The organism is Idiomarina aquatica (assembly GCF_004362895.1).
Lineage (GTDB): Bacteria > Pseudomonadota > Gammaproteobacteria > Enterobacterales > Alteromonadaceae > Idiomarina.
On sequence record NZ_SNXI01000002.1, the window covers coordinates 1 to 230686 of the forward strand.

The window sequence follows — 230686 nt, forward strand, 5'->3', positions numbered from 1 at the left end:
GGCATTATCCTCGTGCAATAAAAAGGCGACCGCAACGTTATCCGATGCGGTCGCCTTATAAAGCCGCTAGCCATTAGCTTAACTGACAAGCATTAGCGCTGATGCGCGGTTTTTTTATGCCCGGCTACCGCAAAGTTAAAATTTCCTGTACCATGGCATTTCCGTTAAATTATGTAAAAACAGATAGCTATGATGGATATGCAGTCCATTAACGCGTTAGCCAAAAGCGATATGCTTGGCGTCAACGCGCTGATCGGTGAACAGTTAACCTCGGACGTCGCACTCATTAATCAACTCGGTCTATATATCGTCAACAGCGGCGGTAAACGACTGCGTCCCTTACTGACCGTTTTGGCCGCGCGAGCTCTGAATTACAACGGTAATAAACACCTCAAACTGGCTGCAATTATCGAGTTTATTCACACAGCGACTCTGTTACACGATGATGTTGTGGATGATTCCGAGTTACGCCGCGGGCGTAAAACCGCTAATGCGGTGTTTGGTAACGAGGCCTCGGTATTAGTCGGTGACTTCCTTTATACCCGCGCATTTCAGATGATGGTTCAGGTTGAATCGATGCCGATTTTGCAGATTCTGGCCGATGCGACCAATATCATTGCCGAGGGTGAGGTTCTGCAGTTGATGAATTGCAACGATCCCGATACCACCGAAGAACGCTACTTTAACGTCATTTACGGCAAGACAGCGAAGCTATTTGAAGCGGCAACACAGACCGCGGCAATACTAACCGGGCAAACAGACGATGTTACCGCAGCAATGGCCGATTACGGTCGTTACTTGGGCACGGCATTCCAATTGGTTGATGACCTGCTGGACTATACGGCTGAAACCGAAACCATGGGCAAAAATGCCGGCGATGACCTGGCTGAAGGCAAACCAACCTTACCACTTCTCTATGCCATGTGGCATGGCAATGATACCGAGCAGCAGCTGATTCGCGCAGCCATCGAAAACGGTGACGGACGTGAGCACTTGCAAACCGTGCTAACGGCAATGCATAGAACCGGCGCGTTAACCTACACCCAAGAAAAAGCACTAGAGGCGGTGCAACAGGCAAAGGATGCTTTAGCAGGTATTCCGGAGTCTGACTACAAACAAGCGCTCTTCTCTTTAGCGGATCTGTCGGTCAACCGAATTTCCTGAGCAAAATGGAGTGCTTGGCGCCGCCTGCGGCGGCTTGCTCGGCGGCACGAGCAAGCCGTGCCTTGCTTGGCGCGGGCTACGCCCGCTTGCCTGGCGGCGCTCCGCGCCTTGCAGCTAAACACCGTTACTTGCGCCTGCGGCGCAAGGAGGTTCGCCGCGCCGCAGGCGCGTGCGGAGCACGGCCGCCAAGCAAAGCGCGGCGAAGCAAGCGCTGCCCAGCGAGCGGCCGCAGGCCGCGACAAGCGGAAATTAACGCTTGCGTTAATTTCTGGTTTTAAGTACAATTCGCGCCCTGATTTAAATTTGGATACCCAATAGGGTAGTGGAGATTACTATGTACGCAGTATTCCAAAGTGGCGGTAAGCAGCACCGTGTGACTGAAGGCCAAATCGTCCGCCTGGAAAAACTGGAAGCAGCTACCGGAGACGTAGTTGAGTTCGACCAGGTTTTGATGGTTTCAGATGGTAACAACGATGTAAAAATCGGTGCGCCATTCGTATCAGGTGGCAAAGTGAAGGCAGAGATTGTCGATCACGGTCGTGGCGATAAAGTTAAAATCGTCAAGTTCCGTCGTCGTAAGCACTCGCGTCGTCAGCAAGGTCACCGTCAGTGGTTCACAGAAGTGAAAATCACTGGTATCAACAGCTAATTAAGGAGTAACGACATGGCACATAAAAAGGCTGGTGGTTCTACTAAAAACGGTCGCGACTCAGAGAGTAAACGTCTCGGTGTTAAGCGTTTCGGTGGTGAGTCTGTATTAGCAGGCAACATCCTGGTTCGTCAACGTGGTACTAAATTCCACGCAGGCGACAACGTAGGTATGGGTAAAGACCACACCTTGTTCGCGACTGCAGAAGGTAAAGTTTCTTTCGAAACTAAAGGTAACAAAAACCGTAAATTTATCAGCGTTATCTCTGATTAATTTGCAGGTTGCCTAGTCGCTTGCAGCGCGAGCGTCTGATTTTTAAGCCCCGCCTATATCAGGCGGGGCTTTTTCATATGTGCTAAGATTTTATCCGGGCATTCAAGCAAAGTAAGTGTATTCATGAAATTTGTCGATGAAGCAGAAATCCGCGTTGAAGCGGGCGACGGTGGTAATGGCTGTATCAGCTTCCGCCGCGAAAAATATATCCCTAAAGGTGGTCCCGACGGCGGTGACGGCGGCGACGGGGGCGACGTTTACCTGGAAGCCGATGAGAACTTGAACACGCTCATCGATTATCGATTTGAGCGTTTTCACCGGGCGCAACGTGGTCAAAATGGCATGGGTAAAAACTGCACCGGCAAACGCGGTGAAGACATTACCTTGTATGTGCCGCCTGGTACCCGGGCTGTCGATGAAGATACCGGCGAGGTACTTGGCGACCTTACTCGTCATGGTCAGCGCCTGATGGTTGCAAAAGGCGGCTTTCACGGCCTCGGCAACACGCGCTTTAAAAGCAGCGTTAATCGTGCGCCAAGGCAAAAAACCGATGGCACACCGGGCGAAGTACGTCAGCTCAAGCTGGAACTGATGTTGTTAGCCGATGTCGGCCTGCTGGGTATGCCTAATGCCGGTAAATCGACCTTTATTCGATCGGTTTCGGCGGCTAAACCCAAGGTTGCTGACTATCCATTTACTACCCTGGTGCCAAATCTGGGCGTGGTGCGACCTGCAAATCATCAAAGCTTCGTTATCGCAGATATTCCCGGCTTAATTGAAGGTGCTGCTGAAGGTGCCGGGCTGGGTATTCAATTTTTGAAGCATCTGGAACGCTGCCGCTTGTTATTGCACCTGGTGGATCTGGCGCCATTTGATGAGAGTGATCCTGCCGAGCAAGCGCGCATCATTATCGATGAGCTGGAAAAGTACAGTCCCAAACTGGCAGAAAAACCTCGCTGGCTGGTAATTAATAAGATTGATCTGGTATTAGAAGAAGAACGTCAGCAGTTAGTTGATGAACTTGTCAAAGAGCTCAATTGGGACGGCCCGGTATATCAAATTGCGGCGCTCGAAGGGCGCGACACGGATAAACTGTGCCGCGACGTTATGGCGTTTATCGAAACCATGCCGTCACCTCACGAGGAAGCTGAAAAGGCAACCGAGACTGACCCGGTCGACTTTAAGTGGGATACCTACCACGAACAGGCGATGCAGGATGCAGAAGACGAAGATGACGACGATGACTTTGATGATGACGACTACGACGTCGAAGTGATTTACGAGCGGTAACAGCGGCTCGCTGCGCTCGCGGTGTAGGCCCTGCGGGCGGTGTAGGCTCGTGCTGCGCACTCGCGGTGTAGCTCGCTGCCTTTGGCGCGAGCTTAACCCCGTGCGCCGAAGGCAGCACGCTACCCCGGCCGTAGGCCTTAAACCGCGAGCGTAGCGAGCCCATACCGGCGAAGCCGAAACCCGTGCGTCGAAGGCAGCACGCTACCCCGGCCGTAGGCCCTAAACCGCGAGCGCAGCGAGCCCACACCGGCGAAGCCCTGAATCGCGAGCGCAGCGAGTCTAAAAGGAGCGGTAATGAAAATATCTTTAGTGGCCGCCATGGCGAATAACCGCGTCATTGGCAAGGATAATAAAATGCCCTGGCACATTCCCAGCGAGCTAAAATATTTCAAAAAAATTACGCTGGGTAAGCCAATTGTTATGGGTCGTAAAACTTTTGAGTCGTTGGGGCGTCCGTTGCCGGGTCGCAAAAATATCATTCTATCGAGTCGAACAAACCCGCCGCAAAACCCGAACGAACAGGTGGTTTGGGTGGCCGGAGTTAAGCAGGCTATCGCCGCGGCGGAGCCAGTTGATGAACTGATGGTGATTGGTGGCGGAAAAATTTATGAAACTTTTTTACCGCTTGCCGATCGGCTTTATGTTACCGAAATCGAATTGAATGTTGCTGGCGATACTTACTTCCCCGATTACCAGCAATTAGCTGAGTGGAGTGAGGTTGAGCGGCATGAAGTTGCCGCTGAGAGTACTCAAATACCGGCTTATACTACGCGAATTCTCGATAAACAACGTTAACTAAATGTTAATAAATCAACAGGTTAGTTAAAAATCTGCCGTTGATAGAGCTACTGATTCGTAGTATTATTCTGGTGAAAATTTGAGCAGTTTAGTGATAGGGGTCACATAAATGAAAGCATTGTTATTAGGCTCGGTGATGGCAGCGGTAGCGGCAACCGGAGTTACATTTTCTAAGAACGCAGAAGCTAACGAATTGGCTTTAAGTCTTTGTACTTACGTACAGGGTGATGACACCATGCGTATGCGTAAAAAACTGCGTGATTCGCGCGTTCGTATTCGTGACGTATACACCGGTATTCAATGTAATGGTCAAAGCTTGTTGCAGTTTGCTATGTCAAACGGCGCTAATGACGTAGGCACGTTTATGGTTGGTCGTCTGGCTGTTGATGATTTGAAAAACTCAGGTGACTACGAGTGGGCACAGTCAAATGGTCACGGTGGTTCACCTATCGCACAAGCAATTAAAGAGCGCGCCGGCCTTTAATTCTAAAGCACACCAGAAGCATTAAAGGGGCTGCTCATGCAGCCCTTTTTTGTATCTTTAAAAAATTAATATCTGTTAACACTTTTCTGGATAAAACTGATTGCTAAACCCAACAAGGGCAGTAACATAGGTTTCTTACGCGTAACAGCAGGGAATGACAATGCGATCAGCTTGGCACTATTTAGAGACGCTGGGGTTAGTGGCACTAGGGCTACTCATCAGCGTTACTCCAGTAACGGCCTCAGCCAACCAGGAAACCTCTCAGGAAACAGCCGAACCTTGTTTTATCAACGGTGTTGATGAGCGTTTAAACTGCGGTTTTGTAAAGGTTCCTGAAAACTATAACCAAGCTGATGGTAAGCAGATAGCTATTCATTACGCGGTGTTACCGGCGATATCAGAGGGTAAGCGGAGCGATCCGTTGTTAATTCTTGCAGGCGGGCCAGGGCAGGCTGCGACTGAATTAACGCCAATGATCGCGAAAATTTTTGAGCCGGTGCGCAAAACGCGCGATATTGTGTTGATTGATCAGCGCGGTACGGGCAAAAGTAATCCATTACAGTGTGAAGTTGATCATGCCGATGAGCTGCTACAAACCGATGATGCGCAGAGCCTGACAAAACTGGCAGCTGGATGTCTGCAAAAATTTGAAGATACCGACACCTTACAGTACACCACGCTAAACAGCATTAAAGATTTTGAGCGGGTACGCGAACATCTGGGCATCAAACAGTTTAATTTATACGGCGGCTCTTACGGCACGCGCGTCGGCTTAAAGTACCTGCAGCACTATCCCGACTCTGTGCGCACAGCAACCCTGGATGCGGTGGCGCCGCCACAAGTCGTTATAGGCCCGTTTGGACTGCATGCGAGCCTGGCATTTAACAAGTTAGTTGAAGACTGCAATCAACAACTGCGCTGTGAGCAACGCTTCCCTAACGTTAAAAACGACTACCAGCAGGTGATGCAAGCGTTAGACGAACAGCCGCAGCGGTTACAGATCAACGACCCGCTAACTAACCAACCTACGGATATCCTGCTGTCATCTGGCCGCTTTAGCTCGATTATTCGCTTAGCGCTATATAGCCCGATGACGCGTCAGTTATTGCCTTTTACTATTAATGAGGCCGCTGCCGGAAATTTTCAGCCGGTTCTGGGGCTAATGGGCAGCACGACTGTTGCTGCGCAAAATTCAATTTACCTGGGCTTAATGTTGTCTGTGTTATGTAGCGAAGACTTACCACGCGCCGATGCCCAGCTACTGGCACAGGACGCCAACAACGACTTTATCGGTGGACGCACCGGCGAAGCGTTTCAGGCATTGTGTAAAGCCTGGCCAGCTGATGCTGTAGCAGCAGAATGGGCAGCACCGGTTGAGTCCGACAAGCCGGTATTGTTACTGTCAGGGACTCAGGATCCTGTTACACCGCCGCGCTGGGGAGATATCGCAGCCCGTACCTTAACTAACAGCGCGCATTTTGTTGCTGAACATGCCAGCCACACTATCGCCAGCCATACCTGTGCGAACAAAATTATTGCTGACTTTATTGAAGCCGGTAGCGTGCAGGACTTATCGGGTGAGTGCCTGAAAAAACGCGTCGCCCAGCCATTTGTACTTAACGTTAATGGCGAGGGACTGTAATGATTGAGGTAAAGCAATTAAGTAAAAGCTTTAAGGACGTAAACGCACTTAACTCGCTTACATTCAGTGCTCCTGATGGCCAAATTACCGGGCTGCTCGGCCCTAACGGCGCCGGTAAAACCACCTGTCTGAGAATTATCTATGGACTGTTACAGGCGCAACAGGGACAGGCGTTGATTAACGGCATCGATGCTAATCAACAGCCGATTCAGGCTCGTCGACAGATCGGTATATTCCCCGATAAATTTGGTCTCTACGAACGCCTGACCGTGCGCGAACAGATTGCTTACTTTGCGCAACTACATGGCTTAGCCGGTGAAAAGCTGGAGCAGCGGGTAGCGCAAGTGATTGAGCAACTGGATATTGTTGAATTGGCCAACCGTAAGTCAGCAGGTTTCTCGCAGGGTCAGCGTATGAAAGTGGCATTGGCGCAGGCATTGGTTCACGATCCTAAACACCTTATTCTCGATGAACCCAGCCGCGGTCTGGATGTAATGAGTACCCGCATCCTGCGCGATATCCTGCGCGAACAACGCGCGCAAGGCACCTGCATTTTATTCTCCAGCCACGTCATGCAAGAAGTGGCCGCATTATGCGACCGGGTGGTGGTTATGGCAAAAGGTAAGGTGGCCGCTGAAGGAACGCCTGACGAACTATGTGAATTAACCGGCGAGAGCGCTCTGGAAGAGGCGTTTGTAAAAATTATCGGTAGCGATGAGGGGATTGCAGCGTAATGACGATGACGACACTCATATGGCGCAAAGAATTTAAAGATGCGCTACGCGATAAGCGGTCTGTATTGGCGGCTATGTCATACGCGTTCTTCGGACCCATGTTGATGGCGGTTGCGTTTTTCTTTTTGATTAATCAATTGACCGACCCTTCTGACGTTGAGATTAGCATTGAAGGCAAAGACAATGCGCCCGAGTTGATACAACACTTGCAACGGATGGGGATTACCGAACGGGCCAGCCCCTGGCCGGATACGGTTACGCCGATTTCGTTAACGATTCCTGCGCAATGGGATGAGAAAATGCAGCGTGCAGAGCCCATCGACTTGGTATTAAAAGCCGATTGGTCAGCACAGAAGCAGCAAAGTGATATTAAACGCGTAGAACGCGCAATTCAGGGTTATGCCGCGCAGATCACGCATTATCGACTGGTTTTGCGTGGGATTGACCCGCGCGTCATACAACCCATTCAGCTGAATAAAAACGACCTGGCTACGCGTGGCTCAAAAGCGGCGTTAATACTGGGTAGTGTGCTGGTTTTTATTATTTTATCGGTGTTCTGGTCCGGTATGAATGTGGCTATCGATATCAGCGCCGGCGAGCGGGAGCGTAACTCGCTCGAGTTCCTGCTTTCACAGCCGTTAAGTACACAATCCATTGTCTGGGGTAAAACTCTTGCGGCAGCTAGCTTCGCGATCTTCGGCGCCGCATTGTCATTAATACTGATCCCCATTATTTTTAATTTTGTGCCGCTGCAGGACATTGGCATGAGTGTCAGCTTTGGCCTACCAATGATGCTGTTGATGTTCGTTTTATTGATCCCGCTTGCATTGCTGGCAACGACCTTACAGCTTTTTGTATCGTTTAGGGCGAAGAACTTTAAAGAGGCACAAACCTATATTAGCTTTTTGTTGATTATTCCCATGGCGGCTTCTTTTGGCGTTGAATTTGCGCGTTTAAAAACGCCAATACTTTATTACTTGCCGCTTACGGGACAGCATCAAACATTTTTATCGCTCATCCGCGGCGAGGCGATTAATTGGTTAGGCACCGGTGTTAGCGCATTAGCGACCATTGCATTGGCGTTAGTTATTGGCCAGGCCATTGCGCGCATGCTGAAAAGTGAAAAAACGGTGTTCGGGCTTTAACCTGTTAACGTGCGCATAATGCGCACGCTACCAGAGCTGGGGTTGTAACGTGCGCATTGTGCGCACGCTACTCGGTCATCCGGGCATAATGGTAGAACGCCCATTGTCCTATGCGGCGCAACGGTGCAAAGGGGAAGCGCTTAAGCGGGGTTTTGTAATAGGGCAGGTCCGGTAACTTATCGCCCATTGCAGCTTCTGCCAGGCGTTGCCCTGCAAGTGCCGAGAAGCTAACGCCGGCACCGCAGTAGCCCATGGCTGCATAGGCATTGTCGGCGACGGCCCCAACTCGCGGGTAGTCATCCAGCGACACACTGACCCAACCACTCCAAAAATGTTGCCATTGTTTAATATCTGCCAAAGCAGGGAATGAGCTTTTTAACGCATTGAGCAGGTGTTGTGCATAAAACGGGTCATTGGCATTGCGGCCACGAATAGCACCGCGCCCGCCCATTAATAAGCGGTTATCCGGTAACAGCCTAAAGTAATACTTGAGGGTACGCGTATCCATAAAGGCGTGTTGCGGGGTTAGATGGGTTTGCTGCAATTGTTCTTCGGTTAATGGCGGGGTAGTGATAATACTCGACAAAACCGGCAAAGAACGACCGGTTAACGGGCCGAACAAGGTATTGGCCGTGTAAGCATTGGTGCAGACTAATAATTTATTACACTCTACCACGCCCATCGAGGTTTTTACCCGCCAGCCAGCCGCCAGTCGTGTAATAGATTCGGCACTGCAATTTTCAACCAGTGTTGCACCCGCATCAGCCGCAGCCTTTGCTGACGCCGCTGCCAGCTTTAACGGATTTACCGTAAAACAGTCGTCAAACTTAAGGCCGGCAAAGGCGTGTTGGCTGTTGACCAGCTGCGGTAATTCTTCAGCTGTTAACCAACTGACTGGTTGCTTAAAGGCGGTCAGCGTTTGGTATTGCTGGTCTAAGGCCGGTACCGCCTGCGCGCGGTGGGCAAGTTTAATGTAGCCGCCCGATTGCTGATCGCAGCGCGAGGGTGTTGCATCAATGTGCTGACGGATACGCTGATGAGCAAGCTCATGTTCTGCGGCAATGTTTTCCGCCATAGCGGTACCGAACTTATTTGCCCACTGGGATAGCCCTAAGCGACCGGTGCTTTTCATTACAAAGCCGGCATTACGACTGGAGCATCCCCATGCCAATGCATTAGCATCGATAACCGTCACCTCACGCTGGTATTTACCGGCTATAGTCTGAGCGGCATTGAGGCCGGTATAGCCAGCGCCAATCACTAAGACATCGGTATGCGCGGGTAGCTCGCCGCATTGCGGCCATTCAACGGGGGTATGCGCTTGCCAGTAACTGTCAACACGGGGCTGATGGGTGCGTAACTGTTGGTCGGCAAGCGGATCATACATACTACTGACCCTCAAATACTAAAATCATCTCACCCGCTTCACAACGGCAGGTGCCGTCGCAAACCGGGCAGTAGTAACCGTCCTCTAACGAGGCTTGCAACCAGCGGTCAGGGTGGGTAGAAATCAACACACCACCGCAGCGGCTAAAGTATTCATAGGCACTGTTTTGCGGGCTTTGCAGCCAAATATGGGCTAATCCGGCCTTACAGCCAAGTTGTTTAGCGGCGTCTATACTGCATTGCAGTAGCTGCTTACCAATACCCAGGCCACGTGCGCGCTCACTCACCGCAGCGCACTTGAAGTAACACATTTGTGTAGCTGAAAAGGGCCATTTTGTTGTCGTGCAGGCGTCGTCAACGGGCCAGTTACCGGGAGCCAGGGTTAGTCGAACGCCAAGCACCTCGCCGTCACGTTCGGCAAGCCAGTTTAATTTAACATCGGCTACCGTACCACCAGCTAATAAAGCGGCTAGTGACTCTTCGCTAAGGTAGTTATCACCGTGAACTTGGTTCGCTAAATCAATAACGGCCGCCGAATCGGCAGCCGTTATTGTGCGATAAATGACGTCACCCGCCATTAGTAGCGGTACTCGTCAGTTTTAAACGGACCGTCTACATTCACGTGAATATAATCGGCCTGGTCTGCTGTTAAACGCGTTACTACGCCGCCAAAGCCTTGCACCATGTAGCGCGCAACTTCTTCGTCCAGCTGCTTCGGTAGTACTTCAACGCGCAGGTATTCTTTTTGCTGTTCCAGACTCATGTCAGCATATTTTTGACCAAACAAATGCAGTTGAGCTAATACTTGGTTAGCAAATGAACCATCCATGATGCGACTCGGATGCCCGGTTGCGTTACCCAGGTTGACCAAACGGCCTTCAGCTAACAATAGCAGATAATCTGCATCGTCATCTGAACGGTAGATTTTGTGTACCTGCGGTTTGATTTCTTCCCAGCGCCAGTTATCGCGCATGTATTTAGTATCAATTTCGTTATCAAAGTGACCGATATTACATACTACCGCTGATGATTTAAGCGCCGCCAGCATATAGCGGTCACAGACGTTCATATTACCAGTGGTAGTGACCAGCAAATCGGTGTTTTGCAACAGTGCGGTATTAATATTGCTGCCGTCGCCTTTATTAACACCATCCAGGTAAGGTGAGACAACCTCATAGCCGTCCATGCATGCCTGCATCGCGCAAATTGGATCGATTTCGGTAACTTTTACAATCATACCTTCCTGACGCAAGCTCGCGGCAGAGCCTTTACCGACGTCGCCATAGCCAATGACTAAGGCTTTTTTACCCGACATCAGGTGGTCAGTAGAACGTTTAATGGCATCATTCAGTGAGTGACGGCAACCGTACTTGTTGTCGTTTTTAGACTTAGTGACTGAATCATTAACGTTAATAGCCGGAACCCGCAATGTGCCTTTTTCCAGCATGTCTAATAGGCGATGCACACCGGTCGTGGTTTCTTCGGTAATACCATGGATTTTTTCCAGCATTTGCGGAAATTTCTCATGGATCATCAGGGTTAAGTCACCGCCGTCATCCAAAATCATGTTAGCGTCCCATAGCTCGCCATCTTTATGACAGGTTTGCTCCAGGCACCATTCATATTCTTCCTCGGTTTCACCTTTCCAGGCAAACACAGGAACACCGCGGGCAGCCATGGCAGCGGCGGCGTGATCCTGAGTCGAAAAGATATTGCAGGAAGACCAGCGCACTTCTGCGCCCAGTTCCAGTAGCGTCTCGATAAGCACCGCGGTTTGAATGGTCATGTGAATACAACCAATGATGCGCGCGCCTTGCAACGGCTTGCTATCGGCATACTTGCGACGAATCGTCATTAGTGCCGGCATTTCTGACTCGGCGATAGCGATCTCTTTGCGTCCGTACTCAGCCAAATTAATGTCAGCTACTTTAAAATCAGTGTGCTTCGGATCATTCAAACTCATAGTGTCATCTCACTCTGTAATGTGTCCGGTTAAAATAAGCGTTCAAGCAATTGTTGCTGGCGAGCTTTACTTAATCGCGCACCAAACTCGGTCACCAGCTCTGCCGCGGCATGACTTGCCAAACGGCCAGCGTCTGCCAGCGACAGACCTTTGGTCAGGCCATATAACATCGCACCTGCAAACATGTCACCGGCACCGTTTGTGTCAATTGCTTTAACTTCTACCCCGGGAATATGTACCTGGCGCTGCTGATCCATAATCAACGCACCATCTTTACCTAACGTAATGGCAACGGTTTTTGCCTGTGCCAACAAGGCTTTAGCAGCAGCTTCTGCATCGCTTTCGCCGGTTAGTAACTCAGCTTCTTCGCGATTACAGAACATTAAGTCGACGCCACCGTCGAGGATATCTTCGATACCGTCGCGAAAATACTTAACCATGGCTGGGTCAGAACAGGTCATTACCAACTTGGTATTATTTTCCCGTGCTATCTGCTTAGCCCGTTTAATCGCACCACGCGCGATCTCAGAGGTAATCAGATAACCTTCAATATACAGATACTCTGACGCTGCAATGGCTTCTTCATCCAGTTCGTCGACGGATAAATCCGCGGTAATACCGAGATGCGTGCGCATGGTGCGCTCGGCATCCGGCGTTACCATCACCAGGCATCGACCCGTGGTACCCGGGTTTTGCTGCGTTTCGAGGTTAGTACGAATGCCGACCTGTTCTAGATCTTGGCGATAAAATTGACCCGCTTCGTCGTCAGCTACTTTACAACAATAAAAGGCACTACCGCCAAACTGGGCGAAAGCCACCAACGAATTTGCTGCTGAGCCACCGCCGCATTGTTTTTTGAGCTCACCCAGTTTGCTGAGCTCGGCAATTAGCTTATTTTGGTCGTCTTCTTCGATTAGGGCCATCATGCCCTTTTCCAGACTGTGTTGTTTTAAAAAGGCGTCAGAGACTTCAAACTCTTGATCTACCAAGGCATTTCCAATGCCGATTACGTCAATGGTTTTCATAACGAATTGTGGTTGCTAATTAGGGCGCACAGTATATACGAAGTCAGGCTCAGGGTCGATAAATGAACAACAGCAATACGGCGACAATTAGTAGCAGTATTAGATAGCCGTGCCAGCGAGCTATAGCGCGTCTAAATTGTGCGTTGTGTTGCTCAGGTGCGCGCCCGGCAAAGCGTTGCCGTTCTATGCGGGTACCCTGCACCTTAATTGGCCCACCTAAGGCAATATCGTGACAACGACTCAGGCTGTCCAGCCATTTGCCGGTTGGCCAAACCCAGGCGCGGCTGTTTTTAATCGGCTCAGCTGGACGAGCGTTGCTAAAGGCGGCTATCAATAGCGCAGTAACAGTGAGTAACAACGTAACCGGACCAATCAACAGCACGTAGGCAGCGCGTGCCGGCAAACCAAAAGTGCGGTAGCGCGAAACACTGATAGGCCATAAGGTGTAGAGTTCACTAATCAGGCGCAGAGCCAACGCCAATATCGGACCGCCCAGTAGCCAAGCTAGGATCGGCGCCCATCGATGGTGAATAATACTGACTGCGCGAAGCTCTGCGGTTGCTTTGACTAACCCATGCACACTTAACTGATCGGTGTCGCGGTAATCGATGCGCGCAAGCAGTGCGCGCGCCGCTCGTTTTTGTTGTTTTAACGCTAATGCGTCGACTTTGTTCAGTAGTTTCAGGTAGTGCTGACGGCGCAAACAAGCCAGCAACACCAAGGCGCCGAGGATTTCTGAAAAATCGGCGGCATACACCACAATTGCAGTAGGCACCAGACTGATAAATAACAGCATCACCACGGCCATGGCGCCGGCAAAGCGCTGTTGCTCCGGGGAGTAGCCTGGTTTATTGACTTTAGTTTGCAGATATTGTGCAAATAGCCGGAACATTGGCAGCGGGTGCCATTGCTCCGGCCAGGGTAACCAGCGTTCAAGCGCTAGCGCAATGAGCGCTAGTATGGGGCTGGAGATTAGTAATGTGTAAAGGTCATGCGTGTTCATGACCTTAGTTTGCCCAAGCTAACGTTAGGCGGCAATAGGCGAGTGTTGTTTATTACCCTGTTCACTGCCGCTGTCGGGGCTCTGCTGCGTTTTAGGCACGGCCGCGCGGATATGTTCTGCCTGGCGAATTTTGCCATGAATGTAATCATGCAAGTCAGCCACACGATATCCAGGCTTGGCTTTAAAGCGTAAAAACGGAAGCCCGGCGGCTGCCAGTGTGTTTTTCAAAAACAGATTACGCTTTTGCTGCTGTAGATTACTGCTGGCTGGTTCTAATTCGATAACGGCTTTGACGGTCATGGTGTCAACGTCACACAAAACATAATCCAAAATACGTTGGTTGGCTTTGTTCTGTGCATCTTTTTGCACACTACCCGAAACGCCTTTTTTAACGGCGACAATATCGCTCAGGCGGACTTTGGTAAATATTCGAAAGTCATCACCTACGGCTTTAGTGAGGAGTGTCATAAATTGTGCTTCCTGCGGCGTGCACAAGCTGACATCTTTGAGTTTATAGGGGTAGGGGGCGTAGTTCTCTGACATACGGCTGGCGATCATTGCCACCGCAATTAAGACCACGACAAAGAGTAACAACACGATTTCCATAACTCACCTCGGCAAAAAATTGACACAACAAACTTCGTGTCAAAACTAATGCAAAGGATGTGCCAATTGGGCTCGCTGCGCTCGCGGTTGAGCGCCTTCGGCGGGTTTAGGCTTCGGGCTGCGCCCTCGCGGTTTGGGGCCTGCGGCCGGTGTAGGCAGCAAGCTACACCGCGAGCGCAGCGAGCCTATCCCGGCCGCAGGCCCTATCCCGCGCGAAGCGCCTGCTACGCCCGATAACCGCTATCAACGCCTTTAGTGGCAATAGCAACGGCGTCGTGGGCGTGCAACGATTCGTAGTGATTTACCCGCAACCAGAAATCTTTAAAGATCGCCATTTGGTTCAACTGGTGTTTAAGCCGACGCGAGGCATCTTCGCAGAACATCAGGTTCTGGCCGTTGAGGCGTGCAAATTCCTGCTCGTCTTCGCGTTTAACCGCTGCTTGCACAGGTGTTTTGAGGGCGCCTTCTACCGCGTCAATCAAAGCTACTATCGGGAACTCTTCCAGATCTTCCGCCAGTTTAACTTTAACTTCAGCCGTTGACCGCTGGCTATGCGGCGTAGCCACGATACCTTCGGTTGAACCCAGCCATTCATGCATGGTGGCTTTGTCGATCACTTCTTTATCGGCAAACTTATCGACGAAGGCTTCCTGAATGAGCTGGCGTGCGAGCGCAGCTGAACAGGGGCAAGTCGATGAATAGGGTACGTCTACCGACAGTTCCAGCGACAAGCGGCCGGCATCGTAACGGCCGGTTAAACTTACCGGGTAAGCCTTCCAGCCCTTCTTGCGACTGATAAGTGACTCACGGCGCAAGTGATATTCAAAATCAAACTTAATAAACGCCTGGTCGCTAATATCGCTGTGGCTGTCGATAAAGTCGCGCAGTAACTGCTTTAACGATGCGTGACTTAACTCACCTTCAGTTGATAATTGATCCAGCAGCAAATACAGCCGCGACATGTGAATGCCTTTGGTCTTCGGATCTTTTAAATTAACGAATGCCTCTACGTGCGCGGCCACCGGACGCTCGGCGGCGTCAGAAGCAGCGACCATAAGAGGCACTTCAATGTTGCTCATGCCAACCCAGTCCAGGGTTCCTTCTGTTTGTGCCTGGCTGTGATTGGCTACGTCGGGCATGCTATTAGGCATTCGTTTAGAACTCCGATTGTTTTTAACTGTATCAAGCATAAATGTCGAATCCGCTAGTATATCGTAGATGCTGGGATCATTTCATTCCCGAACACAAAATTTAATCAGATTTAACCGATTAACAGTATCGGTTGACTGAATCAAGGATTACGCACACGATAGAGTTTTGGATTGTAACGGAGCGAATCAAATGACACAGGACAGCGTCCTCGACACACAATTACTAACACAATATCACGATAGCTTAGGCACAGATGGCCTTAACGCGACGCTGACGACCTTTGATCAGATCATTCAGAGCTATGCCAATTTGTTGCATCAGGCGGCTAAAGAAAAGAATGAAGAGCAATTACGAAGTCAGGCACACAAGGTCAAGGGTGCGTGTAATTCGGTTGGTTTAGTCCAGCTTGCCAAATTGATGGAACAGCTGGAAAAGGAAAGCTGGGAGTGGCCACAGGCTGAACGTTTACTGATTGAATGGGCCGATTCGGTTATTCCGCACCGGCAACAACTGCAACAGTGGATAGAACAGGAAGCTCACTGAGCTTCCTGAGAAACCTCGCCAATAAAGCGGTAACCTTCACCATGAATGGTGGTGATTAGGTTAGGTGTATCCGGATGTGACTCGAAATGGCGACGAATGCGACGGATTGCTACATCGACAGTACGATCGTTGGGTCGTAATTCACGGTCCAACATACGCTTAACCAAGGTTTCACGATCCAGAATTCGACCCGGATTAGTTAAAAACAGCTCGAGCGCGCGGTATTCGCTTTTTGGCAACCGGAACATTTGGTTCTCGGGAGAATAAAGACAACGACTGTCGCTATTCAGGCGCCAACCATGAAAGTGAAACTGCACGCTGTTGGTTTCGACTGGATTGCTGTTCCGTGATGCTTCGATGCGTCGACATAGATTGCGCACCCGAATGGTCAGCTCTTTCGGATTATAAGGTTTAATCAAGTAATCGTCGGCGCCTAATTCCAGTGCTAATAAGCGGTCGTCTTCGCTATCCCGACCGGTCAAAAATATTAGCCCGATATTATCACGTTCACGCAATGACTCTGCTAACTCCAGGCCATTTTTGCCGGGTAAGTTAACATCCATAATAACGACATCGATGCGTTCCTGACGCATGATGTTTTCCATTTGCAAGCCATCGGCTGCATCAAATACTTCGTAATCTTCCTGTTGGAAAAGGCGGGTTAACGTCTGGCGGGTAACAACCTCATCTTCCACAATCAATAGTCTGGCGTTCATAGCGTTCCGCGTTCCTGGCAAATTATTATAATTCAGCGCTTATAAGAAAAGATGTACAAATATTGACGCTATATTATGACTTTTGTTCAAAATTTTTCAAGCTTGCCGGCGCATTAACTACGGTTACCGGAAAACGCACGATAAACTCGACGCCCTGTTGTTCTTCGCTAAAGAAGTGAATGTTACCCCCTAATACCTGCGTCACCAGGTTATAAGCTAAATGCAAACCAAGGCCACTGCCGCCTGCGCCACGTTTAGTAGTTACAAAGGGGTCGAAAATCTTTTTACGAATATCGAAGGGCACACCATTACCATCGTCGCGGTAGGTAATTTCCAAATCATCATCAATAAGCTCAAAATTGATTTCGATATGGCCCGATGTTTTGCCGTCAAAGCCATGTACCATCGAATTTACGATCAAATTAATCAGGATTTGGTTTAATGGACCGGGCTTAGTCATCACCTCTAAATTATCTGCGGCATGCACCTGAATCGGGAACTTCTCAATATCCAGACGACGCGGCTTAACCGAGGTCAATACATCACGCATAAAGTTGTGAATTTCAATGGTTCGGTCAACTTCTGAAGATTGGTCGACGGCAACCTGCTTAAAGCTGGTAATAAGTTCAGCAGCGCGATTAACGTTGCGGTAAATGATGGCAAGGTTTTCGTCGCAGTCTCCCAAAAAACGCGCAAACTCATTGGTTGATATGCGTTTCTCGTTAAACTTTTCCTGCATAACGGCGAGCTTGTCCTGTAACAGTGTCGATGCAGTTACGGATAAGCCGATGGGGGTGTTAACTTCGTGTGCTATACCGGCAACCATATCGCCGAGCGACGCCATCTTCTCGGACTCGACCAGTTGTCCCTGGTACTGGTGTAGCTGTTCCAGAGTCGCGAGTAACTCCTGATTAGATTCCCGCAGTGCTTTGGTGCGTTGTGTTACTTGCTGCTCGAGTTCTGCGTTTAATTGGCTGGCCTCTTGCTCTGCGCGACGCTGGCGTTCGATTTGGTGCTGTACCCGATCCAACATGATATTAAGAGATTGCCCCAGATCGTTAAACTCATCGACGCGGGAGTCGGGAATCCTTAGTGTGTAGTTTTTATCCCGGGCTATTTGGCTGGCAATATCAACGATATGCTCTAGTGGTTGAGTAATACCGCGCCTTAAACGGATGGTAGCAATCCAACAGGCGATTAGGGTGACCAGAAAAACCAGCACCGCTACGCCTATTGAACGCCACATAAATAAGCGGATTTCGTTGGTAGAACCACGCAAATACACGTAACCGATTACCGAATTATCCAACAAAATCGGTTCGGCTACTTCCATAAAGTCGGCATTGATTTGAGCCTGGCTCAGCTGCTCTATTTTGGAAAACTTGGCCGGGATTGGGGCTAATCCCTCTTTATTATAACTGGCAAAAAAGCTCAGTTCGCCGCTTGTCGGTTCCAGCCGGTAAATATGAACGTGTTGCACAAACTGGCTGTTAGCCAGAGTAGCTAATCGGCGTGTTTCGTTACTGTTATCATCCAGCGCAACGCTTTCACGCGCATTACCAGCGACGATTTTTGCATAGGAGGTAACCCGCGCTAACATCGACTCCTGATATTGATTAACCTGGCTAAAAACGTTGATGGTAAAACCGATACCTAGGGCTATCGCGGTCACTAACAAAACCACAACGATAAGACCGCGTTTTAGGGAAATCGATTGCATGCGCGTCACAACAACTCGCTGAAGACTGAATATCTATATGTTATCAAATCGTTAAAATTTGTACAGTCGTTAAGTGACGTCAATCGATTAATTTACGTTTAATTGCGTTTAGCGTAATAAACGGTAAAACGATTGTTGTGCGTAATTTGCCGACAATGACCAAAGGTACGCTCGATAACCTCGGGCCAGGGTAAAAAACTGTTGGCAACCAGATACAGTTCACCATGGCGCTTTAACCTACTATAGGCGGCAGTGATAAACTCGCGGGCAATGGTATAATCTGTCTTCAGGCCGGTGTGGAAAGGAGGGTTACTGACAATACAGCCAACCGCCTGCGGTAGTTCCGGCAACCCGTCAGCTAAAAATATTTCTGCATTGGCACCGCTGAGGTTTATCGCCGTTGCCACGATAGCTAACGGATTAACGTCGCACGCATACAACTGCGGCTGTTGCCGCTCATGTAATGTTTTTGCAATAACCCCGTTACCACAGGCAAAGTCCAAAATCGGCGTTGGCAGTTGTTGTGGTAGTGCCTCTAACAGCAGTTGAGTGCCCGCATCCACGCGTTGCCGACTAAACACGCCCGGCAGACTCTTAAGCGAAAACTGTCGCTCCGGCAGGATAACAGTGATGTCATCGGCCAGTGCTAGTAGCTCGGTATCGTCGGTTAACGGTGGTAATGATGCCACTACCTCTGTTTGGAATAATTGGCAGTGGTTGCCTACCGCCAGCTTAGTTGCGCTGCTGAAGCTTTCCGGAAGGCGTTTGACTAAAGAATTAATGCCACCGCGTTTTTCCCCAACCAGCCATATTGGTGTAGTTGCGGGTAACGCGGCCAAACAACGAAGAATATACTGATTCAATGCCTGTTCTTTGGCGACCACCAACATAACGCCCCCGTATGCTTCGAGGCGTGGCGGAAGCGCCTGGCAGAATGCCTGCGGCCAATAGCTTGCATGACCTGCATGAAAACACCAGGCATCTGCAGTCAAAAATGTCAGCGCGTTACCGTCGGGGTTAACAACCAGTAGTTTTTTGTCGTTATCGAGTGTGTTCCAGGGGTGCTGAGGCTGGCGTTGAAGCAGTTTGGCCACGGCTTCAGAGGTACTGTTTTGCGGCATAAGTTAACGTAATATATCCATTCTGAGTTGATGATCTTGCAGCATGAATAGTGTACCACCCCGGTGCTCTTTCATCTGCAGATTTTTATTTTGATGAACAAACTTAACACCAGGAAAAACCTCTTTTGCAGCAATGACACGCAGTGTTGGGTGGTTATCAACCGACGCCTTAATAACGGCAATATCGTCTTTTATGGCTTGTAGCTTATTGTGCTCAACGCGGATGGCATTAATTAACGTGCGGCTGTGCTTAATACGCATTTGCTCGTCTTCAAGCGCATTGCAGCGTCCCAACCCAACTTTTAACCGTTTCATTTTTGCCATGGTGGCTTTAAAGTTCTCAGTCAACGAATCGAGTGCGTCGAGGGTGCTGTCGTCCGGTGGCGGCGGCGATAAAATAAACCGTGTGCGGGTCCCCGCACGAGCTCCTAATTGCCCGGCAAATATTGGCGCGCAGGTTTCGAAGGTGCCACCGATGATCTTGCCCCGCGCCTGCTTGTCATCGCCGCCTATTTCCGCCGGACCGGATGTGATGACATGGCAATGAGTGAGCTGTTTATCAACAATAATACCTAAACCGCTCTCTAAATAGGCATACTGAGCATAGGCACACCAAATATTACCGGCGGCCGATAATTTACTGGATAAGGTCGGGATAAAGTGCTCGTTATCCAGCACTAGCTGCTCGTCTTCTTTAGATATGTGGCCAATGCAGCCCTTGCGCACGGTAATATTGCCACCGGCATTAAGCTCAGCCGAGTCGACATACCCAGCCACTGTAATGTCGCCGCTGGCGGTAACACGCATACCCTCGGTAACGCTACCGGAAACAATAACCGAACCTTTGAAGTCAACATGGCCGGTGGATACATCAACCGACTTAAGCGTTAAAACGTCATCGACATTAGCCGAGTTATGAGTAAACCAGGGCATGCCTACTTTTGTGGCTATTAACAAATCCGGATCAGAGTCGGATATCTGACTGCCTTCGCCGGGCGTCAACTGTTGGTCCTCACCACCCTCGGCAGGCAGTTTTACGCCTTTGACCGTAATGCCTTCGCGGCCGCCTTCGGGTGGCAGGCGGCGCATTAGCTCATCGCCTTCGTTAACGGTAATTTGTTTGCCAAGATCGCGCATATCAACGGTACCGTCATCGCGTTCCTGCGGGCGCAGAATGCGTTGTCGGGCATCTTCTACCAGTTGCTGAAAACGCGCGTTACGACCATTTTTGGGGAGTTTACCGCGCGCAACAACTACTTCTACGGTCGTGCCGGGCGGTGCTTCGATACAGTGTTGTAAAATTTGATTGATAGCGGGTCGCTGAATACCAGTGGAAATGCCATGCTGCTTCAACTCGGCCAGAAGTTTGGGGCGTGTAATAGGCTCTCCGCCCCAGGCAGAGGTTACTTCGGCCACTGCCTGCATGTCGTCGTCATCAATTGTAATGCTAATTTGCGCATCAATTAGCTGGGCGACAGCTTCGCTGTAATTGCTGGTATCGTCACGTTCTCGTTGTTTGCGCCATTCGTTAAAGTGTTTGGCAATCAGTTCAAAACCACTGCGGTCGAACAGTTGCGCACTCGCAAACTCAGACAGTTGAAAAGCCTGTTTGAGATGCTCAGCTTTGACGGTGTCTTGAGATGCAGGAATAAACACATATACATCGCTGCCGTCACGCTGAAAGCGAACATTATCTAACGGTTTGCCCGACATAACACCCGTTAACGAAGTTTATAGTTATTGTTATATCGGCTCAGTGTAGCGAAAATTAACGGGGTTGTGGTCAATAATTTATCAAAAACCTAATTAATTTATGTTGCTCAGGTAGTTATCGATAGCTTGTATAAGATGCTGTAGCTGCAGACTGAGTTGTTGCAGTTCGTCCTTGGCATCGTTAGCGGTTAACTCAGCCCAGTGTTGATAGCTGTGGGCCGCCAGCGTGCTGAGTGGTAACGCGCCAATAGTCGCACACAAACCTTTTAACGTGTGTAACTCGATTTTTGCCTGTTCCGGATTGGCCAGCCAGGCTGTTGTATTAATCCCGTCACGGTACTGCAACAGGAATTGTTGCAGTACCGCAGTGTATATTGCGGGGTCATTATTGCAGTGGCGCAGACCTTGGTTAATATCCAGCACGCCAGTCATCAGAGTGTTCTATTGTCGTATGTTTCGGTAAAAGAACCGACCACTTCGGTGGCTTCGCTAATAGTTTCTTTTTCGAACTGCGCGACGTTAAATAACGCCTCGCCTTCGTTGGCAACGGGTATATTACTACAGCCGATAACCACCCCGGCAACCGGCGATGAAATAATATCGGCCTCATCAGCGTGTGGGTTTACGGTATGCGCAAGCACTTGATTTTTCTGGATGGTCTGACCCAGTTCCACTTTACGTAGCACCAAGCCGTCTTTTTCCGCACGCACCCAGGTCGAACGGCGCGCAATAACCGGCGAAATGCGTTTGCCCCGGCGTCGTCCTTTCAACATTTTCAGGTGCTTCATGACGTTTTGTACACCTTGTACGCCGGCATTGATCGAGGCGTCATCAAAACGTAATGCCTCACCAGCTTCGTACAGGATCAAGGGAATACCTAATTCGTTAGCGAGAGCACGGAGCGAGCCATCGCGCTCTTTCGAGTGCAAAATAACCGGGCTGCCAAATGCCTTGGCCATATCCAGTGCCGCGTTGTTTTCCACATCCACACGAATCTGCGGCAAATTACTGCGATGAATTGCACCGGTGTGTAAGTCCACCACGTGCGTCGACTTTTTAACTAACTCTTCGCTAAATAAAAACGCCATGCGCGACCCCAGGGCTCCACGCTCTGACCCCGGGAAGCAGCGGTTTAAGTCACGTCGATCCGGCAAATAACGTGATTGCTGCACAAAACCAAATAAGTTGACGATAGGCACCACAATCAGCGTACCGTGCAAGCGTAACGCATCGGTTTGGCTAATAATCTGCCGACATACTTCAATGCCGTTTAACTCATCGCCATGGATAGCAGCGCACAACAGCATTACCGGGCCCGGCTTGGTACCGTGAAAAACGTCCACTCTCAGGTCCAGTGGTGCGTCGTTATAAAGCCGCACCGCCGGAATCAAAATGTGCTGATGCGAACCTGGTTCGATACGCGTGCCGGCTAACTCAAACGCCGCCATTACCGATTTACGCGAAGTGCGTGACGCCGCCATTAGCCACGACTCCCCTTGGTGCGGGTTTTATGCGCTTTGGCGTTCTTTTCCAAAAACGTAATAATTTGTCCGGCAATATCCTTATCGGATGCCGTTTCAATACCTTCAAGGCCAGGTGATGAGTTTACTTCCATTACCAATGGACCGTGGTTAGAGCGCAGAATGTCCACACCAGCAACGTTCAGGCCCATGGTTTTAGCTGCCTTAATCGCGGTCTGGCGTTCTGCTGGTGTCAGTTTAATCAAGCTGGCACTGCCACCGCGGTGCAGGTTAGAACGGAATTCGCCTTCTTTAGCTTGACGTTTCATCGACGCCACGACTTTGTCACCCAGCACAAAACAACGGATGTCCGCACCGCCGGCTTCGCGAATATATTCCTGCACCATGATGTTTGATTTCATGCCCATAAAGGCCTCGATAACACTTTCCGCGGCCTGCGCGGTTTCGGCTAACACCACGCCGATACCCTGGGTACCCTCTAATAATTTAATGACCAGCGGTGCGCCACCGACCATATCGATTAAGTCAGGGATATCCTGAGGCTGATCGGCAAAACCGGTAGTCGGCAAGCCAATGCCTTTACGTGAAAGTAACTGCAACGAGCGCAGTTTGTCGCGGCTGCGAGAGATAGCAACCGATTCGTTTAGTGGATAGGTGCCCATCATTTCAAACTGACGCAGTACGGCGGTACCGTAAAAGGTCACTGATGCGCCAATACGGGGAATGACACAATCATAGTACGGCAGCTCTTTGCCGTGGCGGTGAATTGAATTTTCTCGCGCGTTGATATTCATATAGCAACTGAGCGGGTTTAATACATCAACCTCGTGCCCACGCTCACGCGCGGCTTCGACCAATCGACGGGTCGAATATAAGTTGCTGTTACGCGACAAGATAGCAATTCGCATAGTTACTCTCCTAGTAAGTGGGCGGCCGCTGGATCAACGGTAAAATGATGGCGCATGGCCTGACGGCCCAACAGCATCCTAAATTTCATGGTATCCCGGTTGGTTAAGGTTAGCTCAACAACGTGGTCAAACTGTCCCAGCACTAACCTGGTTCTAATAACATAGCGTAATTCGGTGTGACCGCCAGAATCGGTCACCTCGCGTTTTTCAAAAATGGGCGCCTCAAAGCAATGCTCTTGCAATGAGTCTTGTTTTGGATGCATATAAATGGTCAGCCACGCCTTACCATCCCGCTCAAAGGGTTCGAGTTTAAAGGCATGCAAGCAGGACGTTTTGGCGCCTGTGTCCACTTTCATGTGAATCCGCTCAATACCGATATCGGGGAGGCTTCCCCATTCCTTCCAGCCCAAAACTTGCATGGCTTCTCCTTGTCGATCTTACGCTCTATTGCAACACGTTGTTGGTGAACATGCTAGATACACTATTTTCAGATTAGCGCAATTAATTTTTGTTACGCTAGCAGATTGATCCCATCCGTTACACTTTACGTTTTACACTCAACGTGCGTAACAACGACGTCACGTTTAAAAGGAGGAACCCATGGCGGCGTGCCCATCATGTGATTGCGAAACCCCGTTGGGTTTCAACATTAAAATGGCTTTTCAGCCAATTGTAAATGTTCAGACAAAGGATGTTTTTGCGTTTGAAGCCTTGGTTCGCGGTGGTAATGGCGAAGGAGCCGGCGAGGTGTTATCGCGGGTAACAGAAGCCAACAAGTATACTTTTGACCAAACGTGCCGGATGGCGGCGATAGAAACAGCAGCGTCCATTAACTTGCCGTCGAAGGTCAGCATTAACTTTATGCCTAATGCGATTTACGAACCTGAAACGTGTTTGGCTAAAACGTTAAAGACTGCACGTAAAACTGGCTTCCCGCGCGAAAATATTATTTTTGAAGTCACTGAGCATGAAAAAGTCGAAAATCACAACCTATTGGTTGACGTGTTTAAAACCTATCGCGAACACGGCTTTTTGACTGCTATTGATGATTTTGGTGAGGGCTATGCAGGCTTGAACCTGCTGGCTGACTTCCAGCCGGATATCCTTAAAGTGGATATGAAGCTGGTGCGGAATATTCACGAAGATCGCATCAAAAAAGCGTTATTTTCGGCGGTACAACGTGCCTGTGAAGAGTTAGGCATCATGCTCGTTGCCGAGGGTGTGGAAACACACGATGAATACTTGTATCTGAAATACAATGGCGTTGAGTTAATGCAAGGTTTTTACTTTCAACGACCAGAAATCGAAGCCTACACGATACCGAAGTTTGACTAACTAATCGTCGCTTTGGCTGGCCGCCTCGTTGCGGCTGGCCTGAAGTTTCTGTAAGTGAGCAATAAACTCATAAACATCACGGTCAAGTGCCGTGGCACTCACGTACAAATCATACCCTAACAACTCGCGTAATTGCTGCATTCGGACGGCAAACGATGCAATCAACCCCTTGTAGACAATACCTTCCGGACTCACATATTTATCCGGAATTTCGAAATACTCGGAGTAATCGTTTTTATCCGGACGTTGATGGCGCAGAGCCATGGTCAGTAATTGTCGTTGCTCAAATAACAGCGCTGATGCCAGACGTGGCGAAATGGACTGCAACACCTCATCGATATCGTGCAGCCGAAATCCTAAAAATGGCGCATCTTCGAGATCGAGCAGACGACTCACCCGTGGTACATCGTAACGAATGATATTATCCCAACTGATTTGCCAACTGCCGCGACGATGCAGGTAAGTGATGTGTTCGGGCGTAATGGCCAGTGATACCGGCGGCTCAATCAGTTTACCTATGCCCAGCAACAGCAATACGCCGGAGGTTGCGCCTATCACCACGGTAACACCGACAGGAATATCGTCGCGCACTAAATGCGCAAATACCAGCAGCACAAACAACAACAGAGACAGGCCACAAAAGGCAAGGGCATTGCGTTTGGCATAGGGGGTCACGTTAAACTGCATTAAAAACCTGCTGAATGATTTGTTCGGTAAAGTTCTTTTTTAAATAAAAACCGCGTGGGCGCACCTGAATAATACTTCCGTCAGGCCCGATGGCATCGGTCAGCGCCGAACCGTCGGCGGCTTTCGGGCGAATTTGCAAAGCTTCTCCCTGGCGCGCGGTGATATGTTCAACCTGCCCCAGGGCGATGCGATCCATATGTTCTTCCCAGTCACGCTGTAGAATAGCTTGCTGTTGCGGTGTGGGCTGCCAGATAAAGGCGCTGCCAACGACGCGATCGGCAAGCGGTATTTCACGTCGGCCATCAATGGGTAGCCACAAGACACATTGCAATTTATTACGTACGTTACTGGTCTGCCAGTTCACTCCGGCGATATTTAACAAGGGTGCGACACAGACAAAGGTTGTCTCCAGCGGTTTGCCCGCGGCATCAACCGGCAAGGTTTTTAATTCAATGCCCAGTTCGGGAAAGTCCTGGGTAGGTTTAGAGCCCGCTGTCGCACCCAAATAGTGTTCCAGCATCATGCCTACCCAGCCTTTATCTCGGCGTAAATCCGCTGGTATTGCCAGCTCAGCGCACGCTGCCAGATCAGCAAATCGCTGACCGGCTAGTTGGCTGGCGCGCTCAAACAATTCATCGACGCTGCTCGGACGAGGGGGTTTTAAGGCCATATTTACTCGTTAATCGTTTGCCCAAACCGGGCCTTTATGGAAGAATCAATGCTAACAGAGAATAATTGAGGATGCTCGAGTGATAGATGCAGAAGGATTCCGGGCAAATGTAGGAATCGTCATCTGCAACGGGCATGGGCAGGTATTTTGGGCTCGCCGAATTAATCAGCACAGCTGGCAATTCCCGCAAGGCGGAATTGATGACGGTGAGACACCTGAGCAGGCAATGTACCGCGAACTTTGGGAAGAAGTCGGTCTAAAGCCAGAGCAGGTCGAAATTCTGTACACCAGCCGTCACTGGTTGCGCTATCGATTGCCTAAACGGCTGATCCGGCGTGAGCAACGGCCCATGTGTGTTGGTCAGAAACAAAAATGGTTTCTGTTGCGGCTTAAATGCCGCGAAGAAGATGTCGATGTGTTGCAGTCAGGACATCCGGAATTTGATGGTTGGCGGTGGGTTAGCTTTTGGTATCCGGTGCGCCAGGTGGTGTCGTTTAAACGCGATGTGTACCGCCGCGTGATGAAAGAATTTGCTGCCCATGCCATGCCGTTTAACGGAGGGCGGCCGAACCGTCATCCCCGTGGCGGCAAACGAAAACGGTAAATTATGCTTGTAACTCTGCAGCGAATAGTTGAGACGGTGAATAAGTCACCTGATTTTAACCTTGCTCTAAAGGCGATGGTTAGTCAGGTGCGTGAAGCACTCGAAACCGACAGCTGCAGTGTTTTTCTTGCCGATGATGAGTCGCAGCAATTCGTGATGGCTGCCAGTGATGGCCTAAGCACCCATAAAAACGAACCACTGCGGGTGGATTTTGGCGAAGGTATTATCTCGTTAGCGGCGCAACGCGAAGAACCCCTGAATATCGCCGATGCGAGTCAGCATCCGGCCAATAAAAAAATTACCCAAACCAACGAATCTGAGTATCGGGGGCTGCTGGCTGCGCCGATTATCCACCGCCGTCGCGTGCTTGGTATCATCGTTGTTCATCAAAGCCAGGCGCGCAGCTTTACCCGCGAAGAAGAGGCTTTTGTTGTCACTCTGGCGGCGCAGTTATCAGTGGTGATTGCACATGCCAGCGCTAAAGGCTTATTGGCGAACGAAAACTCGCCCTGGATACATAGTTTGCAGGGCTTGCCGGGTTCGCCGGGGGTTGCCATTGGCGATGCTTTTGTGGCGCGCCCCGAGGTATCGCTAAAAGAGGTATCGCCGCAACGCACAGACCGGCCGCAGCACGAAGTACGTAAATTCAGACAAGCGGTGGCGCGAACCCGGGCTGATCTAAAAAAATTGTCCGAGCGAATGTTGGGGCAGGTACCCGACGATACGCTGGCGATTTTTGATGTGTATCAGGGCATGCTCGATGCAGCTAGTCTGGGTAACGCGGTTGAATCGATGATCAACGAAGGCTGGCGCGCTCAAACCGCACTCAAACATGTAGTAGAACAATTTGTCGACCAGTTTGAAGCCCTCGATGACTCGTACTTACGCGAGCGTGCTACCGATGTGCGGGATATCGGTCAGCGGGTGCTGATGCACTTGCAACAACGGCAACGTAAGCCTCGCCAGTTCCCTACCGACGGTATTTTGATAGCCGAGGAAGTAACCGCTTCGATGCTGGCTGAATTACCGCAGGATGATATTGCCGGTATTATCTCTCTGAATGGTTCGAACAACTCGCATGCGGCGATTATGGCGCGGAGTATGGGCATACCTGCGGTATTGGGCATTGACGATATCGAGTTACACTTTTTTACAGAGAAAAAACTCATCGTCGATGGCTACACCGGTGAAATCTATATTAATCCACCGCCACAGGTGCGCGAACAGTATCGGCACTTGGCGGAGGAAGAAGAAGAACTTAAATTAATTGTTGCCGAGCATGCGCATTTGCCGGCAGAAACTCAGGATGGGCAGCGTGTCAGCCTGCACCTTAATTTGGGTTTAGATGTAAAACAGCCTCATCTTGCTAACTTAAATATCGACGGTATCGGCCTGTATCGCTCCGAGATCCCGTTCATGATGCGCGATCAGCTGCCAACGGAAGACGAGCAGGTCGAAATGTATAAAGAGGTGCTTGATCACTTCCCTGACAAGCCAGTCGTAATGCGTACTTTAGATGTGGGCGGAGATAAACCGTTGCCCTATTTGCCACTAAAAGAAGATAACCCGTTTTTAGGCTGGCGCGGTATTCGCTTAACTTTGGACCACCCGGAAATCTTTCTGGTGCAGGTACGGGCTATGTTACGAGCCAGTATCGGGCGCACCAATTTACGTATTTTATTGCCGATGGTGACCAGTATCAGCGAAGTCGAAGAAGCTTCGCGGCTGATTAAGCAGGCTTACTTTGAGGTAGCCGAAGAGCAAGGTTGTGCTGTGGGCGTTAACTTGATCCAGCCGCAGCTGGGGGTAATGATCGAGGTGCCGGCGATTATCTATCAGTTATCTGCGCTGGCCAACAAAGTCGACTTTTTCTCGGTCGGCTCTAACGATTTAACTCAGTACTTACTCGCCGTGGACCGCAATAATCGCCGCGTCGCGCACTTGTATGATGCCTATCACCCGGCCGTACTAGCCAGTCTTGACGATATTGCTCGTCGCTGTGAAGAGTTAGGCAAACCGGTAAGCGTTTGTGGCGAGCTTGCCGGTGACCCGGGTGGCGCACTACTGTTAGTGGCAATGGGTTACCGACAACTGAGTATGAACAGCTACAACATTGACCGGGTGCGTTGGATATTACGTAACGTGCGCTCGGCAACACTGCAAGTGATGTTAGCGAAGGCATTACAGGCAAGACATCCTGAACAAATACGCAAAATGATTGCCAATAAGATGGAAAGCATGGGGCTGGGCGGCTTCGTGCGGGCTGGTAAATAGCATGGAGCTGAGTATTTGGCTGTGGTGCCTGGGCGGCGGTGCACTAGCCGGTTTATTGGCTGGGCTGTTGGGTATTGGCGGCGGGCTGGTGGTGGTGCCGCTGCTGATTTATTTGTTGCCCATTCTGGGCGTCGCGCCCGACATTGTGGTGCCCAGTGCCATAGCAACCAGTTTGGCTACCATTTGTATGACCACCGCATCCGCCGCATTAACGCATTCGCGTAGCGGCTATCTGGAGTCATTTTGGCTGCTGCGGGTTTTGCCCGGGTTGTCAGCGGGCGCTCTCATCGGGGCATTTTTGGTCACCGTTGTTAATCCTCATTGGTTGAAATTTATTTTCGCGACGGTACTGGTTTTATTGTCCATTCGTATGCTGCTACCGGTGCCCGAAGGAGAACCGAAAACAACGGTGTCGAAACGACTCGTGGCACTGGGCGCCGCAGTAATTGGGACAATCTCCGGGTTAGTCGGAATCGGCGGTGGTGCGTTAACGGTACCCTTTTTACAACGGATGCGATTGCCGGTAAGGCAGGCGATAGCGATATCCTCGTTGGGTAGCTTTGTGATTGGCTGTAGTTCGGTGCTGATGTTTGTTGTTAACGGCTGGCTCAGCGACAAGGCTGACGGCGCCCTGGGGTTAATTTATGTACCCGCCTGGATTGCTATATCGATTGCATCGGTCAGCTTAGCTCCGTTTGGCGCAAAGCTAGCTCATCGGTTACCGGTTAAGCTGTTACGACGGGTGTTTGCCGCGTTTTTAATTATCGTCGCTATCAATTTATTAATGAAGTAGGAGTGAATCGTGCCACCGACTGATTTCTGGCAATTTCCCACCATCGACCCGGTGATTTTACACATCTGGGGACCTATCGCTATCCGCTGGTACGGTCTGGCTTATATCGCCGGCTTTGCGTTTGCTTTTTGGTGGGGTAATCGCCAGGCTAAACGCAGCGACCATTGGACTAAAGATCAGTTTTCAGACCTACTATTCTGGTGTTTTTTAGGTGTTGTGCTGGGTGGTCGCATCGGCTATGTGCTGTTCTACAAATTCGGTAGCTTTATCGATAACCCGCTGTTTCTGTTTCAGGTGTTCGATGGCGGTATGTCGTTTCATGGCGGCTTGCTGGGCGTTATTGTCGCAATGTTTGCTTATGCCAAAGCAAAGCAACGACCGGTGTTGCAAGTCGGCGACTTTATCGCGCCGTTAGTACCCATGGGGCTGTTCTTTGGTCGTTTAGGCAACTTTATTAACGGCGAACTGTGGGGACGGGTTACCGATGTGCCCTGGGCCATCGTGTTCCCGTCAGGCGGGCCGGTACCACGCCATCCATCACAACTGTACGAAGCACTACTGGAAGGGTTACTGCTATTTTTCATTATCTGGTGGTTCCAAAAGCAACCACGCGGTCGCGGTGCCATCAGTGGTCTGTTCTTGTTAGGCTATGGCGTGGCGCGGTTTGTGGTTGAGTTTTTCCGCGAGCCCGATGCGCATTTGGGGCTGCTGTCATTGGGGATGTCGATGGGGCAGTGGCTAACCATTCCGATGATTCTACTGGGTATTGGTCTGTTATACCGTGCCAGTCAGCAGCAAAAGGTGGCGCAACCATGATTAACCGACCGGAACAACAATATTTGCAACTGTGTCAGCGTATCGTTGATGAGGGCGAGTGGGTGCACAATCAGCGCACCGGTATTAATTGCTTAACAGTCATCAATGCCGATCTGGATTATGACGTGGGCAATAATGAATTCCCGCTGATTACCACCCGCAAAAGTTTTTATAAAGCAGCTATTGCCGAGCTGTTGGGATACCTGCGTGGTTACAGCAGTGCGGCGGACTTTCGTGCCATCGGCTGTAACACCTGGAATGCAAATGCCAACGAAAACCAGGCCTGGTTAAACAACCCGCATCGGCGAGGCGAAGACGACATGGGGCGTGTATACGGTGTGCAGGGTCGCGCCTGGCAAAAACCGGACGGTAGCACGTTAGATCAACTGCGTAAGGTTATTAACAATTTAAGCAAGAGTATTGATGACCGTGGCGAGATTGTCACTTTTTACAATCCCGGTGAGTTTGAGCTTGGTTGCCTGCGCCCTTGTATGCACACGCACACCTTCTCGCTGTTAGGTGATAGATTATATTTAACTTCCTATCAGCGTAGCTGCGACGTGCCACTGGGCCTTAATTTTAATCAGATCCAGTGTTTTGTGCTGCTGGCGCTGGTGGCACAAATTACCGGCCATAAGCCCGGCAAGGCCTATCACAAAATTGTTAATGCGCATATCTACGAAAACCAGCTCGAGCTGATGCGTGACGTGCAATTAACCCGTCAGCCCTTTGCCGCGCCCTCGCTACATATTAACCCCGATATCCGCTCGTTAGAGGACATCGAAAGCTGGGTTAGTAAAGACGATTTTAAAGTCGACGGTTATCAGTCACATCCGGCGATTAAGTACCCGTTCGCCGTCTAGGAAAGCTTATGTCATTAAAAGTCACCATTTGCGATGACTCAGGGATGGCACGCAAACAATTATTACGCACCCTTCCTCAGGATTGGGATGCCAAGGTCTATCAGGCGGCTGACGGTGAGCAAGCGCTTACTTGTGTGCAGCAGGGACAGGCCGAGGTGTTGTTCCTGGATCTGAATATGCCGGTAATGGATGGCTACCAAACGCTGCACGCGATCCAACAGCAACAGCTGGAATGTCTGGTTATCGTGGTGTCCGGTGATATTCAGCCGGAAGCGTACCAGCGGGTTACACGGCTGGGCGCAATGGCTTTTGTTAAAAAGCCGATGTCCGGCGACGAACTACGTGAGCTATTACAACAGTTCGGTCTGTATCAGCCTGCTTCCGGACATCTGCAACTCGTTGACGAGCGGCAATCGCAGCCGGAAAACGCACTGGATGTTTACCGTGAAGTCAGTAATGTCGCGATGGGACAGGCCGGCGACCACTTGGCGCGGGTACTGGATACCTTTATTGATTTGCCGGTACCGAATGTTAATTTTATCGCGCCGTCTGAATTGCACATGGCCCTGCAAACTATCGACAATACCGAACGCGTATCGGCGATTAGCCAGGGTTTTGCCGGTAGTGGCATATTGGGCGAAGCGCTGACGTTATTTAGTGATACCTCCATCGACGACGTTTGCCGACTGTTAGGCCATCAGTTAACCGGCTCGGTGCGGCAACAACGTATCGAAGCGTTAATGGACATTGCTTCGATTATTACCTCGGCCTGCCTTAATGGCCTCGGGCAGCAATTACATGTGGAATTTACCGCGTCACAACCGATTTTGCTGGGCGAACAAAAAGCGGTGCGGGAACTGCTGGCGGAGTCCGAACAGCGCTGGCAAAACCTCCTTGCGGTTGAAATCGGCTACAGCCTAAAAGAACACCAAATCGACTTTGATTTGTTGCTGTTGTTCCCTGCTGATGCGGTTAAAGTGCTCGATCAGCAGCTGGCACACTGGTTGGCCGGGCAGGAGGACTAATATGACTGAAATGGATGAGTTGCACGCAAAAATGAGTATACTCGGCGCCATCGATGTCGGCATCGTGGTATTGGACCATGATTACAACATTCAGCTGTGGAATGAATTTATGCAAAACCACAGTGGTCTGCGCCCGAGTCAGGTGCGTGATAAGAATTTGTTTAAGGTCTGTAACGACGTTGACGAAGCCTGGTTAAAACGCAAAGTCGAACGGGTGTGGCAGTTAGATGCGCGGGTCTTTATTAGCTGGGAGCAACGGCCTTATGTATTTCGCTTTCGCAATAGCCGGCCCATTACCGGCAGTAGCGAATGGATGTACCAGAATATGACCGCCATACCGCTGCACAATACCCGTGGCGAGGTCTATCAGGTGTGTTTAATAATTTATGACGTGAGTGAGCAGGTTGGTGAGTAGTCCGAGCAATGAATCTTTACAACAAGCCCAAAACGGCGTTGAGCGGGTATACGGGCGCAGTGCGCTGAAGCAATTTAAGCAGTTGCATGTGGCCGTCGCCGGTTTAGGCGGCGTTGGCTCCTGGGCGGTGGAAGCACTGGCGCGCACAGGCATTGGCAAACTGACGTTAATCGACCTGGATGACATTTGTGTCACTAATATCAACCGTCAATTACCGGCCACCTTTGACAGTGTTGGCGAGCTAAAGACCGAGGCTCTGGCAGCGCGGGTAAAAGCGATTAACCCGGATTGTGAAGTCACCGTGGTCGATGATTTTCTGTTAGCGGACAACTTTGACCAGTATCTGGCGGGGGTAGATGCGGTACTGGATGCCATTGATAGCGTTAAAACCAAAGCTGCGTTGGTGGCCTGGTGTAAGCGTCGCAAGGTGCGTTTAGTTTGCTGTGGCGGCGCAGGAGGGCAAATAGATCCAAGCCAGATCCGCAGCGCCGATCTGGCCAAAGCCAAGCAAGATCCGTTATTAGCCAAAGTGCGTTCCGATTTGCGTCGTAATTACGGCTTTTCTAAGAACCCTAAGCGTAAATGGGGAATTGATTGCATTTATTCTGAAGAGCAATTGCGTTATCCCATTATAAGCGGTGAGCAAGAAGGCGAAGTGACCTTGCAAAAACCGGGCAGCGGCAGCATGCAAATGAATTGCTCCAGCGGCTTCGGCGCCGCCATGGTCGTTACCTGCACCTTCGCTACGCACGCAGTCGCCTTATTGCTACGGCGCTGCGCGCCTTCGCGCTAGGCGCCCCTTTCGGGGCTTGCCTGGCGCGGCCTGCGGCCGCCGCCTAGCAAAGCGCGGCGAAGCTCGCGCTGCCCAGCAAGCGGCCGCAGGCCGTGCCTAGCCGGTGAGTTCATGCAGAGACTTAGCTACATTACGCAGGCCGTTAGCGCGCGACGGAGTTAGGTGTCCCTCCAGGCCCTCGGCGCGGAAAAGGGTGTCGATATCGAACGCTTGAATCGCAGTTAATGATTGCCCGTCAACCTGCTGCTGAACCAGCGCTAGCAGCCCTTTAACAATGCGTGAACCACTGTCAAAACGCACCACTACGGCATCCGGATCGGAACTATCCACGTATAACCAAACCTTAGCCTCACAACCACTGACCAGGTGTGCGTCGTCGCGCGCCTGCTCGGGGTAGGCGGGGAGCGTACGTGATAATTGTACTAAGCGGCGGTATTGTTGTTCCCAGTTCACTGCGTAAACTCTGCCTTACAAAAAATAAACTAAATTGTCGCATAACTTGTTAGAAGGACGCTAGTTGAGGATAATAACGCCCAATTAACAGCAAATCACAAGAGTAACTTTTTAAAAGTTCCAACATAAGGAAGTTAACATGAAGATACTTGTCGCGGTAAAGCGCGTCATTGACTACAACGTCAAAGTCCGCGTTAAGCCAGATCAGTCAGACGTCGATTTGGCCAATGTCAAAATGGCGCTTAACCCGTTTTGCGAGATCGCCGTTGAAGAAGCTGTGCGCTTAAAAGAAGCCGGCACGGCGGACGAAGTGGTGGTGGTATCCATTGGCCCGAAAGCGGTTCAGGAACAGTTACGTACGGCATTGGCGTTAGGCGCTGATCGCGCCATTCAGGTAGAAACCGATGATATGCCGGATTCGCTGTCAGTCGCCAAAATCCTTAAAGGCGTGGTTGAGAAAGAGAGCCCGGATATGGTGATTCTGGGTAAACAGTCCATCGACTCGGACAACAACCAAACCGGCCAAATGCTAGGTGCGTTAACCGGTATGCCGCAGGGTACTTTTGCGTCTAAAGTCGAAATCGGTGATGGCTTTGTTAACGTAACTCGCGAAATTGATGGTGGTTTGCAAACGGTAAAACTCAACCTTCCTGCGATCGTGACGACTGACCTACGCTTAAACGAACCACGTTATGCGTCACTGCCTAACATCATGAAAGCCAAGCGTAAGCCGCTGGAAACCGTTAGTACGGATGACCTGGGTGTTGACGTTAAACGCACCGTTAAATTGTTGAAGGTTGAGCCACCTGCCGAGCGCAGTGCGGGTATCAAAGTTGCCGATGTGGACGAGTTAGTCGAAAAACTGAAAAACGAGGCCAAAGTACTATGAGCATTTTAGTAGTAGCAGAACACGACAATAATGCGGTTGATCCGTCAACGCTAAAAACTTTGGCCGCTGCACAAAAACTTGGCGGCGACATTCATGTTTTGGTTGCCGGCAAAGGCTGCTCAACGGTTGCCGATGACGTCGCTAAAGCTGACGGCGTAAGCAAGGTGTTTTTAGCCGATAATGGTGTGTACGAGCACCAGTTAGCTGAGAATATCGGTGCTTTGGTTGCCGAGTTGGGTAAAGATTACAGCCACGTGTTAGCGCCGGCGACAACGACCGGTAAAAACTTTATGCCGCGCGTGGCTGCACTGCTGGATGTGGCACAGATCTCTGACATCATCAGTGTAGAAAGCGATGATACCTTTAAGCGTCCTATATACGCTGGTAACGCTATCGCCACGGTGCAGTCAGAAGACGCAATTAAAGTGATCACCGTGCGCACCACAGCATTTGACGCGGTTGCAGCGGAAGGCGGCAGCGGTAACGTTGAAGCGCTTGATACAGTTATCGATAACGATCGCTCAGCGTTCGTTGGCGAGCAACTCGCAGAGTCTGAGCGTCCTGATTTGACGGCTGCAGAAATCGTTATTTCAGGTGGCCGTGGCATGCAAAACGGCGACAACTTCAAACTGATTGAAGATATCGCTGATAAACTCGGCGCAGCGGTTGGCGCTTCGCGGGCTGCCGTAGACGCCGGTTTTGTGCCTAACGACATGCAAGTGGGTCAAACCGGTAAAATTGTTGCGCCACAACTGTATATCGCTGTAGGTATTAGCGGTGCAATCCAGCACTTAGCGGGTATGAAAGACTCGAAGGTCATTGTTGCGATCAATAAAGACGAAGAAGCGCCAATTTTTCAGGTTGCTGACTACGGTCTGGTCGCGGATCTGTTCGATGTGTTACCCGAATTAAGCAAAAAGCTGTAACTGCGTTAACCCGCACTAACAGCGCTTCTGACGCCGCCTGAATCAACAAGTTGATGAAAGGTGGCGTCATTTTCCTCACTTTTCGCCTCGATACACTTGCATATTTTTAACTCATCGGACATGATTCAGACATAACCGCCGTAAAAGTTAAAAATATTAGGTGGCTCACAATGAAAAGAAGAACAACTATGCTAAAAAAATTACCTCTAGCGTCAGCCATTGCGCTGGCTTTTGCGTTGCCGAGTCAGGCTGCTGATTTTGAAGTTGGTGATTTCGACATCAAGTTCGACTCTATTCTTTCCTATGGTGCAGCATGGCGGATGGAAGATCCGGCAATGCACCTTATCCACCCGGGTAATCGTCCGGGCGGAACGGCCGGCTCTAGTGTCGGAGATGATGGTAACCTGAACTTCGAGAAAGGTGACCTGGTCAGCTCGGTATTTAAAGGTGTTCACGACCTGAGTATCGATGGCGGTGACTATGGTGCGTTTTTCCGTTTTAACTATTGGTATGACTATGTGATTTCTGAAGAAGAAATGCCACACGGTCATCCGGGCAATAATTACGTCCCTAACACTACCCTGAACGATGATATTTTCGATGACTACTCACAAGGTAGCGGCTTCGAATTACTTGATGCGTTCGTATGGGCAAACTTCAGTATGGGCGATATTCCAACCAGTTTACGTGTTGGTCGTCAGGTATTGAGCTGGGGTGAGAGCACCTTCGTTTTTAATGGTATCAATGATATCAACCCGTTGGACGTGAACGCAGCTCGCCGTCCGGGCGCAGAAATTAAAGAAGCGCTACTGCCGGTGGGCATGGTCAGCGTTAACATGGGGTTGACTCAAAGCCTGAACATGGAAGCGTTTTATCAATACGAGTGGGATAACACCAAACTCGACGGTTGTGGTACCTACTTCTCCAGTGTTGATATTATCGGCGGGCCGGGTTGTGGCAAAGTAACCCTTAACCCGCAATTAGTGCCGGGCGATCCAAGCAGTTACCTGAGTGACCGTGAATCGGTTATGGCAGGGGCATATATTGGTTCTAATCCGCGTCTGGAAGCATCTGATAGCGGCCAGTGGGGTGTTAACTTTCGTTACTACTCACTGGATCTGGATACTGAATTTGGTTTGTACTACCTGAATCTGCACAATAATACGCCAATCATTTCGGCGTATAACTGGACCGTTGATCCAGAGCAGTACATGACGGCCGAAGACCGCATGAATCCGGGTTACACTTATGCCACACCAAATGGCTACCCGATTGACGGCCCGCGTCTGGTGCTCGAGTATCCGGAAGATTATAAAGTGTTGGGTGCAAGCTTTAGCACTAACTTAGGTTTATGGTCTGTTGCTGGTGAATACAGCTTCCGCCAGGATGCGCCTGTGCAAATTAACACGACCGAAATCCTTACCGCCGGTTTACGTCCGAACGTACCAAGTACTTTCGCTGATCGTGTACAAACAACAGACCTGGGTGGCTTAGCCAATGGTTATGATCGTTTTGACGTGAGTCAGGCTCAGGCAAGTTTTGTGCGCTTTGTCGACCGCTTATGGGGTTCTGACCGCATGACCTTTGTTGGTGAAGTGGCGATGAACCAGGTACATGATTTACCGAGCTTAGCGGAACAACGCTACGGCCGCTTGCCACTGTTTGGTAAGTGCTTACTGCCATCAGAGGTAGGGCCCGCTGCGGCAGGTAACTGTGAAGGCTTTGTTACTGAAAATTCATGGGGCTATCGCACCCGGTTCCAGTTTGAGTACTCAAACGTATGGCAGGGCTGGGGTTTGACGCCGGTCATTCAGTTTAACCACGACGTAGACGGTTACTCGTCTAACAGTAACTTTATTGAAGGTCGTAAATCGTTAGGTATTAATCTGACCGCGGATTACCTATCAACCTATAAAGTGAACCTGGGTTACACCACCTATAGTGGCAGTGACTATGATGCGACCACTGACCGTGATTTTGCGTCAATCAGCTTCTCGTATGCATTCTAACTTGGTTAGACTGTAACTAAGCTAAATGGAAAGTCGTGCCTTTGGCGCGACTTTTTTGTTACTTGCGCCTAAGGCGCAAGCTACTTTGAGTCAGGTGAGTAAATTGTAACTTGCGCCTTAGGCGCAAGCTTGTAACCAGGAGAGCATGATGAAACGAACGTTAACGGCTATAGCGGCGTTGTTGGTTTCCGCCGGAGCATTGGCAGACGACCACAATACCCTGCAACTGGAAGATGTTTTTACGCTGGAATATGCATCGTCACCGACCATTCACCCGAGTGGTGATTACAGTGTATTTGTACGTCAATCAATGGATATCAACAGTGACAGCAAAGTTGGCTCACTATGGAAAATCCATGAAAACGGCGAATTACGCCCCTTAACCGGGGATAAAACCAGCGAAAGCCAGCCGGTATGGTCTCCTGACGGCAAACGTCTGGCGTTTGTTTCGACTGCCACGGGTAGTGCTCAAATTCATATTTACTGGGTCGATAGCGGCGAGCATGCTGCGATAACCGACCTAACCCAGTCTCCTGCCAGTTTGAGTTGGTCGCCGGATGGCAAGCATATTGCGTTTTCCATGTTTACCCCGGATGCCAAGCCCGCTCCTGTGTCGTTACCCGGCAAACCAAAGGGCGCTGAATGGACGGAGGCACCTAAGTATATTGATAAAGATAATTACCGCTACGACGGTGGTGGCTATGCCCGCGACGGTTATCAGCATATTTACGTGGTACCCAGCGAGGGAGGTACGCCGCGTAAATTAACTTCCGGCGATTACAATCATGGTGGCGATTTAGCCTGGGCTGCAGATGGTGAGTCTATTTTCTTTTCGGGTAATCGCCGAGAGGACGCTTTCCGTCAGCCGACTAATAGCGAGTTATACCAGGTGATGGTAACAACCGGCGAAATTAAACAGGTGACCGACCGCGTTGGTCCTGACCGTTCGCCTGCAGTGTCACCGGACGGTGAGTATATCGCTTACCTGGGGAACGACGATAACGGCCAAAGTTTTCAGATTACCCGCTTATATGTGATGTCTGCTGACGGCACAGACAGCCGCGTACTAACCGCAGACCTGGACCGCGGTGTTACCGGGTTTGAGTGGGACCACGACAGCGATGGTATTTATTTTAGCTATGATGACCATGGCATTGGCTATCTGGCACGCACGGATCTGGACGGCGATCGCGAGCAACTGGCAGATCGTGTTGGAGGTTTATCTTATAGTCGCCCTTATGGCGGCGGTGACTTTTCGGTCGCCGAGGATGACCAGGTACTTTACACTATCTCCAATCCACAACGCCCGGCTGATTTAGCTCTCTGGGATGATGGCGATAGCCGTCAGCTTACTCAGTTAAACGAAGACGCTCTGGCGCATAAGCAACTAGCCAAAGTTGAGGAGATAAATTACAAATCGAGCGTTGACGGTCGCGATCTGCAAGGCTGGATTGCTTACCCTCCAAACTTTGATTCGAGCAAAGACTACCCGCTGATGCTGGAAATTCACGGTGGCCCCCACACTAACTACGGACCGCGTTTTGCGGCGGAGATTCAATTGTTTGCGGCAGCGGGTTACGTCGTCCTCTACACCAACCCACGCGGAAGCACCAGTTACGGTGATGAGTTTGCCAATACCATCAGCAAGAACTATCCCAGTAACGACTACGATGATTTGATGGACGGCGTTGACGCTGTCATCGAGAAAGGCTTTATTGACGAAGACGAACTCTATGTTACCGGCGGCAGCGGCGGTGGTGTGTTAACGGCGTGGATTGTCGGCCATACCGATCGCTTTAAAGCTGCAGTAGTGGCTAAACCAGTAATTAATTGGTACAGCTTTGTGTTGACCGCGGATATGTACAACTACTTCTACCAGTATTGGTTCCCGGGTCTGCCATGGGAAAACCTGGAACATTACATGAAGTATTCACCGATCAGCTACGTGGGTAACGTGACCACGCCAACCATGTTGCTGACCGGCGAAAATGACTACCGCACACCAATGTCAGAAACTGAGCAATACTATCAAGCGCTTAAACTTGAGGGAGTCGAGACAGCGATGGTGCGGATTCAGGACTCAGGCCACGGTATTTATGCCCGCCCCAGTAACCTGATGAATAAAGTTGCATACATCCTGCACTGGTTCGATAAATTTAAAAATAAAGACTAATCCAGGGTTTGGTTGAAGCGGCGGTTTTGCCAAAAAAACCGCCATTGCTCTTTAAAGCGCCGCCAGGCGCTTTTTTCTTTTAAGTGTCGATCTTCCACGTCCAAAATGTCACTACCATGTTGATGGGTATTATCGACACAATAGGGTAATAAGCCCTGCACGTAGCAACCGGTCTCCCATTGCCATTGAAAATCAACATCGACTGGCCGGAAAAAGCACTTGCGAGCTAATAACTTAGTCGCACCAGAACGGCTTATAACATAGCCACAGGCACCCATCGGCGGCTTATCGGTACGGTAGTCCACTAACGTAAATGTACCAAGATCAGCGAGCTTATTACTTTGCTTTGGCTTAAATGGCTGCGCTAATTTAAGCAGATCCCAATCGCCGGACAAGGATGCAACGGTCGTACTGAGTTGTGCGAAATCGGAGCTGACGATGATATCGTCTTCAACGATAACCGCGGCTTCAGCATCGCTGTCGAGTAGTTGCTGCCAGGCCTTACGGTGACTCATATAGCAGGCGATTTCCCCACGTGTCAGTGGAGCGTAAAAGCGCTCTCGATTCTGTTGCGCATCATAGACACTGTTAATGTCATTATCGCTTAGCTTACGCCCGTCAACCGCGACAATGCGGGTAAAATCAATACCCACGCCTTGCAGTTGCTGACTAGCATGCTTTAGGCGTTCAATTGAACGGTCGAGATTAATCACATAGACAGGTAACATCATTTATCGCTCAGATTTTTCAACGTTATCACCGCGCTTACGGCGGTATTCGCGTTCGTACAGTTTTGCTTCGGTAAGGAAAAAATGAAAAGCATCAATGTTAGCTTTGATAAAGCCACGCCAGCCCGCCAGAAACATGCGCCGAATGATATAAAACTTGATGAACATCAACGGGAAAATCAGTAGTACCCGGGCGAGGTTACAGGTACGCCCCTGTTCTTCGCGCTGCTTGGCTTTAAGCAAAGAATATTTATTTAACTTATCCATGTAACCGTGAGCTGAGTCATAGCCGTAGTGCTTAACGTCGATTGGTAAGTGCGTTAAGGGTTCATCCACCTCGATATGCTCATGCACTTTTAGCGAGGTATTCCAGCGCGATTTTGATTTGCGGTAAACGCGACGAAAACGGTGATGGCGGTGACCGGGCAACGAGTGACCCATAAAAATATCGTCATGGGCCAGATAAATACCGTTAATGTCGTCTTCAGCCACTCGTTGTTGTATTTGCTCAAAAGCACCGTCTGGCAGAACCTCATCGCCATCTAAATTAATCACCCAATCGTTTCTGCATTGCTCAAGAGCAAAGGCTTTTTGTTTGGCATAACCCAGCCAATCCTGATGAATAATTCGGGCGTCATGCTGTTCTGCTATTGTCAGGGTATCGTCGGTAGAGCCTGAATCGACTAACACAATCTCATCGGCGCCCTTTACGCTGGACAATACCTCATCCAGGTGGCGTCCCTCGTTTTTGGTAATTAAATACACGCTGATTTTGGGTGTGTCTGCCATGGTGGTTTCCCGTCTATGCTGATAAAGGCTATGATATATTTTTTACTATCATATCGCATCAATTCGACAGAATAATCAGCTAGCCGGAGTAACCATGAGCGACTGGAGTGCATTACTTGCAGAAGAAAAAACCAAGCCGTACTTTAACGAGCTACTGGCAAAGGTAGCAGCCGCTCGCCAGCAGACCACCGTATTTCCTAAGCAAGAGGATGTTTTTAACGCGCTAAAACTAACCGCACCTGATGAGGTAAAAGTGGTTATTCTCGGTCAAGACCCCTATCACGGGCCGGGACAGGCGCACGGGCTGAGCTTTTCGGTGCCGGATGGAATTAAACTGCCGCCGTCTTTGCGCAATATGCTTAAAGCGATTCAACTAGATTACCCGGACACACCAGCACCTGAAAATGGCGACCTAAGCCGCTGGGCAGAGCAGGGTGTACTGTTGCTGAATACGGTCTTAACCGTAGAGCAGGGTAAGGCTCATAGCCACGCCAACTGGGGTTGGGAAACCTTCACCGATACGGTGATTGCCCGCTTAGCAGACAGTTATGAGGGCATTGTATTTATGCTCTGGGGGGCTCATGCGCAGAAGAAGGCGGCATTGATTGATGGGAATAAGCATTGCGTGCTAAAAACGGTGCATCCATCACCGTTATCGGCACACCGGGGCTTTTTCGACGCGCAGCACTTTCGTACAGCCAATGACTATCTAATAAAAGGTGGTAAAAATCCCATCACTTGGTAACACGGATGTAACATTTAGCTTTTATTCTGAGGCTCTCTGTGGTATTAAAGTAATTGTGAATTAATTGTTATAAATTGATTCGCGTGCGCTAAAACCATAATTATAAAGAAACTGAGAGGCAAGTATGGATCATTCAGAAGAGCTTCAGAAAGTCAGTGAAAAATCATCTAAGGGACGCGCAGCCAAACGAAAATGGCGTGAAATAGAACAACTCAAAGAAAAGTATCGGCTGAAGGAAGAACTCGCCGAAATGGATTACTCTTACGACCTCGATCTCGAAGAGCTAGATCTAACGTAACTTGCGCCGGTAGGTCGCGCCTTTGGCGCGACTTGATCTTGCGCCGAAGGCGCAAGCTACAACCTAATGTAGGTCGCGCCTTTGGCGCGACGCTACTTGCGCATTACCGGTAGCATTTGCTTAAGTACCTTAGGTGCACCGGCAGTAATGTTGCCGCTTTGGATATAGTTGTGGCCGCCATCAAGGTCACACACAATGCCGCCTGCTTCGCGGATCATCAATTCGCCGGCCAGCATATCCCAAGGCTTCAGGCCCATCTCGAAGAAACCATCAAAACGACCCGCCGCAACATAGGCTAAGTCAAGTGCTGCCGCGCCTGCACGACGCATGTCGGCACAATGCTCAAACAAGTTATTAAACATTTGCTGATATTCAGGCATTTTGTGCTTGGCTTTAAACGGGAAACCCGTCGCCAGTAACGCACCTTTAAGCTCAACCTTAGGGTCAATACGTAAACGGCGACCATTTAATTGCGCGCCGGCACCACGCGACGCGGTGAATAGCTCTTCACGCACAGGATCGTAAACCACGCCCTGCTGAACCGAGCCTTTGTGTAATAGCGCAATAGAAATACAAAAATGAGGAATACCGCGCAGGTAATTTGTGGTGCCATCGAGCGGGTCGATAACCCATTGAAAGTCATTGTCAGTGCCTTGCTGCTGACCACTTTCTTCGGCAATAATGCCATGCTCCGGGTACGATTTACGAATCGTATCGATAATCGCTTTTTCTGCCGCTCTGTCCATCTCAGAAACCCAGTCGTTCGGGCCCTTAGACGTTGCGTCAATCGGTTGACCTTGGTCAAACTCTTTAATTAAAATCTTGCCGGCTGCACGCGCTGCGCGCACCGCAATGTTTAACATCGGATGCATAATCAAATTACCTGTGCTGTCAAAGAACGCTTTGTGTTTAACAAAAATGTGAATCACAAAAATCTGGTCGCGGATAATACCAGTATTGCGGTATCATGCACAACTTTTATTCAGGCATAGTTTTACGTCATCATGCTAGATTCTATTCGTATAGTACTTGTAAATACCTCGCACACGGGCAATATCGGTTCTGTCGCTCGTGCCATGAAAACCATGGGCTTATCGGAGCTGACGTTAGTTGATCCGGTAAACGCACCCGATAGTCATGCCTCGGCATTAGCAGCGGGGGCGACTGATATTTTAGCTAACGCCAGCACGGTTGATACCCTGCAGGAAGCCGTCGCCGACTGCGAGTTGGTGCTGGCTACCAGCGCCCGTAACCGCACCCTGGACTGGCCCTTACTTGGCCCACGCGATGCCGCAGCCAAAGTGCTGGCCGAAGCACCTAAACATAAGGTCGCCCTAGTTTTCGGGCGCGAAAACAACGGCTTAACCAACGAAGAGCTACAGTTAAGCCAGTACCACCTGCATATTCCGACCAACCCCGATTATGGCTCGTTAAACCTGGCCATGGCAGTACAAACGGTGTGCTATGAATTGCGTATGCAGTTTTTAGAAGCCGAGGAAAACGCACAGCGTTATAGCCACAGTGGCGAGGTTGCTGATTATCCGCGTGGCGAACAGTTAGAACAGTTTTATCAACATCTGGAACAAACGCTGTACGACACGGGCTTTATCGTTAAGCAGCATCCGGGCCAGGTGATGACCAAGTTACGCCGACTCTTCAACCGCGCACGGCCGGAAGAGAGCGAGATAAACATCCTCCGCGGCATACTGGCCTCAATTGGCAAAGATCGAGGGTGAATTCGAGTGCTAGGCGCGCCCTGCGGGCGCTTGCTGGGCGGCACGCGCTTCGCCGTGCCTTGCTTGGCGGTGGCCGCTGCGCGACCACCTTGCCAGGCGCGCTACGCGCTTGTCGTTAACACCGTTACTTGCGCCGTAGGCGCAAGGCGGTTCGCCGCGCCAAAGGCGCGTGCTCAGTCTTTAACAAGCGCGCAGCGCCGCCAAGCAAGTGGGCGAAGCCCACGCCTGGCAAGACGCCGCGTAGCAGGCGTCGCCGAGCAAGCCGCCGAAGGTGGCGCCTAGCGCAACGCACAACGAGCGTTGTGCTAATACTTGACTATTTTAGTCGGGTAAGTAAACTTGTCGCTTAAGCAAAGCGAAGAGGAATACCATCATGCGCCTGACATCCAAAGGCCGTTACGCCGTTACCGCGATGCTCGACGTCGCCATGTTCGCCAAACAATCCCCGGTTCCGCTGGCGGATATTTCTGAGCGACAGGGGATTTCGTTATCCTATCTGGAGCAATTATTTGCCCGCCTGCGCAAACGCGGCCTGGTGCACAGCGTTCGCGGTCCCGGTGGTGGTTATCAGCTGGGCAAAACAGCAGATGACATCTCTGTTGGTGCTGTTATCGATGCGGTTGACGAATCCATCGATGCAACCCGCTGTCACGGCAAAGGCAATTGTCAGGGTGGCGAGCGTTGCCTTACACATTCATTGTGGGAAGGCCTGAGTGATCGCATAGCGGACTTTTTAGATGGTATTACCCTGGCTGAACTGATGGCATCACGCGATGTTGCCGAGGTTGGTCAACGCCAGAATTACGACAAAAGTTCAGATAAAAGTTCTGACAAAATCGAGCTTAACGTCATTTAGTAGATGTCGCACCAGAAAGGAGCTGTGAGCTAGTGAAGTTGCCCATCTATATGGATTATGCGGCCACCACGCCTGTGGATAAGCAGGTCGCTGAAAAAATGATGCAATTTCTGACCGTCGACGGCATATACGCAAACCCGGCGTCGCGTTCGCATCGGTATGGCTGGCAGGCAGAAGAGGCTGTAGATATTGCGCGCCACCAGGTTGCTGACCTAATCAATGCCGACGCCCGCGAAATCGTGTTTACTTCCGGAGCTACCGAATCCGATAACCTCGCCCTGAAAGGCGTCGCACATTTTTTACAGGACAAGGGTAAACACCTGATTACCGTGCGAACCGAGCACAAAGCGGTGCTTGATCCGGCAGAGCAGTTACAAAAAGACGGTTTCGAAGTGACCTATCTGGATGTGCAGGCGGATGGCCGCGTTGATCTTGACGAGCTACGCTCGGCGTTGCGTGAAGATACGGTGCTGGTCAGTGTGATGCATGTAAACAACGAAATTGGCGTGATTCAGGATATCAACGCCATTGGCGAACTTTGTCGTGATAATGGCACCTTGTTGCATGTCGACGCCGCCCAGAGCACCGGCAAACTGCCGCTGGATATGGCAGTACTACCGGTAGACCTATTATCAATTTCTGCTCACAAAATGTATGGCCCCAAAGGCATTGGCGCACTCTATGTGCGGCGCCAACCGCGGGTACGCTTACTGGCACAAATGCATGGCGGTGGGCATGAACGAGGTATGCGTTCTGGTACGCTGGCAACCCATCAAATTGTTGGCTTGGGTGAAGCAGCAGAGGTTGCAGCAGGCCGTTTGCAAGCAGATGCCGAGCGCTTTGAAAACCTACGCACAAAGTTCCTGCAACCGCTGTTAGCGCAAGATGGCATTGCGCTAAACGGTAGCGACCAATTCCGCGTACCGCATATTATCAATCTGAGTTTTGCTGGTGTCGAAGGTGAAATCTTACTGATGTCGCTGAAAGATTTGGCGATTTCTTCAGGTTCTGCCTGTACCTCAGCAAGTGTCGAACCATCCTATGTACTGCGCGCACTGGGTTTACCGGATGAGCTAGCCCACGCATCTCTGCGCTTCAGCTTCGGCCGCGAGACGACGGAAGCAGAAGTCGAGCACGCGGCGCAGCATATTCTGGATGTTTACAGCGCTCTGCGGACATAACGCTAGGCGCACTTATTTCACGGCTTGGGCGCTTCGCGCGGTTTAGGCTCGCTGCGCTCGCGGGGTAGGTGCTTTGCCCGTTAAACCGCGAGCGTAGCGAGGCCAAATCAGCGCAGCTCTATACCGCGAGCGCGCAGCGCGAGCCTATTTAAGCAGTCCCGAAAACGTCTTGCGGAACTTAGCCAGTTTCGGCGAAATCACCGCCTGGCAATACGGATTCTCCGGGTTGCGGGCGAAGTAATTCTCGTGGTAATCCTCAGCCCGATAAAATTTACCCAGTGGCGATACTTCCGTCACAATAGGCGCCGCAAACGCATCTTCCGCTTCCAGCTCAGCGATGATTTGCTCCGCCTGCTGCTTTTGTTCGTCACTATGATAGAAAATCGAGGTACGATATTGTGTACCGACATCGTTGCCCTGACGATTGACCTGGGTTGGGTCATGCAGGGTAAAGAAGATTTCTAAAATTTGACGGTAAGAAATTATCTCAGGGTTGTACGTCAACTGTGCCACTTCTGCATGTCCGGTATCGCCACGGCAAACCTGTTCGTAAGTCGGATTTTCGGTGTGTCCGCCGGTATAGCCGGACTGAACTTTTTCAACGCCTTTGACTTGTAAAAAAGCCGACTCCACGCACCAAAAACAGCCACCACCTATAGTTGCCTGTGCCAGATTGTTTGACATTAAAGATACTCCTTTCGTCTTTTAGACGTCTAAATGGCTATATGTTTTTGCATCCTAACGTAGAATTTCTACAAAAACAATTAAAGGTTATTCGATTTTTTAGCGAATCTCCCGTATAATTCGCGCGGAAATTTTAATCACTTAGTTAATACCCTTTTTGGAGTAAAATAGATGGCTTTAGAGCGCACTTTATCAATCATCAAGCCCGACGCAGTTGCTAAAAACTTAGTTGGTGCTATTTACAATCGTTTCGAAACCTCAGGTCTGCGCATTGTTGCAGCAAAAATGATGCACTTGAGCAAAGAACAGGCAGAAGGCTTTTACGCTGAGCACAAAGAACGTCCTTTCTTTGGTGCATTGGTTGAATTCATGACTTCTGGTCCAATCGTTGTACAAGTTCTGGAAGGCGAAAACGCAGTATTGAAGAACCGCGAAATCATGGGTGCAACTAACCCAGCTGAAGCACTGGCGGGAACTCTGCGTGCCGACTATGCTGAAACTATCGACGAAAATGCGGTACACGGTTCAGATGCAGTAGAATCTGCAGCGCGCGAAATCGCATACTTCTTCAGCGATGAAGAAATCTGCCCACGTACACGCTAATTTAGGCTTCGCGGGATAGGCGCTGCGCGCGGTGTAGGCTCGTGCTTCGCACTCGCGGTTTAGGCCCTTCGGGCGCAATACCACCCCGCGAGCGCAGCGAGCCTAAACAGGCGAAGCCCTAAACCGCGCGCAGCGCCAAAAACGCGAGCGTAGCGAGCCAAAACAGGAGTTTTATGACCAACGCCATCGACAAAAAAGTGAACTTGCTTAACCTCAATCGCGAAGGCCTTCGAGAGTTCTTCAGCGAGCTGGGGGAAAAACCATTTCGTGCCGACCAGGTGATGAAGTGGCTTTATCATTTTTGTGTTGATGACTTTGATGAGATGACCAATCTCAACAAAAAGTTGCGCGAAAAACTCAAGCAGGTAGCTGAAATCCGCGCGCCGGAAGTGCGTACCCAGCAACAATCTTCGGATGGCACCATCAAATTCGCGATGACCTTATTCGATGGTCAGGACGTAGAAACGGTGTGGATCCCGGAGCGCGACCGAGCCACTTTATGCGTGTCTTCGCAGGTTGGCTGCGCGTTAGAATGTACCTTCTGTTCAACCGGAGCGCAGGGCTTTAACCGCAATCTGAACGTTGCTGAAATAATCGGTCAGGTTTGGCGGGTTAACCAATTACTCGGCGCCTACGGTAAAACCGGTATTAAACCGGTCACTAACGTGGTCATGATGGGCATGGGTGAACCCCTGCTTAACATGAATAACGTAGTACCGGCCATGGAATTAATGCTGGATGACTATGGCTTCGGCCTGTCGAAGCGTCGGGTTACTCTCAGTACCTCAGGCGTTGTCCCGGCATTAGACAAGCTCGCTGAACAAATCGACGTAATGCTGGCGATTTCACTGCATGCGCCAGACGATGAATTGCGCAACGAAATTGTACCCATTAATAAAAAGTACAATATCGAGCAGTTCCTGGCCTCAAGTCGCCGCTATGTCGAGCAGTCAAAAGCTCAACACAAAGTGACCGTTGAGTACGTGATGCTGGATCATGTTAATGATTCTACGGATCAAGCACACGCTTTGGCAAAAACGCTAAAAGACACGCCAAGTAAAATTAACTTAATTCCGTTTAACCCATTTCCGGGTTCCGATTACGGGCGCTCCAGTAACTCGCGCATCGACCGCTTTGCAAAAGTGTTAATGGAATATGGCTTCGTCGTTATGGTCAGGAAGACCCGCGGCGATGATATTGATGCAGCCTGCGGTCAGCTAGTCGGTGACGTAATCGACCGCACCAAACGCATCTTAAAAAGACAACAAGCCGCCCGCGGCGACGAAATCGGCGTAAAAACCGCCTAATCAGCAATACACGCAGTAAAGTTTTTACTGCAAGCCCCGCAAGGGGCGCCAGGCAAGTTCGCGGAGCGAACGCCAAGCAAGACGCAGCGAAGTCTGCGTCGCCAAGCAAGCAGCCTTCGGCTGCGCCGTGCACAGCCGAAGGCTGTTTAGTGCAAAGGAATGCATCTATGAAATTAGCTATAACGCTGAGCCTGGCTTTTATCGCAGGCTGCAGCCTAACCCCAAACGCAGAGCTTAGCGACGCCGGCAAGACCCGCTTACAACTGGGGCTGGAATACATGCAGCGCGATCAATTAGAGCGCGCGCGGCCGCATCTGGACAAAGCCTATAACGATGCGCCACGCTCAGAAGCGGTGATCATTGCGCTGGGACAGTGGTATTTGCGCAAAGAAAAGGTCAATTCAGCGTTGCTACTTTACCAGCAAGCGTTATCATGGCAACCTAAGAGCGGCGCAATGTATAACAACTACGCTATTGCACTGTGTGTCGCTGGCTACCGGCAGCAAGCCATGTTGATGTTTGATCAGGCAGAGAGCCTGCAGCAACAGGTGGCAGCAAACCGCAAACAGTGTTCCTTGCTTAAGACAAGGCATCGCTATGCCGAGGCGAGCCAATAGCGTACTAATAGGGATCATCCAGAACACCATGACTGCTGATAATCAATCGAATGATACTGAGAAAAACGCGGTAAATAACAACGACGTAGAACATACCGCTGAGCAGCAGAAGGAACCTGTAAAAGGGCCCGGGCAGTTACTTAAAGAGGCCAGAGAAGCTAAAAACTTGACGCCGCGCGACGTTGCCGATCGGTTACGGTTGCGTTTACAAATTATCGAGCTGCTCGAGGCTGACGACTACGAGTCGTTTTCTACCCCGACCTTTATCAAAGGCTATCTGCGTTCGTACGCTAAATTATTAGATGCGAACGAAGATGAAGTTTTCGCGGCCTACAAAAAACTCGGTATTAAAGAGCCGGACACGACGGCCATGCAAAGCTTTTCTCGTCGGGTAAAACACCAGGAAAACGATAACCGACTAATGCTCATCACCTACGCGGTCATTATTGTGGTGATTGGTCTGGTTATTTGGTGGTGGCAGGATAGCGACATTAGCTTTAACGATATTAGCAGTGACGTGCAGCAGGCGGTGCAAGAAGAGTCTATGCAACCGACAGCTTCGCCAGAACAAAATGAGCCAGACCAGGTATTGGAGTCTGAGGTGAGTGCCGAGGATACCAGTACCTCATTAACGGCGAGTGACCCGAGTGCACCTGTTGACGAACAAGAACCACCACAGACGGTGACCGATACTGAATCTGCTGATACTGTTTTGGCGGAGGTTAATAGCTCGTCGCCAGACCAATCAGAAGCAGAGCCCGAGAGCACAGCCGATGCGGCGGAGCAGCCGCAAACAGTCACTAATGACGCTGACAATGATAGTGAGTTAAGCGACGTAAATTCTGACGCTAATAACGACACCAGTGCGGAATCAGCCACAGAACCGGTCGCTGATAACGATACGCAAGCGGCTACTGGTGATACTGAAACAACTGCACAGTCAGAGCAAACCGAGCAGCTGCAGGCCAGTTTAGTGTTTGAGTTTAGCGAAGAGTGTTGGGTCAAAGTCGATGATGCAACGGGTGAAACGCAGGCCGTCGGTATAAAAGCGGCCGGTTACACCATGCCGGTTCCGGGTGAAGCGCCGTTTTCTGTTACCATTTGCAAACCCGAAGCGGTTACCATTAGCTATCAGGGGCAAACGCTGGATCTGAGTAACTTCCGTCAAGCGCGGGTGGCTCGTTTCGACGTTCCTTTAGATAACTAAGCTCCGTCAGATAATTAATCTTCAGTTTATTGATTGCGTTAATAGGTAGTAGGAAGTCTCATTATGATGCATGAAAGTCCCATTAAGCGCAGGCCATCACGTCGCATCTATGTTGGCGATGTGCCTATTGGCGATGGTGCGCCGATTGCAGTGCAATCAATGACCAACACCGAGACAACCGATGTGGCAGCGACCGTTGCACAGATTAATGCGTTGGCAGCTGCCGGTGCTGATATTGTGCGGGTTTCGGTGCCGACTATGGATGCCGCCGAATCCTTTAAAGCGATTAAAGCACAGAGTCCGGTACCACTGGTAACCGACATTCACTTTGACTACCGTATCGCGTTAAAAGTGGCTGAATACGGTGCCGACTGCTTGCGTATCAACCCAGGTAATATCGGCCGTGAAGATCGTATTCGTGCAGTTGTAGATGCAGCGCGAGATAAAAATATCCCGATCCGCATCGGTGTTAATGGTGGCTCGCTGGAAAAAGACCTGCAGGAAAAATACGGCGAACCAACGCCGGAGGCGTTGGTGGAGTCCGCCATGCGTCACGTCGATATCCTTGATCGGTTAGATTTTCAAGACTTTAAAGTCAGTGTAAAAGCATCAGACGTATTCCTTGCGGTAGATTCGTACCGGTTACTAGCTAAACAGATTGACCAGCCGTTGCACCTGGGGATTACCGAAGCCGGTGGTAAGCGCAGTGGTGCAGTAAAATCCTCCGTTGGTTTGGGCATGCTGTTGGCTGAAGGCATCGGTGATACGCTACGGGTATCGTTAGCCGCGGACCCGGTGGAAGAAATTAAAGTCGGTTTTGATATTTTAAAATCGCTGCGAATTCGCTCGCGTGGTATTAACTTTATCGCTTGTCCGAGCTGTTCGCGCCAGGAATTTGATGTCATTGCTACTGTTAATGAGTTAGAACAACGCTTAGAAGACATTACGGTGCCGATGGACGTTTCAGTTATTGGCTGCGTGGTGAACGGTCCCGGCGAGGCACTGGTTGCTGAAGTAGGGCTGGCAGGAGCTAAAAACAAAAGCGGCTTGTATATTGGCGGCGAGCGTCAAAAACTGCGTTTAGATAACAACGATTTGATTGACCAGTTAGAGCGTCAAATCCGTGACCGCGTTGATTACGTGCAAAAGCACAAAATTGACGTAAAAGAAATCGGCTAAGCTATTTTACCCGCCGCATTAAAGTCCTTATAATACGCGCTTGATTTTTAGGCTATCGAGTTTTAACCACTGATTTAAAGGGAAGCATTACCTGTGGCGAAATCCATTCAGGCAATCCGCGGTATGAATGACTTGCTGCCAGACCAGAGTCCGGCCTGGCAACAAGTTGAGTCCACGATTCGACGAGTCGCCGCCAGCTATGGCTATAGCGAAATCCGCATGCCGGTGTTAGAAAACACCGCCTTGTTCAAGCGTTCGATTGGCGAAGTAACGGATATCGTCGAAAAAGAAATGTATACCTTTGATGACCGCAATGGCGAAAGTCTGACCTTGCGCCCTGAAGGTACTGCAAGCTGCGTACGCGCCGGCAACCAGCATGGCCTGCTGTATAACCAAATCCAGCGGCTATGGTACATTGGGCCGATGTTCCGCTACGAGCGCCCGCAAAAAGGACGCTACCGTCAGTTTCATCAATTTGGTATCGAAACCTTTGGTTTATCGGGAGCCGATGCCGATGCCGAAGTCATTCTGTTGTCAGCACGGCTATGGAAAGCGTTCGGGATAGCTGATCAGGTCGAATTGCAATTAAACTCACTGGGTTCTAACGAAGCCAGAGCACGCTACCGCGACGCGTTGCGCGACTATTTGGCGCAGTATCAGGAGCAGCTCGACGAGGACAGTAAACGGCGGCTGGATTCAAACCCGCTGCGGATCCTTGACAGCAAAGACGAAACCACTCAATCGTTATTGGCAGACGCACCGCGTCTATCGGATTATTGGGACGACGAATCGCGGGAGCATTTTGCACAGTTACGCGCGCGGCTGGACGAAGCAGGTATCAACTATACGTTGAACGAAAGGCTGGTACGCGGTTTAGATTATTACAATCGCACCGTGTTTGAGTGGGTAACTACCGCGCTGGGTGCACAGGGCACGGTCTGTGCAGGTGGTCGTTACGATGGCTTAGTTGAACAACTGGGCGGTAAAGCAACGCCGGCCGTTGGCTTTGCCATGGGCATGGAACGTTTGGTGCTATTGCTGCAAGAACAGGACAAATTAAACCCGCGCCGCGCGGTTGATGCCTACCTGATGCCATTAGGCGAACAAGCGGAACTAAAAGCGCCGGCGATTGCCGAACAGCTGAGAGATGCGCTACCCGAATTGCGGTTAGTCACTCACTGCGGTGGCGGTGCAATGAAAAAACAAATTAAAAAGGCCGATAAGTCAGGCGCCGAAGTGGCTCTGATTGTTGGTGAAAACGAGCTGGCAGAGCAACAAGTAACGGTAAAACCGCTGCGCAGCGATGCTGAACAAACGACCTTAAGTCACGCAGAGCTGGTGGAGTTTCTGCGGCCATTGACGCAAGCATAAGAGGTGATCCTGTGGATCAGAACGAAGAACAACAAGTTGAACGAATTAAGGAATTTTGGGCTGAACACGGCAAAGGGATTATCGCCGGTGCGGTTATCGGTTTTGGCCTGTTTTTTGGCTGGCGCTATTACGACAAGGCACAAATTGATGCGGCTAACGCAGCGTCCGCTGGTTATCAGCAGGTAGCTAACCAACTGCAACAGGACGCCGACAATGCAGTTGCTAATGCACAGCAGTTTATTAATGACAACGCCGGTTCTCAATATGCCCATTTAGCGTCGCTGCAGCTTGCCCAACATGCTGCCACAAATGGCGATTTAGCTACTGCGGTTACTGCATTGCAGACAGTTGCAACTGACGCCGACGACAGCAATCTACAGGCATTGGCGAATATTCGCCTGGCGCGTGTGTTACTGGCGCAACAACAATATGATGCTGCGTTAGCCGCAGTGCAGGCACAAATGCCATCGGCTTATCAGGCCGCGGCGGCGGAACTGGAAGGTGATATTTATGCCGACCAGGGTCAAAACGAGCAGGCGCGCGAAGCGTATCAACGCGCACTGGCATCAGAGGGTGAATCGTTAACTCCCGCGCTGGAACTTAAACTCAACAGTTTGGCTGCTTCATAATGCAATTGTTACAAACGTTTAAAAAATCACGCACACTACTCAGTGTTGTCGCTTTTGCAACGCTGCTTAGTGGTTGCTCGTTATTTGGTGATGATGACGAAGAAATAAAAGTTGCGCCGTTACAGCCGATCAACAGCACGTTAACCGCTAAGGTAAAATGGGATCGTAGCGTTGGCGATGGCGTTGATGAGTTTTTCTCGCGTCTTAATCCGGTTGTCGATTATGGCAATGTTTATGCCGCCGATCGCCAGGGCGCCGTTATGGCATTTAACAAAGAATCGGGCGAGAAAGTTTGGTCGGTAGAATTGCACGACCTTATCGACATCAACGAAGCGGACGACGAAGGCTGGTTTAGCGGAATATTTTCTTCACCGTTTCCGGCTCGTATTTCCGGTGGTTTGGTAGCTGCCTACGACAAAATATTTTTGGGCACTGAGAACGGCGATTTAGTTGCCCTTGACGCCCACACCGGCGAGCTAGTCTGGCACGTTGAAGTGGGTAATGAAGTTAATGCCGATCCGGCCGTAGGTGAAGGACGAGTCGTCGTCCACACAGGCGGCGGTCAGGTGATTAGCTATGATGCCGAAAATGGCGAACAGCAATGGCAGTATGAGTACCAAACACCAACATTAACGTTGCGAGGCTCGTCAGCACCGACTATAGCGAGTGGTGGTGTAATACTGGGTGACGGCAACGGCACAGCATCTATCTTAATCGCAAATAATGGCCAGCAGGCCTGGACCCAAAACGTGGGTACGCCAAGTGGTGCGACTGAGCTTGAAGCGCTGGCTGATATCGATGCCAACCCCGTTGTTGTTGGTGGTGTGATTTACATGATCGCATACAATGGCGAGCTGGTCGCACTGGAATTGCGTAGTGGCGAAGTTCGCTGGAAGCGTGATTACAGCGCGTTCGAGAATCTGTTAGTGCGCGGTGGGCGCATTTACCTTACCGATCATCAAAGCCACGTTTATGGCCTGAACCAGGACGGCGGCATCGAGTTGTGGAGCAACAACGCTATGTTTGGCCGCAAACTTACCGGTGCTGCATGGCATGACGGCTTTATCGTGGTTGGCGATTTTGAAGGCTACCTGCACTGGTTAAACCCGACTAATGGCCAAATCGAAGGCCGTTACGAAGTGGGTGGTGACGGTATTTATGCACAACCTGTCGTTGACGGTACCACCTTATACACCCAAACTCGCGATGGCGAGCTTGTGGCGATTGAAATTAATTCAGGAAGTTAATATTACATGTTACCTGTTGTCGCCCTGGTAGGGCGCCCGAATGTGGGCAAATCCACATTATTTAATCGATTAACCCGCAGCCGGGATGCACTGGTAGCAGACTTTCCGGGCCTGACCCGTGACCGTAAATACGGCCAGGCCAATTACGACGGTTATCAATTTATTGTGGTGGATACCGGTGGTATCCATGGCGATGAAGAAGGCATTGACGAAGTCATGGCGAAGCAATCGCTGCAGGCTATTGAAGAAGCCGATGTCGTTTTATTTTTGGTCGATGCGCGCGACGGCGTTACCGTCGGTGATCAGGCGATTGCTGAGCACTTGCGCAAAAAGCAGCAGCAAAAGAAAGTCTACATGGTCTGTAATAAGATCGACGGTATTGACGCGCAGGCCGCGATGGCAGATTTTTACTCGCTGGCATTGGGTGAGTTATATGGTATCGCTGCGGCCCATGGACGCGGCGTAGAAAATCTGTTGGATAGCTGTTTCAGGCCGCTGGCCGATGACTACCCTGACGTGCTAATTCGCGACCAGGAAGCGCCGGAAGATCTGGACCACGACGAAATTGACTACGATGCGCTGCCACTTAAACTGGCTATTGTTGGCCGACCCAATGTGGGTAAGTCAACACTGACTAACCGCATACTCGGCGAAGAGCGCGTGGTGGTTTACGATATGCCGGGCACCACTCGCGATTCTGTTTATATACCAATGCAGCGCGACGATCGCGAATATATTTTAATCGATACCGCAGGGGTTCGCCGCCGCGGTCGTATTGACGAAGCTATCGAGAAGTTTTCGGTGGTAAAAACACTGCAGGCCATTGAAGAGGCTAACGTGGTGTTGGTGGTTATCGACGCGCGCGAAACCATTTCTGATCAGGACTTAAACCTGATTGGCTTTGCCTTAAATGCCGGTCGCTCTATTGTTATTGCGGTGAATAAGTGGGATGGCCTGGAAAGCGACCACAAAGAAGAAATTAAGCGCGAGCTTGACCGGCGTTTAGGCTTTGTCGACTTTGCCCGCCTGCACTTTATTTCTGCGCTGCATGGCACCGGCGTCGGGCATTTGTTCGAAAGCGTGGAAGAAGCTTACAAGAGTGCGACACGTCGGGTAAGTACGTCTAAGTTGACCAAGATTATGGGGATGGCGCAGGACGAACATCAACCTCCGTTGGTCAGCGGTCGGCGGGTCAAACTCAAGTACGCGCATGCAGGCGGTTATAACCCGCCACGTATTGTGATTCACGGTAACCAGGTGACCAGACTACCGGGCTCATATCAGCGGTACCTTACTAACTACTTCCGCAAGGCTCTGGGCGTAATGGGTACACCGATAAAAATGGAATTCCGCGAACCGCTGAACCCGTACGAAGGCAAAAAGAACCAACTGACCCTGTCGCAGCAGCGTAAACGCCGCCGCCTGATGAAGTTCATCAAGAAAAAGTAGGTCGCGCCTTTGGCGCGACACGAACCCGTTTAGCGTAGGTCGCGTCCTGACGCGACGCGAACTTGCGCCAGGGCGCAAGCTACGAAAAATCCTCTTCCGCGAAGCGGTATTCGGTCAGGCAGTAGTCGCAGGTCATGACGATTTCACCGTCGGCGTGCAGAATCTCGCGTAACTCTTCCACTGGCACACTGGCTAAGGCTTCCAACGTGCGTTCGCGCGAACAGCCGCAGACGAAGCTGACGGGTTGCGGAGGATATAGATGCACCGTTTCCTCATGATACAACCGATGCAGTAACTGCTCTGCCGGCAGCGTATAAAGTTCTTGCTCGGTGATGGTCTCGGTCAATGTGGTTAAGTGGTCAAATCCGGTCATATCCTGACCTGAGGCTGGCATACGTTGCAAAAACATCCCTGCCGCGTGCTCTCCATCAGCGTGTAGCCACAGTTTGGTCGCCAACTGCTCCGATTGCATAAAGTAATTTTCCAGCATCTGTGCAATGGAGTCGGCATCGGCGCTGGTCACACCCTGATAGCGCTCGCCCTGCTCCGGATCCAGGGTTATCACTAATTCACCCTTACCAATCATACTGCGGATGTCGGTAGCCGTGATCTCACCCCGGACACGGGCGATACCGCGCAATTGCTGATGATGATTACCATTAACCGCGATAAAGTTAAGCGGACCGTTGCCCTGCAGCTGCACCGCAATGTGTCCCTCAAATTTCAGCGTGGCTGTTAGTAACGACACCGCTGCCATCATTTCGCCCAAGGCTTGCTGCACGGCAGGTGGGTACTGGTGTCCGCGGATCAGGCTTTGATAACTGCTGGTCAGTTGCACCAGCTCGCCACGCACATCGTGTCCGGCAAAGGTATAGCGAATCAGTTGGTCAGTCGGGTAATCAATCGCGTGTTCGGTCATTGCGCACCATCATCTTTTCGTTGGCTGTCTTTCATCTGGATCAGTTGTCGGCGCTGTTTTTTATCCGGCCGACCCTGCGGGTGAGGATTATACATGGCATTAAGCTTACGCGCTTGCGCATTTTCCTCGCGTTTAGTAATACTGGCCTCGGTTTCGCGGTACATCAGCTGCGCTTCGGGCGCCCCGCGGCGCTGGTCATTCAGCTGCAACACCTCGACTTCTTTGCTGTCAAACCCCTGGCGCAGTCTCAGCATGGCGCCCAGCTCGACTAACTTCGAGGGTTTGGTGCGTTGGCCATTATAGTGAACTTTACCCGACTGTATCATTTGCCGGGCAATAGCACGGGTTTTGTAAAAGCGTGCCGCCCATAGCCATTTATCTAAACGTACGGTGTTTGCTGTTGTCATAAGATTGCAATCAAATTACCATAAACTGTGTTAATCGATTGTTGGTTAAAAGTAAGTAAGCTAAACTATTGCTCGTTATAGTAGTCTATCAAATAATAAAAATAGAAGTGACGCTCTCTTGTCTTCAAATTTTTCGAAATTAATTACATCATTGAATGGCTCCTTTGTAGTCAAAGTGGCGACTTACCTATTATGGGCTTTAGTTGCTGTAATTGTTGCGAGGCTAACCTGGTGGTCAATTGAACCAACGCAAGGAGAAGTCCAAAAGATTACCTCAGTTGATAATGTCTCCGTATCAACCACGACAAGCAAAGTTTTGGATTTGGACGGAATAGAGCGGCTGAATCTATTTGGCGAACCTGAGAAATCTTCTAGCAGCAACCGCCGTGAGGCGCCGAAAACGTCACTTAATATTCGCCTGGTCGGTGTGTCCGCCAGTTCTAATCCGCTACGTTCCGCGGCGATTATCGAGCAATCGGGTCAGCAGCAAACCTATATCGTGGGCGATGAATTAGGCCGTAGTGGTGTTGTGGTCGAAGAAATTTACGCGGACCGTGTACTGTTAGACAACAACGGCCGTATAGAAACCCTGCAGCTGGAAGATATTGGCGAGGATCGGCCGGCTTTATCGCTTATCGTTGATGAGCCTGACCTTGCATTGACAGAGTCACAAGCGAGGCAAGTGGGGGACGCGTTAGAGCAAGTCAGTGCTGACCCTCTGTCAATTACTGACTTTGTCAGTATCAGTCCGGCTATGGAAAACGGGGAGCTGATCGGTTACCGCTTACAAGCAGGCCAGAACCCCGAGTTATTTCGCCAAACCGGCTTTCAAAATGGCGATCTTGCCGTTGCCATCAACGGTTATGATTTAACCGACATGCAGCAGGCAATGGAATTGAGCAACGAGTTAACCACGCTGACCCGCGCGGATATTTCAATTTTGCGCGATGGTCAACCGATGCAGCTAAGCATCGAGCTGACGAACGAATAGGACACGAATATGGCAGTTCATACCCACGGCCCCAAAGTTTGGTTAAGCGCACTGGCGTTGGGCATTGCATCGGCACTGGTGATCCCGGCTACCACGGTTAAGGCCGATGAGTACGCGGCCAGCTTTAAAAACACCGATATCAACGAATTTATACAAGTAGTGGGTCGTAACCTGGGCAAGACCATCATTATTGACCCTAACGTGCGCGGAAAAATTGACGTGCGCAGTTACGATGTCATGAACGAAAAGCAGTATTACCAGTTTTTCCTCAACGTGCTCGAGGTGTATGGCTTCGCCGTAGTGGAAATGGACTCCGGCGTACTTAAAGTTATTCGTGATAAAGATGCCCAGCACGCGCCGCTGCCGGTCGTTTCCGGCGAGCAGAGCCAGCAAGGCGATATGATGATTACCCGCGTGGTGGCGGTAGAAAATGTGTCGGTTCGCGAGTTGGCGCCTCTTCTGCGTCAATTAAACGACCAGACCGGTGGCGGTATGGTGGTCAGTTATGACCCGTCGAATGTGATCATGATGACCGGCCGCGCAGAAACCATTGGTCGTTTAGTTGATATTATCGAACGCGTTGACCAGGCCGGTGACCAGGATGTTGATATTATCGACCTGGAGTATGCTTCGGCCAACGAATTAGTTCGTATTGCGCAAAATTTGTTTGAGAAAACGGCGCAGGATGGAACGCCTTCATTACTTATCCCCAAGATCGTCGCGGACGAGCGCAGTAATAGCGTGATTGTTAGCGGTGAGCCGCGAGCGCGTTCACGCGTGGTCAAATTGATTCGCCAGCTTGATCAAGATTTAAAAACCGAGGGTAACACCCGGGTTTATTACCTCAAGTATGCCCGCGCCGAAGAAATGGTCGAAGTGCTGGATAATGTCAGCCGTTCCATTCAGGCAGAGGTGGAACAGCAGCAGGGCGGCGGCACCAACAGCGGCGTGCGCCGTATGCGCAGTGACAACAATACCGTCAGTATTAGCCCACATGCGCCCACCAACGCGGTCGTTATTACCGCGGAGCCGGATATGCTGGCGTCACTGGAAAACGTGATCCGGGATTTGGACATTCGCCGCGCGCAGGTGCAGGTGGAAGCGATTATCGTCGAGATTCTGGAAGGCGATAATGTTGACTTCGGTATTCAGTGGATCAGCGAAGACGGTGGACTGGTGCAATATAATACCGGTAACCAGGTGCCTATTGGCGCCATCGCAGCCGGTGCCTATCAGGCGCAGGGGCAGGAAGGTACCACGGTCATTTCTGAAGGTGGCGCGGTAACCCAAAACCCGGACCAACGGGGCGATATTAGTTTGTTAGCCGAGCTGCTTGGCAGCGTTAATGGCATGATGATCGGCACGGTTAAAAATGACTGGGCGGCCGTTGTGCAGGCGGTGTCGCAGGACACCAATTCAAATATCCTGGCAACGCCCAGTATTGTGACGGTGGATAACGAAGAAGCCAGCTTCCTGGTGGGTCAGGAAGTGCCGACCATTACCGGTTCAACGCTGGGTGGCGACAACGAAAACCCATTCCAGACAGTCGATCGCAAAGAAGTCGGTATCAAGTTAAAAGTTACCCCGCAAATTAACGAAGGTGACGCGGTACAAATGCTTATCGAGCAGGAAGTATCGAGTTTAAGTGGCGCAACCTCAGTGGACGTTATCGTCAACAAGCGCGAACTAAAAACCACGGTGATGGCGAACGACGGCGAAACTATCGTACTGGGCGGTCTTATCGACGAAGACGTACAGGAGTCGGTGTCTAAAATTCCTCTGCTGGGCGATATCCCGTTCCTTGGAAAACTATTCAGTTCAACCTCGACGTCGACGCAAAAGCGCAATCTGATGGTATTTATACGGCCTACCATTGTGCGTGATGGCAGTAAGCTGGCGGAAATTAGCCGCGAAAAATATAACTTCATGCGTGCCGAGCAGTTAAAACGTCGTGCCGAGGGTGTGGACTTAATGCCGACTAAAGACACCCCGGTGATGCCGGAGTGGGATGGTGAGTTGACCTTACCGCCAAGTTTTGATGACTACATGGACAAAAAATCGCAGGAAGCGAAGGGTAACAACAATGACTGATGCCAGTGCTATTGCCACTAAGCGTCTGCCATTTAGCTTTGCTAAACGGTTTGGCGTGGTGGTCGAGCAGGGTGAACATCCGACCGTACATTGCCGCGCCGGGATTTCGGCACAGGCACTTTTGGAAGTCAGGCGCGCGCTGCAACAATCGTTTAGCGTTAAAGAACACCCGGCGTCAGACTTCGAGACATTGCTAACCAAAGCCTATCAGCGTGATTCATCCGAAGCCAAACAGCTCATGGAAGACATTGGCAACGAGTCGGATTTATTTTCGTTGGCCGATGAGCTGCCGCAAACCGAAGATCTGCTGGAAAGCGAAGACGACGCGCCCATTATCAAATTGATTAACGCTATGCTTAGCGAGGCGATCAAAGAAGGCGCTTCAGATATTCATATCGAAACCTTCGAAAAGCAGCTGACCATTCGTTTTCGCATTGACGGCGTGTTGCGCGAGGTGCTTAAGCCCAACCGTAAACTGTCGTCGTTACTGATTTCGCGCATAAAAGTTATGGCGCAGTTGGATATCGCCGAAAAACGAGTGCCGCAGGATGGCCGAATTTCGCTGCTGATTGCCGGACGGGCAGTGGATGTGCGGGTATCGACTATGCCGTCTAACCACGGCGAGCGCGTGGTATTGCGATTACTGGATAAAAACAATGCCCGGCTAAACTTAAAGCAGCTCGGCATGACCGATAAAAATCGGCAAATTTTTGCTGAGCTGATTCATAAACCGCATGGCATTATTCTGGTGACCGGGCCGACCGGTTCCGGTAAGTCCACCACGCTGTATGCCGGCATTACCGAGATTAACTCTAAAGATCGCAACATTCTGACGGTCGAAGATCCGATTGAATATGCCATTGAAGGCATTGGCCAAACGCAGGTCAACCCGAAAGTCGATATGACCTTTGCGCGCGGCTTGCGGGCGATTTTGCGGCAGGACCCGGACGTGGTCATGGTCGGTGAGATCCGTGACGTCGAAACTGCACAAATTGCCGTGCAGGCGTCGTTGACCGGGCACTTAGTGATGTCGACTCTGCACACCAATACCGCCGCGGGCGCGATAACGCGGTTAGAGGACATGGGTGTCGAGCCGTTTTTATTATCGTCGAGTTTACTGGGGGTGTTATCGCAGCGATTGGTGCGCACACTGTGCTCACAATGCAAGCAGCCGCATAAGCCCGATGCCGAGGAATTCAGAATGTTAGCGGCAGAGAACAGAACCGCTGAAGAGGTCACTATTTATCGAGCGCAGGGCTGTGAACACTGTAACCAGACAGGCTATCGCGGTCGTACCGGCATTCATGAATTAATCGTTATTGATGACCACATTCGTGAATTGATTCACAACGGTCACGGCGAGCAGGCGATTGAAAAGTACGTGCGTCAATCAACGCCGGGGATTCGTCGCGACGGCATTGATAAGGTGCTGGAAGGCCAGACCACGTTAGAAGAAGTGCTGCGCGTAACGCGCGAGGAGTAAGCTAGCGTGGCAGCATTTTCATATCAGGCACTGGACGCCAACGGCCGTAAAAAGCGCGGGGTACTCGAAGCTGACACCATGCGCCAGGTACGCCAGCAGCTGCGTGAAATGGGTCTGATGCCGGTTGAGGTAGAGCCGGCGGCCGATAATGAACAAAAAGCCGGTCAGCAGGTATCACGCTGGCGCCCGGTTAAGCGCGTCAAAGCGCAGGATCTGGCGTTAATCACCCGCCAATTATCAACCCTGGTCAGCTCAGCGTTGCCGATTGAGCAGTGCCTGCTGGCGGTCGCTGACCAAACCGAAAAGCCACGCCTGAAAAAATTGCTGATGTCGGTGCGCAGCAAAGTGGTCGAGGGCTATTCGCTGGCTGAGGCCATGGCCGACTTTCCCGGCGTATTCGATTCGTTGTATACCGCGATGGTGGCAGCCGGTGAAAAGTCCGGTCATCTCGACCAGGTACTTAACGAGCTGGCTGATTACACCGAGCAACGTCAGCACATGAAGAGTCAGCTGACACAGGCGCTGATTTACCCGCTGATGTTAACCCTGGTGGCTATCGGTATCGTGGTGTTTTTGCTGGTGTCGATTGTACCGCAGATTGTCGAAAACTTTGCCGACATGGGTCAGACCCTGCCCGGCACGACGCTATTTATGATCACAATTTCTGAGTTTTTGCAGAACTGGGGACTGTGGTTACTGGTCTTAGTTATTGGCGCTGTGGTGGCGTTTAAGCAATGGCTGCGAAATGACAACAACAAGCGACGTTATCATCGCCAGCTGTTAAAACTACCGATGATCGGTAAGGTTATTCGTGGCGTCAGCACCGCCCGCTTTGCACGTACGTTAAGTATTCTTACCTCGTCCGCAGTGCCATTACTCGACGGCTTGCGCATCACCTCAACGGTGATCGGTAACCTGGCTATTCGTGACGCCATTGACGAGGCAGCGACGCGGGTACGTGAAGGCTCGTCATTGCGTGCCGCACTACAGGAAACCAAACTATTTCCGCCGATGATGTTGCATATGATTGCTGCCGGCGAAAAATCCGGTGAACTCGAGCAAATGCTGCGGCGCACGGCTGACAACCAGGACCGCGAATTTGAATCACTGGTGCAGGTGAGCTTAAAAGTGTTTGAGCCGGTATTGATTGTCACCATGGCCGGCATTGTATTCTTTATTGTACTGGCAATTATTCAGCCAATATTGCAATTAAACCAGAGTGTAGGACTGTAACTATGATGTATAAAGCAAAAGCCCAGCGTGGTTTTTCATTGGTCGAAGTAATGGTAGTTATTGCCATTATCGGTATTTTAGCCACTATGATCCTGCCTAACGTGTTGGGCTCGCAGGAACAGGCAAACCAACAAAAAGTCACTGCTGATATTGTAGCGTTGGAAAACGCATTGGCACAATATCATCTGGATAACGGTATGTTCCCAACCACCGAGCAGGGCCTGCAAGCCCTGGTTAATCGTCCGAATAGCGACCCACAACCACGTAATTACCGTAACGGCGGTTACATCAAACGATTGCCGCAAGACCCGTACGGTAACGACTATCTATTGCTTAATCCGGGCGAATATGACGATGTTGATATCTTTTCGGCCGGACCGGACGGTCAACCAGGTACTGATGACGATTTTGGTAGCTGGATGATTGGTGCCGAACAAGAAGCTCAGTACTAACGTCGTGATAAGGGGCAGCATCGCCCGCAGGAGCCGCGGCTTTACGTTAGTAGAAGTGCTGTTGGTGATGGCGATTATCGGCATGATCGCAGGTGCGGTTGCGCTAACGTTGCCATCTTCTTCGCCCTCTGAGCGCTCGCCTCAGGATCTCGCTATTACCTTAAAGGAACAACTGCAATATGCCCGTGAGCATGCCATGGTCAGGCAACAGCCGTTGGGTTTGCATGTAGACAACCAAGGTTATCGATTTTTACGCTGGTACGATGGCCAATGGCAGACGCTCGATGCCAGGGGGCTAAAAGAAGTTCGCTGGAGCGACACGCTGCGCTGGGAACTGGAGCTGACAGAAGGTAATTTAATGGCACAGGACGAATCTGCCCGGCAATTGTTATTTCAGCCTGATGAGGACCAGGAGGCTGCTGCAGAAGAAGAGCAAGAGCAACCACCACAACCGCAGATTTTAATTTTGCCCAGCGGCGAAATGACCGGTTTTAGTCTGGCACTCGATAACCGTAACCTGGCACGCCAACAGCAGCGCTGGTTAATTGCCCAAAACGCCTGGCAGATACTGGTGCAGGAGCAGCCTTATGAACGTTATTAAGGGCTCTGCGCGTGGTTTTACCCTAATCGAAGTGATGGTTGCCATGGCGATTTTTGGCACCGCGGCATTAGCGGCGGTCAATGCAGCCAGCAGTCACCTAACCAGTATTAGTCAGATACAACAAAAGACCTTTGCTCAATATGTCGCTTCCAATCGCCTGGTCGAACTAACCCTGGCATCGCAATGGCCTATCGAAGATAACGCCAGTGGCCGAATGCAAATGGCTGAGCAGGATTGGCAGTGGCAACAACAAGTGGTAGGAACGGTAACGCCCGATGTAGTGGCGGTTACAGTGTCAGTCAGCAAACCCAACCAGGACGGAGAGATTATCGCATTAACGCGCTACGTGCGGCGACCAGATAGCGGCGCGGCGGGCAGAGATAATAATGGGGTAAGTTTGTGATGGCAGGCAGTAGAGACGCCCGCGGCTTTACCCTGGTAGAAGTGCTGGTCACTATGGCGATCTTCGCGTTAATCGGCATTGTCAGTTTTACCGTGCTGGACCAGATGAGCAAGACTAAAACGCAGTCAGAGGATGCGCGCGAACAGCTGCAGTCGATGCAGTTTAGCTGGTTGATGATTGAACAGGACTTGCGCCAGGCAGTTGGCAAACCGACCCGCCCCAACGGCACTGACGTGGTGCGCCGTTATGTCTCCAGTGACGAGCGTCTGGCCGAGTCGGATAGTGGCTTGCTGGCGCTGGTCAAAAGTGGTTACGACAACCCGGGTTTATTGCTGCCCAGAGCTGAATTACAGCCGGTAATTTACCGTGTACGTGAAGGCGTGCTGGAGCGTATTAGTTATGCCTATGTCAATGACCGCTCAGACGAACCGGCAGCGCAGCCGCTAATGACCGGTGTAGAAGAATTTAATGTGCGTTTTTTTCGCGCTCAGCAATCCGCCGGCGACAGCCTGCAAAATCAGGGTATTAATAGTGGCTGGCAGGGCAGCTGGGATACCGAGGGAGATATGCCGCTGGCCATCGAAATAACCGTGGTTAGCAAAGCCTATGGCGAGATTAGACGGCAGTTCTTAACCGGTACGCCGTCTGCTGTAAGTAGCAACGACAGAGAGGGTGGCGAGAATGCCAACCAGAATGAGGACTAATCGCGGCGCCGCTCTTATAACGGTCATGTTGGTTATTGCGATAGTGTCCGTTATCGCGGTTAACCTCGGCAGCAGTTTGCAGCGCCAGGTCAGCCGCAGTGCAAATTTATATCAAGCGGAACAAAGCTACTGGATGTGGTTAAGTGCCGAGGCGGTGCTGGCAGAAGTATTGCAACTGGAGCTGGAACAAAGTGACGGCATCGTGCATGCTGAACAGAATTGGGCAACCCGACAGGGGCCGTTTCCCGTGGCCGGCGGACAAATTGCTGCACGGGTGCGGGATTTGCGCAGCTGCTTTAACCTTAATAGTTTGGTGCCTGGTGGCGAACAAGAGCTTCAGGGTGAGCGTCGCCGGCAACAATTCCGGCAGCTGTTAATGGCTAATGAGCTGGATAGTTACCAGGCACAGCAGTTAACTGATGCTTTAATTGACTGGCTTGACGAAGATACCCGGTTAAGCGAAAACGGCGCAGAAGACCCGGATTACGAATCGTTGTCGCATCCCTACCAGGCCGCTAACAGTGCGATGCTGGATATCAGCGAATTACGCCAGGTGCGAGGCTACAGCGCGGCGATTATTGCGCAAATTAAACCGCAGGTATGCGTTATACCCGGTAACAACGAGCTTAAGCTCAATATCAATACCATTGACCCGGAGCATGCCGCGTTGTTGGTTGCTCTTAGTAACGGTGCGATTGATGTCAGTACCGCGCAGCAGGTGTTAGCGGGGCGACCACAGGATGGTTATGATGATCGCGAGCAGGCACTGAACGAAGGGCCGCTGGCGGGTATTAAAGATCAAGAAGGCAACTCGCTGGATGAGCTGGTTGTTAGTAGTGAATATTTTCAATTACTTGCCTTTATTCAATGGGGCGAGGTCGAGACACGAGCGCGCTCGGTAATTAACGTAACCCCGGAACGGGCAAACGTGATTTATCGGGCGATGGGAGAATAGCAATGCAGGAACGGCTGTATATCAGATTACCGGCCAGTGACGCCGCTGCCGAGCATGCTGGTCAGGATAGTACTAAGGCTAGTGCTCAGAATAGTGCTCAGGGTAAGGTTGTCTGGTTTATCTGGAACGCCAGTCAGCACGAGGTTATCGCCAGTGGTGAATTAAATCATCCCGACGAACTGAACCAGTTACAACAACAAGCCCGCCGTTGCGAAACAACGTTAGTGTTACCAGGGCAGGATGTTTTGCTAAAGCAGCTGGAGCTTCCCGCTGGCAGTCGACGCCATCTGGAGCGGGTTATTCCCTATGCATTAGAGGAAGAGCTGGCGACAGATATTGATGATTTGCACTTTAGCTGGCCGGCAAATGTCAGTAAATCGACTGCCGTGATACCGGTTGCGGTGGTTGCACGCGAGCGTATGCGAAGCTGGTCAGCCTGGTGTCAGGAAGCCGGAATCGAAGCCGACCACTGGTTGCCCGAACCGTTGTTACTGCCTTACAGCGAGAATCACTGGAGTGCGCTGTCGATTGCAGATGCTCTGGTTGTGCGCACGGGGCCATGGCAGGGCTTTACGCTGGAGCAAACACAGGTTGATGACGTGTTACCGATGGTGGTGGCGCAGCTACTGGGCGATGCCCCGGAGCTGACCGCCATTACGCATTTTGGGGATGTTAACTGGCCGCAACCGCCGGCGCCTTTGCAGGCCGCGGATATCGAGGTGCCTATTAGTGCGCTGGCACAAGGCCAGCAATCACTGGAGCTGCGCCGAGGTGAATTTGCTGTTAAACGAAAAACTCAACATCAGCTGCACTGGAAGCCACTGGCCGTGGCGGCCTCGGTTGCCTTTGTATTAGCTGTTGGCGGCAATTTGGTGCGGGCCTATCAGTTATCCGGTCAGGCCGAACAACTGCAAACCCAGGCCGAGCAACTCTTTTTAGAGGCCTTCCCGAATAAAACCCGCATTGTTAATTTGCGCGCACAACTACAACAAGAGCTGCGCGCGCTGGGCGCTGACGGAGCTGAACAGCAGTCGGCGTTAGCATTACTGGATAGTCTGCAGCCGGCGTTTGCCGGTCAGCAGGGCATGAGCCTCGAATTAATGCGCTATCAGGATGGCGAGTTACGGCTGCAGGCGTTAGCGCAAAGCTTTGCGCAGTTCGAGCAGTTTCAGCGTGCCGCCGAGCAGGCAGGGTTATCGGTACAACAAGGTGCGTTAAATAACCGCGGTAACCAGGTCGCGGGTTCGATAACCATACAACACAGCAGTGCAGGGGGGGCATGAGTATGAGCGCAGTTATGGAAAAAGTTCGTACGCATCCGCTGGCAGTCACCCTGCAACAGCGCTGGGCACAATTTGCACCTCGCGAGCAGCGGTTATTGAGCGCGCTGGCGGTTGTGTTAGCTATCGCCGTGTTGTATTTCGTTATTTGGCAACCCAGTTATCAGGCGCGCTTGAATGCAGAGCAACGCCTGCAGGGGCAGCAACAGCAATTACAATGGGTTAAGCAAAACCTTGGGCGTTATCAGGCGCGTGTACAAAGCAGTGAGGCTTCCGCACCGCAGGCTTCGGGCTCGCTGACTCAGCGGCTAAACCAGGCGGCTGACGCTAATGACATTAGACTGGCGCGCATCCAGCCGCAGGGTGAGGGGGTTGTGATTAGCGTGGACGAAGCTAATTTTGATCGCGTATTAGCCTTTGTTGCCCAGCTGGAGCAGCAATATCAACTGCAAATTAGCACGCTGGACGTGGCGCGGTTAGATACACCGGGGCAAGTTCGGGTAAGGCAACTGTTGGTCACGGAGTCTTCATGAAGCGTTGGTGGTTGATTGCGGTTTATTTGCTGGCACTGCTGGTCATGTTACCGGCTAAAATTATTTATTGGTTGCCGATCCCTGCGCAGGTTTCGATAAGTCAGGTGTCCGGTAGTTTGTGGCAGGGGCGCATCGGTAGCTTACAAGTCCAGGGTGTAACACTTAATGACATGCAATGGGATTGGCAACTGTTGCAGTTATTTACCGGAGAAGTGGCGGTAGATGTAAGGGTGCCGCCGCAAAACAATCCGTTAGCCGTTAATGGCCGCATTAGCGCTGGCTTAACTGAGCTGGCAGCAACTGACCTGCGTGCCAGCGGCGATCTTGCAACCTTATTGCAGCTCGCGAATACGCGCTTACCGTTAAAGACACAGGGTAACTGGAATCTTAGTATTGATACCTTCGTTGTTAGCGATCCAAGTCCGGCAAAATGGTGTAATCAACTGACAGGCAGCGCCAATGGCCGCAATATTCAGGTATTAGTAAACGGCGCCTGGCAAAGTCTTGGTGACTTTCCGGTTGCCTTGGGTTGCGCTGAATCGGGAGCGGTGACACTGACGATGAACGGCGAAAACAGCCTCGGTCTGGCGATGCAGGGTGACATCAACAGTCAGGATATTAATATCAGTGGCACCGTCCGCCCCAACCCACGAACCCCGGAAGGGCTGGCACAAATGTTCCAGTACCTCGGCCAGCCGGATAGTCAGGGCCGCTATCGGTTCTCGCTTTAGGCTCGTTGGCGCTCGCGGGGCAGGCGCTTCGCGCGGTTTGGGCTCGTGCTTCGCACTCGCGGTTTAGGCTCCGGCTGCGCCGTCGCGGCTTAGGGCCTTCGGCCGGTGTAAGCTCGTTTTGCTGTTTGGCTTTTGTGTTTGACGAAATTCGCGGCTGTGGTAGTTTATCGAAACATTCTGTTACATAAGGAAGTAACCCTATGCAGGCTATTATTGATTGGATTAATAACAATCAGGGTATGCTGATTGAATACAGCATCAAGGTGATTATCGCCATTATTATTATGGTGGTAGCGAGCATTGCTTCGCGTGTATTAACTGGTGTGATGCGCAAAGGCATGACCAAGCGCGAAGTTGATGGCGCAGTTATTGGTTTCTTGTCTGCTATTATCAAGTCACTGATTTTTATCGCTGCATTGATGGTAGCGTTGAATCAAGTCGGCGTAGAAACTACGTCATTTATCGCCATCTTAGGTGCGGCCGGTTTAGCGATTGGTTTAGCACTGCAAGGGTCACTATCCAACATTGCTTCGGGCGTATTACTGATCATGTTCCGACCGATGCGTGCAGGCGAATATGTTGAGTGCGGCGGTACTGCGGGTACAGTCGAAGAAATTAATATCTTCCAGACCATTCTGAAAACACCGGACCGTAAAGTGGTTTACGTACCAAATTCACAGGTTATTGGCAGTGCTATCGTTAACTACAATCGCGAAGATATTCGCCGCATCGATCTGGTTATCGGTGTAAGCTACAGCGCTAACCTTCAGCACACCAAAAAGGTGTTAATGGAAGAGCTGGAAAAAGACGAGCGTATCCTGGAAGACCCGGCGCCGGTTGTAACAGTAACCGCGTTAAATAGCTCGTCGGTAGACTTTAACGTGCGTCCATGGACTAAAACCGAAGATCACTGGCCGACCCGTTGGGACCTGCTGGAACGCATCAAAGACCGCTTAGACGAAGAAGGCATCGGCATCCCATTCCCACAAATGGATGTGCATATGCACAAAAACCAGTAGTAGGCTCCGGCTTCGCCGTCGCGGGTTAGGCTTGTGCTTCGCACTCGCGGTATAGAGCTTCGCTGGTTTGGGCTCGCTACGCTCGCGCTATACCGGCCAAAGGCCCTACCCCGCGAGCGCAGCGAGCCTAAACCCCGTGCGCCGAAGGCGGCACGCTACACCGCGAGTGCGAAGCACAAGCCCGACCCGCGAGCGCAGCGAGCCTACAGAGCGTTATCCAGGTCGGCGATGATGTCGTCGATGTGCTCGATGCCGATGCAGAGGCGAATGGCTTCGGGTTTTACACCTACTTTGACTTGTTCTTCGGCGCTTAGCTGGCGGTGTGTGGTTGATGCCGGGTGGCATGCCAGGCTTTTCGCATCGCCAATGTTAACCAAGCGCTTAAACAGTGCCAGCTTGTCATAAAAACTCACACCGGCTTCAAAACCACCTTGAATACCGAACGTCAGCAACGATGCCGGTACACCGCCACTAATATACTTTTGCACCAGCTCATTATGCGGATGATCCGCGCTGCCGGCAAAATTAACCCACTCTACCTGCGGGTGTTGTTGCAGGAATTCCACTACCCGAACGGCATTTTCGCAATGACGCTCCATCCGCAGCGACAATGTCTCTAATCCCTGCAGTAGTAAAAAAGCGTTAAACGGCGATAACGCAGCGCCGGTATTACGCAGCGCAACGGTGCGCACGCGGGCAATAAAAGCAGCAGCCTCAAAAGCATCGGTATACACAATACCGTGATACGCGGGCTCAGGGCTGCTGAACTGAGGGAAACGGTCCTTGTGCTTAAGCCAGTCAAAACGACCGGAGTCAACGATTAAGCCACCTACCGAGTTACCATGGCCACCGATATACTTGGTTAACGAGTGCACCACGATATCGGCACCAAACTCAATCGGTTTACATAGCACCGGCGTTGCAACGGTATTATCCACGACCAGCGGTACGCCGGCGTCGTGCGCGACCTTCGCTAAGCCCTCGATATCAGCAATATTGCCCGCCGGGTTGCCGATGGATTCGCAATAAACGGCTTTGGTATTGCCGTCGATTACTTTAGCAATATCCTCAGGCTGGTCACTTTCGGCAAAGCGCACGTCAATGCCAAACGACGGCAGCATGTGTTGAAACAAGGTAAAGGTACCGCCATAAAGTTGCGGCGTGGTAACAATGTTGTCGCCCTGTTTAGCCAGAGTAATTAACGCATATTCAATAGCAGCCATGCCGGATGCCACAGCTAACGCGGCGATGCCATGCTCCAGCTCCGCTACACGCTGTTCTAACACGTCATTAGTGGGGTTCATAATGCGTGAATAAATATTACCGGGTACGGCTAAATCAAATAAGTCAGCGCCATGTTGGGCGTTATCAAATTCAAAAGCTACCGATTGATAGATCGGCGTTGCCACTGACTTGGTGGTGGGGTCAGTCTGGTAACCATGATGGATTGCCAGGGTTTCGTCTTTAAAACGGGTTGTCATAGTATAATCTCCGGTAATTCAATTTCGCTGTTTAATTCAGGTATAAAATGAGCAAGCGGCCGCGCATAGTCGGCCACGTTCTTAATAAAACCATCATGGCCATAAGGCGTTTCGATGCTGATATAACTGTGGCAATTAGGTAATAACGCTTCTAATTGCGAGGTAAGGGCTGCAGGCGCAATGCTGTCCGAACTAAAACTGACTATCTGTACCGGGCAGCTAACCTGTGCCGGGTCAATCGCATAGTCATTCAGGGCAGGGGTTAAATGGGTAAACAGTGTATTTGCCTGTTTACCGTGATTACGAAGTAAGCGCTCACCCTGCGCTAAAATGTACTGCAGGGCGTCGTCCGCGTGGCTAAAGCGCTGTTCAAACTCGTCTGCGCTGCGATAGGTCAGCATCGCCAGCGCGCGGGCTAAAATTACGCCTTGCTGTTCGTTTTCGGCGTGTTGTAGCAACAACTGCTGAAATGATCGCAGTAGTGCAGATTGAATCGAGGGTTTATGCGCAGCTCCCAATATTGCTAAGCGTTTAAGATCAAGCTGGTTATTCGTTGCTGCCAGCTGCAAACCGAGCACCCCGCCAAAAGAACCACCCAGCCAGGCGCTGATATCAGTTAACCCTAGTTTAACTAACGTGTCAGCATAAGCCTGCGCATGCTGAGCAACAGTCAACGGCTGATCAGGCGTATCAGAACCTCCAATACCACCAAGATAATCAAAACTAATTACCTGTACGTCATCTGCAGGCGCAAATACCGAATACAACGACTGCCACCAGCCACTGCCGTCAAGCTTCCACAGTTGCCCCGAGCCGCTTATCCCGCCTTGCACTACAACCACGGGCGCATCTGCACGACCACTGTCCGCAGCATAGCGAAAGCCTTTAACCCGACCAAAGCGGGTCTCGACATAAAACGAACGACCAACAGGTAACACCATAACCACCTCCTATCTGAAACTGCACAATCGCAAATAGCATTCCAGCTGTCAAGATGTTTAGACGTCTATAGGTTCGCTTCGCTCACGGTTTGGGGCTTCGCCGGTTTAGGCTCGCGTCGCTCGCGGTTTAGCGTGCTGCCTTCGGCGCACGGTTTTAGACTCGCTACGCTCGTCCTCAAACCTAAGGTTGTTGTTGCTCTATTTTTTTACCCTCAACCCGTGCGCCGAAGGCAGCACGCTACACCGCGAGTGCGAAGCACGAGCCCACACCGCGCGAAGCGCCTATACCCGCGACAGGCTCCAAGCAGCGAGCATAAAAGCTTGCGCGAAATCGCACAGATATGTATAATCCACGCGCAACATGAATCCCGTTACGGAGTGTTGCAATGCTGCGAATCGCCCAAGAAGCCCTGACCTTTGACGACGTCTTACTCGTTCCCGGACATTCCACTGTCCTGCCCCATCAAGCCGACCTGCGCACGAAATTAACGCGCGGAATTACCCTGAATATCCCACTGGTTTCGGCCGCAATGGATACCGTCACGGAAGCACCGCTGGCGATTGCGCTGGCGCAAGAAGGGGGCGTGGGTTTTATTCACAAAAACATGACCGCCGAGCAACAAGCTGCACACGTTCGTAAAGTTAAAAAATACGAAAGCGGTATGGTTACCGACCCGGTGACAATCCAGCCTGATACCACTATCGGAGAGATTAAAGCGCTGACTGCCGAGCACGGCTTTCAAGGCTTCCCTGTGGTTGAGAAAAACGGCGACTTGGTCGGTATCGTAACCGGTCGCGACACGCGTTTTGAAGATGATGACAGCAAAACCGTTAAGCACATCATGACCGGTAAAGACCGCTTGGTCACCGTGCACGAAACCGCCGAAAGCGAAGAAATTCTGCAGCTGATGCATGTGCACCGTATCGAGAAAATCCTGGTGGTGGATGATGCCTATAAACTCAAAGGCATGATCACCTTAAAAGACTTCGAGAAAGCCGAAAACAAGCCCAACGCCTGTAAAGACGAACTAGGTTCACTACGTGTGGGCGCTGCGGTTGGCGTTGGTCCGGGTACCGAGGAGCGAATTAAACTGCTGGTCGAAGCGGGTGTCGACGTGCTGCTGATTGATACCTCACACGGTCATTCGCAAGGCGTTATTGACCGCGTTGCACAAACCCGTAAAGAGTATCCGAATTTACAAATTATCGCCGGTAATGTAGCCACCGCAGCGGGCGCAAAAGCGTTAGCTGAAGCAGGCGTGGATGCGGTAAAAGTGGGTATTGGCCCTGGCTCTATTTGTACTACCCGTATCGTAACCGGTTGTGGCGTGCCGCAAATTACCGCAATTTCTGACGCTGTCGATGCGTTAAAAGGCACTGGTATTCCGGTTATCGCGGACGGCGGTATTCGTTTTTCCGGTGATATCGCCAAAGCACTCGTTGCCGGCGCGCACTGTGTAATGGTCGGTAGCATGCTGGCGGGTACCGAAGAATCGCCGGGCGAAGTCGAACTCTATCAGGGTCGTTATTACAAATCCTATCGCGGCATGGGCAGCTTAGGTGCAATGAACCAACGTAATGGTTCATCTGATCGTTACTTCCAGAAGTCGGACGAAGCCGAGAAATTAGTACCGGAAGGTATCGAAGGACGCATCGCCTACAAAGGCCCGATTTCTGCGATTATTCATCAACAAATGGGCGGCATTCGCTCAGCGATGGGCCTGACCGGCTCTGCCGATATTGATGAATTACGCACCAAGCCGCAGTTTGTCAAAGTGACTGCAGCGGGCATGGGTGAATCGCACGTGCACGACGTACAAATTACCAAAGAAGCGCCGAACTACCGTAGCTCTTAAGTTAACGCGTAAAAAAACTGGACTATAGAATGACTCAAGATATTCATGATCATCGCATACTGATTTTAGATTTCGGCTCGCAATACACGCAGTTGATTGCCCGCCGTATTCGTGAAATTGGCGTTTACTGTGAACTATGGGCGTGGGATGTCGACGACCAGGACATCAAAGATTTTGCGCCCAAAGGCATTATTTTGTCGGGTGGGCCGGAAAGCGTTACCGAAAAAGACTCGCCGCGGGCGCCTGACTATGTGTTTGAGGCCGGTGTACCGGTGCTGGGTGTATGCTATGGCATGCAGACCATGGCGCATCAGCTGGGTGGTTCAGTACAGGGATCGTTAGAGCGTGAATTTGGCTACGCGCAAATCGAACTGGTGGAAAAAAGCCCATTATTTGAAGCTATCGAAGACGCGGTTAGCGAATCCGGTGCGCCGTTGCTGGACGTTTGGATGAGCCATGGCGATAAAGTCGATGCCATTCCGGAAGGCTTCCACACCGTTGCCAAGACGTCTTACTGTCCGTTCGCTGCGATGGCGGATGAACAACGCCGTTTTTACGGCGTGCAATTCCACCCGGAAGTAACTCATACCCGTCAGGGCATGCGCATGCTGGAGCATTTTGTCAGCGGCATTTGTGGCTGTGAGAAGAACTGGACGCCGGCGCAGATTATTGATGATGCGATTGAGCGTATCCGCGAACAAGTGGGCAGCGACAAAGTCATTTTAGGCCTGTCAGGTGGCGTTGATTCATCGGTCACCGCCATGTTGCTACACCGCGCAATTGGCGAGCAGCTAACCTGTATTTTCGTTGATAATGGTTTGCTGCGCTTGAATGAAGCCGAGCAGGTGATGGAAATGTTTGGTGACCATTATGGCCTGAATATTATGCCGATCGCTGCTGAAGATCGCTTTCTGGATGCGCTGAAAGGCGAGAACGATCCCGAGAAGAAGCGTAAAATTATCGGCAATACCTTTATCGAGATTTTCGACGAAGAAGCGGCTAAGTTGACCGAGGTTGACTGGTTGGCGCAGGGTACTATTTACCCGGATGTGATCGAATCAGCTGGTTCAAAAACCGGTAAGGCGCATGTGATTAAATCACACCATAACGTGGGTGGCTTACCGGAGGACATGAAACTGGGCTTGGTTGAGCCACTACGTGAATTATTTAAAGACGAAGTGCGTAAAATCGGTCTGGAACTGGGTCTGCCGTATAACATGCTTTATCGCCATCCGTTCCCGGGACCGGGTCTGGGTGTGCGCGTACTGGGCGAGATCAAAAAAGAGTACTGCGACTTACTGCGCCGTGCCGATGCGATCTTTATCGAAGAGCTGCACAATGCGGACTGGTATCACAAAGTCAGCCAGGCTTTTGCGGTATTCCTGCCGGTGCGTTCAGTGGGCGTGATGGGTGATCAGCGTAAATATGACTGGGTTATCGCCATCCGCGCCGTCGAGACTATCGACTTTATGACCGCACGCTGGGCACATCTGCCTTACGAGCTGCTGGAAAAGGTCTCTAACCGTATTATCAACGAGGTCAACGGCATCTCGCGGGTAACTTACGATATTTCCGGTAAACCCCCAGCCACTATTGAATGGGAGTAGGGCCTACGGCCGGTTTGGGCTCGTGCTTCGCACTCGCGGTATAGGCTTGCTTCGCTCGCGGTTTAACGGCCGTAGGCTCTATACCGCGAGTGCGCAGCACGAGCCTAAACCGGCGCAGCCCTAAACCGCGCGAAGCGCCTATCATTCCGTTCGGGCTTTGAGTTCGCCTTTGGCTAATCGGATGTTCAATTCCGTGCCTGCCGGAGCCTGCTGGCTATCCCGAATAACCTTGCCTTGCTCATCGCGCACAATGGCGTAGCCGCGTTCGAGGGTGTTTAGCGGGCTGACGATATTCAGTGCTTGAAAGATGCTGCGTTGCTGCTCGGTTTTTTGTTTAAGCAATCGGGTAATGGCGGGGCTTAAGCGCTGTTGCAGGTCACTCAAACGGCTTTGGTAACGCGCCAGATCTTTTTGTGGGTGTAGCGCCTGTAGCCGGCTCTGGAAATAGCTTTCACGCTGCAGCAACCGTTGTAATTGCGACTGCATCGCACGGGTTGCACGTGCCTGTAGCTCATCGGCGCGTTGCGCTTGCTGCTGTAACTGACGCTGCGGATGCTGTTGCTGTAAACGGATTTGTAAATGGCGGAACTGCTGCTGGCTTTGGGTAATTTTACGCTGTTGCGCCAACATCAGTCGCTGATGCAGTGCTCTCAACTGTTCCCGACTCTGGCTACGGTCTTTACTGACCACCTCGGCTGCAGCCGACGGCGTTGGCGCACGCAGGTCGGCGATAAAGTCGCAAATGGTAAAGTCAATTTCGTGGCCGACGGCGCTGATCACGGGCATCGGTGCATCAATTAACATCCGTGCCACGCCTTCGTCATTAAAGCACCACAAATCCTCAATCGAACCTCCACCCCGGCCGACAATCAAAACATCAACTTCGTTGCGGTTAAACGCGCTTTGCAGCATGTGTTTTAGCTGCGGAATAGCGGCTTCGCCCTGCACACTGCTGGGGTAAATAATGACTTCCAGTTGTGGATCGCGACGTTTGATTACCGCTAAAATATCCTGAATAGCAGCGCCGGTAGGGGAGGTCACCACGCCAACACGGCGGATAGACTCAGGAAGCGGGCGTTTACGTTCGTTAGCAAACAGCCCTTCGGCGGACAATTTGGCTTTAAGCTGCTCAAACTGCTGCTGCAGTAAACCCTGGCCGGCATCTTCAATGTGCTCGACAATCAGCTGATAATCGCCGCGCGGGGCATAAACGGTCACCCGCGCACGCACTAAAACCTGCACGCCGTTTTGCGGGCGTATCTTAGCGCGCTGGTTATTGCCGCGGAACATGGCACAGCGGATCTGCGCTTTATCGTCTTTAAGGGTAAAGTACCAATGGCCCGAGCCCGGCGCAGCAAAGTTAGACACCTCACCCACCAGCCAGACATTGCCAAACTGCTGTTCCAGCGCCGCGCGAATGTCGTTGTTAAGTTTTGATACCGAGTAAATATCCATCATGCTCACTTTGTTCGCGTTGTCGGCTCGCTGCGCTCGCGGTGTAGACGCTTGGCGTGGGATAGGCTCGCTCTGCTCGCGGTGTGGGCGCTACGCGCGGTTTAGGCTCGCTTCACTCGCGGTATACCGGCCGAAAGCCTTAAACCGCGCGAAGCGCCTACACCGCGAGCGCAGCGAGCCTAAACCGTGAGTGCGCAGCACGAGCCCAGCCCGCGAAGGCCCAGCCTGAGCCTACAGCGCAATATCGATCCAAACCAATCGGTGATCAGAAGAAGCGCCGCGCTCGGCCATCAATCGATAGCCTTGCTGACCTTTAATAGGCCAAAACACGCCGGCGTCCTTAACAATCAAGTCGCTTGAAGGTAGCACATAATCTACGCGGTTGCGCCACGCAGCGGTGTGGTACTCCGAGCCATCAACGTCAGGCGAATGGCGCTTGCCGCCTTTACTCATCGGCCAAACGTCATTCACGCGTGGGTGATCCAGTAGCTGTTCGATAGCACCTTCAACGCCACCGCGGCCCGGTCCGGCATTTAAATCACCCAGCACCACAAACGAGGCGTCAGCACCTAAACCGCCGCGTTGACCGTTGTCGTCATAAATGTAGTTATCCGCACCCGGGGTAATGTAGTCACGGATTAAACGGATTTCGTCATAATTCTTCATACCATTGCGGTTTTCCGGCCCATCAAAGCTCGGCGGTGTCGGGTGCGCAGCAAGCAAATGCACAACACGCTCGCCAATCATGACCGGCACGTCCCAGTGCGACTTAGAGCTTAGCGGGAACTGCGCCATAACCTCCGGCGAGTACCAGGTTTGCTCGGTCAACTGGCCGTCGGCGTCCGGCACCATGGGTACATGATGACCCGGCATGTCCTGCCATAAAAAATGCTGGAAGGTGCGTGCGCTGTCAGCGGCTAGCGGATATTTTGACAAAATCACCATGCCGTACTGGCCGGGATACCAGCCAAAGCCCCAGGCATCGTTACCGCGACCAGTTGCTTTGCCGTCACGATTCAAATCAAACGGCGACGGCACACCGGTGTTAACAGGTGCCATATAAATATGGTCATAATTCAGCGGCTCTAAACCGTTTTGCGACTGGCCCAGATAGTCGCGCAAAAACACGGCCACACCGCGTTCACGTTCAACGTAGTCAAATTCATTCAACAGGACAATGTCGGGCCGCACCTGTTGCAGTATTTCCGCAATACCGGCAATTTGTTTGTTACCCGCACTTAATTGCCCGGGAATCGGCGACTCAGTCACTGTTGGCAACTGCTCATAATCAACATAATTACTGGCATCCATACTGACGTTAAATGTCGCAATTCGGATGCGATCGGAAGCGAAAACAGAGGAAGAAACCATGAAAAGAGTCGCAATTAAAAAAAAGTGAAAACGCATAAAGCCCATAACCACGCCTTGTGAAGAACCGCTGAGACAGTTTTTTACAATAAAGGTTCAACACACACTAGGCAAGCGCTCAATATTTAATTAAAATGCGCCACACAAATGACACATAATCGTCAGAAAAGTGTAATGATTGCAACCGCAAACTTAACAGCTCGGACCTCATCCAGCACGCGCGAAGCTTGTCTCGTTGTCAGCTTTCCTGTTGCTAATCAGCTGCTATGCCGCGGTTCATCGTCATTTATCGAAAAGCGATATTGGCACTATTTCAAGTTACCGTTTGCTGTTTCTATCTCTCCCGCCGTATTTAGAAAAACTGTTTCGCTTTTCCGGGCTTTTTCACAAGTCTTCATCAAATTGTCATCTTTACGCGATATAACCTATCGCTCGTTGCTTTTTGTTTTAACCCTCAATCGAAAACCAGGAAATATCACATGGCTTTAAATTTTAAAGTGAGTCGCCTGTCAGCAGCTCTAGCTATTGCTGTCGGGTTGTCGACCAGCGCTATGGCGCAGGATACTACATCGGTTGTACGTGGTAGCGTTGTCACTGCGTCTGGCGATGTTGCTGCCAATGCACGCGTTGAAATCATTCACATTCCTACCGGTACACGTTCTATCGCAACCACTAACGAATCAGGTTCATTCTCTAATTCAGGTTTGCGTGTTGGCGGTCCTTATCTGATTGTTATCGAAGGTGAGAATGGTCGTAAAGTCTATGAAGACGTTTACCTGACCTTAGGCGAGTCATTCCGTATTAATGCGGAACTTGAGCCGACCGACATGGAACGTATCGCAGTTTCTGGATCTGCGATTTTGGGTGGCGCAAACCGTGGTAGCAGTAGCTTCTTCGGTGAAGACGATATTTCAAATACACCGACCTTTAACCGTGACTTAAAAGAAGTCGCGCGCTTGAACCCATACGTTAACCTGTTGTCAGGCAACGAAGCACCAATGAGCATCGGTGGCTCAAACCCGCGCTTTAACTCGGTCACTATCGACGGCGTAGGCGTTAACGATGACTTCGGTCTAAATGGTAACGGTTACCCAACACAGCGTTCGCCAATCTCTATCGATGCGGTGGAGCAGGTTGCTGTCGATATGGCACCGTTTGATGCGTCACAAGGTGGTTTCTCGGGCGGCCGTATCAACGCCGTTACTAAATCAGGCTCAAATGAATTCGAAGGCTCATTGACATACGAGCGCATGAGCGATGCCTGGGCGGGCGACCCTGAAAACCCAGAAACTGGCCGCGAAGTGCCATTGGACTATGAACGCGACACTTATAGTATCGCTGTTGGTGGCCCAATCATTAAAGATAAATTGTTCTTTTTCGTAAACTACGAAAATGCACAAGAACCTGCACAAATCGAATATGGTCCGGCCGGCGCTGGCGCACCAAATGACAGCAATGTCACCCAGGCGGAATACGAGCGTGTTAAGCAAATCGCGCAGAACCAGTACGGTTTCGACATCGGTAACTGGGACACGGTCCGCGATACCGAAAACGACAACCTGTTGGTTAAGTTAGACTGGAACATTAACTACGATCACCGTGTTGCGTTAACCTATAACCGTACCGAAGGTAACAACTTACGTGGCGTTAGTGGTAGCCAAAACTCATTAAACCTGGACACCAACTGGTATAACTACCAGCAAAACATGGATCTATTCCGCTTGTCCTGGTATGCCGACTGGAGCGGTGACTTATCCAGCGAAATCTACGTGAGCCACAAAGCCGTTGAAGCGATTTCCGGCCTGGTCACTAAAGATTTTGGTGACGTTAGTGTTCGTACCGAAAGCGGTACCTTAAACTTTGGCCCTGATTCAAACCGTCATGCCAACCAGCTGGAAAACGACAACCTGAAGTTCGGTGTTAAATTCGACTACCTGGTCGGCGACCACGAAATCGAATTTGGTGGTGAGTACGACAGCGTTGACGTATACAACGTATTCGTGCGGAACTCGCTGGGCTCTTGGTCTTACGATTCAATCGATGACTTTGAAGCAGGCACTGCCAGCCGTTTCTTTTACGAGAACGCGTACACTAACGACTCTACCGATGCTGCAGCAAACTTCGAATTGGGTATGCTGAACCTGTATGTGCAGGACAACTGGTACCTGAACGATTCGATGGAACTGGGCTTAGGTGTACGTTACGAAACTTACATGGTTGACGACAAACCAACCCTGAACCAAAACTTCGTTGACCGCTATGGTTACAGCAACCAGGAAAACCTTGACGGTAAGAGCATCATCCTGCCGCGTATCGACTTTAAATGGTTTGCAGCGGACGACGTAGTAGTGCGCGCTGGTTTAGGTCGTTTCTCAGGTGGTCGTCCGAATGTTTGGATCTCAAACTCATTCTCGAACGATGGTTTTACCCTGGTACAGTTTGACCGTGATGAAGTTTCTGAAGACGCATATTTGACCGACCAGAACCCGGCGCAAATTCCGCAAGCTGTTTTAGACAGCATGGAAGCGGGCGACGGCGACACTAACAGCATCGATCCAAACTATGACATCCCGTCTGACTGGATCGCGCGCGTTGGCGTTGACTATCGTTTTGACATCCCGAACGTAGGTGACAACTTCCAGGCAACTGCTGAAGTAACCCGTAAGTGGATGACAGACAACAGCCAGTGGGTTGATATTTCGCGCTGTGTGGCAGACCAAACAGCAGCAGGCATAAATATCTATGAACCGTGTGACCCAACAGCACCGACAGGCCACTACGACCTGCAACTGACTAACGAAGATATGACCGGTAAAGCCTGGTTGGGTACCTTGTCATTGTCGAAAAACTGGGATAGCGGCTTTAATGCCTACGCGGCTTACACCTTCCAGGATATTGAAGAAGGTAACCCGGGTACGTCGTCTACTGCTACATCGAACTACCAGTACAACATCGTTCGTGACCGCAACCAGGCTTTATTGGGCACGGCTGATTATCAAGTTGAGCACAGCCTGAAAATTGCTCTGGGCTACAGCAAAGAGTTCTTTGACGGCTATGCGTCTAAGTTCAACTTGTTCTTCAACCGCCGTTCAGGTACAGCATTCAGTTACACCATGGGCTTGTACCGCGATGGCGACTTCGGTGACCAAACCTACTTCCAGGGCGGTGGTTCATACTTGCCGTACATTCCGACAGGTGCTGATGACCCAGCCTTTAGCCCGGACAGCCCATTATCGTACGAAGAAGTTATGGAATACTTCCGCGATACTGGTTTGGACCAGTACGCAGGTGGTTTTGCACCTAAAGGTACCGGTCGTTCGCCTTGGGTTACTAATCTGGACTTCCAGTTCCAGCAAGAAGTACCTGGCTTTAGCGAAGACCACAAAGGTATCTTCTACGTTACGGTCAACAACTTGTTGAACCTTATCGATAGCTCGAAAGGTCAGGTGTTGCGTCAGCAATACACCAACCAGACAGTTGTTGACTTTGCCGGCTTAGATGACCAGGGTCGTTACATGTACGACACGTCATTCTTCGGTTATGACGACTGGAGTATCTTCGAAGCTGAAGAATCAACCTGGCGTTTGAAATTGGGTGTTAAGTACACCTTCTAAAAGTCGCAAATTGATTTATAGCGATAAAAGCCGAGCCTTTATTGAGGTTCGGCTTTTTTTATAAAAATTAGTCAATTTATTCACACAACTGTCACAAATACGCTATACCTTTTTACGGCAAATAAAAAAATAACTCGGGGAAGAACAAACCATGTTTAATTCAACGTTCAAGCGCACGGCATTAGCGGCCGCTGTCGCGATGACCTTGTCGGGTGCTGCGCTTGCACAAGACACCTCTTCTAATTTACGCGGTACCGTAGCCAGCGAATCAGGTGAGATTGTTGCTAATGCAACGATTCAGTTACGCGATGAACGTACCGGCACGACGCGGACTTACACGACTAACGATCAGGGGGCTTTTTCGGCCCGTGGTTTGAACGTTGGTGGACCATACACGATAGTTGCTGAAGGCCCGGGTGGTCGTCGTGACGTTATCGAGAATATCTACCTGACGTTGGGTGATTCTGAGTCAGTGCGGGTTGTGCTTGAGTCAGATATGGAAACCATCGCGGTTACCGGTACCGCCACAGCAAATTCGCTCTATGGCAGCAATAGCCCGGCAGCGAACTTTAGCCTGAGCGATTTAGAAAATCTGCCGGCGATTAACCGTGACTTAAAAGACATCGTGCGTGTCGACCCGCGCGTTTATATCGACCGTAGCTTTGGTGATGGCATCCAGTGTGTAGGCGCAAGTCCACGCTTTAACAGTTTGACCGTTGACGGCGTTCGCATGAACGACAACTTCGGTCTTAACTCAAACGGTTACCCGACCGAACGTATGCCATTCTCTTATGATGCCATCGAGCAGGTTGCGGTTGAGTTCGCACCGTTTGACGTACAATACGGCGGTTTTACGGCGTGTAACATCAACGCTGTAACCAAGTCTGGTTCAAACGAATTCCACGGTAGTTTCTTTTATGACTACACCAACGAATCACTGCAAGGCGATGAGCTCGAAGGTACCAAGCTAGAACAGGCGGACTTCGAGGAAGATCGTTATGGCTTCACCCTTGGCGGTCCGATTATTGCTGATACCTTGTTCTTCTTCGCTTCTTACGAGAAGTTTGAAGGCGCAGATAACTTTGACTTTGGCCCGGCCAATACAAACTCCGCGACTGTTGTTAACGGCGTCAGCCAACAGCAACTTGATCAAATCGCACAAATCGCACGTGACGTTTACGGTTACGAAGTCGGTGAGCCGATTTTGTCGTCGCCGGTTGAAGACGAAAAAATGTTGCTGAAGTTAGATTGGCAGATCAGCGATGCACACCGTGCGTCAGTGACTTACAACTACAACGAAGGCGCATCCATTACCCCATCTGACGGTGGAAACGCGTTCGAGTATGAATTCTCGAATCACTTCTATAACCGTGGCGCAGAATTTACTTCTTACGTTGGTCAACTTTACTCAGACTGGACTGACCGTTTTTCTACCGAGCTACGCGTTGGTTATTCAGAGTTGGATAACACCCAGGAGACCATTGGTCCTAAAGACATCGGTGACTTCCAAATTCGCACTCAGTTTGACCATGACGGTGACGGCACGCCATCGTCTGCAACGGTTTATTTTGGCGCTGACGATTCGCGTCAGGCCAACGACCTGTATTACGACACCACCTTTGTTAAGTTAGCGGGTACTTACTTTATCGGTGACCACGTTATTTTTGGTGGTTACGAGCGCGAGCAGCTGGACATTTTCAACATGTTCGTGCAGCACTCACGCGGCGGTGAGATCGACTTCAACTCGCTGGAAGACTTTATTAATGGCGATGTAGGTACTTATTACTATGGTTCTGGTACCGGAACTAACAATCCACGCGATGCCGCTGGTGCATTCAAATACGCGACCAATACCGCCTACTTGCAGGACGAGTATTATTACGCGCCCATGGACATGACCATTACCGCCGGCTTCCGTTATGACTGGTACACCAGTGATGACTATCCGGTAGAGAACCAGAATTTCATCAACCGTTATGGCTTCACTAACGCGTCTAACTTAGACGGCGAAGGTTTATTCCAACCTCGTTTCGGTATTAACTGGAACGTTAGTCCGGAATTAGAAGTTCGTGGTGGTATCGGCTTGTACTCTGGCGGTAACCCGAACGTTTGGTTGGCAAACAACTACCAGCAAAACGGTATTAGTCAGACTCAGGTTCGTTTATCTAACTTTAACCTGTTCGACGTCCCATTAAGCGGCGAAGGCCGTCCGGGTTACAACCCTCCGGCGGAATTAGTTGATGCCGTTGCTAACGCAACCAACGACTCAGCGGTTAACGTACTGGACCCTGACTTCGAAATCCCGTCTGAATGGAAGTACGCGTTAGGTGCAACTTATACGTTCCCTGACAACTACATCTTAATGACGGACTTCATGTACACCGTACGTAAAAACGAAGCGCGCATTCAGAATATCGCAGTTGAGCAAGTCGATACCATGGCAGATGGCCGTCCTGTTTACGGCGAGCGTGAAGCGGGTCGTTCAGAAGACCTGATGCTGACTAACTTAGAAGACGATACTAAAGCGTTCTCGTTCTCTACCGCAATCAGCAAGAAGTTTGACTTTGGTCTGAGCGGCTCATTGGCCTATGCCTTTACTGAGTCTGAAGACGGTAACCCGATGACTAGTTCGGTTGCTTACTCAAACTACGCTAACTTTGCTACTGATAACTTCAATACCCCGTCAGCAGCGACTTCAAACTACGAGATCCCGCATCGCTTTACGTTGCGTTTAACCTATCAAAAAGAATTCTTTGATGGTTTAAACACCACCTTCTCGTTGTTTGGTTCGGCTAACAAAGGTCGTCCGTACAGCTACGTGTTCCAAACTGCAGCTGACCAGCCGGCGATTGGTGGCCTGGATATCGCTGACGACCGTCAATTGTTGTATGTACCAGACGGTGCCAACGATCCGAACGTCGTATTTGGTTCAAACTTCGACCAGGAAGCCTTCTTCAACTGGTTGGGCGAATCAGGCTTAGGCAAATACGCGGGCGGTACTGCCGAGCGTAACTCACTGTACAGCTCTTGGTGGCACAAGCTTGACCTGCATATCTCGCAAGAGTTGCCGGGCTTGATGGATGGCCACAAAGCCAGCTTGTTCTTTACCGTAGATAACCTGACTAACCTGATCAACGACGATTGGGGCGTGCTGTATCAAGCCGGCTTCCCGCAATACACAGAGGTAGTTTCTGCGTATCGCAATGCCAGCGGTCAGTACGTGTTTGACCAGTTCCTCGACCCGGGCATTCAAAGCCGTGTATCAGGACCATCACTATGGTCTGCGCGCATCGGTTTCGAATACAAGTTCTAACACCTGAATTCGCTGGGGCTTTCGCCCCGGCGAATTCAGGCGCTAGGCGCTCGCGTTGCTCGCTTGCCGGGCGCTACCTTCGGTAGCTTGCTTGGCGTTCGCTTCGCGAACTTGCTAGGCGCGGCTTCGCCGCTTGTTGGATAATGATGGTGCCCTCGCCGCTTCGCGGCTTGGGCACTTTTTTTGTGCGTGTTGCGTTGTGCCTTCGGCACGCCGCAACACGTTTGCGCTTGCCGCTTCCGCGGCTCGCTGTTTTATGTAGGTCGCGCTTTTAGCGCGACTTTGTTTTTTAGGTGGTGGAGTTGGAAGTTTACTTTTTGTTGCTGTTGAAGGAGCCTTTTACACACGTCTTGTTCGAAATATCCTAGCTCCATTGCAATCAGTAACTGTGTCTCTAATTCGGCATTAGATGCTTTAGCAATATTCAAAAAGTGGTTCTTCTCCTTTTCACTCTCTCTCGTTATGCCCTCGGCAATATTCGAGGGAACCGAAATTGCCGACCGTCGAATTTGGTCGACCAAAGCAAAATTGCGGCAAGGTTCGGCTAAACGCAACACTTCCACCGCAATCTCCATCGCCCCCTGCCAAACCCGAAGCTTCTTATAACTCATCAATCACCCTCCGTAGCAAACCAAAAAAGTATAGCCGAGTGCCGAGTGCCGAGTGCCGAGTGCCGAAGGCACAAGGCAAGCCCAAGTCGCGAAGCGACAATAGAAGCCGAAAAAGCGCCCAAGTCGCGAAGCGACGAGGGCAGTGCGCCTCCGTCGCCATTGACGACGGAGGCGCAACGCGGTGCTGCCGCAGGCAGCGCCGCACCCAGCAGCAAGCGGCGAAGCCGCGCCAAGCAAGTGAGCGAAGCGAACGCCCAGCAAGGCACCGCGAAGCAGGTGCCGCCAAGCAAGCCGCCGAAAGGCGGCGCCTAGCGTCTCTTGCCGCCTAGCGCTAGAAAAAAAACCAAAAGTCCGCTAACCTTGGCCAATCACAAATAACAGACGAACACCCATGGAACTCAGCTGGACCAGCCTGCTCCCCTCAATACTCGCGATCCTGTTCGCCATCATTACCCGCAAAGTATTGCTGGCCCTTATCGGCGGCATCATCCTTGCCAATGTGCTGTTATTTTGGCCGCGCAGCGCCGATATTGGCGAAGGCGTCTTTTTAAGTTCCTGGAGTACGCTGGTCGACTCCAGCAATATGTTGGTGTGGTTCTTTACATTGGGTATCGGTGCCTTATTCGGGGTGCTGGAAAAAGGCGGTACCTTTAAGCAGTTCGTGTTAAAGCTCGAACAAAAGCAATGGGTTGAGTCCAAGCGCCGGGCGCGGCTGATGACTTGGATCCTGGGCGTTATCGTATTTATCGAGTCTAATGTCACCATCATGATTTCAGGTACCACGTCACGCCCGATTTATGACCGGCTGGGAATTTCCCGCGAGAAGCTGGCGTATATTGTCGACTCGACCTGTGCGGCGATTTGTATTCTGATCCCGCTTAATGCCTGGGGCGCGTTTAACTTAACGTTGATCAGCAATCAAGGCGTGGAGCAGCCCTTGCTGGTGTTTATTCAGTCCATAGCGTTTAACTTTTACGCGATATTTGCGGTGCTGTTGGCCTTATTCGTGGCTTGGTTTGACTGGAATATCGGGCCGATGAAAGCGTTTGAAAATAATGCTAAGCCGAATCGGGTGACGCAGCATACCTGGGCGGACGGGCCGGATGAGTCAGTGTCATTTGGCAAAGGCACGGCGGTGGTGCTATCAAGTTTAATCTCGCTGGTGGTGATGGTGCCGGTAATGTTGTTGATAACCGGCGATGGGGTCCTGGTCGAGGGTGACGGTACCCTGAGTGTGTTTGTGGCTATTTATATTGCCCTGGGTATTGCCATGTTAGGTACCTTATTTACCGGCTCGGCGGGTTTGCCCAAGGTTATTCAAAGCGCACTAAAAGGCGCCTGGAACATACTGCCGCTGGCGGTCATTTTGTGGTTATCGATTACCCTGGGTGGTCTGACGCGCGACCTCGGTACCGGTGAATTTTTAGCGGCAGCACTGGATGGCAGTGTTAGTCTGTGGATGCTGTTGCCATTGATATTTGTGCTGTCGGCCATTACCGGATTTTCGATTGGCTCAAGTTGGGGCACGTTCGCAATTATGCTACCGCTGGCGATCCCGATTGCGATGACACTGGGGCTGCCGGCTGCGCCTTTTATTGCTGCAGCGATTTCGGGCGGGATCTTTGGTGACCATGCCTCGCCGATATCTGATACGACGATTATCGCGTCCATGGCCAGCGGCACTGAGCATATCGACCACGTGCGCACGCAGCTGCCTTACGCGCTGCTCGCCGGCGTCGGCGCCACCATCGCCTACGCCATCACCGGCGCAATGATGTAGGCTTAAGGCTAAAGATTTACCACGGAGGACACAGAGAGCACGGAGAAAACATATTTAAGCGGAAAACCCATTATCAGCCACGGTTTTTCCCTTTAAAATCTTTTCTCTGTGTACTCCGTGCCCTCCGTGGTTCAGCATTTATTTTTAAAGAAACCATAATATGCAACAGAACCAAGATGAAACATACATGCGGCGGGCGTTGGAGCTGGCGGCTAAAGCAGCAGCAGAGGACGAGGTGCCGGTGGGGGCTGTGTTGGTTATGGACGACGAGATTGTCGGCGAAGGCTACAATCAGGTCATTACCTTATCCGACCCGTCCGCCCATGCCGAAGCTCAGGCCATTCGCGCTGCCGGTCAGGCGATAGATAATTACCGTCTGGTTAACTCTACTCTGTATGTCACGCTTGAACCCTGTGCCATGTGCGCCGGGCTGATTACTCATGCGCGGGTTAAACGGCTGGTGTTTGGTGCACCCGATCCCCGCACCGGCGCCACCGGCACCGCCATCGAAGTTCTCAACCACAGCTCCATGAACCACAAAGTCGAGATCCAGGCCGGCGTGCTCGCCGACGAGTGCGGCGACATCCTGCGCCAATTCTTCCGCGCCCGCCGCAAGAAGTAGGTCGCGTCCTGACGCGACAACTTCCACACGTGCGTCAGGACGCACGGTACGGATAATTCCTTCGCAAAACTTCGGTTATGTAATATAATAGTATCAATTAAACTCAAGATAATATCGATAGTAATATTATGGTGTCACTTGCAACGCCTGCCAAAGCTGCTAAAAAAATCGCCCGTAATGTTCGCGAGCGGCGCCTGCAGTTAGAACTAACGCAAGCCGGGTTGGCAAAACGCTCAGGCGTGCCTTTGCCAACGCTGCGTAAGTTTGAACAACAGGGCACGATTTCATTGGAGTCATTCCTAAAACTCTATTCAGTAGTTGGCGATTTGAGCGATGTAATTGCGGCGACAACAGCGGAAAAAAACGAATTTACTTCTATAAACGAGGTGCTCGAAGAGTCGAATAGGGTTCCTCGGCAGAGGGGTAAACGGCAATGAAGAAAAACACTGTTGAACCAATAAATCACATCAACGTTGCGCTTGATTTTGGTCGTGGTGCGCGATTGCCGGTCGGGCGTTTGGCCCACCGCAGCGGTGAGATTTATTTTGAGTATGATAGCGAGTTTTTAACAACGGAGCTGGAGATATCACCGTTCAATTTAGCACGAGGTCCTGGCTTAAAACGCGGTGAACGAGGACTCTTTGACGGATTGTTCGGTGTGTTCAACGACAGTCTGCCTGACGGCTGGGGTAGACTGCTGTTCGACCGCCTTATGCGTCAACAAAGCATTAACCCGGCACGCCTCACACCGCTTGACCGACTGGCACATGTAGGGATTAATGGATTAGGTGCATTGACCTATGAGCCGGTTATTGATCACGAAGCGACGCCCGGGCCAATTTTTCTTGATGAGCTGGCCGATTACTCACAGCAGATATTGACTGAAACACCTATTAGCGGAAATTCCGAGGCTGTTTTAGATGAATTAGTTATCCTCAATGGCTCCTCCGCGGGTGCGCGCCCAAAAGCGTTGATTGGTTATAACAACCAAACACAGGATCTCATATATGGTGTCAATGACCTGCCATCGACGCACGACTACTGGCTGGTTAAATTCGCTAACAGGCAGGATGGTGCTGATGCCGGAGCTATTGAGTATGTCTACTCGTTGATGGCACGGGGTGCCGGCATTGAGATGCCCTCTACTCATCTATTTGAAGCGAGAGATGGGGCTGGCTACTTTGCCATTAAACGGTTTGACCGCAACCATCATCAACGCTTACATATGCATACCGCGTGTGGATTATTGCATTCAGATTTTCGTTTTCCGGCACTTGATTATGAAGATCTCGTTGCCTTAACCAGCACGCTGACGCGTGATATCAGAGAAGTTGAAAAGTTATTTCGCGTTGCCGTATTTAACGTACTGGCGCATAACCGCGATGATCATAGTAAAAATTTTACTTACCTGATGGATGCTACCGGTGAATGGCGCTTGTCGCCTGCTTATGACTTGACGTTTTCCTCCGGTCCGGGCGGCGAACAAAGCACCACCGTTATGGGGGAAGGCAAGACGCCAGCACGTGAGCATTTATTTAGTCTGGCTGCCGAGGCCGGGCTAAAGCGGGGTGCGGCTGAGGAAATTATTGACCAAACCAGAGCCAGTATTTCTCGCTGGCCACAGCTTGCTACTGAGTATGGTGTAAGCCGTGAAAACATAAATCTTATAGGTCGGGCCCTGACGCGACAAACATAACGTGCGTCAGGACGCACGGTACGGTGAAGACGCGTAATACGAGTATTTGCGCTGCAACAGCATCCGCCCTATGATGAAGAAAACCATCCAGGGAGAATAACAATGAAAAAGTTCTTATTAGCCGCTGCGGTCAGTGCCGCCGCATTTGCTGTGCCGCAGGTTGCAGCTCAGCAGTCACCAATTGCCATTGATGACAATCTGGAGGCCAAAGTTATCGAGTGGCGTCGTCACTTGCATGCCAACCCGGAACTTAGCAACCGCGAGTACGAAACTGCAAAATATATTACGCAACACCTCGAATCACTGGGGCTGGAAGTAAAAACCGGCATCGCACATACCGGTGTTGCTGCGTTACTAAAGGGTAACGGCGATGGTCCGACGATCGCGTTGCGAGCCGATATGGATGCCCTGCCGGTAACCGAAAAAACTGATGTGCCGTTCGCGTCAACGGTCAAATCGACTTACCGTGGTAACGAAGTTGGCGTTATGCATGCCTGCGGCCACGATACCCATGTTGCTATGCTGATGGGCGCGGCAGAAAAACTGGTGGCGATGAAAGAGCAGCTTAACGGAAACGTGCTATTTATCTTTCAGCCGGCAGAAGAGGGCGCACCGGAAGGTGAAGAGGGCGGCGCAGAACTCATGCTCGAAGAAGGCCTGTTCACTAATGTATTCCCGGGCTACAAACCGGAGCGTGTATTCGGTATCCACGTTTGGGGCGGCTTCCCGACCGGGCATATCGGCTACCGTAAAGGTCCGTTAATGGCTTCTTCAGATCAGTTCGAAATTAAGGTCAAAGGCGTGCAAACCCACGGTTCGCGGCCTTGGGGTGGTGTTGATCCTATCGTGACGTCAGCGCAAATCATTAACAGCTCGCAAACCATCATCAGCCGTCAGACTAATATTACCAAAGCGCCGGCGGTGCTCAGCTATGGTATCGTCGAAGGCGGCGTGCGTAATAACATTATTCCGGACGAAGTCACGCTAATTGGTACTATCCGTAACTTTGATATGGATATTCGTGCAGATATCCACGATAAACTGGAACATACCGCTAAGCATGTTGCCCAGGCTAACGGTGCCGAAGCGGAAGTTAATATTGACCTGGGTTACCCGGTGACGGTTAACAATCCTGAACTGGTTGAGGAAATGCTACCCATTACACAGCGTATTGCTGGTGCAGATAAGGTTAAAGAAGTGCCGTTGGTTACTGGTGCCGAGGACTTTTCCTACTATGCGCTGGAAGTGCCGGGTATGTTCGTGTTCCTGGGCGTAACCCCGCCGGATCAGGACATGGACGAAGCACCATCTAACCACTCGCCTTACTTCTATGCCGACGAAGATGCCTTGCGCACCGGCGTCGATCTGTACGTGAACTGGGCACTCGAGTCTATGTAACCCCACGTGCGTCAGGACGCACGCTACGGCGATATTCGTACGTCGCGTCCTGACGCGACAAACCTAAACGTGCGTCAGGACGCACGGTACGGCGATTGACGCGACAAACCGCTGATCTAAGTCAAGTTGGTAACGAATATTGTCTTGCTTAACGTTTTTTTAACCTAATTACTCAAGTAAATTAACATCTCCATACATTTTGTAGGGATTACTTGGGGGGTTAATGTTAATGCGCAAACAAGCGAGGGTTACCGGGGTTGAGCAGATCTTTTCGGATCAGGCTAATATACTGTCGACCACTGATACCAAAGGCCGAATTACTTACGTTAACCGGGATTTTATTGATATCAGTGGTTTTTCCAGCGAAGAGTTGATCGGCCACGGGCACAACATCGTGCGTCATCCCGATATGCCCAAACAAGCCTTCAAACAACTGTGGAATAACCTAAAACAAGAAAAGCCCTGGATGGGCATGGTGAAAAACCGCTGTAAAAACGGTGATCACTACTGGGTCGATGCCTACGTAACCCCGATAAAAACGGACGGCAAAGTCAACGAATACCAGTCCGTAAGACGCAAGGCCAAACCCGAATTTATAAAACGCGCAGAACAAGTTTACCAAGCTCTCAATCAGCAACGGCCATGCCGAAAAATAAAAAATGCACTTTCAACACGATGGCAATTGCTGCTGAACATAGTGCTGCCTTATCTACTTCCCGCCGCTAGCCTGGTAGTTTCACCCTCATTATTCATATTTAGTTTGTGTGTCGCATTAGCAGTAATCATCTCGATGGTACTAGTCACTCTCACCTGGGCGCCATACCAGCAGGCTGTTGACAAAGCCAGGCGGGTAACCGATGACCCCGTGGCACGTTATGTTTATACCGGTAAAAATAATGACGCCGGCGCCTTGCTAGTGGCGATGAAAAAACTCGAATCAGAAAACTCAGCGCTTATCGGACGAATTCACGATACCTCGCTTAAGTTATCTGATAGCGCCTCGAGTTTAAGCTCAGCGGTAATGCAGTCCGAAGCAGGAACCGACAGCCAGTTACAGCAAACCGAAAGCGTTATGACTGCGGTCACGCAAATGCGGGAGGGTGTTGACGAAGTGGCCAACAGTACCCGGGAAACTGCAGCGGCTACCCGCGATGGACTGGCGACAGCGCAACAAGGCAAACAATTAATTGGCCAAACCGAGCAGTCTATCAGTCAATTGAGTACTCAATTACAAGAGGCGTCGCAGGTAATCTCGACGGTGTCGCAACGCAGCACCGACATCGAAAAAATTCTCGATGTCATTTTAAGTATTGCCGAGCAAACTAATTTGCTGGCGCTTAATGCTGCCATCGAAGCGGCTCGTGCGGGAGAATCCGGTCGCGGTTTTGCCGTGGTGGCTGACGAAGTTCGCTCGCTGGCAAACCGTACTCAACAATCAACCGAAGATATTCGCGAAGTTATTGAGCAGTTGCAGCAGTCGGTACAGCAGGCCGTTAGCGTGATGCAACAGGGCGAAAGCATGGCACAAGGCAGCTCGGAAAGTAGTCAACAGGCGGCGCAGTACCTCAATGACATCGTCGCCTCCATCGAATGCGTAGCGGCATTAAGCGAGCAGGTGGTCAGTGCGGTGGAGCAGCAGCAACAAGCTTGCGAAAGCGTGCAATATAGCATTACCGGTATCCGGACTAACGCACAGGAAAACCAGCAAGCCGTGCAGCTTAGCCGACAGGTGAGCCACAGAACTGTCGACGTAGCCAACCAACTGGACAAGTTAACCGTGCAGTTTTGGGAAGCACACCACGCCGCGTAATCGGTTGAACGTACGTCGCGTCCTGACGCGACAACACCCAACGTGCGTCAGGACGCACGGTACGGATTTATGTTTCTTGCGCCTCAGGCGCAAGCTACGTAGAATGAAGTTATTGCGATAACACGAGATTAACTTTATTTTGCTTGCTCGTAAGGTATTGATTTTATTGGGGCTGATGCTGCTTTCGGCGTGTAGCCCGCAGCAGAAACCCGACCAATTAACTGTCGTCAAAGAACGTCAGGTGTTGCGGGTGGGTACCCTTATGAACCCGACCAGCTACTACTTTGACCACGACCGCGAGCAGGGTTTTGAGTATGACCTGGCGAAGCGATTTGCGGCGCGCATGGGCGTGGAATTGCAAATGGTGCCGCGTTTTGACGTCAACGACTTATTTACCTTGTTGCGCCGAGGGGATGTTGACCTGGTTGCCGCCGGGCTTGATCGCACGGCGTCGCGCGATACGCTTTATCGTTTTGGCCCGCCGTACGACATCATCAGCCAAAAACTAGTCTTTAAACAAGGTTCACGTCAGCGCCCGCGCGATCTGGAGCAAGTCACCGACGGCGAAATCGTGGTGGTTGCAGGTAGTTCACACCACGAATATTTAAAAAGTCTGGGCGATAGCGTGCCGACATTAAATTGGCGCGCCACCCGCGATCATGACGCGGTAGAGCTGCTGCGAATGGTCGCCAGAGATGAAATCGATTACACCATCGCCGATAGCAATCAGCTGGAAGTTCAGCGTCGCGCTTACCCGGGCTTAAGCATTGCTTTTACGGTAAAACAAGAACAACCCGTGGCCTGGGCGCTGTCGGCAGGTACTGATGATTCGCTTTATAGCGCGGTCATTCAATATTTTGGTGAAATCCGCAGCAGTGGCCGGCTGGCTTACATCAAAGAGCAGCACTTTGGGCATGTAAAGCAGTTCAACTATGTAACCACCAGCTTGTTTATCGAAGCCGTAAAAAGCGACCTGCCTCAGTATATCGACATGTTTAAAGAACACGCGGGCACACTGGATTGGCGCTTGCTGGCTGCCATTTCGTACCAGGAATCATTGTGGAATCCGCGTGCTGTGTCGCCTACCGGGGTGCGCGGCATGATGATGCTGACGCTTCCCACCGCTAAGGCAATGGGTGTTAAAAGCCGGCTGAACGCAGAACAAAGCATTCGCGGTGGTGCGCGTTACCTTGAACGTATGCTGCGCCGAGTACCGGCTCGGATACCGGAGCCGGACAGAACCTGGTTCGCACTGGCCGCCTATAATATTGGCTTTGGCCATCTAGAAGACGCGCGAGTACTGACCGAAGTGCAGGGCGGCAACCCCGATCGCTGGCTGGACGTGAAACAACGCTTACCGTTATTACGTAAAAAAGAATTTTATCGGCAAACCAAATTTGGCTTTGCCCGCGGCGATGAGCCGGTAACCTACGTCGGTAATATCCGCCGCTTTTACGACACCCTAAAGTGGTTGGATGAACAAGGCAGGCTGTAGGTCGCGCCTCTGGCGCAAGTCATAGCGTAAGTTCGCTGTAACTGAAGTTAGCGCGGACTTTCTTTTGCATCCATTCGAGTAACACAAAGCAACGAGACTCGCCGTCGAGCTCGACGATTTTAGCCATATAGCCGCGGAACGGGCCTTCTTTTATTTCTACCGAGTCGCCAACTTGCGGGGCGTCAGACTCCGCGGCAGCGTCCATGCTCCTCAAATCGTCAATCCATGACTGCGGAATAGTTGGAATGGAGTCGCCAAATTTAAGCACGTTATTAACGCCAAAGGTATTGCGCAACTTATAAAATTGCTCAATTAAGTTATCCGGGCGCACAAACACATAGCCGGGAAACATTGGCTCGACGCTACTCGTTCGTTTACCGCGACGCACTTTCTTAACGGTAAGTTTTGGCCCAAACACCTCAAAACCCTGGTTATCCAGACTTTGAATTGCCCGTTCATCCTGGCGTGGCTTGGTTTTTAAAACGTACCATGCATCAGAGGTAAGCGCTTCCATTCGGTCAACTCCATAACATTCGAATGAATTTAACAACTGACTATAAAGAATTGGCACTGATGATCAGATGATTAATCGTTTAAATTGAGTCGAACGCGTCAGCATGACGTTTTATGACGTCAATTCCTTTGCGATTTTAATGACGTAGCTTGCGCCTTCGGCACTAGATAAGGCACAATAAAAAATGCACTCACCGCTGGAGCCTGCTATGCGTAAAATCCGTAAAACCGCCAATGACGCCCGCCGCCGCGCTGTCATCCGCAAACGTCGCAAACGCATCACCGAACGTCGCGAAAAATGGTTCCGCATCGTGCAAAAAGACGGTAGTGCCAAAATCGAGTAGGCTCGCTTCGCTCGCGGGGTAGGCGCTTCGCGCGGTTTAGGCTCCGGCTGCTCCGTCGCGGTATAGCATGCCGCCTGCGGCGCATGGGTGTAGGCTCCCTGCGTTCGCGCAAACCACGAGCGTAGCGAGTCTATACCGCGACGGCGCAGCCGGAGCCTATCCCGCGAGCGCAGCGAGCCTAAACGCATTCCATTACCCCTGGCTTTCCTGTATACTTCGCACGCAAAAATTCCCCAGCGTTTGGAGACAGCAACGTGGAAATATTTCGTGGCGCACCAGCCTTATCCGCCTTTAAAATTACCAAGAAATTGGCACAACTTAAGCAGGCGGGGCTCCCCGTCACCGGGCTTTACGCCGAATATCGACACTTTGTTAATCTCGACTCACCACTCTCCGACGCGCAGCGCGAGACGCTGACTAAATTACTGACCTATGGCCCAACCGCCGACAGTAGCGTGCGTCCTGACGCACGTAAAAATGAGTCAGATGACGAGCGTCAGGACGCACGCTACGTACTAATAACCCCACGCCTTGGCACCATCAGTCCCTGGGCGTCAAAAGCTACCGACATTGCCCATAACTGCGATTTAAACAACATTCATCGCATAGAGCGCGGTATCGCTTACTTTATTGAAGGGGACTTATCCGGCGAAGAGCTTAAACAGGCTGCGGCGTTGTTGCATGACCGCATGACCGAATCGGTGCTTTATCACGAGCAAGACGCTGAAAAACTGTTTGAAAAACACCAACCCAAGCCGTTGTCGAATGTGGATATTCTGGCCGGTGGCCGCGCGGCCTTAGCCGACGCCAATATTAATTTAGGGCTGGCGCTGGCGGATGACGAAATCGACTACCTGGTCGAGAACTTCGAAAAGTTGGGCCGTAACCCTAACGACATCGAACTCTATATGTTCGCGCAGGCCAACTCAGAGCACTGCCGCCACAAAATTTTCAACGCCGACTGGACTATCGATGGTATCGAGCAGCAGAAATCGCTGTTTAAAATGATCAAAAATACCTACGAAGTCACTCCGGATTACGTGTTGTCGGCCTATAAAGACAACGCCGCGGTAATGGAAGGGCACGAAGGCGGGCGCTTTTATCCCGCGAGTGCGCAGCACGAGCCTAAGCCGCAAGCGCAAAGCGCGAGCCGAAACCGCGACGGCGCAGCCGGAGCCTACACATACCACCACGAACCCATCCACATTTTGATGAAGGTCGAAACCCATAACCACCCCACGGCCATTTCGCCATACCCGGGGGCTGCGACCGGTTCCGGTGGTGAGATCCGCGACGAAGGCGCTACCGGTGTCGGCTCTAAACCGAAAGCGGGCTTAGTCGGCTTTAGCGTGTCGAACCTGAATATTCCGGGCTTTAAACAACCGTGGGAAGAAGACTACGGCAAACCGGCGCGTATTGTTACCGCGCTGGATATTATGCTGGAAGGGCCGTTAGGCGGCGCGGCGTTTAACAATGAGTTCGGGCGGCCGGCATTAACGGGGTACTTCCGTACTTTTGAGCAAACCGTAAACAGTCATAACGGCCGCGAAATGCGTGGTTATCATAAACCGATCATGATCGCCGGCGGCTTAGGCAATATTCGCGAAGCGCACGTGCAAAAGGGCGATATCCCGGTTGGCGCGAAGCTGGTCGTGCTAGGCGGCCCGGCGATGAACATTGGCTTAGGCGGTGGTGCCGCTTCGTCAATGGCATCGGGCGAATCTAACGAGGATTTGGATTTCGCGTCAGTGCAGCGAGAAAACCCAGAAATGGAACGCCGCTGCCAGGAAGTGATCGATCGCTGTTGGCAGCTGGGCGCTGAAAACCCCATCGCTTTTATCCATGATGTGGGCGCGGGCGGTTTATCCAACGCTATGCCGGAGTTAGTCAGCGATGGTGGCCGTGGCGGTAAATTCGAGCTGCGTGATATCCCTAATGACGAACCTGGCATGACGCCACTGGAAATCTGGTGTAACGAATCGCAGGAACGCTACGTGATGGCAATTGCGCCGGAGAACCTGGCACGGTTTGAAGATATTTGTGCCCGCGAGCGAGCAGAGTATGCGGTTATCGGTGAAGCCACCGAAGAGCTGACCATTTTGCTTAACGATGCCAAGTTCCAGAATCAGCCGATTGATTTGCCGCTGGATGTGTTGCTGGGTAAGCCACCGAAGATGCATCGCGATGTTGCTACATTAAAAGCCGAAGGCGAGCCTCTACAGTTTAAAGGCGTCACGCCTTTGGAAGCTGCCGAGCGTTTAATGCGCCTGCCAAGCATTGCCGAGAAAACGTTCTTAATTACCATCGGTGACCGCAGTGTCACCGGTCTGGTGAACCGTGACCAAATGGTCGGCCCGTGGCAGATCCCGGTGGCTGACGTGGCAGTGACAGCGGCTAGTTACGATACGTATCACGGCGAAGCTATGGCCATGGGTGAGCGCACGCCGCTGGCACTGTTAAACTATGGCGCGTCGGCACGCATGGCCGTGGGGGAAGCACTCACTAACCTGGCAGCTGCTGATGTTGGTGAACTAAAACGCATTAAAATGTCGGCAAACTGGATGGCGGCAGCCGGACATCCGGGGGAAGATGCCGGTTTATACGAAGCGGTAAAAGCGGTCGGCGAAGAGCTTTGCCCGGCGCTGGGTATCAGTATTCCGGTGGGTAAAGATTCGATGTCGATGAAAACCCAGTGGCAGGATAACGGCGAGGACAAAGCAGTAACGGCGCCGATGTCACTGGTTATTACCGCCTTTGCGCGCGCTAACGATGTGCGCAACACTCTAACACCGCAGTTGCGCCTGGATAAAGGCCGTACGCATCTGTTACTGGCAGACCTCGGTCATGGCAAAAACCGCCTGGGTGCCTCGGCGCTGGCGCAGGTGTTCCAGCAGTTTGGTACCGATACGCCGGATCTTGATGATGCCGCTGAATTCAAAGCGTTTTTCGAAACCACCCAGCAATTAATCGCCGAAGGGCGCTTGTTGGCCTATCACGACCGCTCTGATGGTGGCCTATTTACCACCCTCGCCGAAATGGCCTTTGCCGGGCATTGTGGTGTGGATATTCAGCTTGATGATGTAGTAGGTCGTGCCTTTGGCACGACAGCAGAAGAAACCATGGCCGTTCTGTTCGCCGAAGAACTCGGCGCAGTCCTGCAAGTCACCGATGAGCAGTTACAGCACGTCATCAAAGCTTACGACATGGCCGGGGTCGGCCACTTGGTCTACAACATTGGCCAGCCAACCGACAAAGACGAATTAAACTTTAGCCTGGACGGTAAGCAAGTGCTTACTGGATCGCGCACACACTTCCGCACGCTGTGGGCGGAAACCACGCACCAGATGCAGCGTTTACGTGATAACCCGGTATGCGCTGACGAGGAGTTCCAGCTTAAGCAACGTGCAGATAACCCCGGCTTACTAGCTGACCTGAGCTTTGACGTGCACGAAGATATTGCAGCTCCTTACATCGCAAAAAGTGCGTCAGGGGCGGCACCGCGAGTTGCGATTTTGCGTGAGCAGGGCGTTAACTCGCACTACGAAATGGCAGCAGCCTGGGACCGTGCCGGTTTTGAGGCCATCGATGTGCACATGAGCGACATTCTGGCCGGACGCATTGATTTAGCCGACATGCAGGCGCTGGCAGCATGTGGCGGGTTCTCATACGGTGACGTACTGGGCGCCGGTGAAGGCTGGGCAAAATCTATTTTGTTCAATAGCCGCGCCCGCGATCAGTTCGAAGCTTTCTTTAACCGCGATGACACGCTGGCATTAGGTGTGTGTAACGGCTGCCAGATGTTGACGGCACTGAAGGAGCTAATCCCGGGCACCGAACACTGGCCGCGGTTTGTGACTAACCGCAGTGAGCGTTTTGAAGCGCGCTTTAGCCTGGTCGAAGTGCCCGAGTCTAACTCTGCCTTCTTTGCCGGTATGGCCGGTTCGCGCATGCCAATCGCGGTCTCGCACGGCGAAGGCCGCGCGGAATTTGCTAACGCGGTGCAGCAAAGCCAGTTACAAAACGCCGGTCAGGTAGCACTACGCTATATCAACAATTGGGGCGAGGTGACCGAGAGTTATCCGTGTAATCCGAACGGTAGCCCTAACGGTATTACCGCGGTGACCAATGATGACGGTCGCTTTACCGCCATGATGCCGCATCCCGAGCGCGTGTTCCGCACCGTAGCCAACAGCTGGCACCCCGATCAGTGGGGCGAAGACAGCCCCTGGATGCGCCTGTTCCGCAACGCCCGCACACGTTTTTAGGCTTCGGCTTCGCCTCCGCGGGATGGGCTCGCTTCGCTCGCGGTGTAGGGCTGCGCCGGTTTAGGCTCGCCCTGCGGGCTTCGCGGTTCGGGCTCGTGCTTCGCACTCGCGGTGTAGGGCTGCGCCGGTTTAGGCTCGCTTCGCTCGCGTAAACCACGAGCGCAGCGAGTCTACACCGCGAAGCCTAAACCGCGCGCAGCGCCTACCCACGAGCGCAGCGAGTCTATACCGCGAAGCCTAGACCGCGCGTAGCGCCTACCCCGCGAAGCCCACGAAGGTAAAGCTTTAGTAAAGAGCTTGCGTTCGCCTCCGATCCCCCGTAATACTTTGTTACATATTCCAATCCCGAAGACAGGAGGCAATCATGCGTTTTGCTAAATCCCTAATTGCACTGACCGTAACAACGGCACTAACCGCGTGTGGTGGCTCTGACTCATCAGACACTAACGTTTCTAACCCGCCACCGGGCGATGACAATACCGGCAGCACCACAACCACGGTATACACTGAAGGTGTGATCACCGGCTTTGGCAGCGTCTACGTTAATGGTCAGCGTTATCGCTCCGAAAATGCCGACATTGCATTAGCCAACAATCCCGCTGCCACCGAAGGCGACCTGAAAGTGGGTATGGTCGTATCACTTGCGGCGTCAGAGTCAAACAACGGTGACGACCCCGAAGCAACTAACATCCGCTACGAGGAACACCTGCAAGGGCCTATTAGTTTTATCGATACCGAAGCAGAAGTTATCGAAATATTAGGTCAACGAGTGGTTTATAACGACTTAACTGAATTTGACGAAGTGGCGTTAGCAGACCTAACCATTGGCGATATCATCGAAGTGAGTGGTTACATCAATGAAGAAGGTGACTTTTACGCCACCCGCATCGAGCTAGAAAACGATGAAGAAGAATTTAAGTTGAAAGGCGATGTCACGGCGCTCGATACCAGCGCGCAAACATTTATGATTAACGAACTGACCATCGACTACAGCAGCGCTGAATTTGACGATATGAGCGCAGCCGATCTGGAAGATGGTTTATATGTAAAAGTCGAGGGTACCGAGTTTGATGCCGAGACGCTGACGCTGGTCGCGACGGATGTTGAAAACAAAGACAACAACGTGGATGACTATGACGACGCTGACGAAATCAAAATTGCGGGTATCGTCAGCAACTACGATGAAGCGACCGGTACCTTTGATGTCAATCAATACAGCTTTACTGTTAACGACGATACAGAGTTTGAAGATGGCTCCGCCTCGCGTTTGGTGAACGGGGCGCGGGTAAAAGTCGAAGCAGAGTATGATGGTGAGCAACTGGTTGCGGAAGAAATCGAGTTTATCGCGAAAAGTGCGCGTAATGTCAGCGAAGGCCAGGTCACGGCAGTCGATGCTGAAGCGCAAAGCTTTACCGTCAATGGCATCACCTTCGTGGTCGATGATGACACCAGTTACCTGGATACTTCAGGACAGGGCGCGCGGACGTTCAATTATGAAGACATCGCGGTTAATGATTGGCTTAAGGTCATTGCGGTAATCGACTACAATGGTGATTACGTCGCATTGAAAATTAAACGCACTGACGAAGACGATCGCGACGGTGAAATTAAAGGCGTCGCCAGTGACGTTAGTCTGGAAGGTATGACCGTCGCTGGTGTTCAGGTCAGCTTTAACGAGCAAACCGAATTTGAAGATGAAGACGACCTGAGCATCGACGAGTTCGTTGCGCTGTTCAGTGACGATACCGAACTGCAGGTTGAGGTCGAAGGTGACTATGACGGTGATATTCTCATCGCCAGCGAAGTCGAAATTGAACGTGAAGATGACGAAGACGACGATGATGACAACGATGACGGAGATGACGACAACGCCAATGACAAGCGCGGCAAAGCCGAGTTTGAAGGCGCAGTTGAATCTATCGATGGTGAGTCAGTTATCGTCAACGGCTATGAGTTGCGTTTTAGCAGCGACAGCGAACTCGAGATTGACGATGAAGAAGTCAGCCTTGAAGACTTTCTCGCCGCTTTAGAAGTCGGCAGCATCATCGAAGTCGAAGGCATCTGGCGCAACCAAACCTATATCGAGGTAAAAGAAGCCGAACTGTAGGTCGCGTCCTGACGCGACAAAGACAAACCGACGTATTTTAGGTCGCGTCCTGACGCGACAGAAGTCGCCAACCGTGCGTCAGGACGCACGGTACGAAACCGCGTGCGTGCCACGTGCGTCAGGACGCACGCTACTCGTCATAGGATGCGAAGCAGTCGACTGTCCAGGTTTCATTGATAAATTGCCAGCTGTCGGGATACCGGCCGCTGGCAATACCGTTTCGTAACGTCGAATAGCGCCAATCTATCGCGTTTTTAACGTATCCATGCTTTACCGGGTTAAAGCAACAGTACAACGAGTACATGTACAATTCTTTTTCACTCCTGATCATATGGTCATAAAACCGGTTGTGCCAAAGCGTGCCCTGCACGCGCTTGTATTTAGACGCATTGCGTTGGCTCTTGGCACTAAAATCTGGTAGAGCCCGGGTTGTAAAGGACTTTATGCGTTTTACCCGCTCATCAAACTGGTTATCATCAACACGGATAATAAAATGCATATGATCTGGTAAAACAACCCACGCCTGAATTTTGAAGGGGTGTGTACTCATCGTCCTTTTAACTGCAGCGCGAAGCGCCTGTATTACCTCTGGCCTGGTCAACACAGGGCGTCGATTTTGCGTCGATACCGTGATAAAGCAATAGCAACTCTCGTTAAAGTGACGCCGCACATTTTTCATATTCAATTCCTCCTTGCTGTACGTGCGTCAGGACGCACGCTACGAAACTTTTTACGTGCGTCAGGACGCACGCTACGAAACCCTTTACGTGCGTCAGGACGCGACAAAACCACGAAACCCTGTAGGTCGCGTCCTGACGCGACAAAACGACGCCCTCTTTTGCAAAACCTTTACGCCTTCAACCCTAGTCGTGGCAGCAATAAACGCCATAATACAAAGACGTATTTAAAAGGAGGCAGTACCATGAAAAAGTTAATTGGATTAACCGCTATTTTGGCCGTTAGCATTGCAGCGACAGCAGAGGCGCAAGACCGCACCTATGTCAGCGGTGGCTACAACGATTTCGGCGATTCGGACTTCTTTATCAAGGCTTCGCGCCAGTTGGATCGCAACTGGGTTATTGAAGCCGAAGCCTTTGATATCGGTGATGTCGGTTTGCGAGCCGGTGGTCAGTATTTGTTCAATAACTCACCGGTATTTATCCGTGGCGGTGTCAGCCATTATGACTTCGGTCGCACTGATGATACCGGCGCTTATGCCGGTGTAGGTACCGTGCTGCCGTTAAGCACGCAGGCAACCGCGATGTTCGATGCCAGCTATGACACAGCGCTGGATGGTTATGCATCGGTTGGTGCGTCAGTACGTTATAACTTCGACCAAAACTTCGCTGCCGACGTCGGCTTCCGTGGTAACTTTGACGACATCGACAACGAATTCCGGGTTGGTATAACCTACAAATTCTAGTAGGTCGCGTCCTGACGCGACAAAGGCATAGCGCGTCTAATCGTAAGTCGCGTCCTGACGCGACAAAATAAACGTGCGTCAGGACGCACGGTACGAATAGCGCACAAGCCAAACGTGCGTCAGGACGCACGCTACTGAACCATCAGTTTCCGGCCGGTGATTTGCTGGGCTTTATAGTTGCGCAGGGCGCGCACCATGTTGTTGTACGAATCTAAAAACGAGGCGGAGATAACCTTACCCTCTGGGGTGTCGGTGTAGCCACCAGCGCCCAATCCCAACCCCCAGATACCGGCAAAGCCGCCGAAGTCATAGTTTTTCGCACTGCCGGTAGCAGCGGAGACCTGTACACCGGAGCGGTTATCAATCAGCATTAAGGTGGTGGATGCTTCGTTTGCTGATAGCCCGCCGGCGACCAATCCAACCCAGCCGCCAATTAAGCCGCCGGCTTTCTGCGTGCCTTTCTCTGAAAATTGTATCGATGGGCTAACGGTGTAGTCAGCTGATACCATTTGCCCTGAGCCAAAATCACTACCAGCGCGTAATTCGCCGCTATTCATTAGTGCTCGTTCGGCTTGCATGGCTGCTATGGCCTTGCCGCGTTCGACAATCACAAAACAGTTGGATTGTTGGATCATCACACGTACCACCGGCAGGGTTGAGCCTAGTTTGGGGTAACGGCTTTGGTAATCTCGCCACCAGTTGTCATCGGTATCTTCGAAAACAGAGAGCGTACCGAGAGGTGTGTCGCACTTTTCGAGTTGACTGTTAGCACCACTTGCAGAGCTACCGCCCGCACCTCCGGTGGTCGTCATACCGCCGCTACCACCTAGTTTAGGGTCGGTGCTCATACAGCCGGTTAGGGTCAGGGTGATTAACGTGGTCAGGGAGAGGGCTTTTAAATTTAGCATTTTGCGAAAATCCTTTTATTGCCGACAATGAAGACTCAAGATTCGGCAATAAAGGGTAGTTTGACCACATGCTGAAGCCGATAGCGGCGATAGGCGATTTAAGACTTGTAACGTAGGTCGCGTCCTGACGCGACACAATAAACGTGCGTCAGGACGCACGGTACGGATTAGCGGGCAAGCCCCTGCGTGTGATCGTAGGTCGCGTCCTGACGCGACACAATAAACGTGCGTCAGGACGCACGGTACCTGCGGGCTAAGCCCATCAATCCCAGCAAAATCACCAGCCAGCCGGTGCTGCCGCCGCTGGAGCCGCCAGATTCCGGCTCTGGCACCGGAGGTGGCGCTACCGGAGTTACCTCGGCGGTAAAGTCAAACGAGGCCGTGGCCGTTGCACCCGAGGTATCGGTTACCGTCACTGCAACGGTATACGAACCTTCAGCCGTAGCCGTTACCGTCAACGAGTCAGAATCGACACCGGATAAGGTCAAGTCTGAACCGCCGGTTTGCTCCCACGCGTAAGTCAGCGAATCGCCGTCCGGGTCAGAACCTGATGCGGATACGGTAAAGCTCTCATCGACTTCGACATTGCCAGAAGGCCCGCTAACCGAAACAGTCGGTGGCTGATTGACGTCACCGCCACCACCACCATTACCCTCAGTAACAGTTAACTCCAGCGAATAAGCAACCTGGCCACCGTCGACGTAGTCCAAAACAATCTGGAACTCATAGTCACCCGCATCTAACTGACCTAAGTTAAACACAAACACATTGCCATCCTGCGACTGCGGTGTATCAAACACCACGTCGTCCTCACCGGGCACCAGGCGACGGATCTCCAGCGTGTCCCAGAACGAATTATCTTCAAGGTCAGCAAGCGTCACCTCTAACAAAATATCTTCGCCTTCAACCAAGTCAGATAACACACGCACATCCCGCACGCGGTTGCCGTCCTCGGCATAGCCCGGCAGACTCAGCGTAACTTGTTGATCCGCGCGAGCTCCCCAGCTGGCAGTTAACTCCCAAACGCCGTTCGACTCAATCGTCACCGGGTCACCTTCGACCTCAATTACACGTTGGCTCGGCGTATCACCAGAACTAATGCTGTAAGAAAAATTCGGCAAGGTAATATCACCGGTCTGCTCAACGCTAACTGAAGCATCGTCAGGGATGTTGTTTAACAGTACAGCAATATCATAGGGCTGTTCGTCCAGCAAAAACTCACCACTTTCGAAAAAGCCGTATGGCAGACCTTTATTGGGTTGCTCGGGATCATCGTTAAGCCAAAAGACCGATGACACGCGGTACTCGTTAAAGCGTGTATCGACAATCGCCATGGGCAAATTAAACGGGTTGCGCAGATCATCTTGCCCCAGTTCGGCAGCGATTTCCGCCGGCGTTTTAACAAAATCAAAGGTTAACGTGCGCTCAGGGCCAGAGCCGCTGATGGTCGCATCAATCCACTCATTAGCCTGGGCAATACCATCGCTCAGCGCCGGCCGACCACCGTTGGCATCGGTATAAACAGCCACCGCAATATCACTGTTGGCGATGTTCTCGTCTGACACCCAAAAATCGATACCCTGGGTCAGGCTGCTGTTATAAACCCACACCGAGTTGGCGCGCGCCAAAACATACGCTGGCTCATTACCTGACTGGTCAATGTTAGCCTGGTATTCGCCAACGGCTCGGTAGCCATCGCCACTGCCGTCCTGCGACTCTAACAAGCAGGCGCGCAACGAGGTGGTATCAATTAATGAACCTTCAGCCGTACCACCGCTCACTTCAGTCCCGGCAGCAATTTGTGCGGCGGTAAAAAAGCGATTTTCGTAGCATGAGCGATTTAACAGCACATAGCTGGCACCGCTGTTTTCAACCCAGGTCAGGTCGGCACTACCGTCACCGTTAGGCTCAAGACTCAAGGTCACGTAGTCCTGCAAAGTGGAGTAGCCAACGGCCCAGGGCAGGGTCAGACCCAGTGCGCGGCTGGCATTAGCCGAGTCAACCACCGCATCGCTGGCGCCCGCCGGGGAACCTTCCAAAAGCACGTCCGGGTTCGAATAAATCGGGGCGATATCACACGCGGCGCCTTCAAACACATCGGTACAGCTGCTTTGATACGCCATGGTGGTATAAAACTGCCCTTCGGGTTCGATGTAACCATAAGGAATATGGTTATCAAACGATTCACCCGCACCGTCTTCGTTGTTAGCTAGCGTATAGCGGTCGTGATAGAGCGCCAAATTATGCCCCAACTCATGGGCAAAGGTACCGTTACCTAAGCAGCCATAGTTGGTGTAAGCTGCATGAAAATCTAACGACGTCGAATTGAATTCATTATCTAAATCCACTTCGCTGGCCACAAACGCCTGCCCGCAGACGTCATCGGTAATGCCGATATAGTGCACCACGTCGGCATCATAAATATCTTTTAAACGTTGCACTTCGCCGCTGGCGACTAATTCATCGAGGATGTCCTCGCTGGGAGAATTAATGTAACGCTCAGTGGTGCTGGGCAGACTAATCGCATGGGTTGCGGCTAAATTGTGCGAAAACGCCAGCTCAGAGTTTTCAAAAATCGTTTGTGTCAGGTTCATCGCACCGTCAAGATCGGTCTCGAACTGACGCCCCACCATATTCACCCGTGCCGGCAAACGCGGATCGAACAGCACCAACGTATCCACAGAATTCAGGCCACTGTCGACGTAGGGCGGGGATAGTTGAACGGCGTTGTCGTAGCTCGTGCCCTCGGCACGAGGACCATTAGAAGTCCAAACCATACTCGTGCCAGGGGCACGAGCTACCTCTGCTAGGTCCGGCTTCAGCGGCTCTTTACGAACCCCATCGAGCTGCTTAATCTCGACCCCTTTCTCTGACTGATAAATCTTGGTCATCGAGCCATCGTTATGCTGCAATACCGTCAGCGTCACATCCGGGCCCTGCTGGATAAAACCACGATACGCATTGCGTCCATTAACCTGGCGCAGTGACTCCAAAACTAAGAAGCCGCGTTCGGGCTTACTATTATTAGCAATGCGCAGCGTCTGACCGGCAACATCCAGCGTCGAGCCGACAATTAAATTTCCAGCGGTCATCATGGAATGCACGTCAGGGTAGTCTGAATTCACAGGCGCGGTATCAGCCAATGCTGACAACGGAAACGAAGCCGACAGCAGGGCTGCCAGCACTAGCGGTTTTAGGGTCATAAAAAAATGCCGTTCTGTTTAAATTAACACGATTTAAACATTTAACCCGGCCGGGTGCAATGTGTAGGCCGCGCATTTTGCGCGACGATGTTCAACAGAGAAGACTTGCGCCAAAGGCGCAAGTTACAGTGTTATGCGGTTACAGCCCATTTTCTTTTTGCTCCAGCAAGTACCAGATATTGACTTGTTCATCCCCTTGTTGCATATATTCTTGAGGTAACGTGCCAAACCAAGTTAGTAAATCATAGCCTGTCGGATTACCACTATCCCAGGGCATGGCCGTTTTAAGGGTACGACTGCGTGACGAGCCATCGTTATAGCCGGCCAAGTCGTTGTACATAAAATATGGCACATTTTCTAAGCGTCGATACACATAGTTGCCGTCGCCATCGCCATAGAAAACCGAAAAACCCGGAGCACAAAGGGCTAGGTCGTCACAGTTACTTTCACCGCCGGTGATATCGACAATATCTTTGTGGCCGTCTTTATCAAAGTCGATAAAGTAGAACGTTCCTTCCCCATCGCCATTACTGTCGGCGCGCTGACCTATACGTTGCTCGTTATTAATAAGGCGTTCGGTTTCCTCAATAAAATCGCCGTCAGCGTTAATTGCAAAAAGCCGTAAATAGCGACCGTCATAGTATTTATCCAGGCGCGTTTGAGCGACTATTAGCTCATCACCGGGGTGTTCAGGAACAAAGTCAGCCATCAAGGCATAGTTGGTATGAGTGATATCATCGCCCCAATAACCCTCCGGCAGTAACTGTGCGCGCGGACTGTTTGACATCGCCAGCGAGTCGCCCGGGTTATTACTCAAAATCACCTGACTGCGGGCTAAGTCGCCGTCTTGAAGTACGGTATAGTCAAGAATGGCTAAGTCTGTTAATCCGTCATCATTCATGTCACCCATCGCCGATGCCAGCGCCGAGGACCATTGCGACCAGGCACTAAAATACCGATCACTTTGTTCAGTAAAGGTACCGTCACCGTTATTTAACACCACGGATGTGCCGGTAAAGAAATCCATAAAGCTATCGTTATTTACATCGCCTACAGCCAGGTTATGGCCAAAGGCAGACGAGCCATCGCCCACAGTAATATCAACGTTATCACTGGCATCAACAAGACGCCCTTCGCCATTACTCAGCAACATGATGGGCCGCTCTTCGCGGATAAATAAAATGCCCTCTGCCTGCTGTTCCTCGCTGGCGGGTATAGCGCCACCACTTACAACGATGTCATCAGCGCCATCGCCGTTAAAGTCCGCGACCGTCATGCGATAAGGCTGGTGACGCTTAAGGCTTGCGTGATCAACAATCACGTCGTTATTAAGCACCAGCCCTTTTTCAGGATGGCCTGTATAGATATGGACAGTTCCCGGAAACCGGTCTAAATCACGCTCGGCTCGGTGTGGTGAAAAGCTAATTGATACGGCAAGGTCCTCCAGCCCATCATTATTAAAGTCGCCGCGTACATTGTCACCCACCATCATTTGAAAACTATCAAACTCGTTGCAGTTATCACGCGTCGGGTAGCAGTTCGAGCGCGGTGTATCGAAGTGCTCTAAATCGTACACATAAAGCCCAACTTGAGCAGCTCGCCACGTGTCGGTTTCATGCACCGCCTCTTGGTTCAGTCTAAGGCCGCTGTATCCGTCGGCATAAAGACGGGAGTTATCGTTCTTTATGAGCACGTTGAATGACGTTGAGTCAAGCTCTTCATCATCTTTTCGTAAGCTGACCGAAAAATCTGCACTGACGTCAGTTGTGACTTCAGGTAACGTCAACGTGATGACATTGTCTTGTTGTGAAAGACCAATTTCAGGCCCCGAGCTCTGAGTAACGGTAACATCGAACTCATCATCTGAGCTCCAGTTAATCGTTAACGATGTCTGCGTAGTTTCTGTCGCCTCAATATCATTAATCGACTCGAGTGCTACCGGCTCCGGCGGCGGAGGGGTCGAAGAAGAGGGTGAGTTGTCACTACCGGAACCACCGCCGCAAGCAGAGAGGGCGAACGTGGTGAATACTGCGAGACTAATTCGATTAAATTTCATGGTTAATTTCTGTCATTTATTTGTTTAATTACAGAGTATGACCATCTCGCTTCTCAGCGCAACCACCTTACAAAAATTCACTTGCAAATCCGAAGCTTCCCAGCTAACGTACTCAGTAATCATCCACAGAGACCGTGGACTGATTGGCCAATCTAGAAAACGAATGCACATAGAGGTGTAGATATGAAAAAACTAACAGCTTTAGCTGCTGCAGCAATGCTAGCTACAGCGCCAGCAATGGCGGCACCACAGTCGGAAGACGAAGGTGGCGCGGCTGCAATGGGTATCGGTGATATGGACCCTGCAGCGTTAGGTATTGCTGCTGTAGGTGTTGCTGTTGCGATCGCTGTAATCGCTGACGGCGGTTCAGACGATGGCGGTGTTGATCCAGGTCCAGGCCCGGATCCAGATCCAGATCCGGATCCGGATACCAGCACTAGCACAAGCACCAGCACAACAACTGCAACTAACTAAGTTCGGTTGTAAAGTATTAAAAGCCGCCCTTACTTAAGGGCGGCTTTTTCGTTTATACTGCATGCAAAATAAAACCAATAGACCAGCCATTGTGAATAAACAGAGCTTCGCCTTAATAACTGCCGCACTGGTATCGGCCCTGATAAGCGGTTGTGGAACGCGTATTGACGCGATCCAGGACACCGCAACCTATGCATTATTCGGACGGCCTGACCTAACCCTGACTGCCGAGCAAATTGACGAACGGCGGTTTCCGTTGCAATACGTCACGCTGGGACAGCAACCTCGTGTCGCACTGGGGTTAGCGTTTAACGATAAAGGCCTTTATAAATGGTTATCACAGTCGCAAGAAGTGCTGGTGACACATCATGGACGTATTGTTCAAACGCAAGGCCTTAAAAACGACTTGGCTTGGGTCGACAACCTGGCTGCCGATCCGCTCGTGTGCCTGACCAAGGGGGGCAGTCATTGCCAACTTAACTGGCGCACAACAGCACAAGTGGGTAACGGGCTGGATATGGCAGAGACAACAATACAGAGTCGATTTGAACAACAAGGTCAGCAAACCCTTAACTTAACACACACTGATCCCATGCAAGTGATTCACTGGCGCGAAACCATCACTACTGCAGCCGGCGAACAATGGGTTAATCATTACTGGCTGGAAAAAGAGACGCGGCGAGTCGTAAAAAGCGAGCAAACCATCAGTCCGGCCTTTCCGTTGACCGTGACAGAAGAGATCAAACCTTACTCGGGCGATCTTAATAGCGGAGGTTCGCAATGAAGCAACTCGCTATTATCACTGTGCTTGCGTTATGCAGCCTTACCGCAAGCTTCGCCGCTTTGGCGCAAAGCGCAGTAAAGGTTCAGGTCGAGTACCCCGGCATGCAGCAACAAGCCCTTACCCTGAACTACCCACAGCCGGTTCGCTTGAACACGGTTTTACAAGATGCCACCCATGACCTTAGCGCGGAGCAATTTAGCGCAATTAATTGGTCACTCGGGCGTTTGGGCAGCGATAAACTGACCGATAAATTTAATCAGCGCCATCGGGAACTCGAACAGCGACTCAATGATCTTGAACTGTTTTGGCAACAACGGGGCTATCATAACTATCGCAGTGGTGTTAATTACCTGCGTCGCCAGCTAAACGAGCTGCAATATTCGCCTGCGTATTACATGGGCCTGGATTACGACCGGACTAAACTGCGATTACAGAGTAACCCCATTTTGAGCCAGGCCGATGGCAACACATTTTACTTGCGGTTGCCGGCCGGGGCGGCGACGCGATTGGATATCGGGCTGGACGAAGCAAGCGCAGCCAGTAGTGCCAGTTTCGCCTATTCAGTCGCCAAAAATGGCGACATCGCGCGCATCCCTGTCGCACTTTATAACCGACATGAAACGCCCGTCTGCTTTTATCATAGCGCGCATCAGCCGTTACAAAACCAAGCAGGTGAACGGTGTAAAAACGCGATAAACACCGAACAATTTTATCTTCTGCATCAGCACGCGTTACCCCAGGGTTATCAAGACCTTAATCAACGCATTGCTGAAATACTCAAATTTGCTATTGGAGACGCGCAATGACGGACATGAGTAGCTTGCGTTTGTTGCGCAAGTTCTTTTCGTGCACCCGAGGCGCAAGCTACGCGCTACTGCTAACCGCAACAACTGCCGTTGCCCAACAACCTTCGCAGTCTGACGTCGGCGGTGTTGGACTCATGCAAATGCCGACTGCGCGCATGAACCGCGAGGGTGAGTTCACCGCATTTTATTATGATAACGACGAGTACCGGCGCATGGGCTTGTCGATTCAACTATTCCCCTGGATGGAAGCAACGTTGCGCTACAATGACGTCAGAACGCGGCGTTATAGCCCGTTCCCTAACTTCAGTGGCGACCAAACCTATAAAGATCGTGGCGTTGACGTAAAATTCCGGTTGCTGGAAGAATCACAATGGTTACCGGAATTTAGCCTTGGCATGCGCGATATCGCCGGAACCGGTCGCTTTGCCGGAGAATATCTGGCCGCATCAAAACGCCTCGGCCCTCTCGACTTTACTCTGGGTCTTGGCTTTGGGTACCTGGGTCGCGAAGACAATATTGACAACCCGTTCTGTGAAGCCGCAGAGCGCTTTTGCGACCGTAATACCGACTTTGGTGAAGGTGGCGACTTTCAGGTTGATGACTGGTTTAGTGGGCCGGCGGCGTTGTTTGGTGGCGTTGAATACCAAACCCCGTGGCAGCCGTTAAGTGTCAAAATAGAGTACGATGGCAACGATTATAAAACGGACTATTCAGGCACGCCGATTATTCAAGACTCGAACTGGAACTACGGCTTACACTATCGGGTTGCGAATAACCTGAACCTGCAGCTCAGTTATGAGCGCGGTAATACCTGGATGTTTGGCTTTAACCTGCGCACCAACTTTAACGATATTAGCCAGGTAAAAGTTACCCCGCCAATCAGTGCGCCCACAAATCCAGCGTACACCAGCCTGGACGATGTCGATACGCGCCAACTGGCCATTGATATATACAAAAACAGTGGCTTTGGTGTATTTAGAATCACGCAGAGCGATGATGGGCGGACGGTTAGCGTGTACGGTTATCAGGCCATGTACCTGGACCATCAAATGAGTATTGACCGAGCCACGGCTGTCCTTGCGAATACGTTACCGCCGAGCGTGACCGAATATCGCTTTATTGATACCGCACGGCAGATGGAGCTGGCGCAAATTAGCGTTGATGCGCAAACCTACAAACGCGCGCACTATCGTGCCGATATAACCACCCGTTACGAAGATAGCTATCGCTTAGTCGACGTCGATCGCGGCCCTGAAACGGCGATGTGGGAGCGAAATTACAAAGCCGGCTGGCCCCACTTTGGCGCTCGGCCGTTCCTGGAGCAGTCATTCGGTGGGCCCGAGAACTTTTATATGTATCAGTTACGGCTGGATACCTACATTGACTGGATGCCAACCGAAAACTTCCGTTTGGACAGCGTCGTGAGTGCCAGTTTACTCACCAACTACGATGATTTTCGCTATTTAGTGGATGGCAACGATACCGGTGTGCCGCGCGTACGAACCTATGTGCGCGAGTATGCGACCATGTCCGATGTATGGTTAAGCAACCTGCAGGCTACCTACGCGACACAGATTAATCAGGATGTCTACGCGTCGGTTTACGGGGGGTATCTTGAGCGCATGTTCGGCGGTATCGGTACCGAGTGGATGTACCGCGAACTGGACAGCAACTGGGCCGTGGGTGTTGATATTAACTACGCCAGACAGCGCAGTTTTGAGACACATTTTGGCTTCAGAGATTATGATGTCATCACCGGCCATGTCACCGGTTATTATGAACCTGAGTTTTGGCCGGAAACGCGGTTTAAGATTGCAGTGGGCCGATTCCTGGCGAAAGACAAAGGTGTGCAGGTACAAATGGAGAAAAAGTTCGACAGCGGCATGATTGTCGGCGCCTACGCAGCTAAAACTAACCTTTCTGCAGAAGAGTTTGGCGAAGGTAGTTTTACTAAGGGCTTTTACATCAGTATACCGTTTGATCTGTTCCAAATGCGTCACAGCGGCAAGCGCGCCACAATTGGCTGGACACCATTAACCCGCGATGGTGGACAAATGTTGGGTCGACGTAATACGCTAGACGGCTTAACCGATGCACGTAGTCGTTATTATACGGATTGGGATTGATTCGCTGAGGCTAGTTTCGTTAAGGCTAGGTTCTTTGAGACTAAAAGACCCGAAAAAATTAAAACGATATTATTTGAGAGAAAGCAGTGACCATTAAAAAGTTAAACTTAATCGGTGCAACCAGAGCACAGCTGTCCGAATTGGAGCAATTAAGCTCGTCGGGGGATGAGTGTGAAATTGAGATGCCGACGGCAACCATCGGAATTGCAACATTATTAGCCCAGTCCAACTCGGCTCGCGAAGCCTTGTCCTCATGGCAGGAGCTTGCGTCGGCGGTACTTGCGCTCTATAAAAAACGTTACTCATCCACAAAAGTTTTACTGGTTAATGAGACGCCTGATATCGCACTGTCAGAACACCATCACGCCATGGCAAGGCTGTTATCCCACAGCAATGCATCAATCCAGAAAACCTCCGAATGGTTGCGCGCCTGCGCTCAAAATGCGACTGAACTCAATAACAATGAGGAGGGCGAGCAGCTACTCGTGGCAGCGGTTGAGACACTGCGTAGCGAATTGATTAACGCAGAAGAACAACAACAGGTTATTGCTAAGTCAGCCCCTAATGAGCAACAACTCGACGACTTAACTGAAGAAAACGAACTGTTGTTACTGCAATTGCAGCAGGTGCAGGAAGAGTTAGAGCATTACTTTATTCGGTGCAAGGAGCTGGAGGCGGGTGGTTCTTCTGCGTCGCAGTCAACGCCAACGACGTACACACAACCGAATATCGCTACCCCGAAACAAGCGGATGTGACGGATTCACCGGCGTGGCGTTATATCGAACCGTTTTACACCAAGCTGGATAAATTAATCCGCCACCTGATATTTAAACGTCAGGCGAAGGTGGTGAAGAAGTCCAAGCTGTTCGACAAAAAGTGGTACGCGCAAACCTACCAGGATGTTAAGGCCTTTAAAGGCGGTGCGGCGTTGCATTATGTCGCCCATGGCGCGGCCGAAGGACGTGATCCGGGCCCGGAGTTCTCTAGCGAGCGCTATTGGGCAATGAATCCGGATGTTGCCGAGAAGGGCACAAATCCATTGGTGCATTACGAGCTATTCGGCAAAAACGAAGGCCGGTATTACTAAACGCAGCCGGGAAGCAGGTTATGCAACAGGGTAAAACATGGTTGGTCACCGGCGGCGCGGGTTTTATTGGCTCCGCGGTTATTCGGCGGTTATTGGCCAATACCAACGACCGCGTCATTACTATCGACAAACTCACCTATGCCGGTAATTTAAGTACCTTACAAGCGGTTGCGCACAACCCCAACTACACCTTCGTCAAGGCCGATATCAACGATGCCGAAACGGTGGCGACGATACTGGAGCAGCATCAGCCCGATGTTATTTTGCATTTGGCGGCTGAAAGTCACGTTGACCGATCGATAAGCGGCCCGGCAGAGTTTATTCAGACCAATATCGTGGGTACGTATACACTGCTCGAGCAAGCGCGTGCGTATTGGCAACGCCTGCAACAAAAGCAGCCGGAAAAAGCCGCGCATTTCCACTTTCAGCACATCTCCACCGACGAAGTCTTCGGCGACTTGCAGCCTGACGATCCGGCATTTACTGAATCCACACCGTATCAGCCGAGCTCGCCCTATTCGGCGAGTAAAGCAAGCTCCGATCATCTGGTCAGAGCCTGGTACCGCACGTACGGTTTGCCGGTCATCATCACCAACTGCTCAAATAATTACGGGCCATACCAATATCCGGAGAAATTAATTCCGACGGTCATTGCCAAGGCGTTAGCCGAGCAACCGATCCCCGTATACGGGCAAGGCCAACAAATTCGCGACTGGCTTTATGTTGACGATCATGCAGAAGCATTAATAACCGTCGCAGAGGCCGGAACAATCGGCGAAACCTACGCTATTGGCGGCGCTCAGCATAAAGATGAAGAGATCACCAATCTCACGTTGGTACAGACGCTGTGCGACCTGTTGCAAGAGCAGCACAATAACGACGTTGACTACCGCGCGTTAATTACCTTTGTCACTGACCGTCCCGGCCACGATTTTCGGTATGCCATCGACAGCAGTAAGATCCACAACGAACTCGGCTGGCGGCCTGCGCACGACCTAAAATCGGGTCTGCGCGAAACCGTGGCATGGTATCTGCAGAACCAATTCTGGTGGCGGGATTTATTATGATTTTAGTGTTAGGGAGTAATGGTCAGGTCGGCTTCGAGTTAACGCAGCAGCTAAAAGCTGCAGGTATTGCGCACGACCGATTGCTGACACCTAAGCGCGAGCAGCTTGATCTAACTGATTTAAAAAAGGTAAGCACTTACCTGCAACAACATCAACCGCAAGTGATAATCAACGCAGCCGCGTATACCCAGGTGGATAAAGCCGAATCGGAACCTGCTCTGGCTGAATTACTCAACCATCAGTTACCCGCAGTACTGGCGGACTATATCCAACAGCACGACGCCTACCTGCTGCATTACTCCACTGATTATGTCTATGCCGGGCAGGGCGACCACGCACAAGCAGAAGATGCGCCACTGAACCCGCAGTCGGTTTATGCTAAAACCAAACGGGCGGGTGAAAAAGCAATACGAGCCCGCACCGAGCATGCCGCCATATTGCGCACCTGTTGGGTATACAGTGCACGCGGGCACAATTTTATGAACACCATGCTAACGCTGGCGCAGCAGCGCGGTGCACTGCGTATTGTCAATGACCAAATAGGTGCGCCGACCAGTGCCAGCTTCATCGCGCAAATAAGCCGGGCGGTACTGGATAAAAAATTAACCGGCATTTATAACCTGGCGCATGGGGGAGAGACTAGCTGGTATGGCTTCGCACAAGCGATTTTTAGCGAAGCGCATGCCCTTGGATTGCTGACAAAGGTACCGTCGGTCACACCCATCCCTACCGCCGACTACCCGACACCGGCCAAGCGGCCGCTTAACTCGCGCTTAGACTGCAGTGCATTACAAGACGCTTTAGGCATCGCTGACTGGCCGCATTGGCGCTCCGGTTTAACCAACGAGATGAATCGCTTAAAGCAACAGGATGTTAAGCATGTCAGCGTATAAAGGCATTATTCTAGCCGGCGGCGCCGGCACTCGACTGCACCCCATCACACTGGGGGTATCGAAACAGTTATTACCCATCTACGACAAGCCGATGATCTATTATCCGTTGTCGGTACTGATGCTGGCCGGCATCCGCGACATTCTCATTATCACTACCCCCGAAGATAAAGCCAGCTTCCAAAAACTGCTCGGCGATGGCTCGCAGTTTGGTGTATCGCTCGACTATGCCGAACAACCCAGTCCTGATGGCTTAGCACAGGCGTTTATTATCGGCGAGGACTTTATTGGCGACAGCCCGGTGTGTTTAGTCCTGGGTGATAATATCTTCCATGGTCAGGGTTTTACCGGCAAGTTAAAAGAGGCGGCGAGTAACACCGACGGCGCCACCGTTTTTGGTTATTGGGTGCAGGATGCACAGCGCTTTGGTGTTATCGACTTTGATAATGACGGAGTGGCCACTTCAATAGAAGAGAAGCCGGCACAACCTAAATCCAATTACGCGGTCACCGGCTTGTATTTTTACGATAATAACGTGGTCGATATCGCTAAGTCCGTTAGGCCGTCGGCTCGGGGCGAGCTGGAAATTACCAGTATTAATAACGCGTATTTAGAGCAGGGCAAACTGCGTGTAGAAAAGTTTGGTCGAGGTTTTGCCTGGTTAGATACCGGCACCCACGACAGCTTAATTGAAGCAAGTCAGTACGTACAAACCATCGAGCACCGACAAGGGCTAAAAGTCGCCTGCTTAGAAGAAATCGCTTGGCGACACGGCTGGATAGACGAGGCCACGCTAAAAGCACAAGCCGACGCCCTGGCAAAAACCGATTACGGGCAATATTTACAGAGGCTATTGTGACTTGCTACGCATAATCGTACGTCGCGTCCTGACGCGACCTCGGAACTTATCTGTAACTTGCGTCAGGACGCAAGCTACCCGTTTATTGTTTCTTGCGTCAGGACGCAAGCTACGCTTAATCGTAAGTCGCGTCCTGACGCGACAAAATGGAACCCGAACCGGATCTTAAAATGCACTACCAACCCCAAAAACTAAAAGACGTCGTCCTGATCACCCCCAAAGTCCACCAGGACCATCGCGGTTTTTTTATGGAAACCTTCCGCCTCGACGAATTCCAAAAACACTGCGGCGCCTATAACTTCGTGCAGGACAACCACAGCCGCAGCGAAAAAGGCACATTGCGTGGCCTGCACTATCAACTCAATAATCCCCAGGGCAAACTGATCCGCGTCACACAAGGGGAAGTGTACGACGTAGTAGTCGACTGCCGAACAGATTCCCCAACTTACGGCCAATGGCATGGTGTGACACTGTCAGCCGAGAACAAACAGTTACTCTGGGTACCACCCGGTTTTGCCCATGGTTTTATGGTACTTAGCGACACCGCCGACTTCGAATATAAGTGCACCGACTACTACGCTCCCGACGATCAATATGTTATCGCTTGGAATGATGCAACGCTACGTATACAATGGCCTTTACAAAATCTTAACCCAACCCTAAGCGGTAAAGACCAAGGCGGAAAAAGCTTCTTGCAAGCGCCAAAGTTCGAGAGTCAAAAATGAACGAACAAGCTGATAAAAATAATAAAATCAATACACTAACCGTTGTTGTAGGCGCGGGTGAAAGCTGTAACTGTGATTTAAGTGATAATAACCAGCATTATGTACTGGTTGACGCCCGGTCTGATGCCATCCATTCACTCAATGAGCAATTCGGCAACAATGAGCAGATCACAACAAGACAAGTCTGCCTAACTCCCGAATCGGGCCGATCGTCGTTTTACCATTACTCTCTGCCGGAATTTAGCAGCACACTCAAGCTTGGTGAGTTCACGCGTTATTTACCCGGTTTGACAGTGACAGGTAATGAGTTCGTTAGCGGTATAACGCTAAGTCAGCTAATCAGCGATTTACCCCATGCAAAAGTATTGCAGCTGAACCTGGAGCTACCCGGTCAAGAGTTAGACTTACTGCAAGCACTAAAAGACCATGACCCCGACAGCTTTAACATTATCGATAAGCTAACGATAACCACCAGCGAACAGCGGTTATACGAGCAGGGCAACACCAGCGACGAGCTAGGAACCTGGCTTGAACAACAAGGTTACGAACTCTCACAAAGCGAAACTAAAGAGTTCTCACTACTTGAGCAAACGTGGCAGGTCGATAAAAAACAACTGCAGATTAGTGCATTGATTGCTGAACGGGATGAAGCGGTTGCTCAGGCATCTGACTTTAGTAACGAACTAGAGCAACTGCGAAACGAACGCGATGAAGCGGTGGCTCATGCTTCTTCCATGAATGAGAGACGTGAACAAACAGAAACGGAGCGTGACGAATTTTTAGAACGTTTCTCTTGTATTCAAGAGGATCTCAAAAAAGTAAAAAAAGAACGTGATACGTTCCAGGTCCTTTCCGATGATGTTAAAGATCAATTAGTTATAGCGCAAAGAGAATTAGAACAAAATAGTAGGCAGTTTGAGTCGTTAAAGAAAGATAACGAGTTTACCAGCAGAAATATAATTAAAGAGTTAGCAAAAGTTGGTTACCAGATTGAACTGATCAATACGCTATTACAAAACAAGCAACCTAGCCAAAAGAAGGTCGCTGGAGCGCGAAAGGGAAATGAAGGCTCTCCACTTCTTTATGAGGCTCAACAGTTCTGGCTCGAGGGTGAATGGTATAAATTAGTTGCTTTAGCGACCAAAGCCGAGGGCTTACCTCCGAACACAGAAAAAGCGCAATTAGCGGCCTTTATCACCAGTGGCTATGCGCAAATTGGTGATGAGGGTAATGCACAGACTTGGTCTGTTGTTGCCACGGAATTGAGTAGCGATAAACAGCAGCTAGCTCAATTACTGTATTGTAATGTAAATAACTCATTAGCACGGCTTTACGCTTTGCAGGGTGACACTCAGAAAGCAATTCAGCATTTCCAGTTATCTGTGGCAAGTACGAATATCAGGAAGTCTCCTGATGCCGACAAAATACGTGCCGTAAAAGAAGTGACAAGTCTTGGTCTGATAGATTTAGCGATCGACATAACAGACGAGATGTTAGGCTCAGTGGCTTTCCATCAAAGAAATACACAGACCGCAATAAAGCGTATGCAATCAGAAATAAGAGCAGCGCAGAAGCGGTTGGAGCTCGCTGATAGAACAGCAGTTGTTACCACAACAGATTTGGCACGACTTTGGCAAGTTGTTGATAAGTGTTTTGATAGCCCAGATGTGCAAGACGCTATTGATCAGCAATTATTAAAAGAAGATTGGACTAATGAGGATAAATTTTATCTTTGCATTGCAATAGCGGAGAAGATGAATAGCCATCAAGATCGGCTCCAAGCAATAAGCTGGATTAACCAAGCTCGGTTGTTTTTAACCTCAACTAAGATGGACAATACTGAGGTGAAATATCGTGAATTGACAGAGTTAGCTGCGCGCATAGAACAACCTGCTTTAGTAATTGACTTGAGTGTTGAGTCAAACCTGTTAAGTCCATCCATCGAGAGCGATCAAAAGGAAAAGTTAAAAGAAACCTACAGAAACTTGCGTGCGCCTAATGAAAAAATACAACAACATGGACATGATTTGCTGATTGACTATCTAAAAGCCAACCCTCACAAGAAAGATAGCCGGAATAGCAAAAAGAAACCGGTACTGATCGAAGTAGGGACTACCCGTGAGAATGTACCGGGTCAGGGCTCCACTTTGCAGCTAGCAGCTTTGGCACATGAGCAGAGTATCCAATTTATTAGTGTTGACATGGATCCGCACAATTCTCGTTGGGCTAAGTTTAATATGGAGTTGATGCAACTACCGGGCGAGACGGTCAATCAAAAGGGTGAAGATTTTTTGGCTGAATTTCCGGGCCCAATTGAATACGTTTTTTTGGATGCATACGATTTTGACCATGGTAACCACAGTGATCTGCGCCAGCAGCGTTACCAGAAATATTTAGGCAGTAATATTGATGAAGTGCAATGCCACAAAATGCATTTAGATTGTGCAAAAACTTTGGCCAAAAAGCTTAGCCCTGAAGGTGTTGTTTGCGTCGATGACACCTGGCAGGACGAAAAAGGTTATTGGACAGCAAAAGGTACGCTTGCCGTCCCATATCTTTTGGAAAATGGATTTAAAGTAATTGAAGCACGTAACCGTGCTGTTTTGTTGGCTAGGGAAAGCACACCGCAGAGCGTGAGTTAACTTATGGAAGTATTCTCTAAACAAGCATGTACCCTTGGTGAAGGCCCATTGTGGTCTGATTATTATCAGCAGTTCTTTTGGGTAGATATTATTGAACAAAAAATTTATGCAAAGTCGCTTTTATCAAACAACGAATACTTTGATAAATGCTGGCCTGTCGATTTTATACCCACAGCTTTAATCGATAATAGTTTGGAAGATAAGACTATTTGGGTTGTTGCTGACAAAGGGTTGTTTATTTTCGAGCCACAGACAGGCGTCGCGCAAAAACACATAGATTTTGAGTTAGATGAAAACTTCAGAACAAATGACGCGGGTGTGGACGAATCTGGGAATCTATGGGTGGGTGTCATGGAAAAACAACCGTCCGGGCTGAACGGCTATATTTTTACTGTGGATCAAGTGGGCAATATTAAGAAAGGTATTAACAAAATTGGCATACCGAATACATTTTGTTGGAGTGATGAACAAAACGCAATGCTAGTGTCAGATTCTTTTCAGCAGAAAACTTTCTTGGTAAAGAACCCGCCCGATGAAGCAAGAATAAATGAATACCCGGTAGTATTGGACTTGGCCGATACTGACGGCACTCCTGACGGTGGCGCACTAGATCAGGGTGGCGGTTTTTGGAATGCGAATTGGGGATTAAAACGTGTAATAAGTCATCAACTGGGGCGTATCACTCGTAAATTGGATATCGACGTGCCTCATGTGACATCCGTCTGTTTCGGCGATAAGAATCGTGATAAATTGTTAGTAACTACGGCAACGGAAGGCCTTAATGAAAGTCAGAGAGAAGCTTATCCCCAATCCGGTTTTACCTTCCTGTTGAACAACGACAAAGAAATCAACGGCCGTACGCCACTGGGATTTGCTATGAAGGTGCAGCGTCATGTTAGCTAGTGTAGTTATAAGAACATATAACGAAGAAAGATATCTCGACCGCCTTCTGACCGGTATCATGGCACAAAAAAGCAGTCTAGTGGATATCGAGGCCGTCATTATTGACTCTGGTTCTACCGATAAAACCTTAGAAATAGCCAATAAACACAATTGCAGAATAACGCACATACGCAAGCAAGACTTTACTTTCGGGCGAAGTTTGAACGAGGGATGTGAGTTCGCGAATGGTGACTTCTTAGTGTTCGTTAGCGGGCATTGTTTTCCCGTAAATAACGACTGGATACATGAGTTGGTCAAGCCTCTAGTTGAGGGAAAAGCCGATTATAGCTATGGCAAACAAGAGGGCGCAGAGACTACAAAGTATTCGGAATATCAACATTTTAAGAAGTTTTTCCCTGATTGCTCTCAGGTTCCTCAACAGGGATACTTTTGTAATAACGCAAATGCAGCGATTACCCGTAAAGCCTGGCGCCAATATAAGTTTGATGAAAGCTTAACTGGCTTAGAAGATATGTATTTGGCGAAACAACTTGTCAATGACGGTGGAAAAGTGGCTTATGTGGCCAGCGCGCCTGTTTATCATATTCACGATGAAAGTTGGAAACAGGTTCGCACACGCTATGAACGAGAAGCTTATGCGTTGCAGAAGATTATGCCCGAAGTTCACTTTAACAAAAGTGACTTTTTTCGCTTTTTTGTATCATCATTGTTAAATGATTTTAGCGTTGCAATAAAAGATAAAATGTTTTTACGGAAAGCGAAAGAGATTTTCATGTTTCGGCTAATGCTTTACTGGGGAACATATCGAGGTAACCATGAAGTTCGGCGATTATCTCAGTCTATGAAACATCGATATTTCTATCCAACAGATAAAAATTCAAGCGAGAAGGATTCATATGAGCAAGCAGCGAGTCGTAGCTCTGCTACCAATGAAAGCAAATAGCAGCCGTGTACCGGGTAAAAACTTTAAAGATTTTTGTGGTAAACCGCTATTCCGTTGGATATTAGATAATTTGCTTGCAGTAGCAGAAATTGATCAAGTCATTATCAATACCGATGCCCGCGATATTCTCGAAGACAAAGGGTTAACACCTTCTGACAGAGTGCTGATAAGAGATCGCAAAGAAGAACTCTGTGGTGATGAAGTGTCCATGAATCGTGTACTTGCTGATGATGTTGAAAATGTCGAAGCTGATCTTTATTTGATGACACACACGACAAACCCTTTGCTGCAGCCTGAGACTATCAAAAAAGCCATAACGCGTTTTAATAACCTCAAAGAAAAGCGTGAAGCTGATTCACTGTTTACGGTTAACAAAGTGCAGACGCGCTTTTATAAAGAAGACATGACACCCGTAAACCATGACCCAAATAACTTGATACCAACTCAAGACCTTGAGCCGTGGTATGAAGAAAACTCTAATCTGTATTTATTTACCCGAGAAAGTTTCGCCAAAACGAACGCGCGGATTGGTGCTAACCCGAAAATGATGCAAACCCCCGCACTTGAATCATCGGATATCGATACGCCCGATGATTGGGATATGGCGGTGATTGCGGCTCAGTACTTCATTAATAAAGGAATTGTGAACAATGTTTAAAGTGCTAGTCACATGCCCGCCAATGTTAGGAATGTTTGAGCATTTCGTGGAACCTGCCAAAGAGCTTGGGATTGAACTTGTGCCTGCGAAAACAACGCAAGTGTTAACCGAGCAAGAATTGATGGAGTTGTTACCAGAATACGACGGCTGGATTATTGGGGATGACCCCGCAACGCGACAGGTATTCGAAGCCGCTAAAGCGGGTAAGTTGAAGGCGGCCGTAAAGTGGGGGATTGGCGTAGATAACGTCGATTTTGCGGCGTGTAAAGACCTAAACATTACGATCACTAATACGCCCAATATGTTTGGTACTGAAGTCGCTGATGTTGCCGTTGGGTATTTACTAGGTTTAGCACGTCAGACTTTTTTTATTGATAGAGAAATTCGCACTAACAATGGTTGGCCTAAACCGGCGGGTATGAGCCTGACAGGCAAAACAATAGGTGTTGTTGGTTACGGTGATATTGGCTATAACGTAGCGAAACGCCTTATGGGCTTTGATGTAAACGTGATTGCTTATGACCCAGGCGTTGAAGGCTCTCGGGGGCTTGAATACGTAGAGCGTTGCCCTTGGCCAGAAAACCTCAGTGAACTTGATTTTCTGATTTTTACCTGCGCTCTCAATAAGCACAACCACCATATGTTGAATAAAGAGACGTTGAGTCAGTTAAAACAAGGAGCCCAGGTTATCAATGTCGCGCGTGGACCATTGATTAACGAAAGTGATTTGATTACAGCACTAGAATCGAACCACATTAAAGCGGCTGCACTGGATGTATTTGAAGTAGAACCACTACCCAAAAGCTCGCCACTTAGAGATATGCCCCAGTGTATCTTTGGCTCTCATAATGGGAGTAACACCAATGAAGGTGTAATTAGAGCGAGTTACAAGGCGCTTGAAGAAATGAAAAAATTTTTAGAAGAAACACTATGACAAAAAACGAACAAAAGTTTGCGCTTATCACCGGTGCGAACGGTGGTATCGGTCAGGCACTTTGTAAAACTTTTACGGAGGAAGGCTACGAGGTTATCGCAACTGACGTGCACGAACAGCCTACAGAATCTTTAATCTTCAGTCGTTACGTCTCCATTGACTTAAATAAGTTAGTCGAAAGCGAATCTTATGCCACTGACAGAACGAATGAAATAAAGTCGCTCTTACCGAACAGAGAACTACACGCGCTAATCAATAATGCGGCAATACAGATTTTGGGGGGAGTAGACTCTCTCACCAGAGCAGACTGGAACCAAACTCTAAATGTTAATTTGCAGGCACCATTCTTTTTAGTGCAAACGTTAAAAAATGAACTAGAGGCGTGCAGAGGCTCTATAGTAAACATTAGTAGTATCCATGCAAAACTGACGAAGAGGAATTTCGTAGCCTATGCAACCAGTAAGTCTGCTTTGAGCGGTATGACTAAAGCTATGTCAGTTGACCTTGGAGCGAAAGTTAAAGTGAATGGAGTTGCGCCAGCAGCTATCGAGACGGAGATGCTTATAAGTGGATTTAGTGAGAACCGAGAAGGACTAGCTAAATTAAATGATTATCACCCAACAGGAACAATTGGTGAGCCCCGAGAAGTTGCAACTACGGCTTTATTTCTTGCGAACAGCAACACGCGCTTCTTAAATGGAGAGATTTTAGAAATAAATGGAGGTATTGGAAACTGCCTTCATGATCCTGATTAATGGTTAAAAAAATGGAAATTAAGAAGTTTTATAAGCTACTTAGAGAAAAGCAGTATCAATTGGCGTTAGATCTTTTGTCTGATGGTAAAGTTACACAAATAGAGGGCCAAAATAAAAGATTGAAAATACTCTGTAATCAACTTCTAGGTAATGGTATTGAGTCATTGAAATTAGACTCCAACCCTATCTTAGACTCTGTATTAGCTCAAACAGTAGATAAAAGTCTAACGTCGTTGTCTGGCGAAATCATCCCGGAAGAAGAGATTTATCGACTGATAAAAGAATATTTAGAATACGACCATGAAGAGGCAATCCGGAATATAGCTTTTGATGAGCAAAAAATAATTAAAGGAGAATTTGACAAATTTTTAGAAGAGAAAAAACAAAAGATAGAGGCACGATTAGATATTTATGAAAAAATATTAAACTACAAATTTTCAGAATATCCGAATCGCTATTTAACTGAATTTCCCCGCTTAAAAGGCAAAAAGAATGATTCGGCAGACGTCACTATTTCTTTTTTATTTGCATTTAAGAATAGGGCTTCAAGAGCAAAAATATCTTTTAAAAGCCTAGTTGATAGTATTAAAAATTTTGAAAAAGTTAAAAAAACATTTAAATTCGAGATAGTCCTAGTCGAACAAAGTTCTTATGACCAAGCTTATAATTTTTTTAGTGATAAGGCTGATTTTGTAAAATATGAAAGGCTAGATTTTTCCAATAGAGAAGTCAACAAGCTAGAAATGTTAAATCATGCTTTTCATGTTTCCTCCGGTGATATACTAGCCATTTGTGACGTCGACTATATTTTCGAAGGAGATTTTGTAAGAAAATTAGCGGAACGTGTTGAAAACTCATCTTTAGCTGAAACAGCTTTGGCCTTCAATTGTTTTGAGACTCATGTCCATAAGCGAGGAGGGCGACTCGCCGGTGCAGGGACTCCAGAAGGATACTTTTGGTTGCTAAATCGTGATATGTTTTTAATATGCACTAATCAGGCCGATTTTTGCAAGCATAATGTGGCTATAGATGTACATGTAAAGCAAAAACTCATTCAGCATGGTTATAGGATTCTAAACGGTTCTCACGCGCAGAATGATAAGTGTATAATAATGCGGCTGCCTCATCAAAACCGATACAACCACTCCTGTGATGCTGCTATTTCAGATAGTAATTTAGATAAATTATACGACCCAATTAAGGATGGCGGAGTATTCTCAGAAATAAAAAAAGCTGTTTTCTTAACAAGTGAAATTATTACCGGCGAAGACAATATGCTTAGTGATGTTGCCTCTTATTTCAGAAAACATGACGTTAACATAATACCACGAGTGTCATTTACTAAAGACGAGAAGTTTGACTTTATAATTACGGGCAGGGATATTACCGCTTTCGATTATATAAGGGAATATATTATTAACTACGACACACCAGTTATTCAAGTTATAAGCGAAGAAGTATTTCGTGACGAATTTAGGCATACAGCAAATTGGATTTCAAATGTTTTCCCTAACTTATATCTCTTGTTTTTGAATGATTTATTTCCGTATGAAAACTCAAAGGGAGCTAAAGTTGGCGGTGTTAGCACTTTTACATTATCCACATTCGACGAAGGGTTAAGCATAGCTGACTTGCGTAAAAAGACGGTAAATCTAAAAGTCCCATTTCTGCATGATGCCAAAGTAAAGAATTTAATTAGAAGGAATGTTAGGGTAAATAACTTTTACTCAACGAATAGGATCTCGTTCCGAAGCGATACTAATGGGTTTGATTTCCCTAAGGAAAATAGTCAAATTTATTTAAAAAACAAATTTTATAATGATAACTTTTTTTACTCTAAGAGTAAGAGCGAAGTCTACAACTATTTCGATAAGCTTGATATCAACAGAAACCTTGTGGCTGAAGATATAAGTCATAACTTGGAACTGCTCTTAAACGATCAATTTGACTTTAAGAATCAGCAAGTTGTTATTCTTCTTGACCCTACATGTTTAGACCAAAAGTCTGGCATATCCACGTATTTGATAAATATGTACAAATTTCTGAAGTTAAGTCGGCTTGTTGAGAATATAATCTATTTCAAAAATCCTTTTGAATCTTCTTTGGCTAATAATAGAGAGTTATTTAGAGAATATGTTGCTGATACTTTCAATAAGTATCGAAAGTACGAAGGCAATATGGTTTTCTGGGATTCAGAGGCTCATTATCCTGGATTTTATTTAGATTCATGTTTTACAAAAATTTTGGTAACTCATTGTAGCGCGCTTCTTGCTGCTAAGTTGGATAAAAAGTTAGCTCTACCACTTAGTAAAGGTCTTAATGCCATATTGAAAAGTGAAATAGATAATATTAGAAGTGCGGATTTCGTTATCAGTCCTACGCTGTATCATGATAAAAAGCAAAAGGATTTTTATTCAGATATAGGTAAATCTTTTGTTGAATATGAGAGTTCCATAATTACAAATTATGTAAATGACAGCTACAATAAATTAATTTCATATTCAGACAGAAGCTTTGATTTATGCTTCGTCGGCCGCCCCCAACTACTTAAAGGATTTGATAAAATCGTCTCCTTACTAGATGAGATTTATGGTTTAAAACTTGCGATTTTAACCAATTCAGCGAATGATATGACCGACAAGGTTAAAAACTTTCATAATGTCACTTTATACTATGATGTTAAAGCCGACGAAATAATCGAGGTTTTAAGAGAAAGTAAGTTTTTGATTGATTTATCTGAACATCATAGCTGTAGCTCTGTGCTCTTAGAGGCTATAAACTCCAAAACTCCCGCGATTTTAAGAGATATCGACACATATAAGGAAGTGCTTAAAGGTTCTAGACTAAAAGAACTTAGCTTGTTTTTAAGTGATAAAGAGTGCCAAGATTCAAAGCTTATGGCAAGTTTGATTAAAGATAAGATTAGCTGTAATCAAAAGCTGTTTGATGATGAACCGGAAAAGTGCGACAAGATTTTCAACGATTTTCTTTTGAAAAATTACATGGAAAATTATTTTTTCTTCAGGTCTATTTTTTCAAAGATAGGTTTTAGACATAAGAGATATCGAAATTCGTCGGCGTTTAATGAGTATCTGAATGGGAAACGGGTGGTTAATGTAGTTCATAGCCCAGCTCTAGAAGAGGGGGATGGTAAGTTTATTGATTCTTTTGACTGTATAGTTCGTTTTAACCGGGCACTTGAAAACATTGAGCCAATGAAACACGGGTCCCGAACCGACCTTTTATATAGTTGCATAAACAGGAGTCCCGAGTCTGGTAATATGATTGCTGAGACTTATAACGAGTTTGTTGTTGATTCGGGAGCATGGGTAGCGAAAGCTTATCCAAATTTGAATTGGACCGGGCGGTTTTCCTTTGATTTAGATTTTAGAGCAGGCGCCACCTATGATAATTATTCGTTCGAGTCGTTTAATAAAGCTCCCAAACGTACATCTGAGTTTTCGCGCGAGTGGTTTGAGTGGCTAGAATATTTTATGGATTGCCGTCCAAACACCGGGGTTTTGGGGATATTGGATCTTCTTCAATATGATATTAGTGAGCTGTATTTAAAGGGATATACCTTTTTCCAAGGTGGTTATGACTTTTCTTACAGAAGGCAAAACGAGAACGAGGTTTTAGAATACATGGAAAAAGCAGGATATCATAATCAATATAGACAAAACCTACTTCTTAGGAAGCTTATAATGACTGACGCTCGTGTGAAGTATGACGCTTCACTAGAAAATATCTTAGTAGAAATGTGAGCCGGTTCTATTAACGACGTGATTTTTAACTATTTAAGTTGAATGTTTCAAGATATTTTAATGATTAAAAAAAGGCATGGTTAGATTGATGGCTATTCACTCGTTTAGATTTTCTCGAAAGTCGGTTGTACCGGGGCTGCTATGAAGGTACTCGTAACTGGAGGTGCGGGCTTTATTGGAACTCACATAATAGTATGTCTTCTGGAAAGGGGGCATGATGTTCATGTCCTTGATGATTTTTCTAACTCATCCGAAAAGGCATTAAAACGTGTTAAAAATATTACCGGCAAATTTATCCGCTTTACGAAAGGTTCAATACTAGATGGCGCGTTGTTATCTTACCTTTTTGCAAACGAATCATTTGATAGCGTCATACATCTGGCAGCATTTAAAGCCGTGGGTGAGTCCTCTACAAATCCGTTGAAATACTATGAGAACAATGTCGTTGGGACTCTTGTATTGTCTCGTGCTATGAAAAATTTTGGGGTCAAGCGTTTAATATTTAGCTCTTCAGCTACTGTTTATGGCGACGGTGTTCAAATGCCGCTCACTGAATCTTCGTGTGTTCAAGATCCAACCAATCCTTATGGCAGAACAAAATTAATGATGGAACAGATTCTGACAGATCTGGCAAAGTCCGATCCATCTTGGGATATCACGGTATTGCGATATTTTAATCCTGTTGGGGCTCATTCAAGTGGGCTAATTGGAGAAGACCCAAATGGAATACCGAATAATTTGATGCCATTTGTGTCCCAAGTTGCCGTAGGGAAGCGAGACAAGGTGTCTGTGTTTGGTAACGACTATGATACCCCGGATGGAACCGGTGTTAGAGACTATATTCATATAGAAGACTTGGCTCTTGGGCATGTTAAGGCATTGGAAAAGCAAAATAGTGATCAACGCGGTAGCTCCCGTAATATAAAGATCTACAATCTGGGGACGGGTCGGGGGTATAGTGTTCTGGAAGTCATTGAAGCATTCAGTAGGGCTTCTGGTAAAAAGATTCCATACGAAATAGTGAAACGCAGGCCGGGCGATGTTGCAAAGTGTTGGGCGGATCCCAGTAAATCAGAATTAGAACTCGGATGGAAAGCAACTCGGGATTTGATTCAAATGTGTCGTGACGCATGGAATTGGCAGGTGAATAACCCCGAGGGGTATGAATAGTTACAAGCTGACATTACACCATCCATTACATTTGTATTCGGAGATTTTTGATATAACGTTAGTTAGTTTGATTTGCTCTTAGTCGAAGTTGTGACTTCATGTAATAGTTATTTCTATGCTCTTGTGTAGCGAGCCTTAACTGTAAGAGCTTGGCTAAGTCATTGCGCTTATCGTCACAAACAAATGAGCTCTCCAAAATGAGATCTAATAGGCGTGTAAATTTGGACTTATGGTCGATATGCGTGCCTGCGTGGACCTTAAGATATTCGGTTACATCTTTTTGGGAAAATTTCAAAAAAATTTTATTTTTTAAAATGGCTTCAAGTTGATCGGGTCCATTGGCAATGGACGATATCTCAGCTATCGTTTTGAATTTATCAACCGACTCTTCGCGCGGAGGGAAGTAAACTACAGGTACATTCAATGCTAGTGACTCGAGTATCACGGTACTGAATCTAGAAACAACGCACGCGCATCGAGAAATAGTCTCATGAAGCGGCATTGATGAAACGTATTTCATGAAGCGACTCGGAGTATCTTCGCTTGGGTGGACCGCAATAACTGGCTTCATGCCTGCGGACTGTATGGCCTGAAATGCGTCGTTCAGCCACTTCGTCTTACAGTGAGCAAGTGCGCCATAGCTAAAGTTGTAATTTATAAGAGCTTCAGAAGTATTTTGGTCTGTACTCGTGCTGATCGGTCTCAGTGTAGAAATTCTCGGATTGCCGACAACATTAACCGACTGTCTCGAATCGTGAAAAAAGCGTTTGTCGTATGGGCAAGGTAGTAGGATGTGTTTTGCGCATTGATAAGGAAACCTAGGGGTTGGGCTAAGTTCATCGTAATAATCCTGGACTCCTTCAGCTATAGCAATGGATGGTAATTTGGCGTCATTATAGGCTTCGACAAGCACTCGAGCTGAGCGCTCCCAGTCATTAAAAACACAAAGCATTGCAGGTAAGTCGCCTTTAGCGATAAGCTCTTCGAGACGAACAACATTTAAATGCTTCGAAATTTCATGCTCTTGTATGAAAGATAGACGATCTTTCACACTCGGGTCGATGTAGTAGCTTGCTGAATCGATTAGAATTAATTTGTAGGGTAAGTTTTCTAAACTTAGCAAACCTTGCAATATATCTAAGTGGTATGGCTTGTGCGGCAAGAAAGCGATAACCAATTTATTAAAATCAAAGTGCATTTTTGTCTCGAAACGCGTTTACGATAAACCTAAAAGGCCAGAGGTTCATTCAACAAATTATGACAATCTTAATTCCTAAGATATCAATAGTAACCCGAACAAAAAATCGGAACCTACTTTTAGGACGGTGCATGCAAACTATATTCAGTCAGTCTATCACTGATGATTTGGAATGGATAATCGTAAATGACGGTGGAGGCAAGCATGAGGTTGACACGGTTGTTGGGGCACTTAATGGCGAAAAAAGCAATTTAAAAACGAATATTATTCATCTTGAACAGTCTGTTGGTCGTGCAAGTGCTGCTAATATTGGATGCGAGGCTTCCTCTGGCGAGCTGTTGGTGTTGTTAGATGATGATGACTCCTGGCATGACACGTTTTTGGAGGAGGTAGCTGCCGTCTTTCGGGAGAATAATTCACTCAGTATTATATCGACACACTCTGAGCGGGTTGAAGAGGAGCTTATAGGTGGTGAGATCTTTCAGCAGCGTCGTGAAAATGCGGAGTTTAACAGTGAAAAAATTTCGTTTTTAGGGATGTGCGCCTTTAACCGGTTGGCACTAAATAGCGTGGTGTTCAAAAAGTCTGTTTTTGATGATATCGGCGGATTTGACGAGTCTATGGATTTGCTCGAGGACTATGACTTTTTCATAAGAGCTATGTTGAAGTACGATGTTTATGTGATTCCTAAAGTCTTGTCTCGATTTCACGTTCGTGTCTCGGAAAAAGATGGTAGCTCTTACGCGAATAGCACAACATCTATGCAACAGCTGCACGAGCAAACTCTCGCTTCTTACAGAAATAAAATGATTCGAAAGGATTTAGTGGATGGCCAGATTGGAGTAGGTCATTATCTTGCTTTGGGTGAAATGTATCACGAGCAGATCTTAGCAAGAAAGGAATTTAGGCTTGGAATTCAGTCTTTATTCGGTTTAGTGAACCCAGTTGTTCTCGTAAAAAAACTATTGGGAAAATTAAGAGTTGAGCGGAATAAGTGATAGAGTTAAACATACAAAAATAATAAAGACTTACAGTTGATATGCTAAAACACGTTCAAATCATAACCTGTGTAATCACACTCAGCGCCTGCGCCGAATACCAAGGCAGCAAGTTCGATAATCCGCGTATTGACTGTGGTGACTACGCCACTACGGTGCCCAATAACTTACCCATACCCGTTAAAGCTGAAGGTGCCTGGGCGATTATGGGCTCCTCGTCTGCCTTTGGCGCGGGAGCAAGTAGTTATAGCGAGAGCTGGGCCGGGCAATTAACCGATAAACTGGGTCAACATGGCGTAGCGGTCGAGAATACCTCAAAAGGCGGCTACACCACCTACCATGCCTTGCCGGCCAGCTGCGATGTACCGTTTTACCGCAAACAACCCGATCCCGAGCACAACCTGGATAAAGCCTTATCTTACGAGCCTCGCGTTGTCGTTATGTCGTACCCCAGCAATGACGCAGCCAGCGGCTATACCGCGCGCGAAGCCGCGGCCAATGTCTTGTTGATGCGTCAAAAGCTGGCTGACAAGAATATTCCGCTGGTCGTCATTTCCGCGCAACCGCGGCCGCTCAGTGCGGACGGACAAGAGGCCTTGTTGGGCTTTGATACGCTACTCAATGAAGCCATGGGCCCGTGTTTTGTTAATGTCTACGATAAACTGCATGGCACAGACGGCAAGCTCGTACCGGAATACGACCACGACACGGTGCATGTCACGAACGCCGGGCATGATGTGATTTATCAAGCATTGGCTGAAACCATTAACAGTAAACAGTGTATTGCGGTAAATGGCGTCGAATTATAAATTAAGTATAACGCGAGCGGCGAAGCAGGTTGACGGACTGCACGGCTTTGCACTCGACCAGCCGCAAACTTCGCAGACCATAACTGACGTTGAATTAAGCGGCGGCCGCTTGCGGTTTTTTGGCTGGGTATTAGCGGACGAAGACGGTGCAGTGCCATCCGTGTATATCAAAGAGGCCGGTCAGCGTCACCCGCTGCCATTGAATACCGAACGTCCGGATGTCATCAACACTGTGTTGGGGCAGCACGCCCAAGCACATCCCCAGTTAACCTGTGGCTTCGACCACTACCTGCAGTTGACCGCGGATAGCGCGGAGTTGTGTGTTGTGAGCAATGACCAAGAACACACGCTGTTTACCCTGTCAGTCGAAGGCAGTTTAAAGGTACTGGAAGGCAAAGACGGTTGGTTGTTTTTGGATAATGACGCCAATGACAGTGTGGCACAGCACACGGGTAAAATGGCCTTAGGGCTGTTATCACGTTGGGGCTGGCAACGGTTTTTTAAGCAAACGCAGCAGTTAGCGCAGCCCTTCGCGCTGATGATTGCGCCTTCTAAAGAAACGGTCTATCCACAGTTTTATCCGATAGTCAAAGCCGGTCAAGCGCCTATAGAGCAGATGCTGGCGCTGGCACCGGCTGATTATCCTGTCGTTTACCCCGTTAGCGCCCTGGCGAACGCAGCCATGCGCACATTTCGTAAAAACGATACTCACTGGAGTTTACCCGGTGCCTCTGTTGCCAGTCATCAATTATTGGTGACGCTCGGGTTGGGCGAGCATTCGCGAGTATTTGCTAACGACACCTACGTCGAGCGCGATGTTATTGGTGACTTAGGTAATAAATTGTATCCGTCGGCGCTGTCGGCCGAGGTGAGCCTGAAGGGTGCTAACTATCATCCCCAAGTGGTTTATGATAATCAGTTACCGAACTTTGGCCGTGCGCTGATTGTTGATAATCCGGATGCCAACAGTGATCACAAGTTGGTGATGTTTGCCTCGTCATCGGGTTACTCGATGCTGCACTATCTTTACCGCGTATTTAAACGCATTATATTCGTTCACTCGGCCGGTAATGTGGATAAACAGCTATTACAAACGCTTGGTGGTGATTTTGTGGTAAGCCAGACCAATGCCCGTTTTGTCATACGTGCACCCAAGGTTGGCGTATCCGTTAAAAAGCTAATGCAGCAAAAACTGCGTGCCGAAACCGTCTCAGCTCGTGCTACACTCTTGCAAAAGTCACAGCAACAACAGCAAAAGCACCCAGACGATAGCGATATTCGGGTTTTGCACCGGTTGCTGGCTAACCGATAAGTCAATAAGAACAGGAAGCGCCGCGGATTATGCACCTTAATCAGCTAACAGGACGTTACATCAGCTGGCTCAGTACCTTAACCGGCAAAGTGCAGAAACTGTGTTTTTGGGATCTTTACGCCTCGATTTTTTTGTTTCTGATTAACCAGGTAACTCAGGTCCTGGTCGTTTTTGTGCCATTAAAACTCCTGGTGATTATTGGCTCGGGCAGCGTTCCGGGATTTATTCAACAGTTTGTACCGACGCTCACCTACGAGGATATGATCACCTACCTGGCACTGGGCGCGGGGCTGGTGTACTTCCTGTATATTGTCAGTGATGTGATACTCACGCGCCGCGCGGCGGCTGCCGGTAAACACATCATTCGCCATGCCAACAAAGTCTCGTTGTTTGATAAACAAGAAGACTTTACCAAAGACGTTTTTACGCGTGTCGCTCGCAGCTGGGGCGGTTATATCATGGTCGTTGGGGGCATGGCGCTGGGCTTTTTGCTGGATTGGCGTTTGTATTTGGTACTGACCGTGTTAATGGTCTTGCAGTATGTCGGGGTGGGGTTGGTTTGGCAGCGGTTACAGCGCCCTGAGAACATTGCCAAACGGGCAGAATTTATCACGCGGCGCCCGTTTTTACTGAGCACCTTATCAGCGATAAATTTCGCTGTGGTGTTTTTAATGATGGTGTACTTCTTTTTGACCGAGGATTATAACTTTCTCATCGCCATTGCCATTATTCTGCTCACCCGCCAGGTGATGATCCGCTTTAATCTTGCTATTAGTGACGGCTTCTTTTTATTCCAGCAGGAAGCGAAAATCAGTGCGCTGTTTTTCAGTGAGGTGAAATTACAGCAGCAAGTCGGGCATGAGGACAAATCCTTTATTGAGTTGTTACTGCCGGCGCAGCGGGGCCAAGTTTTTAGTGCCATTGAACGTGATACCGGCTTGCCGCTGGCGCAATATGCCTGGCAGTGGAATGATACCGGTATTCGTAATGTCGCCAGCTTTATTGGTCAGCGCGACGGCAACGAATTACTGTTAAAAATTTACCCGGTCAAACAAGAGAAGAATTTTTTATCGGATCAGCTCATGCTGCAGGAGCTGGCGGATAGCCACCCATTGGCAATGAACATGCTGGCGCACGGCGAAACCTTTGGTGTGCTGTATTTAATTGCGGAAGGACCGGTTGGCGAGCTTGTGCCTGGCGCAGAGCGTGCTCAGGTGGTTAATGAGGTGCGTTTAAAAAGCTGGGCTTATGAGCCCGATGACAGTTTACTCGATCGATTGTCGCGCAGCGCACCCATGGTGCATGAGCGCCTTGACGCGGATAAAGTGGCACTGTTGGCCATTGCCGATGATATTGATACTGAGGCGTTGTCCGAATTTGAGCAACGTCTGCCGGAACTGGTAACGCATATTGATCAACTCCCGTTGTTTATATGGAACAGAAACATCGCGCCGGCGAACATCCGTAAAACGGACGATAAGCTGAACCTGTTGCACTGGCAAAATGTGATTGCAGAGCCGATTGGCATGGGCGCAAGCCCGGCCGAAATTGCAAAAATGGACGCGGATGAACTGTTGTCAGCGATACATGAGGGGCGCAAAGACGCAAAGCATGTGCGTGTCTGCGATCTGATGTTGGTGGCTGCATTACCGGCGTTTGAAGGCGCGTTAAATGCACAAAACTTTAATGCCGCTGCAGCGCAACTCGGTAATTTGAATAAGCTGATCAACGAGTGTCTGCAATGAGTTTGCCGTCCGTTACCGTGTTACTCGCCAGTTACAACGGCGGCGCCTATATACAGGAGCAGCTGGCCAGCGTTTTGGCAAGCGAAGGTGTCACGGTTAACGTGGTGGTGCGAGATGATGGTTCCACTGACGACACGGTGGTTAAGGCACAGTCTTTCGGTTCACGTGTCACGGTAATCCAGCGCACTGAACTTGAGCCTGATTACGGCCACTTAGCGAATTTTTCGGCGCTTTGTGAACATGCGAAGGCGCATACCAACAGCGACTACTACGCGTTTTGTGACCAGGATGATATATGGTTTGCAGACAAATTGGTGACGCTGGTCGATGCAATACGCGAAATCGAGGACGCAGGGCAAACTCCGGCGTTGGTGCACTGTGACTTGCAGGTGGTGGACGCCGACTTGCAACCACTGTCAGAATCGTACTGGCGCTATCAAGGGTTACCGGATCCGGGGCAGCATCGTTTGGATAAACTGATGTATCAGAACGTGGTCACCGGCTGCGCCTGTTTATTTAATCGTGCGCTGTTAAATGCGGCGACGCCGGTACCTAACCAAGCCGTTGTGCATGACTACTGGTTTGCGCTGGTGGCAGAAGCCATCGGCAAAGTGACATTTATCGACAAGCCCTTGTTGGCTTACCGTCAGCATGGCGCGAATTCAATTGGCTCGGTATCCTTTGATGACCAGCGCAGTTATTTTAAAAAGTTTCTGTATCAAATGTTGTGGCGGTTCCCGGGTAACCTGGCTGCCAGCCAGAGGCAGGCCAAAGCGTTACTCGAACGCTTTGAGCTGGAGCCGTCAAAGTGTGAATTGCTGAGCCGGTTTGCCGCCTTCGCGCAACTCGGTGTGTTTAGGCGCGTACAAGAGGGACACCGTTTGTTGCAAACCCGACAAAAAAGCCTCGGTGAACGTTTATATTTGACCGTGGTGTTTTTAATGTTGCCCCGCGAGCATAAAAAGGGACATAAAAAATGACGCAAACCGCCATTGTCATACCGGCCTTAAACGAAGCGCGTACCATTGCTGCTGTACTAGCATCGGCTAAGCAACTCGCTGTCGACGAGATTATTGTGGTGGATGACGGCAGCGACGACGATACCGCACGTATTGCTAAGCGCCAGGGTGTTACGGTGTTATCGCACGTGTCGTCGCGCTCGGCATGGTTAGCCATGCAAACCGGGATGCGTTATGCCGTTAAGCGCGGCTACACCCGTGTATTGACCATGGATGCCGATGGCCAGCATACCGCAGAGTCTGCGCAGACCTTGCTGAACACCACGGTAAAAGCGGATGCGCTACTGATCGGGTCCTGCCCGGCACGGGGTTCGCGGTTGCGGCACACGGCCTGGTGGATGTTCCGGCGTTTAACCGGCCTGAAAGTGGGCGATATTACCTCCGGGTTACGGTTGTATTCGGGTAAAGCGCTGCATGCCGCCGTGTCACGGCAGGCGTCGATGTTGGAATACCAGGATGTCGGTGTATTGTTGTTGATGAGTCATCTGGCGTTGGATATTCGTGAAGTGCAAGTGCCGATGCGCGAGCGTGTGGGCGATAAATCGCGAATATTCAGCTCCTGGGGTAAAGTCATTTACTATATGATAACAACCTTGCTACTATGTGCGGCAAAAGCGTTCCCGCAAAAAAGTGCCAAATTAGAAAAACGATTAACACATGCTGACTAACCCGCAAATTATTTCATCCATTATTGGCCTGGCCATCGGCATTATGATCGTATGGCTGGTTCGCCGCGATCATCTGGTGAGTAAAGACGGCGCACGCTGGCTATTGCTGGCGGTGTTAATTGTTCTGTATAGCTTTTTCCCTAAATTGAATGATGCCATTGGCCTGGCGCTGGGTATCAGTTACCCGCCGATTATTCCGGTGTTACTGGGCTTTGGCGTGGTGCTGATAAAAATGCTGTTATCAGATATTGAACGCGCCCGTATGCGGGTTGATATTGAACGTTTAGTACAGCGGATGGCGTTACTTGAGCGCGAATTAGAAGATGAGCGCAACAAAAACAACGACTGACAAGGTACCCTGGCTAACTCTTGCGGTATTGGTACATAACCCTGACCGCGCCTACCTTGATGATTTATTTGAATCGTTACTGAAGCAATCTGAACCGTTTTATCTGGATATTATTGATGACTCGCCTGTAGCTCAGTCAGATATCAAGATACCCGATGCTTTGAATGCGCGCTATATCCGTCATAACAGTAATGCCCATGGCCTGTCCGGTAACTGGAATTTTGCCGTTCGTGAGGCGCGCAGTCGCTGGGTGAGTGTGCTGCATCAGGATGACATGCTGCATGCGGACTACACGCAAATTATTGCTGAATTGATTGATACCTACCCCAGAGCATCGGCGGTGTTTAGCCACGCCCGTATTATTGATGAAAATGGACGACCGGCGAGCACGTTGGCTGACCGGGTAAAACAGCGTTTACTGAAAAAAATAGAGGGAACGCGGTATACACTCGCTGGTGATGAAGGCTCCGCGACCTTATTGCGCGGTAACTTTATCTTTTGCCCCGCGGTATGTTTTAACCGCGACATGCTCGGTTTGCATGGATTTAATGAGCGTTGGAAAATGGTGCCTGACCTGGCGCTTTATCTGCATTTGTTGTTTAAGGGACACATGCTGGCCGGCAGTAAAAAGGTGGGGATGCTTTATCGTCGCCACCAAGCGCAGGCGACCGCAAAATACCAGGCAACCGGGCTGCGCTTTGAAGAAGAGTTTGCTTTGTACCGACAAATGCTGCCGTGTTATGAACTCGAGGGCTGGTGGCGAGCGGAGCAGGCGGCAGAGCGGGCGACCATATTAAAGTTGCACGTGGGCAAAGAAATGTTGAGCCGTCTTTTGCGTGGGCAGGTTTGGCAGGCGTTAAAGCTGGGTCGGTATTTTTTCCGATCATAAAAAAAGCCCCACACAAGGTGGGGCCAAATGAACTTGGAGAAAGCTCTCCGGAACATCTGAGACTTTCCCGCTTGCCAACATTAGGGAGTCACAGAGCCGCGTGTCCTTACCAGCTATCACGAATTATTAGACTACATCTTTACATAGAGTTCAAATTTTAATCATTATTTTTTAACGATTATGGCAATCGATATCTTGCTTGATAGTACAGGCCATAGTCAGTAAGCTATCGCGGGTTAAGCGCACGGTTTTTGAGGGATCTTCATGGCGGGTATAAAAGCAACATTCATAAAAACGATAACAGCCGCTGGGCTTCTGCTCAGCTCTGCGCTTGCCTTTGCGCAGAGTATGCCGAATTTAACGCCTGAGCAAATTGAGCAATTTCAAAATTTACCCCCTGCGCAGCAACAATTAATTGCCCGCCAGTATGGTATTGATCTCGAGCAACTGCGGCAGCAGCAAATGCAGCAACAGCAGCAGCAAGAAGACACGCAGACCAATATTTACCCGCGCGGAACCCAGTTTGATGAGATGGGGAACCCGATTTTTCCGACTGAGATAAAAAACTTATTTGAGCAGGAAGACCAAGAACTGAAGCGCTTCGGCGCTGATTTATTCGCGAATGAGCCGCGCTCTTATACACCGGTTAAAGATATCCCAATCCCCGCGCATTATTTAGTGGGGCCCGGCGATGTCATCAATGTCGTGTTGTTTGGTAAGCAGGACAACAAATACGAGCTTGAGGTCACCCAGGATGGCAGTATCTTAATTCCAAAACTGGGTCCCGTTCAGGTCGCGGGTTTAACCTACACCGAAACCAAAGACGTGGTGCGCGCGCGGATCAAGGAACAGATGATAGGGGTTGAAGCTGCCGTTAGTCTGGGCGAGTTGCGCGCAATACAAGTGTTTGTGGTAGGTGAAGCTTATCGTCCGGGCTCGTATACCATAAGCTCGCTGTCGACTATTACGCAGGCTCTGGTTGCCGCCGGTGGTGTGTCTGAAATTGGTTCGGTTCGCGATATTCAAATTAAGCGAGCTGGAAAAACGGTTGTCAGCTTCGATCTATACGATTTATTGATCGACGGCAATGCGGTTGATGATTTGGTATTACAGTCAGGTGATGTTGTTCATATTCCGCCCGTGGATCAACTGGTGACGGTAAAGGGTGATGTTGTTCGTCCGGCCATTTACGAATTAAAAGGCGAGAAAAGTTTACAGCAGGTGTTAGCGCTGGCTGGGGGCATGAAAGCATCGGCCTTTAAAGAGCAGGTGATTATTGAGCGTGTCGCGCAAAGCGATCGACAATTACTCACCGCTAACTATGCAACCGAAGCTGGCCGCAATCAGGCGGTGATGGACGGTGATATTATCGACGTCAAAACCACAGCGGGCGTACCGTCCAATAGTGTTACGTTGGTCGGAGCGGTGACGCGACCCGGTAATTATGCCTGGTATGACGGATTTTCGATTAATGACTTGATTCGCTCGGTTAATATGGATTTATTACCCGAAGCTGACTTGAGTTACGGCATTGTTGTACGCGAGTCTAACGCGCAGCGCGATATCGAGGTTTTACAATTCGATTTGGCCAAGGCCATCAGCCAACCAAACTCTGACGCGGATATTGCGCTAAGCCCACGCGACTTTGTGGTGGTGTTTAGTTCGTATGAACAGCAGTCAGAGAGTGAGCTGACCATTAACAAGCTGACACTGACTGAAGAAGAGCGTGAGCAGGAAAAACGCCTGGAACTGATGAAGCAATACGAAATGCATTTCGTGCAGCAGTTGATGGTTGACGAGCAAAGCGAAGCTGAGCGTCAGGCCGAGCTGGAACGTCAGCGTGAAAGCCTGTCATCGTTATTTGTTCAGGGTGAGCAAAACGAGCAGGAAGAAGTCGAATACACTGAGTTCTCTCGTCATCGTTTGCTCGAACCTATTTTGATGAAGCTGCGTAGCCAAAGCCGGCTGGGCTCAACGGCCCAGTTAGTATTTGTGGATGGCGAGGTCCGTTACCCCGGCATCTATCCCCTGCCGATAAACGGTAATGTTAAAGATTTGGTGTTAGCGGCGGGTGGCCTAAAAGAGTCGGCCTACCTGAAGCGCGCGGAAATCAGTCGTGTCGAAATTATGGGTGAAGAAGCCGACGTTGATTATGTCACCTTTAATTTGGCTAATGCGATGGCCGGCGATATCGACCAGGCGTTGCAGGGACGCGATCGGCTTAATATTTTGCGTATCCCGCAATGGCAGGAAAATTATCAGGTCGAAATTGGCGGCGAAGTTCGCTTCCCGGGCTCCTACTCGATACGTCGGGGCGATACGCTCAGTGAGCTGATTGAGCGCGCCGGCGGATTAACGGATTACGCCATGGTTGAAGGGGCGGTGTTTACCCGCGAGGTGATTAAAGAGCAAGAGCGTGAGCGGATGCGTCGGTTAGCTCGCGATCTTCAACACGAAGTCGTTACCAATAGTATTACCAATACGACCCAGGCTAATAACCTGAGTTATAACGAGATGCGTAACTTATTACGCGACCTGACCAGTGTGGATCCGGTGGGACGAATGGTTATTGATCTGCCGAGCATCCTGGCTAACCGTGCCGATCAGGATATACAGCTACGTGACGGCGACTACCTGCATGTACCCACGCAGCAGAACTCAATTAATATTATCGGCGAGGTTCAGTTCGCCTCAGCGCACCGTTACAAAGATGGTATGACGGTGGATGATTACATCCGTATGAGTGGCGGCCTGAAGGGCAAAGCAGATGAAGAGCGGATTTATGTGATTAAGGCGGATGGCTCGGTGCAACAACGCGAGAGCAGTTGGTTTGCGGTTACCCACAGCCAGCTTGAACCGGGTGATACCATTGTGGTGCCACTGGATGCTCAGTACATCGACAATCTGAACTTGTGGACATCCGCAACGCAGATTGTTTACCAGATCTCGGTCGCGATTGCTGCCATTGCCGGATTGTAATGGGTTGAATAGTGCCGTATGAAACAGCTCATTAAACGTCTGATCCCCAGCGCCCTGCTGGGGACAGTCAAAAAACAGAAAGAGGCGACCGCGACCGCATTGACGCAACTTATGGGTCGCTCGCGCTGGCTGGCTAAGTTGGGTTATGGAGTATTATCATCGCTTTTCTCGCGTGAAAATTATGTGACGGCAGCCGGGATCCGGCGCCATCACCAATTAGATAAAGAACCGACCCAGCAGTCGCATGCGCGGTTACGGCGAAATACCCATCGACTAGAAAAAGGCCTGACCATGCAGCCGCGTCGTGAGGTCTTCGGGTTAGCATATTTGGGGCAACTGGTTGATGACTTTCGGTCTCAGGCGAGCAAGGGCAATGCGTGTCAGGAAGAGCTGCAGTGGGCCAATAGCGTTTTAACCGAATATTTCTCGTTCGCAGATGAGAGCGAGCCGGCGATAAAACGTGCCCGGGCCCGTTTTTTGGCCTGTGGCTATGTTGGTAACCAGCAAAATTACAGCCCTTATGAGCGGCAAACGTCGTTACAGAGCCGGGTTGAATTTGACGAATTTAAAAAGCTGGCGATGCAACGCCGCTCAGTGCGTTGGTTTACCGATGAGCGCGTACCTCGGTCATTAGTTGAACGGGCGATGCAGGCCGCGACACTGGCGCCAAGCGCGTGTAATCGACAGCCGTTTAATGTGTATATTATTGACGAGGACGACGCATTAAAGCGAGCCGTTAAACAGCCGATGGGCACCGCAGGCTGGGAGCATAATATTCCGATGCTGGCTGTCTTTGTCGGTGATTTTTCCTGTTTTGAAGCAGCCCGCGACCGTCATGTCCCGTATATTGACGCATCGCTAGCCGCGATGAACTTTATGTTGGCATTAGAAACTTTAGGTTTAGCCAGTTGTCCGATAAACTGGCCTGATATTGAAATCCGCGAGCGACGGATGGCAAAATTACTGAAACTCGATGCTTGGCAACGCCCCATCATGTGCATGGCCATAGGCTATGCGCAAGAAGAGGGGGGCATTGCCTTTTCTCAGAAAAAACTACCAGAGCAGTTAATACGTTATGTGGAATAAACGAATGAACCAGCACACCACGCGTCGACAAAATGTCCGTGGCTTTACTTTGATCGAGCTCCTGATTGTTATCGTGATTTTGGGCTTACTTGCGTCCTTGGTTGCGCCGACGATGTTTTCTAAGGTCACGTCGTCACAGCGCGACACTGCGGCAACACAAATGCAAATGTTTGAGACAGCATTAGACACTTACCGCCTCGATGTCGGCCGTTACCCGGAAAAACTGGAAGAAGTACGCGAGTCGGATGCACCGAACTGGGACGGGCCTTATCTTCCCAAGGCATTACCCAAAGACCCTTGGGGTAACGATTATGTTTACCGTACACCGGGTGAGAATGGCCAGCCCTATTACATGGCGTCAATGGGCGCTGATGGTCAAGAAGGTGGCGAGGAAGACAACGCGGATATCGTGCATCAATGATTCAGCAAACACTGGTTGAACAGCTTCAGGCTGAGTTTAGTGTATCTTCGGGGGACCTAGACAAAGCCATACAGTACCAAGACAAATATGGCGGCCGGCTAGAGCAGATTTTAGTCAATATGGGGTCTTTACCTGAAGACCAGCTACCACAACTGTATGCGCAAAGTTTTCAGTTGCCAACGTTTGATATCCGACAGTGGGAAGAATGGACAGCACCCGAGTTAGATCCGGGGCTGCTTGATTTCTTTGTGGAGCAAGACTGGATCCCATTGCAAGTCCGAGATGACAATTGGACTTTTGCTGTTAAGTATCCGCTAAACTTGGCAGTTAACGAATGGCTAGAGTCCAATGAGGTTGATTTGACGCTGTTTATAGCTAGTGAACAAGACATTAGCCACTTTAAATCGTTGTTGAATGAAAATGATAGTGATGGCCTGTCCTTTGATGAACTCTCGGGGGATGAAGAAGAGCGACTGCGCGAGTTGGCGTCGGAGGCTCCCACAGTAAACTTGTTAAACTCGCTAATAAGTCGCGCGCTTCGGCGCGGAGCGTCTGATATGCACCTAGAGCCTTTCCAAGGGGCATACCGAGTTCGTTTCCGCATCGACGGTGTCTTGCACGATATCGAGACTTTGCCGCCACGTATGCAACTTCCGATTGTAACGCGCTTGAAGATATTGTCGGGTATGGACATTGCTGAAAAGCGTCGTCCCCAAGATGGCAAAATTGAAATGAAAATAGCCAACAAGGAACTCGACATCCGTGTGTCTTCGATGCCGCTCGCCAAGGGCGAGAGTGTCGTAATGCGCTTCTTGTTAAAAGAATCTGTGCGTTATGACATGGAAGTTTTAGGTCTGGCTCCTGATGTTCGTCAGTGGATAAACGAGGATCTGCAAAAGACCTCAGGTGTTATTTTGCTGACTGGCCCGACGGGCTCTGGTAAGACCACAAGCTTGTATACTTTTCTTAATCAGCTTAATGATGACGAAGTAAAAATAGTAACACTCGAAGACCCGGTCGAATATCAGCTTCCCGGCGTGAATCAAGTTCAGGTTAATCGTGATATCGGTTATGACTTTGCGTCAGGCCTACGTTCTATTGTACGTCAGGATCCCGACATCATTATGTTAGGTGAAATCCGTGACCAGGAAACCGCGCGCATTGCTATGCAGTCGGCTTTAACAGGACACTTAGTGTTTTCAACCGTGCATACTAACGATGCGGCCAGCGCCTATACGCGTTTGCTGGATCTCGGCGTAGAAGAATTTCTGCTAAATGCTGCCTTGGTATCTATCGTAGCACAGCGTCTTGCAAGAAAGGTTTGCCCACATTGTTCAGAGCCCCACCCTGAGGCCGAACACTTGGTTGCGCGTAACAAGATACATGCCATTGCTGAAAGGTTCGGTATCGAAAAACTTGATATTCGGCAAGCAAAAGGCTGTGAGCAGTGCGGTCATACCGGTTACTCAGGACGGGTAGCAGTAACCGAATACCTGCGGTGTGATGACGATATCGTGACTCTGCCAAAAGACAGCGAGTTTTTAACCAAAGCGCGTCGCTTAAACCAAGAGCTGGGACGGCGAAATCTGTTACAAGATGGGTTATATAAAGCCGCCCAGGGGATTACAACGATAGAAGAAGTGTTGCGGGTAGCAGGCTGATGCCAAATTATAAGTACGAAGCCTACGATCAGTCCGGTGCCAGAATGAGTGGCGCAATAAACGCTGTGGATGAGAAAGGTGCGCTCGCCGAGTTGAAGGCGCAAAAATTGATACCGATATCCGTTAGCGAACAAACGAGCAACAAAAGCTTGTTTGACGGTCTGAGTTCACGAGTAACGTTGTCTGATCTGGAGTTTTTTACATCAGAGCTGAGCTTATTGTTGCAAAGCGGGGTGCGTATTGATAAGGGCATTGATATTATCAGGCGTTCTAAATCAAAGCCCGCATTAGCATCGCTGCTTAGCGACATTAGCCAAAGTTTGAAACGTGGGGGGTCACTCTCTGCTGCCCTGAAAGAGCACCCCAACGTATTTGACAAGTTATATGTAAATTTAGTTGAACTCGGCGAAGCGTCGGGTGAGTTGTCGGACATTTTTGATGGTTTGGCAAAAGATCTGAAATATAAGCGAGATTTAAATCGGAAGCTTGTTTCTGCCTTGACCTATCCTGCGGTCATCTTCTTTGTGTGTATTGCCTCTATCTTTTTGATCTTCAATTTTATCGTGCCGCAAATGGCCGACTTATTCAGTCAACAGGATTCACTACCTTGGTATACACAGGCAATGTTGAGTACGGCAGACTGGATGCAAAATTATCAATGGTTTTTAGTGTTCGGCGTTGTCGGTGCAGTCGCTATTGGTATTAGCTCGCTTCGGGATCATAACAATCGGGAAAAGTTTCAGCGGTTTCTGCTAACTGTCCCGGGTTTAAAAACAGCGCTGATATCCACTGAACGCATTCGTTTTAATTCGGGTTTAGCGCTAATGCTAAAAGCAGGTATACAGATTGACCGAGCGTTAACACTGGCCATCGGTAACTTAAAGTCCGAACCTATCGTGCGTGAACTGACGGTGGCAAAAGAAAAAATTCAACGGGGAGGCGTGTTAAGTGAGGCTTTGCAGCAGACGTCATTGTACCCTGAATTCTATGTCTCACTGCTAGAGGTGGGTGAAGCATCGGGTAACTTACCCACTATTTTCGAAGAAATCGCAAACCGCAGTAGACAGGACTTTGAGAGTTGGACCCAACGGTTGACAACGCTTATCGAACCGTTACTAATTTTATTTATGGGGGTCATTGTTGGTGGCGTTGTCGTTGTGATGCTAATGAGTATGGTGTCCGTAAATGACGTATCGTTTTAAAGCAGGTTTTGGCTTTACGCTTCTCGAATTGCTGACAACCCTTGCTATCGCTGGCACAGCGATGGCGCTTGTTGCGCCCCTTGCGGTGGAACAAGTGAGTAAGATGGAGGCTCGCGCTGAGGCCTCACGATTAAATGATCAAATCGGCAGGTGGTCGTTTATGGCGTTTTCCAGAGGGTGCCCGATATCATTAGATTTAGCCGAGAGTGTAATAACTATCTCGTCAGAAGGGTGTGATTTCTCTGAACGCATAACACACGAATACATCAGCTTTCCGCATCAAGTTATCAAGTTTTCCAGCTCAGGATTTACAGACGTTACTCGATTGTCATACAACTACGATGGCTCTGTCCGGCAAGTTGACTTTGAAGAAGCCTTGGTCAATCAGACCGCGGAGGTCGGGGAGTGAGTTGTAACCGAGGGTTCACGCTTATTGAGGTGCTTGTTGCTTCCGTCATCCTGATGGGAGCGATTGCTGTAGCGAATGCGGTTTACAGCAATGCAGTTGAAGCAACACTAAAATCAAGAGCTGCCCTGGAGCTTAATAAAAACCTGCCGATAGTGTTGGCGAATGTGCGCAGGGAGGTTCGTGAAGCCCCCACCAAAAGCAATGGTTCAGGGCAAGTATTTGGTCTCAGTTACCAATGGACAAAAGAATTGGTTGAGAAGGCGGCACCTCCTCCGCAGTTTGATGTTGATGAACGAAGGATGGTTAGGTACGAAGAGAAATTTTCACTATGGCTTGTGACCCTCAACGTGCAATATCAAGGTAAAACACGAACTTTTGAGTTAAATGAGGTGACTTGGTGAGACGAAGAGTTGCCGCTCGTGGTTTTACTTTGATAGAACTATTGATTTCACTGGTGATTTTAAGTTCGCTCGTGACTCTGGCGGGCTTCGCCTACACAACATATCTCGATCGCTGGCAAGAAAATCTTGGAGATTTCGACTCAACGCTTCATGACGTGCGCAGTCGTATGTTGGTAAACCAAGCTCTACAAAGCGTCTATCCCTTCATCGTGACCTCAGGTGAGAACGGTGCTGTAGCACCTTTCTTTTTTGGTGAAAAAAACTTAGTCGAAGGGGTGGTTGGTACTGGTATATTCAATAACGCTAACGCCGGTATTTTTAAGTTAGAATTAAAAGGCGATACGCTAACTTACTTTGAACGCTCCACCGCAGATGTTTTGTTGGAGCAGGCGCAGCAAGAATTCACTTACGACCGGCAGTTACGGCTTATATCTGACGTCTCGGAGATTACTTACCGCTATTATGGCTGGCCCAGTTATGATGACAAACTCGAATTTTTATCAGGTAACGGATCGGACAGTCGTCGCTGGTTTGATAGATACTTGAGTTCAGAAACAGGGTTACTACCAGAAAAAATTGAGTTGAATATACGAATTAATGAAAGTTCACCCACACGCTTGATATACAATGTTGCCAACGGTGCCGATGTCATTATGGGTCGCTATTTCAATGATGAGGATGAAGCCAGTGGTTTTTAGTAGAAACAAAGGCGGAACCCAGACAGGCGTTGCACTTATACAGGCCATAGTTTTAAGTGCGGTACTCAGTATTATATTGTTGTTTCTTAATACATCGGCGAAAAAAAACGTTGAGGCCGCGCAAACGTTACAAGACAAGAATCAGGCGCTTGTTGACTTATATAGTACCGAGGCGCAGTTGCTTTACGATTTGTTCACCAACGAGCATGTCAGCGGTGAGTATGCGAAGGGGCGTTGGTACTTTTGGGGTAAGCCTTTTAATATGGATGAAACTGCGGTCGTTTCGATACAGGATCAAGCCGGTTTACTTAATCTACATCAGCTCGCAGAACGAGAACTCATTGAACTGATTGAACGGCTGGGTTATGACAAAGCAAAAGCAGCTGAGGTGGCTCATTCGTTAATTGATTGGCAAGACAGTGATAATGATACCCTACCTCGAGGTGCAGAGCGACAGGCTTATCAGTTTGGGCCTCGGAACAAACCGATGCCTGAACTGTCTGAAATCAATTGGTTGCCACAGGTGCCTTTTGAATTACGTGAAACGTTACAAGATTATGTCACAATATTTAGCCCAGGCTATTTTAATCCAGCTAACGCGCCCGATAAATTACTTGCAGCGACGTTAGATGTTGGTAAGCTGTCCGACCCTGTAAAAGAGTTTAGACTTGGGCGTTCATCCACTAAAGATTTTAAGGACGTGAGTCAATTAGAGACTGATGAAGGTGTGTATTTTTTTACCAGCAAACATTTAGCATACAAAATTGCGGTAACGGTAGGGCAGTCCACGATGGCCAAGCAGATGCAAGTGGTGATCGACCCATATAGCGATAGCGCACAGAATACCCTAAAAGTACTGTCAATCAACTGGGGCGATAAAGGCCTAATTAATGAGAAGTTAGAAGATAATGAGTAGTTCGCGATTATTAGAAAAACTGACACATCTCGTGAATGGCGCGATATCACCATTGATTGGCTATTTCAGTACACGAGTGCACAGCGCTGACCTTATCCCTCTTGGCTCGACTAAAAAGGTGGGTAAAAGACCAGTTTGGGTGATAGGTAGAAAGCACTATCGTGAATGGGTAAAGCATTACCCCATGAACGAAAAAAAGTTGGTTAAAAAAGCGCTGAAACTCGATGCGTCTGAGAGTCATGCCCATATTTTGGTAAAGTCAGATACAGGTGGCTATGATGTCGTTTTTTGGCGTTTCGACACGTCTAAACTGCCATCTGGGAGTGTTTTCATTCCCGAGTCTTATCTGATTGGAAAATCGTTAAAGAAAAATGAAGTAGCAACGATAATTACACCTGACGGTCGATTGTTTGTTGCAAATCAGCAAGGTCTGTCTCGCTCTGCGAAAGAGACTCAACTAATGACCTCGGCTGAGCAGTTTGCTGTCAGTATTGGCCTTTCTGAACCTAAATCGCAGCGTCAGTACGAACTAGCGACCCTTATCGAGGAAGGGTTTTTGAGAGTAATCCCTAATGCGGGTTCGTTCTTGAGTCAACAGCAGCGAACCTTACCGCCCTTATGGCGAGTCGCGCTACCGGCCATTATTGTAGCACTGCTGTACCTTGCCGGGTCGAGTGCCTATCTCTCGATAAAGCTTAATTCAGTGCAAGAAAGTTACGAATCGCGTCAGGATGAGCTCACCGCGGCATTGGAAAAGCAAGACCGAGTCAGGCAGCTTGAACGTTCCTTGCAAACATATCAAGAAATCGATCAGACCACTGCATCTTCGTTTTATATTTGGTCTTTGTTAAAACCTCTGTTTGAACAAAAGGACGTAAGCTTCCGAAGAATTACATACATTGATGGTAGTTTTGAAATTTTTGGCAGCGCTGAACGTGCGACTGATGTTTTGAGGACCTTGTCACAGTTGGATGGCGTGACCGCCTCCTTTAATCGGCCAGTGTCCAAAAGGCGAGCTGAAGAAATATTTAGCATCGAATTGAGCTACTCGCCTCAGCTCTCGGGAGGCGGTAATGACTAAAACAAGGCAATACCAGCTCTTATCGATTGTAGCAGTTCTGGTCATAATCAAATTCGTTGTACAGCCGATATTAGAATGGCAAAACGAAACGTTAGATAACATCGCGGTAAGTGAACGGCGGCTAGAGTCGGGGCTAGATGCTATAGAAAAAAGTGACGAATACGAGCTGAAAGCAATCCAGTTAGGGCAAGAGTTGTCGAATTCTAAGGGCGGGCTTATGAGTTTCGTGGGAGCCAATGCCTTTCAGTTAGAGCAGCAAACAGCATTCGAAAACATAGCGTCCCAACACAATATTACAGTTGAGTCTGCGTCATGGTCTCCGATGCAAACTATGGATAACGGGATTTTAGAGCATCGTTTAGATGTGACTTTGATTGGCGACACAGAGGATATTATTGCATTACAAGCTCAACTGGAGTTGGAAAACGAAAACGCAATGGTATTGACGGAATACAACTTTGTCATAACCCGACACCTGCAGTTCAGTTTGGGTACGGTCAGAGGCCAGGCCACAGTGTCCTTTTTCATGGAACCGGAAGGGGGGCTGTAATGCAATTAATGTCACTTAAACCCTCTAAGCTTGATATCTTTATCTTGGTCTTGGCGTTACTTGTCGCCGGGTGGGATTTCGTCAGCCGGTTAAGCCTGCCTAATTCACACGAGTCGTCTGATAGTTCGAAAACCGAAGTGGCGTCTTCGAAGAACGGCGCGAAAGCACAATTTAATCCTGAACAACTGCTCTCATATTATCAATCATATGGTGGTAAAGATGAAAGCAATGATACGAGTGATGGGGCGGATAGCAAACCTGAACTGAGTGAGGCCGAGAGAATTAAGCAGAACGACCCATGGAAAGACGAGGGAATCGTTCTGGGCAACTTCAAATATCGCTTGGCTGGTGTTTTTATCGATGAGACACGAACTGCAGTTTTACAAAGTTATTCATACGAAGATGGCCAGCGAAGGGTTAAGGCTGTTACGCAAGGTGAAAATATGGGAGAAGTCTTAGTCTCTGAGGTGTGGCCTAAATATATCGTTTTGAGCTTAAATCGTGGTGGCTCGGCCCAAGATAAAAGAATAGACCTTTACCCGCAGAGCGGGTCGGACAATTGAGGTGCGCATGTATTTAAAGAAAACCATCGTTATAGCATTGGCAGTCGCACTTTCCGGCTGCTCGGTCCTACAAACAAGAGAAGTGACTAACGAAAAAGTCACGGTACAGAAGTCAGCTATCGAGGGTGGCGAGCTTTCCGAACGCATAGTGGATGAAACAAGCGCAACCAGTGAAGATGAAAAAGCCACCTCTTTGTTGACTCCTTCGGAGCGATTTGAACGCTTGGAAGTGATGCGGTTGCAAGAAGTAGGCGAGACGGATGTCGCAAGCCTGTCAGACCGATTCTCTACCGCAACGGCGGTTAATGTCACGTCAAACCAAATGCCGGTCAATGAATTCATCCATTACGTGATGGGTGATGTACTCGAAATAAACTACATTGTTGACACTAAAGCGGCGTCTGACAAAAAAGTTGTTACTCTGAATCTTCAGAATCAAGTTAATGAGCGTGAATTGTTCAATATCTCCCGCAGTATTTTAGAGCGTAACGGCTATCAGATTAGCCTTAAAGACAATGTCTTCTATATAACGACGTTAAGTGACTCCATATCACAAAACATGATTGTTGGTATTGGTAGGGAGCCCCAGAATGTCCCTCAGACGGATCAGCAAATCACTCAGATTCTGAGTCTTGACTACGGTTATAACAGCAAAATGGGATTGGTTTTACAAACCATGGCCGACGTGCAGATCAGGGAAGATGACAAGCAAGGCGTTTTGTTTTTGACTGGCCGCCGCACAGAGATTTTAAAAGCGATTGATTTTATAAACTTAGTCGATAATCCAAGCCCGTTGTCAAGAAATATCGGCATTCTTGAACTTGTTTTCCTGAGCCCACAAGAGCTTGTGGACCAGCTACAGCGCGTAATGGGAAATGAGGGGATAATGGTTGATACTCGTGCGAATCCATCAGCCTCGATTATTCTGACTCCAATCGAGACGACTTCGCAGGTCGTGTTGTTTGCGCGCGACGAAAAATTCCTTCAGCGCGCCCAATACTGGGCAAATCGCTTGGATAAGGCAGATAACTCGTCAGGAAGCCGGTATTTCGTATTTCAGCCTGAATTCGCCAGGGCTTCGGACTTAGGTGATAGCCTTGGGCCGTTAATCGGTCAGGTCAGTCCCGCGGGTAACAATCGCAGTGAACAATCCAGCGCCGGCACCAGTGCGAATGAACCGCGCCGTGCACAGGGAGGAAGCTCAGCTTCCGCGGAGTCTGAAAATCTAAAAATGATTGTCGATGAGCGCACCAACTCTTTAGTATTTTTCACCACAGGTGAAATATATAACAAGCTGCTACCGTTAATCAGGCGATTAGATACGCAACCAAAACAGGTGATGTTAGAAGTTATCATTGCAGAGGTCACGTTAAGTGACAGCTTTGAAAAGGGCGTTGAGTTTACGCTGCGCGGTAATGACCAGGTTGTGACTACTGAAGGAAGCTTCGGACTCGACGGCATCGGTGGTCTGACCTATGCGTTAACGGGTGTTGATGGTGACTTACGGTTTAAGCTTTTTCAGGATTCAAGTCTCGTCAATGTGTTATCTAGACCGAGCGTAGTGGTTAGAGATGGCGTTACTGCAAGCATTAGTGTGGGGACTGATATCCCGACTGTGGGTCAAACAACATCCGACCCTATCGCGGGAGAGAGACAAACGACTCAGATTGAATACAGGAAAACCGGTATTGAACTCAGCGTGACACCAACGGTGAATTCAAAGGGCGTAGTCATAATGACGATTGACCAAAGTATTAGTAACACGACCGACGGTGGCGTGAGTGTTGGCGGGTCACCCTCTATTTTTGAGCGAAGCATTAACACAGAGGTGGTAGCGGATAGTGGACAAACTGTTATCCTGGGTGGTTTGATCAGCGAGAACAAGACAAAGTCGGATACCAAAGTGCCCGGGTTAGGAAACTTGCCAATAATAGGTAACTTGTTTCGGGCTGATACCGATTCAACGGAAAAGACAGAACTTGTTGTTCTGGTGACTCCGCGTATCGTCGAGCGAAGTGACCAGTGGAAGAGTTTAAAGGATCAATTTCAACGTCAGTTTAACCAACTTGATCTTAACAATAATGTTATTGAAAACTGATGATGATTTTTATATTGTTGAATCGCACAATAACAATGAATTCAGTAAATTATTTTACTGAGTTTGTAAAAGAAGTGTTGACAGCTATTCAAGTGAATGAATAGACTGTTACCTGTCGTGGAGGTTCTCCGCCTTCGCGTGTTTTTAAAATATTGGAACGGGCGAGAAGACCCAAAGTTCCAGTTTCATGAAACTTGGAGAAAGGAAAATATGAAAACTTTCAATAAAACTCTATTAGCAGCGTTTGTTGCTTCAGCTTCTGCTGGCGCGTTTGCTGCTGGTGAAAAAATTACTGTTCCTGGTGCTAATGATGGCTGTTGGGACGAAGGTACTTATTACTGTGCATCAGTAGGTGCCGAAGGTCTTGCGTTGGGTAACGACGTAATTACCCACAATGGTTTTGACTTTGTTATTGATGCTGGTGTCACCGGTATGGATGACATTGACCGCATCTTGATTGAAGTTTCTGGTGCTCAATTTACCCTTGATGCTGACACTATTTTCGGTGATGAAGCAGTAGGTAACTTGACTAAAGATGGCGCAACCGTTGGTTCGTTTACTCCTCAGCTGCAAACTCTTAACTCTTTAGCTCTGAGCTTCGACGCTGGTGAAAACTTTACCACTACAGCTACACCAGGCGACTCAATGGTTAACGTTGAATTGCGTAACCTTAAACTTGACCTTGATGGCGCAGGTTTAGGTGATAACGTTCAAGTAACTGTCAAAGCACAGAAACTGCTTGGAACAAACAACTTTACTACTGTTAGCCAAGCTTCTGGTACAGTTGCTGAAGTGGTAAGCCAGTTAGGTCTGAATACGTTCTCCGGCACCTCTATTTCGACCCGTTACTCAGGCGAAACTATTAACGCGACTAACCGTTTATCGTTCACTACTGGTTCTGCACTAGAAACTACTTTAGGTTTGAGCTTGCAAGACCGTGGTGTTAACTACGCATCTGTTGAAGCGGTATCAGGCGGCGAATACGCGATGACTGTTACCGGCGACTTTGGTTTCTTAGATGCTGATGGCGACGGTGAGCTTGACGAAGGCGTTGCTGTTACAGCTGGTACTGGTGATATCGAATTCGCAGAAGACTTCAGCAGCTTCGTAGTAACCAACAGTGCTGCTGCAATCTCTGGTTCTGGTTCAAACGTGAACCAAGACGTTAAGATCGAGCTTGATGGCGAGCGCGAAATCCCTGAGCTTTCAGCTACAGGTACCATGGCATTCAACTATCAAACAGTTCTTCCTTCAAACACTGCAATCGGTGGTGGTACGTTCGAAGAGTCTGCATTGGTAGCAAGCTGGGCACTACAAGGTGTAACTACTACATTTAGCTACATGCCTTACGGTCCTAGCATCAGCCAAATCTTGTTCGTAACTAACAACGGTTACAATGATGGTCGCATCACTGTTTCTGGTTGGGACGAAGCAGGTAACAAATACGGTCCAGTAACTCTTGATAAAGTTGCTACAGCACGTGGCGTAACAAAAGTAACTGGTGAAGTAGAACAGGCAATGCTTGCGGAAGGCTTCTCTGGTCGTGGCGCACTTAAGTTAAGCATCACTGTTAATACTTCAAGCGCTGAAGTATATGGTGCATACAACGTAGGTGGTGCAGACCGCGGTTACGTTCCAGCACAGCAATAATCGCTTATTTGTACGATGTATAATATAGCGAACAAAAAAGGGTGGCTTTGCCACCCTTTTTTTTACTCATTATTAGGCTTAATAATTATCTCAATTGCTTATTGTGAGGTAATTTCAGTTCCATTCTACTTTGACGATAACGTCACCATTTTTTCAAAAACCGTACAGATTATTGCTTCCGAAATTTGGTCGCCGGTGACGAGGACAGTCGCCGACCTAAGCTTTATGTTGCAACGTAACTTCTTTGGTGATGTAGCTAGCGGCTATCACATTGTTTCAGTCGTGTTGCATGGTAAGGTATTTATTCTAGCCATCAGCGTTCTTCTGTCACAGTTGCAAGGCAGTAACCGCCAAAACCCCGGTGCGCTTTTAACTTTTACAGCAGTTTTGATGATTGCCCTATGGGCGATGTCACCCATAAATTCACAGGCTGTAGTATACGTCGCTCAGCAATATGTGCTGTGGTGTGCATTATTTTCCCTGTTGTCCCTAATTACTCTCATTAAGGCATACAACGGCCACCGAAGAATATTGATGACAGTTCTTACGCTGACTTTTTGGATTTTGGCAGTAAAATCAAAACAGACGGCATTATTTTTACCCTTAATTTATATTTGCTATACGCTGATATTTCACAAACGATTTTCGGATCATATGCGGCTACTACTGGCGGGTTTGCTGTTGGGGGTAACGCTATTAATCATCGCTTCGATTCAGGTTCCGACGATTGATCAGATAACTCGCGAAACATTAGCTGTGCCCCGGCTTGAGTATATTAAAGCCCAATCGGTGATTTTATGGAGCTACTGGGAATTAGTATTTTGGCCTGACCCCTTAGTTTTGGACTATGGCATTAGGGAAAATATATTCTCTGATGTTCAAGTTGCCATAGCAAGTATTGCTCATCTATTTGTTATTTCCGGGGCGATACTGGTCGCACGTAAGTTACCGTTTCTCACACTGGCGGTGTTATCCTTCTATATTTTGCATATAGTTGAATCAAGTTTTGTGCCTATTCAGGACTTTAAACTTGAACATCGAATGTACTTACCTTCACTTTTTTTCACCATATTTTTGAGTATTCAAATTATAAAGCTCCTTCCAAAACAATGGCTAAAAGTTGTCGCCCCTACTTTAACTGTCGTTGTTCTTCTGCAAGGCTATGTGGTTCATCAACGTATTGATGCGTGGAGTGAACCAGAACAGTTTTATCAACAGGAGCTACAAAATTCCTACCAAAAGTTTTGGCGAACAGAGAATCAGTTGGGTGCACTGTATTTGGAGAAAGGCCAATATCAACGCGCAGCCGAAATTTTTACAAAGTTGCTTCAGGATAAGACGGTTCCGAATAATGAGGCCATCTTACTAAATGCGGTCGCTGCTTTTTCAGGGCTTGAACGTTGGGCTATTGTGGAGCGATTAGAGAATATGATTATCCCACACTTCAGTCAGTTAACAGCGATAAACAAATCACGCCTGTTAATTAATCGCGCAATCAGATTCGCTGCAAACGGTGATTGTGACAGTGCTATCCAATCGTATGAAGAGTCAAAGCGCTATTCGGAGTATACCGAAGCTCACGAAGTGAGGCTGCCAGGTTGTTTGTGATAGCGGGAGAGCTTTAAGTGGGAAGGTTCATACGTACTGATCGTTTACGCTCGGAGGTGAAATGCTATCCAGTCAAGTCAGAAAGAGAATGTAGTTCTGGCTGTTTTTCTTTTTTCGGACTTGAGAATAGCAGTCCGGGAACTCACTCTTTTACTGCAGCCGGCTATGCTATAAGCCACTTTACGATTGTTGATGGATGCTATCAGGTGCCCGCTGGATGTGAAGTCGATTTGGACAAATCCAATTCGACAAAAGTATATTGGCAGTTTCTTCCGAGAAATGCGGACAATAGTAGGGGAGCTACTATTAGAGACGTTATTTCAAAGTTAGAAAACGCAATGACCTTAAATAGTGAGCAGCTTCGAAACCGCCAAATCGTGGTCCCATTGAGCGGCGGATACGACAGCCGCGCTATTCTTCTCGCGCTAGTAAAATTAGGATACAAAAATATTCTAACGTTTACCTTTGGACGCCCGTCCAGCCCGGAAGTCACCCTAAGCCATTCGATAGCAAAAAAGCTTGGTGTCAATTGGCATTGCGTTACCTACACCAAGGCGACCTGGCGTCGCTTAAAAAACGACCCCGAATTTAATCGTTATCTTCACTTTTGCTCTAAGGGCATTTCGGTGCCTAACGTGCAGGTCTATCCGGCATTGGAGCAACTGGTGAAACGGGGTGTTATTAAACCGGATGCGATCGTATTACCCGGCCACACGGGTGATTTTGTATCCGGAGGACATATCCCTGCCGAGCTGATGTATTCCTACGACGACGTTGAGCAGCTTCAACACTTAGGTAACGTCATTGTTAAAAAGCACTTTAAGTTTGACCGAAAGTTGCGTAAATCAGGACAAACTCCTGAGTATTTAATGGCGCAGTTACGAGAACGGTTTACACATTACGCGGGTAAGGGCTATCCGCTGGCGACGATGTTTGAGGCCTGGGAATGTTCGGAGCGTCAGGCTAAGTTTATTGTTAACTCGAACCGGTATTATGAATTTTTTAATCTTGACTGGTTTATGCCGCTCTGGGAAGACAATTTCGTCGATTTTTGGGTCGAGGTGCCGTATTCGCAGCGCAAAGATAAAAAACTGTGGATTGAGGCTGTCGAGCAACTTTGGCAAGACGTCACCGGTGAGAAAGAGCCTCTTGGGCATGCAGAAACTCACCTGGCAGACTGGCAGTTAAAGTGGAAGCATCGGTTGGATTACTTTTTTGATAACAACCATCTGCTACAACTCGTGCCATTCTCGCGCTGGTTAAAATATAAGCTCCATTTAAGTAATAAGAACGGTAGTTTGTATGGTTATCTTGCCGATGTCATGTTAGCCCGTTATCGGTTGGGTAAGCCGGAATCTCCTATTTGGCCAAAATAGCGATTTATACTCTTGGTTATTAATACTACTTAAGGCCGTCGTCGACTGGTAATAATTGCCAGCGATATAATCAATAGGTTGTGCAATAAACTGACCAACGAGTAGCCCGCGATGGCAACAAGCATTGAGTCATAAATTTCAGCGCCTAAAACCAAAGCGCCTATGCGCATGGTTAATGTAACCATATTAATAACCAGCGCCCAGTGCTGCACATGTAATACCATCACGGCTTTTAACGCGGGCGGGTTGGCAAACATTACCCACACCCATAACGCGAGCCACTGTGCCATCTCGCCGGCCGTTTGCCACTGCTTGCCGAAGGCGATAGAGAAAAGTTCAGGTCCCCACACAACAACAATACCAAATGGCACGGCGCCTAATGCCAGTAACGCGAGTGTTCCTTTAATAATGGTAGCAGTCAGTGATTTGCCTGAGTGCTGCAGTTTTGCCAGTTTGGGATAATAAACATCGCCCACGGCGCGACCTAACATAACAGACGGCGCGCTCATGATTGTTCGCGAAAGCGTATACCAGCCAGCAACGGCGGGACTAAACAAGGCGCTTAGTAGAAGCACTGGCAAACTAATAGACACAGCATTGAGGGCCTGCTGTGGCATTTGGAACAAAGGGAACTGGCGAAACTTTCTCAGTAAAAGTTTAAAGCCAACGTTAAGACGTGCTTTTTCGCTTAATTTTAACGAAGGACGGTAGCGACTGAGTAATAATACAAAAAATGCCTGCCCCAACGTTTGAATGACAATAAGCGTGAGCGCCAGCGGAACAAAGAGCCCCGCACCCACTTTACTACCGTTAACCAGAAACGACTGCAATATAGCAATGCGCGCAATACGTTTAAACTCACCCTGCCGGATGAGCCATTGCTGTAACACCTGATAAACACCAGCAAACAACATTGCAACCGGTAACAGCATCAAGTATCCCGATGCGCTGGAAAAGTTAAGGATATTAGCAATAGCGGAATGAAACAGTGCAAGCGTAATAAATACCGTCAGCGCAAGTGCATAGGTTGCTCTAAGGCACAACTGCATAAGCCGTACGGCGGTTTCGTCGCGCCTCGGTAAAACAATGGCAGCAGGCAGGGTAAGTGCCGCTAACGGCAGCAATACGTTAAGTAGTGCCACAAACGCCCCCAGTTCACCGATTGTTTCGGGGGAGTATAAGCGGGTGACTAATGGTGTAAATGCGATAGTTAGCGCCTGCGCACCGGCGGTACCTGACACCATAATCAGAATGCTTTTAATCAGCGTTGAACTCATAAGCTGGCGAGCTGCTGAATTCAGTTTAGGTATTGCGCGGCGCATCATGAATGCTTTTTTAGGCCAAGCCGAACGTAGTGCATAAACGTAAGGATTGTTCGCGGTAGCGACAACTTTTCAACATCACGGTAAAGCTGCCACTGGTAACTGAGTACCCGTAACTTATTATGGGAAATGCCACCATCTAACCGATAATTGGCCAGTGGCTCCAGAATGGCTTTGGCACGGTGCTCATCTTTGAGTATGTTTAGCCAAAGTGCCATATCCTGACGTTTACGTATAGCGGGCATATAGCGGGTGCCACAAAGCGCGCGATCATAAACGGCGGTTAGGCAACCAATAACGTTAGACTTTAGCAACTCGTTGTAGTCAGTTGTTTCTGGCGGGTAAAAGCTCTCGCGCTTGCCGTTACTGTCAAACCGGTCGTAAGCGCTGTAACACAATGCGACAGTTTCATTTTGCATGAATGCCAGTTGCTTTTCCAATTTATTCGGATACCACAAGTCATCCGCGTCCAAAAACGCGATATAACGCCCCTGAGCGCGTTTAATGGCGCTATTACGGGCTTTGCCTGCACCGCCATTTTCAGTCAGCTTTTCGAGTTTTATACGAGGCTCATTGTCGGCATATTTTTGTATTACAGCGACCGTATCATCATTCGAGCCATCATCGCTAATCAGCAGCTCCCAGTGGCGGTAACTTTGCGCCATAACGGACTCAATACTGGCCGCTATGGTCTGGGCCGAGTTATAACTCGGCATGATGATGCTGACTAACTGGTCGTTCATGGGTTATTTAAATTCGTTTTGAATAGTTTTACTGAGTGCCGCGGGCAAATCGACAGGAGGCGTAAACCCGGTTGCGTCACGATATTTGGAGCCAAACTGCGTGGTTGCGCAGAATTTTTTCACCCGAACCGAACTGATAGGAAACTCCCGGCCGGTAACTTTGGCCAGTAGGTCAAAGCCATAGCCACCGAGCATGCCCAGCGCATAGGGCAGCCGCAGTTTTGAGGGTTTCTTATCCAACGCCTGGTTGGCAATCGTCACCAGTTCATTAACGGGCAGGTCGGGCTTGTCGGCATAGTTAAAGACTTCCAGCGAGCCGTCAAAACTCAGTCGATGCTGAATAAAGGCGGCGACATTCTCGACGTAGGCCAGTGACTTCTTGTTGGTGCCGTCACCAATCATGATAAAGTTGCCCGAGGATATTTGTTTTAGGAGGTTATAGACGTTACCGCGATTTCCCTCGCCAAATACCACGGTCGGGCGGATAATCGTTAAGGTCCGATTATCTTTATCTTCCTCAAGCCATTTTAGGTAAACCTGTTCAGCTTCGTATTTGGACTGACCGTAATGGTTAAAATAATTGATATCACCGTCTTCAAACGTTTCTTGCTCAACTAGTCCGTAAATCGCTACGCTCGACGTGAAAATAATATGCTGGATATCGTTGTCCCGGGCCGCCTGGCAGACATTTTCAGCGCCCTGAACGTTGACGTCATAATAGCGTTGGATTGGCTGGACGTTATCCTTGTGTTCTGCTGATAAATTGATAATACAGTCTTTACCCTTAAGTGCGTCGCTTAGCTGCGCGGGTTGTGTCACGTCGCAAGGGATAACCAGCTGTGGGAACCCAGCGCTGGGAGCAATATCGAGGATCGAAAAGCTGACATTGTCTTGCTCTGACAATCGTTGGCACAACCGTGTCCCAATAAAACCTGACCCGCCAATAACTGCGACGTTTTTCATAAACTGCTTATCCTTTGTATCTAATTTTGCCAAGCGCACGTTTCAGGCCGCCAAAATACTGCTGTAAGAGTAAGGCGACAACAGAGCGGTAATTATAACGATTAACCCGGCGCACGGCCTCAAACCCGGTTAGGGATTGGCCTTTCATTTTTAGCTCGATGATGCGCATAGAGTTTAACTGATTTTTGCTCATCGTGTGACGATGCTTTTGCAAAAAAATGTCAAAGGCACGAGCGCGTTTCGCGGTGCTCTTGGTGATGCGACCTTGCTCGTGGTCGGTATACCAGAGGTAACTGGCGCTTTTTAATTTAATCGCCGGGCCGAAACGTTCCATCAGCCGCAACCAGGTGTCGTAGTCCTGCATGGCGGGCATTTCTGGGTCAAAGCCGTCGACACGTCTTAGGTAGTCTGTACGGGTAAATACCTGATTACCTATAAAATTATAGTGACGCATCATGTTCAGGGTAATTCGACCGTGGTCAAACTGCCGTGTGATCTGACCCTCAGCCGTCACTTCAGTGATACATGCAGCGACACAGGCTAATGGTTGTTTTTTTTCGTTATCGATAAACGCATCAAGCAGCTCTTCGACGCGCTGTGGAGCAAATGCGTCGTCGTCATCGAGCCCGGTAATAAATTCACCGTCTGCTGCGGCTAGGGCAAGGTTACGCGCGTGACAAGCGCCCTGTGGTGTCTCGTTACGGACAATTTTAATCTTAGCCCGCTGCTCATCGGTTAAGGTCTTTGCCAACGTATCTGCGGCTGGTGGCGCTGACCCATCATCGGCTACGATGATCTCGATATTCGGATAGCTTTGTGCAAAAACCGACTGTAGAGCGCGGTGCAGCATCTGCGGGCGGTTATGGGTCGCGATATAAACGGTAACTAACGGTTGTGTCATGAGGATTCATTCATCGTTTTCAGCACCTCAACCATGCGGTCGGTTGTGGCCGCCATTGAGAAATTTTCATGCGCATACTCAAAACCGGCCTGCGCTAGCTGTTGTGCCTCCCGGGTGTTGGCAATGAAACGTTGCATGGCCTGAGTCAGCTGCTCGGTGGACTCTGACGAGACCAGTAGCCCGGTTTTTTCATGCATGATGATCTCAGGTAAACCGCCGACTCTGGTGGCGATGGTAGGGCGCTGCGCGGCCAGCGCTTCAATAGCCGACACACCAAAGCTCTCGATACGGCTGCTGAGTACAACAATATCCATTTTATTAATTTCTGCGGGCACCTGATAACTGGGCACGACACCGACAAAGGTGACTTGTTCGCTAATACCCAGCTGTTGCGTCAATGCCTCAAGCTCTGCCCGTTGCGGACCGTCACCAACTAGCCTTAATTGCAGCTGCTGCTGTAATTCGGGGCTGGCACCATGATATAAGTCGGCAAAACTTTTAATCAGAATATCGATGCCGTAGCGATGGTCGAGTTTCTTGGCGGTACCGATCGTCAGGCTATTATGGCTGAAGGCCGGCCGTGTCGCGGCATAGTTTTCCAGTTGCACCCCAAATGGGGTGACGTCGACAGGGACGTCACCTATCAGACCCCTGACCTGTTTCGCCATATCGTGACTTGTGGAGGCAATTTTTGTGGCACGCTTTAATGACCAGCGGATCCAGGCTTTATGCAGAGCCGAGCGATACGGGAATTCATATACATCAGATCCCCACACCGATAAGAGGTAGGGGCGTTTTAAGCTTAAAGCGGCTAAGGTTCCGTAGCCGCTCGCAAAATGGACATGAATAATATCGGGATCAATGGCCGAGATGAGCCGCTTTAACGCGCTTCGGTTAAGGAAATACCCCTTAAACCCGCCATGTGGCAATTGCTTAATAGTAATTGCGGGGTCGTAAGGCTCGGTTGCCGCGTGTTGCGTTATTACGGTGACGTCATAGCCACGCGCAGCCAAAGCATGCGCCCATTTATGCGTGTGATTGACATTAGCAGGAGCCAGGATAGCGAGTTTAGTCATGGTTTATTGGGCTCCCTGAATGTACTTTTTCTTGTTGCTCGCGCTGATAGATGAGTAAACCTAAAAATAGATAGAGAGGGGGGTAATAGACCGCCGAACTTATCGCAACAATAGACATAAAAACCGGCGCGGCAAACACAAACTTGCTCCAGGGCAAACGTTTCACGTAACTTTTAATGAGAAAGTAGTAAAATAGATAATAACTAATGCCGGCGTAGACCAACACTTCAACGTAGAAAAAATGAGGAGAGAAGTATTCAACAGGCTCGCTCCAATTCACGTTCTTGAACGTAATATTAATAGAGCCCCAACCAGCGCCAAACAACCAGTCTAAGGGGCCAAACAGTGCCATCATGTCAAACATGACAAGTAATGCGTAAACGCGAATTGCCGACGAGAAAATTTCACCGCTTTCAGCTAAGCTCCTGACCAGTTCGGGTTGGGCAATCAAATCAGTGGCTTGAACGAGAGTTTTTCCAATAACGTTAACTTGTTCAAAAAAGATGGCGTAAAGAACGGGTGTGATGATGAAGATGAATGCCAGTACACCAATTCTGGCCCAGCGACTTTGTACCAGAGCAATAAACATGTACTGCAATAAAATACACAGGATTGCGATTTTGGCATCAAGCACGAAAGCGATGGGTAGAGCGATAGCTGTTAAGACATAAAACTTTGTCTTTGAGCCCAATAAGAAGATGCTCATACTAGCGAAAAGTACGGTAACAATGTTCGTATTTACGTTACTCCAAATGCCGCCTCCGACTTGGTGACCCTCTCCGGTCAGAGGCAGCATCGCCAATAATGAAAATCCAAGAGCATATTCTATGCATGCGAGCAATAGTGTTGCAGCAGCACTGTAAAAGAAAATAGCGACTAAAACGTCTCTTGCGAGCAGTTTATAAACTTCAATTGAAAACAGAAAAATAAACAGCGTAAGTATAAAATATGACAAATAAAGAAAATAGCGTGCGCTCAACTCACCAAAATAAAGATGCTTTAATAAGGAAAAGCTTAAAAAAGCAAACACAAGCAGCGCGACGCGATAGGTTCTGCGGGTTATAAACTTTGTTTTTAGTGCAGTCAGGTAGTAGAGCGTAAGCCCCAGAGTGATTACCAGAATAAAAAACTTAAGTTGAGCTAAGCCTAATAGCGGTGCGCATAACGCCGTGATGAGCAGCAGCCTGCCCATCAAAAAGCGTTGCTGAGATAGCGCGTTATTCTGTTCCGGTAATGGCTGCTTCGACATGGTTCCACATGCTCTGGCTAATCTCTTTTAGCTCTGCTGCTTTAGCCTTTAATGACCGCTGTTTATCTGCGGTCATCGCAGCTTGTAACGTTTCTTTAAACTGTTCACGAGAAACTTTAGGCGAAAGTAGAAATTCTGAAAACTGATAGTCTTCAAACAAACGCTCGTATTTATGACTCCAGCTCGTGCCTAAACATGGCGTTGCCTGAGATAATGCGCTTACACAGCCGTGAAAACGTGAGCAAATGACAGCTTTTGCCGCCCCGATTACGCCCTTTACTTCAAGAGGATGGTCGAGCTTTATGATTTCAACAGGCTTTTCAAGCAACGAATTAATTTTTTCGCAAATGGCTTGGTCACCGTCACCCTCGTGATTTAAAAACAGAGGTGTTAGTCCCAATTCGCGAATAGAGTCGATCGCGTTTTTAAATACATCGACATAGCGTTTCCGCCACTCGGGCATGTGGGTATTCTTTGCGTTAATCATATTGCTGTTAGGGATTAACAGTACAGTATCGTCCGCTATGCATAAGTGTTCGGGTACAGCGCCTTCGACTAGGTTGGTAAAATCCGGATATTGATGAAGATTATTTGATTCTCCAATCATGCCTTTTAAATGGTCAAAACTGGTTTTCTCACGCGCTGCAATAAATGTGGCAAGCGGCAAACTCTGGCTGAAATATTTTCGATCTGAGCTACGTGTAAACGGGCCGAAGGCCTGTGGCAAGAATACATAGGGTTGATTCCTGCGCTTGGCTCTTTTTAACTCTCCAGCGAGGTGAGGGGCCTTAAGTGCTCCCCATTGATCACCGTACGCGAAGCCAGAGGCGTCAAGCACTAAATCGATGTCAGCCTCGGTTATTATACCCCATTGATGTTTTAAATAATGCTTTATGGACTTGGGTAATCTATCTGCGAGTGCATTGAGATCAAGCCGGTTTTTTCGCAATGATAATTTCTGAAAGGCGTCTACCTGACAGCGCTTTCTATAGGGTGAGAACGGGTTTGGCGCTAAAACAATATCAGCCTCGGGCCAACGCTTGTTTATTTGTTGAATGACTGCGTGAAGCATTAATTCAGCGCCTTTGTTGACGAACTGAACGCCTTTGATTTCGATAAGTTTCATGAATGTCTATGACTGTCTAAGGTAGTGTCGTGTTAAAACAAAAAGAACGCTCAGAATGCCGCCAAGCAGCGTGATAACGATGCATATCAGAGGGCGATTCGGTTTTGCTTTATCTTCCGGGATAACAGCCGGATCAAGCGTTTCGAAGATATACTCGTCGCGGGCGTTAGCCAGCATCATAGTCTGTAGTTGGCGTTCGATAAGCTCTGCGAACACTTCCTGCATGTTGGCTAGCTGCGTGGTTTGTAGTTTTTCTTCCAGGTAAGCAATGCTTTTTTCGGCTTCGGTTACATCCCGAACCCGCATTTTTTCGTTAAGTTCGAAGAGTAAGTTACTGACCCATTCGGCGGCAACCGGTGCGGATGGATGAAAAACCGAGATAGTCGCGAATCCTGTCTCGGTATCCTCTTCAATCACCAATATGTCTTCGCGGAACGTATTTACGGCTTCCCATAAGGACGGTTTGGGTGTTTTGGGTGGTTCTACGTCGCGCACCCATTCATTACTTTCAGGGTTATAGATATCCGTATTGTAGCTGAGCTTACCGGATACCGGGTTCCACTCTTCGGCCGCCATGACTTGCGGCAAAATATCGTACTTTTCGATAAAGTCGCTTAAAAACGCACGTGAAGTCAGGATTTCAAGCGCGATAGCCCCTTTATCACTTTGTTGAGCATTGAGGTTCAGACCCGCAATGGCGCCCAGCCCCCCGAGTTGGCCAGCCAACCCACTCAGGCCACCATTTTTCGACTCTTCAGATTGTCCGACAGTAATTTCTGCTCGGTAAATATTAGGCAACGAGAGCGCGATGACGACGCTCAGTATGGCAAAAACAAGCGTAAAGCCAATGATGAAGAGCTTTTTGCGCCACAGGACTTGCCAGATCTCAATTATACTTACGTCGTCTTTCATGAGTTATCCTTAATTCCGACGCCCAATACCACGATAAACAAAACCGAGTTCTGCCATATCGACGGGGTCGAATAAATTACGACCGTCGAATATCATCGGCGTTTTCAGGTTTTGTTTCAATGTATCCCACTCCGGCGCCCAAAACTCTTTCCATTCGGTGCATAAGATCAATGCGGTGGCGTTTTCGGTGGCCTGATAGGCGCACTCGCAGTAGTGGATTTTACCGCTGGTGTCGGTGTCCAGTTGTTCTTTTTTAAGGTTATCCAGTGCTTGAGGGTCAAACACCTTAACATCGGCGCCCGCCGCTAGTAGAAGTTTAAGAATTTCCAGGCTGGGGGCTTCACGAATATCATCGGTATTCGGTTTAAAGGCGATGCCCCATAACGCAAAGGTTTGGCCTTGTAGGTTGTCGCCAAATTGATCAATCACGGCGTTGCCAAGCTTTTCTTTCTGCTTGGCATTGACGCTACGAACAGATTTTAACATTTCGGCGTCATAGCCCAGCTCGTTGGCACAGCTGAGCAATGCAATGGTGTCTTTCGGGAAGCACGAGCCGCCATAACCACAACCGGGGTAGATAAAGTGATAGCCGATACGCGGGTCAGAACCGATACCGCGACGCACGTCTTCGATATCTGCGCCGCATAAATCGGCAATGTTGGCCATTTCGTTCATGAAACTAATTTTAGTCGCCAGCATGCAGTTGGCGGCATACTTGGTCAGCTCTGCACTGACGTTATCCATGAAGATAATTTTGTCGTGATTGCGGTTGAATGGCGCATACAGCTCCAGCATCAGCTCGCGCGAACTGTCTTTATCGGTGCCGACGATAATACGATCCGGTTTGCGGCAGTCACTAAGGGCGCTGCCTTCTTTTAAGAATTCCGGATTGGAAATCACATCGAACGCGATGTCTTCGCCGCGCTCGCTTAGCTGCTCCTGAATCACCGCTTTAACTTTTTCGGCGGTTTTTAGCGGAACCGTTGACTTGATGATCACAGCAGCCGGCTGCGTCATTTTTTGGCCGATTTCTTTGGCAACGGCATACACCGCGCGCATGTCGGCCTGGCCTGTTGCTGACTCCGGGGTGCCGACGGCAATAAAAATGGCGTCCTGGTCTTTTATCGCCAGCGTACCGTCAGTGGCAAAGGTCAGATGACCTTTTTTCTGTTCGTTGATAATGACCGGTGATAAGCCCGGCTCATAAATATCGACAATCCCTTGCTTTAGGTTGTTGATGCGCTGCTCGTTGATATCCACGCAGGTCACTTTGTGGCCACACTCTGCCATCACCGCAGCCTGCACTAAACCCACGTATCCACATCCAAATACTGAAACTTTCATTGCACTGTCTTCTTCCTGAAATTTAGCCGCGCAATCATACCCCAAACCAAGGACTGAGAAAAGTAAAGCAAATGTTAATCTCGCTGAGTAAAGAACATTCACAGGTTGCTGAATTTAAGCTATTATTGCGGACATTTGTAAGAAGTCGACTTTTTATACACGGAGAGTCTATGCCAACCCTCGGGGTCATTTTGCTTACGTTCGTAGGCTGCGCTGCTGCTATGGCCTGGTTAAGCCCGGTAGCTGAAAAGATTGGGCTTGTCGACATACCAAATAAACGGAAAGTGCATTCCGGGCATGTGCCTCTTATCGGTGGCATAGCGATGTTCGGGGCGCTGCTTTTGTCGTGTTTTTTGTTCGCCCAGTATAACCAGCTGTTGTCTTTATACCTGATATCCTGTGGTTTTATTGTGTTTATCGGCGTTTTAGATGACAAATATGACCTGAAAGTGTCTTTACGCGTTGTTGCGCAGGTACTCATCGCCTCAATTTTAGTGTTTGGTGCTGAATTACACTTGCAACAATTTGGCGATTTGATGGGCTTGGGTGTCATTGAGCTTGGCGTTGCCGGCCCATTTATTACCGTTGTCGCGGTATTGGCGGCAATTAATTGTTTCAATATGGTCGATGGTATTGATGGCTTGGCTGGGAGTATGGCCCTTATCACCTTCCTGGGTATTGCAACACTCGGCGTACAAGGCGGGAATTGGAGTGTGGTTGTCCTGACATTTGTTGGGGCAACTATCGCCTACCTGATGTTTAATTTGCGCTGGCCAGCCCGACGACTCCCAAAAGTCTTTATGGGCGATGCCGGCAGTATGCTGATTGGTTTAACCGTTGTCTGGCTACTTGTCATTAATACGCAGGGTCCGGATTCAACCTTCAGGCCGGTGACGAGTTTGTGGTTAATTGCCTTACCGCTAATGGATATGACGGCAATTATGTTCCGCCGTATGCGGAAAGGGCACAGCCCGTTTGAGCCAGATCGAGAACATATCCATCACATTTTTCTTCGGGTAGGTTTTACCCCCATTCAGAGTCTGCTTATCATCAGCTTCGTCGGTGTTTTGTTTGCAACTTTCGGTGTTATGGGGGAGCTGTTTAATTGGCCGGCCTGGGTCATGTTCGGTACGTTTTTACTGCTGTTTGCGGGCTATTGTGCATCGCTACGGCACATTTGGGTGTTATCAAAGTGGTTCCGTCGCTGGCGGGGAATTGAACCTGAAGTCACCGAAAAAACGAAATATTAATAAAAACAAGGAAGGTTATGCCATTAATTAAGGGTCCCCATTTATCACTTGATTACAGCTATCAGCATATTACGATTTCTGAACTGACAAAGACGAGTCAGCTACCCGATTCTTTTGCGCAATTAAAACAAAAATTGGTTAAGGGGGAGTTCAGAAACCCAACCGAGAACCGACCGGTTTCTCATTGCCTTGCTCGCTCCATTCATTCTGTTGTTGATAAAAAGAAATCGACCCGTTTTTGCGACATTGTGCGCAAATTGCGCTCGGGGCGTTGGCTAGGTTCAACGGGCCAGCCGATAACTGATGTGGTTAACCTGGGCGTCGGAGGCTCTGACTTAGGTCCTTTAATGGGGGCTGCCGCACTTAACGAATTTGCTGATGATGCGACCCTGCATAACTTAAATGTGCATTTTGTGTCGTCGATGGACGGTGGGCAGTTGCACAAGTTATTGCCAACGCTTGATGCCGAAACGACGTTATTTATAATCGCGTCGAAATCCTTTGGCACCATCGATACTCTGGCCAATGTGGCAACGGTACGCGAGTGGGTTAAGCCGGTGCTGAATGATGATGGTTGGCTGGCGCATCATGTTATTGGGGTTTCATCTAACGCTCAGCGTATGGTGGATTATGGCATCCCGGCGGCGCACCAACTTACTTTCGGCGAGGGCGTCGGCGGCCGTTACTCGTTATGGTCCGCGATTGGGTTAAGCATTGCGTTAGCGACAGGGCTTCATGTTTTTGAGCAGATGCTGGCGGGCGCACGGGCGATGGACGAGCACTTCGTCGAAGCACCGATTGAACAGAACATTCCGGTTCTGATGGCTCTGTATGGCGCCTATAACCGTGAACAGCGTGGCATCAATAACTTAGCGATTTTGCCGTATGACGGTCGGCTGCAAATGCTTCCTTCGTATTTACAGCAGCTCGATATGGAAAGTAACGGTAAGCAGTGTCGGTATGATGGCGAGGCTATTGATTATGCCACCGGTCCGATTATCTGGGGGGGGCATGGGCCAAATGGGCAGCATGCGTTTTTCCAGCATTTGCATCAGGGCTATGATGATTTTGCTGCGGATTTCATCATTGTTCTGTCCCGACATGCGCCGGGGTTCTCTTCCAACGTTGCAGATGCGCTGGCGGCGCAGCAACGCTTGTCGGTGGCCAATGCGCTAGCACATCGGCGTTTAATGTGGTTTGGTTCGTCGGATGGCACGCCGCGTAATGAATACCCGGGTAAACATCCGTCGAACGCGCTGGTGATGGAAGAACTGACACCTGAAAGTTTTGGCGCACTGATTGCTGCCTACGAGCATAAAGTGTTTACGCAAGGCGTTATATGGCAGATTAACTCGTTTGACCAGCCCGGGGTGGAGAAGGGTAAGAAGATAGCCACTGAGATTTATGACGCCATAGAAAACGGCAGCGAATTAAGTAATATTGACGAATCAACGGCGTATTGGATTAATAAATTGCGGTAACGCGCGTCCTGACGCACGGAAAAAAGCAGATCCGTAGCGTGCGTCCTGACGCACGGCAAGAACCGGTCGCGTCAGGACGCGACGTACGACGAAGACACCCGATATGGAGCACACATTGCTAAAGGAACTAGAAAAAATCGCGCGTGACGCAGGTGCGGCGATTATGGCGATTTACCAAAGTGAGGACTTTGATGTTCAGCTGAAGGGCGACGACAGCCCGCTGACCAAAGCCGACCTTGCCGCGCACCAGGTTATCGTTGATGGTTTGCGTAAACTGAATGTTCAATATCCCATTATCTCTGAAGAATCCGCTGATATCGACTGGGAGCTGCGCAAGCATTGGCATCGCTATTGGCTGGTTGACCCTCTGGATGGCACTAAAGAGTTTATCAAGCGCAACGGCGAGTTTACTGTCAATATTGCCTTGATCGAACGAGGCCAACCGATTCTGGGTGTGGTTTACGCGCCTGATTTAGATGCTATGTACATTGGTGAGCGTGATAAAGGCGCCCGCTTGAACGGTGAGGCTATTACTGTATGTCATGAATCACCGCAAACGCTGCGAGTCGTCGGTTCGCGTTCCCATGCCTCGCAGGAAACCACCGACTGGCTGGAGCAGTTAGGCAAGCCCTACGAAATGGTGCCGATGGGCAGTTCGTTAAAAATTTGTCTGGTAGCGGAAGGCAAAGCCGATGTTTACCCCCGCTTAGGGCCCACGTCTGAATGGGACACCGCTGCTGCGCACGCGGTTTTGACTGCCGCAGGTGGGTCGGTGACCACAGTGGATGGTGAACCGTTGCTCTACAATCAAAAAGAATCGTTTTTGAACCCGTACTTTATTGCACGCCCTTAAACCGCGAGCAAAGCGAGCCCAAACCGACCGTAGGTCCCAAACCCGAGCTCGGTTTAGGTTCGCGACACGAGATCAATCGTACAATTCGAGCGACTAACGGCATTTTAAGATTCAGGTCATACCTGTTAACATCTCCGACCTGAAATCGCTTACATCCATAAAAGTTAAATGTTAGAAACACTTTGTAACACTCTCCGTTACAACTTGTTAAAGAAAGTTAATAGAATGTGCCCTTGAGATTATACAACTTGTTGAAAAACCAATACGTGCGTCAGGACGCACGGTACAGGTTGTGTAATTTGTAGCGTGCGTCCCGACGCACGTTAATAACAACAAGAAGAGGGCATTATGGCGCGAAATACCTTTAAGCTGACCGCGCTGTCAGCAGCAGTACTTATGGGCTTGACCGCCTGTGGTGGTGATGGAGATACCAACTTTGCTCCGGATGTGAGCGCACAGAACATAGACGGCGGCCTACAATGGGTCCCCGTAACCGGTCAAGTGACCGCTACCGATGCGAACAATGATTCGTTATCTTTTTCAGCAAGTGTCGTGGCTTCTGAAGGAGGAGAAACCCCCGGAACGGTTTCTATCGATGGTAGTGGTCACTTCTCATATATTCCACTAACCACGGCGCCGGCAACCATCAATGTGCAAGTCAGTGACGGTCAGGAAACGACCACAGCGCAGGTACAAGTTTCTGGCATCGCCGGCGACCCGCTGGCCTACCAACAGTGGCACTTGCGCAACACAGGGCAAAAAGCCTATGCGCAAAGTGAAGAATTCATCGCATTTTTAGTTAACGTTCTGGGCTGGCCCGAAGAGCAAGCGCGCGCAAACTTTATTGACGACAGCGTTTCGGTGGCCGGCAACGATATGAACGTGATCGAGGCCCATGCACAGGGAGCCTACGGTCAGGGGATGATGGTTGCTGTAGTCGACTCAGGCCTGGAAATCAATCACCCGGATTTACAAGCGAATATCGCACCGAACAAATCACTGAATTTCATTCCGGATGCCAGCAATAAAATGGATCCGACCAGTACCTCCGTATTTGGCGATCACGGTACATCCGTGGGTGGTTTGATTGCAGCGGTCGCCGGTAACGACGAAGGCGGACGTGGCGTTGCACCGCAAGCGCAATTATTCGGCTTAAACTTTTTGGGTGGTCAGGGTACACAAACCATGCTCAACCTGGCGTTAAGCCACGGTTTACCGGGCAGTGGAGTATCAGACTCTGACCCTGTAGTTGCGTATAACCGGAGTTACGGCATTTCGTTGCCATTTGCATTGTATACGTCGGTTGCTGAAAGTACTTATGAACAATACACAGCAACGGAGTTGCGTAACGGCCTGGGCGCTGTAAACGTGAAGTCAGCAGGTAACGCATTCAATAATACCGGCAATGCCGGCTTGTTCAGCAATATTTGCTCGGCCTCGGGCGCTGCTCAATACGGTCTGACTTGCCTTAACGGCAATCTGGACCCTTCTAACGCGAACTTTTTTACAACAACAGTAGCCGCTGTTAATGCTGACGGTACTCACACCAGCTATTCGACAGCTGGCTCTAACGTTTTTGTCGCAGCGCCGGCGGGTGAATATGGTGAGATTGAGCCAGCGATGGTAACGACTGACCAGTCAACGTGTTTACAAGGTTACAGTGGCTTCCCTTATCAGGATGCAATTGACAGTCAGACCGGAATTCCTGGCTATTTCGCGGGCACACGGCCGTTTAACGCGCCGGGCCACCCTGAAAATCCAAACTGTAATTATACCTCGACCTTTAACGGAACGTCATCTGCTGCACCGAATGCCTCAGGTGTGGTGGCCTTGATTGGTTCAGCGAACCCCGCGCTAAGCGCACGTGAAATTCGTCACGTCCTTGCCAATACCTCAACGCAGGTTGACGCAGAGGATCTGGGTGTTGTGATTCCAGCGGGTAGTGGTGAATTTGTCGCCGATCCGGGCTGGATAGAGAATGCAGCCGGTTACGCGTTCAACTTAAAATACGGCTTTGGTCGTGTTGATGCAGGCGCCGCCGTAAGCTTGGCAAAGGAATGGCAGCCAGGCTCACTAGGACAGTTGCTGAGTACCGGTTGGATGAGTGTTTCACCAGAGCAAGCGCTTGAAATCCCGGATAATAATGCAGAGGGTGTGAGCTATAGCTTTACGGTTGATGGTGATCTGACGTTAGAAGGTATTCAGGTTCAGTTAACCGTTAGTAATGACGACTTGTCGAGTGTTAACGACTCCGGAGAGGCGGTGTGTGGATTGACGACAGCAGGTAACGACCTTGCGATCGAGCTGACGTCACCGGCAGGTACAACCACTCAGTTATTGTCTGGCTTGCAAGCGCTTAACATCGGAGCTGATGGCTTCTGCAGTGATTATATTCTGGAGAACACGACGTTCTTAGCTAATGCGTTTTATGGCGAGAACCTCCGCGGTGAGTGGACCATACGTTTGGTCGACGTTAATGGTGATGACCTGACTGCTGATGCGCGCGGGCTTAACTTGTCTGCCGAAGAAACGTTTAGCAATAATTCAGTGCCGTCAGTGTTTGAACACATTGATTTCCGTGCCTTTGGGCATCAATAAACGCGAGGAGAATAAGCATGAAATTAATGAAAACTGTGGTTCTTATGAGCCTCTCATCTGCGTTCATGGTGACTAGCGTTATGGCACAGGAGCCGTTGCTAAAACCTGTTGAAGCGGTCGGTAATGCGCCGTTATTAGCGTCAAAAAGTTACAAACAATACCGTGTGGACAGTAGTGAAATTGACTCAGCACAGGTGTCAGATCGTGCGGCGGGTCGGCTTATTGCCGGTACTAAAGTGGTGAATACGCTATCCGGTGAGCCAGGCGAGGTATCGGGTATTGTTGCGGTACTGATTAACGATCAAAATATTGATGCGTTAGCACAGCAGTTTGGACTGGCGGTGGAGCGTCGTTACGATCGTTTGAATCTAGCGTTACTGAAAGCAGAAGCCGGTACGGATATGCTGCAATTGCGCAGAGACATGATGGGTGTTGATGGCATTTCAGGTGTTGATATCGAGATTGTTGAGCAGTTGCGCAGCACACAGTAGATTGCGGCTTTAGCGCGACAAATAAAAAGCCTGATTTCGATATGAAATCAGGCTTTTTTTATCTAACGTGTTTTGCTCGCGCCGAAGGCGGCGAGCTACGCTGTTAGAGCGAACCGTACGTCGCGCCTCGCGGCGCGACTTGGCTATCAGAACGAGTAGCTTAGCTTGGTGTAAACAAAGCGACCGCGCGGGTTGTGCACGCTTGGCGCATAACCGTACAGGTCGTTGTTAAACGCTTCCGGTGGCTCTTCGTCAAACAAATTGGTTGAACCCAGCGTGACACGGAAGTTTGAAGTCACATCGTAGTAGGCTTGTAAATCAACCAATAGTTGGCTGTCGACCATCCGTGTTTTTGATGCTTCAACATCTGCTGGCGCCTGGTAATCCTCGAACTCTCCGATGTAGTTCAGGTTCAGGTTAACGCCAAAGGCGTCACGTGCCCACTCGGCACGAGCCGTCCAACGGTGCTCCGGATACTCATACTCTCCGGCATAGTCGATACCGTCTTTCTCGAACTTGCTCATGTAAGACCAGTCAACGCCTAAACGGATATCGCCCAGTTGCTGTACCTGCCAGGTGTAGTTAGCAGAGAAATCCAGACCGGCTGCTTCCTGGCTCGATAAGTTCACGTAGGTGTTGTACAACACCGCCAGCTCACCTAAACGGTCGCCCGGTAGCGGGTCGCGACGCTCACAAACGGTACTGTTTTGGTCATTACAGTTTGCTGCGTAGACATTCTCGAAGTCGTTCTGAACAATCTTGTTGTCTTGTTCGATTGACCAGTAGTCTGCCGAGATATCAAACGCGTCAGTCACCTGCCAGATACCACCAATGTTGTAGTTTGATGACTCTTCCGGCTCCAGGCCATCTGAACCAGAGAATACGATGGTGTAATCCAACGGCACACAGCTCTCGTTGTCGGCTTCGCAACGGAAGGTATCGACAAAGAAGGTTGAAACTTGTGACGGACCTAGGCCAATTTGTGCCAACGATGGTGCACGGAAACCTTCACCGTACGATGCACGCAGGGTGACGTCATCCGACGGGCGCCATTGCAGTTTAAACTGCGGGTTAAAGGTCGAGCCAAAGTCGCTGTAATCATCGTAGCGGCCGGCTGCGGTAAGCTCGAGCTGGTCGGTAATCGGTACCAGGAACTCGACATACGCGGCCCATTGGTCACGCGCAGCTTCGGCCTGCACAGACTCGGTACCGAAGATTAAGCCCCGCTGGAACTGATCATCCGGTTGGTCAAATACGTCTTCTTCACGGTACTCAAGACCTGCTGCCATCGAGACCCAATGGTCGCCCAGCTGGAATGCTTCGCCGGCAATACTGGCGTCCATTGCAGTTAAGTGCGACTCGCCGCGACGTACCAGTGAGGTGGTGATATCGTTGATAACCGCCGGGTCATTGATGGTACCGCCGAATGGGTTGTAATTACCTAAGTTGATTTGCTCCTGCAGGAAGTCTGTGCGCACCCAGCCTTGCTCACGCGAACCGGTTTGCATGCCTTCACTGCGGCCTTTCTGGTACGACACATCCCAGTTCCAGCCGTCTAAATCACCGCGCAGTCCGGCAATAAAACGCAGGGTGTCAGACTCGACGTCCCAGATACGGGCGCCGGCATCAACAGTACGGAAGAAGTTGATATCAACACGTTCGCCCCAAGGGTTATTGGGGTGATCAGCGGGGACATACAGGCCGGCATCTGCGTCCAATGGCGTCGGTGCACCACCGGCCATCGAGCGGTTATGTTGTGCCGCAATTTCGATATAGGCCTCAACGTCACGGCTTAGCTCACGACGTGACTGAATGATAGCGCCCACGCGTTCTGCTTCCGGGAAGATTTGTGCATAAGGGCCGTAGTCAAAGACGCAGCGCGTACCAACTGTTGAGCTCGGTGGGCAATCCGGATCCGGTTGCTCGGCGCCGTCAACGATGAAGCTACCCGGGAAACCACGCGATGAGCGGAAGTCGTTTCCGCCGTAAGGGGCTTGGTTAGCGGTGCCATTACGACCAAACTCAGCGCCAAAAATTGAGGTGTTTTTCCAGTAGTCCATGATAACGGTGGTGTTACCTTTATCGTCACCGGTACCCCATACCAGGCTCATGCTGGTCTCTTCATAGTTAACATCGCCGGTGGTACCACCGTGGCTAACAGAGAGCTCGGTGCCGACAAAATCGTCACGCAGGATAATGTTGACAACACCGGCAACGGCGTCAGAACCGTAAATAGCAGATGCACCGTCTTTTAGAATGTCGATGCGCTCGATAGCGGCAACCGGAATGGTGTTGATATCGACGAAGGAGTTAGCTACACCCTCGGCGAACGATGATACCGCGACGCGGCGACCATTAAGCAGCACCAATGTTGAGTCAGCACCAAAGCCGCGCAACGAGATTGCGGCTGAGCCGTTAGCGGTGGTGTCCTGGCTGTTCCCCTGAGTAGAGAAGGTACCGACACCGGCTGATGGCAGACGTTCGAGTAATTGCTGAAGGTTGTTGAAACCTGAGGCTTCAATGTCATCTCGCGAGATGACTTCAACCGGTGATGCGCCTTCCATGTCGGTACGGTTGATCCGTGAACCGGTTACCTGAATGCGCTCTAAGCGATCGTTTTCGGCTTGCGCCTCGTCCTGTTGTGCATAGCTGACAGGCGACGCAAACACCGCACCTATGGCTAATGCACACAACGAATACTTAAATGAGTTGTTCATTTTTGTTTTTTTCCCTGTGATTTAAACTCAGACAGTTTGTTTGTCATTAAGATGACATGTTCCTTTATTACACTAAATTAACATATGATCAAGATCATATTTATTGCTTCAGGATGTGGCTCTTTATTTCGTAGGTCGCGTCCTGACGCGACATTGCGGACGTGCGTCAGGACGCACGGTACGGGTTGGCGAGTGTCCCTGTCTTGCTCCTGTAACAAACTCGCGGTAGGATTGCTGGCAATATCCTCATGGAGACGTAATCATGAAACGTACACTTCTCGCGGCGTCGGTCGCTTTGTTAGCCACTTCGGCTGTTGCTGACGACCACCAGAAACCGAATATTATTTATGTGATTGGCGATGGTATGGGCTTTGAGTTTATCAGCGCATACCGTTATGCCATGTCGAATTTAGAGACCAAGGACATCGCGGAAACCCAGTTTGATCACTACCTGACCGGGGCTGCCACCACATATCCCGAGGATGACACCTGGGTAACGGATTCGGCAGCGGGAGCAACGGCATTGGCAGCGGGCGAGAAGTCCTACAACGGCGCCATTGGTATGGATAACGACAAAACCGCGTTAAAAACGGTGATGGAATACGCCAAAGATAGTGGCTATATGACTGGGTCAGTATCCACCTCACAGGTGAACCATGCGACGCCGGCATCGTTTTTCTCACATCACCCGTCGCGCTATGAGTACAACGAAATCGCGGATTTGATGGCGCAGCAATACATCAAAGACGAAGCGTCTTACGATGTGTTATTAGGCGGTGGTCAGCAGTATTTTATCCGTGACGATAAAAACTGGGTCGAGTTGTTACAGCAACATGGGCTGCAGGTGATTCAGGATATGCAGATGCTGGATCAGGTAGAGCAGGCTCCGGTAATGGGCTTGTTTGCGCCGAAAGGCCTGCCGCATGCTATCGATGAAGGTAAAGACTCACTTGCGCGTATGACCTCTACAGCATTGCGTTTATTGTCGGCAGAAGACAAGCCATTTGCGCTAATGATTGAAGGCAGCCAGATTGATTGGTGTGGCCATGCTAACGATATCGCCTGTGCGGTGCACGAGATGGATTCGTTAAATAAAACGCTGGAAGTGGTTAACGAGTTTATTGCTGAGAACCCGAATACCTTGTTTGTGATGACGGCTGACCACTCGACCGGCGGGCTAACGCTGGGCCGTGATGGCGAATATGCCTGGTACTCGGATCGGGTGATGGCGATTGAGAGCTCTATCGCTACCATGCGCGGTGAGCTGTTAGAAATGGATGCTGATCAGTGGGCTGATTACGTTGCTGACAAGGTTAATTCTGAATTGACCCAGGACTATATCGACGAGCTGGCGCTGGCTGCTGAGCAGCAGGGCGAAGCGCGCGAGGAGGCATTGCACAATGCGCTGGTTTACATTACCGGCGACATTACCGGTACCGGCTGGACCGGCAGCGGCCATACTGCCGTTGATGTCCCGGTTTTTGCCACCGGCCCCAATGCCGACCAATTCCGTGGGTACATGGATAACACCGCATTGGGCAAAAGGTTAATCGACATCGTTCGATAAACTTGCGCCAAAGGCGCAAGCTACAGTAGCTCGCGCCTTTGGCGCGAGTATGGGTCGAACAAGCGTCAGGGCTGGTGGCGGAATGAAGTTTTTCAACAAAGAACTCAGTTGGTTGTCGTTTAACGAGCGGGTGCTGCAGGAAGCGGCGGATGCTGCGGTGCCGGTGGTGGAACGAATGCGCTTTCTGGGCATTTTTTCCAGCAATATGGACGAGTTCTTTCAGGTGCGGGTGGCCGCCGTGCGGCGACACATCTTCTTTAGTCAGTCTGAGGAAGAACGCAGCCGCTATGAACGCCTGATGGCGCAGCTGCAAAGCAAGGTTAACGAGCTACAGCAGCAATTTGATGCGATCTTGCCGCAAGTTGTCAGTGCTTTAAAGCAACACCACATCCACCTGCTCGAGCCTCATCAGCTCAATGTCGACGAAAAACAGCGGGTTAAGTTCTTTTTTATCGAAAAAGTCCGCCGCCATCTGGTACCTATTCTGGTTACCGAAAAAACCGACCTACGCAACGTGCTGCGCGAGGACGAGAACTATCTGTGTGTCGAAATCCTCGATGATAATCATAAACGCTATGCGCTGATCGAAGTACCCGCTGATGCCATGGATCGTTTTATCAAATTACCCACCAGCGGTCGCACACGGGATCATAAGATCCTGTTTTTAGACGATATCCTGCAGCTGAATCTTGATGAACTGTTCCGCGGCATTGTGCCGTTTAAGCGGTTGCGGGCGTTCTCTTTCAAAATGACCCGTGATGCTGAATACCATCCGTCTGATGACATCGAGCAAAGTATTCTTGAGCGTATGGAAGAAGGGCTTAAGCAGCGCTTTAAGGCCGACCCTGTGCGTCTGGTTTACGATAAGAAAATGCCCGATGAAATGCTGGTGTTTTTAAGTGAAAAGCTGGATCTGAACCGCTTTGATTCCTTGGTCGCTGGCGGTCGTTACCGTAATACGCGAGACTTCGCTAAGTTTCCGAATTACGGGAGAGCGTCGCTGGAACATCCGCGGCAGCCGGCGCTGTTGCACCCAAAGTTCTACCGTTTCGACAACGTTTTTGATGCCGTTCGCAGCAGCGATATTTTGCTGTATTACCCGTACCACCGCTTCGCTCATTTTACCGAGTTTGTGCGTCAGGCCGCGTATGACCCGAATGTGACCCGTATTGCCATTTGTATTTATCGGGTAGCACCGCACTCGCGTATTCTGCATTCGTTGACCGATGCCGTACAAAACGGCAAACACGTTACCGTGATGGTAGAGTTGCAGGCGCGGTTTGACGAGGAAGCCAACATAGAGTGGGCGAAGGAACTTACCGAAGCGGGAGTGCATGTCAGTTTTGGTATTCATGGCTTAAAAGTGCACTCGAAACTGGTGCTGGTACATCGCCGTGAAGGTATTACCGAGCGCCGCTATGCGGTGATCGGTACCGGTAACTTCCACGAAGGTACCGCGCAGGTGTATACCGATTTTAGCCTGTTTACCTGCGATAACGCGATTACGGCGGATGTCGATAATGTTTTTAATTATCTTGAGCAACCGTATAGGCAGACAAAATTCAGAGAGCTGATGGTGGCGCCGGTGACCATGCGGCAGCGGCTGACCGATTATATCGAGTACGAAATTGAACAGGCTCAGCAGGACCGGCCGGCGGCGATATTTATCAAAGTAAACAACCTGGTTGATGACAGCTTGATTGTGCAGTTGTACCGGGCGTCGCGAGCCGGAGTAAAGATCCGGGCGATCGTGCGCGGTATGTGCGCATTGCGCGCCGGGGTCAAAGATTTGAGCGAAAACATCGAAGTGCGCAGTATTGTTGACCGTTACCTGGAGCACCCGCGGGTCTATTATTTTGAACATGGCGGACAGCAGGAACTGTTTATTGCCTCCGCGGATTTAATGACCCGCAACCTTGATCATCGGGTGGAAGTTGCGGTGCCGGTGCGCGATGCAGATGCCCGCCAGGATGTATTACAGGTGATGGAATTACAATGGCGTGATCGGGCTAAGTCGCGGGTGATTGATGCTGAACAACGCAACACGTACGTCATTGAGCGCGAACAGGCGGGTAAACGTAAGACCAAAAAATCACGCCTGCTGCGATCGCAGACGGCGATTTACCGTTATTTTAAACGCCGGAGTCATGACTATGAGCGCGAATAGCCCGTCTCAACAGCAGTTTGCCGCGCTCGATTTGGGCTCGAACAGTTTCCACCTGATTATTGCGCGACTGGTTGAAGGCCAGTTACAGCCGATTTTTAAATTTAAGCAGCCGGTACAGCTGGCGCAGGGTCTGAATGGGCGTTATTTGTCAGATGCCGCGATTGCCCGCGGGCTGGAAGCGTTAAAACAATGCGCGGTGCGGCTGGAAGGATTTACTACTGATAGCGTTAAAGTGGTGGCGACGCACACCTTGCGGCGGGCAAAAAATCGCAAGCAATTTTTAGCGGCTGCGGCTAAGGTTCTGCCGTTCCCGATTGAGGTGATTTCCGGGCGCGAAGAAGCGCGTTTGATCTATCGTGGGGTCAGCGAGACCATCGCCGATAGTGTCGGCGAGCTGGTGATTGATATTGGCGGCGGCAGTAGTGAGTTTGCCTTTGGTAAAAACAAACAGGCGTCGGTGTTGAGTTCGCGCAGTGTCGGCAGTCTGGCGTGCACAACGCAGTTTTTTAACGACGGTAAAATTAGCGCCAAGCGCTTCGATAAGGCTGTGGTTTATGTGCGCCAACAGATTGAACCGGTTGCTAATGCGCTTGCCGGCAAACGGGTGCAGGCGGTTTACGGTACATCGGGCACCGTCAAGGCGATTTACCAGTGGGTGAGTAAAACGATAAATTCCTCCGCAAGCGGGTTAACCATGGCCGATTTGTTGGCATGCCGCGACCAGCTGATTGCGGCGAAGCATGTTGATAATCTGCAAACCGAGGTGATTTCTGACGATCGACGCGTATCGATAGTGGGTGGCCTGGCGGTATTAATTGGGATATTTGAAGAGCTGGAACTGGAGCGTCTGCAACCTCATGATGCTGCGCTGCGCGAGGGCGTTTTGTACGAACTGGCGCAGGAAGTGCTGAGCCTCGAGGACGTGCGTGAACGAACGATTTATAGTTTGGCACAACGGTATTCGGTCGATGAGGCGCAGGCAAGCCGGGTATGGCGCACCGCTTGTCAGCTTTATCAGGCTGTGGCTGCGGTTTGGCAGATTGACTCGCACGATATGGAGTTGTTGTTGGAAGGTACTGCCAAGCTGCACGAAGTCGGCTTGAGTATCAGTGCCAGCGGGGTACAGAAACATTCTGGTTATATCCTCAGCAATGCGTACATGCCGGGTTTTAATGCCGAAGAGCAGCGATTATTAGCCACGGTGGTGCGGTTTTTTCGGAAAAAACTCAAACCGGAAGAATTTCCCGAGTTGGCATTATTTGATCAGAGCCAGCTGGTAAAGCTGATTTTAATTCTGCGGCTGGCGGTGGTCATTAACAGTGACCGGCAGGACCGGCGGCTAGTGGACGGCGTTAGCGTTAAAGAGAGCCAATTGACGCTCAAACTAACTAAAGCCGCCCGCTTAGACGCCGTGCTGCAGGCCCAGCTCGATGACGAAGCCGCCACCTTTAAAAAGCTCGGCTATCGACTGCTGTACGTCGCGTCCTGACGCGACATTGCGATGCCGGGCGTGCGTCAGGACGCACGGTACAGGGTATTTTATTCGGTAGGTCGATCGCTGGACAAAAAATTACCACTGAATTATGCTTGTTTTACGGTTATAGCACGGTGAGGAAGCCCGATGGAGTTAATTGATCGTAATCAGTATCCGCAGCTTGATCGCTTACTGTGGGATACCAAACAGCAATATTTTACGCATAAAGAGGCAATAACGATTTATGAAGATCGCTGGCGCTTTTTGTTTGAAACTGAGCTGACAGCCAAGGAGCGTAAACTGATTGCAGGACTAACGAAGGAATTTGGCATCTTTCTGCCCGCAGTTGCCTGATGGAAAGCTATCAGCCAGTGGCTTACACGCAACCTCACCATCAACTGATCGAACAGTTGCTACAAGGATTCAATCACGAGTACCTTGGTTCCCACAATATTTTATTTGGCGGTGGCACCCGCATAGCACTCGAACTAAAAGAGTATCGTACCTCTGTTGATATCGATTTTTTATGTGCCAATAAAGAGGCTTACCGGGCCGTTCGACGTCAAGTTACATCGCAGTCACTGGGTGAGTTAGTTAGACGCGAATTTACTTATGTACCCGAAATTCGTTTTGATCGATATGGCGTCAGGACATTTTTAGAGCAGAATGGCGAGCAAGTTAAACTTGAATTCGTGGCGTTCGATGATTATCAATTAGCTAAAGACGCACGAAACAGTCTCTTCCCAGTACCTTTTATTGATCAGACTTCGTGTTTCACGACCAAACTGCTTGCTAATGCTGACCGAGCCGGCCAAAAGCCCTATAAAGATATATTTGATATTGTCGCGATGGCCGCAGCCTGGGGCCCAATCCCTGACTCGTCGCTGCGAGAGGCTGCAAATCATTACAGCGAAAAAGTTGTCATACAGGGGCTGAAAAAAGCGTTGGAAGGATTTAGTGACAATTTGGAGCGTTATCAAGAAGCTGCCGGTGCAATGAATATTTCATCCGACTTTTTTGAATCAACCTTGCAACCGACAGCAGAGAAACTTCGCCGGAGTTTGTAGTACCGTGCGTCAGGACGCACGGTACAGAATTTTCTTGCGATGTTGCCGTGCGTCAGGACGCACGCTACTTAACGACGATTCGCGCCATGGTGCGGTCGACATCGCTGGTGCCGGCGCGGATTTCCATGATGACTTCGTATTCGCCGGGCTCTGTGTAAGAGGTTGCGGCGGTGTGATTAAAGGACCACTGGGTATCGAAGCTGTTGTCGTTATTAAAGTCCCAGCGTACTTCGTAGGCTGACGGTTCTTCGTTGCTGCCGAACGACTTTTCGGCACTAAAAGTTATGCTGTCACCGACGCTGATTTCGTCCAGCTCTTTATCATGGGTAATTACGCCAACCGGTGGGGTTTTATCGCATGTCATTTCGAAGTGCGTATAACCGTCGGTTTCAACCTGTTCGAAACACCAGCTTAATTGCTCCGTCCCCAGCAAAAAATCACGGGCAAATACCGGATGCGCTTGCTCTGCGGTATAAGCTTCATAGGTTCTTAACGCTTTGGCGGCATTGTCAAAAAATGACTTAGCGGCCTGCAAATGAATCTGCGATACATTGCCATCAATATCTCCGCCCTGGTCAATAACTGATAAGCCTTCAAACATCAGGCTGCTAAAATTGCGCCAATTTTGCTCATCACGCATCCAGTTGAGGAACTCGGCATAAAGGCGATGTGGCGAGTTGCCGGAGGTTTGCTGAATCGCGTTGTGCAGGAATGGTTTTAGCTGTTCAGCGGTAAGTTGCCCGATGGCCGCACTGGTCAGCGGACACCAGTTAATCGCATCCAGTACCCGGCACAACCCATGAATCAGCGTCGCCGGAGCATTTTTAGTTAACGACAACTGCTGGAAGTCATCGGTACTAAAAACACGCTCTGTAACAAGGGTACTTAAATCGCCAAACAGTTCCCAACCAACAGCCCGTGGATAGGCCAAAGCGACTTTGTCGTGTTGTGTGTTAATGTCGTAGTAGGCGCCGGAATAATTACTGGCAACGAACTGGTGCTGATTCTCCGGCTGAATAAAACCAGTGGAATCGGCTACTAACGGATACCATTGAGTGCTGCCCAGTGCGCTGCTTGCCGCCTCAAAGGCCGCGAATGCGCTATGGTAGACTTCCGGAAACACGTCGTAATTCATCAAGTTCTTGAAGTCAGTGGCTATGCCGTGCTCGATAGTTTTCTTAAAGTCCTCAAACAGCGGTAGTTTTTTTACCTCGTCAAGTATCAATGCGCGGTCGGCGCGGCTGTATCCCATCATCATCGGCAGCATTGCCACTGTGCCGAGGGCGATTGAATCCACCGTTATATCGTGATCACCACCACGCCATTTGCTGGACTCGGTATCCATCAGCGAGGGAGCAATCAGGCTTTGGTCGTCCGCTTTAGTCAAAAACAGTATCTGGTAGTCCGGTGTTTGGATGGCTCTTATAAAACCCAGGTCACTGTACATGGCCTTCTCTGATAGCGCTGATGATAATTTAAAATGTTCCGATAAGTCATAGTTAGAGAAGGCGCTGGTCGCGACTTCTAACGCTCGAACTTTGGGTTGAACTTTAGCCACCGGGTCGGCTTTGTAAACCACCTCGACATCGGCAATATCGCTGTCGGTGGCGCCATGATTGTCGGTTACGGTGTATTCAAAGCTAATAATTTCGACATCGCCATCGTTAACCTCCGGCGCGGTAAAGGTAATTTGATTTGCGTCTGAAGAGGTCAGCGTGACGCTCGGCCCGGCAACCTGATTCCACTCGGCTTTTACAATGGTGCCATCAGCGTCCTCGCCACTGCCGGTGATAGTAACCTCGGTGAGCATATCGACCGTTTGCCAATTGCTGGCTTCAGCCGTGGGTGGCTGGTTTTCGATATCAATCGCGACATTGTTGCCGCCATCTTCCTCTTCTGCACCACAACCAATAAGCAAAGCCGCAACAGCAACTGCCACCAACGAGCGTGAAAAAGTATGCACGTCCATGTTCGTTTCTCCCGATGTAAAAGGAGAACAAGAATAGCGTCAGCAACAGGCGAAAAGGATAGAAGAAAGCGCAACACCACGTAGGATATGTGGGACATCGGGACAAACGGTTTGTACGTCGCGCCCCAACGCGACTTTTAATATTCGAACAGTAGTTTGCTACCGATTATTATGCAATCCTCAATATAAACGGTAGAATATTACCGTTTTAATGTCTATAGTACATATAAAGCGGAAACAAACTACCGGGTTGAATATGAGTGAAATAACGCTCCAGCTGTTTAATAAAGGAAGGTGGTGGGACGCTGCTCGTTTAAACTTTAAAGGCGAGCGAATGAATGACGGCGTCACATTAACCTATTTACACGAATACCTTAAAGATAGTCCACATTACGGTGTTTCTGACTGCTGGGCTTGCAGTGTCAATGCGCCGGTATCGGTCGCTCCGATAGATTATCCAAACTGGCCGGCATTGCTTGACGATTTGCTTCCCGTGGGTAAGTCCCGTGTTTGGTGGCTTAATTATTTGAATATGAGCCGACGTAGTGAGTTTGCACAAAACTATGCACTCCTCACACATGCCTGTATGTCGCCGATTGGCAATATGCGCATTAAAGAGGCGGTTCCGGCGCTTGCGGGTGTCAATGCACAGCGCTTTAATATTTCTGATGTTGCCAGGTTGCAACACGACTTTCTTGAATATGCGAATGCACAGGGGGCTGCTGTTGGTGGTGCAACAGGTGCCGGTGGCGTGGCACCTAAACTGTTGTTAATGGTGGAGGATGATCAAGTTTATATTGACGGAGACTTTGCTGGTAAACCGCTTGCTGCAATTCCTTATTTGACCAAGTTCGCTCGAAATACACGCTCGACGCGTGATAACGATATTCTGCGAGCTGAGGGCGTTTTTTACCAAGTTCTTGATGAATTGCTGGCCGATACACCGATAGAAACTATCGCCGTTAGTCATATGCTGACGCTTGAACATGAGTCACAAGTTAGTCTGTGGTTGCCCCGGTTTGATATTCAGACTAAGGATGGCGTTGCAAGTCGGATCGGTATGGAAAGCATCTATTCCATCATCAATACAGGTCCTGGTAGTTATCAGAATCATTTTGACGTAATGAGACGGGTGTGGAAAAAAATAAAAAGCAGCACATGCATGTCTAGTGATGACTTCGCAAAGCAATATTTAGCGCGAGATCTGCTTAACCTGGTGTTTGGTAATTCGGATAACCACGGACGCAATATTTCGTTTTTAAAGTTTGAGGGTGATATTCAGTTTGCACCTATTTATGATTTCGCGCCGATGAAGGCAGATCCGGAAATGGTGACACGACTGTTTAAGTGGGGGAGTGACTTTGAATCGGGCGGCCAGGTGCGATTTGATCTCATCGTTAAGGCATTGGACGATTTTTGTGCTCCGGAAGATCTTTTGGCATTTTTGAATGACTTGGCACAGCGCTTAGTTGGGGTACCTGAACGACTAGAACACTATGGTTGTCCAGAGAGTATTTTTGAGTTCCCAGCCATTGGTTTTCGCGACCTTCCGAACAAGTTAAGAAATTTTGGAGTCACCTATGACTGATCTGCCGGTAGAAAAACGCAGAGCTATAATGCAAGCAATAGAGGATGGCCTGTCGAACGGTGAGCTTTCTGTGGGTGAAGCGATAAAAATAATCCGATCTGATTTATATGGTATGAGCCAGGCGCACTATGCGCGCTTCATGGGGATATCGGATAAAACATTGCGCGATATTGAGAAAGGCAATACCGATCCACGACTATCCATAGTTACGAAACTATTAGAGTCCGGCGGCATGCGTTTATCGGCTAAAGCGGTTGGGGTGAGGGTTTAGGCTCGCTGCGCTCGCGGTTTAGGGCCTTCGGCCGGTTTAGGGTTTAACGCGCGAAGCGCCTAAACCCGTGCGCCGAAGGCAGCACGCTACACCGCGAGCGCAGCGAGCCTACCCCGGCCGAAGGCCCCAAGTGTTTAGAACTTATACATCGCCATCAATTGCAGACGATTCAAATCGCCATCAACACCGGCTTCGGTTTCGCGTGATGCTTGTGAAATTTCGGCACCGAAGGTCAGGTTAGAGGCGGCTGAATACATTACGTTAAACGCCAGGCGTTCGGTGTATTCGGTCATGTCGCCTGCCAATGTCAGCAACGCATCGTCGTTGTCAGCCCAACCGCGCGAGTAAACGACGTTGGAACGCAGTTTTTCGGTCCAGAAGTGACGGTACGCAAACGAAATGCCGGTCGAATCAATCGCTTCCAGTTCGCCATTAGCATCAATGTAAGCGCCGTTCCAGGTGTTCAGACCCAAATAGCGACCTAAACCTGAGCCGGTAGTGATTGATGCACGAATGTCGTCCATACCAAAGGTGTACTTGGCACCTAAGCTGACACCGTAACCAAAGGTGGTTTCATCGTCACCAGTTTGGCCCACATCATAGGTCAACTGACGCAACAAGACTGAACCCTGCCACGACAAATTGTCGCTCTTGCCCGAATATTTAAAGGTTACATCCGGCATAAAACCATCGCTGGAAATAATACGGCCGCCGCCGGCAGGCGTCACGGTAGTTTCAGGGTTTTCGATAGAGGCGCTAAAACCGCCCGAGGTGTAACGAATTTGTGCCTGGCGGTTAAAGATAATGCCGTCGGTAATACCGATAAAGTCGACTGACTCGGCCAGAATGTTCAGATCCTGGAAGTTTGACCAGGTTTGCCCGAAGGTCCAGTTACCGTACTTTAAGAACGCCTGACGCAAGCGCGGGTTATAGGAGTTAGAAATGCGCTCGTCACCGTCGGGGGTTAACTGAAAATCCATTTCGATGTGGCCGGTCAGCGTCTGACCGTTATCGAGTTCGGTATTGGTGGTAAAGAAGAACCGCGACTGGCGTGCATGGAAATCGGTGGTCAGGTCATCGCCTTCGCCGCCGACCGGCGTAATGCTGGGAATGTATTGTTGGCGACCAATGTTGGCGCTGGATGGCGCCTGGCCATCGGCATAATCAGACACTAACATGTCCAGTTTTACGTAACCGCCAAAGTCAAAATCAGTTTCCTGTGCTTGCGCGCCGAAGCTGGCAACGCCTAAAACAGCCGCTGCTGCCGCTGTTAATTTAAACGTGTTCTTTTTACTTGAGGCCATCATCTGTTCTCCCGTGTCAGCCAAGTTTTTATGCTTACTTTTTGTGAGCCAAGAAGCTTTATAAACGCCATTAATTCTGGGTAATTGTTCAATTTTTCGCAATCTAGACTATGGTCTAATAGTGTTCAGCCCGCGTATTCCGTACAAATGAGTCATTAAGCGAATAAGGAGGAAGTGGTAATGTCGCAACTATATAAAGTGCCGGATCACATTAAGCAAACAGCAAAATTAGATAACGACAAGTATTTAGAGCTTTACCAACAATCCGTTGATGACCCCGAAGGTTTTTGGCGTGAGCAAGGCAAACGTATTACCTGGTTCAGCCCCTATTCAAAAGTCAAAAACACCACCTTCGAGCCGGGCAACGTTAATGTTAAATGGTTTGAAGATGGCACCTTAAACGCATGCTACAACTGTGTTGACCGCCATCTTGCCGACAAAGCCGACAAAACGGCGATTATCTGGGAAGGCGACGACCCGAGTGTAGACAAACACATCACCTATCGCGAGTTACACAAAGAGGTATCTCGTTTTGCTAATGGCCTGAAAAAATTAGGTATTGGCAAAGGCGACCGCGTGGCGATCTACATGCCTATGGTACCAGAAGCAGCCTACGCGATGTTGGCTTGTGCCCGTATTGGCGCTGTTCATTCGGTCATTTTTGGTGGCTTTTCACCTAATGCCATCGCTGACCGCATTAATGACTGTGGAGCGAAGGCGATTATTACCGCCGACGAAGGCCGCCGCGGCGGCAGCACTATTGGTCTTAAAAAGAACGTCGACGCAGCGCTAAACGACGACGCCTGCCCGACGCTGGAGCACGTGATTGTCGCGCAGGTTACAGAAGGCGATGTTAACTGGACGGACGGCCGCGATGTTTGGTGGCATGAGCTAGTGGGCGATGTAAGCAGTGAATGCCAACCGGAAGTAATGGACGCCGAAGATCCGCTGTTTATTCTTTACACGTCGGGTTCAACCGGTAAGCCAAAAGGCGTTGTGCATACTACCGGTGGCTATATGGTCTACGCATCAATGACCCACGAGTATGTGTTTGATTGCCACGACGATGATATTTACTGGTGTGCGGCTGACGTCGGCTGGATTACCGGCCACTCGTATATTGTTTACGGGCCGTTTGCCAACGGCGCGACCAGCTTGATGTTCGAAGGTGTGCCAACGTATCCCGGTGTAGGCCGCATCGGCGAAATTGTCGATAAGCATAAAGTAACGATTTTATACACTGCGCCTACTGCTATTCGTGCCTTGATGGCCAAGGGCGACGAGGCGGCGAAAACCTCGACGCGCGAAAGTCTGCGCATCATGGGTAGTGTCGGCGAGCCGATTAACCCGGAAGCCTGGACCTGGTACCACGAGCGCATTGGTAACGGTAAATGCCCGATTATGGATACCTGGTGGCAGACCGAGACCGGCGGCATCATGATCACGCCGCTGCCGGGTGCTACCGATCTTAAACCGGGTTCGGCAACACGGCCGTTCTTTGGTGTTAAACCTGCGTTGGTGGACAACGAAGGCAATAAACTGGAAGGCGAAGCTGAAGGCGGTTTGATTATCGAAGACTCCTGGCCGGGACAAATGCGCACGCTGTGGGGCGATCACGAACGCTTTGAGCAAACTTACTTCTCGACCTATAAGAATGTGTACTTTACCGGTGACGGTGCACGCCGCGATGCCGATGGTTACTACTGGATCACCGGCCGTGTGGATGACGTACTAAACGTATCCGGCCACCGTTTGGGTACCGCTGAAATCGAAAGTGCGCTGGTTGCGCACGAAGCGGTTGCTGAAGCTGCTGTGGTGGGTTATCCGCACGACATCAAGGGGCAGGGTATTTATGTGTACGTGACCCCGGTTGAAGGTGTCGAGGTAACTGACGAGCTGACCAAAGAGCTGCGTAACTGGGTACGCTCTGAGTTAAGCCCGATTGCGACCCCGGATTTGATCCACTGGACAACCGGTATGCCGAAAACACGTTCCGGCAAAATCATGCGCCGTATCCTGCGCAAGATTGCTGCGAACGAGTTCGACAGCCTCGGTGATACCTCAACCCTCGCCGATCCGTCCGTGGTCGACGACCTCATCGAGCACCGCAAAAACGCATAGGTCGTGTCCCGACGATCTTGTACGTCGCGTCCTGACGCGACTGAACCCACCCGTGCGTCAGGACGCACGCTACGAGCAAGATCGTAGCTCGCGCTCTGGCGCGAGGGTGTTTGCCTGCGTCAGGACGCAGGCTACGGGTATTTGCGTTTCTTGTCATGCCGATAAGTGCTAACCGTTGCTGTTTGATGCATTGTTCGGGATAGATGCCGTGAAATGGATTCCTTTAATCCATCAATGAGCTTTACCTCTTCGCTATCTACTAAAAGCTCCTCGATACGTTGAGCAAACTCATGAATTATGTCTTTTGCGCCTCTTATTTTAAATCCAGGTCCATCGGCCAATGCAAGTAAATGACTGAACGAAGGAAACTCCTTCGAGCCCGCCATTTTCAACGCCATCTTATTATCGATGTCCTCGTAAATCAGTGTATGAGTGATGTCGAAAGGAGGACTTACAAAAACTTCACTCATGTCAGGCGTGTATTGCAGGGCAAAATTTTTGAGATGTGCATCGCCGTTGCCGATCAAGCAGTTGAACACAATGTAACGATACATGCGGGTGACTTCTTGTAAGTCATTGGTATAAAGCATAGTGGCGCGTAACAAAGCTTCGTAACCACCTTGGTATTTGGCATCAGGCGTATTCGCGCGCTTCATCAGCGTGGTAAAATCTTCATAGCCTAGCCATTGGCCATTCGGCCGGTCAAAGCGCTCGATCACAAAATGCTGCAGATCGTTAGACAGATATGTTGCCGGTGGCGCCAAACCGCAGGCATGAGCGGCTTGCATGCAAACATATTCATTCACGGTCAGTAGAGGGAAAGCTTCGTCATAAGTTTTTACAATAACCCCGGGTTGCGGGACAGTTCGGTCAGTTATGTTCGAAATACTGACTTTGGGCTGAACGCCAGAAACGGCGTTGCGTAAGTAATATCGTTCCAATAATTGTGGGAACAGCGATTCTGTACCTTGGTAGTCGAGAATATCGGTTAAAGACAAAGGCTCTACGTCATCAAGTTGGAGTTCGCTTTGGTAGCATAATTGACCGATGCCGTTGTTTTGCTGTAATGCCAATAAGTACATGTCATCCAGTTTGGCATACCGAGCAAGTCGCTCAGCAATAAATCGTCGGTTGAATCCTTCAGGTAAATTTTGACTAAAAATGGGGTGAAGCGCACCACTGTTATAACTTCGTAGGTCTCTGCGGGTCATCGTGAGCGACACAAAAACGTCATCTGAGGTCGGGTGGTAATTATAAACAGCGCCGTGCGTTAACAAGCCAAGCTTTTCATGTTGGTTGGCTACGTTAATCGACGTGATCTTTTTCGGCAGTATTTTGCTCGTCATTCGTCATCCTTAAACAAATCATCAAGATCATCCCAATCGGGCAGCGTATGCTGACGCTGCTGGATCGCTAAATCAAAATTAAGATAATGAATGTAGCGTAAAAGAATATCTAATGACCCGGTAAAACGACCATTTTCAATTTCAGACAATGTGCTCTTATGGATACCTGTGGCCTGCGCAACCTGCTGCTGCGTGAGTTTCCGGCTTTTCCGCTCAGCCGCTAAGGCTTGCCCGATAGTATTGAGAGAAGTCATTTGTTAGTCAAATAGCGAACTTTGTTAAATTAAAGCATTAAGTTTGCTATTTAGCAATAAATCATGCTTTTTATCTTTAGTCAAAATCTATGAATCACTTGATGTAGTATATTAATAGTCTATATTTAATAAATAAGTTACTAATTGATAAAATATGATAAATGAAATCTGAAGAATTCTTAACTACCCTCGGCAGTATTGTTAAACGAACCCGGTCGAAAACGATGGATCAAGCCGATTTTGCTCAGCGCGTGGGGTGTGGCGTTGCCACGCTATCGCGTTTGGAAAATGGCCAACCGGTGAATGCAGAGACCTTATTCACAGCCCTCGAACTTTTGGGTTTGCTGGACGACTATATTGCGGTCGGCGATGAGCAGAATGCACGCCTGGCCAACGCGCCGCTGCGGAAAAAACGTAAACCTGAAAGTGATTTGCCAAATGATTTCTGAAGCCTATGTTTTTGTCGAGGGACTAGAAACCGAACCGGTAGTTTGCGGAGTGGTTCATTACGATGCGGTGAACCAACTGGGGCGGTTTCGTTATGGTAAATCCTATTTGGCACGGCAAGATGCCTTTGCGCTTGATCCGATTCACTTACCGCTGACAGAAAATACCCACGAGACACGTGTCAATAAGGGGCTTTTCGGTGTATTGAGTGATGCTGGTGCTGACGCGTGGGGTCGCAAGCTAATTTTGCAACTACGCAAAACCAAACCAAAAAATGAACTCGAATTTATTATTGCCGGGGCCTCAATGGGTGTCGGGGCGCTCAGTTTTAGTCTTTCGCGGAGTAAATCGAAGTCTCCCACCAATCGAAACTCATTGGATAATTTGAATTTACTGGTAGAGGGTAAAAACAAAATCCTAGCCGCCGAAACCGTCTCGGTCGAGGTCAAAAAGGCCTTTCAGTATGGTGATTCAATGGGAGGGGCTCGACCTAAAACCGTATTAATCCATGATAACCAAATGCATTTGGTTAAATTCAACCGCAGCGACGATCTGATAAATATTTGTCGGGTAGAATTTGCCGCGATGCAGTTATTGGCTCAGATTGATGACGTCAACGTTGCAGAAACGGAATTAATCAATGGGGTTGAAGATCTGTTACTAGTGCGACGTTTTGACCGCAGTGGAACAGATGTTTCACACCACCTTATAAGTGCTAATTCGCTGCTACTGGAAGGGCATGTGAGTGAGGCTGCGTTAACAAAATGGTACTCGTACGGAGCGCTGGCCGAGTACTTACGACGATACAGCAGACGTGCCAAAGACGCGGAAGAACTCTACAAACGAATGGTGTTTAATGCCCTCATTGGTAACACCGATGATCACGGGCGCAACCATGCGTTAATTTGGCACTTAAAAGGCGGAGGTTGGCAATTGTCACCTGCTTACGATGTTTTGCCTGTTAATAATACGCGTTTACATGCAATTGGCCTGGGTGACGAAGGTCGCTTTGCCAGTCGTAAAAACTTATTATCGCAAGCCAAGCGCTTTGGTCTTTCAGCGCAAAAAGCCCAAGCAATTGTGAATGATATTCATGACTTGGTGGATGATTGGGAAGTGCATTTTTCCCGAGCGGGAGTCAGTGATGGCGATATTGAACGACTGAAGGGTATTATCCCCAGCCTTGCGCGTTAGCGGCAAGTTGGGTAGCTTATAGCAATTGCTTCGAAGATAAGAATAATTATGGCTAAGTTTTTGATTGCGGATGATCATCCGTTGTTCCGCGAGGCGTTGCAGGGTGCGCTGGGTAATCATTTTGAAGAACTGACTTTGCGTGAGGCGGAGGATCTGGACTCGACGCTGGCGGCGCTTAATCAAGATGATGACGTGGATCTGTTATTGCTTGATCTGCACATGCCGGGTAGTGGCGATCTGTATGGTCTGATCCGTGTTCGCGAAGACTTTCCGTTATTGCCGGTGGCTATTATTTCCGGCTCTGAAGATGCATCGATTGTGGCTAAATGCATTGGTTTTGGGGCGCTCGGTTTTATTCCTAAGTCGCTGTCGTCGGCGAAAATTGCCGAGGCGATTGATACAATTCTGCAGGGCGATACCTGGGTGCCTGAAGAAACCCGCGGCCGCTTGGATAGCATTACCGACGAGGATCAGGAGCTGGCGCGCAAAGTGTCTGAGCTGACACCGCAACAATATCGGGTACTGCACTTTTTGCACGAGGGCTTGCTGAATAAGCAGATTGCCTACCAGCTTAATATTACCGAAGCGACCGTTAAAGCGCATATCACCGCCATATTCCGCAAACTCGGCGTCTACAGCCGCACCCAGGCCGTGCTCGTGGCCGAGCGACTGCAGTTGTGACTTGTTTGTTACGGTAGCTCGCGCCTCTGGCGCGAGGATGTTTTTTGTGACTTGCGCCAAAGGCGCAAGCTACGATATGTTTCTTGATGGGCGCTAAACAATGACGTGGATTTTGGTGCTGGCTTCGCTGCTGTATGTGGTGTTTTTGTTTACCGTAGCGAGCTGGGGCGATCAGAAAAACTCATGGGCAAACCGGCTCAGTCACCGGCCGTTTGTCTATGCCATGTCACTGGCCATTTACTGTACCTCCTGGACCTATTACGGCGCCGTTGGTAATGCTGCCAACGAGGGTTGGGCGTTTTTCCCGATCCTGCTGGGCCCGATTCTGCTGTTCCTGTTTGGCATCCGTATCCTCGAAAAGCTGGTATCGGTCAGTAAACAGCAAAATATCACTTCGATTGCGGACTTTATTTCTTCCCGTTACGGCAAAAAACGCCGGCTAGCCGTTGTAGTTACAACCATTGCAGCGCTGGCGATTGTGCCCTATATCGCCTTGCAGCTAAAAGCTGTGGGCTTGAGCTTTTCGGTGTTAACCGAGGTAGATTCCGTCGCCAGTGAATTCTCGTTAAAAGAGCTGGGCGCCGCAGCCCTGATGGCGATGTTCGCGATGCTGTTCGGTACCCGCCACGTGGAAGTCACCGAGTACCGCAGTGGCATGATTTTAGCCATTGCAGTGGAGTCGATGATCAAGCTAGCGGCACTCATCGCCGCTGCTATATTTGCCTTCGAGCTGATTAACGACGACATGCAGTATCAGCTGGCGCAAACTTTTCAGTCGATAGAAAAACCGCAGTGGAGTCTGGCCGCATTCGGTGAGTTTGAGTTTATCGTACAAACGCTGATGGCAGCCGGCGCGATCCTTTGCCTGCCGCGGCAGTTTCACGTGGCGGTAGTCGATAACGTTAACGTTAAGCACTTAAAAACCGCGCGCTGGGGCTTCCCGTTATACCTGGCGATTACCGCAGCGGCCATTGTGCCCATTGCCGTCGCCGGAAGTATGTACTTACCCGCAGGTGCGGATGGGTCGACCTTTTCACTGCAACTACCATTGCTGCAAGACCAGTTATGGTTGTCGTTGGTGGTGTTTATCGGCGGTATTTCGGCGGCCACGGCAATGGTGATTATTGCCTCGGTAACCCTGAGTACCATGGTCACTAACGACGTGATTATGCCGCTGCTATTGCAGCGCGAATCAAAGTTGCCGCTAAAAGAACGTCGCCGCGAATACGACCGCACGCTGTTAAAATTCCGCCGCTGGGCAATAGCCGTGACCATGGCGCTGTCATTTTTATGCTATTACTTTTGGGCGTCACGTACCGACCTGGTCAGTATCGGCCTGCTGGCGTTCTCACTGGTTCTGCAACTGCTGCCAACTTTAATCGGTGCGCTGTATTGGCGCAAAGGCCATGCTCGCGGTGTTTATGCGGGCCTGACCGCGGGCTCCATCGGCTGGATCGTAGCGGTTTTGATCCCGTTATACAGCAACCTTGAATTGACCGACGTTGAGGTAATTACCCGCGGCACGGTGATCTCGCTGAGCATGAACCTGATTGCCTATATTGCATTCTCGATGCTGGCACAGCCGCGTTTAGTTGACCGTATTCAGGCCACCGCCTTTGTGAAACCGCGCGCTGCGCTACCCGATAACAACCTGCACAAAAACCATCATGCGACCAATGCCGACATGATGTTGTTGCTGAAAACCTTTTTAGGTGCCGAACGAGCGCAGCAGTTGATGTCGTATTATCAAAGCCCGGACGAAAACCAGTCTTTAAGAGCTGAAGCGGTGGCCGAGCAGCCGCTGATCCAATACGTTGAACGCGCCATTGCCGGGGTGCTGGGATCCGCCACGGCGCGCTCGTTAATCCAGGCGGCACTGCGCGACAAACAGCTGAATTTAGAAGAGGTCGTGCATTTTTTCGACGACACGACCCAGGCGCTGCAAACCCAGCAGTCGATATTGTTCAGTTCGCTGGAAAATCTGGCTCAGGGCATCAGCGTAGTCGATAAAGAGTTAAAGCTGGTGGCCTGGAACGCCCGCTACCTGGATTTGTTTGACTATCCCGAGGGCATGGTCAAGCCTGGCCAGCCGATAGCCATGTTAATTCGCTATAACGCCGAACGCGGCGAGTGCGGACCGGGTGACATCGATGAGCTAGTTAGTAAGCGCTTACGCCACATGCAAATGGGCTCGCCACACCGATTTATTCGCCGTCGCGCCGATGGGCGAGTGATCGAAATGGTCGGTAACCCGTTGCCCAGCGGCGGTTTTGTTACCAGTTTTACCGACATTACCGAGCACGTCGAGACCCAGCAAGCGCTGGAAGACGCCAATATCGATCTGGAGCAGCGGGTGGATACCCGCACCCAGGAAATTAGAGAAATAAATCAGGAGCTAACCGCCGAAATTGATCGTCGCCGCGAAGTCGAAGAGCAACTGAAAAAAGCCAAAGCCGAGGCCGAAGCCGCCAACGCATCAAAAACCCGCTTTTTAGCACTGGCCAGCCACGATATTCTGCAGCCGCTCAATGCAGCACGATTGTATTTGTCGGCGATTGACGAAAAAGAATTGTCGGAGCGCAACATCGGGCTCATCGGCAAGTTAGACACCGCATTGGGTTCAACCGAACACTTATTGTCGACGCTGTTATCCATTGCAAAAATGGACCAGGGGGCGTTGCAACCGCAATTCCGGCATATCCAGTTAAGTTCGATTTTGTCGCCTTTAGTGGAGGAATACACGGTTCTTGCTGAACAACGGCAACTGGAATTTAATGCCTTTTACAAAGATCGACCGGTGTATACAGACCCGACTTATCTGCGCCGTATTGTGCAGAACTTTTTATCCAACGCGATTAAATACACCCATACCGGCAAGGTCTTACTGGGCGTAAGAAAGCGCGGCGATTACCTGCAAATCGCGGTATGGGATACCGGCCCGGGCATTGCTGCGCAACAGCAAAACAAAGTATTCGACGCTTTTTACCGCATTCAGAACCAGAACGTCGAAGGCGTTGGTTTAGGCTTAAGCGTGGCACAGCGTATGAGTGAACAACTGGGCTGTGAACTGCAGATTAACTCGGTAGAGGGTAAAGGTTCGTGCTTCTCAGTGACCGTGCCATTGGGCAGCGCCGCGCAGATCGTGCACAAACCGCAATACCAAACCGACGAAGCACCTACGGCAGAGTTAACCTTATTGGTTGTTGACGATGACAAAGACAACCTAAACGCCGTTAAAGCTTTGCTGGAAAAATGGAATTGCGCAGCGATAACCTGCCAAAGCTACGCCAGTGCAATTGAATACGCGAAAAGCAACGCAGCCGTTGACGGCATGCTGTTAGATTACCAGCTAGGCGAGGGCGACGGCCTGGCACTGGTACACGAACTACGCCACATCTGGCAAAAAGACGACCTGCCCGGCGCACTCGTCACCGCCATGCGCGACGACACCGTCAAACACGCCGCCCGCCAGGCCAAACTGCACTTCCTGCCCAAACCGGTTAAGCCGGCGTCGCTTAAAGCACTGCTAAAATATATATCCTCCCGGTAGCTTCGGAGCGCCAGGCGCGGTAACGGTGGGCTTTGTTTGTGCTTGGGGTAGTGCCGCATGGGGACCGCTCCAAGCACGTCCGTGTGGCTTGTTTCCGGCCATCCATGGCCTCCAACATCCCCATGCGGCACTACCCCAAACCCAAACGCCCACCTAAACCTTGTTGTGTGTTTAACAAGGCGAGCGGCGAAGCCGCAAGCCGCCAGGCAAAGCGCGGCGAAGCACGCGCTGCCAAGCAAGCCGCCAACGGCAACGCCCAGCAAGCCCCGCAGGGGCGCCTAGCGCATCCAAAGGATGTGCTGTTAGACCAAAGTCCAATTCTTTTTCTTAACAACTCCATCTACATTTGTTAGCGAACAACAAGTAACGTTCAAAAAAACCATTAACAAATAAGAGGGGACGTTTATGGCATTTAAAAACGAAAGCGATGCCAAAGCGTATTGGAAAGAGAACCTCAGCTTGATGCTTAAGCTGTTGGTTGTCTGGTTTATTGTTTCCTACGGCTTTGGAATACTGCTGGTGGACGTCTTGAACCAAATCACATTCTTCGGCTTAAAGCTGGGATTCTGGTTTGCACAGCAAGGCTCAATTCTCACCTTCATCCTGCTCATCTTTATTTACATGAGGGGCATGGCCAAACTCGATAACAAATACGAAGTTCACGAGGACTAGTGCGCTATGGATATTCAAACGCTCACATTTATTATTGTCGGCCTGACCTTCGCGTTATATATCGGTATCGCAATTTGGTCTCGTGCCGGATCAACCAATGACTTCTACGTAGCCAGTGGTGGCGTACATCCCGTTGCAAACGGTATGGCGACCGCGGCGGACTGGATGTCGGCGGCGTCTTTCATTTCAATGGCGGGTATTGTTGCCTTCGCAGGCTATGACGGCTCGGTTTACCTGATGGGTTGGACCGGTGGTTATGTGCTGCTGGCGATGTGTCTTGCACCTTACTTACGTAAATTTGGTAAGTTCACGGTGCCGGACTTTATCGGTGACCGCTATTATTCACAAACCGCACGTACCATCGCGGTACTGTGTGCCATCCTGATCTGCTTTACCTACATTGCCGGCCAAATGCGCGGCGTGGGTGTGGTGTTCTCACGGTTCCTGGAAGTTGATATTGCTACCGGTGTAATCATCGGCGCGGTTATCGTGTTCTTCTACACCGTATTGGGCGGCATGAAAGGTATTACCTACACGCAGGTGGCGCAGTACATTGTATTAATGTTTGCCTACATCGTACCGGCGATTTTCTTGTCGTTGCTGATCACCGGCCACGTACTGCCGCAAACCGGCTTTGGGGCGACCATCGCAGAGGGCGTTCCGGGTTCCGGGCAGTTCTTGCTTGAACGACTAGACGGCCTATCGCAAGAACTCGGTTTTGCCGCTTACACTGAAGGTGTGCGCAGTAAAGTCGATGTGTTCTTTATCACCGCGGCTTTAATGGTCGGTACGGCGGGTCTGCCACACGTCATTGTACGCTTCTTTACGGTACCGAAAGTACGTGATGCACGCCGTTCAGCGTTCTGGGCATTGACGTTCATCTCTGTGGTTTACCTGACTGCACCTACCATTGCTGCGTTTGCTAAAGTAAACATCTTTAACACCATTAACGGTCCTGACCTGCAGGGTGTTGAATATGAAAACGCGCCAAGCTGGATCAAGAACTGGGAAAAAACCGGTCTGATCACCTGGGAAGATGAAAATGGTGACGGCAAGATGTTCTATTCGGGCGATGAGCGCAACGAAATGACCATCGACCGTGACATCATGGTATTGGCTAACCCGGAAATCGGTGAATTGCCGGCATGGGTCGTGGCACTGGTTGCAGCTGGTGGTGTTGCCGCGGCATTGTCGACCTCAGCGGGCTTGCTATTGGTTATCTCGACCTCGGTTTCGCATGACTTACTGAAACGAAATCTGATGCCGGATATAACTGATAAGAAGGAGCTGTTCTACGCCCGACTGGCCGCAGCGGTGGCGATCTTCATCTCTGTCTACTTTGGTATCTACCCGCCCGGCTTCGTTGCGCAGGTGGTGGCATTTGCCTTCGGCTTAGCCGCAGCAAGCTTCTTCCCTGCGATCATTCTGGGTATCTTCCATAAACGTATGAACCGTCAAGGTGCGGTTGCGGGTATGGTTGTGGGTATTCTGTTTACCTTCTCGTATATCGTGTTCTTCAAGTTCGTTTCACCTGAACTGAACACACCGGAGAACTGGTTATTTGGTATCTCGCCAGAAGGTATCGGTACCTTAGGTATGATCATCAACTTTGTGGTTGCCACGATCGTACACAAAATGACAGGCGATGCCCCTGAAGACATTCAGGAGCTGGTTGAGTCAATCCGCTACCCGAAAGGTGCCGGCGAAGCGACTGACCATTAAGTTAAACGTGCGCCCAAGGCGCACGCTACAGTTTGTAGTTAAACGTGCGCCCAAGGCGCACGCTACAATATTCGTACCGTGCGCCTTTGGCGCACGTTGCGCGAAGTCCCAACCAAAGCCGGTGTGGTATTTAATGCCCACCGGCTTTTTTATACGCTTGGCGCGGGCTACGCCGAGCGCGAGCAAAGCGTAGTGCTTGCGCCAGAGGCGCAAGCTACATATGCTGGAAGTACGACTGAGGAGGTGGTGGTGATTGAGAAGTCGATATTGGTGGTTGAGGACGATACGGTATTACGCGAATTGCTGGAGTATTTACTGCAGCGCGAAGGTTATCAGGTGGCCAGTTGTGCTGATGGCGCGCAGGCGCAGGAGCGGTTGCAGCAGCAATTGCCGGATTTAGTGTTATTAGACTTGCAACTACCCATCGTCTCGGGCAACGAATTGATTGCCTGGCTGCGGGCAAATTCGGATAGCGCAGCGCTACCGATTCTGGTACTGACCAGCTTGCAGGACGAGGACGATATTGCTGCCGCGTTGGATGCCGGCGCTGATGACTACATGGTAAAACCGTTTCAGCCGAAAGAGCTGCAGGCGCGGTTGCGCAAACTGTTAAAAATTCGCCCCCAAGCCAAAAGGACATCCTAATGCGTCGGTTAGTATTGCTATCGACTGCACTATTAAGTGTCGCTGCTTCAGCACAAGAATTTGAACGCGCTATCGAAGCTGGTTATGGCTTTGATAGCTTAAGCGGGCGTTACGATAACTGGCAAAATGCCTACCTTCAGTACGAACAACCCTTGGCTGAGGACACGCTGGGCTACGTTCGTTTTAATCAAACCGAGCGGTTTAACTTGTCCGACAACGAATTACTAACCGGGGTGTATCACCGTATTAATAACGACTGGCAGTTGTTTGCTGAAATCGGCGGGTCGGGAACGCAGCAAGTGCGTCCTGAGTTGCAGGGGCAGGTTATTGCAAGTCGCAGTTTGGATGATGGCTATCTGCTAAGTTTTGGCGTACACCGCACACATTGGGCATCGAGTACCAGTCAGGGTTACAGCGCGCAAATCGAACGCTATTTTGGTAACGCAGAGTGGGGTGAGTGGCGGTGGTCGTATCGTATTCGGCAGGACCATCTGCTGGGCGGTGATAATGCCCTGTCACATGCCGCAACACTAAGCCACTTTTATAAAGACTGGAGCTCGATTACGTTGGCGCTTAGCCAGGGTGAAGAGGCCGAAAAAATTGGCCCGCAACGGGTGTTAATTACCGATGTTAAGGTATTAAGTGTGTACGGACTGCATCAGCTGAATAATCGCTGGGGCTTACGCTGGTCGTTGAGTTTTAACGAGCAGGGCGCGTTTTACGACCGCCGGGGAGTGTTGCTTGGACTTCGCTATCGATTCTGACCAGCTGCTACGCTGGATGCTGAAGGCACTGTGGGTGATTGGCGCTGCCATTTTGCTCACCTGGACTTGGCTGTTTGTGCTGCGCCTGCGGCACAGCCGTGCATCACGTCGACGGGAGGTGCTGCAGCAGCAATGGCAGCGGTTCATGTTTGAATATTGTGTTGACCCCACTGCCAAGCCACCCGCGCAACACTTACTGAATGAGTTATGGCAACAATCGGCGGCTTTTTTATGGTTCCTGCAATTGTGGTCGCAGTTGCACCGTTATGTGCGCGGCGATGCCGATGAAGGTCTGGAACGGCTGGCGCGGGCAGTAAAACTGGAACGCAAAGCCCTGGAATTAATGCGAGGTCATCAGGTTCGCGTGCTTATTGCCACGGCCATTGCCATGGGTGACCTGCAGCAGCTGGCGCCGGAAACCATTAAACGGCTGCGTGAATTAACCCGGCATGAGAGCAGCATGGTGGTGCTCAGCGCATTACGGGCGTTAATGCGCCACGACCAGGAGCATGCCATAACGGTATTACTGGCGCTGGATAACTTCGTCGCACCCGAGCGCTTGGTGGCGATTGCCCGAGAATGTGACGTACAGCATTTAACCGAGGCATCGGTGGCTGCGTTACTGACCGCCAAGCCCAATCATGCCAGTTATTTGTTACGTGTTTTACACGGCATTGATATCGACTTGAGTAACCAGCAAGCTGAGCAGTTGGCCGCGCATTTTAAACAACAGCCAGAGGTTGTTGCACAGCTCATACCGTTGCTGGATCATCCCCATCATTTGCCGTTGGTCAGGCGCTTAACTCAATCTGTCGACTTGGGTGTGCGAGTGCAGGCGACACGCATGCTGGGCGAGCTTGCTGACGCGCGCGGTGATCATGAGCGTTTATGGCAGCTACTGCAGGATTCCGCCTGGTGGGTTCGCTACCGAGCGGCAGAGGCAATTTTACTGCAGCCGAGACCAGACAAAGCGCTAGTCAAAGAGCAGCTGTCAGAGCTGGGTGACTCCTTCGCCCGCAGTATGTTACTGCAGGTACAAAGTGAGCTGGGGCAGGAGGGACGCTATGTCTGAGCAAACTCCAGAATGGCTGGACAATGTTGTGATCATCGCGCAGCTGAGTTTTATTGGCTACTTTTTGCTGTTAACGCTGGTGTACGCGATTCTGAATGTAATTAGCTTTGTTGTCATACGCCGTTATATGCGCCGCTACGATAATCCGCTGTTACCGAGCAGTTTTGGGCCGTTACTGCCTCCCGTGTCGGTACTGGTGCCCGCTTACAACGAAGAGCTGAGCATTGTGGCGTCGATAAAGAGCATTCTGCAAATGGAATATCCGCGCTTTGAAGTTGTGGTGATCAACGATGGCTCTAAGGACGATACGCTGGCGCAACTGACCGCAGCGTTCGGTTTAAAGTCCTATCACGAAGCCTACCGCGAGCAATTAACTACGCAGCCTATTCGTCAATTATACCGATCGGAGCGTTACCCACAGTTACGTGTCATTGACAAAGACAATGGCGGCAAAGCCGATTCGTTAAATGCCGGCATCAATGCCTCGCGGTACCCTCTGTTTTGTGCAGTTGACGCTGATTCGATCATGCAACGCGACAGCCTCGATAAAATCGCCCGGCCGTTTATCGATGAACCGGAAACCGTCGCCGTTGGCGGCTCTATCCGAGTAGCGAATGGCTCGACTATTCGGCATGGACTCCTAAATAAAGTAGCCTTGCCTAAATCGTTACTGGCGCGGTTGCAAATTGTCGAGTACCTGCGCGCGTTTTTATTTGGCCGCATGGGCTGGTCGCCGTTAAACGGCATGTTGATTATATCCGGTGCTTTCGGCTTGTTCCGTAAAAAGGCCGTGCTGGCCTGCGGCGGTTACCAGGCCAGTACCGTTGGTGAAGACATGGAGTTGGTCACACGTCTGCACCAGTACATGAACCACAGTAATCAGCAATACAAAATTACCTTTGTACCCGACCCGGTTTGCTGGACCGAAGCGCCTGAAGATCTCACCACGCTTAAGAATCAACGCATTCGTTGGCAACGTGGATTACTGGAAAGTCTGACCAAAAACTTTGGTTTAATGTGGTCAGCAAAAGGTAAAGCCGCCGGCTGGGTGGCATTTCCGTTTATGTTGTTTTTTGAGGGGATAGGACCGTTAATTGAATTATTGGCTTACGTGCTCACTGGTTATTTTTTTGCCGCCGGTCTGGTGGATGTCGAGTTTACTTTGGCTTTTTTAATCGCAGCTTTCGGCTTCGGGATCTTCATCTCAATATTTTCACTGATTCTGGAAGAACTCACCTTCCGAACTTATCAGTCAAAGCGCGATTTAATGCGCTTAATCTTAGTCGCAATTCTGGAAAACTTTGGTTACCGACAATTAAATAGTTGGTGGCGTCTGCGGGGTTTATGGCAGTTTGCCCGCGGACGTCGCCACAATTGGGGCAAGATGAAACGGGTTGGTAGCTTGGGGAACTAGCGCTAGGCACGTGCTTCGCCGTGCCTTGCTGGGCTCTCGCTGCGCTCGCCTTGCTAAACATAAGAGCGGGTTGGGTATGGGCGTTTGGGTGTGGGGTGGTGGCGCACGGGGATGTTGGAGGGCATGGATGCCCGGAAACAAGCCACACGGACGTGCTTGAAGCGGTCCCCGTGCGCCACCACCCCATACCCAAACAAAGCCCATAGCCATCCCATTCCGCGTTTGTGTTTAGCAAGGCGCGACAGCGCCGCCAAGCAAAGCGAGCGTAGCGAAGCCGCCAAGCAAAGCGCGGCGAAGCACGCGCTGCCGAGCAAGCAGCCGCAGGCTGCGCCTAGCACTCGAATTCGAGCAGAGGATATAAAAAATGGAACCCGATAGCTTTTTAGAAGACTGCCCGCCGTTTGATGAGCTTGAAGCTGAGCAACGACGTTGGGCCGTATCGCAGTTGCAGTCCGTCTATATGAACGAACAAAACTGTAATGAAATTATGCATGACATGCGGCCGGCGCTGTTTATCGTTCGTTCCGGTGTTTATGACTTGCGTAGCGGTGAGGGACGCTTGATTGACCGGTTGGAAAGTGGTGACTTATTTGGTTTTCCGTCGTTGTTGACCGGGCGTGAGATTGTAAACCGCTTAACGACTATCGAAGATGGCATTGTGTATGTGCTGCCGCAACACGCCTTTGATCGCTTGCGAAATGCCTCGAAGCAGTTCGAACAATATTTTATCCGTGCGCACGGCGAGCGACTGTTGACCGAAAAAGGCGGTGGTGACGGCAGTGGTGATGACTGGACCGAGCAAACGGTGGGCTCGGTAGTGACTATGGCGCCGGTGAGTTTGGCAAGCGATACGTCGATTCAGGATGCAGCCAAACTGATGGCTGAGCACGGTATTAGCTCGGTGTTGGTAGTGGATGATGGTCAGTTAGTAGGTATTTTAACGGATCGGGATTTGCGTAATCGGGTTATTGCTCAGGGCTTGTCGTACGAAGTTAACGTTGCCGCGGTAATGACGCAGCTGCCGGAGTCGGTTGAGGAGAATCGCTCCCTGCTGGATGCGTTAACCACCATGACGGCCAGTAACGTGCACCATTTACCGGTGGTAAATAGCAAGAACCAACCGGTGGGGATGGTGACAGCGACCGACTTGATCCGTCAGCAGCGCAGCGAGCCGGTGTATCTGATTAGTGCTATTCGTAAAGCGGAGAGTCGCGAGCAACTGATCCAGGAAGCGCAAAAGGTGCCTGAATACTTAAAAACCTTTGCCAACCGCGTAAAACGCACAACTGTGGTAGGGCAACTGATGGCGTCGTTAACCGACGGTATGACGCGGCAACTCATTCAACTGTATGAAAAACAATACGGCGCGGCACCGGCGCAATATAGCTGGCTGGCGTTTGGATCGCAGGGCCGGGAAGACCAAACGCTAAGTTCCGATCAGGATAATGGTTTGTTGCTTGCCAATGGCTTAACAGAAAAGCAAAAAGACTGGTTTAAGGGCCTGGGAGAGTATGTCTGCGAAGGGCTGCATGAATGCGGTATTCCGCTGTGCCCGGGTAATATCATGGCGTCAAATCCGGAGTGTCGCGGCACCACCGACGAATGGTTACAACGATTCAAAAAGTGGACCCAAAGCCCAACTCCGAAAGCGTTGATGTATTGTCAGATATTTTTTGACAGTCGGGCCGTAGTGGGCAATGGACGGTTTTACCAGAACTACCGCGAACAGGTTGCTAAATTAGCGCAAAACGAGATGTTTTTGGGTAACTTAGCCATGTTAGTTAACCGCATCTCGGTACCCTTAGGTTTGTTTAATCGCTTTAGAACCGAGGATACTGACGATGGCGATACCATTGATATTAAACGCTATGGTATTGCCCTGATTAACGATATTGCCCGCATCTATTCACTGCAGGCAGGTTTAACCGAGCCGAGCACGCCGGTGCGGCTAAAAGCGTTGCAGAATAGTAAGTTACTTAACCAGCGAGATAACGAATCCTTGTTGGAAGCATGGCAATTTCTGACCCAGTTGCGGCTTAACCACCAACTCGCTGTGTGGGATACTGACAAACCGAAAAATGCACTGGACCCGGATGCGCTCAGTACGCTATCACGCCGCCAACTCAAGTCTGCGTTTAAAATTATTAAAGAAGCGCAGCAGGGCGTCGGTCTTAAGTTCAGCCGCCAGGGATATTAACCATGGGTAAGTTACTCGGTGCGTTAGCCGACTGGTACCAACGCCGGCAACAATTACAAAAGCCCTGGACACAACAACGTTATGTCGCGCTCGATATTGAGACCACAGGGCTTGACCCTAACAAGCATCAGGTACTGTCCATCGCCTGGATGTCAATTAACCCGCCGGTGATGCACACCGGCAGTGCGCAATATCACGTGTTCTCCCACGGACAAGAACTGGAACTGGGCCAAAGCCCGACTATTCATGGCCTGACGCAACAGGACTTTTTGCATAGTTCTGATCCACGTCAAACCTATGCCATGTTAAGCAGGGCTTTACAGGGTGCGGTTCTGGTGTGCCATCATAAGGGAATGGACTGGCGCTTCTTAAAGCACATCGAAAAAGAGTTTTTGATAAATTTCAGGCCTTTGGGTATTTTTGACACGCTGGCATTTGAAAAAAACATAATGTTCAAAAATCCTGACAGTCCCCCAAAAAAAGGGCAGTTAACTTTAAGCGCATGTAGGGCAAGGCGCGGGCTGCCGAACTATACATCTCATCATGCCTTTACAGACACTCATGCATGTGCGGAACTATTTTTGGCGCAGGCCTTTAAATATGCGGGGCATTCAACAAAAACAATACATCTGTTAAAACAGTGTAAACATTTAATATGAAATAAACATTTTCCACACAAAACATTTACATCGCTGGATTAGGTTGCTATGTTCTCGGAACGTCAGAGACTGGTTTTCGGTCTAGATGACGCACAAGAATAATATTCCAGGGAGTATTACACGTTATGAAATCTCAGTTTTTTAAACGCACGTTAACAGCTGCAGCTGTTGCGGCAGCAATGGGTATCTCAGCAACAGCAGTTGCACAGAGCACCACAGGTAGTGTAAATGGCCAAGTCGTTACTACGAGCGACCAGGCGGTAGAAAATGCAAGCGTTACTATCCGTAACGTCGAAACGGGTTTTACCCGCACGGTTCAGGTAGGTGAAGACGGCTCTTACCGTTTCCCTCAGTTACCAACAGGCCGCTACATTGTAGTAGCTAATGCTAGTGGTTATGAGCCGAATCAATCTCAAGAATTTGTAATCAGTGCTGGTGGCTCTCGTGAGCTGACTGTACCGCTGGCTACCGGTATTGAGACCATTGACGTATCGGGTACCGCAATCTCTATGGTTGACACGCGTAGCTCAGGTACATCGCTTAACATCGGCGAAGCACAAATCGACCGTATCCCGGTCCCACGTAATGCAACTAACGTTGCGTTGCTGGCGCCAAGCACAACTGCTGGTGACAGCCGTTTCGGTAACTTAGCATCTTTCGGTGGCTCATCTGTTGCCGAGAACGCGGTTTACATCAACGGTTTGAACGTAACTAACTTCCGTACCGGTACTGGCTTCTCAGAAGTACCATTCGAATTCTACAAAGAGTTCGAAGTTAAAACGGGTGGTTACAGCGCTGAATATGGTCGTTCGACTGGTGGTGTTATCAATACCATCGTTAAGAGCGGTACCAACGAATGGGAATTTGGTGCTAACCTTTACTACACGCCAGATAGCTTCTCTGAAGACGCTCCTGATGTTCGTTATGCAAACGCAGCAGCGACCAACGAATACTATATTTACAACGCAGCAGATACGCGTGATGAATACGAAGGTAACATCTACGCATCAGGTCCGATCATCGAAGATACCCTGTTTATCTATGCATTGTATAACCCACGCAATGTCGAACGTGAAACTGTTGGCACCGAAGCACAGACGTTCTTCGATGACTCAACTGATGATGCGTTCTGGGGTACTAAAATTGATTGGCAAATCACCGGCGACCACCTGTTAGAGTTGCTGGCATTCTCTGATAGCACCACGACTAACACACTGAGCTACGGTTTTGATCCGCAAACAGGTGAGCGCTCTGGTCCTCCAGGTGTCTCTTACTCTGAAAACGGTGGTACCAACTACTCAGCAACTTACACGGGTTATCTTACCAATGACCTGACCATGAAGGTCATGTACGGTGAAAACCAGTACGACTTGAGCTCTAACTCTGATGAGTTTGCTTATTGTTCGCTGATTCGTGACTACCGTACTAACGTAACACCACCTAACGGTATCGAAGCAGGTTGTGCGGATACTTCAACTTACTTCGGTGAGACTGGTGAAGATACGCGTAAAGCGTTCCGTGTTGACTTTGAATGGTACTTGGGTGACCACCTGCTGCGCTTTGGTTACGACCGTGAAGAGAATACTTCAACTTCACAAACCTCTTACTCAGGTCCTGAACAGTCTTACTACTTCGTTGAGACTGGTGAACCAGGTCAGCAGCTTGCAGGCGGCAACACCGTACCTGAAGGTGTAACTGAGTATGTTATGGCGCGTGAGTACCGTGTAAGCGGTGACTTCGAGACTATCGGTAGTGCGTTCTATGTTGAAGACCAATGGTCAATTACTGACGACTTAACGGCAACTATCGGTTTACGTAACGATACCTTTGACAACAAAAATGCTGAAGGCGAAACTTTCGTTAAGATCGACAACATGTGGGCACCACGTTTGGGCCTTTCATGGGACGTAAACGGTGATGGACAATCTAAACTGTTTGCTAACGTTGGTCGTTACTTCCTGCCTGTAGCAAACAACACCAACGTGCGTTTGTCAGGTAACGAATACGACGTGCGTACATTCTACGAGCTGAACGGTGCGACTGTAGGTCAAATCGAAGGTCAGGACTCGCTGATTCTGGACTTAGGTCCTGCGTTTGGTGAAGTTGTCAACGCCGACGGTACTGTTCCAGATACTCGCGCTATCGTTGACCAGGATATCGACCCAATGTACCAGGATGAAATCATCTTAGGTTATGAGTCGGCATTTGCTGAGAACTGGAGCTGGGGTATCCGTGGTATCCGCCGTCAATTGAATGGCGCGATCGACGATATGGAAATTTCTGCCGCCCTAGACGACCGTTATGGCTGTCACGCAGCATCTTACGTACTGGGTAACCCAGGCGAGAGCATGGAAATCTTTGCAGACACCAACTGTGATGGTTCGCTGGACGAGCAGATTGCGTTGCAACCTGAAGAACTTGGCTACCCAGAAGCTGAGCGTTCTTACAACGCAGTAGAAGTTACTTTGGCTCGCGCATGGGCTGATGGTTGGTCAATCAACGCATCATACACTTGGGCACACAGCTATGGTAACACCGAAGGTCTGGTAAAATCTGACATCGCACAAGACGATGCCGGTATTACCCAGGACTTCGACTTCCCTGAGTTGATGGACGGTGCCTACGGTGATCTTCCAAACGATCGTCGCCATATGTTTAAAGCTTATGGTGCTTACGAGTTGACTGAAAACCTGCGTGTAGGTGCTAACTTCCGTCTGGAATCTGGCCGTCCTACCAACGCATTCGGTATCGGTCACCCTAACGGCGTGCCTTCATACGGCGATACTTTCTACGTATGTAAAGCAAACTGTAACGACGAAGCAAACGATGAGTACGCGTACTTCCCACGTGGCACCTATGGCCGTACGCCATGGCAGGCACGTTTGGACTTAAACGCAACTTACACAACTCAAATCCAGAATATGGAAACTGAGTTCCGTGTAGACGTATTCAACGCGCTTAATGCGCAGTCTGTTGCTCGTGTTAACGAGTTCGCAGAAGACGGCGCACCAGGCGTTGCGAACGAGCGTTTTATGCTGCCAACGGCATTCCAAACTCCTCGTTACCTGATGTTTAGTGCTTCAGTTAAGTTCTAAAGCTAAGTTAATTTAGATTTAAAACTTAGTAGCGAGAATACAAACCGCCCTTCGGGGCGGTTTTTTTCGTCTCTGCGCCCAAAAATTGACCCGGGACAAGCAAAAAGTTGATGAGTTCAACATTATTTCAACAAAACAACCACATGTGCGTTACAAAGTGTTTACATTAAAATAACTTCTTGCTAACTTTTAAACATCCACAACACGAAGTGGATTCATAACAATAATGTTCCGGGGAGTTTTTACTCATGAATAACACGACATTTCGTAAGAGTTTACTTGCGGCGACTATTGCTGGTGCAATCAGCTTTCCAGCCGCTGTATTAGCTCAAGACAACCAGGAAGACGGTGCGCAGGAAGACGTAGAGCGCATTCAGGTTACTGGTTCTCGTATTAAACGTACTGACATGGAAACAGCTTCTCCTGTAGAAATGGTTTCTTCTGAAGAAGTTAAAGCCTCAGGTTACACCCGTGTGGAAGACTTGATGGCAACCTTGCCGCAGTTAGAAACTGCTGCACAAAACTCGTTTGTTGCTAACGGCGCGGCCGGTGTTGCAAACCTTGACCTTCGTGGTCTGGGTGCTAACCGTACCTTGGTGTTGGTAAACGGTCGTCGTTTACAGCCGGGCGGCGTTTATTCACAAGCAGCAGACGTTAACCAAATCCCAACAGCACTGATTGAGCGCGTTGAAGTACTGACAGGTGGTGGTTCATCTGTATACGGTTCTGACGCGGTTGCCGGTGTTGTTAACTTTGTCATGAAAAAAGACATGGAAGGTTTCGAAGTATCTTTAGGTACTTCAGGTTACCAACATGACAACAGCAATGAATACATGCAAGGCCTGATGGACGACGCAGGTTATGAGTATCCTACCGGCGGTTCAGGTATTGACGGTAAAACTTACACTATCGACGTTGCTGGCGGCAGCTTGTTCGCGGGTGGTAAGGGTAGTGCAACATTCTACGCAACTTACCGTACCAACGACGAAATGTTGCAGGAAACACGCGACTATTCTTCGTGTGCATTGAATGGTGCAGGTACCGTTTGTGGTGGTTCTGCAACAGCACCAGTGCCTAACTTCTTTATTTCGCCTTATGAAAACGGCGCGCCAAACTTTGATGAAGAAGTGTTTTGGTCACTAACACCAGACAGCACCTTTGTTCCATTTAGTGATAACGTTTATAACTACGCACCAATCAACCACTTCATGCGTCCGAACGACCGTTATACTTTCGGTTCATTCGTAAACTATGACGTGAACGATAACTTCCGTCCTTATTTAGAAACCAGCTACATGCATGACCGCACTGAAGGTCAGATTGCGCAGTCAGGTGTTTTCTTCCAAAACTTTGTATTTGACGTTGACAGCGAAATCTTTAACGACGCACAGCGCCAGCAGTTCCGCGACCAGTTTGGCGCAGACACTGACCAAATCATGGCGTACATTGGTAAGCGTAACGTTGAAGGCGGTCCGCGTATCAACAACCTGGAGCACAACTCTTACCGTATCGTAGCGGGTGCTACTGGTGCGTTAAGTGGTATGTGGGAATATGACGTGTCGTTCCAGTACGGCTCTACGCAGTCTTCGTCAGTGTACATCAATGACTTTTATGTACCGCGTATGCCTCAGGTACTGGGTGCATCAGGTGCAGATGCCTGTGGCGAAGGTTGTATTCCATACGATGTATTCACTTATCAGGGCGTAACTCCTGAAGCAGCGAATGCATTGGGTGGTACGGCTATTCTTACTGGTATAACGACTCAGCGTATTGTTAATGGTTTCGTTACCGGTGAAACTGACTTCAGCATGCCGTCTTCAAACTACAACATCGCGGCTGTATTTGGTGTTGAAAACCGTGAAGTTGACTTCGAACGTGTTGCTGACGAAGTCTATCAGCTAGGCGCATTGTCTGGTCAGGGTGGTCCAACTAACAGCTTGATCGGTGGCTTCAACGTTTCTGAAGTATTTTCAGAAATTAACATCCCGGTGATCGAAGACGCAAGCTGGGCTAACAGCTTTGTTATCGACTTGGGTTATCGTTACTCAGACTACAGCACTTCAGGCGGTGAGCCGTCGTACAAGTTTGCTGTAGACTGGCAAGTTAACGATGACTACAAACTGCGTGGTACCTTTAACCGAGCGGTGCGTGCACCGAACGTGGCTGAACTTTTCGCAGAGCAAGGCTTAGGTTTGTGGGCTGGTGTTGATCCATGTGCCGGCGACAGCCCTGACTACACTGCGGAACAATGTGCTCGCACAGGTGTATCTTCTGGCCAGTATGGTAATGTATCTTCTAACCCAGCAGGCCAGTACAACGGTATCTTCGGTGGTAACCCAGACCTGCAACCAGAGCTGGCTGACACGGTAACCTTAGGTATCGTGGGTAACCCATTAGACAACTTCAACTTCTCGATTGACTACTGGGACATCCAGATGGAAGACCGTATCGGCACTATCGCGCCGGAACTGGTTATCCGTCAGTGTGCTGAAACCGGCGATGCCCGCTGGTGTGACGCGATCACTCGTAGCCCGTCAGGCGACTTGTGGCGTGGTACTCAAGGTTTCGTTTCTGCTACCAACGTAAACTTAGCAGAGTCACGTAACAGTGGTATCGATGCAAACTTTAACTGGAACACCGAAATCGGTGGTGGTCAGTTAGCAGTTAGCATGACTGGTACTTACTACATGACTAAGGAAACCACGACCCTGCCAGGTATCGCGGATCCAATCGAGTGTGCAGGTTTCATCAACTCAAACTGTTTCCCTCAGCCTGAATGGCGTCATTCAATGAACTTCACTTACAGCACCGGTGACTGGTGGACTGTTGGTGCTAAGTGGCGCTACCTGGGTTCAGCTGAGTACAACGAGACTGCTGACGAGTTGATTGGCGACGGTTTAGGTTCGATGAGCTACTTGGATCTTAACGCTAACTTCGACGTAACAGAAAATATCTCTGTACTGCTAGGTATGAACAACGCGTTGGATAGAGAACCAGCCATCGTAGGCGACGTAAACAGCCTGAACGGTAACACCCTTGCGGGTTACCATGACGCGCTGGGTCGTTATGTGTTCGGTAGCGTAACATTCCGCTTCTAAACACCCCTGCGATTATTATTCTTGTGAGTAAAGGCGACCTTCGGGTCGCCTTTTTACGTTTTATCAACCTGTGTTATTTTAATAAATAACAAATGACCACAATATACTCATTTTGACTAACTAATAGTCAAACAAACCACTTTTACTCTCTGATCAGTTGAATTCGCTATCACCAGCGAGTACAACAGTTGCGCTTGTTTTAAGCAAAACTAACAAAAAGACGTACCAGGGAGTTTTCTTATGAAACGTAGTACCTTCCGTAAAAGTCTGACCGCGGCAGCGATCGCGACAACCTTAGGCTTTCCAGCAGTAGCGGTTGCTCAAGATAGCGGCGCTAACGATGTAGAACGCATTCAGGTTACCGGTTCACGCATCAAGCGTACCGACACAGAAACAGCAAGCCCGATCACGGTTTTTGATGCAGAAGCGATCGAAAACTCAGGCTTCACCACCATGGAAAAGTTCATCCATAACATTCCGTCGATGAACGGTGGTTACAATGGCTCAAACACAAACAACGGTTCGGTAGGTTATGCATCAGCTAACTTACGGGGCTTAGGCTCAGCGCGTACGCTGATCCTTATCAACGGACGCCGTTATGCGTCTGGCGATTTGAACTCAATTCCAATGGCTTACATCGAGCGCGTAGAAGTACTGCGTGACGGTGCTTCAACCATTTACGGCTCTGATGCAATTGCCGGTGTTATCAACTTCATTACTAAGTCAGACTTTGAAGGTGCTGAATTCTCTGCGCAGTACGATCTGACCGGTGAAGGCGATGGCGAAACCACCAAAGTATCGGGTGTTATCGGTGCCACCAGCGACAAAGGTAACGTAACTTTAGCGCTTGAATACCAAAACCGTAACCCAATCTGGCAGGGCGACCGCGACTTTTCGAAAGTACCTTACAGTGAATCCGGCGGCGAGTTAGTACCGGGTGGTTCTTCAACCATTCCTTACGGTAACTGGTCTGCGCTTGATCCAAACTCACAATATAATTCAGGTAACGCTGGCACCAGTTTTGTTGTTGACCCGGTAACCGGCGAAGTTCGCCCGTATAACGGCCAGCAAGATGCATATAACTTTGCACCAGCCAGCTACATGGTAACGCCGCAGGATCTGTTCTCGATCAACGCATCTGCAAACTACGAGCTAACCCGTGATCTGACTGCGTTTATGGAAGGTGGTTTCACTAACCGTCAATCAGACCAGCTGATGGCTGCAGAAGGTACGTTCTGGGGACCAACCGTTGCGGCTGATCATCCGAACAACCCAGTTGGCGAAGAGTTAGTTATCTATCGTCGCCTAGCGGAAACCGGTGGTCGATCATTCACGCAGGACTTCTCTGACTACCGCATGGTATTTGGTTTAGAAGGTTACCTGGACAACGGTTGGGCGTGGGATGTTTCTTACAACTACTCTCGCTATGTTGACAGCCGTGTAGAATATGGTCGTTCTAACCCTGAGCGTATCGGCACATTGTTGGATCCAACATTGTGTGAAGCCGACGCAGAATGCCCGGGCGTATGGAACCCGTTCCAAACCGGTACGTTCACACAAGAATTCCAGGACTACGCAACCATTCCAAACTCGCCGGTTGACCGCGCTACAACTAAGCAGTTGATGGCTAACTTAACTGGCGACACCGGTTCATTTGGCCTGCCTGCTGGCCCTGTAGCCTGGGCGTTCGGTGTGGAAAAACGTTGGGAAGAGTACCAGAACCAGCCGGATGGCGGTGCTATCTTAGGTCAAATCTACAGCGTTGCAGCTGAGCCGACTAATGGTTCTTATGATGTTCAGGAAGCTTATCTGGAAATCAATGCGCCGCTATTGTCAGGTATTACCGGCGTTGACCGTTTAGACTTGTCTGCTGCGGTTCGTCGCTCGGACTATGACTTCCTGGCTGCGCAAACCACCACCAAGTTCGGTTTAGAATATGTACCGACTGACGGTATGCTGGTTCGTGCGACCTTCGCTGAAGGCTTCCGTGCACCGGGTATCGGTGACTTGTATTCACCACAGGTCGAGTCAAACATCAGCTACACTGACCCGTGCATCAACTACGCGAACAGTAATGCCAGCGAAACCGTAAAAGCAAACTGTGCCGCAGAAGGCCTGCCGGGCGATTTCAACCTTGACAACAACCAGTCTTCAACGCTGGTCGGTGGAAACCCGGATCTTAAGCCGGAAACTTCTGAAAGCTTCACCATGGGTATCGTTTACCAGCCTGAGTTTATCGAGAACTTCAGCGTTGCGGTTGACTACTACGATATCGAAATCGAAGACGGCTTAGGCGCGCCTAGCACCTCAGCAATCATTGCTCAGTGCTACAACAGCGAAAACTTCTCAGCTGATTCTTGTAACCTGATCTTAGGTCCGGAAGCGGTCGGTCGCCCTGGCTACACTGGCTCTGACTACCGTGACTCACAAGGTTACATGGCGGGTATCCTGGCAGGTACGGCTAATATCTCGACCTTCACCACCTCAGGCTTCGACTTTGACATCAAATGGGCAACTGAGCTGGGCGATGGCATGTTCGATATGCGTGTTGACGGTACCTGGTTAGATGAGTACACCTACCTGGCACAAGAAGGCGCGCAAACGCTGGAACTGGCAGGTAAATTCGGTGCTGACACCAACTTTGGTGGTCGTGTAGCCGCGTTCCCTGAACTGCGTACTAACTTGACCATGGGTTACCAGATCGGTGACTTCGACTGGAGCTGGATCACACGCTTCCAGGACGGCGTAAACGACATCAACTACTCAGAAGACGACCTGTCGTCAGAAGTGGGTAGCTATGTTTATCACGACGTACAAATGAGCTACTTCATCAACAATACAACCACCTTTACTCTAGGTGCGCGTAATGTGTTTGATAAGCAGCCTCCTTACGTTACTAACAACAACGATATGAACACCTTGAACTCTTCTTATGACACAGCAGGCCAATACTGGTATGCTCGTGTTGGAGTCAAGTTCTAAGCAGTGATTGCTTAACGTGATCATGATAAAAACCCGGCTCCGGCCGGGTTTTTTTATGGGCATGTTTTGAGCAACTAAACCTAAACAATAATAAAGTGGCGTAAGGAAGTCGTATTATGTCAAACAAACAAAATCCATGGTCTGTGTTTTGGCAAAAAGGCGCATTCGCGTCGTTTTTAGATGAGAAGTCGACATTACAGAATTACCAAATGCGTAAATTCTGGTTCGAACGAATGGAAGAAACCGAAGCTAAGCAACCGATACTGGATGTGGCAACGGGTAACGGCATTGTAGTGCAGTGGTTAACTGAGTTTGCCGAGAAAAAGGGCAAGAAGTTTGAGCTGATTGGCGTTGATGCCGCGGTGATCAAACCCAGTAACGATAAGCTTAAGTTGCACGGCGAGACCGAGTACGAAAGCTTTACTTTACCGTCCAATAAAAAAGTGGGGACCGTGGTTTCGCACTACGGCCTGGAATACGGTGACATGGCTACCGGTTTGCCGCATTTGCATAAACAGATCAAACGCGGTGGTGGGCTTATTGCACTGGTGCATTCCGAGGACTCGGTGATTGTGCAAACCAGTCGCAAAGTTTACGAGTTGTTGCCATCGCTGATAAAGCAATTAAATAAATCGGTCGAACCATTATTTGAAGCCATTTTAAAAGCTGCCGGCAAGCCCTTGCCCCGTAACGCACAGTTAGCACAACAAAAATTGAATCAATTTGCTAACAAATATCGCAACGATCCGACTTTTCATCGCACCAACTTTGTACCTGCTGTACGCCATATTTTACAGGCGGCAGAGCAGGGTAAGGTAGCTGAAGCCAAACACGTGTTCAATGATTACCTGGGTAATTTAACCGATCACAAGGCACGCCTCGCGACAATGGTACGTGCGGTCGAGCAAGCGGGTGACGGTCAGCAATTAAAACAACAGTTTGAAACAGCAGGCTTTAAAAATGTTCGTGTTCAAACCGTTCAATTCCCGGAAACGGGTATCGTTGGCCAATGTGTACAAGCTGACAAATAGTCCGCGATTAATTTGCGTCTGATGGTTGGCAGGCTGGTGATTGAGATCTCACCGGAACATGCATTTACTTGGTTTTGGTGTATAACACATGGCTATACAACTTTTTAATTTCGGTACTGCTATTTGTATGTTGTATCTATTTTAACTACCTTTTCAGATTTATATCTGAACATTCACTAAAAAAATCGAATTAAATCAAAGCCCTTTAAATAAGGGCTTTTTTTGTTCTATAAATTAGGAATTTTAACACAAAAAAAACACTTGTTAATATTGTGTGGGTTTTATACTCTCTCGGTGTCCTGAGGAGTTATACAACTCGGGTATAATGAAAATATCGGGGAGAACACACTATGAATGAACAGTCATTATTGGCTCGTTCTATTAGAACGATTTTATTTGCAGGCGTAAGCTCTGCATTTATTGCTGCACCAGCTATGGCACAGCAACAAGAAGAACCAGCACAAAACGAAGAACAGCAAGCGGAAGAACAAGTTGAGCGTATTGCAGTAACGGGGTCACGTATTGCCCGTCCTGAACTATCTCAGGCAACACCGATTCTTTCACTTGACGCTGACGAGATTGAGCGCTTCGCATCACCGGATTTGGGTCAGATTTTGGCTGAGCTACCAGCAGTTGGTGCAACCAACACCTTGATCGGTAACCGCGAAAGCAACGCCAGCGCGGGTGTCAGTTCTGCTGACTTACGCCGTTTGGGTGCTAACCGCACGCTGGTGTTGGTTAACGGCAAGCGTCACGTGGCGGGCTCGCCAGGTTCGGCATCTGTTGATTTATCAACCATCCCATCAAGCATGATTCAGCGGATCGAGATCATGACCGGTGGTGCATCAGCAATTTATGGCTCTGATGCGGTTTCCGGTGTTATCAACGTTATCCTTAAGGATGACTACGAAGGTCTTGAATTCAGCGGCCAGGCAGCGGGCTCGACTGAGGGTGTGGGTGCGCGTACGCACGAATTCACGATTCTTGGTGGTGGCGACTTCATGAATGGTCGTGGTAACGCAACCTTTTATGCGGGCATGAACCGCATCCAGGAAACCATGGAAAATGACATTCGCCAGTTCGAAAGCTGGGGAACCATTTTAAATCCTGAAGATACCGGGCGTTTAGACGGTATTCCTGACCGTATTTTTGTACGCAACGTCGGTTCGGAATATATCTCGGGCAACGGTGTATTATTAGCCGATAACTTCTATGGCTTTTTGCCGAGTGGCGATTATGTGATTCAGCCGCCGCGTGTTGGCACTAACAGTGCCCTGTTTGGCTCGTTCCCTGATGGTTGCGATACCTGTGCCTTCACTCAGGATTACGTTAACCTACAGCCAGAAGTTAACCGCGTTAACGTAGGTTCATCTGTCAATTTCGATATGACTGAAAACGCGCGTTACTATGCCGACTTTAAATACACGCAAGCGGATATTGAGCAACAGTTCCAGCCGGCATTTACCACATCTACAGTAATCAACATTGCTGAGAACCCTTACTTAAATGAAGAGCTACGAGCCAACTTGCTAGGTAAAGGTATCGGTGCCGCTGTCATGTTTAAGTTCTTTGAAGACTGGGGCAACCGTACCGCATCGAACCGTCGTGAATTGTTCCGTTTCGTAAACGGTGTTGACGGTGGTTTCCAGTTAGGCGAATCATTGATGACTTACGACCTATATTACGGCTATGGCGAAACCCGTAACCGCCGTAATACGCTGAACGAGTCAATCCCGGAAAATATTGCTGCGGCGGTTGATACGGTGCGTAATGCCGACGGTAACATCGTATGTCGAGATCCGGATGCGGGCTTGGTTAACACAGGTGGAGAGTGTGTTCCATACAATCCATTCGGTCAAAACGCGACACCTGAAGCAATTGCCTTTATGAGTGCTGACGTTACTCGTGACGATAAAATCACGCAAGAGTATATCGGTGCGTCTTTCGTTACCGATACCGGCAGTCTGCAATTGCAAGGTGGTCCTATTGACATAGCCTTCGGTTTTGAATGGCGTGAAGAAACATCAGAAACACTTACTGATGAATTCACCCGTCGTGGCTTAACTAACAATGCGGCTACACCAAACGAATACGGTGAGTATGACGTGACCGAAGGTTTTGTCGAAGTTAACTTCCCATTACTTTCCGGTGTTAGCTTTGCCGAAGAGCTGAGTGTTGACATGGCATACCGTGGCGCTGATTACTCACATGCTGGTTCTGCAGATGCGTGGAAAGTTGGCATGGTATGGGCTCCAACCAGTGAATATCGTTTGCGTGGTACCTTTGGTAAAGCTGTCCGTGCACCAAACATCACTGAGGCGTTCAGCCCGCGTTCACCGGGTTTCGTTAATATTACCGACCCATGTGATCAAAACAACATTGATAACGATCCAAACCGTGAAGCTAACTGTGCGGCATTGGGCGTACCGGCCAACTTCGAATCAAACACTAACGTGAGTATCGATCTGATCTCTGGCGGTAACCCAAACCTGGATCCGGAAGAGTCAGATTCACTGACTGCTGGTTTTGTCTGGACTCCTGACTTTATTGAGAACTTCTCTGCAACTATCGACTACTATGACATTGAGATTACAGACGCGATTACATTTATCGCACCGCAGACGGTTATCAATAACTGTGTCGATTCAGAAAGTGGTATCAATAATAACTTCTGCAGTCAGGTCACCCGTGGTCCTGATTCACAGTTAACGGCAGTAGAATCAGGTTACCTGAACGCCGCATCGCTTGAGACTTCTGGTGTAGAGATGGAAGTTAACTATCAAACCGAGTTGGCTGATTTTGACTTGCCAGGCTCGATATCAAGCTCACTGTTCGTTAACCACTTGATCGACTTTGTTAACTTCCCGTTCCAGGATCAACCTGAACAGGAGAATGTTAACACCGGCCAAGTTGGTGACCCTGAGTGGCAGTTCCGTTTTACCGCGAACTATCGTTTGGACGATTTGACCGTGTCATGGGCAACTCGCTTTATCGACCGTTCGGCGTTATTTAACGTGACTCCTCGCTTAGAGGCATATGAGAACGTGGGTCCGGCATACGTCGGTTCAATTTTCACACATGACCTCTCTGCAGGTTACTATTTTAACGAAAACTTCCGCATCAGCGGTGGTATTCGTAACATTTTCGACAAGGTACCTCCGGGTTACACGGGTAACGCACTTTATGACTTAACCGGTCGTCGTGCATTTATCAGCGCAACCTACGAGTTCTAAGTTGAATGTCCCTGGACGTTGCCCTCGTTCGCGAGGGCTTTTTCCACGGCTATGAGCATGTTAATAGCGAGGCGTTATATCGAAATAGAAAATTACATTTGAAAAACTATTGTTAAATTGATGTGAATTTTATATGTTATGCAGTTCTGATTGTACAACTCTGTGTTTATAAGTTTATACAGGGTAAGGCGCAGAGGATAGCTACGCTTAACAATTAGACAAAAACTATAATAATTCAGGGAGATTTAACATGACCGAACAGTCATTACTGGCGCGGTCCATCAAAACTATCTTGATGGCCGGCGTAGGTTCAGCGTTCTTGGCGGGTGCTCCGGCATTTGCGCAAGATGCAAACCAAGACGTAGACGTGCAAGGTGTGCAAACTACTGACGAACAAGAAAGTTCAGCAGAAGAGCAACCTGAGCGCATCCAGGTAACGGGTTCTCGTATCCGTACCGATGCTTTCGCTAACGAAACCCCAATTGACATCATTTCTGCCGAAGAAGCCACTGAACAAGGTCTTGCGACTTTGGGTGACTTGCTACGTACCAGTACTGTTGCAGCTGGCTCGAGCCAGATTACATCTGCATTAACGGTCGGTTACGTCACTTCAGGTGGTGCTGGTGCAGAGACCATTTCAATGCGTGGTTTGGGTGCAAACCGTACCCTGGTACTGTTGAACGGCCGTCGTGCCGGACCTGCAGGTACGCGTGGTCAGGTATCAGCATTCGATATGAATGCCCTGCCAATTTCTGCAATCGAGCGTGTAGAAGTACTTAAAGATGGTGCATCATCACTTTACGGTTCTGATGCGGTAGCGGGGGTTATCAACATCATCACTAAAAAAGGTGATGACAAATCAATTTCAGTTGATATCAGTCAGCCATTTGAATCAGGCGGTGAGCGTCAACGCATTAACGCTTCAATTGGTGAAACCTATGACAAAGGTTCATACCGTTTCGTACTCGATTACAACGCCCAGCGTGAATTGAAACGTGGCGACCGTGATTTCTACCGTTGTTCACAGCGCTACTTATTTACCCCTGAGGGTGAGCGCGCTGATCCGATTGATCCGCGTACCGGTGATTACCACTGTAATGATACCCCTTACGGTTTGTGGCTATACGATCTGGGTACAGGTAATATTCCTCGTACTCCAACAGGAACCTACGGTTTCTATGATTACGATGGTTTCTTAGGTTCAAACGGCTACGACAGTATTAATGATACTGCTAGCGGACCAGGTGACTTACGCAGCCCAGAAGGTTTCTACTTTGTCGGCTACGATAAAGAATCAGACCCGCTGTGGGGCAAGCAACATCCATTCACCGACAAAGAGTCGATGGTTCCTGAAACGGTCACTGCTTCTGCATTTTTGCAGGGGGACTACAGCCTGACTGATACCACGACATTATACGGCGAATTGCTGCATAGCTCGCGTGAAACCGAGACTCAGGGATATCGTCAATTCTGGACTGCCGATGTCGGTTACATTCCGGTACAGGCCTTGGCTGGAAACTGGTCGGGCAATGCTTATGCTATGCCGGTTCACCTGACTGACCATTATGGTGCAGATGTTAAAGTTGACTACACCCGTTTTGTTGCAGGTCTTGAGGGTAGTTTAGGTTTCTGGGACTGGGATATCTCTTACCAGAACAGCTACAACAAAGGTACCTACGGCAACAAAGTTATCTTCCGTGATTCGATGCTGATGGCGCAGAACAATGCGGTCACTGGCGGAAGCTGTAACGGCGAAGTAACTGAATTTTCTGGCAAAACCTGTGTAGATGTTCCATTTGGTGATGCGCAACTGCTGTATGGTAACCCTTCTGATGAAGTTCGTAACTTCCTATTTGGTTACGAGCAGGGCGAAACCATTTATAAGCAACAAACATTGGAAGGTTACATCACTGGTGACTTGTTCACCTTGCCTGCAGGTCCTGTTGGCGCGGCTTTTGGTGCGTCATACCAACGTGACGAGTTAGACGATCAGCCGGGCGAACAAAGCGCTAATGGTAACTCGTGGGGCTTATCAAGCGCTAGCCGTACAGCTGGTTCACAAAACTCACGTGCAGTATTTGGTGAGGTGCGTGTTCCTGTGCTGGCTGATGTATTCCTGGCACAACGTGTCGACATCACTGGTTCTGCGCGTTGGACTGATGTTTCTACTTACGGTAGTGACACCACGTTCAAACTGGGCCTTAACTGGGAAATTAACGACGATTGGCGTATTCGCGCATCGCGTGGTACATCATTCCGTTCACCTGCATTGTTTGAGCTGTTCTTAGCAGGGCAAACCGGTTTCGGTGGCCAGATGGCTGTTGACCCATGTTACAACTATGGTGCACGTTACGAAGAAGGTAACGTATCTGAGCAGGTGTACCAAAACTGTCAGGCTGATGGCATTCCATTAGACTATGATGGCGCAGGCACAAGCTCTGCAACCTTGGTAACCTCTGGCGGCGCCGGTAACCTGGAAGCTGAAACCTCAGTAGCTGAAAGTGCGGGTATCGTCTGGACTAGCCCGGAAAACACCTTCGCAGCGTCAGTTGATTACTATGATGTAGACATCTCTGGTCAGATCGCCTCTCTGGGCGGCGCGGACATCGTGCGTAGCTGTTACACCTCAGAAAACTTCCCGAACGATCCATTGTGTGAACTGTTCACACGTAACGATGGTACCAACGGTGACTGGGGTATCGATACGGTTAACGGTGGTTACGTAAACATCGCAAGCCAGGGTACCCGAGGTGTTGATATCAACCTGACTTATCAGGATGAGTTTGACTTTGGTCGTGTTCGCGTCAACCTGGAACACACTAACCAAATCGAGCAACGCTACCAGTTATTCGCTGACAGCGAGCCGTCGCAGTGGATTGGTGAAATCGGTTATCCGAAGCACGTTGGTTTGTTAACTTCAACCTTCGCGCGCGATGACTGGAGCCTGACCTGGACTATGCGTTATGTTGATAAAACTAACGACTATGAGTACTTTGATGATACAAATGAGACGAGCTATCGCGGTGAAGACGTAACATTTGTTGCAGAGACACCAACCACGTTTTATCACACGCTGTCTGGTAATATGACGTTTGCTGACGCGTTTGACGTAACCGTTGGTGTGGCTAACTTGTTTGATAAAGAGCCTCCTATGGTTTCTCCGTCATACGTACGTTCGGTAGGTAACGCAACGTTGTATTCACAGTACGACAACCTAGGTCGTCGTGTATTCGCGAACGTTACTTACAACTTCTAAGTTGATGACTTAGAACGTCATGTTGGTAAGAACGAAACAAAGCCCTCGCTTGCGGGGGCTTTTTAGTTCACGAAGATTAAAATGGTGAGAACATGATCAAACGTTTATTAGCGTCGGTAGTCTCCACAGTATTGTTAACTGCCCCTGTGTTGGCCGACGACGTTGTCAAAAAACCTGTGCTGGAAAAATATGCCCGACACGCACAGTTTATGAGTATAAAAATTTCCCCTGAAGGAAAGTACCTGGCTGCCACGTCGCGTACCAGTGAAGGTGGGGTTATCCTGACGGTATTGGATATCGAAGATCAGGAAGTGTTGTCGGTCACACGGGGTCGTGGCTCTGAATCGGTCAGTAATTTTGACTGGGTAAGTGACGAGCGCATTGTAATGACCATGGCACGCGAAGTGGGTGCATTCGAAACGCCATTCCCTACCGGGGAAATCTTTGCCATGAATGCTGATGGCGGCAACCAAAAGATTTTGACCGGCTGGCGCTCGGACGGCCTTAAGCAGTATGCGCGTATTATCGATCTGCTGCCGGAAGAGCCGGATCAGGTAATGATCTATTCGATCCCGAATAACTCCAGCGAGCCCTTTGTCGATATTTACCGCCTAAAGGTCGATAGCGGCCGTACTATGCCGGTTGGACGTGCTCCCGTGCGCCAATACGAGGGCACAGGCGTGCAGGTATTACTGGATGACAATGGCGTGACGCGTTTAGCAACTGGGGAAGAGCCGCATAACACTAACGAAAAAGTGATTATGAGCCGGCCGGGGGCTAACGAGGAATGGAAAGAGATTGCTCGCTTTGGCCAACAAGAGGGTAACTTTAATCCGATCGATATTTTGCCTGACGGCAACACCGTGGTTGGCTTAAGTGATGTTATTACTGATGCGCTGGCACTAACCACAATGAACCTGAACACAGGTGAAATCAGTATTTTAGCTGAGCACCCGGAAACCGATTTAATGCCGATTATGAGTGTTCGTGAAGGCCGCACCAATGAGGTCATCGGTGCTGCTTATGAATACGACAGTATCGACACGGTATTCTTTGCTGATGTCGAAGATGAATATTTCTCCAGTGTCGTGCAAAGTTTGTCAAAGGCATTTCCGAACGCCAGTGTTGGTATTAACTCTGCAACGCTCGATAACTCCAAAATGGTAGTGTCGGTGTCCTCAGCCAACTACCCCACGGAATTCTACCTGTTTGATGCAGAAAAGCGTGCGCTGTCACTGATTATTAAATCAAAGCCGTGGCTTGATAAAGACGAACTGCCGCAAACAGATATTATCACCTATAAAAGTCGTGACGGCTTAACCATTAAAGCCTTATTAACTCTGCCAAAAGGTCAGGAAGCGAAAGATTTGCCGTTGATTTTATTACCCCATGGCGGTCCTCACGGTCCTCGCGATACGCTGACGCGCCTTGACTCTGATGCCAAGGTATTAGCCGAACATGGTTATGCTGTGCTGCAACCCAACTTCCGTGGGTCTGGCGGTTATGGCAAGGAGTTTTTGCAGTCAGGCTATAAAAACTGGGGTACCACCATGATCAATGACATGACCGATGGTGTCATGCACTTGGTTGACGAGGGTATTGCGGATAAAGATCGGATGTGTGTTTATGGCGGCTCTTACGGTGGTTATGCAGCGCTTATGACCGTCATCCGTGAACCGGATTTGTATGACTGCACCATCGGCTTTGTCGGCGTTTATGATCTGAATATGATGCGCGTCGAAGGTGATATTCCAGAGACGTTGTCGGGGATGAACTACTTGGATATGGCGTTACCGGATACTGAAGAAGCGCGCTCGGCCCAGTCGCCGGTGGACTTAGTAGACCAACTAAAAGTACCGGTATTTATTATTCAGGGCGGTCAGGACGTTCGCGTACCACCGGAGCAAGCGTATGCATTACGCGATGCGCTGGAGGCGAAGAACCATCCGTACGAATGGATGTTTAAAGAAAGCGAAGGCCACGGCTTTTATAAACCAGAAAATAATATTGAACGCTGGACGCGAATGCTCCAGTTTATCGATAAGCACATGGATGGTTAAGCTGTTTTCTGACATAAAAAACCCCGGGGAACCGGGGTTTTTTATTAGAAAAGTGCCTGAAATTTTAACGCGAATTAAACTACAAAAGCTTCGTAACATACTGGGTAAAATACAATGGCAGAACAAAGTGCTTTTTCTCAGTAACGGGCGAGCCTTGAGTCCCTGTCAGTTTTAGTGTTTTTTTTGGTTGGCACTTATTAATATAGGACTGAAGAGAGCGCGCTTTTGTTCGGCGACCGCTTTTAACTTCGACAGGAATGATGTTGCCTAGATCGTCGCTTAGCAAAAATTCAATTTCTGAACGAGCGTCGTTCCATGAAAAGCTCGGCTCAATACCTAAAGCTGAAAGCTCCTGCGCGACAAAATTCTCAGCAATATACCCTTTGTATTGGTAACTTTGTTGCTTTATCTCCTTATAGCCCGTATTCAGCATGTGGTTGAGTAAACCAACATCGAACAAGAAAAGTTTTACCCGGTTCTCTTTCTGATAAGCTGCCAACGGTGACTTCGCCTGCCCTTCTATTGGATAGTTTTTTAACACCAAGCGGCATTTGTGCAGCCAACTTATAGCGCTCTCGAAGTCTGAGTAGCGCGACTTTTTGTCAAAAACGTCTTTAAATTTAAATCGTTTTACTGATTCATCTCGTACCGCTGAAAGTTGTGCTGGAATGCTGCTGAATACTGATTCGATGAGTTGCGCATTAGTTTTTCCTGAATATTTACCAAAGTCACGTAAGTAGCCATTAAAGAGGTTATCGTGTAGCTCAGAAACGGCCTCTACTCTGCTAATGATGCTTTCATCTGAATTTTTAAACCAGCGGGCCACGACTTCGGGCATGCCCCCAGTGAAGTAGTAGTCAGTGAGTTTATCGAAAAGTTGTTTGTGAGCGGCTGTCGAGTTTGCTTGGTTTTCGAAGGCCTTAATTAAAGGAGCTTCTTCTGATGCCCAAAGAAACTCCTGAAAGGTTAAAGGTTGCAGATTGTATTGTTCGACTTTTCCTACGGGGAAGGACGTTAATAATCCGATATTAGATCCACTGGCAGCGACGAACATGTTTGGCGCTTTTTCAGCAAAGTACTTCAGTGACGTGACGGCTCGAGGGCATTCACCAATTTCATCTAAAATAAGTAAGTCGGATTGTGCGTTAATTTCCTTACCCGTTATGAGCTCGATGCTTGATAGTATATCTTCTGGAGTTAAAGAGTCCTCAAATGCATCCGCAACTTCGGGGGTTTCTAAAAAGTCGATACGAACAACGTTTTTAAAGTGTTGGCCCAAAAGCTCCTTCAACAAATAAGTTTTACCGGTTTGGCGAGCCCCATCGATGAGTAGAGGTTTTCGTTGTGATTTGTTTTTCCACGAAAGAAGCTTCTCAAGGAGTATTCGTTTCATATAGCGGCCCTTAATATATTCAGGTTTAGCTGCTATTACACTTTATTGCGCATAAAAGTGCAAGAGTTATCATTTTTATGCGCATAAAAGTGATTAAATTTACTTTTTTATGCGCTTAAAAGTGTTGTTTTGATTGTTTTTCATCGAAAAAATGAAATCACGACGCTATAAAAAGTCATATGGCTTACATGCAGTTTTGCCGCTTTTATCTACAGTTTACTGATGCTTTGTTAACGGTGCTGAATGATTGATTGTCCCTAAATACGATTCATTAGAAAACCCAAACGATTCACTAATCACATATTGCTCTATTAAAGTGTTGCTTCCCTACCATCGTGATTATGAGGTAATGGAAAGGGACGGACCATTTAGAACCATGAAACGGGTATTTCCGGTGCGCTCGGTGGGTAAGATCGAGCTGGTGCCTTTAAACGAGATCCGCTGGATAAAGGGCGCGGCAAACTATGTCGAGATCCATGCTGCGAGCGGCAAGTATATGCATCGTGAGACCATGCATAACGTCATTGAGCAACTTGATGCAAGTATGTTTGTTCGTATTCATCGATCGGCTATCGTCAATCTCGAACAAATTAAAGAGATAAGCAGTGAGCTGGGGCGTTATTCACTGTTGGTTTTGCATGACGGCACCGAACTAAAAATTGGTAATGCCTATCGTGACGCGTTATTTGATGCGCTCAATTTGTAGTGTGCGCTTAGCACGCGCACGCCACGAAATTCCCCCTCAATTATTTCCCGGTCAGGCCGATAACAGCGTAACAAAGCATTAGCGGAGAAGTTTATGTTACGCGCAGGTTTTTTGTTGCTGATATGGGTGCTGAGTCCATTAGCAACGGCACATCAACCGAAAAGCTATGATGGCGTAGCCGATGAATTGGCAGACCAATTGGTCGCGCAAATACAACATAGCCAGTATGACGACGGTTACTCACAACTGGGGCTAACCCGCTGGGTGATGGCTGACTCACTGGAGTTACCGCATCCGCATGACTCGGTCACCAGCCTCAGCCATCAACTGAGCGAGAGTTTATACGCTCATCTGCAGGAGCGTAACGTGCGTTTGATTGACTACCGGGCGCAGGATTTTGTGTCACTGTCCGAGGATGGCAGCACGCTGTTAACGCGTGACCCCGAGCAATTAAACCAACAACCGGCGCTTGACTGGGTGTTAGTTGGCACCATGGCGCCGGAGCAGGGTGGCGTTATTGTTAATCTGCGGATTATCGATCGCACGTCACAGCAAGTGTTGGCGGCTGCAAACCGGTTTGTGCCTAAACACTTATATGCCAGTAACCGCCGCAGCGAAGTCGTTGATGGCAAACTACAGCGCAATTTTTAAGGAGCTGACTATGAATCGCTTAATGCTTTTACTGGCCGGCAGTGCCTTTGTTCTGAGCGCTTGTACGGTGTTGCCTAAACCAGAGCCAAAAGCACAGTTATCGCCTTACGATAAACCTTTCTCCGAGCCCGGCAGTGCACACTATGTTAACGCCATTGCAGAGCAGTTAGCACACAACGCAACTATCGACTTAACACGCACCACCATTGGCGTAACGACTTTTAGTAACGTCACCTCAGACTACAACGAAGGCACGCCGTTTGCGCAAACACTGGCGCAGCAGTTGATGACCGAAATGCACCGTAGTGACTTGCCGTTGATGGATTTTAAAACGACTGATTTTATTCGCGTGACTGAGGACGGGGATTTTGCTCTGACGCAAGATTATCTTGAACTGGATGAAATTATTCCGATCAGTCACGTGGTGGTGGGCACCTGGGCCCAGCATCGCACCGGGGTAATGGTGTCGGCGCGATTGGTCGATATCAACAGCAAAGACGTGGTGAGTGTTGCGCAGACGTTTATTCCGCAATTGGTCGTGCGACAGCTGAGCGAGCAGGGCGATAAAGCGATAATTCGTAAAGCACCGTAGATCTCGCTTTCGTCAGTTAGCGTACCTATACTGGTTAAAATTCAATAACAAAAACCTAAAAGGTACGCTATGAAAATTCTACAAACCCTTGTGATTTGGCTTGGTCTGCTGTCGGTGCTGGTGCTGGCGGTGTCCGGCCCGCTTTATCAAGCTGAGATTATTGGCCTGGGTACTGCATTTACCTTACTGCGCTATGCCGCCTTTGTTGCCGCGGGCTCGGCTGTAATAAACATTCTGTTCTTTATTTTCAAACGTCCGGCCGGTGCTAAAGCGGGTTTGACTGTGGTGTCGATTATTGCCGCCGCTATCGCGTTTTACTTGCCGTACAGCCAATATCAGGTAGCACAGTCGGTGCCACCGATCCATGATATTTCTACTGATTTAACCAATCCGCCTGAATTTGTTGCAATTGCGCCGCTGCGTGCTGATGCGCCAAATCCGGTTGAATATGCTGGCCCGGAAACGGCGGAACAACAGCGCGAAGCCTACCCGGATCTACAAACCTATATCACGCAGCAAGATGTGGATGCGTTGTTTGCCAAAGCGCTGCAAGTGGCTAACGACATGGGCTGGGAAATTGTCGAAGCCAATGAAGATGCTGGCCGAATT

General features: G+C 49.6%; 192 protein-coding genes (1 of these 192 cut by a window edge). 142 read left to right on the forward strand and 50 right to left on the reverse strand.

The window, feature by feature from the left end; genetic code table 11:
- Positions 1-192 precede the first annotated feature (192 nt).
- The 9 genes from ispB (at position 193) to DEU29_RS02055 (ending at position 8179) form a co-directional block, all read left to right on the forward strand.
- The gene (gene ispB, locus DEU29_RS02015) at positions 193-1164 is read left to right on the forward strand and encodes an octaprenyl diphosphate synthase (protein ID WP_133538812.1); all 972 of its coding nucleotides are present in this window, start codon (positions 193-195) and stop codon (positions 1162-1164) included.
- A gap of 334 nt (positions 1165-1498) precedes the next feature.
- Positions 1499-1813, forward strand: coding sequence for a 50S ribosomal protein L21 (gene rplU / locus DEU29_RS02020; RefSeq protein WP_133538579.1), 315 nt, complete (start codon positions 1499-1501; stop codon positions 1811-1813).
- Between the two features lie 15 nt (positions 1814-1828).
- Complete coding sequence (rpmA, locus tag DEU29_RS02025) at positions 1829-2086, forward strand: 50S ribosomal protein L27 (RefSeq protein WP_133538580.1); 258 nt, start codon at positions 1829-1831, stop codon at positions 2084-2086.
- Positions 2087-2209: 123 nt separating this feature from the next.
- Complete coding sequence (cgtA, locus tag DEU29_RS02030; RefSeq protein WP_133538581.1) at positions 2210-3376, forward strand: Obg family GTPase CgtA; 1167 nt, start codon at positions 2210-2212, stop codon at positions 3374-3376.
- Between the two features lie 294 nt (positions 3377-3670).
- Positions 3671-4171: a type 3 dihydrofolate reductase gene (gene folA, locus DEU29_RS02035; RefSeq protein WP_133538582.1), complete on the forward strand. Its 501-nt coding sequence runs from the start codon at positions 3671-3673 to the stop codon at positions 4169-4171.
- A gap of 112 nt (positions 4172-4283) precedes the next feature.
- Positions 4284-4658: a DUF3718 domain-containing protein gene (locus tag DEU29_RS02040; RefSeq protein ID WP_133538583.1), complete on the forward strand. Its 375-nt coding sequence runs from the start codon at positions 4284-4286 to the stop codon at positions 4656-4658.
- Between the two features lie 160 nt (positions 4659-4818).
- Entirely contained in the window at positions 4819-6300 is a 1482-nt protein-coding gene (locus DEU29_RS02045) for an alpha/beta hydrolase (RefSeq protein WP_133538584.1), read from the forward strand.
- Entirely contained in the window at positions 6300-7034 is a 735-nt protein-coding gene (locus tag DEU29_RS02050) for an ABC transporter ATP-binding protein (protein ID WP_133538585.1), read from the forward strand. The genes DEU29_RS02045 and DEU29_RS02050 overlap by 1 nt, the downstream gene beginning before the upstream one ends.
- Positions 7034-8179 (forward strand): ABC transporter permease, encoded by a 1146-nt coding sequence (locus DEU29_RS02055; protein WP_133538586.1) that lies wholly within the window; start codon positions 7034-7036, stop codon positions 8177-8179. Before DEU29_RS02050 ends, DEU29_RS02055 begins: the two co-directional genes overlap by 1 nt.
- A 67-nt stretch (positions 8180-8246) precedes the next feature.
- On the opposite strand, the gene DEU29_RS02060 is transcribed toward DEU29_RS02055, so the two are convergent.
- From DEU29_RS02060 to folE2, 7 genes are all read right to left on the reverse strand, one after another.
- Complete coding sequence (locus tag DEU29_RS02060) at positions 8247-9566, reverse strand: NAD(P)/FAD-dependent oxidoreductase (RefSeq protein WP_133538587.1); 1320 nt, start codon at positions 9564-9566, stop codon at positions 8247-8249.
- Between the two features lies 1 nt (position 9567).
- Positions 9568-10143 (reverse strand): GNAT family N-acetyltransferase, encoded by a 576-nt coding sequence (locus DEU29_RS02065; protein ID WP_133538588.1) that lies wholly within the window; start codon positions 10141-10143, stop codon positions 9568-9570.
- The gene (ahcY, locus tag DEU29_RS02070; protein ID WP_133538589.1) at positions 10143-11528 is read right to left on the reverse strand and encodes an adenosylhomocysteinase; all 1386 of its coding nucleotides are present in this window, start codon (positions 11526-11528) and stop codon (positions 10143-10145) included. Before ahcY ends, DEU29_RS02065 begins: the two co-directional genes overlap by 1 nt.
- 29 nt (positions 11529-11557) lie before the next feature.
- Complete coding sequence (locus DEU29_RS02075) at positions 11558-12553, reverse strand: adenosine kinase (RefSeq protein ID WP_133538590.1); 996 nt, start codon at positions 12551-12553, stop codon at positions 11558-11560.
- A gap of 49 nt (positions 12554-12602) precedes the next feature.
- On the reverse strand, positions 12603-13556 hold the full coding sequence (locus DEU29_RS02080; RefSeq protein WP_133538591.1) for a cobalamin biosynthesis protein: 954 nt from the start codon (positions 13554-13556) through the stop codon (positions 12603-12605).
- Between the two features lie 24 nt (positions 13557-13580).
- Positions 13581-14162, reverse strand: coding sequence for a DUF2726 domain-containing protein (locus tag DEU29_RS02085; protein WP_133538592.1), 582 nt, complete (start codon positions 14160-14162; stop codon positions 13581-13583).
- Between the two features lie 224 nt (positions 14163-14386).
- Complete coding sequence (gene folE2 / locus DEU29_RS02090) at positions 14387-15313, reverse strand: GTP cyclohydrolase FolE2 (protein WP_133538593.1); 927 nt, start codon at positions 15311-15313, stop codon at positions 14387-14389.
- A 190-nt stretch (positions 15314-15503) separates the two neighbouring features.
- On the opposite strand from folE2, the gene DEU29_RS02095 reads away from it, so the two are divergent.
- A complete protein-coding gene (locus tag DEU29_RS02095) occupies positions 15504-15857 on the forward strand; it encodes an Hpt domain-containing protein (protein ID WP_133538594.1) in 354 nt (117 codons plus the stop codon).
- Here DEU29_RS02095 and DEU29_RS02105 read toward each other — a convergent pair.
- The 8 genes from DEU29_RS02105 to DEU29_RS02140 all read right to left on the reverse strand — a co-directional run bounded on the left by DEU29_RS02105 (position 15851) and on the right by DEU29_RS02140 (position 23935).
- Entirely contained in the window at positions 15851-16573 is a 723-nt protein-coding gene (locus tag DEU29_RS02105) for a response regulator (protein ID WP_208107595.1), read from the reverse strand. The two genes, DEU29_RS02095 and DEU29_RS02105, sit on opposite strands and share 7 nt — an antisense overlap.
- A 73-nt stretch (positions 16574-16646) precedes the next feature.
- Positions 16647-18293, reverse strand: coding sequence for a sensor histidine kinase (locus tag DEU29_RS02110; protein WP_133538596.1), 1647 nt, complete (start codon positions 18291-18293; stop codon positions 16647-16649).
- A 98-nt stretch (positions 18294-18391) separates the two neighbouring features.
- Positions 18392-19414 carry a methyltransferase gene (locus tag DEU29_RS02115; RefSeq protein WP_133538597.1) on the reverse strand — a complete coding sequence of 341 codons (1023 nt, stop codon included), beginning with the start codon at positions 19412-19414 and terminating at the stop codon, positions 18392-18394.
- Between the two features lie 3 nt (positions 19415-19417).
- The gene (locus DEU29_RS02120) at positions 19418-21127 is read right to left on the reverse strand and encodes a DUF342 domain-containing protein (RefSeq protein WP_133538598.1); all 1710 of its coding nucleotides are present in this window, start codon (positions 21125-21127) and stop codon (positions 19418-19420) included.
- Positions 21128-21220: 93 nt separating this feature from the next.
- Positions 21221-21559 (reverse strand): Hpt domain-containing protein, encoded by a 339-nt coding sequence (locus tag DEU29_RS02125; RefSeq protein WP_133538599.1) that lies wholly within the window; start codon positions 21557-21559, stop codon positions 21221-21223.
- Positions 21559-22575, reverse strand: coding sequence for a succinylglutamate desuccinylase/aspartoacylase family protein (locus DEU29_RS02130; protein WP_133538813.1), 1017 nt, complete (start codon positions 22573-22575; stop codon positions 21559-21561). The genes DEU29_RS02125 and DEU29_RS02130 overlap by 1 nt, the downstream gene beginning before the upstream one ends.
- A 32-nt stretch (positions 22576-22607) precedes the next feature.
- The gene (gene rimK, locus DEU29_RS02135; protein ID WP_133538600.1) at positions 22608-23516 is read right to left on the reverse strand and encodes a 30S ribosomal protein S6--L-glutamate ligase; all 909 of its coding nucleotides are present in this window, start codon (positions 23514-23516) and stop codon (positions 22608-22610) included.
- A 2-nt stretch (positions 23517-23518) separates the two neighbouring features.
- A complete protein-coding gene (locus tag DEU29_RS02140; RefSeq protein WP_133538601.1) occupies positions 23519-23935 on the reverse strand; it encodes an ATP-dependent zinc protease family protein in 417 nt (138 codons plus the stop codon).
- 181 nt (positions 23936-24116) lie between these two features.
- Here DEU29_RS02140 and DEU29_RS02145 point away from each other — a divergent pair, with 181 nt between their 5' ends.
- Positions 24117-24851 (forward strand): EAL domain-containing protein, encoded by a 735-nt coding sequence (locus DEU29_RS02145; RefSeq protein WP_133538602.1) that lies wholly within the window; start codon positions 24117-24119, stop codon positions 24849-24851.
- On the opposite strand, the gene DEU29_RS02150 is transcribed toward DEU29_RS02145, so the two are convergent.
- A complete protein-coding gene (locus DEU29_RS02150; RefSeq protein WP_133538603.1) occupies positions 24852-25538 on the reverse strand; it encodes a DUF2982 domain-containing protein in 687 nt (228 codons plus the stop codon).
- Positions 25528-26208 carry a DNA mismatch repair endonuclease MutH gene (gene mutH, locus DEU29_RS02155; protein ID WP_133538604.1) on the reverse strand — a complete coding sequence of 227 codons (681 nt, stop codon included), beginning with the start codon at positions 26206-26208 and terminating at the stop codon, positions 25528-25530. The genes DEU29_RS02150 and mutH overlap by 11 nt, the downstream gene beginning before the upstream one ends.
- A 79-nt stretch (positions 26209-26287) precedes the next feature.
- Between mutH and rppH the strand changes: the two genes are divergently transcribed.
- The 8 genes from rppH to tcdA are packed head-to-tail and all read left to right on the forward strand — an operon-like array spanning position 26288 to position 33791.
- The gene (gene rppH, locus DEU29_RS02160; RefSeq protein WP_133538605.1) at positions 26288-26812 is read left to right on the forward strand and encodes an RNA pyrophosphohydrolase; all 525 of its coding nucleotides are present in this window, start codon (positions 26288-26290) and stop codon (positions 26810-26812) included.
- A gap of 3 nt (positions 26813-26815) precedes the next feature.
- Complete coding sequence (gene ptsP, locus DEU29_RS02165; protein WP_208107596.1) at positions 26816-29086, forward strand: phosphoenolpyruvate--protein phosphotransferase; 2271 nt, start codon at positions 26816-26818, stop codon at positions 29084-29086.
- Between the two features lies 1 nt (position 29087).
- Positions 29088-29879, forward strand: coding sequence for a sulfite exporter TauE/SafE family protein (locus DEU29_RS02170; protein ID WP_133538607.1), 792 nt, complete (start codon positions 29088-29090; stop codon positions 29877-29879).
- A 9-nt stretch (positions 29880-29888) separates the two neighbouring features.
- The gene (gene lgt / locus DEU29_RS02175; RefSeq protein WP_133538608.1) at positions 29889-30695 is read left to right on the forward strand and encodes a prolipoprotein diacylglyceryl transferase; all 807 of its coding nucleotides are present in this window, start codon (positions 29889-29891) and stop codon (positions 30693-30695) included.
- Complete coding sequence (locus tag DEU29_RS02180; protein ID WP_133538609.1) at positions 30692-31558, forward strand: thymidylate synthase; 867 nt, start codon at positions 30692-30694, stop codon at positions 31556-31558. Before lgt ends, DEU29_RS02180 begins: the two co-directional genes overlap by 4 nt.
- 8 nt (positions 31559-31566) lie before the next feature.
- Positions 31567-32583 carry a response regulator gene (locus DEU29_RS02185; protein WP_133538610.1) on the forward strand — a complete coding sequence of 339 codons (1017 nt, stop codon included), beginning with the start codon at positions 31567-31569 and terminating at the stop codon, positions 32581-32583.
- Between the two features lies 1 nt (position 32584).
- Positions 32585-32998: a PAS domain-containing protein gene (locus tag DEU29_RS02190; protein ID WP_133538611.1), complete on the forward strand. Its 414-nt coding sequence runs from the start codon at positions 32585-32587 to the stop codon at positions 32996-32998.
- Positions 32991-33791: a tRNA cyclic N6-threonylcarbamoyladenosine(37) synthase TcdA gene (tcdA, locus tag DEU29_RS02195; protein ID WP_133538612.1), complete on the forward strand. Its 801-nt coding sequence runs from the start codon at positions 32991-32993 to the stop codon at positions 33789-33791. Before DEU29_RS02190 ends, tcdA begins: the two co-directional genes overlap by 8 nt.
- Before the next feature lie 96 nt (positions 33792-33887).
- Here tcdA and DEU29_RS02200 read toward each other — a convergent pair whose 3' ends face one another.
- Positions 33888-34244, reverse strand: coding sequence for a SufE family protein (locus tag DEU29_RS02200; RefSeq protein WP_133538613.1), 357 nt, complete (start codon positions 34242-34244; stop codon positions 33888-33890).
- Between the two features lie 139 nt (positions 34245-34383).
- On the opposite strand from DEU29_RS02200, the gene DEU29_RS02205 reads away from it, so the two are divergent.
- From DEU29_RS02205 to DEU29_RS02220, 4 genes are all read left to right on the forward strand, one after another.
- Positions 34384-35133: an electron transfer flavoprotein subunit beta/FixA family protein gene (locus tag DEU29_RS02205; RefSeq protein ID WP_133538614.1), complete on the forward strand. Its 750-nt coding sequence runs from the start codon at positions 34384-34386 to the stop codon at positions 35131-35133.
- Positions 35130-36059 (forward strand): electron transfer flavoprotein subunit alpha/FixB family protein, encoded by a 930-nt coding sequence (locus tag DEU29_RS02210; protein ID WP_133538615.1) that lies wholly within the window; start codon positions 35130-35132, stop codon positions 36057-36059. Before DEU29_RS02205 ends, DEU29_RS02210 begins: the two co-directional genes overlap by 4 nt.
- Positions 36060-36247: 188 nt before the next feature.
- Positions 36248-38068: a DUF1302 domain-containing protein gene (locus DEU29_RS02215; RefSeq protein WP_133538616.1), complete on the forward strand. Its 1821-nt coding sequence runs from the start codon at positions 36248-36250 to the stop codon at positions 38066-38068.
- A gap of 148 nt (positions 38069-38216) precedes the next feature.
- A complete protein-coding gene (locus tag DEU29_RS02220) occupies positions 38217-40241 on the forward strand; it encodes a S9 family peptidase (RefSeq protein ID WP_133538814.1) in 2025 nt (674 codons plus the stop codon).
- Here DEU29_RS02220 and DEU29_RS02225 read toward each other — a convergent pair.
- Together DEU29_RS02225 and DEU29_RS02230 are read right to left on the reverse strand one after the other, a co-directional pair.
- Positions 40238-40972, reverse strand: a complete 735-nt coding sequence (locus DEU29_RS02225) for a glycosyltransferase family 25 protein (RefSeq protein ID WP_133538617.1) — start codon at positions 40970-40972, stop codon at positions 40238-40240. The two genes, DEU29_RS02220 and DEU29_RS02225, sit on opposite strands and share 4 nt — an antisense overlap.
- On the reverse strand, positions 40973-41758 hold the full coding sequence (locus tag DEU29_RS02230; protein ID WP_133538618.1) for a glycosyltransferase family 2 protein: 786 nt from the start codon (positions 41756-41758) through the stop codon (positions 40973-40975). It abuts the gene before it with no gap.
- Positions 41759-41819: 61 nt separating this feature from the next.
- On the opposite strand from DEU29_RS02230, the gene ung reads away from it, so the two are divergent.
- Together ung and DEU29_RS02240 are read left to right on the forward strand one after the other, a co-directional pair.
- On the forward strand, positions 41820-42503 hold the full coding sequence (gene ung, locus DEU29_RS02235; protein WP_279513214.1) for a uracil-DNA glycosylase: 684 nt from the start codon (positions 41820-41822) through the stop codon (positions 42501-42503).
- A gap of 124 nt (positions 42504-42627) precedes the next feature.
- Positions 42628-42801, forward strand: coding sequence for a DUF3545 family protein (locus DEU29_RS02240; RefSeq protein WP_133538620.1), 174 nt, complete (start codon positions 42628-42630; stop codon positions 42799-42801).
- A 92-nt stretch (positions 42802-42893) separates the two neighbouring features.
- On the opposite strand, the gene suhB is transcribed toward DEU29_RS02240, so the two are convergent.
- On the reverse strand, positions 42894-43673 hold the full coding sequence (suhB, locus tag DEU29_RS02245; RefSeq protein WP_133538621.1) for an inositol-1-monophosphatase: 780 nt from the start codon (positions 43671-43673) through the stop codon (positions 42894-42896).
- Between the two features lie 132 nt (positions 43674-43805).
- On the opposite strand from suhB, the gene trmJ reads away from it, so the two are divergent.
- The 3 genes from trmJ (at position 43806) to DEU29_RS02260 (ending at position 46574) form a co-directional block, all read left to right on the forward strand.
- Positions 43806-44537, forward strand: a complete 732-nt coding sequence (trmJ, locus tag DEU29_RS02250; protein WP_133538622.1) for a tRNA (cytosine(32)/uridine(32)-2'-O)-methyltransferase TrmJ — start codon at positions 43806-43808, stop codon at positions 44535-44537.
- A gap of 373 nt (positions 44538-44910) precedes the next feature.
- Positions 44911-45393, forward strand: a complete 483-nt coding sequence (gene iscR / locus DEU29_RS02255; RefSeq protein WP_133538623.1) for a Fe-S cluster assembly transcriptional regulator IscR — start codon at positions 44911-44913, stop codon at positions 45391-45393.
- 32 nt (positions 45394-45425) lie between these two features.
- Entirely contained in the window at positions 45426-46574 is a 1149-nt protein-coding gene (locus DEU29_RS02260; protein WP_133538624.1) for an IscS subfamily cysteine desulfurase, read from the forward strand.
- A 144-nt stretch (positions 46575-46718) separates the two neighbouring features.
- Here the strand turns inward: DEU29_RS02260 and msrA are convergent, their stop codons facing one another.
- Positions 46719-47258, reverse strand: coding sequence for a peptide-methionine (S)-S-oxide reductase MsrA (gene msrA / locus DEU29_RS02265; protein ID WP_133538625.1), 540 nt, complete (start codon positions 47256-47258; stop codon positions 46719-46721).
- 171 nt (positions 47259-47429) lie between these two features.
- On the opposite strand from msrA, the gene ndk reads away from it, so the two are divergent.
- From ndk to der, 9 genes are all read left to right on the forward strand, one after another.
- On the forward strand, positions 47430-47861 hold the full coding sequence (gene ndk, locus DEU29_RS02270; RefSeq protein WP_133538626.1) for a nucleoside-diphosphate kinase: 432 nt from the start codon (positions 47430-47432) through the stop codon (positions 47859-47861).
- Between the two features lie 173 nt (positions 47862-48034).
- Positions 48035-49168 carry a bifunctional tRNA (adenosine(37)-C2)-methyltransferase TrmG/ribosomal RNA large subunit methyltransferase RlmN gene (locus tag DEU29_RS02275; RefSeq protein WP_133538627.1) on the forward strand — a complete coding sequence of 378 codons (1134 nt, stop codon included), beginning with the start codon at positions 48035-48037 and terminating at the stop codon, positions 49166-49168.
- 167 nt (positions 49169-49335) lie between these two features.
- Positions 49336-49785 (forward strand): pilus assembly protein PilF, encoded by a 450-nt coding sequence (locus DEU29_RS02280; protein WP_133538628.1) that lies wholly within the window; start codon positions 49336-49338, stop codon positions 49783-49785.
- 28 nt (positions 49786-49813) lie between these two features.
- Positions 49814-50992: a RodZ domain-containing protein gene (locus DEU29_RS02285; protein ID WP_133538629.1), complete on the forward strand. Its 1179-nt coding sequence runs from the start codon at positions 49814-49816 to the stop codon at positions 50990-50992.
- A gap of 63 nt (positions 50993-51055) precedes the next feature.
- Positions 51056-52171, forward strand: a complete 1116-nt coding sequence (gene ispG / locus DEU29_RS02290; protein WP_133538630.1) for a flavodoxin-dependent (E)-4-hydroxy-3-methylbut-2-enyl-diphosphate synthase — start codon at positions 51056-51058, stop codon at positions 52169-52171.
- A gap of 93 nt (positions 52172-52264) precedes the next feature.
- The gene (gene hisS / locus DEU29_RS02295; protein WP_133538631.1) at positions 52265-53542 is read left to right on the forward strand and encodes a histidine--tRNA ligase; all 1278 of its coding nucleotides are present in this window, start codon (positions 52265-52267) and stop codon (positions 53540-53542) included.
- 11 nt (positions 53543-53553) lie between these two features.
- Positions 53554-54171 (forward strand): YfgM family protein, encoded by a 618-nt coding sequence (locus DEU29_RS02300; RefSeq protein ID WP_133538632.1) that lies wholly within the window; start codon positions 53554-53556, stop codon positions 54169-54171.
- A complete protein-coding gene (bamB, locus tag DEU29_RS02305) occupies positions 54171-55418 on the forward strand; it encodes an outer membrane protein assembly factor BamB (protein ID WP_133538633.1) in 1248 nt (415 codons plus the stop codon). The genes DEU29_RS02300 and bamB overlap by 1 nt, the downstream gene beginning before the upstream one ends.
- Before the next feature lie 6 nt (positions 55419-55424).
- A complete protein-coding gene (der, locus tag DEU29_RS02310) occupies positions 55425-56867 on the forward strand; it encodes a ribosome biogenesis GTPase Der (RefSeq protein WP_133538634.1) in 1443 nt (480 codons plus the stop codon).
- A gap of 79 nt (positions 56868-56946) precedes the next feature.
- On the opposite strand, the gene hslO is transcribed toward der, so the two are convergent.
- Positions 56947-57786 carry an Hsp33 family molecular chaperone HslO gene (gene hslO / locus DEU29_RS02315; protein WP_243734436.1) on the reverse strand — a complete coding sequence of 280 codons (840 nt, stop codon included), beginning with the start codon at positions 57784-57786 and terminating at the stop codon, positions 56947-56949.
- Positions 57783-58193 (reverse strand): ribosome-associated heat shock protein Hsp15, encoded by a 411-nt coding sequence (gene hslR / locus DEU29_RS02320; RefSeq protein ID WP_133538635.1) that lies wholly within the window; start codon positions 58191-58193, stop codon positions 57783-57785. The genes hslO and hslR overlap by 4 nt, the downstream gene beginning before the upstream one ends.
- Before the next feature lie 175 nt (positions 58194-58368).
- Here hslR and gspC point away from each other — a divergent pair, with 175 nt between their 5' ends.
- The 13 genes from gspC to DEU29_RS02385 all read left to right on the forward strand — a co-directional run bounded on the left by gspC (position 58369) and on the right by DEU29_RS02385 (position 70669).
- Complete coding sequence (gene gspC / locus DEU29_RS02325; RefSeq protein WP_133538636.1) at positions 58369-59184, forward strand: type II secretion system protein GspC; 816 nt, start codon at positions 58369-58371, stop codon at positions 59182-59184.
- Positions 59185-59193: 9 nt separating this feature from the next.
- Positions 59194-61275 carry a type II secretion system secretin GspD gene (gspD, locus tag DEU29_RS02330; RefSeq protein WP_133538637.1) on the forward strand — a complete coding sequence of 694 codons (2082 nt, stop codon included), beginning with the start codon at positions 59194-59196 and terminating at the stop codon, positions 61273-61275.
- Positions 61268-62758, forward strand: a complete 1491-nt coding sequence (gspE, locus tag DEU29_RS02335) for a type II secretion system ATPase GspE (RefSeq protein ID WP_133538638.1) — start codon at positions 61268-61270, stop codon at positions 62756-62758. The genes gspD and gspE overlap by 8 nt, the downstream gene beginning before the upstream one ends.
- Before the next feature lie 6 nt (positions 62759-62764).
- Positions 62765-63991 (forward strand): type II secretion system inner membrane protein GspF, encoded by a 1227-nt coding sequence (gspF, locus tag DEU29_RS02340; RefSeq protein ID WP_133538639.1) that lies wholly within the window; start codon positions 62765-62767, stop codon positions 63989-63991.
- Positions 63992-63996: 5 nt separating this feature from the next.
- Complete coding sequence (gene gspG, locus DEU29_RS02345) at positions 63997-64443, forward strand: type II secretion system major pseudopilin GspG (RefSeq protein WP_133538816.1); 447 nt, start codon at positions 63997-63999, stop codon at positions 64441-64443.
- Positions 64418-65044 carry a type II secretion system minor pseudopilin GspH gene (gene gspH / locus DEU29_RS02350; protein ID WP_243734439.1) on the forward strand — a complete coding sequence of 209 codons (627 nt, stop codon included), beginning with the start codon at positions 64418-64420 and terminating at the stop codon, positions 65042-65044. Before gspG (DEU29_RS02345) ends, gspH begins: the two co-directional genes overlap by 26 nt.
- Complete coding sequence (gspI, locus tag DEU29_RS02355; RefSeq protein WP_133538640.1) at positions 65031-65447, forward strand: type II secretion system minor pseudopilin GspI; 417 nt, start codon at positions 65031-65033, stop codon at positions 65445-65447. Before gspH ends, gspI begins: the two co-directional genes overlap by 14 nt.
- Entirely contained in the window at positions 65447-66151 is a 705-nt protein-coding gene (gspJ, locus tag DEU29_RS02360) for a type II secretion system minor pseudopilin GspJ (protein WP_133538641.1), read from the forward strand. Before gspI ends, gspJ begins: the two co-directional genes overlap by 1 nt.
- On the forward strand, positions 66129-67106 hold the full coding sequence (gspK, locus tag DEU29_RS02365) for a type II secretion system minor pseudopilin GspK (protein WP_243734441.1): 978 nt from the start codon (positions 66129-66131) through the stop codon (positions 67104-67106). Before gspJ ends, gspK begins: the two co-directional genes overlap by 23 nt.
- Positions 67107-67108: 2 nt before the next feature.
- The gene (gene gspL / locus DEU29_RS02370) at positions 67109-68389 is read left to right on the forward strand and encodes a type II secretion system protein GspL (RefSeq protein ID WP_133538642.1); all 1281 of its coding nucleotides are present in this window, start codon (positions 67109-67111) and stop codon (positions 68387-68389) included.
- A gap of 2 nt (positions 68390-68391) precedes the next feature.
- A complete protein-coding gene (gene gspM / locus DEU29_RS02375; protein ID WP_243734443.1) occupies positions 68392-68919 on the forward strand; it encodes a type II secretion system protein GspM in 528 nt (175 codons plus the stop codon).
- A complete protein-coding gene (locus DEU29_RS02380; RefSeq protein ID WP_133538643.1) occupies positions 68916-69650 on the forward strand; it encodes a type II secretion system protein N in 735 nt (244 codons plus the stop codon). The genes gspM and DEU29_RS02380 overlap by 4 nt, the downstream gene beginning before the upstream one ends.
- 200 nt (positions 69651-69850) lie before the next feature.
- The gene (locus tag DEU29_RS02385) at positions 69851-70669 is read left to right on the forward strand and encodes a mechanosensitive ion channel family protein (protein ID WP_133538644.1); all 819 of its coding nucleotides are present in this window, start codon (positions 69851-69853) and stop codon (positions 70667-70669) included.
- Between the two features lie 203 nt (positions 70670-70872).
- On the opposite strand, the gene DEU29_RS02390 is transcribed toward DEU29_RS02385, so the two are convergent.
- Together DEU29_RS02390 and DEU29_RS02395 are read right to left on the reverse strand one after the other, a co-directional pair.
- Complete coding sequence (locus DEU29_RS02390; protein WP_133538645.1) at positions 70873-72150, reverse strand: O-acetylhomoserine aminocarboxypropyltransferase/cysteine synthase family protein; 1278 nt, start codon at positions 72148-72150, stop codon at positions 70873-70875.
- Complete coding sequence (locus DEU29_RS02395) at positions 72147-73091, reverse strand: alpha/beta fold hydrolase (protein WP_133538646.1); 945 nt, start codon at positions 73089-73091, stop codon at positions 72147-72149. The genes DEU29_RS02390 and DEU29_RS02395 overlap by 4 nt, the downstream gene beginning before the upstream one ends.
- A 386-nt stretch (positions 73092-73477) precedes the next feature.
- On the opposite strand from DEU29_RS02395, the gene guaB reads away from it, so the two are divergent.
- Together guaB and guaA are read left to right on the forward strand one after the other, a co-directional pair.
- Positions 73478-74947, forward strand: a complete 1470-nt coding sequence (gene guaB, locus DEU29_RS02400) for an IMP dehydrogenase (protein ID WP_133538647.1) — start codon at positions 73478-73480, stop codon at positions 74945-74947.
- A 29-nt stretch (positions 74948-74976) separates the two neighbouring features.
- Positions 74977-76554 carry a glutamine-hydrolyzing GMP synthase gene (gene guaA, locus DEU29_RS02405; protein WP_133538648.1) on the forward strand — a complete coding sequence of 526 codons (1578 nt, stop codon included), beginning with the start codon at positions 74977-74979 and terminating at the stop codon, positions 76552-76554.
- Between the two features lie 141 nt (positions 76555-76695).
- On the opposite strand, the gene xseA is transcribed toward guaA, so the two are convergent.
- Positions 76696-78009 (reverse strand): exodeoxyribonuclease VII large subunit, encoded by a 1314-nt coding sequence (gene xseA, locus DEU29_RS02410; RefSeq protein ID WP_133538820.1) that lies wholly within the window; start codon positions 78007-78009, stop codon positions 76696-76698.
- Positions 78010-78240: 231 nt separating this feature from the next.
- Positions 78241-79425, reverse strand: coding sequence for an endonuclease/exonuclease/phosphatase family protein (locus DEU29_RS02415; protein WP_432206864.1), 1185 nt, complete (start codon positions 79423-79425; stop codon positions 78241-78243).
- 431 nt (positions 79426-79856) lie between these two features.
- Here DEU29_RS02415 and DEU29_RS02420 point away from each other — a divergent pair, with 431 nt between their 5' ends.
- Together DEU29_RS02420 and DEU29_RS02425 are read left to right on the forward strand one after the other, a co-directional pair.
- Positions 79857-82991, forward strand: coding sequence for a TonB-dependent receptor (locus DEU29_RS02420; protein WP_133538650.1), 3135 nt, complete (start codon positions 79857-79859; stop codon positions 82989-82991).
- Between the two features lie 151 nt (positions 82992-83142).
- Positions 83143-86304 carry a TonB-dependent receptor gene (locus DEU29_RS02425; RefSeq protein WP_133538651.1) on the forward strand — a complete coding sequence of 1054 codons (3162 nt, stop codon included), beginning with the start codon at positions 83143-83145 and terminating at the stop codon, positions 86302-86304.
- 254 nt (positions 86305-86558) lie between these two features.
- Here DEU29_RS02425 and DEU29_RS02430 read toward each other — a convergent pair whose 3' ends face one another.
- The gene (locus DEU29_RS02430; protein ID WP_133538652.1) at positions 86559-86915 is read right to left on the reverse strand and encodes a four helix bundle protein; all 357 of its coding nucleotides are present in this window, start codon (positions 86913-86915) and stop codon (positions 86559-86561) included.
- A 391-nt stretch (positions 86916-87306) separates the two neighbouring features.
- Here DEU29_RS02430 and DEU29_RS02435 point away from each other — a divergent pair, with 391 nt between their 5' ends.
- The 7 genes from DEU29_RS02435 (at position 87307) to mltF (ending at position 95716) form a co-directional block, all read left to right on the forward strand.
- Positions 87307-88695, forward strand: coding sequence for a Na+/H+ antiporter NhaC family protein (locus tag DEU29_RS02435; protein ID WP_133538653.1), 1389 nt, complete (start codon positions 87307-87309; stop codon positions 88693-88695).
- Between the two features lie 160 nt (positions 88696-88855).
- Positions 88856-89317, forward strand: coding sequence for a tRNA adenosine(34) deaminase TadA (tadA, locus tag DEU29_RS02440; protein ID WP_133538654.1), 462 nt, complete (start codon positions 88856-88858; stop codon positions 89315-89317).
- Between the two features lie 128 nt (positions 89318-89445).
- A complete protein-coding gene (locus tag DEU29_RS02445) occupies positions 89446-89754 on the forward strand; it encodes a helix-turn-helix domain-containing protein (protein WP_208107597.1) in 309 nt (102 codons plus the stop codon).
- On the forward strand, positions 89751-91013 hold the full coding sequence (locus DEU29_RS02450) for a type II toxin-antitoxin system HipA family toxin (RefSeq protein ID WP_133538655.1): 1263 nt from the start codon (positions 89751-89753) through the stop codon (positions 91011-91013). The genes DEU29_RS02445 and DEU29_RS02450 overlap by 4 nt, the downstream gene beginning before the upstream one ends.
- A 102-nt stretch (positions 91014-91115) precedes the next feature.
- On the forward strand, positions 91116-92411 hold the full coding sequence (locus DEU29_RS02455; RefSeq protein ID WP_133538656.1) for an amidohydrolase: 1296 nt from the start codon (positions 91116-91118) through the stop codon (positions 92409-92411).
- Positions 92412-92640: 229 nt separating this feature from the next.
- The gene (locus DEU29_RS02460; protein ID WP_166635860.1) at positions 92641-94221 is read left to right on the forward strand and encodes a methyl-accepting chemotaxis protein; all 1581 of its coding nucleotides are present in this window, start codon (positions 92641-92643) and stop codon (positions 94219-94221) included.
- Between the two features lie 127 nt (positions 94222-94348).
- Positions 94349-95716 carry a membrane-bound lytic murein transglycosylase MltF gene (gene mltF / locus DEU29_RS02465; RefSeq protein ID WP_279513215.1) on the forward strand — a complete coding sequence of 456 codons (1368 nt, stop codon included), beginning with the start codon at positions 94349-94351 and terminating at the stop codon, positions 95714-95716.
- A 19-nt stretch (positions 95717-95735) separates the two neighbouring features.
- Here the strand turns inward: mltF and rfaH are convergent, their stop codons facing one another.
- Complete coding sequence (rfaH, locus tag DEU29_RS02470; protein WP_133538659.1) at positions 95736-96230, reverse strand: transcription/translation regulatory transformer protein RfaH; 495 nt, start codon at positions 96228-96230, stop codon at positions 95736-95738.
- Between the two features lie 184 nt (positions 96231-96414).
- Here rfaH and DEU29_RS13985 point away from each other — a divergent pair, with 184 nt between their 5' ends.
- From DEU29_RS13985 to DEU29_RS02480, 3 genes are all read left to right on the forward strand, one after another.
- Positions 96415-96573, forward strand: coding sequence for a hypothetical protein (locus DEU29_RS13985; RefSeq protein WP_166635861.1), 159 nt, complete (start codon positions 96415-96417; stop codon positions 96571-96573).
- Between the two features lie 254 nt (positions 96574-96827).
- The gene (gene purL / locus DEU29_RS02475; RefSeq protein WP_133538660.1) at positions 96828-100838 is read left to right on the forward strand and encodes a phosphoribosylformylglycinamidine synthase; all 4011 of its coding nucleotides are present in this window, start codon (positions 96828-96830) and stop codon (positions 100836-100838) included.
- Between the two features lie 364 nt (positions 100839-101202).
- Complete coding sequence (locus DEU29_RS02480; protein WP_133538661.1) at positions 101203-102945, forward strand: DUF5666 domain-containing protein; 1743 nt, start codon at positions 101203-101205, stop codon at positions 102943-102945.
- 130 nt (positions 102946-103075) lie between these two features.
- Here the strand turns inward: DEU29_RS02480 and DEU29_RS02485 are convergent, their stop codons facing one another.
- On the reverse strand, positions 103076-103624 hold the full coding sequence (locus tag DEU29_RS02485; protein ID WP_133538662.1) for an REP-associated tyrosine transposase: 549 nt from the start codon (positions 103622-103624) through the stop codon (positions 103076-103078).
- Between the two features lie 243 nt (positions 103625-103867).
- Here DEU29_RS02485 and DEU29_RS02490 point away from each other — a divergent pair, with 243 nt between their 5' ends.
- Positions 103868-104368 carry a hypothetical protein gene (locus tag DEU29_RS02490; protein WP_133538663.1) on the forward strand — a complete coding sequence of 167 codons (501 nt, stop codon included), beginning with the start codon at positions 103868-103870 and terminating at the stop codon, positions 104366-104368.
- A 131-nt stretch (positions 104369-104499) separates the two neighbouring features.
- On the opposite strand, the gene DEU29_RS02495 is transcribed toward DEU29_RS02490, so the two are convergent.
- From DEU29_RS02495 to DEU29_RS02505, 3 genes are all read right to left on the reverse strand, one after another.
- On the reverse strand, positions 104500-105276 hold the full coding sequence (locus DEU29_RS02495; RefSeq protein ID WP_133538664.1) for a CsgG/HfaB family protein: 777 nt from the start codon (positions 105274-105276) through the stop codon (positions 104500-104502).
- A gap of 230 nt (positions 105277-105506) precedes the next feature.
- On the reverse strand, positions 105507-108479 hold the full coding sequence (locus tag DEU29_RS02500; RefSeq protein WP_133538665.1) for a PKD domain-containing protein: 2973 nt from the start codon (positions 108477-108479) through the stop codon (positions 105507-105509).
- Positions 108480-108618: 139 nt separating this feature from the next.
- Positions 108619-110535, reverse strand: a complete 1917-nt coding sequence (locus tag DEU29_RS02505; RefSeq protein WP_133538666.1) for an FG-GAP repeat domain-containing protein — start codon at positions 110533-110535, stop codon at positions 108619-108621.
- Between the two features lie 183 nt (positions 110536-110718).
- Here DEU29_RS02505 and DEU29_RS02510 point away from each other — a divergent pair, with 183 nt between their 5' ends.
- From DEU29_RS02510 to galE, 17 genes are all read left to right on the forward strand, one after another.
- Positions 110719-111009, forward strand: coding sequence for a hypothetical protein (locus DEU29_RS02510; protein ID WP_133538667.1), 291 nt, complete (start codon positions 110719-110721; stop codon positions 111007-111009).
- Between the two features lie 91 nt (positions 111010-111100).
- Positions 111101-111793 carry a YjbF family lipoprotein gene (locus DEU29_RS02515; protein ID WP_166635862.1) on the forward strand — a complete coding sequence of 231 codons (693 nt, stop codon included), beginning with the start codon at positions 111101-111103 and terminating at the stop codon, positions 111791-111793.
- Complete coding sequence (locus DEU29_RS02520) at positions 111790-112599, forward strand: capsule biosynthesis GfcC D2 domain-containing protein (RefSeq protein ID WP_133538669.1); 810 nt, start codon at positions 111790-111792, stop codon at positions 112597-112599. The genes DEU29_RS02515 and DEU29_RS02520 overlap by 4 nt, the downstream gene beginning before the upstream one ends.
- Complete coding sequence (locus tag DEU29_RS02525; protein WP_133538670.1) at positions 112596-114725, forward strand: YjbH domain-containing protein; 2130 nt, start codon at positions 112596-112598, stop codon at positions 114723-114725. Before DEU29_RS02520 ends, DEU29_RS02525 begins: the two co-directional genes overlap by 4 nt.
- Positions 114726-114811: 86 nt before the next feature.
- Positions 114812-115813: a hypothetical protein gene (locus tag DEU29_RS02530; RefSeq protein ID WP_133538671.1), complete on the forward strand. Its 1002-nt coding sequence runs from the start codon at positions 114812-114814 to the stop codon at positions 115811-115813.
- 20 nt (positions 115814-115833) lie between these two features.
- Positions 115834-116880: a dTDP-glucose 4,6-dehydratase gene (rfbB, locus tag DEU29_RS02535; protein ID WP_133538672.1), complete on the forward strand. Its 1047-nt coding sequence runs from the start codon at positions 115834-115836 to the stop codon at positions 116878-116880.
- Positions 116877-117773 carry a dTDP-4-dehydrorhamnose reductase gene (gene rfbD / locus DEU29_RS02540; protein WP_243734445.1) on the forward strand — a complete coding sequence of 299 codons (897 nt, stop codon included), beginning with the start codon at positions 116877-116879 and terminating at the stop codon, positions 117771-117773. Before rfbB ends, rfbD begins: the two co-directional genes overlap by 4 nt.
- A complete protein-coding gene (rfbA, locus tag DEU29_RS02545) occupies positions 117760-118629 on the forward strand; it encodes a glucose-1-phosphate thymidylyltransferase RfbA (protein ID WP_133538673.1) in 870 nt (289 codons plus the stop codon). The genes rfbD and rfbA overlap by 14 nt, the downstream gene beginning before the upstream one ends.
- A 146-nt stretch (positions 118630-118775) precedes the next feature.
- Positions 118776-119354 (forward strand): dTDP-4-dehydrorhamnose 3,5-epimerase, encoded by a 579-nt coding sequence (gene rfbC / locus DEU29_RS02550; protein ID WP_243734447.1) that lies wholly within the window; start codon positions 118776-118778, stop codon positions 119352-119354.
- Positions 119351-121996: a hypothetical protein gene (locus DEU29_RS02555; RefSeq protein WP_133538675.1), complete on the forward strand. Its 2646-nt coding sequence runs from the start codon at positions 119351-119353 to the stop codon at positions 121994-121996. The genes rfbC and DEU29_RS02555 overlap by 4 nt, the downstream gene beginning before the upstream one ends.
- Before the next feature lie 3 nt (positions 121997-121999).
- Positions 122000-122899, forward strand: a complete 900-nt coding sequence (locus tag DEU29_RS02560) for an SMP-30/gluconolactonase/LRE family protein (RefSeq protein WP_133538676.1) — start codon at positions 122000-122002, stop codon at positions 122897-122899.
- The gene (locus tag DEU29_RS02565; protein ID WP_133538677.1) at positions 122889-123842 is read left to right on the forward strand and encodes a glycosyltransferase; all 954 of its coding nucleotides are present in this window, start codon (positions 122889-122891) and stop codon (positions 123840-123842) included. Before DEU29_RS02560 ends, DEU29_RS02565 begins: the two co-directional genes overlap by 11 nt.
- Entirely contained in the window at positions 123796-124500 is a 705-nt protein-coding gene (locus DEU29_RS02570; RefSeq protein ID WP_208107599.1) for an acylneuraminate cytidylyltransferase family protein, read from the forward strand. Before DEU29_RS02565 ends, DEU29_RS02570 begins: the two co-directional genes overlap by 47 nt.
- Entirely contained in the window at positions 124493-125434 is a 942-nt protein-coding gene (locus DEU29_RS02575; protein ID WP_208107600.1) for a phosphoglycerate dehydrogenase, read from the forward strand. Before DEU29_RS02570 ends, DEU29_RS02575 begins: the two co-directional genes overlap by 8 nt.
- Complete coding sequence (locus tag DEU29_RS02580) at positions 125431-126189, forward strand: SDR family NAD(P)-dependent oxidoreductase (protein WP_133538678.1); 759 nt, start codon at positions 125431-125433, stop codon at positions 126187-126189. The genes DEU29_RS02575 and DEU29_RS02580 overlap by 4 nt, the downstream gene beginning before the upstream one ends.
- A gap of 11 nt (positions 126190-126200) precedes the next feature.
- Positions 126201-129953: a glycosyltransferase gene (locus tag DEU29_RS02585; RefSeq protein ID WP_166635863.1), complete on the forward strand. Its 3753-nt coding sequence runs from the start codon at positions 126201-126203 to the stop codon at positions 129951-129953.
- Positions 129954-130094: 141 nt separating this feature from the next.
- Entirely contained in the window at positions 130095-131123 is a 1029-nt protein-coding gene (gene galE / locus DEU29_RS02590) for a UDP-glucose 4-epimerase GalE (protein ID WP_133538680.1), read from the forward strand.
- A 58-nt stretch (positions 131124-131181) separates the two neighbouring features.
- Here galE and DEU29_RS02595 read toward each other — a convergent pair whose 3' ends face one another.
- Entirely contained in the window at positions 131182-132321 is a 1140-nt protein-coding gene (locus DEU29_RS02595) for a hypothetical protein (RefSeq protein ID WP_133538681.1), read from the reverse strand.
- Positions 132322-132380: 59 nt separating this feature from the next.
- Between DEU29_RS02595 and DEU29_RS02600 the strand changes: the two genes are divergently transcribed.
- The 24 genes from DEU29_RS02600 (at position 132381) to DEU29_RS02715 (ending at position 158809) form a co-directional block, all read left to right on the forward strand.
- Positions 132381-133319: a glycosyltransferase gene (locus DEU29_RS02600; RefSeq protein ID WP_133538682.1), complete on the forward strand. Its 939-nt coding sequence runs from the start codon at positions 132381-132383 to the stop codon at positions 133317-133319.
- 41 nt (positions 133320-133360) lie between these two features.
- Positions 133361-134128, forward strand: coding sequence for an SGNH/GDSL hydrolase family protein (locus DEU29_RS02605; RefSeq protein ID WP_133538683.1), 768 nt, complete (start codon positions 133361-133363; stop codon positions 134126-134128).
- A complete protein-coding gene (locus DEU29_RS02610; protein ID WP_133538684.1) occupies positions 134112-135440 on the forward strand; it encodes a hypothetical protein in 1329 nt (442 codons plus the stop codon). Before DEU29_RS02605 ends, DEU29_RS02610 begins: the two co-directional genes overlap by 17 nt.
- Before the next feature lie 29 nt (positions 135441-135469).
- Positions 135470-137185: a hypothetical protein gene (locus DEU29_RS02615; RefSeq protein WP_133538685.1), complete on the forward strand. Its 1716-nt coding sequence runs from the start codon at positions 135470-135472 to the stop codon at positions 137183-137185.
- Entirely contained in the window at positions 137182-138165 is a 984-nt protein-coding gene (locus tag DEU29_RS02620) for a glycosyltransferase family 2 protein (RefSeq protein WP_133538686.1), read from the forward strand. The genes DEU29_RS02615 and DEU29_RS02620 overlap by 4 nt, the downstream gene beginning before the upstream one ends.
- Positions 138162-138872: a glycosyltransferase family 2 protein gene (locus DEU29_RS02625; RefSeq protein ID WP_133538687.1), complete on the forward strand. Its 711-nt coding sequence runs from the start codon at positions 138162-138164 to the stop codon at positions 138870-138872. The genes DEU29_RS02620 and DEU29_RS02625 overlap by 4 nt, the downstream gene beginning before the upstream one ends.
- Entirely contained in the window at positions 138862-139221 is a 360-nt protein-coding gene (locus DEU29_RS02630) for a DUF2304 domain-containing protein (protein WP_133538688.1), read from the forward strand. The genes DEU29_RS02625 and DEU29_RS02630 overlap by 11 nt, the downstream gene beginning before the upstream one ends.
- On the forward strand, positions 139196-140110 hold the full coding sequence (locus DEU29_RS02635; RefSeq protein WP_133538689.1) for a glycosyltransferase family 2 protein: 915 nt from the start codon (positions 139196-139198) through the stop codon (positions 140108-140110). Before DEU29_RS02630 ends, DEU29_RS02635 begins: the two co-directional genes overlap by 26 nt.
- Positions 140111-140374: 264 nt before the next feature.
- Positions 140375-143089 carry an SLBB domain-containing protein gene (locus tag DEU29_RS02640; RefSeq protein WP_243734450.1) on the forward strand — a complete coding sequence of 905 codons (2715 nt, stop codon included), beginning with the start codon at positions 140375-140377 and terminating at the stop codon, positions 143087-143089.
- 18 nt (positions 143090-143107) lie between these two features.
- The gene (locus tag DEU29_RS02645) at positions 143108-144175 is read left to right on the forward strand and encodes a nitroreductase family protein (protein WP_133538690.1); all 1068 of its coding nucleotides are present in this window, start codon (positions 143108-143110) and stop codon (positions 144173-144175) included.
- Between the two features lie 4 nt (positions 144176-144179).
- Positions 144180-144596 carry a type II secretion system major pseudopilin GspG gene (gene gspG / locus DEU29_RS02650; RefSeq protein ID WP_133538691.1) on the forward strand — a complete coding sequence of 139 codons (417 nt, stop codon included), beginning with the start codon at positions 144180-144182 and terminating at the stop codon, positions 144594-144596.
- On the forward strand, positions 144593-146257 hold the full coding sequence (locus DEU29_RS02655; protein WP_133538692.1) for a GspE/PulE family protein: 1665 nt from the start codon (positions 144593-144595) through the stop codon (positions 146255-146257). The genes gspG (DEU29_RS02650) and DEU29_RS02655 overlap by 4 nt, the downstream gene beginning before the upstream one ends.
- A complete protein-coding gene (locus DEU29_RS02660; protein ID WP_133538693.1) occupies positions 146257-147459 on the forward strand; it encodes a type II secretion system F family protein in 1203 nt (400 codons plus the stop codon). Before DEU29_RS02655 ends, DEU29_RS02660 begins: the two co-directional genes overlap by 1 nt.
- Entirely contained in the window at positions 147443-147868 is a 426-nt protein-coding gene (locus tag DEU29_RS02665) for a prepilin-type N-terminal cleavage/methylation domain-containing protein (protein ID WP_133538694.1), read from the forward strand. The genes DEU29_RS02660 and DEU29_RS02665 overlap by 17 nt, the downstream gene beginning before the upstream one ends.
- Positions 147865-148269, forward strand: coding sequence for a PilW family protein (locus tag DEU29_RS02670; protein ID WP_133538695.1), 405 nt, complete (start codon positions 147865-147867; stop codon positions 148267-148269). The genes DEU29_RS02665 and DEU29_RS02670 overlap by 4 nt, the downstream gene beginning before the upstream one ends.
- Complete coding sequence (locus DEU29_RS02675; protein WP_166635864.1) at positions 148266-148967, forward strand: type II secretion system protein; 702 nt, start codon at positions 148266-148268, stop codon at positions 148965-148967. The genes DEU29_RS02670 and DEU29_RS02675 overlap by 4 nt, the downstream gene beginning before the upstream one ends.
- A complete protein-coding gene (locus DEU29_RS02680; protein WP_166635865.1) occupies positions 148957-149883 on the forward strand; it encodes a general secretion pathway protein GspK in 927 nt (308 codons plus the stop codon). The genes DEU29_RS02675 and DEU29_RS02680 overlap by 11 nt, the downstream gene beginning before the upstream one ends.
- Entirely contained in the window at positions 149876-150964 is a 1089-nt protein-coding gene (locus DEU29_RS02685) for a hypothetical protein (protein ID WP_133538698.1), read from the forward strand. The genes DEU29_RS02680 and DEU29_RS02685 overlap by 8 nt, the downstream gene beginning before the upstream one ends.
- Positions 150957-151514: a hypothetical protein gene (locus DEU29_RS02690; protein ID WP_133538699.1), complete on the forward strand. Its 558-nt coding sequence runs from the start codon at positions 150957-150959 to the stop codon at positions 151512-151514. The genes DEU29_RS02685 and DEU29_RS02690 overlap by 8 nt, the downstream gene beginning before the upstream one ends.
- Complete coding sequence (locus DEU29_RS02695) at positions 151514-152077, forward strand: hypothetical protein (protein ID WP_133538700.1); 564 nt, start codon at positions 151514-151516, stop codon at positions 152075-152077. Before DEU29_RS02690 ends, DEU29_RS02695 begins: the two co-directional genes overlap by 1 nt.
- Before the next feature lie 7 nt (positions 152078-152084).
- Complete coding sequence (locus tag DEU29_RS02700; protein ID WP_133538701.1) at positions 152085-154175, forward strand: secretin N-terminal domain-containing protein; 2091 nt, start codon at positions 152085-152087, stop codon at positions 154173-154175.
- A gap of 210 nt (positions 154176-154385) precedes the next feature.
- Positions 154386-155825 carry a hypothetical protein gene (locus tag DEU29_RS02705; RefSeq protein WP_133538702.1) on the forward strand — a complete coding sequence of 480 codons (1440 nt, stop codon included), beginning with the start codon at positions 154386-154388 and terminating at the stop codon, positions 155823-155825.
- Positions 155826-156050: 225 nt separating this feature from the next.
- On the forward strand, positions 156051-157433 hold the full coding sequence (locus DEU29_RS02710; protein WP_133538703.1) for a tetratricopeptide repeat protein: 1383 nt from the start codon (positions 156051-156053) through the stop codon (positions 157431-157433).
- A gap of 338 nt (positions 157434-157771) precedes the next feature.
- Complete coding sequence (locus DEU29_RS02715; protein WP_133538704.1) at positions 157772-158809, forward strand: asparagine synthase-related protein; 1038 nt, start codon at positions 157772-157774, stop codon at positions 158807-158809.
- 29 nt (positions 158810-158838) lie between these two features.
- Here DEU29_RS02715 and DEU29_RS02720 read toward each other — a convergent pair whose 3' ends face one another.
- From DEU29_RS02720 to DEU29_RS02760, 9 genes are read right to left on the reverse strand one after another with little or no spacing between them, the layout of a single operon-like run.
- On the reverse strand, positions 158839-160086 hold the full coding sequence (locus DEU29_RS02720; protein WP_166635866.1) for an oligosaccharide flippase family protein: 1248 nt from the start codon (positions 160084-160086) through the stop codon (positions 158839-158841).
- A gap of 44 nt (positions 160087-160130) precedes the next feature.
- Positions 160131-160874, reverse strand: a complete 744-nt coding sequence (locus tag DEU29_RS02725; RefSeq protein ID WP_133538706.1) for a glycosyltransferase family 2 protein — start codon at positions 160872-160874, stop codon at positions 160131-160133.
- 3 nt (positions 160875-160877) lie between these two features.
- Entirely contained in the window at positions 160878-161837 is a 960-nt protein-coding gene (locus tag DEU29_RS02730) for an NAD-dependent epimerase/dehydratase family protein (RefSeq protein ID WP_133538707.1), read from the reverse strand.
- 7 nt (positions 161838-161844) lie between these two features.
- Complete coding sequence (locus DEU29_RS02735) at positions 161845-162738, reverse strand: glycosyltransferase (RefSeq protein WP_133538708.1); 894 nt, start codon at positions 162736-162738, stop codon at positions 161845-161847.
- Entirely contained in the window at positions 162735-163814 is a 1080-nt protein-coding gene (locus DEU29_RS02740; protein ID WP_133538709.1) for a glycosyltransferase, read from the reverse strand. The genes DEU29_RS02735 and DEU29_RS02740 overlap by 4 nt, the downstream gene beginning before the upstream one ends.
- Entirely contained in the window at positions 163807-165063 is a 1257-nt protein-coding gene (locus tag DEU29_RS02745; protein WP_133538710.1) for a hypothetical protein, read from the reverse strand. Before DEU29_RS02745 ends, DEU29_RS02740 begins: the two co-directional genes overlap by 8 nt.
- Entirely contained in the window at positions 165032-166189 is a 1158-nt protein-coding gene (locus tag DEU29_RS02750; RefSeq protein ID WP_133538711.1) for a polysaccharide pyruvyl transferase family protein, read from the reverse strand. The genes DEU29_RS02745 and DEU29_RS02750 overlap by 32 nt, the downstream gene beginning before the upstream one ends.
- Positions 166190-166195: 6 nt before the next feature.
- Positions 166196-167101, reverse strand: a complete 906-nt coding sequence (locus DEU29_RS02755) for a Wzz/FepE/Etk N-terminal domain-containing protein (protein ID WP_133538712.1) — start codon at positions 167099-167101, stop codon at positions 166196-166198.
- 9 nt (positions 167102-167110) lie between these two features.
- The gene (locus DEU29_RS02760) at positions 167111-168445 is read right to left on the reverse strand and encodes a UDP-glucose dehydrogenase family protein (protein ID WP_133538713.1); all 1335 of its coding nucleotides are present in this window, start codon (positions 168443-168445) and stop codon (positions 167111-167113) included.
- A 170-nt stretch (positions 168446-168615) separates the two neighbouring features.
- Between DEU29_RS02760 and wecA the strand changes: the two genes are divergently transcribed.
- From wecA to DEU29_RS02785, 5 genes are all read left to right on the forward strand, one after another.
- Positions 168616-169695, forward strand: coding sequence for a UDP-N-acetylglucosamine--undecaprenyl-phosphate N-acetylglucosaminephosphotransferase (gene wecA / locus DEU29_RS02765; RefSeq protein ID WP_133538714.1), 1080 nt, complete (start codon positions 168616-168618; stop codon positions 169693-169695).
- A 17-nt stretch (positions 169696-169712) separates the two neighbouring features.
- Positions 169713-171176: a glucose-6-phosphate isomerase gene (pgi, locus tag DEU29_RS02770; protein ID WP_133538715.1), complete on the forward strand. Its 1464-nt coding sequence runs from the start codon at positions 169713-169715 to the stop codon at positions 171174-171176.
- 103 nt (positions 171177-171279) lie between these two features.
- The gene (cysQ, locus tag DEU29_RS02775; protein WP_208107601.1) at positions 171280-172029 is read left to right on the forward strand and encodes a 3'(2'),5'-bisphosphate nucleotidase CysQ; all 750 of its coding nucleotides are present in this window, start codon (positions 171280-171282) and stop codon (positions 172027-172029) included.
- 348 nt (positions 172030-172377) lie between these two features.
- Positions 172378-174627 carry a S8 family serine peptidase gene (locus DEU29_RS02780; RefSeq protein WP_133538716.1) on the forward strand — a complete coding sequence of 750 codons (2250 nt, stop codon included), beginning with the start codon at positions 172378-172380 and terminating at the stop codon, positions 174625-174627.
- A gap of 17 nt (positions 174628-174644) precedes the next feature.
- Complete coding sequence (locus DEU29_RS02785) at positions 174645-175118, forward strand: hypothetical protein (protein WP_133538717.1); 474 nt, start codon at positions 174645-174647, stop codon at positions 175116-175118.
- 146 nt (positions 175119-175264) lie between these two features.
- Here DEU29_RS02785 and DEU29_RS02790 read toward each other — a convergent pair whose 3' ends face one another.
- On the reverse strand, positions 175265-177835 hold the full coding sequence (locus tag DEU29_RS02790) for a TonB-dependent receptor (RefSeq protein WP_133538718.1): 2571 nt from the start codon (positions 177833-177835) through the stop codon (positions 175265-175267).
- 262 nt (positions 177836-178097) lie between these two features.
- Between DEU29_RS02790 and DEU29_RS02795 the strand changes: the two genes are divergently transcribed.
- From DEU29_RS02795 to DEU29_RS02815, 5 genes are all read left to right on the forward strand, one after another.
- A complete protein-coding gene (locus tag DEU29_RS02795) occupies positions 178098-179402 on the forward strand; it encodes an alkaline phosphatase (protein WP_133538719.1) in 1305 nt (434 codons plus the stop codon).
- 82 nt (positions 179403-179484) lie between these two features.
- The gene (gene ppk1 / locus DEU29_RS02800; protein ID WP_133538720.1) at positions 179485-181569 is read left to right on the forward strand and encodes a polyphosphate kinase 1; all 2085 of its coding nucleotides are present in this window, start codon (positions 179485-179487) and stop codon (positions 181567-181569) included.
- Entirely contained in the window at positions 181556-183058 is a 1503-nt protein-coding gene (locus DEU29_RS02805; protein ID WP_243734451.1) for an exopolyphosphatase, read from the forward strand. The genes ppk1 and DEU29_RS02805 overlap by 14 nt, the downstream gene beginning before the upstream one ends.
- A 132-nt stretch (positions 183059-183190) precedes the next feature.
- Complete coding sequence (locus DEU29_RS02810) at positions 183191-183397, forward strand: hypothetical protein (RefSeq protein ID WP_133538722.1); 207 nt, start codon at positions 183191-183193, stop codon at positions 183395-183397.
- A complete protein-coding gene (locus DEU29_RS02815) occupies positions 183397-184110 on the forward strand; it encodes a nucleotidyl transferase AbiEii/AbiGii toxin family protein (protein ID WP_133538723.1) in 714 nt (237 codons plus the stop codon). Before DEU29_RS02810 ends, DEU29_RS02815 begins: the two co-directional genes overlap by 1 nt.
- 64 nt (positions 184111-184174) lie before the next feature.
- On the opposite strand, the gene DEU29_RS02820 is transcribed toward DEU29_RS02815, so the two are convergent.
- Complete coding sequence (locus DEU29_RS02820) at positions 184175-186079, reverse strand: PKD domain-containing protein (RefSeq protein ID WP_133538724.1); 1905 nt, start codon at positions 186077-186079, stop codon at positions 184175-184177.
- A 334-nt stretch (positions 186080-186413) separates the two neighbouring features.
- Here DEU29_RS02820 and DEU29_RS02825 point away from each other — a divergent pair, with 334 nt between their 5' ends.
- Together DEU29_RS02825 and DEU29_RS02830 are read left to right on the forward strand one after the other, a co-directional pair.
- Entirely contained in the window at positions 186414-187667 is a 1254-nt protein-coding gene (locus DEU29_RS02825) for a HipA domain-containing protein (protein ID WP_243734452.1), read from the forward strand.
- A complete protein-coding gene (locus DEU29_RS02830; RefSeq protein ID WP_133538726.1) occupies positions 187660-187938 on the forward strand; it encodes a helix-turn-helix domain-containing protein in 279 nt (92 codons plus the stop codon). The genes DEU29_RS02825 and DEU29_RS02830 overlap by 8 nt, the downstream gene beginning before the upstream one ends.
- Positions 187939-188072: 134 nt before the next feature.
- Here DEU29_RS02830 and DEU29_RS02835 read toward each other — a convergent pair whose 3' ends face one another.
- On the reverse strand, positions 188073-189245 hold the full coding sequence (locus DEU29_RS02835) for a DcaP family trimeric outer membrane transporter (protein WP_133538727.1): 1173 nt from the start codon (positions 189243-189245) through the stop codon (positions 188073-188075).
- 177 nt (positions 189246-189422) lie between these two features.
- Here DEU29_RS02835 and acs point away from each other — a divergent pair, with 177 nt between their 5' ends.
- Complete coding sequence (gene acs / locus DEU29_RS02840) at positions 189423-191363, forward strand: acetate--CoA ligase (protein ID WP_133538728.1); 1941 nt, start codon at positions 189423-189425, stop codon at positions 191361-191363.
- 131 nt (positions 191364-191494) lie between these two features.
- Here acs and DEU29_RS02845 read toward each other — a convergent pair whose 3' ends face one another.
- Both DEU29_RS02845 and DEU29_RS02850 read right to left on the reverse strand, forming a co-directional pair.
- On the reverse strand, positions 191495-192709 hold the full coding sequence (locus DEU29_RS02845; RefSeq protein ID WP_133538729.1) for a type II toxin-antitoxin system HipA family toxin: 1215 nt from the start codon (positions 192707-192709) through the stop codon (positions 191495-191497).
- Complete coding sequence (locus DEU29_RS02850) at positions 192706-192963, reverse strand: helix-turn-helix domain-containing protein (protein WP_133538730.1); 258 nt, start codon at positions 192961-192963, stop codon at positions 192706-192708. The genes DEU29_RS02845 and DEU29_RS02850 overlap by 4 nt, the downstream gene beginning before the upstream one ends.
- Positions 192964-193124: 161 nt before the next feature.
- On the opposite strand from DEU29_RS02850, the gene DEU29_RS02855 reads away from it, so the two are divergent.
- From DEU29_RS02855 to DEU29_RS02945, 19 genes are all read left to right on the forward strand, one after another.
- Positions 193125-193412: a helix-turn-helix domain-containing protein gene (locus tag DEU29_RS02855; RefSeq protein ID WP_133538731.1), complete on the forward strand. Its 288-nt coding sequence runs from the start codon at positions 193125-193127 to the stop codon at positions 193410-193412.
- The gene (locus DEU29_RS02860) at positions 193402-194604 is read left to right on the forward strand and encodes a type II toxin-antitoxin system HipA family toxin (protein WP_133538732.1); all 1203 of its coding nucleotides are present in this window, start codon (positions 193402-193404) and stop codon (positions 194602-194604) included. Before DEU29_RS02855 ends, DEU29_RS02860 begins: the two co-directional genes overlap by 11 nt.
- A 48-nt stretch (positions 194605-194652) precedes the next feature.
- Complete coding sequence (locus DEU29_RS02865; protein ID WP_133538733.1) at positions 194653-195285, forward strand: response regulator; 633 nt, start codon at positions 194653-194655, stop codon at positions 195283-195285.
- A gap of 100 nt (positions 195286-195385) precedes the next feature.
- Positions 195386-198835 (forward strand): hybrid sensor histidine kinase/response regulator, encoded by a 3450-nt coding sequence (locus tag DEU29_RS02870; RefSeq protein WP_133538734.1) that lies wholly within the window; start codon positions 195386-195388, stop codon positions 198833-198835.
- A gap of 405 nt (positions 198836-199240) precedes the next feature.
- Positions 199241-199507, forward strand: a complete 267-nt coding sequence (locus DEU29_RS02875) for a DUF4212 domain-containing protein (RefSeq protein WP_133538735.1) — start codon at positions 199241-199243, stop codon at positions 199505-199507.
- 6 nt (positions 199508-199513) lie between these two features.
- Positions 199514-201229, forward strand: a complete 1716-nt coding sequence (locus tag DEU29_RS02880) for a sodium:solute symporter family protein (protein ID WP_133538736.1) — start codon at positions 199514-199516, stop codon at positions 201227-201229.
- 96 nt (positions 201230-201325) lie between these two features.
- On the forward strand, positions 201326-201874 hold the full coding sequence (locus DEU29_RS02885; RefSeq protein ID WP_166635867.1) for a response regulator transcription factor: 549 nt from the start codon (positions 201326-201328) through the stop codon (positions 201872-201874).
- A complete protein-coding gene (locus DEU29_RS02890; RefSeq protein ID WP_133538738.1) occupies positions 201874-202638 on the forward strand; it encodes a YaiO family outer membrane beta-barrel protein in 765 nt (254 codons plus the stop codon). The genes DEU29_RS02885 and DEU29_RS02890 overlap by 1 nt, the downstream gene beginning before the upstream one ends.
- Positions 202616-203710, forward strand: coding sequence for a HEAT repeat domain-containing protein (locus DEU29_RS02895; RefSeq protein WP_133538739.1), 1095 nt, complete (start codon positions 202616-202618; stop codon positions 203708-203710). The genes DEU29_RS02890 and DEU29_RS02895 overlap by 23 nt, the downstream gene beginning before the upstream one ends.
- Positions 203703-205124 carry a glycosyltransferase family 2 protein gene (locus DEU29_RS02900; protein WP_133538740.1) on the forward strand — a complete coding sequence of 474 codons (1422 nt, stop codon included), beginning with the start codon at positions 203703-203705 and terminating at the stop codon, positions 205122-205124. The genes DEU29_RS02895 and DEU29_RS02900 overlap by 8 nt, the downstream gene beginning before the upstream one ends.
- 364 nt (positions 205125-205488) lie before the next feature.
- A complete protein-coding gene (locus DEU29_RS02905; RefSeq protein ID WP_133538741.1) occupies positions 205489-207321 on the forward strand; it encodes a DUF294 nucleotidyltransferase-like domain-containing protein in 1833 nt (610 codons plus the stop codon).
- A gap of 2 nt (positions 207322-207323) precedes the next feature.
- Positions 207324-207980: a 3'-5' exonuclease gene (locus DEU29_RS02910; protein WP_133538742.1), complete on the forward strand. Its 657-nt coding sequence runs from the start codon at positions 207324-207326 to the stop codon at positions 207978-207980.
- 125 nt (positions 207981-208105) lie between these two features.
- A complete protein-coding gene (locus DEU29_RS02915) occupies positions 208106-211075 on the forward strand; it encodes a TonB-dependent receptor (RefSeq protein ID WP_133538743.1) in 2970 nt (989 codons plus the stop codon).
- A 248-nt stretch (positions 211076-211323) separates the two neighbouring features.
- The gene (locus tag DEU29_RS02920; RefSeq protein WP_133538744.1) at positions 211324-214173 is read left to right on the forward strand and encodes a TonB-dependent receptor domain-containing protein; all 2850 of its coding nucleotides are present in this window, start codon (positions 211324-211326) and stop codon (positions 214171-214173) included.
- A gap of 240 nt (positions 214174-214413) precedes the next feature.
- Positions 214414-217155 carry a TonB-dependent receptor plug domain-containing protein gene (locus DEU29_RS02925; RefSeq protein ID WP_133538745.1) on the forward strand — a complete coding sequence of 914 codons (2742 nt, stop codon included), beginning with the start codon at positions 214414-214416 and terminating at the stop codon, positions 217153-217155.
- 116 nt (positions 217156-217271) lie between these two features.
- A complete protein-coding gene (locus DEU29_RS02930) occupies positions 217272-218186 on the forward strand; it encodes a class I SAM-dependent methyltransferase (protein ID WP_133538746.1) in 915 nt (304 codons plus the stop codon).
- A gap of 350 nt (positions 218187-218536) precedes the next feature.
- Positions 218537-221419, forward strand: coding sequence for a TonB-dependent receptor domain-containing protein (locus DEU29_RS02935; RefSeq protein ID WP_133538747.1), 2883 nt, complete (start codon positions 218537-218539; stop codon positions 221417-221419).
- A 250-nt stretch (positions 221420-221669) separates the two neighbouring features.
- On the forward strand, positions 221670-224675 hold the full coding sequence (locus DEU29_RS02940) for a TonB-dependent receptor plug domain-containing protein (protein ID WP_133538748.1): 3006 nt from the start codon (positions 221670-221672) through the stop codon (positions 224673-224675).
- A 92-nt stretch (positions 224676-224767) separates the two neighbouring features.
- The gene (locus DEU29_RS02945; RefSeq protein ID WP_133538749.1) at positions 224768-226735 is read left to right on the forward strand and encodes an alpha/beta hydrolase family protein; all 1968 of its coding nucleotides are present in this window, start codon (positions 224768-224770) and stop codon (positions 226733-226735) included.
- A 79-nt stretch (positions 226736-226814) separates the two neighbouring features.
- Here the strand turns inward: DEU29_RS02945 and DEU29_RS02950 are convergent, their stop codons facing one another.
- A complete protein-coding gene (locus DEU29_RS02950; RefSeq protein ID WP_133538750.1) occupies positions 226815-228128 on the reverse strand; it encodes an ATP-binding protein in 1314 nt (437 codons plus the stop codon).
- A gap of 376 nt (positions 228129-228504) precedes the next feature.
- Here DEU29_RS02950 and DEU29_RS02955 point away from each other — a divergent pair, with 376 nt between their 5' ends.
- The 4 genes from DEU29_RS02955 to DEU29_RS02970 form a co-directional block, all read left to right on the forward strand.
- Entirely contained in the window at positions 228505-228834 is a 330-nt protein-coding gene (locus DEU29_RS02955) for a LytR/AlgR family response regulator transcription factor (RefSeq protein ID WP_166635868.1), read from the forward strand.
- Between the two features lie 93 nt (positions 228835-228927).
- Positions 228928-229485: a FlgO family outer membrane protein gene (locus DEU29_RS02960; protein WP_133538752.1), complete on the forward strand. Its 558-nt coding sequence runs from the start codon at positions 228928-228930 to the stop codon at positions 229483-229485.
- A 10-nt stretch (positions 229486-229495) separates the two neighbouring features.
- Positions 229496-230077: a FlgO family outer membrane protein gene (locus DEU29_RS02965; protein WP_133538753.1), complete on the forward strand. Its 582-nt coding sequence runs from the start codon at positions 229496-229498 to the stop codon at positions 230075-230077.
- A 69-nt stretch (positions 230078-230146) separates the two neighbouring features.
- On the forward strand, positions 230147-230686 hold the 5' portion of the coding sequence (locus tag DEU29_RS02970; protein WP_133538754.1) for a DUF1499 domain-containing protein. 168 nt of this gene lie beyond the right edge of the window; only the first 540 of its 708 coding nucleotides appear in the window; it begins with the start codon at positions 230147-230149; its stop codon lies beyond the right edge, outside the window.

Excerpts from the sequence above, each read along its gene's own strand:
- DEU29_RS02095 (WP_133538594.1), top strand. The coding sequence starts at position 15,504 with ATGACACAGGACAGCGTCCTCGACACACAATTACTAACACAATATCAC.
- rimK (WP_133538600.1), bottom strand. The coding sequence starts at position 23,516 with ATGCGAATTGCTATCTTGTCGCGTAACAGCAACTTATATTCGACCCGT.
- DEU29_RS02900 (WP_133538740.1), top strand. The coding sequence starts at position 203,703 with ATGTCTGAGCAAACTCCAGAATGGCTGGACAATGTTGTGATCATCGCG.
- hslO (WP_243734436.1), bottom strand. The coding sequence starts at position 57,786 with ATGACCGAACACGCGATTGATTACCCGACTGACCAACTGATTCGCTAT.
- DEU29_RS02835 (WP_133538727.1), bottom strand. The coding sequence starts at position 189,245 with ATGATGGCCTCAAGTAAAAAGAACACGTTTAAATTAACAGCGGCAGCA.
- DEU29_RS02115 (WP_133538597.1), bottom strand. The coding sequence starts at position 19,414 with ATGCCGCAAAACAGTACCTCTGAAGCCGTGGCCAAACTGCTTCAACGC.
- DEU29_RS02740 (WP_133538709.1), bottom strand. The coding sequence starts at position 163,814 with ATGACTAAACTCGCTATCCTGGCTCCTGCTAATGTCAATCACACGCAT.
- DEU29_RS02225 (WP_133538617.1), bottom strand. The coding sequence starts at position 40,972 with ATGATGTTACCTGTCTATGTGATTAATCTCGACCGTTCAATTGAACGC.
- gspG (WP_133538816.1), top strand. The coding sequence starts at position 63,997 with ATGTATAAAGCAAAAGCCCAGCGTGGTTTTTCATTGGTCGAAGTAATG.
- DEU29_RS02600 (WP_133538682.1), top strand. The coding sequence starts at position 132,381 with ATGACAATCTTAATTCCTAAGATATCAATAGTAACCCGAACAAAAAAT.
- DEU29_RS02145 (WP_133538602.1), top strand. The coding sequence starts at position 24,117 with ATGGCGGCGTGCCCATCATGTGATTGCGAAACCCCGTTGGGTTTCAAC.
- ppk1 (WP_133538720.1), top strand. The coding sequence starts at position 179,485 with ATGAAGTTTTTCAACAAAGAACTCAGTTGGTTGTCGTTTAACGAGCGG.
- DEU29_RS02495 (WP_133538664.1), bottom strand. The coding sequence starts at position 105,276 with ATGCTAAATTTAAAAGCCCTCTCCCTGACCACGTTAATCACCCTGACC.
- iscR (WP_133538623.1), top strand. The coding sequence starts at position 44,911 with ATGCGCCTGACATCCAAAGGCCGTTACGCCGTTACCGCGATGCTCGAC.
- DEU29_RS02865 (WP_133538733.1), top strand. The coding sequence starts at position 194,653 with ATGGCTAAGTTTTTGATTGCGGATGATCATCCGTTGTTCCGCGAGGCG.
- folA (WP_133538582.1), top strand. The coding sequence starts at position 3,671 with ATGAAAATATCTTTAGTGGCCGCCATGGCGAATAACCGCGTCATTGGC.
- rfbB (WP_133538672.1), top strand. The coding sequence starts at position 115,834 with ATGCAACAGGGTAAAACATGGTTGGTCACCGGCGGCGCGGGTTTTATT.
- DEU29_RS02620 (WP_133538686.1), top strand. The coding sequence starts at position 137,182 with ATGAGTTTGCCGTCCGTTACCGTGTTACTCGCCAGTTACAACGGCGGC.
- DEU29_RS02240 (WP_133538620.1), top strand. The coding sequence starts at position 42,628 with ATGGATCATTCAGAAGAGCTTCAGAAAGTCAGTGAAAAATCATCTAAG.
- DEU29_RS02510 (WP_133538667.1), top strand. The coding sequence starts at position 110,719 with ATGAAAAAACTAACAGCTTTAGCTGCTGCAGCAATGCTAGCTACAGCG.
- DEU29_RS02795 (WP_133538719.1), top strand. The coding sequence starts at position 178,098 with ATGAAACGTACACTTCTCGCGGCGTCGGTCGCTTTGTTAGCCACTTCG.
- DEU29_RS02605 (WP_133538683.1), top strand. The coding sequence starts at position 133,361 with ATGCTAAAACACGTTCAAATCATAACCTGTGTAATCACACTCAGCGCC.
- DEU29_RS02955 (WP_166635868.1), top strand. The coding sequence starts at position 228,505 with ATGAAACGGGTATTTCCGGTGCGCTCGGTGGGTAAGATCGAGCTGGTG.
- DEU29_RS02430 (WP_133538652.1), bottom strand. The coding sequence starts at position 86,915 with ATGAGTTATAAGAAGCTTCGGGTTTGGCAGGGGGCGATGGAGATTGCG.
- DEU29_RS02580 (WP_133538678.1), top strand. The coding sequence starts at position 125,431 with ATGACAAAAAACGAACAAAAGTTTGCGCTTATCACCGGTGCGAACGGT.
- DEU29_RS02695 (WP_133538700.1), top strand. The coding sequence starts at position 151,514 with ATGCAATTAATGTCACTTAAACCCTCTAAGCTTGATATCTTTATCTTG.
- rfaH (WP_133538659.1), bottom strand. The coding sequence starts at position 96,230 with ATGGAAGCGCTTACCTCTGATGCATGGTACGTTTTAAAAACCAAGCCA.
- gspK (WP_243734441.1), top strand. The coding sequence starts at position 66,129 with ATGCCAACCAGAATGAGGACTAATCGCGGCGCCGCTCTTATAACGGTC.
- DEU29_RS02220 (WP_133538814.1), top strand. The coding sequence starts at position 38,217 with ATGAAACGAACGTTAACGGCTATAGCGGCGTTGTTGGTTTCCGCCGGA.
- DEU29_RS02275 (WP_133538627.1), top strand. The coding sequence starts at position 48,035 with ATGACCAACGCCATCGACAAAAAAGTGAACTTGCTTAACCTCAATCGC.
- DEU29_RS02140 (WP_133538601.1), bottom strand. The coding sequence starts at position 23,935 with ATGCAAGTTTTGGGCTGGAAGGAATGGGGAAGCCTCCCCGATATCGGT.
- wecA (WP_133538714.1), top strand. The coding sequence starts at position 168,616 with ATGCCAACCCTCGGGGTCATTTTGCTTACGTTCGTAGGCTGCGCTGCT.
- DEU29_RS02805 (WP_243734451.1), top strand. The coding sequence starts at position 181,556 with ATGAGCGCGAATAGCCCGTCTCAACAGCAGTTTGCCGCGCTCGATTTG.
- DEU29_RS02880 (WP_133538736.1), top strand. The coding sequence starts at position 199,514 with ATGGATATTCAAACGCTCACATTTATTATTGTCGGCCTGACCTTCGCG.
- DEU29_RS02725 (WP_133538706.1), bottom strand. The coding sequence starts at position 160,874 with ATGAACGACCAGTTAGTCAGCATCATCATGCCGAGTTATAACTCGGCC.
- DEU29_RS02565 (WP_133538677.1), top strand. The coding sequence starts at position 122,889 with ATGTTAGCTAGTGTAGTTATAAGAACATATAACGAAGAAAGATATCTC.
- DEU29_RS02940 (WP_133538748.1), top strand. The coding sequence starts at position 221,670 with ATGACCGAACAGTCATTACTGGCGCGGTCCATCAAAACTATCTTGATG.
- DEU29_RS02685 (WP_133538698.1), top strand. The coding sequence starts at position 149,876 with ATGAGTAGTTCGCGATTATTAGAAAAACTGACACATCTCGTGAATGGC.
- DEU29_RS02710 (WP_133538703.1), top strand. The coding sequence starts at position 156,051 with ATGTTGCAACGTAACTTCTTTGGTGATGTAGCTAGCGGCTATCACATT.
- DEU29_RS02875 (WP_133538735.1), top strand. The coding sequence starts at position 199,241 with ATGGCATTTAAAAACGAAAGCGATGCCAAAGCGTATTGGAAAGAGAAC.
- DEU29_RS02780 (WP_133538716.1), top strand. The coding sequence starts at position 172,378 with ATGGCGCGAAATACCTTTAAGCTGACCGCGCTGTCAGCAGCAGTACTT.
- acs (WP_133538728.1), top strand. The coding sequence starts at position 189,423 with ATGTCGCAACTATATAAAGTGCCGGATCACATTAAGCAAACAGCAAAA.
- DEU29_RS02230 (WP_133538618.1), bottom strand. The coding sequence starts at position 41,758 with ATGGCAGACACACCCAAAATCAGCGTGTATTTAATTACCAAAAACGAG.
- DEU29_RS02755 (WP_133538712.1), bottom strand. The coding sequence starts at position 167,101 with ATGAAAGACGACGTAAGTATAATTGAGATCTGGCAAGTCCTGTGGCGC.
- DEU29_RS02625 (WP_133538687.1), top strand. The coding sequence starts at position 138,162 with ATGACGCAAACCGCCATTGTCATACCGGCCTTAAACGAAGCGCGTACC.
- DEU29_RS02455 (WP_133538656.1), top strand. The coding sequence starts at position 91,116 with ATGAAAAAGTTCTTATTAGCCGCTGCGGTCAGTGCCGCCGCATTTGCT.
- DEU29_RS02575 (WP_208107600.1), top strand. The coding sequence starts at position 124,493 with ATGTTTAAAGTGCTAGTCACATGCCCGCCAATGTTAGGAATGTTTGAG.
- DEU29_RS02180 (WP_133538609.1), top strand. The coding sequence starts at position 30,692 with ATGATTAACCGACCGGAACAACAATATTTGCAACTGTGTCAGCGTATC.
- der (WP_133538634.1), top strand. The coding sequence starts at position 55,425 with ATGTTACCTGTTGTCGCCCTGGTAGGGCGCCCGAATGTGGGCAAATCC.
- DEU29_RS02555 (WP_133538675.1), top strand. The coding sequence starts at position 119,351 with ATGAACGAACAAGCTGATAAAAATAATAAAATCAATACACTAACCGTT.
- DEU29_RS02960 (WP_133538752.1), top strand. The coding sequence starts at position 228,928 with ATGTTACGCGCAGGTTTTTTGTTGCTGATATGGGTGCTGAGTCCATTA.
- rfbC (WP_243734447.1), top strand. The coding sequence starts at position 118,776 with ATGGAACCCGAACCGGATCTTAAAATGCACTACCAACCCCAAAAACTA.
- rfbD (WP_243734445.1), top strand. The coding sequence starts at position 116,877 with ATGATTTTAGTGTTAGGGAGTAATGGTCAGGTCGGCTTCGAGTTAACG.
- DEU29_RS02920 (WP_133538744.1), top strand. The coding sequence starts at position 211,324 with ATGAATAACACGACATTTCGTAAGAGTTTACTTGCGGCGACTATTGCT.
- gspM (WP_243734443.1), top strand. The coding sequence starts at position 68,392 with ATGAGCGCAGTTATGGAAAAAGTTCGTACGCATCCGCTGGCAGTCACC.
- DEU29_RS02630 (WP_133538688.1), top strand. The coding sequence starts at position 138,862 with ATGCTGACTAACCCGCAAATTATTTCATCCATTATTGGCCTGGCCATC.
- tadA (WP_133538654.1), top strand. The coding sequence starts at position 88,856 with ATGCAACAGAACCAAGATGAAACATACATGCGGCGGGCGTTGGAGCTG.
- DEU29_RS02750 (WP_133538711.1), bottom strand. The coding sequence starts at position 166,189 with ATGAAACTTATCGAAATCAAAGGCGTTCAGTTCGTCAACAAAGGCGCT.
- DEU29_RS02915 (WP_133538743.1), top strand. The coding sequence starts at position 208,106 with ATGAAATCTCAGTTTTTTAAACGCACGTTAACAGCTGCAGCTGTTGCG.
- DEU29_RS02950 (WP_133538750.1), bottom strand. The coding sequence starts at position 228,128 with ATGAAACGAATACTCCTTGAGAAGCTTCTTTCGTGGAAAAACAAATCA.
- DEU29_RS02435 (WP_133538653.1), top strand. The coding sequence starts at position 87,307 with ATGGAACTCAGCTGGACCAGCCTGCTCCCCTCAATACTCGCGATCCTG.
- DEU29_RS02080 (WP_133538591.1), bottom strand. The coding sequence starts at position 13,556 with ATGAACACGCATGACCTTTACACATTACTAATCTCCAGCCCCATACTA.
- DEU29_RS02065 (WP_133538588.1), bottom strand. The coding sequence starts at position 10,143 with ATGGCGGGTGACGTCATTTATCGCACAATAACGGCTGCCGATTCGGCG.
- DEU29_RS02645 (WP_133538690.1), top strand. The coding sequence starts at position 143,108 with ATGAAACAGCTCATTAAACGTCTGATCCCCAGCGCCCTGCTGGGGACA.
- mutH (WP_133538604.1), bottom strand. The coding sequence starts at position 26,208 with ATGGCCTTAAAACCCCCTCGTCCGAGCAGCGTCGATGAATTGTTTGAG.
- DEU29_RS02105 (WP_208107595.1), bottom strand. The coding sequence starts at position 16,573 with ATGAACGCCAGACTATTGATTGTGGAAGATGAGGTTGTTACCCGCCAG.
- gspE (WP_133538638.1), top strand. The coding sequence starts at position 61,268 with ATGACTGATGCCAGTGCTATTGCCACTAAGCGTCTGCCATTTAGCTTT.
- cgtA (WP_133538581.1), top strand. The coding sequence starts at position 2,210 with ATGAAATTTGTCGATGAAGCAGAAATCCGCGTTGAAGCGGGCGACGGT.
- DEU29_RS02925 (WP_133538745.1), top strand. The coding sequence starts at position 214,414 with ATGAAACGTAGTACCTTCCGTAAAAGTCTGACCGCGGCAGCGATCGCG.
- DEU29_RS02585 (WP_166635863.1), top strand. The coding sequence starts at position 126,201 with ATGGAAATTAAGAAGTTTTATAAGCTACTTAGAGAAAAGCAGTATCAA.
- DEU29_RS02570 (WP_208107599.1), top strand. The coding sequence starts at position 123,796 with ATGAGCAAGCAGCGAGTCGTAGCTCTGCTACCAATGAAAGCAAATAGC.
- DEU29_RS02615 (WP_133538685.1), top strand. The coding sequence starts at position 135,470 with ATGCACCTTAATCAGCTAACAGGACGTTACATCAGCTGGCTCAGTACC.
- DEU29_RS02185 (WP_133538610.1), top strand. The coding sequence starts at position 31,567 with ATGTCATTAAAAGTCACCATTTGCGATGACTCAGGGATGGCACGCAAA.
- DEU29_RS02460 (WP_166635860.1), top strand. The coding sequence starts at position 92,641 with ATGCGCAAACAAGCGAGGGTTACCGGGGTTGAGCAGATCTTTTCGGAT.
- ispG (WP_133538630.1), top strand. The coding sequence starts at position 51,056 with ATGATGCATGAAAGTCCCATTAAGCGCAGGCCATCACGTCGCATCTAT.
- DEU29_RS02445 (WP_208107597.1), top strand. The coding sequence starts at position 89,446 with ATGGTGTCACTTGCAACGCCTGCCAAAGCTGCTAAAAAAATCGCCCGT.
- ahcY (WP_133538589.1), bottom strand. The coding sequence starts at position 11,528 with ATGAGTTTGAATGATCCGAAGCACACTGATTTTAAAGTAGCTGACATT.
- DEU29_RS02595 (WP_133538681.1), bottom strand. The coding sequence starts at position 132,321 with ATGCACTTTGATTTTAATAAATTGGTTATCGCTTTCTTGCCGCACAAG.
- DEU29_RS02790 (WP_133538718.1), bottom strand. The coding sequence starts at position 177,835 with ATGAACAACTCATTTAAGTATTCGTTGTGTGCATTAGCCATAGGTGCG.
- cysQ (WP_208107601.1), top strand. The coding sequence starts at position 171,280 with ATGGAGCACACATTGCTAAAGGAACTAGAAAAAATCGCGCGTGACGCA.
- DEU29_RS02945 (WP_133538749.1), top strand. The coding sequence starts at position 224,768 with ATGATCAAACGTTTATTAGCGTCGGTAGTCTCCACAGTATTGTTAACT.
- ptsP (WP_208107596.1), top strand. The coding sequence starts at position 26,816 with ATGCTTGTAACTCTGCAGCGAATAGTTGAGACGGTGAATAAGTCACCT.
- DEU29_RS02150 (WP_133538603.1), bottom strand. The coding sequence starts at position 25,538 with ATGCAGTTTAACGTGACCCCCTATGCCAAACGCAATGCCCTTGCCTTT.
- DEU29_RS02425 (WP_133538651.1), top strand. The coding sequence starts at position 83,143 with ATGTTTAATTCAACGTTCAAGCGCACGGCATTAGCGGCCGCTGTCGCG.
- DEU29_RS02120 (WP_133538598.1), bottom strand. The coding sequence starts at position 21,127 with ATGTCGGGCAAACCGTTAGATAATGTTCGCTTTCAGCGTGACGGCAGC.
- galE (WP_133538680.1), top strand. The coding sequence starts at position 130,095 with ATGAAGGTACTCGTAACTGGAGGTGCGGGCTTTATTGGAACTCACATA.
- DEU29_RS02640 (WP_243734450.1), top strand. The coding sequence starts at position 140,375 with ATGGCGGGTATAAAAGCAACATTCATAAAAACGATAACAGCCGCTGGG.
- DEU29_RS02050 (WP_133538585.1), top strand. The coding sequence starts at position 6,300 with ATGATTGAGGTAAAGCAATTAAGTAAAAGCTTTAAGGACGTAAACGCA.
- trmJ (WP_133538622.1), top strand. The coding sequence starts at position 43,806 with ATGCTAGATTCTATTCGTATAGTACTTGTAAATACCTCGCACACGGGC.
- DEU29_RS02785 (WP_133538717.1), top strand. The coding sequence starts at position 174,645 with ATGAAATTAATGAAAACTGTGGTTCTTATGAGCCTCTCATCTGCGTTC.
- DEU29_RS02760 (WP_133538713.1), bottom strand. The coding sequence starts at position 168,445 with ATGAAAGTTTCAGTATTTGGATGTGGATACGTGGGTTTAGTGCAGGCT.
- DEU29_RS02720 (WP_166635866.1), bottom strand. The coding sequence starts at position 160,086 with ATGAGTTCAACGCTGATTAAAAGCATTCTGATTATGGTGTCAGGTACC.
- suhB (WP_133538621.1), bottom strand. The coding sequence starts at position 43,673 with ATGCATCCGATGTTAAACATTGCGGTGCGCGCAGCGCGTGCAGCCGGC.
- rpmA (WP_133538580.1), top strand. The coding sequence starts at position 1,829 with ATGGCACATAAAAAGGCTGGTGGTTCTACTAAAAACGGTCGCGACTCA.
- DEU29_RS02660 (WP_133538693.1), top strand. The coding sequence starts at position 146,257 with ATGCCAAATTATAAGTACGAAGCCTACGATCAGTCCGGTGCCAGAATG.
- DEU29_RS02730 (WP_133538707.1), bottom strand. The coding sequence starts at position 161,837 with ATGAAAAACGTCGCAGTTATTGGCGGGTCAGGTTTTATTGGGACACGG.
- DEU29_RS02490 (WP_133538663.1), top strand. The coding sequence starts at position 103,868 with ATGAAAAAGTTAATTGGATTAACCGCTATTTTGGCCGTTAGCATTGCA.
- DEU29_RS02815 (WP_133538723.1), top strand. The coding sequence starts at position 183,397 with ATGGAAAGCTATCAGCCAGTGGCTTACACGCAACCTCACCATCAACTG.
- msrA (WP_133538625.1), bottom strand. The coding sequence starts at position 47,258 with ATGTCAAACAATCTGGCACAGGCAACTATAGGTGGTGGCTGTTTTTGG.
- folE2 (WP_133538593.1), bottom strand. The coding sequence starts at position 15,313 with ATGCCTAATAGCATGCCCGACGTAGCCAATCACAGCCAGGCACAAACA.
- DEU29_RS02525 (WP_133538670.1), top strand. The coding sequence starts at position 112,596 with ATGACGGACATGAGTAGCTTGCGTTTGTTGCGCAAGTTCTTTTCGTGC.
- gspG (WP_133538691.1), top strand. The coding sequence starts at position 144,180 with ATGAACCAGCACACCACGCGTCGACAAAATGTCCGTGGCTTTACTTTG.
- gspJ (WP_133538641.1), top strand. The coding sequence starts at position 65,447 with ATGGCAGGCAGTAGAGACGCCCGCGGCTTTACCCTGGTAGAAGTGCTG.
- DEU29_RS02855 (WP_133538731.1), top strand. The coding sequence starts at position 193,125 with ATGAAATCTGAAGAATTCTTAACTACCCTCGGCAGTATTGTTAAACGA.
- DEU29_RS02700 (WP_133538701.1), top strand. The coding sequence starts at position 152,085 with ATGTATTTAAAGAAAACCATCGTTATAGCATTGGCAGTCGCACTTTCC.
- gspI (WP_133538640.1), top strand. The coding sequence starts at position 65,031 with ATGAACGTTATTAAGGGCTCTGCGCGTGGTTTTACCCTAATCGAAGTG.
- DEU29_RS02850 (WP_133538730.1), bottom strand. The coding sequence starts at position 192,963 with ATGACTTCTCTCAATACTATCGGGCAAGCCTTAGCGGCTGAGCGGAAA.
- DEU29_RS02825 (WP_243734452.1), top strand. The coding sequence starts at position 186,414 with ATGAATGACGGCGTCACATTAACCTATTTACACGAATACCTTAAAGAT.
- DEU29_RS13985 (WP_166635861.1), top strand. The coding sequence starts at position 96,415 with ATGCACTCACCGCTGGAGCCTGCTATGCGTAAAATCCGTAAAACCGCC.
- DEU29_RS02935 (WP_133538747.1), top strand. The coding sequence starts at position 218,537 with ATGAATGAACAGTCATTATTGGCTCGTTCTATTAGAACGATTTTATTT.
- DEU29_RS02500 (WP_133538665.1), bottom strand. The coding sequence starts at position 108,479 with ATGACCCTAAAACCGCTAGTGCTGGCAGCCCTGCTGTCGGCTTCGTTT.
- DEU29_RS02870 (WP_133538734.1), top strand. The coding sequence starts at position 195,386 with ATGACGTGGATTTTGGTGCTGGCTTCGCTGCTGTATGTGGTGTTTTTG.
- ispB (WP_133538812.1), top strand. The coding sequence starts at position 193 with ATGGATATGCAGTCCATTAACGCGTTAGCCAAAAGCGATATGCTTGGC.
- gspD (WP_133538637.1), top strand. The coding sequence starts at position 59,194 with ATGGCAGTTCATACCCACGGCCCCAAAGTTTGGTTAAGCGCACTGGCG.
- gspL (WP_133538642.1), top strand. The coding sequence starts at position 67,109 with ATGCAGGAACGGCTGTATATCAGATTACCGGCCAGTGACGCCGCTGCC.
- DEU29_RS02170 (WP_133538607.1), top strand. The coding sequence starts at position 29,088 with ATGGAGCTGAGTATTTGGCTGTGGTGCCTGGGCGGCGGTGCACTAGCC.
- DEU29_RS02820 (WP_133538724.1), bottom strand. The coding sequence starts at position 186,079 with ATGGACGTGCATACTTTTTCACGCTCGTTGGTGGCAGTTGCTGTTGCG.
- DEU29_RS02480 (WP_133538661.1), top strand. The coding sequence starts at position 101,203 with ATGCGTTTTGCTAAATCCCTAATTGCACTGACCGTAACAACGGCACTA.
- DEU29_RS02505 (WP_133538666.1), bottom strand. The coding sequence starts at position 110,535 with ATGAAATTTAATCGAATTAGTCTCGCAGTATTCACCACGTTCGCCCTC.
- DEU29_RS02385 (WP_133538644.1), top strand. The coding sequence starts at position 69,851 with ATGCAGGCTATTATTGATTGGATTAATAACAATCAGGGTATGCTGATT.
- DEU29_RS02390 (WP_133538645.1), bottom strand. The coding sequence starts at position 72,150 with ATGACAACCCGTTTTAAAGACGAAACCCTGGCAATCCATCATGGTTAC.
- DEU29_RS02930 (WP_133538746.1), top strand. The coding sequence starts at position 217,272 with ATGTCAAACAAACAAAATCCATGGTCTGTGTTTTGGCAAAAAGGCGCA.
- DEU29_RS02635 (WP_133538689.1), top strand. The coding sequence starts at position 139,196 with ATGAGCGCAACAAAAACAACGACTGACAAGGTACCCTGGCTAACTCTT.
- guaA (WP_133538648.1), top strand. The coding sequence starts at position 74,977 with ATGACTCAAGATATTCATGATCATCGCATACTGATTTTAGATTTCGGC.
- hslR (WP_133538635.1), bottom strand. The coding sequence starts at position 58,193 with ATGACAACAGCAAACACCGTACGTTTAGATAAATGGCTATGGGCGGCA.
- DEU29_RS02130 (WP_133538813.1), bottom strand. The coding sequence starts at position 22,575 with ATGGCGGCGTTTGAGTTAGCCGGCACGCGTATCGAACCAGGTTCGCAT.
- DEU29_RS02665 (WP_133538694.1), top strand. The coding sequence starts at position 147,443 with ATGACGTATCGTTTTAAAGCAGGTTTTGGCTTTACGCTTCTCGAATTG.
- DEU29_RS02715 (WP_133538704.1), top strand. The coding sequence starts at position 157,772 with ATGACCTTAAATAGTGAGCAGCTTCGAAACCGCCAAATCGTGGTCCCA.
- DEU29_RS02125 (WP_133538599.1), bottom strand. The coding sequence starts at position 21,559 with ATGACTGGCGTGCTGGATATTAACCAAGGTCTGCGCCACTGCAATAAT.
- DEU29_RS02655 (WP_133538692.1), top strand. The coding sequence starts at position 144,593 with ATGATTCAGCAAACACTGGTTGAACAGCTTCAGGCTGAGTTTAGTGTA.
- DEU29_RS02285 (WP_133538629.1), top strand. The coding sequence starts at position 49,814 with ATGACTGCTGATAATCAATCGAATGATACTGAGAAAAACGCGGTAAAT.
- DEU29_RS02810 (WP_133538722.1), top strand. The coding sequence starts at position 183,191 with ATGGAGTTAATTGATCGTAATCAGTATCCGCAGCTTGATCGCTTACTG.
- DEU29_RS02890 (WP_133538738.1), top strand. The coding sequence starts at position 201,874 with ATGCGTCGGTTAGTATTGCTATCGACTGCACTATTAAGTGTCGCTGCT.
- DEU29_RS02705 (WP_133538702.1), top strand. The coding sequence starts at position 154,386 with ATGAAAACTTTCAATAAAACTCTATTAGCAGCGTTTGTTGCTTCAGCT.
- DEU29_RS02415 (WP_432206864.1), bottom strand. The coding sequence starts at position 79,425 with ATGGGCTTTATGCGTTTTCACTTTTTTTTAATTGCGACTCTTTTCATG.
- DEU29_RS02830 (WP_133538726.1), top strand. The coding sequence starts at position 187,660 with ATGACTGATCTGCCGGTAGAAAAACGCAGAGCTATAATGCAAGCAATA.
- xseA (WP_133538820.1), bottom strand. The coding sequence starts at position 78,009 with ATGGATATTTACTCGGTATCAAAACTTAACAACGACATTCGCGCGGCG.
- DEU29_RS02060 (WP_133538587.1), bottom strand. The coding sequence starts at position 9,566 with ATGTATGATCCGCTTGCCGACCAACAGTTACGCACCCATCAGCCCCGT.
- DEU29_RS02085 (WP_133538592.1), bottom strand. The coding sequence starts at position 14,162 with ATGGAAATCGTGTTGTTACTCTTTGTCGTGGTCTTAATTGCGGTGGCA.
- DEU29_RS02845 (WP_133538729.1), bottom strand. The coding sequence starts at position 192,709 with ATGACGAGCAAAATACTGCCGAAAAAGATCACGTCGATTAACGTAGCC.
- DEU29_RS02110 (WP_133538596.1), bottom strand. The coding sequence starts at position 18,293 with ATGCAATCGATTTCCCTAAAACGCGGTCTTATCGTTGTGGTTTTGTTA.
- DEU29_RS02210 (WP_133538615.1), top strand. The coding sequence starts at position 35,130 with ATGAGCATTTTAGTAGTAGCAGAACACGACAATAATGCGGTTGATCCG.
- DEU29_RS02380 (WP_133538643.1), top strand. The coding sequence starts at position 68,916 with ATGAAGCGTTGGTGGTTGATTGCGGTTTATTTGCTGGCACTGCTGGTC.
- DEU29_RS02860 (WP_133538732.1), top strand. The coding sequence starts at position 193,402 with ATGATTTCTGAAGCCTATGTTTTTGTCGAGGGACTAGAAACCGAACCG.
- DEU29_RS02395 (WP_133538646.1), bottom strand. The coding sequence starts at position 73,091 with ATGGTGTTACCTGTTGGTCGTTCGTTTTATGTCGAGACCCGCTTTGGT.
- DEU29_RS02055 (WP_133538586.1), top strand. The coding sequence starts at position 7,034 with ATGACGATGACGACACTCATATGGCGCAAAGAATTTAAAGATGCGCTA.
- DEU29_RS02520 (WP_133538669.1), top strand. The coding sequence starts at position 111,790 with ATGAAGCAACTCGCTATTATCACTGTGCTTGCGTTATGCAGCCTTACC.
- ndk (WP_133538626.1), top strand. The coding sequence starts at position 47,430 with ATGGCTTTAGAGCGCACTTTATCAATCATCAAGCCCGACGCAGTTGCT.
- DEU29_RS02450 (WP_133538655.1), top strand. The coding sequence starts at position 89,751 with ATGAAGAAAAACACTGTTGAACCAATAAATCACATCAACGTTGCGCTT.
- DEU29_RS02420 (WP_133538650.1), top strand. The coding sequence starts at position 79,857 with ATGGCTTTAAATTTTAAAGTGAGTCGCCTGTCAGCAGCTCTAGCTATT.
- DEU29_RS02205 (WP_133538614.1), top strand. The coding sequence starts at position 34,384 with ATGAAGATACTTGTCGCGGTAAAGCGCGTCATTGACTACAACGTCAAA.
- DEU29_RS02690 (WP_133538699.1), top strand. The coding sequence starts at position 150,957 with ATGACTAAAACAAGGCAATACCAGCTCTTATCGATTGTAGCAGTTCTG.
- rplU (WP_133538579.1), top strand. The coding sequence starts at position 1,499 with ATGTACGCAGTATTCCAAAGTGGCGGTAAGCAGCACCGTGTGACTGAA.
- pgi (WP_133538715.1), top strand. The coding sequence starts at position 169,713 with ATGCCATTAATTAAGGGTCCCCATTTATCACTTGATTACAGCTATCAG.
- DEU29_RS02045 (WP_133538584.1), top strand. The coding sequence starts at position 4,819 with ATGCGATCAGCTTGGCACTATTTAGAGACGCTGGGGTTAGTGGCACTA.
- DEU29_RS02485 (WP_133538662.1), bottom strand. The coding sequence starts at position 103,624 with ATGAAAAATGTGCGGCGTCACTTTAACGAGAGTTGCTATTGCTTTATC.
- DEU29_RS02735 (WP_133538708.1), bottom strand. The coding sequence starts at position 162,738 with ATGACACAACCGTTAGTTACCGTTTATATCGCGACCCATAACCGCCCG.
- DEU29_RS02745 (WP_133538710.1), bottom strand. The coding sequence starts at position 165,063 with ATGTCGAAGCAGCCATTACCGGAACAGAATAACGCGCTATCTCAGCAA.
- DEU29_RS02215 (WP_133538616.1), top strand. The coding sequence starts at position 36,248 with ATGCTAAAAAAATTACCTCTAGCGTCAGCCATTGCGCTGGCTTTTGCG.
- bamB (WP_133538633.1), top strand. The coding sequence starts at position 54,171 with ATGCAATTGTTACAAACGTTTAAAAAATCACGCACACTACTCAGTGTT.
- DEU29_RS02905 (WP_133538741.1), top strand. The coding sequence starts at position 205,489 with ATGGAACCCGATAGCTTTTTAGAAGACTGCCCGCCGTTTGATGAGCTT.
- DEU29_RS02075 (WP_133538590.1), bottom strand. The coding sequence starts at position 12,553 with ATGAAAACCATTGACGTAATCGGCATTGGAAATGCCTTGGTAGATCAA.
- rfbA (WP_133538673.1), top strand. The coding sequence starts at position 117,760 with ATGTCAGCGTATAAAGGCATTATTCTAGCCGGCGGCGCCGGCACTCGA.
- DEU29_RS02965 (WP_133538753.1), top strand. The coding sequence starts at position 229,496 with ATGAATCGCTTAATGCTTTTACTGGCCGGCAGTGCCTTTGTTCTGAGC.
- DEU29_RS02190 (WP_133538611.1), top strand. The coding sequence starts at position 32,585 with ATGACTGAAATGGATGAGTTGCACGCAAAAATGAGTATACTCGGCGCC.
- DEU29_RS02560 (WP_133538676.1), top strand. The coding sequence starts at position 122,000 with ATGGAAGTATTCTCTAAACAAGCATGTACCCTTGGTGAAGGCCCATTG.
- DEU29_RS02610 (WP_133538684.1), top strand. The coding sequence starts at position 134,112 with ATGGCGTCGAATTATAAATTAAGTATAACGCGAGCGGCGAAGCAGGTT.
- DEU29_RS02910 (WP_133538742.1), top strand. The coding sequence starts at position 207,324 with ATGGGTAAGTTACTCGGTGCGTTAGCCGACTGGTACCAACGCCGGCAA.
- DEU29_RS02280 (WP_133538628.1), top strand. The coding sequence starts at position 49,336 with ATGAAATTAGCTATAACGCTGAGCCTGGCTTTTATCGCAGGCTGCAGC.
- DEU29_RS02040 (WP_133538583.1), top strand. The coding sequence starts at position 4,284 with ATGAAAGCATTGTTATTAGGCTCGGTGATGGCAGCGGTAGCGGCAACC.
- guaB (WP_133538647.1), top strand. The coding sequence starts at position 73,478 with ATGCTGCGAATCGCCCAAGAAGCCCTGACCTTTGACGACGTCTTACTC.